The sequence below is a fragment of the Pseudoclavibacter caeni genome (assembly GCF_008831125.1).
Classification (GTDB): Bacteria; Actinomycetota; Actinomycetes; order Actinomycetales; family Microbacteriaceae; genus Pseudoclavibacter_A; species Pseudoclavibacter_A caeni.
Genome location: NZ_WBKA01000002.1, coordinates 57,304 through 287,989, shown reverse-complemented (window position 1 = coordinate 287,989; position 230,686 = coordinate 57,304). Strand labels below are relative to the sequence as shown.

Sequence of the window (230,686 nt, the reverse complement as noted above, 5' to 3'; positions counted from 1 at the left end):
GGAACGGCACGCGCGGCGCATCGCCGAGAACATCGGGCGGATGCGGGCCGAACGCCCGCTGCGCACGACCGGCGACCTGGTGCGCGCGGTAGAGACGGCCACGCAGTCCCACGAGCATCGAGGGCATCCGGCCAAGCGGGTCTTCCAGGCGATTCGCATCGAGGTCAACGGCGAGCTGTCGGAGATCGAGTCGGCCGTGCCGCAGGCGCTCGCGGCAACGGCGGTCGGTGGCCGAGTGGCGGTGATGAGCTTCCAGTCGCTTGAGGACCGCATCGTCAAGCGGATACTGCGTGAGGCGTGCACGACGACGGCTCCGCCCGGGCTGCCGGAGATCCCCGAGGACCAGCTGCCCCGGTTCCGGGCGCTCACGCGCGGGGCGGAGCAGGCGGGGGAGGACGAGCGCGCGCGCAACCGGCGGTCGGCGTCGGTGCGGCTGCGAGCGGTGGAGCGGATACGAGGGAGGAAGCGATGACCAGCGGGATCATCAGGCGGCACGACGCCCGTCGGTTCTGGCGCGCGGCGCTGATCGTCGGCATCATCGTGATCGCGCTCGCCCTCAAGCTGGTGGTGAGCATCGGGCTCGCCGACGGCAGCTACCGCATCACGAGTCTGCAGCAGCAGCAGAAGCAGATCGCCCGGCAGTCCCAGACGGTCAGCGAGGAGATCTCGGCGCTGGAGTCGCCGCAGAACCTCGCCGAGCAGGCGGAGTCGCTCGGCATGCGGCCCTCGACGCAGGTGACCTTCCTCAGCCTCTCCGACGGGCGGGTGCTCGGCAGCGCCGATGTGAAGGGTGCGCAGGTCCCCGCGCAGGAGAGTCTGGTTGACAATGCCGTGCTCGACTCGACGCAGACGAGGAGTACGGATGCGACGTCCTCGTCTGTGCCGCAGAGCGTCGCCGGCGAGGGGCAGGCCAGTGACGTCAGCGCCGCGGATGACGCCACGGACGACGCCACCGACGATGCGCAGTCCGTTGACGGGGGAGACGGCCTGCCGGAGATGACGCTGCGATGACGGCGCGGTCCAGGCCCATGCTCGGCAGCTGGCGCCGCCGCCTCACCTTGGTGTTCGGGGTGATGGCCGCCGTCGTGCTCGCATTCGTTGTGCGACTGGTGTTCGTGCAGATCGTCGACGCGCCCGCGCTGGACGCCGAGGCGGAGGGAAAGCGCTCCGTGCCGATCACGCTCAAGGCGGTGCGCGGCAGCATCGTCGACCGCAGTGGCAATGTGCTCGCTCAGACCACCCAGCGCTACCGGCTGGTCGTCGATCAGACGATCGTCGGCGACGCCGCCGTGCACACCGACGACGGTGTCGAGACCTGGACGCTCGACCAGATCGTCGCACGCATCGCCGAGATCACCGGGCGTGACGAGGCGCGGGTGAGCGCGGCGCTGACCGGCACCAGCCGTTACTCCGTCGTCGCCGACGGGCTCGACGCCGACCAGTACACGCGGCTGAGCGACTTGGAGGTCAGCTGGTTCGTGCTCGAGACCGAGGCGCACCGCACGTACCCCTCCGGCGCGGTCGCGGGCAATCTCCTCGGCTTCGTCGGCAGTGACGAGAACGCGCAGGCCGGCATCGAGCTCATGGAAGACTCCTGTCTGTCAGGCACGGACGGTGAGCAGACCTACGAGCGCAGTGCGGACGGCGTGCGCATCCCCGGCACCACGGTCACGGAGCAGCCGGTCGTCGACGGCGGCACCGTGACCACGACGATCGACCGCGACCTGCAGTGGTATGTGCAGCAGAAGATCACCGAGCGTCAGAAGGAGCTCGGCTCGCAGTGGATCGCGGTGACCGTGCTCGACGCGAAGACCGGCGACATCCTGGTCGCGGCTGAGACGCCGAGCGTGGACCCCAACGACGTGAGTGCCTCGAAGGAGCAGGACCGTGGCTCGCGCATCTTCCAGAGCACGTACGAGCCCGGGTCGCCGGTCAAGTCGATCACGATGGCCGCGGCGATCGAGCACGGCGGCGTCGGCCCGGAGACGCAGTACACGATCGGGCCGAGCGCGCAGGTGCCGGGCACCTCGCATGTGATCAAGGACGCCTGGGAGCATGGCACGCTGAGGCTGACGAGCACGGGCATCCTCATGGACTCGTCGAACATCGGCATCATGCAGGTGGGCGACACCATCGACGACGCGACGCGCTACGAGTACTTGGAGCGGTTCGGCATCGGGCAGAAGACCGCCGTCGGGTTCCCCGCGGAGTCGGCGGGCATCCTCGCCGACTCGAGCGACTGGGACGCGATCTCGCACTACACGACGATGTTCGGCCAGGGCATCGCGGCTACGCCCATCCAGATCGCCAGCGCCTACCAGGCGATCGCCAATGACGGGGTGCGCATCTCGCCGCGGCTGGTCAAGAGCTGCACGGCCGCCGACGGCACGGTCACCGAGACCCCGCAGGCCGAGGGCGTGCAGGTGATGAGCTCCGAGACGGCGCGCACGCTGCGCGGGATGCTTGTGCCCCTGTTCACCGAGCACACGGGCACGACCGCGCAGATCGCCGGCTACAGCCTGGCCGGCAAGACCGGCACCTCGCAGATCGCCGGCACGAATGGCGGATACCTGGACGACCAGTACGTCACCTCGCTGTTCGGTATGGCGCCCGCGGGCGACCCGCGGTACGTGGTCGGGATCACGATCTACAATCCTTCGACGGAGAAGACGTCGTCGAACACCATGTCTCTGTTCCACGACGTGATGGCCCAGACGCTGATCACCAATGACGTCACGCCCGCCACGGGCGAGCTGCCGGCCTACAAGACCAGCTGGTGAGAGTGGGAGAATAACCCGATGTCCACGAGAACAGCCCCGCATATCCGTCCGGAGCACGTGCCCGGTGTGCCGCTCGACGAGATCGCCGCGCTGTCCGGCGCTGCGGTCGTCGGCCCGGCGGGCGCCGACCCGGCCGTCACCGGCGTCACCCTGGCCAGCGGCCAGGTGCGCCCGGGCGACCTCTATGTAGGCATGCCCGGCCTGCACACGCACGGGGCCCGGTACGCGGCCGAGGCACGCGAGCGCGGCGCGGTCGCCGTGCTGACGGATGCGGCGGGCCGAGACCTGGTCGCCGCATCCGCCGCCCGGTCGCTGCCGCTGCTCGTCGTGGACCGGCCGCGCGAGGTGCTCGGCGCCGTCGCGGCCCGGGTGTACGGCACCAACGTCGACCCGCTGCCGGTGCTCGGCGTGACGGGCACGAACGGCAAGACCTCCACGATGTACTTCTGCGAGGCGCTGCTGAACCATGCCGGGGTGCGCACAGGCCTGAGCACCACCGTCGAGCGGCATGTCGGCGACCGGGTGCTCGGCAGCGCGCTGACGACCCCGGAGGCGAGCGAGCTGCACGCCCTGATCGCCTCGATGCGCGAGATGGGTGCCCGGGTGCTGCTCGTCGAGGTCTCGGCCCAGGCGGTGGACCGCCATCGCATCGACGGGGTGCGCTTCGATACGGTGGGGTTCACGAACCTGAGCCCCGAGCACCTGGACGAGTACGGCGACATGGAGCACTACTTCGCCGCCAAGCGCGCGCTGTTCACCCCGGCGCACGCCCGGCGGGCGGTCGTCTCGCTGGCGAGTGAGTGGGGGCGGCGACTGGCCGCCGAGTGCCCGCTGCCGGTGACGACGCTCGGCGAGACGGCGGACGCCGACTGGCGGCTCGTCGACCAGCATGACACCGCGGACGGCTCCACGGCGATGCTCGTGGGCCCCGCCGGGCAGCGGTGGCCGATCGCTCTGTCGGTGCCCGGGGTGCACATGGATCTCAACGCGGCGCTGGCCGCGGTGATGCTCGCCGAGTCCGGCGTGCTCGCCGAGGATGCCATCCGCGCCGGGCTCGAGGCGCACGTGCTTGCCGACGTGTACCTGCCCGGCCGGCTCGAGCGGGTCTCCGGTGACACCGGGCCGACGTTCTTCGTCGACTACGCGCACACCGAGGACGCGCTCGAGCGCACCCTCGCAGCGGTGCGGAAGCAGGCGCGCGGGCGCATCATCCTCATCCTCGGCGCCGACGGCGGGCGCGACCCGTACAAGCGCCCTGCCATGGGGCGCATCGCCAGCGAGCTGAGTGATGTGCTCGTCGTCAACGACATCAATCCCCGTTTCGAGGATCCGGACGCGATCCGCGCGGTGCTCGTCGCCGCGGCGCGCGAGGCCGAGCATCCGGCCGAGGTCCACGACGTGGGCGATCCCTCGCAGGCGATCCGCCGGGCGATCCGGCTCGCCCGTGACGAGGACACGATCATCGTCTGCGGCCCCGGCGACGAGGACTACCACGAGGTGCGTGGCAACAAACTGCCGTACTCCTCGCGCGGTGCGGCACGAGAGGCGCTGCTGGAGGCGGGGTTCCCGCCGAACCACTCGCCGCGGGGCGGGCAGGAGCCGGCTCGTGGCGTGGTGCTGCCGCGGCTGGAGGAGACGACCGCGTCCGACCGGGGCGCGACGAGAGGAGCCCGGGCATGATCACCGTCTCACTGGACTGGATCGCGGCCGCCGTCGACGGCGACCTCGCCGACCCCGACACCTGCGGCCGCCAGGTCACCGGCGCCGTGTGCACGGACTCCCGCCGGATCGCCGCCGGCGACCTGTTCGTCGCCCTTGCGGGGGAGCGGGTCGACGGTCACGACTTCCTCGCGGCCGCGGCGCAGGCTGGGGCGTCGGCCGCGCTGGTGATGCGCCGGGTCACCGACGCCCCGCTGCCCCTCGTCGTCGTCGACGACACCACCGCCGCGCTCGGCCGGCTCGCCCGGGCGGTGCTCGACCGCGCTCGCGCCGAGGGCGCCCTGGAACACGTGATCGGCATCACCGGCTCCGCCGGCAAGACCACGACGAAGCGCATTCTGGGGCATCTGCTCGAGCAGGTCGGGGAGACCGTCTACCCGCAGGGGTCGTTCAACAACGAGATCGGCGCGCCGCTGACGATGCTGCGCACGACGCTGGACACCCGGTTCGTGGTCGTCGAGATGGGTGCCAGTCACATCGGCGATCTGCGCTACCTGTCCGGCATCGCCCGGCCGGATCTGGGCGTGGAGCTGCAGGTCGGGCTCGCCCACGTCGGCGAGTTCGGCTCGGTCGACAACATCCGCGTCGCGAAGCAGGAGCTCGTCGAGGCGCTGCCCGCGGACGGCGTCGCGGTGCTCAACGCCGACGACGTCAACGTGCGGCGCATGGCCGAGCACACCGCCGCGTCCGTGACGTGGTTCGGTGAGCATCCGGATGCCGACGTGCGCATCCTGCGCGTGGACGTCGACGGCGAGGGACTGCGGGTGCGGCTCGCCGTCGACGGCGAGGAACTCGCCGCCCGGGTCGCGCTGCTCGGCGAGCACAACGCGTGGAACATCGCCGCGGCGACCGCGGCCGCCCGGCGCACGGGCCTGTCGCTCGAGACGATCCGGCGGGGGCTCGAGAGCCTGCCCGGCGGCGAGCGCTGGCGGATGCAGGTGCTGCACCGCTCTGACGGGGTGACGATCGTCAATGACGGCTACAACGCGAGCCCGGGGTCGATGGCCGCGGCGTTGCGCACGCTGGCGGGCATCAAGCGGGCCGGGCACCGCACCATCGCCGTGCTCGGTGCGATGGGCGAGCTGGGGGAGGCCAGCGGGCCGGAGCACGATAGGATCGGCCAGGACGTGGTCCGGCTCGACATCGACCAGCTCGTGGTCGTGGCCCCGGAGGCCAGGCGCATCTTCTTGGCCGCGGAGCAGGAGGGCTCCTGGGGCGGCGAGGCCGTGTACTGCGAGACCGCCGACGAGGCGCACGCGTGGCTCGCGCCGCGTCTGCGGGAAGGAGATGTCGTCTTGGTGAAGTCGTCCAACGCGGCGGGCCTGCGGTTCCTCGGCGACCGGCTCTACGAGGACGCGGCCCAGTGATCACCGTCCTGCTCGCCGCGGTCGTCTCACTCGTCGTCTCGCTGTTCGGCATGCCCGTGTTCATCCGCGCCGCCCACCGGCACGGGTGGGGGCAGTTCATCCGCGAGGACGGCCCGCGCACGCATCTGACCAAGCGCGGCACCCCCACGATGGGCGGTGTCGTCATCCTCATCGCCGTGGTGGTCGGCTACTTTGTGGCGAAGCTGTTGACCGGCTCGACGCCGACCGCCAGCGGGCTGCTGCTGCTGGGGCTCATGATCGGCATGGGGCTGATCGGGCTGGCTGACGACATCGTGAAGGTGCGCAATCACCGGTCGCTGGGGCTCACCCCGGCGGCGAAGCTCGTCGCCCAGCTCGTGGTCACCGGGTTGTTCGCCTGGGGGGTGCTGCAGTTCCCGGACGCCAGCGGGCTCACCCCGGCGTCGACGCACGTGTCGTTCCTGCGCGACCTGCCGATCGACCTGTTCGTCTGGGGTGTGGTTCCGGGGGCGATCCTCTTCTTCATCTGGGTGTATCTCATCGTCGCGGGGTTCTCGAACGCGGTGAACCTCACTGACGGGCTTGACGGGCTCGCCGGTGGCATCGGCATCCTCACCTTCGGTGCCTACGGGGCGCTGGCGTTCTGGCAGTTCAACCAGGACTGCGAGCGGATCACCGCGCTGAGCATCGGCCAGTGCTACGAGACGCGCGACCCGCTCGACGTGCTCGTGGTGACGATCACGATCGTGGCGGCGTTGATCGGGTTCCTGTGGTGGAACACCTCGCCGGCGCAGGTTTTCATGGGTGACACCGGCTCGCTCGCGCTGGGCGGGGCGTTCGCGGGCATCGCGATCGAGACGCGCACCGAGCTGCTCAGCGTGCTGATCGGAGCGATGTTCGTCGTGGCTCTGCTGTCGTCGTTGATCCAGATCGGCTGGTTCAAGCTCAGCGGCGGGCATCGGGTGTTTCTCATGGCCCCGCTGCACCATCATTTCGAGCTGAAGGGCTGGGCTCAGGTGACGGTGGTGGTGCGGTTCTGGATCCTCGCGGGGCTGTGCGCGGTGTCCGGGCTGGCGATCTTCTACATGCAGTGGGTGAGCAGCACCCGATGAGGGCGCGGACGATGCGGACAGGGACGGTGCGCTGATGGGTGAGCGGGACGACGAGACGACGTGGGTGCCGGGCGAGATGATCGATCTCGCCGGGCGACGTGTGGCCGTGCTCGGACTGAGCGTGACGGGGTTCTCCGCGGCGGACACGCTCGTGGAGCTCGGGGCGACGGTGCTCGCGACCGGTCGGTCGGCGGGCGCCGAGCACATCGATCTGCTCGGCGTGATCGGCGGCACGTGGGAGCCGAGCGCGCGGGACGGCGACGAGGCTGACATCCTCGCCCGGTTCCGGCCGGACGCGGTGGTCGTCTCGCCCGGGTTCCGGCCGGCGCATCCGGCGGTGCGGTGGGCGGTCGAGCACGGCGTGCCGCTGCTGACGGACATCGACCTCGCTTGGCAGGTGCAGCTGCGGCGTGGCCTGGCCACGCGGTGGCTGTGCGTGACCGGCACGAACGGGAAGACCACGACCGTCGAGATGGCCGGCGCGATGCTTGCGGAGTCGGGCCTGCGGGCGGGATGCTGTGGCAACATCGGCGTGCCGGTGCTGGATCTGGTGCGCGAGCCGGATCCCTATGATGTGCTCGTCGTGGAGCTGTCGTCGTTCCAGCTGCACTATCTGCGTGGCATCAGCCCGTGGGCGAGCGTGTGCCTGAACATCGACGCCGACCACCTGGACTGGCATGGCGGGATGGCGGCGTACGCGGCGGCGAAGGCGCGCGTGTACGAGCACACGCAGGAGGCGTGCGTGTATCCGGTCGGCGACGAGCGGGTGCTGCGGATGGTCGAGGAGGCCGATGTCGTCGAGGGCTGCCGGGCGATCGGTGTGACCCGTGGGGCGCCCGCGATCGGCCAGATCGGGGTCGTCGACGGGGTGGTCGCCGATCGGGCGTTCATCGCGGATCGGGCGACGCACGCGCAGGAGATCACGACGCTGCAGGCGCTTGCGGAGCACGGGCTGGCTCTGCCGCATCTGGTCGATGACGCGCTCGCGGCGACCGCGCTCGCCCGCTCGGCGGGGGCGGAGCCGGCGGCGATTGACCGAGCCCTGCGCGCGTTCCGGCCGGACGGGCATCGGCTCGCCCCGGTTGCGGAGGTCGACGGGGTGATGTGGATCGACGACTCGAAGGCGACGAACCCGCATGCGGCGCGGGTGGCCGTGGAGGCGTTCGACTCTGTGGTGTGGATCGTCGGCGGGATGCTCAAGGGTCTCGATCTCGCTCCGCTCGTCGCTGCGGAGCACGGGCGGCTGCGCGGTGCGGTCGTCGTCGGGGCCGACCGGTCGGGGGTGCTCGATCTGTTCGCCCGCCTGGCCCCGGAGGTGCCGGTGCGCGAGGTGACGGCTCAGGCCCGTCCCGGTGACGATGCGGCTGGCGCCGCGGTCATGCGCGAGGCGGTGGACGCCGCGGCTGGGCTCGCCCGTCCGGGTGACGCCGTGCTGCTGGCCCCCGCGGCGGCGTCGTGGGACCAGTTCGTCAGCTACGGCCGGCGCGGCGATCTGTTCGCGGCTGCGGTGCATCGGCTCGAGGAGCGGGGATGACCGCCCGGGCGGTCCGGATGCACCTGCCGCGGGGGCGTGGCCGCATGACCCGTTCATTCGGCACGCTGCTCGGCGTGGTGACGCTGCTGCTCGGTCTGGGGCTGATGATGGTGCTCTCCGCCTCGTCGATCGACTCGTACAACAGCTCGCGCGACTTCTTCGGCCAGTTCAGCAAGCAGGCGTTCATCGCCGTGCTCGCCTGGCCGGGGATGATCGTGCTCTCCCGGATGCCTCAGCGCACCCTGCGGCGGGTCGCGACCCCGGCATATCTCGTCACGCTCGCGATGCAGGCGATCGTCGTGACCACGGGGCTCGGCTCCTCCGGTGGCGGCAACCGCAACTGGCTGTCGATCGGCGGGTTCACGCTGCAGCCCTCGGAGTTCATCAAGCTGACGATGGTCGTCTGGCTGGCTCGGGTCATGGGTGAGGAGCCCGAACGCCTGGTCGATCCCCGGTTCTTCTTCCGGAGGGTGTTCCTCGGGGTGGCGGGCGCCGTCCTGCTCGTCGCGCTCGGGCATGACATGGGCACGGCTGTGGTGATCGTGCTCATCGCGTTCGGGTGCTGGCTGGTCGGGCGGGTGCCGATGCGGTTCCTCGGCTTGATCGGCGTGGTCGGTGGTGTTCTCGCGGCGTTCGGCGTCCTGCTGAGCGCGAACCGGCTCAGCCGCGTCGCCAGCTGGGCGTCGGCGGGTGACTGCACCGACTACATGGGCACCTGCTGGCAGACGACCCACGGCACGTGGGCACTGGCCGCCGGCGGGGTGCTCGGGGTGGGCCTCGGCAACTCCAAGTCGAAGTGGGCGTGGCTGCCGGAAGCGGAGAACGACTTCATCTTCGCGATCATCGGCGAGGAGCTCGGACTGATCGGCGCGATCGTGGTCATCCTGCTGTACGTGGCGCTCGCCGTGCTGCTCGTGCGGCTGATCGGCCGGCGGGCGGCCGACCCGTTCGACCAGATCGTCCTGGCCGGCGCTCTCGTGTGGGTGGTCGGGCAGGCGTTCATCAATATCGCCGTGGTGCTCGGGTTCCTGCCGGTGCTGGGCGTGCCGTTGCCGCTCGTCTCCTATGGCGGGTCGTCGCTGCTGGCGACGATGCTCATGCTCGGGGTGGTGCTCGGCGTCGCCGATCGCGACCGGCCGCCGGTCGCCGTGGTCGGCGCCGGCCTGGCGAGCGGCGGGCGCTCGGGCGCGAGCCAGCGGCGTCCGCGTCCCGCGGCGGGGCGGGCGACCGGCACCAGGGGCGGGGGCACCGCGTCCGCCACCCGGCTCGGGCGCGCGCGTGACGCGAGCGGGGCCACGCGGGTGGGTGCCGGAGCCGTGAGAGCATCCGCGCGGGGCACCGTGACGGTGCGAGGAGGACGACGATGACTACGTATCTGCTGGCCGGTGGGGGCACCGCGGGCCATGTGAACCCGCTGCTGGCGACGGCGGACGCACTGCGCGAGCGGCATCCGGATGCCGAGATCATCGTGCTCGGCACGGCGGAGGGGCTGGAGGCCCGGCTCGTCCCGCAGCGCGGGTACGAGCTGGTGACGATCCCGAAACTGCCGTTCCCCAGACGTCCGACGCCCGGCGCGCTCGCGTTCCCAGCCCGGCTGCGTCGGGTGGTGCGCCGGGTGCGCGGACTCATCGCCTCCCGTGGGGTGTCGGTCGTGGCGGGCTTCGGCGGGTACGCCTCGGCGCCTGCGTATCTGGCCGCGCACCGGCAGCAGGTGCCGTTCGTGATCCACGAGGCGAACGCCCGGCCGGGGCTGGCCAATCGGCTGGGGGCCCGCCGGGCGGCCCGGGTGGCGACGGCGCTGCCGGGCACCCCGCTGCCGCGGGCGGAGGTCGTCGGGATGCCGCTGCGTCCGGAGATCTCGCGGCTCGCCCTGGCTCGCTCACGGGGTGACGACCGGGCCCTGGTCGCCGCCGGGCGCCGTGCGCTCGGTCTCGATGACCGTCCGGTGCTGCTGGTGACCGGCGGGTCGCTGGGCGCCCGGCACATCAACCGGGTGCTCGTCGAGGCGGCCCAGGCGATCGTCGACGCCGGGTGGCAGGTCGTGCACATCGCCGGGACCCGCGGTGATGTGGTCGACCCGGGGGTGTCGGGCTACCATCTGCTCGCGTACTGCGATGACATGCAAGACGCTCTGGCAGTCGCCGGGCTGGCGATCTCACGGTCCGGCGCGTCCACAGTGTCCGAGCTGAGCGCGCTGGCGGTGCCCGCGGTGTACGTGCCGTACCCGCATGGCAACGGCGAGCAGGAGCTCAACGCCCGCCCGGCGGTCGTGGCCGGGGCGGCCCGGCTCGTCGCCGACGCCCGGCTCGATGCGGCGTGGATCGACGCCGAGCTGCAGCCGCTGCTGGCGGACCCGGCGACGCGGGCGCGGATGCGCCGGGCGGCCCGCGGCATCGGGATCGTGGACGCCGCGGACCGGCTGGCGGCGATGGTGGACGACGCGGCGGCGGGACGCGGCCGCGGAGACGAGGAGTGACGCAGGCGATGACGGATATGACGGAGACCACGCGCGACGAGCGGCTGCTGGAGGATCTCGGCAGGGTGCACTTCATCGGCGTCGGTGGCGCGGGGATGAGCGGCATCGCGCATCTCATGGCGGCGCGGGGCATGACGGTGACAGGCTCGGATCAGGCCGACGGTGACCGGCTCGCCGAGCTGCGGTCGCTGGGCGTGACCGTGCACGTAGGCCATGCGGGCGAGCATGTCGACGGGGCCGACACCGTCGTGGTCTCCTCGGCCGTGCACGAGGACAACCCCGAGCTGGCCCGGGCGCGCGCGCTGGGCCTGCGGGTGATCCACCGGTCTCAGGCGCTGGCCTGGCTGACCCGCGGGCACCGAGTGATCGCCGTCGCGGGCGCGCACGGTAAGAGCACGAGCACCGGGATGCTCGTCACGGCGCTGCGGGAGCTGGGGGAGGACCCGAGTTTTGTGTGCGGCGCGGTGATCAGCCAGCTCGGCACGAACGCCGGGTGGGGGGGCTCGGACGTGTTCGTCATCGAGGCGGACGAGTCGGACGGGTCGTTCCTGCGCTACGACACGGCCGGGGTGCTCGTGACGAACATCGACACCGAGCATCTGGATCACTATGGCAGTGCGCAGGCGATCGAGGACGCGTTCGTGCGGTTCCTCACCGCGGCGCGGGAGTTCTCGGTCGTCGATGTCGATGACCCGCTCACACGGACGATCCTGCCGCGTCTGGGCGGGTGCCGGCGGCTGGTGACCTTCGGCGAGGATGCCGGGGCCGGGTTCCGTCTGACGGGCTTCACCCCCGACGGGTGGCATGGTCTCGTCACCGCCGAGCACGACGGCCAGACGGTGCGGGTGCGCTCGGACCTGCTGGGGCACCACAACGCGCTCAACGCGCTGGGGGTCACCGCGGTGCTCGTGCGTCTCGGGCATCCCTTCGCCCGCGCGCTGGAAGCGGCAGGCCACTACCGGGGCACGGCCCGCCGGTTCGAGCGGCGGGCCGTCGTCGACGGCATCACCGTCGTCGATGACTATGCCCACCACCCGACCGAGGTGGCGGCCGTCCTGGCCGCGGCGCGGGATCTCGTCGGTGACGGCCGGGTGCTCGCGGTCTTCGAGCCGCACCTGTACAGTCGCGCGCGGGATCACGCCGACGAGTTCGCCGCCGTGTTCGACCGGCTGGCCGATTTCACCGTGGTCACCGACATCTGCGGGGCGCGCGAGGTGCCGATCCCGGGCGTCGACGGCGCCTGGCTCGCCGGTCGCTTCCCTCGCCCCGAGCGGGTCACGCACGCGGGTGACTGGGACCGCGCGATCGCGGAGATCGTCTCCCGTGCCCGGTCTGGCGACCTCGTGCTCACTCTCGGAGTGAAGCTGTACCCGATCCTGCCGCCGCTGGTCGCAGCTCTGCGCCTGGCGCATCCCGAGGCGGGTCGAGCCGCGGACGCTGACGCGTGAGCGATGACCGCATGCGTCGTCCGCGCCTGCGGCTGGGCGAGGAGGAGCCCGGGCACGGGCGTGACGGGGAGGATGAGCGCGCCGGCGCCGGTCGGCCCCGCGAGCCCGGGGCGTTCGCCACGTGGCTGGCCGGGGCGCGGCGCGGGTTCGCCCGTAGGCGTCTGGCGGCCGCACAGGAGCATGCCTCTCGGGCTCGGGTGCGTGAGGCGGCCCGGCGACGCAGGCACCATGACCGGCAGGAGGAGCGCCGGGTCATGGGCCATGACGAGATGGGGCGACCCGCCTGTGGCAGGGCGGCCGACGGGACGCTGCTGGCCGGGCTGCATCTCGGCCGCTTCGTGTTGATCGGCCTGGCCGTGGTCGTCGCGGTGACGCTCGGGCTGGTGTTCTCACCATGGCTGTCGGTGCGGCATATCACTGTGCAGGGCACTGAGCACCTGTCGCAGGATGAGGTCGTCGCGGCGCTCGACGCCGAGCGGGGGCGTCCACTCATCGGCCTGTCGCGGGAGGACGTCGGCAACCGTCTGCAGCAGTTCAGCTGGATCGAGTCCTATGATCTGCGGGCGAGTCTGCCGGACACGCTGTCGGTCACGATCGTCGAGCGCATCCCGGTCGGGGTGTACCGGCATGGCGGCGAGTCGTTGCTCGTCGACGCGGCCGGGGTCGTGGTCGACACCGCGACCGAGCCGCAGGCGGGGTATCCGATCCTGGACGTGCCGGACACCGACCCTACCTCGCCGGCGTTCTCGTCGGTGGCCCGGGTGCTGCGCGGTCTCGACGAGGGGCTGCGGGCGCAGGTGGCCCGGGCGCATGCGACCACGCAGGACGACGTGACCTTCACCCTGACGGGCGGTGCGACGGTGGTCTGGGGCGATGCCGAGCAGAGTGCGTTGAAGGCCCGGGTGCTCACGGCGTTGCTGGCCGATCGACCGGATGCGAAGACGATCGACGTGTCGTCCCCGTCGCTGCCGGTCGTCTCGTGAGCGTGTCCCCGTCGCGCCATGGATCGCGACACACGCGTGTGTCGCGCACGACGTGACCGGTGAGCGACTACGCTCGGAGCAGCGAAAAGATGTACGCGGTAGAACATTAACGTTCTAGTTGAAGTTTAAGGTTGATGGAAGGCCGGTCCAACATGTCGACGAACCAGAACTACCTCGCCGTGATCAAAGTGGTCGGCATCGGCGGTGGCGGCGTCAATGCGGTCAACCGCATGATCGAGCGCGGGTTGAAGGGTGTGGAGTTCATCGCGATCAACACTGATGCCCAGGCGCTACTGCTCAGCGACGCGGATGTCAAGCTCGACGTGGGGCGGGAGTCGACGCGCGGGCTCGGCGCCGGGGCCGACCCCGAGGTCGGCCGCCGAGCGGCGGAGGAGCACTCGGACGAGATCGAGGAGACCCTGCGCGGCGCCGACATGGTCTTCGTCACCGCCGGCGAGGGCGGCGGCACCGGCACGGGCGGCGCCCCGGTCGTCGCGAAGATCGCCAAGTCGATCGGCGCGCTGACCATCGGCGTGGTCACCAAGCCGTTCTCCTTCGAGGGCAAGCGACGGATGTCCCAGGCCGAGAACGGCGTCAAGGCCCTGCGCGCCGAGGTCGATACGCTCATCACCGTGCCGAACGACCGGCTGCTGAAGATCTCCGACCGCGGCATCACGATGCTCGAGGCGTTCTCGATCGCCGACCAGGTGCTGCTCGCGGGCGTCCAGGGCATCAGCGACCTGATCACCACTCCGGGGCTGATCAACCTCGACTTCGCCGATGTGCGCTCGGTGATGCAGGGCGCGGGCACCGCGCTGATGGGCATCGGGTCCGCCCGCGGTGCCGACCGGGCGCTCAAGGCCGCCGAGCTGGCCATCTCTTCGCCGCTGCTTGAGTCGACGATCGACGGCGCGCACGGCGTGCTCATCTCCGTGCAGGGCGGGTCGGATCTCGGCATCTTCGAGATCAACGAGGCCGTCCAGCTCATCCAGCAGGTCGTGCATCCCGAGGCGAACATCATCTTCGGCACGGTGCTCGACGATGCGCTCGGCGACGAGGTGCGTGTCACCGTCATCGCGGCCGGGTTCGACGAGGAGGACGAGCAGCGCAACATCCGCCGCGGCCGCGAGCGGCTCGGCGAGCACACCTCGGATGATGCGGCGCTGCCGGCCGGTGTGGGCGACGAGTCGCCGCGTCCACAGGCGGAGCCGGAGTCCGCGCCGCAGACCACGGAGCCGGAGGCCGCGCCCGACTCGCCGGTGGCGGATCCATACGCTGCCCGGTCGTACGCGTTCGACCGCGACGATGAGCTCGACGTCCCCGACTTCCTGAAATGACCGGGGCGGGGGAGCGCGGTGGGGCGGAGGTCCCGCCGCTGGATGATCATCGGCCGGGTGCGACCACCCGGCGGCTTGTGGCGTACCGCGCGGCGCTGGCGGAGGAGATAGCGCGCGCAGGGCGCAGCGTCGCCGACGTGCACCTGATCGCGGTCACCAAATATCATTCTGCCGCGCTGGCCGCCGAGCTCGTGGCCGCCGGCCAGCTCGATCTGGGCGAGAACACGCTCCAGGGGCTGCGCGGCAAGCTCGCCGAGCCGGGGCTCGAGGCCGTCCGCTGGCACTTCCTCGGCAGGCTGCAGCGCAACAAGGCGACCGCTGTGGCCCGGGTGGCGACCTGCATCCACTCGATCGATCGCCCGGAGCTGGTCGACCATCTCGACCGCGTGGAGCTCGACCGGCCGGTCGACGCGTTCGTGCAGGTGTCGCTCGACGGCGACCCCACGCGTGGCGGGGTCGCCGTCGCCGGGCTCGAGCCGCTCGCCGAACGGGTGGCTGCCTCCCGTCACCTGCGACTGCGCGGGATCATGGCTGTGGCCCCCGTCGGCGCCGACGCGGACGCCGCGTTCGCCCGGGTGCGCGAGCTGGCCGAGGTGGTGCGCGGCGTCGACCCCGCGGCCACCGCGATCTCCGCGGGCATGAGCAGTGACTGGCGCGCCGCCGTGCGACATGGTGCGACACACCTGAGAATCGGCACGGCAATTACCGGCGTGCCGGAGACTCACCGGTAGGCTTGTTCAAGACGACATTTGGAGGATGGCCATGGGAAACCCACTGCGCAAGACACTCGAGTACCTCGGCCTCGTCGATGACGAGGAGTACGCCGAGGCGTCTCAGTCCACGCCGAGCGCCGAGCGCACCGCGCCCGCGGCCGCTCCGCGCAGCAATGTGACCCCGCTGCGGCGCACCCCGGCGCAGACGCAGTCGGGGGAGCTCAATGAGATCCTGACTGTGCATCCGAAGAAGTACGCTGATGTCCAGGTGATCGCCGAGGGGTTCCGCGGCGGCGTGCCGATCATCATCAACCTCAGCCAGATGACCGAGCCGGACGCCCGGCGGCTGATCGACTTCTCGTCGGGGCTGGCCCAGGGGCTGCTCGGCAAGATCGAACGGGTCACACCGAAGGTCTTCCTGCTCTCCCCTCAGAATGTGCTCGTCTCCGGCGCCGACCGGCGTCCGGAGCCCGTGGATGAGGATCCGACCCGGGTCGGCTTCTTCACCGAGGAGTAGGCGGCGCCCGTGGGCCTCGTGCTCGGCATCCTGGCCTTCTGCTGCCAGACGTACTCCTCGATCCTGTTCCTCCGGTTCCTGGTGGAGATGATCTTGGGGCTGCGCGGGAGCGCGCGACTGCCTCGTCTCGCCGCGGCGCTGGCAGAGATCCTGTTCGCGATCACCGACCCGGCCATCCGGCTCGCCCGACGGGTGCTGCCCCCGGTGCGGGTCGGGGCGGTCAGCCTCGACTTCGGCATCTTTCTCTCCATCTTCGTCTTCAGCACATTGGGCGTTGTGCTCAATGGGCTAAGATCGATTTGATGGGGTTTGGCTCACGCTCTGGCCGAGAGCGAACTACACACTATTGAGGAGTATTCAATGGCCTTGACGCCCGATGACGTTCTGAACAAGCGGTTCACCACGACGAAGTTCCGCGATGGCTACGAGCAGGACGAGGTCGATGACTTCCTCGACGAGGTCGTGGTCGAGTTCCGTCGCCTCACCGAGGAGAACGAGGAGCTCAAGGCCAAGGTCGCCGCCGGAGGGGACTCCTCCGAGCTGCAGGGCAAGCTGGACAAGGCCGAGGCGGAGGTCGCCCGTCTGCAGAAGGCGCTGGCCAGCCGCCCCGCACAGACCGCGGCTCGTCCCGCTGCCTCGACTGCACAGCCTGCCGGGCCCCAGAACGAGTCCGACCAGGCCACCTCGCTGCTGCAGCTGGCGCGCAAGCTGCATGACGAGCATGTGCGCGAGGGCGAGCAGACCAAGGAGAAGCTCATCAGTGAGGCGCAGGGCGAGGCCCGGCGCATCCTCTCCGAGGTGCAGGAGCGCAAGACCCGCGAGTTGAACGATCTCTCCGCGCGCAAGACGCGCCTCGAGGGCGACATCAAGGAGCTCGAGACCTTCGAGCGGCAGTACCGCTCGTCGCTGAAGTCTTGGATCAACGGCCAGCTGAAGGATCTCGAGAACTCCGGTTCCCTCGCTGACAGCACGACCAAGTCGGTGCACGGCACCGCACGGAAGTAACCCCGGCATGGCGGAGTCGGCGACTTCGCACGACGACGAGCGGCGGGCCACGGCCCGCCGCTCGCTGTCTGTCGTCGTGAGCACGGCGCTTCTGTGCGTCGTCGTGGACCAGGCGATCAAGGGCTGGGCGCTGACCGCCCTCGCTGACGGGCGTCCCGTCGACGTGCTGGGCGATCTCGTCCAGCTGCACCTGGTTACCAACGCGGGTGCCGCCTTCTCCATGGGCGAGGGCGTCACGTGGCTGTTCACCCTGCTCGGCCTGGCCATCACCGGTGTGGTGCTCTGGGCTGCCAGCGGCCTGCGCTCGCGCGAGATGCGGCTGCTGTTCGGCATGTTCCTCGGCGGCGTGCTCGGCAACCTCGTCGACCGGCTCGTGCGCGAGCCCGGTTTCGGGCGGGGGCATGTCATCGACTGGCTGCAGGTGCGTGGCTTCGCCGTGATGAACCTGGCCGACATCCTGCTCACGGTGAGCGTCGTCGGGCTCGTCGTCGTGATGCTGCTGCGCCCCCGGGAGATTGACGAGGTCACCCACGAGCACGAGGGGGAGGGCCCCGAGGAGGGCGCGCCGCATGCCCAGTAGGATGCTGCCGGTGCCGGCGGAGTTCGTCGGCGTCCGCGCCGACACGGCGCTCGCCCGGATGACCGGGCTCTCCCGCGCCCGGGTGCAGGCGATCATCGCCGCGGGCGACGTCACGCAGGCGGGGCGTCGGCTGCACAAGGCTGACCCGCTCGCCGCGGAGGGGCTCGTCACGCTCTACTGGGAGGAGGTCGACCGCCTGGCCGTGCATCCCGTCGACGTCCCGGAGCTTCGGATCGTCCATCTTGACGACGACATCGTCATCGTCGACAAGCCGGTCGGCGTGGTCGCGCATCCGGCCACCAGCTGGACGGGGCCGACCGTGCTGGGGGTGCTCGCGTCCCGCGGGATCAGTGTCGCCCGCAGCGGCCCGCCCGAGCGGCAGGGCATCGTGCACCGGCTGGATGTGGGCACGAGCGGGCTGATGATCGTCGCTCGCAGCGAGCCCGCCTACAGTGTCCTGAAGCGCATGTTCCGCGAGCACACCGTGCGCAAGACCTATCACGCGGTCGTGCACGGTCTGCCTGATCCCACCACCGGAACGATCGACGCGCCCATCGGTCGACTGCCCCGGGCTGACTGGAAGTTCGGCGTCGTCGCGGGCGGACGGCCGTCGGTGACCCACTACCGCACGCTGGAGGCGTTCCCGCTCGGGACGCTCGTCGAGGTGCGACTGGAGACCGGTCGCACGCACCAGATCCGGGTGCACATGTCGGCCGTGCACCATCCGCTCGTCGGCGATCCGCTCTACGGCGGGGACATGGCGCTGGCCGAGCGGCTGGGGCTCCCCCGGCAGTGGCTGCACGCGGTGCGCCTCGAGTTCGACCACCCCGTCACGGGTGAGCCGATGCGGGTGGAGAGCGAGCCGCCGGAGGACCTCCGTCGGGCCCTCGCACTGCTGCGTGATCCGAGCGGGGCGGTGCCGCCGGCCGCATGACCCGGCCCGGCCGCCAGGTTCGGCTCGGCCGCGTGGCCCGGCCCGGCCGGATCGGGTGACCTGACCGCGGTTCCCGCCCCCCGCCCCGACCCCCGCACCCGGCGTAGACTCGGTTGGTCCCGTCGTCTCCCGTGGAAGGGTGTCATCCGGTGTCCGTCTCCTCCGTGGCCGCATCCGACAGCTTCGTGCACCTGCACGTGCACAGCGAGTATTCGATGCTCGACGGGGCGGCGCGCATCAAGCCGCTCATCGCGGAGGCCGTGCGCCAGGGATCCCCTGCGCTGGCGATCACTGATCACGGCAACATGTTCGGCGCCTACGAGTTCTACTACGCCTGCAAGGATGCCGGCATCAAGCCGATCATCGGTCTTGAGGCCTACCTGACCCCGGGCACGCCCCGCCAGGAGCGCACCCGCGTGCGCTGGGGCAGCGGCGGGGAGGACGACGTCTCCGGCGGCGGCGCTTACACCCATTTCACGATGCTCGCCGAGACGACCGAGGGGATGCACAACCTCTTCCGGCTGGCGTCGCTGTCGTCGATCGAGGGCTTCTACTTCAAGCCGCGCATGGACGTCGAGCTGCTCGAGCGGTACTCGAAGGGCATCATCGCCACCACGGGCTGCGCCTCCGGTGAGATCCAGACCCGGCTGCGTCTGGGGCAGTACAAGGAGGCCCGCGAGGCCGCGGCTCGGTATCGTGACATCTTCGGGCCCGAGAACTACTTTTGCGAGATCATGGATCACGGCATCGACATCGAGCGAAGGGTGATGAGCGATCTGCTCGATCTCGCCCACGATCTCGACCTGCCGCTCGTGGCGAGCAACGACCTGCACTACACGCATGCCGAGGACGCGAAGGCGCACGCCGCGCTGCTGTGCGTGCAGTCCGCCTCCACGCTCGACGACCCCAAGCGGTTCAAGTTCGGCAGCGACGAGTTCTACCTGAAGACCCCGCAGCAGATGCGCGAGCTGTTCCGCGACCATCCGGACGCGTGCGACAACACGCTCGCGATCGCCGAGCGATGCGAGGTGGAGTTCGTCAAGCGCGACCTCACCCCGAAGTTCGACGTGCCCGAGGGGGAGACCGAGCTCAGCTGGTTCAAGAAGGAGGTGCAGCGGGGGCTGCATGACCGGTATGGGACGACTATCCCGCAGAAGGTGCAGGAGCGCGCCGACTACGAGATGAGCATCATCGAGCAGATGGGGTTCCCGGGCTACTTCCTCGTGGTCGCCGACTTCATCCAGTGGGGCAAGCACAACGGTGTGCGCGTGGGGCCGGGACGCGGGTCGGCGGCCGGTTCGATGGTCGCCTACGCGATGCATATCACCGAGGTCGACCCGCTCGAGCACGGGCTGATGTTCGAGCGGTTCCTCAACCCCGAGCGTGTGTCGATGCCGGATATCGACTGTGACTTCGACGACCGGCACCGTGGCGACGTGATCAAGTACGTCACCGAGAAGTACGGCTACGACCGGGTCTGTCAGATCGTCACCTACGGGTCGATCAAGGCCAAGCAGGCGCTCAAGGACTCCTCGCGCATCCTCGGCCTGCCGTTCTCCGCCGGCGAGAAGCTCACGAAGGCTTTCCCCCCGCCCGTCATGGGCAAGGAGATGACCCTCGACGAGATGTACGACCCGAAGGCGAAGCGCTACTCCGAGGGCGCCGAGTTCCGCGAAGTCGTCGAGAACGACGAGGTCTCGCAGAAGATCCTCGCGACGGCACGCGGCATCGAGGGGCTCAAGCGGCAGTGGGGTGTGCACGCCGCCGGCGTGATCATGAGTCAGGAGCCCCTGATCGACAACATCCCGATCATGAAGCGCGAGGAGGACGGGGCGATCATCACCCAGTTCCCGTACCCCGCGTGCGAGAACCTCGGGCTGCTGAAGATGGACTTTCTCGGCCTGCGCAACCTGAGCGTCATGGGCGACGCGGTCGAGTCGGTCAAGCAGAACCGGGGCATCGACCTCGACCTGCACAAGGTGCCCCTCGACGACAAGCCCACCTACGACCTGCTCTCCCGCGGCGACACGCTGGGCGTCTTCCAGCTCGACGGCGGGCCGATGCGGACGCTGCTGCGGCAGATGAAGCCCGACTGCTTCGCCGACATCTCCGCCGTCATCGCCCTGTATCGTCCCGGCCCCATGGGCATGAACTCGCACACGAACTATGCGCTGCGCAAGAACGGCCTGCAGCCGATCCAGCCGATCCACCCGGAGCTCGAGGAGCCGCTGAAGGACATCCTGGGCGAGACATACGGCCTGATCGTCTACCAGGAGCAGGTGATGGGCGTCGCCCAGAGGGTTGCCGGATTCACGCTCGGCCAGGCCGACGTGCTCCGCCGCGCGATGGGCAAGAAGAAGAAGTCGGAGCTGGACAAGCAATACGGCAACTTCCACCAGGGGATGGTCGACAACGGCTACTCCGAGGAGGCCATCAAGGCTCTGTGGGACACGCTGCTGCCATTCGCGGGGTACGCGTTCAACAAGGCCCACTCCGTCGGCTACGGCATCGTGTCGTACTGGACGGCGTTCCTGAAGGCGAACTACCCGGCCGAGTACATGTCCGCGCTGCTGACGAGCGTCGGCGACGCCAAGGACAAGCTCGCCATGTATCTCAACGAGTGCCGGCACATGGGCATCTCGGTGCTGCCTCCTGATGTCAACCAGTCGTTCCTCGGGTTCTCCGCGGTGGGGAAGGACATCCGTTTCGGGCTCGGCGCGGTGCGCAACGTCGGCGCGAACGTCGTCGAGCAGATCGTGGCCGCCCGCGAGGAACAGGGGGCCTTCACCGGGTTCCATGACTTCCTGCGCAAGGTGCCGCTGGCGGTGTGCAACAAGCGCACGATCGAGTCGCTCATCAAGGCCGGCGCATTCGACTCCCTCGGTCACACCCGCCGCTCGCTCATGGAGATCCACGAGCAGGCGGTCGACGAGGCCGCGAAGCTCAAGCGCAACGAGGCGCACGGCCAGGTCGACCTGTTCGCCGGGATGTTCGATCTCGACGAGCAGCCGGGGGCCGAGATCCCCGACCGGCCGGAGTGGGACAAACACATCAAGCTCTCCTTCGAGCGCGAGATGCTCGGCCTGTACGTCTCCGATCATCCCCTGCACGGGCTGGAGCGCGAGCTGTCCCGGCACGCCGACGCGAACATCGCTGACATCACCGGCGGCGAGCGGTACCACGACGGCGACAAGGTCGCCATCGCCGGGTTGATCACCGGGGTGCAGAAGCGCATCGCCCGCAACAGCGGCAACGAGTACGCGATCATCTCGGTCGAGGACTTCACCGGTGAGATGGAGGCCCTGTTCATGGGGCGCACTTACCAGGAGTTCGCCCCGGCGCTCGTGTCGGACACAATCGCGGTCGTCCGCGGCCGGGTGAACATCCGTGACGACGGGGCGAACCTGCACGCGTACGCCGTGTTCAGCCCGGACATCCGCCAACAGGGTGGATCGGGCCTGCCGCTCATGGTCAGCATCCCCGAGCACGCCGCCACCCCGGACATCGTCGAGGACCTCTCGAGCATCCTCGTGCATCACCAGGGCGACACGGAGGTGCTGCTCAAGCTCGTCACCCCGGGAGCCGAGCGCGTGTTCGAGATCCCGTACCGGGTGAACGTCACGGCTGCGCTGTACAGCGAGCTGAAGGCGCTGCTCGGGGCGAACTGCATCGATTGAGCCCGGTCTCGCCTGAGCCCGGGGACCGCCGCCTTCCGCCGACGGCGCGGGCGACATCCGGCCGCGGGTGCGCGCATCGGCCCGCCGACCTGCCCATCCGCAGCCGTGCCGCGACCGCGCGCCCGCCCGGTCGACCGCCGCGCGGTAGACTGGCCACGTGCTTCACACCATCGATCTCCGTGACCAGGACGTCAACGCGCTGCGGCTGCGCGACCAGCTGCCGCGCCCCGAGCAGGACGTGTCGGCCGCCGCGTCCGCCGCCGCCGACATCATCGCCGCGGTGCGCGCGCACGGCCGCGACGCGCTCGTCGACCAGGCCCGGCGCTTCGACCATGTCGAGATCACCGATTTCCGCGTGCCGCAGGAGCAGATCGACCGTGCGGTGGCGGCGTTGGACGCGGATATCCGCGAGGCGCTGCAGATCGCCATCGAGCGGGTCAGTCAGGCCACCCGGGCGCAGCTGCGCGACCCGGTGACGACCGAGTTCCCGGGCGGCGCCCGCATCGTCCAGCGTTGGTCGCCGGTGCGCGCCGCCGGCCTGTACGTGCCTGGAGGCAAGGCCGTCTATCCCTCCAGCGTGATCATGAACGTCGTGCCCGCGATGGTCGCCGGCGTTGACCGGCTGGCGCTGATGTCACCGCCGCAGCGCGACCACGACGGCGGCGTGCACCCACTCACCCTCGCCACCGCCGGGCTGCTCGGCGTCCATGAGATCTACGCCATCGGCGGCGCCGGCGCGATCGCCGCGCTCGCCTACGGCGTGCCCGAGATCGGGCTCGACCCGGTGGACGTCATCACCGGCCCCGGCAACGCCTTCGTCGCCGCCGCGAAGCTTGCCGTCTCCCGCGACGTGGCGATCGACTCGGTCGCCGGGCCGACGGAGATCCTCGTGCTCGCCGACGAGACGGCCGATGCCGATCTCGTCGCCGCCGACCTGCTCAGCCAGGCCGAGCATGACGAGGCCGCCTCCTCCGTGCTCGTCACCGACGACCCGCAGCTGGCCGACCGGGTGCGCGAGCGCGTCGCGGCCCGGCTGGCGCGCACCCCGAATCGCGAGCGGGCGACCGTGGCGCTGGAGGGGGAGCAGTCGGCGATCGTGCTCGTCGACGACTTGGATGCCGCGATTGCCGTCAGTGACGCGTATGCGCCCGAGCACCTGGAGATCATCACCCGTGACGCCGTGAGCGTCGCAGACCGGGTGCGCAACGCCGGGGCGATCTTCGTCGGCCCCTGGTCGCCGGTGCCGCTCGGCGACTACATGGCCGGCTCGAACCACGTGCTGCCCACCAGCGGCCGCGCCCGGTTCAGCCCCGCCCTCGGCGCCTACACGTTCCTGCGCCCGCAGCAGCTGATCGAGTACACCCGTGAGGGTCTCGGCGAGATCGCCCGGCCGATCGAGCGGTTCGCGCGCGCCGAGCGCCTGGAGGCGCACGCCGAGAGCATCGCGGCGCGCTTCGAGGACGACGCGGAGGGCGCCCGCTGACATGCACTGCCCGTTCTGCCGGCACCCTGACTCCCGGGTCGTCGACTCCCGCACCTCCGATGACGGCATGTCGATCCGCCGCCGTCGCCAGTGCCCGGCGTGCGGGCGGCGCTTCAGCACGATCGAGACGGCCTCACTCTCCGTGGTCAAGCGTGGCGGCGTCGTCGAGCCGTTCCGTCGCGACAAGATCATCGCCGGCGTGCGCAAAGCCTGCCAGGGGCGCCCGGTGAGCGAGCAGGATCTCGCCCTCCTCGCCCAGCGGGTCGAGGAGACGATCCGGTCGACCGGATCGAGCGAGGTCGACTCGCATGACGTGGGGTTGGCCATCCTGCCGCCGCTGCGCGACCTCGACGAGGTCGCCTACCTGCGCTTCGCGAGCGTGTACCGCAACTTCGCCTCCATCGACGACTTCGAGCACGCGGTGGAGGCGCTGCGCGCCGCCCGTGTCGGCCACGCGCGTGCCGGGCAGGTCGAGACGGACGCGTCCGCGGTGGACGCGGGAGAGACGGACGCGTGATCTACCGACTGCTGTTCGACAATGTCCTCACCCGCATCGAGCCGGAGCGGGCGCACGTGCTCACTGTGGCGGCCCTGCGTGTCATGCACGCCACCTGCGCGGGCACGCTGGTCAGCCGGCTCACCAGGCCGGATCCCGCGCTCGCGGTGACGGCGTTCGGCCGGCGCTTCCCGTCGCCGCTCGGCGTCGCCGCCGGGCTCGACAAGAACGCGGTGATGGTCGACGCGCTCGGCGACCTCGGCTTCGGGCATGTGGAGGTGGGCACGATCACGGCCGATCCGCAGCCTGGAAATCCCAGGCCCCGGCTGTTCCGGCTGCCTGCCGACCGTGCGCTGATCAACCGGATGGGGTTCAACAACCGCGGGGCGGAGCGCGCCGCCCGGGTGCTCGCCCGCCGTCCTCGTCGCGACGACCTGGTCGTCGGCGTGAACATCGGCAAGAACAAGGTAGTGCCGCTCGCTGAGGCGCCGGAGAGCTACCGTCGGGCGGCGCGTGTGCTCGCCCCGGTGGCCGATTACCTGGCCGTGAACGTGAGCAGCCCGAACACGCCGGGGCTGCGGGAGCTGCAGCATGTCGAGGCGCTGCGCCCGCTGCTGTCTGCGATCCGGTCGGTCGCCGGCGACACCCCGGTGCTCGTGAAGATCGCCCCGGACATGGCCGACGACGAGCTGGTGGCGATCCTCCGGCTGGCTGCGGAGCTCGGGCTCGCGGGGGTGATCGTGACGAACACGACGATCACTCGTGATGGGCTCACCGCCTCCCCGGAGGAGATCGCCCGGATCGGAGCCGGCGGGCTCTCTGGTCGGCCGCTTCATGATCGCTCGCTCGCGGTGCTGCGTCTGCTCGCCGCGCATAACGACGCCCGGCTGCCGATCGTTTCTGTCGGCGGGGTGGCCGATGCGGCCGACGTGTGGAGGCGGCTTGCCGCGGGCGCCACGCTCGTGCAGGGGTTCACCGCGTTCGTGTACGAGGGGCCCCGCTGGGCGGCCCGGATCAACCGTGGGCTGCGGCGGATGCTGCGGCGCAGCCGGTTCGACTCGCTGGCCGAGCTCACCGCGTCGGCGTACCGGTGAGCCGGCTGCCTCCGGAGCGGTGAGCTGCGGAGTCGTGGCGGGCCGAGGGCGGCCTGGGGCGGCGCCGCCCCATCTCGATCGGCAGGCCGCCGACCGGGGCGCGGACGGAGTCCACGTGGTCAGAGCGGCCGGTTCGGATCGAACTGGCCGCGCTTGACCTGCGGCTTCGGCAGCCGCATCGTGCGCATCTGGATCGAGCGCATCGCGGCGTACCAGCCGAGCCCGCGCTCGACGTTCTCCTTGCCGAACCGCTCGGCGGCGATCCGGCGCGCGCGGCGGCCGATGAGCAGGCCGTCGATGACCAGGGCGGCGACGTAGATCCACAGGCCGAACGTGTAGATGAAGATCACGTACGGGTTGTTCAGGAACATGAGCAGGATGATGGCGATCATCACGGGCAGCATGAACTCGCCGACGGTCCAGCGTGCGTCGACGTAGTCGCGGATGAGTCGCTTCTGCGGGCCGGCCTCCTTGGCGGGCAGGTAGCGCTCGTCGCCGTTGGCCATGCCGATGCGGGCGCGGTCGCGTTCCGCACGGGCGCGGGCCTTCGCCTCTTTGCGGTCGTTCGGGATCAGCGGGCGGCGGTTGCGCGCCTCGGCCTCGCGGCGCTTCGGGGTGGGGTGGCCCTTGCCCTGTGACCGGGGCTGCTCGCTCTGCTGCGGCTGCTCGCTCGACTGCTGGCTCTTCGACACGGGGTGACGCTTCCTGATCGCTGGACGGACGTGCCCTGATGGGCGCGTGTCTCACAGAATGGAGACCTCCCCATTGTACGTGGGGCGCGGTAAGGTGAGTGCGACCAGCGGCTGGCCGCCGATCCCGGGACGGGATCGAGGGCGCCGATCGACGTGCAAGAGGAGCGGATGATGAGCACGGACACGATGGATTCCACCCGAGCCGCCGACGAGATCGGCACGCACAACGTGCGGCTGACTGACGCGGCCGCCGAGAAGGTGCGCAGCCTGCTCGAGCGCGAGGGGCGCGACGATCTGCGTCTGCGTGTCGCCGTCCAGCCAGGCGGCTGCTCGGGGCTGATCTACCAGCTGTACTTCGACGAGCGGCTGCTCGATGACGACCTGGTGGCCGAGTTCGGCCCCGCGGTGGAGGTCGTGGTCGACCGGATGAGCGCTCCGTATCTCGACGGCGCGGTGATCGACTTCGAGGACTCGATCGAGAAGCAGGGCTTCACGATCGACAACCCCAACGCGCAGGGCACCTGCGCGTGTGGCGACTCGTTCCACTGATCTCACGCATTGCACGACCGGCCGGGCGCGCCGGTCGGGGAGTGGCGGGGATGCGCTCGGCTCGGTGCCGGCGTCCCCGTCTCGTCGTTCCGGCCGGGTGGAATGGCGGTGCCACGGTGTGGGCGATCACTCACTGAACGGTGAGCGGGCGCCTTTCCGACAGCTGTCCGAGAACTTGAGATGTCGGGCGCGGCACGGTCGGAGGCGCATCAGGCCCGGAAAGAGTTGGGAATTCACAGGTGGGACACGGGTGTCTCGTGGGAGGACGGGGTGCGTGGTCCGTTCCGCGTCCGGCGAACAGGTAACATGGTGAATGCGCCGATGTGTGTCGACGCTGCGTTCAGAAGCTACCGATAGGAACTATGGTGCGTTCGAGAGTGAAGAGAGCCGTTGCGGCGACAGCCGTCGCAGGGCTGGCGGCCCTTGGGCTGAGTGGATGCTCGGATGAGGCGAAGCGCGGCTTCCTGCCGGCCACTGACACGACGGATCATACCCAGGCGATCTCCTCGCTGTGGGTGAACTCCTGGATCGTGCTGCTCGGTGTCGGCATCGTCGTGTGGGGGCTGACGATCTGGAGCATAATCGCGTACCGCCGCCGCAGGGGCGACCGGTCTGTGCCCGCCCAGACGCGGTACAACCTGCCGATCGAGGTGCTCTACACCACGGTTCCGTTCATCCTGATCATCGGCTTCTTCGTCGGCACGGTGAACGTGCAGACGGCGACCGAGGCGAAGGCCACGCCCGCCTACGATGGCGCCGACGTGCAGGTGCAGGTGGTCGGCAAGCAGTGGAGCTGGGACATCAACTACCTCACCGATGACGGCGCGGCGGACGTCCACGAGGATGCGGGCCTCCAGGCGCAGTACTACGGCGGTGACACCTTCGACGAGAGCGATCTGCCGACGCTGTATCTGCCGGTCGGCCAGGAGGTCAAGATCAAGCTCGACTCCCGCGACGTCGCTCACTCGTTCTGGGTGCCGCAGTTCCTCTATAAAAAGGACCTACTCCCGGGCGTGCACAACAACTACTGGACGTTCACTCCTGAGAAGGAGGGCACGTACCCGGTGAAGTGCGCCGAGCTGTGCGGAGAGTACCACTCGATGATGCTGATGAACGTCAAGGTCGTCTCCGCGACGGAGTATGAGGCGCACCTGAGCGAGCTTCGCGACCGGGGCAACACCGGCGCGCTCGACGATCTGCTGGACCGTCGCCAGGATCTCAAGTATGAGTCGAATGACACCGAGTCGCAGCAGAGTGCGGCTGCGGTGACGGAGAACTGAGGGGTGGCAGAATGACGACCACGGCCATGGCGAGTGGATACTCGCCCTCACTGAAGAAGAAGGGCAGTCGCATCGTCGACTACCTGACCACGACGGATCACAAGACACTGGGCTACATGTACATCACCCAGTCCTTCCTGTGGTTCCTGTTCGCGGGCGTGCTCGCGCTGATCATCCGGTCGCAGCTGTTCGCACCGGGACTCAGCGTCGTGCCCACGAAGGAGCAGTACAACCAGCTGTTCACGATGCATGGCGCGATCATGCTGCTGATGTTCGCGACTCCTCTTTTCGCAGGGTTCGCCAACGTGCTGATCCCGCTGCAGATCGGTGCGCCGGATGTCGCGTTCCCGCGGTTGAACGCCCTGGGCTTCTGGACGTACACGGTCGGCTCGCTCATCGCAGCCGCAGGCTTCCTCACTCCTCAGGGAGCAGCCTCGTTCGGCTGGACGGCGTACGTGCCGTTGTCGACCTCGACCTACTCGCCGGGCATGGGTGGTGACCTGTGGGTCATCGGTCTCGCCATGAGCGGGTTCGGCACGATCATGGGCGCGGTGAACTTCATCGCAACGATCGTCTCGCTGCGCGCGCCGGGCATGACGATGTGGCGGCTGCCGATCTTCTCTTGGAACACGTTGGTCACCTCGATCCTGATCATTATGGCGTTCCCCCCGTTCGCAGCGGCTCTGTTCGCGCTGTTTGCCGATCGCAAGTTCGGTTCGCACATCTTCGACCCGGAGACCGGGGGAGCGATGCTCTACCAGCACGTGTTCTGGTTCTTCGGGCATCCTGAGGTGTACGTCATCGCGCTGCCGTTCTTCGGCATCGTCTCCGAGATCTTCCCCGTCTTCAGTCGCAAGCCGATCTTCGGCTACCGCACGCTGGTGATCGCGACGATCTCGATCGCGGCCCTCTCGGCCACGGTGTGGGCGCACCACATGTACGTCACCGGCCAGGTGCTGCTGCCGTTCTTCTCGGTCATGACGATGGCGATCGCGATCCCGACTGGGGTGAAGTTCTTCGACTGGATCGGCACGATGTGGCGAGGGTCACTCACCTTCGAAACACCGATGCTGTGGTCGATCGGCTTCCTGATCACGTTCTGCTTCGGCGGTCTCACCGGCGTCATCCTGGCGTCGCCGGCCCTCGACTTCCAGGTGTCCGACACCTACTTCGTCGTCGCGCACTTCCACTACACGCTCTTCGGCACTGTGGTGTTCGCGATGTTCGCCGGCCTGTTCTTCTGGTGGCCGAAGTTCACCGGGAAGATGCTCAACGAGCGGCTCGGCAAGATCCAGTTCTGGCTGCTGTTCATCGGCTTCCACACCACATTCCTCGTGCAGCACTGGCTGGGTGCGATGGGCATGCCCCGTCGTTACTACACCTACCTGCCGCAGGATGGGTTCACGACGCTGAACCAGGTCTCCACCATCGGTGCGGCGATCCTGGCGCTCTCGTTCCTGCCGTTCTTCTGGAACGTGTACATCACCACCAGGTACGGCAAGAAGGTCACGGTGGATGATCCGTGGGGTTTCGGCGGCTCGCTCGAGTGGGCCACCAGCTGCCCGCCCCCGCGGCACAACTTCACCTCGATCCCGCGAATCCGGTCGGAGCGTCCGGCGTTCGATCTGCACCACCCGGAGCTGGCCGTCGCGTCTGCGCGCAAGGCTGTGGCGGAAGAGCGCCCGCTTGCAGCGGTGGGCAGTGGGTCTGAGCAGAAGGAGAACTGATGAAGACGAACGCACGCGTCCTCTTCGGAATCGGTCTGTTCTTCCTGCTGGCACTGTTCGGGTACATGGGAACCAGCCTCGCCTTCCCGCATGATGGCGTCGGTCTGTTCAACCGTGCGCTCCCGATCGAGCCTGTCGGGACGACGATCTTGGCGCTCTGCGTCGGGATGGCCTGGTTCCCGGCGTTCTGGATGTTCAAGGCTGCTCACAACATGGGCGGCACCCCTCCCGAGGATGATCCGAACGCGAACATCGAGGATGCGGATCCGGACTACGGCTGGTACGCCCCGTGGAGCTGGTGGCCGTTAGCCGTCGCGGTCGCCGCAGGTGTGATCTTCGCTGGCCTGGCGGTCGGCACCTGGCTGACCATCATCGGTGCAGCTCTGCTGGTGATCGCGCTTGTCGGCTTCTCATTCGAGGCCTACCGCGGACGCCTGGCTCACTGACGCAGCGCACATCACACGATGAGGCCCGCACGGAACGTTCCGTGCGGGCCTCATCGTGTCTCTGCTGACCTGTGCCGGGGAGCCAGGCTCAGCCGCGCGATGCGGCGGTCTGTTCGCCGGTATCGGTGAACAGGTCGAGGAAGCTCTCCCAGGTCAACCGCTGCACGGGGATCCGCCAGCCGGGGAACCCGGAGTCAGCGGCGGCGGATGCGCTGTACAGGTACCGGCCGTCATCCTGCAGCACGAGCACCCCGGTCGACCCGGGGCGGTCCTCGCGGTGGACCACCCAGGTTCGCCCCGAGACCCGGGTGAATCGCACCGGCACCCCGGCGCGGGTGAAGTGCTGGTCGTCGCCGACCGCCTCGGGCAGTTGGTCGGCTCGCTCCAGCGGGTAGTAGGTCCGGCCGTCCCGGACGACCGGCTTCACCGGCAGGTTCCTGGTCATGAGGTCTCCTTCTCTCTGCGCTCGTCGGTCCGATCCGATGGAAGACACATGCCCACAGTCGCTGCGCCTCGGCCGGAACGGCATGAGATGCCCTTCGCATCATCGTCTCTGGGAGTGTATCGGCACGGGATGTGCCTCGGGTGCCGGACGTGGTGGGGCGGACATCGCCGTCGACGTGGTCATCGACGTGGAGGTCACCGATCGTGGGGTGGATGACCGATCACGGATGGCAGGTCCGACCCGACGCGCTGATCGCCAGTCTCGACACCTCTGGGCGACAGTCTGAGAACGAGTGAACGAAACCGCATAGCATGCTCCGTCGCTCACTGCCCCTGCATCCGGTGCGGCAGCCGTGCACTCTGTGGCACAACCAGCCTGTTCATCCCCACTCCGGGGCTCTCGTCGCACCCGCCCGGAGACGACGAGAACCCCGGAATCCTTGGGATCACGGGGCTCTTCCGATGTGGGCGATACTGGACTCGAACCAGCGACCTCTTCCGTGTGAAGGAAGCGCGCTAACCACCTGCGCCAATCGCCCGTGCTCAACGAGGTGACCTCGCGCAGCAACTCGATGAGTATAGCGTATCGTTCGCGACCCTCGCATCCTCGGCGTGGCGAGGGGGTGGCTCGCGTCAGTCGCGTGGCCCCGGCTTGTGCTGCTGGACGGGTTCGGGCGGCATCCCGTGCACGGACCTGCCGGAGGAGGTGGAAGGTGCCCGGTGCTGCCACTGCGTGGCAGGCCGGCGCTCATCCGGCAGGCCTGTGTGCGGCGGGCGGTGGACGGCGGGCGTGCCGCACGGCCCACCGGCCGGGTCCACCGCCCTGGGGCTGGAGTAGGATGGGGCGGTACTGCCCAATCACCCCGCGCCGGCCGCCTCGTATCGGTCGACGCCTTGACGCTCGAGGAGCCACGGTGTCTCAGACCATCCGCATCACAGTCGACGGCGAGCCTCGGGAGGTGACGGAGGGCACCACCGGATTCGACCTGTTCGACGGCCGCCGCGAGATCGTGGCCCAGCGGGTCGACGGCGAGCTGCGCGATCTGTCCCGCACTGTGGGCGACGGCGAGGCGATCGAGTCGGTTGAGATCACCAGCCAGGACGGCCTCAACATCCTGCGGCACTCGGCGACCCACGTGCTCGCCCAGGCGGTGCAGGAGGTGCGACCGGACGCGCGGCTCGGCATCGGGCCGTTCATCACCGACGGGTTTTACTATGACTTCGGCGTCGACGAGCCGTTCACCCCGGAGGATCTCAAAGAGATCAAGAAGCGCATGCAGCGCATCGTGAAGCAGGGGCAGCGTTTCGTGCGCCGATCTGTCTCGGAGGACGAGGCCCGCCGCGAGGAGGCCACACAGCCGTTCAAGCTCGAGCTCATCGGGCTCAAGGGCCACGCCGGCGACGACGAGGAGTCGGTCGAGGTCGGCGGCTCGGGCCTGACCATGTATGACAACGTCGACCCGAAGACCGGCGACACGGTGTGGAGTGACCTGTGCCGCGGGCCGCACCTGCCCAGCACGCGCCTGATCGGCAATGGCTTCGACCTGCTGCGCACCGCGGCCGCCTACTGGCGCGGTGACGAGCACAATCCCCAGCTGCAGCGCATCTACGGCACCGCGTGGCCGACGAAGGACGAGCTGAAGGCGTATCAGCATCGGCTCGCCGAGGCCGCGAAGCGCGATCATCGCAGGCTCGGCGTCGAGCTCGACCTGTTCAGCTTCCCCGACGAGATCGGCTCGGGGCTGCCCGTGTTCCACCCGAAGGGCGGCATCATCCGCCGTGAGATGGAGAACTACTCCCGGCGCCGCCACGAGGAGGCCGGGTACGACTTCGTCTACACCCCGCACATCACCAAGGCGCACCTGTACGAGGTCAGCGGCCATCTCGAGTGGTACAAGGACGGCATGTTCCCGCCGCTGCACGTCGACGAGGAGCTCGACGCCGAGGGCAATGTGAAGCGGCAGGGGCAGGACTACTACCTCAAGCCGATGAACTGCCCGATGCACAATCTGATCTACGCGTCCCGTGCCCGCAGTTACCGCGACCTGCCCCTGCGCCTGTTCGAGTTCGGCACCGTCTACCGCTATGAGAAGAGCGGCGTGATCCACGGCCTCACCCGGGCCCGCGGGTTCACCCAGGACGACGCGCACATCTACACCACGCGCGAGCAGATGAAGGACGAGCTGACGAGCGTGCTGAACTTCGTGCTCGACCTGCTCAAGGACTACGGTCTCGACGACTTCTATCTCGAGCTCTCCACGAAGGATCCGAAGAAGTACGTCGGAACGGACGAGGTGTGGGAGGAGGCCACGAACACGCTGCGCGAGGTGGCTGAGGCCAGCGGGCTCGAGCTCGTGCCCGATCCCGAGGGCGCAGCGTTCTACGGGCCGAAGATCTCGGTGCAGGCGCGTGACGCGATCGGCCGCACCTGGCAGATGAGCACGCTGCAGCTCGACTTCAACCTGCCCGAGCGCTTCGGTCTCGAGTACACCGCTGCCGACGGTACCCAGCAGCGGCCGGTGATGATCCACCGGGCGCTGTTCGGGTCGATCGAGCGCTTCTTCGGTGTGCTGCTCGAGCACTACGCGGGTGCGTTCCCGCTGTGGCTGGCTCCCGAGCAGGTGGTGGGCATCCCCGTCGCCGACGAGTACGCGCCGTACCTCGAGGACGTCGCGGCGCGGATGCGCGCGGTCGGCCTGCGCGCGAGCGTCGACGCCTCCGACGACCGCATGCCCAAGAAGATCCGCACCCACTCGAAGCAGAAGGTGCCCGTCATGCTCATCGCCGGCGAGGAGGATCGCTCCGCGGGTGCGGTCAGCTTCCGCTTCCGCGACGGCTCGCAGTGCAACGGCGTGCCGGTGGACGACGCGGTCGCCTGGCTGCGCGCGCTCGCCGACGCCCGAGTGCAGGTGAGCAGCGTCTCGGATGCGGTGGGCGCTCCCGGCGTCGAGGCGCCGGCCCGGGCGGTCGCGGCCGCCCGGGCCGCCGAGGTGTCGCACCCCGCCGAGTAGAATCCCCAAGACGAGACCAGCAGAAGGAGTCACATGTCCGGCCACTCCAAATGGGCCACCACGAAGCACAAGAAGGCCCTGATCGACGCCAAGCGCGCCAAGGCCTTCGCGAAGTACATCAAGGGCATCGAGGTCGCCGCCCGCATCGGCGGCGGGGATCCCGACGGCAACCCGACTCTGTATGACGCGATCCAGAAGGCGAAGAAGAACTCCGTTCCCGCTGACAACATCACCCGCGCCGTCAAGCGCGGCTCAGGCGAGGTCGGCGGCGGCGCCGAGTACCAGACGATCATGTACGAGGCGTACGCCCCGGGCGGTGTGGCCCTGCTCGTCGAGTGTCTCACCGACAACAAAAACCGCGCCGCCGCCGACGTGCGCACGGCGCTCACCCGCAACGGCGGCACGCTCGCCGACCCGGGGTCGGTGTCATACAACTTCAGCCGCAAGGGCGTCGTGACGGTGCCGAAGGCCGACGGGGTCGACGAGGACACGATCCTGGAGGCGGTGCTCGACGCGGGTGCCGAGGAGGTCGAGGACGACGGGGACAAGTTCCGCGTGCTCAGCGAGCCGAACGACCTCGTGGCCGTCCGGCAGGCGCTGCAGGCGGCCGGGCTCGATTACGAGTCCGCGGAGGTCGAGTTCGTCCCCGGCCTGCACATCGACGTCGACCTGGACACGGCCCGCAAGCTGTTCCGCATCATCGACGCGCTGGAGGACAGTGACGACGTGCAGAACGTCTTCGGCAACTTCGACGTCTCTGACGAGATCGTCGAGCAGCTGGCCGCGGAGGAGTGACCGGGTGCCCGTCGTCCTGGGGATCGACCCGGGGCTGACCCGCTGCGGCTTCGGCGTTGTCGAGTCGCTGCCGGGACGACGGGTGCGGCTGGTCGAGGTCGGGGTGATCCGCTCGTCGCCCGAGCGGGACGTCACCGAGCGCGTGCAGCGCATCGCCGGCGACATCCGCCGGCTGGTGACGCGGCATCGCCCCGACGGTATCGCCGTGGAGCGGGTCTTCGCCCAGCACAACGTCGCCAGCGTGATGGGCGTGGCCCACATCATCGGGGCGACGATGCTCATCGCGGGTGATGCGGGCGTCCCCTTGGCGATGCACACGCCGAGCGAGGTGAAAGCGGCGGTGACCGGCTCGGGCACCGCCCGCAAGCCGCAGGTGCAGCACATGGTCGCCCGGCTTCTCGGCGTCGACGAGGTCGGCGGCCCGCCGGACGCCGCCGACGCCCTCGCCGTGGCGATCTGCGAGTGCCTGCGCCCCACGGGCGAACGGTTGCTCGATGGCCGGGCGGCGGCGAGCGAGACCCCGGCCCAGCGGGCCTGGCGTGAGGCTCGGGCGGGTGTGCGCGGCCCAGACTCGCACTGGGGTGATGCCGGCGGCGCCCGGGCGCAGGGCGCGGGGCGAGACGCGGTCGGACGTGACGACGAGAGGCGGTGGAGACGATGATCGGATTCCTGCGCGGTGTGGTCGCCGGCAGCGGGGCGGAGCAGCTGACCCTGGACGTCGGCGGTGTCGGTTACGTGATGAGCGTCACCGCCGAGCATGCTCGGACGGTGCGCGCGGGGGAGGAGACCACCGTGCTCACGACCCTCGTCATCCGCGACGAGGTCGTCACCCTCTACGGGTTCCGCACCCCTGAAGAGAAGGGGCTGTTCGACGTGCTGCGGTCGGTCAGCGGCGTGGGGCCGAAACTCGCGCTCGCCGTGCTGAGCGCCCTGACCCCGGAGCGGATCGCCCAAGCGGTCGCCGACGAGGACGCGAAGGCGTTCCAGACGGTCAGCGGCATCGGCGCGAAGACCGCGAAGCTCATCACCGTGCAGCTGGCCGGGCGGATCGCCCCGCCGCAGCGGCCGGCCGCGGCCGCGGCGACCCCGGCGGCCCAGGCGTCCTCGGTGCATGTCACCGCCGCGCTCGTCGGCCTCGGCTGGGTCGAACGTGACGCGCAGCAGGCGGTGGAGCAGGCGCTCGCGGCCGGGGCGCAGGGTGAGGACGGGCTGCTGCGGGCCGCCCTCGGCGTCCTCGGCGGGGCCCGATGACGGCCGCCGGTGACGCCCGCGACGAGGGCGAACAGATGCTGAGCCCCGCCAGTGTGGACGCGAACGACCGGGCGATCGACACCGCGTTCCGCCCGCAGCATCTCGACGAGTTCGTCGGGCAGCAGCGGGTGCGCGAGCAGCTGTCGCTCGTGCTCGCTGCGGCCCGGGCCCGGGGGCAGGCGGCCGATCACATCCTGCTCGCCGGCCCGCCCGGACTCGGCAAGACGACGCTCGCGATGATCGTCGCGCACGACCTGGGCCGGCCGCTGCGACTGACCAGCGGGCCGACGATCACGCACGCCGGCGACCTCGCCGCGATCCTCAGTGCCCTCACCGAGGGCGAGGTGCTCTTCATCGACGAGATCCACCGCATCGCCAAGCCCGCCGCTGAGATGCTCTATCTCGCGATGGAGGACTACCGGGTGGACGTGATGGTCGGCAAGGGGCCGGGCGCCACGTCGATCCCACTGGAGATCGCCCCGTTCACGCTCGTGGGCGCCACGACCCGCTCGGGGGCACTGCCGGCGCCGCTGCGCGACCGGTTCGGGTTCACCGCGAACATGGAGTTCTACCCGCCGGAGGAGCTCGCCCAGCTGTTGCGCCGCACTGCGGGCCTGCTCGATCTGGAGTTGCCGGACGACGCGATCATGGAGATCGCTCTGCGCAGCCGGGGCACCCCGCGCATCGCGAACCGGCTCATCCGCCGGGTGCGCGACTGGCTCGTGGTGCATCCGGACGCGGCGCCGCTCGTCGCGGTGCGCGACACCCTGGCTCTCTACGAGGTCGATGAGCTGGGCCTGGACCGGCTCGACCGCGAGGTGCTCGGGGTGCTCATCCGTCAGTTTGGCGGCGGGCCGGTGGGGCTCGGCCCGCTCGCGATGAGCGTGGGGGAGGAGCCCGACACCCTCGAGTCGGTCGTGGAGCCGTACCTGGTGCGCAGCGGACTCGTGCTGCGCACGCCGCGCGGCCGGGTCGCATCCCCCGCCGCCTGGCGGCATCTGGGGCTCACCCCTCGGCCGACGGACGCACAGCCCACGCTCATGGACGATTAGGGTAGCCTTGGTGGGCGCGTCGTCCGTTCCGGCGATGCCACAGAGGACTGGAGAGTGACTGCATGGACCCGATGCTTCTGATTCTGCTCGCGGTGTTCGCGGTGCTGATTTTCGTGACGTTCCGCAACAACAAGAAGCGTCAGCAGCAGCAGCAGGAGACCCAGAGTCGGGCGGTGCCCGGCGCCGAGGTCATGACGAGCTTCGGCCTGTTCGGCACGATCCGCGACATCGACGAGGCAAACAACATCGTCACGATCGAGTCGACGCCCGGCACGCTCGTGCGGGTGCACCGGCAGACGATCGCGAAGATCGAGAAGAGTCCGGTCGACGATGCCGCCCCGGCGAAGGACGCGACCCCGGCCGCGCCGCTCGAGGACGAGCACGGCGAGCCCCAGTACGGGGTGCGCGCCGAGGCTGCGGCGGACGGCGCGAAGGCGGATGCGGTGAAGACCGGCGTGGATGTGACGGAGACGAAGGCCGTGGGTGACGCGGATGCGACGAAGGCCGCCGCGGACGCTGCGCCGGCGAAGGGCGAGGCCGCGTCGGGCGACGCGGACGCGACGAAGCGGGACTGAGCGTCCGCCGGCATCGGCCGGCGAGCGGATGCGCACCCGGCCGCCGGATCACGGCGAGCCGGTCGGGCAGCCGCCGGCGGGGCCGGCGCTGGTCAGGCGGGACGCGGGATCGAACGGATCACGCGTGGGGCCGGGAGCGGCCCCGAACACGACGAGGAAGAACGAGACAGTGGCAGCAAGCGGTCCGGTGCGACAGGCACGCCGATCCCTCATCTGGCTGGGGGTGGTGATCGTCGCACTGGCGGCCACTCTCGGCGGCGGCATCCTCTGGGGTGGGGCGTCGGCGACGCCGAAGCTCGCCCTTGACCTCGAGGGGGGCACGGAGATCATCCTCGCGGCGCAGACCGAGGATGGCTCCGACCCCTCGGCCGACCAGATGAAGCAGGCGCAGTCGATCATGCGCCAGCGCGTGGACGCCGGCGGTGTCTCCGAGGCCGAGATCACCACGCAGGGCGGCCGCAACATCGTCATCAGTCTGCCGGGCACCCCGTCGGAGGAGCAGCTCGACCGCATCCGTTCGTCGGCGAAGCTGGAGTTCCGCCGCGTGTGGCGCGCCGAGGACGGCACCCAGGCGTCCACCTCGACGACCGGCGCGACCGAGCAGCTGACCGAGCTCGAGGGTATGGACGAGCAGACCGCGGCGGCCCGCACGAAGGAGACCGCGGCGATCACCGCACAGTACGACCAGTACGTGTGCTACCAGCCGGTGTCCACCGGCGAGGGCGACGACCAGCAGGTGCAGTACACCACCGCCGACCCGATCCCGAACACACAGTCTGTCGACGTCGATGGGGTGGCCGTGAGCGCCTCTGACCTGCCGAAGATCGCCTGCGACGCCAGCGGCGAGAAGCTGCTGCTCGCCCCGGTCGACCGCGAGAACAACCGGGTCGACGGCGCGCTGCTCGATGGCGAGCAGCTCGCCGACGCCACCGCCGGTCAGGAGCAGGGCACCAACGGCACGGTGACGAACAACTGGGTGATCAACATCGCGTTTAACGATGTGGGCACCGAGATGTTCCACACCGTCACCTCGGATCTCACCAGCCAGTCGAGCCCCGCCAACCGGTTCGCGGTCGTACTCGACGGGCAGGTCATCGTCGCCCCGACCTCGAACGCGATCATCACCGACGGCAAGGCGCAGATCTCCGGGTCGTTCACCCAGGAGAGCGCCCAGACCCTGGCCGACCAGCTGAAGTACGGCGCCCTGCCGATCAGTTTCACGGTGCAGAGCCAGAACACGATCACCCCGACCCTCGGCACCCAGCAGCTCGTCTACGGGCTCATCGCCGGCGCGATCGGCCTGCTGCTCGTGGTCGTCTACTCGCTGTTCCAGTACCGGGCGCTCGGATTCGTGACCATCGCGTCCCTCGTCATCGGCGCGGGCGTGACCTATCTGCTCGTCACCCTGCTGTCGTGGCAGGAGGGCTACCGGCTGTCGCTGGCCGGGGTGACCGGCCTGATCGTCTCGATCGGCATCACGGCCGACTCGTTCATCGTGTACTTCGAGCGCATCAGAGACGAGCTGCGTGACGGGCACACGCTCATCCCCGCCGTCGAGACCGGCTGGAAGCGCGCACTGCGCACGATCCTCGCTTCCGACGCGGTGAACTTCCTGGCCGCGATCGTGCTGTACGTGCTCGCCGTCGGCAGCGTCCAGGGCTTCGCGTTCACGCTGGGGCTCACCACGCTCGTCGACTTGCTCGTGGTCATGCTGTTCACCCACCCCGTGATGCAGCTGCTCGCGACGACCCGCTTCTTCGGCGAGGGGCACCGGTTCTCCGGGCTGAACCCTGCCATCCTCGGCGCCGCCTACCGCGGCCGCGGCCAGTTCCGCCGTGTCGAGAACCCCGAGGGCGAGCGGGCCGGCCGCAAGGCGAAGCGGGCCCGCCGCTCGCGCGGCGAGGCCGAGCGGCGGATGACGATCGCCGAGCGCAAGGCCCGCGAGGCCGGTTTCGACGTGGATGCGTACGCTGAGCGGGAGGCCGAGCGCGCGGCCGCCGCGAAGCGGGAGGCCGAGGGGCGCGCGAAGGCCGAGAAGGAGGGCCGGAAGCGGCGGCGGCACCATCGGCATGGTGAGTCGCCTGCGGCGGCGGACGCCGCGGCGGGGCAGGCCGACGACGCGGCCGCCGCGGGTGAGGATGCCGCCACCGAAGCCGCGGATCACGACGGGAAGGAGCAGGACTGATGGCCGCCTTCTCACAGCTTGGCTATGACCTGCACACGGGCAGGCGCTCCATCGACTTCATCGGCCGGTGGCGGATCTGGTACGCCCTCGCCGGGGCGGTGATGCTGCTCGCGATCGTGCTGCCGATCCTGCGCGGCGGCTTCAACCTGGGCATCGAGTTCACCGGTGGCAGCGAGTTCCGCGTCACCCAGGTGAGCGGCCCCGACGAGCAGACCGGTCGTGACGCGGTCGAGTCGGTGCTGCAGGATCCGGAGAGCGAGCCCAGGGTCGCGATCATCGGCGGCGACACCGTGCGCGTGCAGACCTACCAGGTCAGCGAGGACGAGTCCAAGCAGATCTCCGCACAGCTCGCCGACGCATACGGGGTGACCGCCGATCATGTCTCGGCGTCGTACATCGATCCCAGCTGGGGGTCGGACGTCAGCGCCCAGGCCGTCCGCGGCCTCGTGATCTTCCTGCTGCTCGCTGGCGTGCTGATGGCGATCTACTTCCGCACGTGGAAGATGTCGCTCGCGGCGATCCTGAGCCTCGTGCATGACCTGATCGTGACCGCGGGCGTCTATGGGGCCACCGGTCTCGAGGTCACCCCCGCCGCCATGATCGGGTTCCTCACGATCCTCGGCTACTCGCTGTATGACACCGTGGTGGTCTTCGACAAGATCCGCGAGAACACGGCCGGGTACACCGAACAGCGGCGGCGCACGTTCGGTGAGCTGGTGAACCTCGCGGTCAACCAGACCCTCATCCGCTCGATCAACACGACCGTGGTGGCACTGCTGCCGGTCGGGTCGATCCTGTTCATCGGCGCGTACCTGCTCGGTGCGGGCACGCTGCGCGACATCTCGCTGGCACTGTTCATCGGCATCCTCGTCGGCGCCTACTCGACGATCTTCATCGCCGCACCGACGTACGCCCTGCTGCGTCGGGGCGAGTCGCACATCCGTGCGCATGATGGCGAGGTGCTCGCCGCCCGTCCCGTGACGGATGAGGCGGGCGCCGCTGACTCCGACGGCGCCGTTGCGGGCTCCGTCAGCGAGGCTGCCGAGACGGCCAGAGCGGATGCCGGTGTTGGCGGCAACGTCCAGACGGATGCTGGCGACGCGGATGCCGGTGCCGGGGCCCAGGGGTCGGCCGCGGACGGCGGCAACGGGCCCGAGGCGGGGGAGATCGCCCGGGGGCGGTGACCGTCTCGTCCCGGCCGGTGCGGTCAGGGGCCGGATCTCTCTGCTGCACTCCGGGCACAGTGACATCCTGTCCCGGCCGGTGCGGTCGGGGCGGGCTCTCGGACGCGGTATCCTGAGACATCAGGCACCTGATCCGGGAGGCGATCGGCATGGCAGACCCGCAGACTCCGACCACGACGCGACGCATGGGGCTGCCCCGACTGCTGAAGCGCCCCGCCTCGACGATCGACGAGAGCTTCGATCAGCTCCTCACCAGCGTGCGGAAGCATCATCCGCGCGAGGATGTGTCCGTCGTGCGGCGGGCCTACGACGTCGCGCGCCGCGCGCATGAGGGGCAGCTGCGGCAGAGCGGCGAGCCGTACATCATCCATCCGATCGCCGTCGCGCAGATCCTCGCCGACCTCGGGGCGAACAGCGTGGTGATCGCCGCCGCGCTGCTGCACGACACCGTCGAGGACACCGACTACACGCTCGAGCAGCTCACCGGCGACTTCGGACCCGAGATCGCGATGCTCGTCGACGGGGTCACGAAGCTCGACAAGGTCAAGTACGGCGACAGCGCTCAGGCCGAGACCGTGCGCAAGATGGTCGTCGCGATGGCGCGGGATGTGCGCGTGATCGTCATCAAGCTCGCCGACCGGCTGCACAACGCGCGCACGTGGAAGTACGTGCCCCCGGAGAAGGCCGCCCGCAAGGGCCGTGAGACGCTCGAGATCTACGCGCCGCTCGCCCGACGGCTGGGGCTCAGCGCCCTGCAGCACGAGCTGGAGGACCGCTCGTTCAAGGCCGTGCACCCCAAGGTCTACGACGAGATCGTGCGGCTCGTCAAAGAGCGCACCCCTGCCCGGCAGAGCTATGTGAAGCGGATGATCGGCCTGGTCGAAGAGGACCTGCGCCGGCAGCGGATCAAGGCCGAGGTGATGGGCCGCTCGAAGGACTACTACTCCGTCTACCAGAAGATGGTCGTGCGGGGGCGCGAGTTCGACGAGATCTACGATCTGGTCGGCATCCGCATCCTCGTCAACTCGATCCGCGACTGCTATGCCGCGCTCGGTGCGATCCACGCCAGGTGGAGCCCGATCCCGGGGCGGTTCAAGGACTACATCGCGATCCCGAAGTTCAACCTCTACCAGTCGCTGCACACCACGGTGATCGGGCCGGACGGGCGGCCGGTGGAGATCCAGATCCGCACCTACGAGATGCACCAGCGGGCCGAGTACGGTGTGGCCGCCCACTGGCTGTACAAGGCGGCGGGCGGCAAGCCCGTCATCAACGAGGGAGCCCGCAAGGGCATCAACCAGGAGCTCGTCTGGCTGCAGCATCTCTCCGACTGGCAGTCGGACACGAAGGATCCCCAGGAGTTCCTCGACTCTCTGCGATTCGAGATCGGCGCCAAGGAGGTCTATGTCTTCACCCCGCAGGGCAAGGTGATCGGGCTGCCCGCCGGGGCCACCCCGATCGACTTCGCCTACGCCGTCCACACCGAGGTGGGTCACCGGGCGATGGGCGCGAAGGTCAACGGGCGGCTCGTGCCCCTCGACACGCCGCTCTCCAGCGGCGAGGTCGTCGAGATCCTCACCTCTCGGTCGGCGGACGCCGGGCCGAGCAAGGACTGGCTGACGTTCGTGACCAGTCCGCGGGCGAAGGCGAAGATCCGCCAGTGGTTCTCGAAGGAGCGCCGCGACGAGTCGATCGAGGCTGGCAAGGAGGCGCTGCAGCGCGCGCTGCGCAAGCACCACGTCCCCCTGCACGCGATCGGCGACCAGGAGGCGTTCCTGCGCATCACCGCCGGGCTCGGCTACCCGACGATCGACGCGCTGTACGCGGCGCTCGGCGAGGGGCATGTGTCGACGCAGACGGTGCTGGAGCGCATCGAGGCCACGGCGGAGACCGGGGACCGCGGCAGCGAGCTGCCCATCATGGCGCATCCGCACTCGATGGTGCAGCAGCACACGGCCACCAGCGACACGGGCGTGCTCGTGCGCGGGCAGTCGGGCGTGCTCGTCAAACTCGCCAAGTGCTGCACCCCGGTGCCCGGGGACGACATCGTGGGCTTCATCACCCGGGGCGCGGGCGTGTCGGTGCACCGGTCGGACTGCAGCAACGTCAAGGAGCTCGCGCACCAGCCTGACCGGATGGTCGAGGTGTCGTGGGCGCCGACGCACGGCAGTGTGTTCCTCGTGAACATCCAGGTCGAGGCGCTCGATCGCGCCGGGCTGCTCAGTGACGTGACGCGGGTGCTCTCCGAGCATCATGTGAACATCCTCTCCGCGTCGGTGAAGACCTCCGACGACCGGCTCGCGCTGTCGCGGTTCGTGTTCGAGATGGGCGACACCGTGCACCTCGACCGCATCCTCAACGCCGTGCGCCGCATCGACGCCGTCTACGACGTCTACCGCGTGCACGCCTGACGGGCCTGCAGCGGGGCGGGGTCGTCAGGCCGGGGTTGGCGTCCGTCAGGTCGGATGGCGTGCCGTCAACGGCGCCCGTCCCCGTCGCACGGAGGCCGTGGTCCGCTGCGCGGTGAGCAGCGCCTGCTGCAGGCGCGTCGCGGCGGCTGACAGCCCCACGAACCGCAGCACCCGGGCGGTGCGGGTCACCGCGTCCCGATGTCGCCCGGCAAGCGCGTCCAGACGCACCGCGTCCCGGGCGTCGCGGAAGTCGACGGCGAGATCCCGGACGGTGCGACCGGGCGTGGTGACCACGACATTCCCGAGCCGGGCGACGTCTGCGGTGGCCATCCGACGTCGACGCACGAGCATCGCGCGCTCGGACAGCTGCGGGTGCGTCTCCGCGGTGCGAGGAGAGCGTGGCGTTCCCGGCCGGGGTGCGTGATCCTGCGGTCGTGTTCCTGTCCCGGAGTGCGTTCCGGTGCGCGGTGCCGCTGCGGAAGCTGTGTGCGCTCTGGCACGTGGCTCGTCGATGCGGGTGACCTCCGGGGGAGGGAGCGGACCGATGCCGGTCCAGATCCAGGCGGCGGTGCGTCCGGACCAGACCAGCGTCGGCGCCAGCAGGGGGAGCGTCGCCGCCCGCACCTCAGGAGTCACTGCCCAGCCGACCGGCAGATGGCGCTCGCCGACGGGGTGCAGCAGACCGTGCTCCTGCAGCGCCGCCCGCTCGAGCGGAGTGAACGCCGTGGCCAGGGCGGCCATCGTGTCGATGGGGTTCGTGGGGTCGTGGGCGGGGTCGTCTCGGTGCATGTCTCGATGCTGCGGTGGGGCCTCGACACGCGCAGCCCGGGCGGCTCCGCTGTGGAGGAGGCAGACCGGCGCCGACCCGTGTGGAACAGACGGTGCGGGCTCGGGCCTGAACGACTGCTGCGACTCGGGGAGCGCGGGGTTCAGGCGCGGGCCTGCTGACGTCGACGTGGTGTGCAATCGCGTACGTCGAGAGCCGGCCCACCACCCGTGCGCCGGTTCCCTCTCCTGCGCCCGCCTTCCCGCGGCTGCCCCTGAGCCTGCCGCCCCGCGACCGCAGACCGTGAATGGCCTCAGGCCCTCAGCCGACGGTCAGCGCTCTTGGGAGGTGATGGTCACCCCTCGACGCCGGTGGCGCGCAGCCATCCGCGCTGGGTGTCGATCTTCCCCTGCAGGTCGGCTGCCTTCAGGTCGTTGCCGGAGGCCTTCGCCTCGTCGAGCTGGCGCTGCAGATCGGCGATGCTCTCCTGCAACTGCTGGGCGAGTCCGGTCGCACGCTCCGTGCGGCTGGTGTCCGACTTCTTCCAGCTGCGTTCCTCGGCCTCGCGCACGGCGTCCTCCACCGCGCGCAGCCGGCCCTCGACGGTGCGCACGCTCTCGCGCGGCACACGGCCGATCGCATCCCACTCGTCCTGGATGTGACGCAGGCTCGCCCGGGCGCTGCGCCAGTCGGTCACGGGCAGCAGGGCCTCGGCCTTGACGAGCAGCGCCTCCTTCTGAGTGAGGTTCTCGCGGTACTCGGCGTCGGTGAGGGCGTCCTGCTCGTGCTTCTTGGCGAACACGGCGTCGCCGGCGGCCTTGAACTGCTCCCACAGCCGGTCGTCGACCTTCGCGCCGGCGCGGCCGGCGGCCTTCCACCGGTCGAGCAGCGCGCGGTAGTCGTTGACGCGCGGCTCGGCCTGCTCGGCGAGGCGCTGGGCCTCGGCGATGAGCTCCTGCTTGATGCGCTTGGCCTCTTTGTGGTGCTCGTCGAGCTGGGCGAAGAACGCGCGGCGGCCGTCCTCGAGCGTGCGGCGGGCGTGCTTGAAGCGGTTCCACAGTGCATCGGCCTGCGCCTTCGGCAGGCGGGCGGTGGTGCGCTGGTGCTCCTTCCAGCGGCCGAAGATCTCCTCGACCTTCGCGTGCACGTCCTTCCAACGGATCTGCTCGGCGGGCGTGGCGGCGAGTCGCTCGATCTCGGCGACGATCGCCTCGCGCTCCTCGCCGGCGCGGATGACGGCCTCGGCCGACTGCTGACGCTGCGCGGCGTCCAGATCGTCCACTTTCGCGGCGAGGGCGTCGACCCGGGCGGTGAGGGCGGCCACGTCGCCGACGACGGCGGGCTCGGTGAGTGCCTCGCGCAGGGTCTGCACGCTCTTGCGCATGTCCTTGGCCTTCGCGCCGCCGCGGGCGCGCTGCTCGGCGAGGCTGACCTGTCCGGCGAGGTCCTGATACTTGCGCTCGTAGAATCCGAGGGCCTCCTCGGGGGTGCCCGGGTACTGGCCCACCCACCGCTCGCCGTCGGCGGTGGTCAGGTAGACGTTGCCCTCGTCATCGGCGCGCCCGAACTGGTGCTGGTGTGTCTCGCTCACGACTCTCCTCGGAATCCGTGCATGGAAGTGCGGCACGCGACGCGCGGGGCGTGCGACGTGCGGTTCCAGTCTAGCCGCCGGTGGCATGCGGGCATGCCTGGATGTGGGTGCCGGCGGCTACGCTGTCGGCATGACGTCTCTGGGTTCGGCCGGTGCCGCGCGACCGCTCGCCGCGCGGATGCGTCCGCGCACGCTCGACGAGGTGGTGGGGCAGGACGACCTGCGGCGTCCGGGCACGCCGCTGTGGCGGCTGTGCCATCCGGCGGACGGCGGACTCACCCCTGCCTCGGTCATCCTGTACGGCCCGCCGGGCACGGGCAAGACGACCCTCGCCCATGTGATCGCGCAGGAGGGCCGGCGCCGCTTTGTCGAGCTGTCGGCGATCAGCGCGGGGGTCAAGGACGTGCGCCGGGTGATGGACGCCGCGGCGAGCGACCGTGACCTGTATGGCACGCAGACTGTGCTGTTTCTCGACGAGATCCACCGGTTCACCAAGGCGCAGCAGGACAGCCTGCTGCCCGGGGTCGAGGACGGCGTGGTCATCCTCGTCGCGGCGACGACCGAGAACCCCTCGTTCGCCGTGATCTCGCCGCTGCTCAGCCGCTCGCTCGTGCTGCGGCTGCGCTCGCTGTCGCGGGACGACATCGCCCGGCTGCTCGATCGCGCGGTGGTCGACCCGCGCGGGCTCGGCGGTGCGGTCGCCCTGTCAGCCGAGGCGCGTGACGCGATCGTCGATCTCGCCGGCGGCGACGCCCGACGTGGCCTCACCCTGCTGGAGGCCGCGGCCGGTCAGGCGCAGGAGGCTGCGGCGGAGCAGGCCGACTCCACGTCTTCGGGCAGACGACTGGCAGATGGCGCGTCTGCGGGGGAGCAGTCTGCCGGGTCCATCTCATCGGATGAGCGGCCGGTTGACGGTGCGGAGGCCGGGGAGCGCACGGCTGGGAGCGCATCCTCTGGTGGGAGGCAGCCCGGAGGCGCACCCCACGAGGCGTCGACGGGGGAGGCGCACGGGCACCCCGGACAGGCCGAGTCCGCCGGCGTCCCGGTGATCTCCGCGGCCGATGTGGCCGCCGTCGCCGACCGGGCGCTCGTGCGCTACGGCCAGGGTGGCGATCAGCACTATGACGTGGTCAGCGCGTTCATCAAGTCGATCCGGGGGTCTGATGTCGACGCCGCCGTGCACTATCTGGCCCGCATGATCGAGGGCGGGGAGGATCCCCGGTTCATCGCGCGGCGGCTGATGATCTCCGCGGCCGAGGACGTCGGCACGGCTGATCCCCAGGCTCTGCAGATCGCGGTCGCGGCCGCGCAGGCGGTGGCCATGGTCGGCATGCCCGAGGGGCGCATCCCGCTGGCTGAGGCGACGGTCTATCTGGCGTCGGCACCGAAGTCGAACGCGGCGTACCTCGCGATCGACCGTGCCATCGCGGACGTTCGCCGCGGTGGGGTCGGGGAGGTCCCACCCCACCTGCGCGACGCCCATTACAAGGGCGCCCGTGCGCTCGGGCACGGGGTCGGATACCGGTATCCGCATGATGAGCCGACTGCGGTGAGCGCGCAGCAGTACCTGCCGGATCCACTGCGGGGGCGCCGGTACTACGAGCCGACCGGGCACGGGTTCGATGCGACGATCGCACGGCGGCTCGCGATCGTGCGTGAGCTGCTTGCCGGGCGCACACCCGGGGGCGATCTGTGAGGCCGTGACCGGGTGGCGCTCGGGATGTAGCGGCTGCTCTCCTGTGGTGCTCGTGCCGGGGGCTGTCTCTGAGCGGTGCTGGCGGGCTCGGGTGATGCTGGCGTGCTCGGGCCTCCGTGCGGAGGACGCGGGTGATGTGTCGGGTCCGGACGTGTCGGCTGCTCTCGGGCGGCGGGGGCAGAGCGCGGCCGGAACAGGAGCGCGGCCGGAACGCTCGTGCGTGTGCACGTCTTCGGCCTCAAGGATGTCGGGGTGCGCTCGTGCACACATCCTGCCGTGCAGGCGGTGCGTGGTAGTATCGACGGGCCTGTGCTCTGCATGACGAGCGGCTGCGTCCGTGGAGCGAGAGGCGTGCGCCTTGTAGCCGGGCGCCGTCATGGCGTGATCGAAACAGCGTCATCGAGAGGAAACAATGGCGACGAAGTCGCGTACTCACAGCAAGACCCGTCTGTCCCGCGCCCTGGGCGTGGCACTGACGCCCAAGGCGGCCCGACTGATGGAGAAGCGTCCCTTCCCCCCGGGCCAGCACGGCCGCACCAAGCGTCGCACCGACTCCGACTACGCGGTGCGTCTGCGCGAGAAGCAGCGTCTGCGCGCCCAGTACGGCATCCGCGAGGCTCAGCTGCGTCGCGTGTTCGACGAGGCCCGCAAGCAGGACGGCCTGACCGGTGAAAATCTGGTCGAGCTGCTCGAGATGCGCCTCGACGCGCTCGTGCTGCGTGCCGGGTTCGCCCGCAGCATCGCGCAGGCCCGTCAGATGGTCGTGCACCGTCACATCATGGTCGACGGTGAGCGGGTCGACCGCCCGTCGTTCCGGGTGAAGCCCGGGCAGCTGATCCACGTGCACCAGCGCAGCGAGAAGCTGGAGCCGTTCCAGGTCGCCGCCGAGGGCGGGCACGCCGAGGTGCTGCCTGAGGTCCCCGGCTATCTGGAGGTCAGCCTCGACAGGCTCGAGGCCGTGCTCGTGCGTCGTCCGAAGCGCGAGGAGGTGCCCGTCACCTGTGACGTGCAGCTCGTCGTCGAGTACTACGCCGCGCACTGACGCAGTCGCGGCCGGATGCTCCGGTCGCCCGTGCCCTCATCGGTCGGCTCTCCGGTCGGTCAGGATGGGTCGGGCGGCCGGGGCGGCTGGCCGCTTGGTGGCAGTCTGCAGCAGGACGGCCGGTGGGGCCGGCCGTGGAGAGGAGTCCCGGGCATGACCGGAGGAGACATCGCCGCGCTGATCGCGGCGGTCGCGTTCGTCGCACTCGTGGTGGCGCTCATCGTGCCGATCGTGAAGCTCGGGCGCCTGCTCGACGAGACTCGGCAGAGTGTGCGCGAGGTCACGCAGGGGGTGCTCCCGCTGCTCACGGAGAGCACCGAGGCCGTGACCGAGGCGAACCGTCAGCTCGACAAGGTCGACGACATCACCACGAGCGTCTCGAAGGTCACCGACCGGGTCAGCGGGGTCGTGGAGAATGTGACCTCGGTGATCGACTCGCCCATCGCCCGCGTTGCCGGGGTGCTCGGGGCGTTCGGCCGCGGCCGGCGTCGCCGGCGCGGGCTCGGCAGGAAGTAGGCCGGTCACGGCCCGGGTCGACATCGCAGTCGGCACGGGCGGCGTCCGGCGCAGTCGTCCGCGCAGCAGGCGCGGCGAGGAGGAGAGAAGGCACTCATGGGAAGCAGACTGTTCTGGTTCATCGCCGGCGTGGGTGCGGGGTTCGTCGCCGCGCACCAGATCGCCCGCACCGAGGGCGGGCGCGCCTTCTTCGACGAGGTCAACGACTTCGTCTCGAACGTCTCGACCTCGTTCCGTGAGCGGACCGCCGAGGTGCGCGAGGCGATCGACGATCTGCAGGACGAGCTTCGCGATCAGGCCCGGGCCTGATCCCGGGCCGGCCGCAGTGTCCGCGGGTGCGGATGCTGCGGCCGGCCCGCACCATGGCGGGTGTCGTCGCGTGACGCGCTGCGGCGCCCGTCTCTCCGATCGACAGGAAAACGCCTCACCACATGTACACCGCGGAAATCCGTCAGCGCTGGCTCGACTTCTTCGCCAGCAAGAACCACACCATCGTGCCCTCGGCGTCGCTGATCTCCGACGACCCGTCGCTGCTGTTCACCGTCGCCGGCATGGTCCCGTTCATCCCGTATCTCACCGGGGCGGTGCCCGCTCCGTACCCGCGGGCCGCGGACTGCCAGAAGTGCATCCGCACGAACGACATCGAGGAGGTCGGCAAGACCGCCCGGCACGGCACGTTCTTCCAGATGCTCGGCAACTGGTCGTTCGGCGACTACTTCAAAGAGGGTGCGATCCGCTACGCTTGGGAGCTACTGACGACCCCCGAGCATGAGGGTGGGTTCGGGTTCGACGAGAAGGACCTGTGGGTCACCGTCTACGAGGACGATGACGAGGCACACGACCTGTGGCGCAGCATCGCCGGTCTGCCGGAGGAGCGCATCCAGCGGTTCGACAAGGAGGACAACTACTGGTCGACCGGCCAGCCCGGCCCGGCCGGCCCGTGTTCCGAGATCTACTACGACCGGGGCCCGAAGTACGGCCCGGAGGGCGGCCCCGCGGTCGACGACTCCCGGTTCATGGAGATCTGGAATCTCGTGTTCATGCAGTACCAGATCGACAACGTGCGCTCGAAGACCGAGTTCGACATCGTCGGCGAGTTGCCGCACAAGAACATCGACACCGGCATGGGCCTCGAGCGCGTCGCGTTCGTCAAGCAGGGCGTCGAGAACATGTACGAGATCGACCAGGTGCGCCCGGTGCTCGACCTGGCCAGTGAGATGTCCGGCGTGCGCTATGGTGCCCGCGACGGGCATGTCGACGACGTACGGCTGCGCATCGTGGCCGACCATGTGCGCAGCGCGCTGATGCTCATCGGTGACGGGGTGAGCCCCTCGAACGATGGCCGTGGCTACGTGCTGCGCCGGCTGATCCGGCGGGCTGTGCGCGCGATGCGCCTGCTCGGCGTGGAGGAGCCGGTGTTGCCGCACCTGCTGCCCGCGTCGAAGGAGGCGATGAAGGCCTCGTACCCGGAGCTCGAGACCGACTTCGACCGCATCTCGAAGATCGCGTACAACGAGGAGAACGCGTTCCTGCGCACGTTGGGCTCCGGCACCACGATCCTTGACCTGGCGATCGACCAGACGAGGCAGGCCCACCGCGACACGCTCTCCGGTGAGACGGCGTTCCAGCTGCACGACACCTACGGGTTCCCGATCGACCTGACCGTCGAGATCGCCGAGGAGGCCGGCCTCGCCGTCGACCGCGATGCGTTCGGCCGGCTGATGGCCGAGCAGCGGGCCCGGGCGAAGGCGGACGCGAAGGCGAAGAAGACCGGCAGCGTCGATCTGGACGTCTACCGCGAGTTCCGCGCGAAGGGGCAGACGGCCTTCCTCGGCTACGATGCGCTCGCCGCCGAGTCGACGGTGATCGGCATCGTGCGCGACGGCGTGTCGGTGCCGGTCGCACAGGCCGGGGAGACCGTCGAGGTGTTCCTCGCCGAGACTCCGATCTACGCCGAGGGCGGCGGTCAGACCGCCGACCACGGCACCATGTCCAACGGGTCGTTCTCCGGCGAGATCGTCGACGCGCAGGCGCCGGTCAAGGGGCTCACTTCGCACCATGTGACGGTGCGGCAGGGGAGCGTGGCCGTGCAGGATCGCGTTCAGGTGCATGCCGACGCGCTGCACCGGCTGGAGGCCAGTCAGGCGCATTCGGCGACCCATATCGTCCACGCGGCCCTGCGCCAGACGCTCGGGCCGACGGCAGTGCAGTCCGGGTCGCTCAACCGGCCCGGCTACATGCGTCTCGACTTCGCGTGGAACGACCGGCTGAGCCCCGAGACCGTCAGCGAGATCAACGACATCTGCAACCAGGCGGTGCGCAACGACCTGGCGGTCACCGCCCGGGTGATGCCGCTGGAGGACGCGAAGCAGACCGGGGCGATGGCCCTGTTCGGCGAGAAGTACGGCCGCGAGGTGCGCGTCGTGCAGATCGGCGGCCCCTGGTCGCGCGAGCTGTGCGCGGGCACGCATGTGACCCACTCGTCACAGGTGGGGCTCGTCAACATCGTCGGCGAGTCGTCGGTGGGTTCGGGCGCCCGCCGGCTCGAGGCGCTTGTCGGCATGAACGCCGTGCAGCGCGGCCTCGAGCAGCAGCGGCTGATCGCCGGCCTCGCCGGTCGGCTGAAGACGAAGCCCGAGCTGCTCGACCAGCGGGTCGGTCAGCTCGTCGAGGAGCTGCATGAGGCCCAGCGGCAGGTGCGCGAGCTCACCCGCACCCAGCTCGGCGCCCAGGCTCCGGCCCTCGCCGCGAAGGCGCAGGATCTCGCCGGGGTGACCGCGGTCGTGGAGGCCGTGACCGCATCCGACGCCGACGCGCTGCGTGAGCTTGCTCAGGCGGTGCGACAGGCGCTCGGCGACCGGCCGGCCGTGGTGGCCTTGGCCGCCGCGATCGGGGACCGCGCCTCGATCGTGGTCGCCACGACCCCGGCGGCGCGGGATGCGGGTGTGCGCGCCGGCGACCTGGTCAAGGCCGCCGCGCCTCGGCTCGGCGGCGGTGGTGGCGGTCGCCCCGACTTCGCTCAGGGCGGCGGGACGGATCCGGCCGGGGTTCCGGCCGCGCTCGACGCCGTGCGGGATCAGGTGCGCTCGCGGTGACGGGCGGGGTGCTGCTCGGCATCGACGTCGGCCGGGCCCGCATCGGTGTGGCCGGCTGTGACGCCGGCCGGCTGCTCGCGTTCCCGATCGAGACGGTGCACCGAGACGCCGGCGACGGCTGGCGCGGCCGGATCGTGCAGCTCGCCGAGGAGTACCGGGCGGTCGCCGTCGTGTGCGGGCTGCCGATCAATCTGCGCGGCGAGCACACCCCGTCCACCGATGACGCGATCGCTGTCGGGCAGATCATCGCCGCCCGCACGGGGCTGCCCGTGCGGATGCTCGACGAGCGCCTGACCACGAACGTCGCCGCCCGCCAGCTGCGGCCGAGCGGGCGACGGCGGGGACGGCAGCGGCAGGTCATCGACCAGCAGGCGGCTGTCGCCATCCTGCAGCAGGCGCTGGAGATCGCCGGGCGCACCGGCGAGCTGCCCGGCGAGCCCGTCGCCCCGGCAGTCGAGGGTGGCATGGCCACAGCACCCCATTCCCAGGAGGAACAGGCATGAACCGGCACGCGCTCAAGCGTACGAGCCCGCGCAAGAAGGTGATCACCTGGGTGCTCTCCGTCTTCGTGGTGGTCGCGTTCGTCGTCGCGGGCGTCTTCGCCGGGAGGGCGATCCTCAAGTCGCTCGGCATCGGCGTGGTCAACGACTACCCGGGCCCCGGCGGTGATGAGGTCACCTTCGTCATCCGCGACGGGGAGACCGGCACTGACATCGCCGAGCGTCTGGTCGACGAGGATGTGATCAAGACGTACCGGGCGTTCCTCGACGCGTACAACACCCGCACTCCCGAGCCGACGTTCCAGCCGGGCGCCTACAAGGTGCAGAAGCAGTCGCCGGCCGCGGATGTGCTCGACATCCTCGCCGACCCGGACAACCGGGTCGACATCCGGGTGACGATCCCCGAGGGGTACCGGGTCACTCAGATCGTCGCGCGGATCGCTGAGGCCGCCGATCTCGAGCAGGGCAAGGTGCAGGCCGCCGTCGCGGACGTGAAGTCGTATGACGTGCCGCAGAAGGCGAAGGATCTGAACTCGCTGGAGGGCTTCCTGTTCCCGGCCACGTACACGATCGCCCCGGAGGCCGAGCCGAAGGAGATCATCGAGCAGATGGTCGCCAAGACGAACCAGGTGCTCGACGATCTGGGTGTCGAGGGCGACGACCTGCGCTACGAGGTGATGACGAAGGCGTCGATCGTGCAGCGGGAGTCGGCGAACGTCGCCGACATGGGCAAGGTCGCCCGGGTCATCGACAACCGGCTGGCCCAGGGCATGCATCTGCAGATGGACTCGACGGTCACCTACGGCACCGGTCGCACCGACCAGGTCGAGCCGACCACGCAGGAGCTGCAGGACACCTCGAACAGGTACAACACGTACGCGAACGCGGGCCTGCCGATCGGCCCGATCGCCAACCCCGGCGAGGACGCGATCAAGGCCGTGCTGAACCCCACGCCCGGCGACTGGCTGTACTTCGTCACCGTGAACCTCGACACCGGCGAGACCGTGTTCTCCACCACGCAGGCGGAGCACGACCAGGCGGTGCAGCAGTACAACGCGTGGAAGGCGCAGCAGGGAGGCGAGCAGTGACCCCGGAGACCGTGCCGGATGCTGAGGCGGGCGGCCGCACGGCGATGGCGGCCGGGCTCGCCGGGGCCGTCGCGGGGCCATCCGCTGCGACCGCGGCGGGGGCTTCGGCGCCGTCGGTGGCTGTGGAGGCGATGGCCGCCCTGCAGGCCGCGCGGGTCGCCGGCCGCCGCCGGCTCGCGGTGCTCGGCCACCCGGTCGCCCACTCGCTGTCGCCTGTGCTGCACGCCGCCGCGTATGACGCCCTCGGCCTGCCGTGGACGTACACGCGGGTCGATGTCGCCTCCGGTGAGCTGCGCCGGTTCCTCGCCGGGCTCGGCCCCACCTGGCTCGGCCTGAGCCTCACCATGCCGCTCAAGCGGGAGGTGCCGCCGCTGCTCGCCCGATCCACCGCACTGGTCGACGAGCTCGGCGTCGCCAACACCGTGCGACTCGATCGCACCCGGGTGCCGTTCACTGTCTCCGGGGCGAACACCGACGTGTGGGGCATCGTCGCCGCCCTGCGCGAGGCTGGTGTCGGCCGGGCCGGCCGGGCCGACATCCTCGGCTCTGGCGCCACCGCGGTGAGCGCCCTGCGCGCCCTGGCCGACCTCGAGGTCGGCCGGGTGACCGTGCACGCGCGCACGCCCGAGCACGCCGCCCCGCTCGTCGCCCTCGGCGCCGCGCATGACATCGCCGTCGACGTCGTCACACTGCCCGAGACCGAGGCACCGGACGTGGCGGGGCGGAGCGCCGCGGGTCGGCCGGCCACGCCACACGGCGGGGCGGTCGCCGCCGCCAACGATACGGCCGCCGGCCCCCGGCCGGTCGCCGCCCGCCCGATCGAGCTGCGGTCGGATCTCGTGGTGAGCACGCTGCCGCCGCACGCAGCCGACGGGCTCGACCCCGTCATCCCCGGATCGGGTGTGCCCGGCGCGACCGACCCCGATCGCGGCCCGGTGCTGCTCGACGTGGCGTATGCGCCGTGGCCGAGCCGGCTGGCCGAGCGGTGGACCGCCGCGGGCGGCGCGGCTGTCTCCGGGCTCGCCATGCTGCTGTGGCAGGCCGTCGCCCAGGTGCGGTTCTTCGTGACCGGTGACGACCAACTCGTCCTGCCCGACGAGGACGCGATGGTCGTCGCGATGCGCGCCGCGCTTGCCGACGCGACCGCAGCGCCAGCCGGTGACACCGCACCGCACGTTGCACCGCACGGCGGGGCGGGGCGGGGCGAGGATGCCCGGGGCGCATCCGCCCGCCGACATGGCCGCCCCGGTGCGGCCGGGGCCCAGAGCTGAACAGAGCCGGCGGGCGCCCGAGGGCGTCGGCCGCGAGGAGGAAGAGGTACTGACATGCTGCGCTGGCTGACCGCGGGGGAGTCGCACGGCCCCGAGCTGATCGCGATGATCGAGGGGCTGCCCGCGGGCGTGCCCGTGACCCGTGAGGCGATCGGCCGGGAGCTTGCCCGCCGCCGTCTCGGCTACGGTCGCGGCGCCCGGATGAAGTTCGAGCAGGATGCCCTGTCGCTCTCGTGCGGCATCCTGCACGGGCGCACGATCGGCTCACCGGTGGCCATCCGCATCGGTAACACCGAGTGGCCCAAGTGGGAGCGGGTGATGACCCCCGACCCGATCGGCCGGGCCACGCTCGCTGGGGGACGCGCCGCGCCGCTGACCCGGCCGCGTCCCGGCCATGCCGACCTCGTCGGCATGCAGAAGTACGGTTTCGACGAGGCACGGCCGATCCTCGAGCGGGCCAGCGCCCGCGAGACCGCCGCCCGGGTCGCGCTCGGCGCGATCGCCCGGTCGTTCCTGCACGAGCTCGGCATCGACCTGGTCAGCCACACCGTCGCGATCGGCGGGGTGCACGCCCCCGACGACGCCCCGCACCCGACGCCCGCGGACGTCGACCGGCTCGACGCCGACCCGGTGCGCTGCTTCGACCAGGAGACCAGCCGCCGCATCGTCGAGCGCATCGATCAGGCGCACAAGGATGGCGACACGCTCGGCGGCGTCGTCGAGGTCGTCGCCTACGGGGTTCCCGCGGGGCTCGGCTCGCACATCCAGTGGGATCGTCGCCTCGACGGCCGGCTCGCCCAAGCGCTCATGGGCATCCAGGCAATCAAGGGCGTCGAGGTCGGCCGCGGGTTCGCTCTCGCCGAGATCCCGGGCTCCCGGGCTCACGACGAGATCGGGCTGGAGACGATCGACGGCGCTGCGGAGATCACCCGGGCGTCGAACCGTGCCGGCGGCCTCGAGGGCGGCATGACCAACGGCCTGCCCGTGTGGGTGCGGGCCGCGATGAAGCCGATCGCGACCGTCCCCCGTGCCCTGCGCACCGTGGACGTCGCCACCGGCGAGCCCGCCCGCGCGAACCACCAGCGGTCGGATGTGTGTGCGGTGCCCGCCGCGGGCGTCGTCGCCGAGGCGATGGTCGCGCTCGTGCTCGCCCAGGCGGTGCTTGAGAAGTTCGGCGGCGACTCGGTCGCCGAGACCCGCCGCAACCTGCAGGGGTACGTGGACGCGATCCCCGCCAGCCTGCGCAGCGCCGGGGATGTCGACCCCGACGCGGTCGCCGACCTCGCCGAGCAGGTCAGCGAGCAGAGCTCGGAGCGGGCATGAGCATCGTGCTCATCGGCCCGCCCGGGGCCGGCAAGTCGAGCGTCGGTCGGGCACTGGCCGCCCGCCTCGGCAGGGCGTTCGTTGACACCGACGAGGTGATCACCGCCCGCCATGGTGCGATCCCCGAGATCTTCGCCCGCGACGGTGAGGACGCGTTCCGCAGGCTTGAGGCACAGGCGGTCGCAGACGTGCTCGCGGGCGTTGGCGCGGACGAGACTGAAGCGCCAGGGGGCGACGTCGTGTCGCTCGGCGGGGGCGCCCCGCTGCAGTCGGCCGTGCAGGCCGTGCTCGCCGGGCACCGCATCGTGCTGCTCGACGTGGCCGACGACACCGTCGCCCGCCGGCTCGCCGCCGACCGGGCGGCCGACGCCGTCGAGCGGCCCCTGCTCGCCGGGGGTCTCGACACGTGGTGCCGGCTGCACGACGAGCGCATCGACACCTACCGTCGTCTCGCCGATGTGGCCGTCGACACGAGCGCCCTCACCGTCGACGAGGTCGTCGACCGGGTGGTCGACGCTCTCGGGGCGGGCGATGAGGGCACTGCGGCTGGAGAGACCGCCGCCGGCGAACGTGTGGTATCCGGTGTCGTGTCTGCCGGGGCGTCGGGCGCATCTGCGTTCGGTGGTCGGGTGGGCGGCGACCGTGCCGGGGATGGCGGCCGGACTGATGGTTCCGACCCGACAGACAGCGAGGAGCAGGCCATGACGACCGCCGATCAGAACCAGAACGTGACCGGGCAGGGCGGCGCGCCGACGAGCCAGCCGGACCTGCAGAAGGGGAGCCCCGCGGCGGACCCGACCGCTCCGGGCGGCGACCAGCGGGCCGGGGGCGACGTCAGCATCCGCCGCACCGACGAGGGGGACGTGCGCGTCGTCCACGTCGCCGGTGACCGACCCTACGACGTGTTCGTTGGCCCCGGGGCGTTTGACCTGATCGGTGAGGCGATCGACGACCGTGTGCGCCGCATCCTCATCGTCCACCAGCCTTCGTGCACGAAGCTGGCCGAGGAGCTGCGGGAGGGGCTGAGCACCGGCGTCGTCACCGCGATGACCGCTGAGGTGCCGGATGCCGAGGCCGCCAAGCGTATCGAGGTCGCTTCGTTCCTGTGGCAGCTGCTCGGCCAGGCGGACTTCACCCGTACCGACCTGATCATCGGCCTGGGCGGTGGGGCGGTCACCGACCTCGCCGGTTTCGTCGCGGCCACCTGGCTGCGCGGGGTGAAGGTGCTGCAGATCCCGACCACCGTGCTCGGCATGGCCGACGCGGCCGTCGGCGGCAAGACCGGGGTGAACACCGCCGAGGGCAAGAACCTGGTCGGTGCGTTCCACCCGCCGGTCGCCGTGTTCGCCGACCCGCGCGTGCTCGCGACGCTGCCCCGCAACGAACTGCTCACCGGGTACGCCGAGGTGATCAAATGCGGGTTCATCGGCGACAACACGATCCTCGACCTGATCGAGCAGCACCATGACGCGGCCGTCGACCCGCACTCGCCGGTGTTCCTCGACGCGCTCAGCCAGGCCGTCGCGCTGAAGGCCGAGGTCGTCTCGGCCGACCTGCGTGAGTCCGGCCGCCGCGAGATCCTCAACTACGGGCACACGCTCGGGCACGCGATCGAGTACGCAGAGCGGTACCAGTGGCGCCACGGTGCGGCCGTCTCGGTGGGCATGGCGTTCGCCGCCCACCTGGCGAATCTCACCGGGCATCTCGACGACGCGGGCCTCGACCGCCACTACCGGGTGCTGCAGTCGCTCGGGCTGCCCACCACGTACCGGCGCGGAGCGTGGGACCAGCTGCTGGCCGTCATGCACCGTGACAAGAAGACCCGCGGCGACGTGCTGCGGTTCATCATCCTCGATGGCATCGGGCACCCGATCGTGCTCACCGGGCCGGAGCCCGACCTGCTGTTCACCGCCTACCAGGAGATCGCGGAATGAGCGGCATCCACAGCGCGGCCGACAGGCTGGTATCGGGGCGGGCAGGCACCACTGAGCAGGAGGAGACGGAATGAGCCAGACGAAGACCATCGGCGGCGACGTGCTGGTGCTGAACGGGCCGAACCTCGGCCGGCTCGGCGCCCGCACCCCCGAGGTGTACGGCACTGCGACCCTCGACGACCTGCGCGGCGCGCTCGCCGATGAGGCCGTCCGGCTCGGGCTGACCGCCGAGGTGCGGCAGACCGATGACGAGGGCGAGCTGATCGGCTGGCTGTTCGAGGCGATCGAGACCCGCCGCCCCGTCGTGCTCAACCCCGCCGCGTTCACGCACTACTCGTATGCGCTCGCCGATGCGGCCGTGCAGGTGCCTGAGGCGGGTCTGCCTCTGGTTGAGGTGCACATCTCGAACCCGGCGGCCCGGGAGCGGTTCCGCCACCGCAGTGTGATCTCGGCCGTCGCCACGGGCACGATCGCGGGGTTCGGGTTCGATTCGTACGCCCTCGCGCTCGCGGCGATCGCGCGTATCCGGTCGCGGGGGGAGTAGGGGCGCTCAGCGCGGTGTGCCGTTCATCGCGGCTTCGGGCCGCCGGACGTGATCAGCGCGAGCGTGACGAGTTTGGAGTAGGTCAGCGCCTCAGGCGAGGCCTGGCCTCGCTGGAGCTCTGACGTAATCGTCTGGCATCGGTGATGGCCCTTTCTGCTGCGGAGAACCACACCAACTCGCCGGACGCCGCACATCTCGGTCATCCCACAGGAGTACTCTGGTTGCGTGTGCCTGTGCCCCGCGCAACCGGGGCTGGCACCGCGACGGGTGTGAGACGCGTGCGAGGGATCGCCGCCCTGCCGTCGTGCGACCGATGACGACTGAACGAAACGGAAGACTGTGGCAACCACCAACGACCTGAAGAACGGACTCGTCCTCAACATCGACGGACAGCTCTGGACCGTCATCGAGTTCCAGCATGTCAAGCCGGGCAAGGGCGGCGCGTTCGTGCGCACCAAGCTCAAGAACGTGCTTTCGGGCAAGGTGGTCGACCGCACGTTCAACGCGGGCACGAAGGTCGAGACCGCCACTGTTGACAAGCGCAGCATGCAGTACTCGTACAAGGACGGCGAGGACTTCGTGTTCATGGACACCGACAACTACGACATGGTGACCCTGCCGGCCGCCGTCGTGGGCGATGCCGCACACTTCCTGCTCGAGAATCAGGAGGCCACCGTGGCCTTCCACGAAGGCACCCCGCTGTACGTCGAGCTGCCGGCCTCCGTTGTGCTCGAGGTCACCTACACCGAGCCCGGTCTGCAGGGTGACCGCTCCAGCGCCGGCACGAAGCCCGCCACGCTTGAGACCGGCTACGAGATCCAGGTGCCGCTGTTCCTCGAGACGGGCACCAGGGTCAAGGTCGACACCCGCACCAGCGAGTACCTGGGCCGCGTGACCGACTGATGCCGATCGTCGAGCCCACCCCCCGCGCCCCGAAGGATGACTCGCGTCCCTTCTCCGGGCGCACGCTCGCCCGACAGCGGGCGGTGGACGTGCTGTACGCGGCCGACCTGCGCGGCCAGCGCATCCCCGATGCCGTCGATGCGTGGCTGGAGAACGCCCGGCACAACCTCGAGGGCAATCTCCCGCAGAGCGAGCCCGAGCTCGCCCGCCAGGCTCGCGCCCAGGCGGAGCTCGACAGCCTCGACAGCTTCCAGTACGCCCGCACGATCGCCCTGGGCGTCGCCGAGCATCAGGCCTCGATCGATGAGCTGATCGACGCGTACGCCCGCGACTGGACGCTCGCACGCATGCCGAAGGTGGATCTCGCCATCCTGCGTGTGGCCACGTGGGAGTTGCTCTACAACGACGAGGTGCCCACTGCGGTCGCGATCGCGGAGGCCGGCAAGCTTGCCCAGGTGCTCAGCACCGACAGCTCGCCTCGCTTCGTCAGCGGCGTGCTGCACGGCATCGCCGAGAACGCCTGACAGCGGGGATCCTCTGGGGCCTCTGCGTGGGCGGAACACCGTCGCAGTCGCAGGCGTTCCAGACATGGATCGACGTTCACACGCGGCAGCAGCCGCATCGTCGAGAACATTTCAGAGCAGGAGCCGAATGATGACCGAGCAGCGTGCACCGCAGACCGAGACCTCCTGCACCGGCGACGCCTGCGGCACCGCGGGGCGGCTCGCCGCGGCAGAGGTCGCGCGGCAGCGCACGGAGGTTCAGGAGCGGGGCCGGGGCGGGGCCGATGAGCGTGACGGGGCGGGCGCGGGGCGGCATCCTCGTGGCGACCGGCAGGTGCGGCCGCGCGCCGAGGGCTGGACCCAGCAGCGTGACCGCGCCGGACGGCCGCTGTTGCAGTTCGCCGAGCGGCGGCGGGTGCGGCGTCCGCCCCAGCATCTGGCCGACCTCGACCTGGCCGGGCGGAAGGCGTGGCTGAAGGAGCTCGGGCAGCCGGCCTTCCGTGCGACACAGCTGTCGAAGCACTGGTTCGTGCACCACACCTCCGACCCCGCGGCGATGAGCGACCTGCCGAAGGCCGGCCGCGAACAGCTTGTCGCGATGGTGCTGCCGTCGCTGCTGACCGAGGTGCGCCGGCTCGTCACCGACCGGGGCGACACGATCAAGTTCCTCTGGAAGCTGTTTGACGGGGCGCTCGTGGAGTCGGTGCTGATGCGGTACCCGAACCGCATCACCCTGTGCGTGTCGAGTGAGGCCGGGTGCGGCATGAACTGCCCGTTCTGCGCGACCGGGCAGGCGGGACTCACCCGCAACCTGTCGACCGCCGAGATCGTCGCCCAGGTCGTCGCCGCCAACCAGGTGATCGCCGACGGGCAGCTGAAGGGCGGCCGTCGTGACGATGAGCGCGTGACGAATGTGGTGTTCATGGGCATGGGAGAGCCGCTCGCGAACTACAAGCGGGTGATCGCCGCCGTGCACCGCATGGTCGACCCGCAGCCGGAGGGCATGGACATGTCCGCCCGGCAGATCACGGTGTCGTCGGTGGGGCTCGTGCCGGCGATCCGCCGGCTGGCCGACGAGGGCGTTCCCGTCACGTTCGCGCTCTCGCTGCACGCCCCCGACGACGAGCTGCGCGACGAGATGATCCCGGTCAACAGCCGGTGGAAGGTCGACGAGGCACTCGATGCCGCACATGAGTACTACGAGAAGACGGGGCGGCGTGTGTCGATCGAGTACGCACTGATCCGCGACATGAACGACCACCCGTGGCGGGCTGACCTGCTCGCCGCCAAGCTCAACGAGCGCGGTCACGGGTGGGCGCACGTCAACCCGATCCCGCTGAACCCGACGCCCGGCTCGGTGTGGACCGCCTCGACGCCGGCCGCCCAGCGGGAGTTCATCCGCCGGCTTGAGAACGCCGGGGTCGCTGCGACCCTGCGCGACACCCGAGGCCGCGAGATCGACGGCGCGTGCGGGCAGCTCGCGGCGGAGGAGTAGGGGGTCAGGGGTGCCGCGGGGCATCTGAGCGCGGGACGTTGTCCCGTGACGCTCGAGTGGCTCGGACACGCGTGCGCCATGCCCTCGCCCAGCTTGAGCGCATGTTGCGTGCGCCCGGTTCACTGGACTGCGGGGTGAGGTCGTGGGTTCTCCAGCTGCCACCGTCTCCTTCGTCGGCCGCCCGCCACAGGCTGGTCGCCATCTCGTCTGCCGCATGCCGGATGCCGGCAGCCCCGATCTTCTGCAAGTCGCCGTAGAGTACCGCAACCCGCCCTGCGCCACGAGACAGATGTTGGAGAATGCAGTGACACAGGTACACTGAGTTCGACCGCGTTCGCGACGTGCGCGGGCGATGGTTGACAGCGTCTCTGCCTTCGGTGGCATCGCGTTGCGGTGAAGCGTGCAGTTGCGTCAGGATTCGTCGTCCGGGCGTTCACACGCCCGATCTGCACCGCGACGATCGTCCGGCGGGTGCCTGTCGAACACGATGGGGAAGGCTCGGATGCTCGCGGGCGGTTCGTCGTTCACGCGGGTGCTCGTCGGGTGTGAAGCGCAGGAAGACTAAGGAGTTGCCGATGCTCTCACTGGTGCCAGATCTGCTGGTCCGTGGCGCGCTGACCGAGGACGAGGCGAAGAGCATCCCGCTCACCGTCCGCGGGTCGTCGCGCGAGGTGCAGTGGCTCATTGACAACACGAAGGTCAGCTCGGCCGATCTGGCGCAGAGCATCGCGCAGCGCGACGGCTTCGAGTATGTGGCGCTCGACCAGGTGCGCATCGATCCGGCTGCCGTGTCGACGGTGCCGGTGAGTGTGTGCCGCCGCGACGGGGTGATCCCGATCGCATTGACCGGCAAAGGCGGGCTCGTGCTCGCGATGCAGGATCCCGGCAACGTTCTCGCCATTGACGACGCGCAGATGTCGTCAGGACGCGCCATCACCCCGGTCGTCGCCGGCGCCAAGGAGATCCAGGCGGCGATCAACAAGTACCACCGCTCTGACAAGGAGCTCAGCGCGCTGACGAACGCGATCAGTGAGGAGGTGCAGCAGCGGCAGGCGGCGACGCTGCAGACCGCCGCCGATGACGACACCGCGCCGATCGTGCGGGTGGTCAACCTGCTCATCAACCAGGCGATCCACGACGGGGCGAGTGACATTCACATCGACCCGGGGGAGCACGAGTCGGTGGTCCGCTACCGTATCGACGGCATCCTGCACGAGGTGCAGCGGTCTGACAGTGACATCCATGCCGGCATCGTGTCGCGGCTGAAGATCATGGCGGGTATGAACATCGCCGAGAAGCGGGCGCCGCAGGACGGCCGGTTCTCCGTGTCGACCGGCGACCGTCGTGTGGATCTGCGTGTGGCGACGCTGCCGACAGTCTGGGGTGAGACGGTGGTCATGCGACTGCTGGACGCCCGGTCGGCGCCGTCGCATCTGAGTGACCTGGGCTTCGAGCCCGCGCAGCTGGAGGCGTTCCAGCGGTCGATCCACAAGTCGCACGGGCTCGTGCTCGTGACGGGCCCGACCGGGTCGGGCAAGTCGACCACCCTGTACGCGGCGCTGCGCGAGGTGGCCACGCCCGAGGTGAACGTGATCACCGTGGAGGATCCGGTCGAGTTCCGGTTCCCGGGCATCAACCAGGTGCAGGTGAACCCGAAGGCGGGGCTGACGTTCGCGGCGGCGCTGCGGTCGATCCTGCGCGCCGATCCCGACATCGTGTTGATCGGCGAGATCCGTGATGCCGAGACGGCGAAGATCGCGATCGAGGCGTCGTTGACCGGCCACCTTGTGCTCGCGACGCTGCACACGAACGACGCGGCCAGTGCGGTGACCCGGCTTTCCGAGATGGGCGTCGAGCCGTACCTCGTCTCGTCGGCGTTGACGGCGGTGGTCGGTCAGCGCCTGGCCCGCCGGCTGTGCGCGTACTGTCGTCGGCCCACGAGCGTGCCGATCGCGCAGGCACAGCAGATGGGGCTCGCCGGGCTGGAGGAGATCGCAGACGTGCAGGTGTACGAGGCGGTCGGCTGCTCGCACTGCCAGCACAGCGGGTACCGTTCGCGGCTGGGCGTGCACGAGATCATCGAGATGTCGCCGACGCTGGCGCGGATGACACTCGATGGTGCCGGCGCGGGCGACCTCGCCGCACAGGCTCAGGCCGAGGGCACCGTGCCGATGCGCGGTGACGGCTGGACGAAGGTCCGCGAGGGCATCACCACGATCGAGGAGGTTCTGCGTGTCGTCTCTTGATGATCTGTTGCATGGGGGCGCGACCGGTGGGTCGGATCGGGGCGATGACGCCTCGGCCGGCGGTGACCGGGTGTTCTCACTGGATGGCGGCGATGGGCTGTCGTCGCTGGAGGAGCTGACGCGGCGGGCGCGCCGCAAGGCCGCCGAGTGGCGGGCTGCGGATGCGGCGGGCCACCCGGAGGCGGCCGGTCCTGCCGACACCGGCGCGGCGGATGCCACGGCCGGGCCCGTAGGGCCGGGCTCGTCGTCCGCGTCTGGCACGTCGGATGCCGGCGCCGCCGGCTCCTCGTGGTGGCCCGTCGCCAGCACCGGCCCGACTCCGACGGTTGCCGACGCGGTCGAGACCCCGCAGACCCGGGTGCTGCCGACCGTGTCGGGTGCTGGCGAGGTGTCGGTCTCTGCCCGGGCGACGCCCACCGCGCCCGCCGCCCAGGCCACCGTGCCCGCCGATCGGGGCGCCGAGCAGCCCGGCTTCGCTTCGCAGGTGCGTGATCCGGCGGTCGAGCGGCTGGTGCAGGAGCGTGACCAGCAGCGCACGCGGGCCGGTCTGCAGGAGACGATGCATCCGGATCTGCGGGAGTGCTTGCGGCTCGTCATCGAGCGCGGGGCCTCCGATCTGCACATCGGCGTGGATGTGGCGCCGAGCTTCCGCATCGACGGCGACCTGCAGCATCTGCCGCAGTTCTCCACCCCGTGGGGGCACGAGCAGATGCACGCGATCGTCAAGTCGATCCTCACACCTGAGGAGTTCGAGCAGCTCGTCGACGAGTTCGAGCTTGATCTCGGCATCGATTACGACGAGGACTACCGCTTCCGTGTGAACCTCTCGTTCGACCGGTTGGGCGTGGCTGGGGTGTTCCGGCTCATTCCCAATGAGGTGTTGAGCCTCAAGCAGCTGAACATGCCCGAGTCGCTGTACAAGCTGGCCGACATGCCTCGCGGGCTCGTGCTCGTGACCGGGCCGACCGGCTCCGGCAAGTCGACGACCCTGGCGGCGATGATCGACCGGGTCAACGAGACCAGGCCCTGCCACATCCTCACCATCGAGGATCCGATCGAGTATGTGCACAAGCCGAAGCAGGCGGTGGTCAACCAGCGCGAGGTGGGCCGCGACACCAAGTCGTTCAACGAGGCCTTGCGCCGGGCGCTGCGTCAGGATCCCGATGTGATCCTGGTCGGCGAGCTCCGTGATCACGAGACGATCCAGGTGGCGCTGACCGCTGCGGAGACTGGCCACCTCGTGCTCTCCACCCTGCACACGCAGGACAGCGTGCAGACGGTGGATCGCATCATCGATGTGTTCCCGGCCGCCCAGCAGGGGCAGATTCGCACCCAGCTGGCCGGCACGCTGCGCGGGGTGGTGTCGCAGACGCTGCTGAAGCGCGTGGGCGGTGGGCGGGTCGCGGCCAGTGAGATCCTGCTGGGTACGAGCGCCGTTTCGAACATGATCCGCGAGGGCAAGACCCACCTGCTGTACTCGGCGTTGCAGTCGGGGTCGCAGTATGGCATGCGCACGCTCGACCAGAACCTGGCAGAGCTGGTCGGCACCGGGCAGGTCGATCGCAGCGAGGCTGAGGTGTATGTGAAGGATCCACAGGCGTTCCGGTCGTTGCGCAACCGGATCTCCACCTACTGATGCTGACCGAGCCGCGCACCGTCGGACGGTGCGCGGCCGACACGGACTGCAGACTGACAAGCGCCCGGCACCCCGGGCGGGGGGCGAGGAGAGATGCCCCGGATGGGAGGAACAGGGATGTCCACGAGTACGTCGTCCGAGACCGACTACCGTTATGAGGGTCTTGATCGGCACAACAAGCGCGTGCGTGGGTCGGTCGTGGCGACGACCGAGGACGCTGCGGCGAACAAGATCCAGAGCCTTGGCATACTGCCCACCGCGATCACCGCCGTGGATAGGTCAGGGCTGAACCGTGAGATCACGATCCCCGGGTTCGGCAAGGGGGTGAAGCTGCGTGAGCTGGCGATCATCAGCCGGCAGATGTCGACGCTGATCAGCGCTGGCCTGCCTCTGGTGACCGTGCTGAGTGTGACGAGGCAGCAGGTGGACAGCAAAGTCGTCGCCGAGGCGCTCGACGGCGTGCGCACGCAGGTGGAGCAGGGCATCTCGCTCTCGCAGGGGTTCGCGCAGTACTCGGATGTGTTCCCCAAGCTGTTTGTGCAGCTCGTCGAGGCGGGCGAGGTCTCTGGCAACCTTGACCTTGCGCTGCAGGGCATCGCCGACGCGTACGAGCGGCAGGTGAAGCTGCATGACGAGGTCAAGAGTGCGATGACGTACCCGGTCGTGGTGCTCGTCATCGCGGTGCTCGCTGTGATCGGCATCACCTGGTTCATCGTGCCGATCTTCCAGGACATGTTCGAACAGCTGGGTGGCGAGCTGCCGCTGCCGACACAGGTTCTGGTCAGTCTCAGTCATGTGATGCCCTGGCTCGGCCCGCTCGTCATCGTGCTCTCGATCGCTGTGGTGGTGGCCTATCGGGCGAACAAAGACAACCCTCGGGTGCGGCATGTGCTCGACCCGATGCTGCTGAGGATGCCGGTGCTCGGCAAACTCAACCAGAAGGTGGCTGTGGGGCGTTTCATGAGTAACCTCGCCGTGCTCTCGCGCGCCGGCGTGTCGCTGACGCAGGCGCTCGCGACGGTCGCGGGCACCGCCGGGAACGCTGTGGTTGAGGATGCGGTGCTGCGGATCAGCGAGGCGGTGAGCAACGGTGAGTCTCTCGCCTCGGCGATGCGGCGCGAGCCGGTGTTCCCGAACACCGCGGTGCAGATGGTCGCTGCGGGCGAGGCCTCGGGCGAGCTGGACAGCATGCTCACGAAGGTCGCCGCGTACTACGACGAGGAGGTGCAGTCGGCGACCGATCGGTTGACCGCGGTGATGGAGCCGATCATGATCGTGGTGATCGGCGTGATCATCGGTGGGATGGTCATCGCGCTGTACATGCCGATGTTCCAGTTGAACACGATGGTCGGCAACTCCTGATCGGTTGCACAGGGCTTTCAGGTTTCTTTCAGGTTCGTTTCATACCATCACAGCTGTACGGCAAGGGGCCGTGCAGGCGAGGCCAAGTGATTGGCACCGTCGAACTCCTTTCGTCGAATCTAGGAGATTCAGCAATGAAGACGATTTCGAAGGTACTGGCCGATCGGGCCAAGGCACTGCGCGAACGGGACGAGGAGCAGAAGGGCTTCACCCTGGTCGAACTGCTCGTCGTGGTCGCGATCATTGCGATCTTGGCCGCAGTCGCCATCCCGCTTTATATGAACTCGCAGAATCAGGCTCGCATTTCTGCAGTGAAGAGTGCACTGCAGAGTGTGCAGAATACTATTGCTGCCGATTCAGTGGACAATCCAAGCGAGAAGCTCGGCGATGCAATCAAGAAAGCTGGTTACAGCACAGAAGGAACGGGTAATCAGATCACTATCAAACCCGCCGAAGGTACATCGGCCGATACTGCTATTAAGGACCTCACTGGCACTTACTCCCTCACGGGTTCTCAAAATGGAACCGACGTTACCATGACTGTGGATTCGGCGAACGGCGTATCGTTCACCGAGTAGACCGATCAGGGGATTCTGAGCCGTTGAGCCAGAGTACCTAGGTAGGTGGGCCGAGCTGTGCTAGAGATTGCAGCTCGGCCTCTCCTGCCGCAGGTCGGGCTGGAACGCCTGGCCCAGCCAGCATCGCCATCATGCAGCAGACACTCCTCACCCGACGGGCGGCGTCGCATCACCTCCGGACCAGACGGGCACAGCCTGTCCAGGGCAGGCGGGGATGACGGGCCGGCAGGAACGCCCAGCAGGGCGAGGACGACGACAGACTTTGGGGATCGAATCAGGATGACCAGAGGAACCGCAGGAGCGGCGCCCGGAGGGTGTGGGCACGCACACAGGTCACAGGGGGGCATCACCTTCGTCGAGGTCATCGTCTCGCTCGCGATCCTCATGCTGGTCGCGATCATCATCGTCCCCGCCATCCTCTCGACGCTGCGGCTCACCCGCATCAGCGCGGCCACGTCGGCAGCGACCTCCTTCGCCCAGGGGCAGGTCTCCGGGGTCATGGCGGCGGGAGACTCTAATGACGTCACCGCCGACACCAACAGCGACGGATCGGCCACGCCTGCCGGGCTGTACACCTGCGGAACGGTGCTGCAGAACATCGCGATCGTCGCCAACCAGGCGTTCCCCGACAGCGCCTATGTGCAGGCGGACGACCTGCCCGATGCAGAACGGCTCAAGAAACTGTATACGGCCGAGCAGACGGCCTTCAGACTGGGCCCCGACGCCTTCACCGGCTCACGAGACTTCGGCGGACGAGCCGGCACCCTCTGGGTGACGCAGAGCGTCGAGCTGAACTTCCCGAGGGCCGACACCCCGGTCTCGTTCACCGCCGATGCGGAGCGGTCGCAGCCGGTCGACACCATGTGCTCGCCGAGCATCACCTCTTCGACATGCGCGAGTGATGCGACCTGCCAGATCGGGTGGCTCACCTACACTGTGACCGTCAGACTCGACAACGAGGCCGGACAGGAGCTGACCTCACAGCAGGCCGTGCTCCCCATGCGCACCGGGGGCGTCGAATGACCGACCGCACCAGAGCGATTGCCCATCGCCTCCTCGTCCTCCTCCAGCGCCGTCACCCCCGGGTGCGTCTGCTCGGCGAGCGAGGTGTCACACTCGTCGAGGTGCTGCTCGCCGGGGCATTCACCGTGGTCGTGCTGGCCATCGCAGGCGGCATCATGGTCACCACATTGCGCGCCGAGAACTCGGTCACCCGCTCCAGCAACATGAGCGCCCAGGCCGGCAACCTCACCCGCGACCTGAGCGATGACCTCTCAGATGCGGTGCTCGTGCAGACCGACCCCAAGAAAGATGCCGGCGGCTACACATTCGGCCCGGATGACATCCTGTACCTCTCGGCCTTCGTGGTGAGCGCCGCCGATCGCAGCGAACCGAATGCCGAGTACAACGATGAGGTGACCACGACCAAGGTCACCGGCACCTGCAAGGCGTGGGCATATGTGCCCGACCAGCAGGCGGTGTTCGTGCGCGAGGCAGCCGACTCTCAGCAGATCGAGAGCTTCACCGGTGTGACGATCGCACACCCCGTGCCGCGCATCGTCGATGGCGACCTCACCGGCTGGCGCCGGATCGCAGGCGGCACCATCAACGGCACGGACAACCCCGACGTGGCCTCGATCCAGCTGGTCGATGCCGAGACCCCGATCTTCGCCGAACAACAGCAGAGCGGCACCACAACGCAGTCAAATCTGCGCGCGATCCGGCTCGACTTCCTGATCGAGGCGAAAGACACCGACCCCGTGACCATCAACTCGCGATTTTCCACCAGCACGGCGCTCGCCGGCCCCGGGGCGACCGTGCAGTGGGGCGACACAAGCTGTCTGGCGGACTGAGATGGAGATGCACATGAATCACACGGACCAGCCACGTCCAGCACTCCGGGCACGGCACACCCCATGGATGCAGCGCTTCGCTCCCGAGCATCTGAACGCCCAGTCGGGCATCGCACTGCCCACCGTCATCGTACTTCTGGCCATCGCCTCCTTGGTGGTCGGCTCGGTCAGCTCCTCCGCTCTCGCGGCGAACGGCGTGGCCGAGGCATCGAGGACAGCCTCCGAGGCCGAATCCGAGGCCAACGCCGCGTTCGACTATGTGCGCAGTGCCATCGTCGCCGGACAGGTGAGCACACAGACACTTCGGGCACAGACCGCCGCGACGGCGGCGGAGGCCGAGGACCCGGATCACCCCTATCGATCCAGCGCCGACCTCCTCGAGAACGCCCTGAGCAGCGATGGGGTCCCGCTCAGAGACAGCGCTCCTGCCGCCCTCCAGGACGCGGACGTCCACGTGTACGTCGCCAAGAACAGCTGGCAGGACGATCATGCGGACGATGGGGCGGACGCAGCCGCGTCACTGGACACGTTCACGCTCTCGCTCGTGGCCGAGGCGACCGTCACCAGTGACGCGGTCTCCATGCGCACCCGCGAACCGGTGACCAAGCAGATGAGCGCAGACGTCGTGGTACAGCCGAAGAAAGAGGAGGCCTACTCCCCGGACTGCAAGACGAACCCCGAACTGTACGGCTGCTCCACCGGCGAGGACACCTACATCAGTCGCGGTGACACGAACCTGATCAACACGAGCTTCGGCACCCGCGCCCCGAACAGTGACGACGCCGATCCTTCGAACCCCGATGTGAACGTCTACGTCGAGGGCAACCTGAACGGCTGCATGGGCACTGACATCGCCGGCACCCTCACCGTCGACGGTGACGCGACCATGGGCACGAAGGAGACCGTTTACAAGACCGTGCACACGGACGGGTATTACACCTGGTGGGGATGGTGGGTTCCCGGCAGCGATCAGCAGGTTCCAGACACAGACAAGATGAAGTGCAATGTGGCCAAGAGCATCACGGTCAAAGGCGACATGCGGGTGAACTCGCCCTCCGGCCTGGTCACCACCTACGGCTCGACCGTGCACGTTGGCGGCAACCTCTATCTCGACGGCAACTTCAACATCGAGGGTGATGTCAAGGTCGACGGCGACATCATCTCCATCTCCGATGCCGACACCGAGGTCAACTACTCCGCGAGTGTGTACGCCGGCGGCAGCATCAAGATGGCGGGCAAGTTCACCGTGGGTGAGGATCTGGTCGCCAAGAAGGACGTGACCGTCGTCTGGAGCCGTACCGCCTGCACCGGTGACAGCTGCGGCTACAACGTCAAGCGCAATGTCGTCTCTCTCGATGGCTCCGTGTACGCCACACGATTCCTCGTGGCGGATGGCGGATCCATCCGTGCGAGGAAGAACGTGATGCTGCGCCGTGTGACCGTCTACGGCGGCGATGTCGTGGCAGAGACCGGCTGGGTGAGCTTCCAGAATCTCAAGGATGGCCGCGAGGTGACAGATGACGGCGGTGTCAGCGGCTCCTGGACCTACGACCAGGTATATGGAGACGTATGGGCCGGTAACGGCGTCTATTACGCGCACTCGTCCTCGTACGGTGCAAGAATGAACCCCACCGTCTACGGCACGATTCACGTCCTGAGTGGTGAGGTGCAGTACGCCGACCCATACCCGTTCATCTACTGCGACACCCCCGACAACCCGAGCGTGTGCGAGAACGACGCGTCGCATCAGAGCTTCGGCATCCCGGACGGCTCCACGTTCTCCGGGCAGACCGGGCTCAGCTCGCTCAAGGGCCAGTGGGACTCCGTCATTCTCGTTGCCAGGGACGGATTCAAGGTCTATGCCAATGCGCAGGCCCTGCCCTACGACTACACGTCGCGCTACCGATTCGGGCAGATCGCCGACGTCATCGACACAGGGTTCAACGGGGGTGCTTACACGACGCTGTCCAAGAGTCGGTCCTGCGCAGCCACCTCGCCGAACCCGACCAGGATCTCGAACAGGGACACCCTCAGCGCTTGCGGGGTGGCTCCGGCCATGCCACAGCTTGATCTCACAACCCTGCATCTGCCGGATGGGTGGGACACCGCGACCGTCATCGAGCAGCAGAAGAAGCAGCCGGTGATGACGAAGCAGTACATCGTGCAGCAGTCGACCCTCGCGACGTGGAAGAAGTACTATTTCGCCGACGCCGACCGCAAAGACACCACGAACCGGCTGTACCGCGGTGCGGTCTACGGCGGCACCTGCTCGGATCTCGAGAGCTCCGGCGATGGCGGGACAGACCTGCAGCATGCCCTGCTGAAGAACGCTGGCGAGCAGGGATGGGATTCGGCTCAGAAGGTCATGCTCATCGCCGACTGCGATCAACCGCTCACGATCGACACCGCGGTCATCTCCGACAGCACCGATCGCATCCACCAGACCCAGGACCTCGCGATCGTCTCGGATCGCGGTTTCCGGTTCTTGAAGAGCGGGACGGATGCGACCGATGTCGGCCCCAACCTGAACCTGTATCTGCTCGTTCCCACCGACTACAATGCCCCGGGCACGACAGACTATGCCGAGCAGGCCAACTACTGTGTGAAGCCTCGCACCGATGCGTCGGGCAATCCCGTGCTCGACGCGGACGGCAACCAGCTCACCCGCGTGCAGTATGACCCCGCAAAGAACCCGGGGGATCACGCGGTCTTCACGAACGAGCAGATGAACGATCCGGCTGGGCCGAACGGGGTCATCAAGTTCGGCGGGCAGAACAACTTCACCTTCTCGAACCAGGTGAATGTGTACACATTCACCCCCTGCACGGTGGACTTGAACGACACGGTGGAGTTCCGCGGCAGTATCGTCGCCGGGATGACCTACATCTGGGACAAGGTCGACAACCGCGACGTGTGGTTCGTGCCCAGCATGGCGATGCCGGCCAAGATCATCAACGGCAGTGGCACCGGCCTGCCCACGGACGGCGACACGACGTACTCTTCCCGCGTGCAGGTGGTCAACCGCCTCAACGGGGCGGGGGAGGATGACTGATGGCACCCGTTCTCATCACGGTCGTCACCGTCCTCGGCCTCGTGATCGGCTCATTCCTCAACGTGGTGATCTACCGGCTGCCCGAGCACGAGTCGCTGTCGAGCCCGCGCAGCCACTGCATGAACTGCGGGCACCAGCTCGCCTGGTGGGAGAACATACCGGTGTTCAGCTGGCTGGCCCTCCGCGGCCGATGCCGCTCCTGTAAGGCCCGCATCTCCGTCCAGTATCCGGCCATCGAGGCGCTCACCGCGGTGCTGTTCCTGATCGCCGGGCTCGTGTTCGTGCCGCCGATCGGCCTGGCATCCGGCGCCGGACAGGTGGTCGCTGACGTCTGCATCCTGCTGGCCACCCTGTGGTTCATCGCGGTGGCTGTCGCACTGACCGTCATCGATCTGCACACCCATCTGCTGCCAAACCGGGTCGTCTACCCGTCGGTGATCGTGGTGCTCGTGCTGGAGCTCGTCGCCGCGATCGCCGCTGGCGCCTGGCACAGCCTGCTCACCGCAGTGCTCGGGCTCGTGACACTCGGCGGCCTGTACCTGCTGGTGGCGTTCATCTCGCCGAAGGGCATGGGGCTGGGCGATGTCAAGTACGCCGCCCTCATCGGTCTCGTACTCGGCTGGCACGGATGGGCCTACACCGTGCTGGGCCTCGTGCTGCCGTTTCTCATCGGCGCCGTGTTCGCCCTTGTCCTGCTCCTCGCCCGCCGAGCGAACCGGAAGACGGGCATTCCCTTCGGCCCGTCGATGGGCCTCGGAGCGATCGTCACGATGCTGTGGGGCGAGCCACTGATGACCTGGTATCTCTCGCTGTGGGGACTCGCATGACCCCCACGGCGCGCACACTGACAGACCAACCAGCAGACGAGGAGCACACATGCCCAGGCAGATGATCGGCCTCGACATCGGCCAGACCGCCGTCCGCGGCGCCCAGCTGCGCATCACCCGGGGCGGCATCACCGTCACCCGCTACCACGAGGTGTCCCTGCCGCATGGCGTGGTCAGCCAGGGGGACGTGCTCGATGCGCCCACGCTCGTCGCGGCGCTGCAGCAGCTCTACGACGAGGGTGACTTCACCACCCGGCAGGCACGCCTTTCAATCGGCAACCGCCACGTCTATGTGCGCGAGCACTCCGTGAAGCGCGTACCGCTGACGATGCTCAAGTCGAGCCTGCGCTACCAGATCGACGACGTGCTGCCCCTCGACCCGGACAAGGCCGTGCTCGACTACTTTCCCGCCTCGCTCAGCGTCACCGGCGGTCAGCCCACCTACACCGGCCTGCTCGTCGCCGCAGAGACAGAGCCACTGGAGGCGCTGGCTCAGGCCATTCACAAAGCGAAGCTCCGCCTCACCGGCGTCGACCTCTCCGCCTTCGCTCTGCTGCGCGCGCTCGACCCGACACGGCCCACCGCCGGTGCGGACGGGCAGGGGAGCGGCAATGCGCTCGATCGTGTGCTCACCGACCTCATCATCGATTTCGGGGCCGGCACCACGCAGATCGTCGCCGTACACGGCATCCGCCCCCTCGCCGTGCGCATGCTGCCCAGTGGCGGCGACGACATCACCGAGGTGCTGCAGAGCGTCGATGACGCGGCGTTCGGCGAGGCCGAGGCCGCCAAGGCGAGCACCGGCTATCTCGGCGGTCTCGCACAGACCCCCGCCGAGCAGGCCATCGCCGCAGGGGTCGACCGTCTGGTGAGTGCGATCAGCGACACGATCACGTTCTTCCACAACACGACACCCGACCTGGAACACATCGACCGGGTCATCATCACCGGCGGCGGCAGCCGCATGCCCGGTCTGCAACAGCACCTCGTCGACTTGCTCGGTCTGCCCGTCTACCTCGGCCAGCCGTTGCAGGGGCTGCGTTTCGCGAGCGCAGAGGCCGAGTCGTACGCCTACGATCATCTGAGCACCTGCGCGGTCGCGCTCGGAACGATGGAGAACTGATCATGGCCATCACCTTCAAACGTGTCAAGACCGACACCGGGGCGGTCACCCTGCCCTCGTCGCCCAGCGTCAACCTGCTGCCGCCTTCGCAGACGAAAGTGCTGGAGATGCAGCGAGCGGTGCGCGTCATCGCGGCGCTCGGCATCGGCTTCGTGATCGTCAACGGCGCGCTGTTCGCCTACGCGAGCGGCTCGTCCACCACCGCCTCGCGCACGCTCGCCGCCGAGCAGGCAACGACCTCGCAGCTGCAGACCACCCTGCGGCAGAACTCCCAGGTGCTCACCATCGACGACCAGATCACCCAGCTTGAGCAGGATCGCATCGCCGTCACCGCCCGTGAGGGCGACTGGCAGGATCTGCTCAACACCGTCACCAACGCCACGCCGCAGGGCATGGCGATCACCACGTTCAACGTGCAGACGGTGGGGTCGACGTCGAGCGGGTCGTCATCCTCCACCAGCAAGCCGAGCGCCGACAACATCGGCACCGTCAAGGTCACCGCTGAGAGCGATGATCTACCCAACATCAGCCAGTGGATCGACAATGTGCGCGTCATCAACGGGGTTGCCGACGTCACGGCCCAACAGATCGACAACAAGCAGCAGAGCTCGTCCGGAACGAACAAAGACACCTCAAGGAAATACCAGTCGCAGCTGACCATCACCTTGAACGCCAGCAGGTTCACCAATCGCTTCGTCACCGACGACAGCTTGACGATGAGCGGTGACACGACCGCCGTGCAGCAGGGAGGCAACTGATGCCCGAGCAGCAGCAGACACAGGCCGCGGCCGGTGGAGCGAGGCAGAAGAAGGGGCAAGGCCTGTCATCCAGCATCACACCCCGAACGCTGATGATCTTCGCGATCGTGGGCATCGCCCTCGTGCAGGTGCTTGTCGTCGTGCTGGTGCTCGTGCCGGTGTTTCGCACCGGGGCTGAGACGAACCAGAAGGTCAGCGAGGAGCAGGCGAGACAGACCCAGCTTCAGCAGCAGATCACCGACGCGAAGTCCCAGGCCAGCCAGATGAGCACACTGCAGGCTCAGCTCACGCAACTCCAGGGGGAACTGCCCGGTGCGATCGATCAGGAGGGTTTCCTGCGCAGCATCAACGGCATCGTCGGCGCCAACGGTGTGCAGCTGAGCTCGATCAACTGGAAGGATCCGATCACCTTCGCCGACTTTAAGAAGGTCGTCGACGACTATCCGATCCAGCCCTCGTCGGTCACCGCCGATCAGGAGCGGGTCTACGAGCAGGTCAACGCCGCCCTCGCTGCGGCCGCGAACGACTCGCGGCTGCAGGCCGTGCCCGTGAGCATCACGGTCAAGGGCGGCTACGAGAACATGGCCGGGTTCATCTCCGCGGCGCAGCACCTCGACCGCATCTACTGGGTCAACGGGGTCAACATCAACCGCGAGAGTGGTGATGACGCGAACAGCTACACCGCCGTGCTCAGCGGGTACACGTTCATCCGGCCGGAGTCTTGACCGCATCGGGGAGGGAGCACGGGGCGAACGTGTGATGGCAGAGGAAGGCTTGCCTCAGTGGCCGGGTTGTCGGCGGGGCAGGGTAATATTGTGACACAGCGGAGTCATAGACAACAGAATGACATGCCCTCCGCATGGACTTCCAGAGAGGAATGAAGATGAGTCGACAGGATGAACTTGTCCACATCATCGGCGACATTCGTCGGTCGATCCCGACACTCACGGGTGTCATGGTCGCCACGGCCGATGGTCTGCCGATCGCGCACGACTTCAGTGAGGATGCCGCCGATCGGCTGGCGGCGATGGCCGCCACCGCGCTCGGTCTCGGCGAACGTGTCGTCGAGCGCACTCAGCTGGGTGACTTCGCAGAGGGCGTCTTCCGCGGTCGAGACGGTTACCTGGTCGTGTACCCTTGCGGCGACCAGATGGTGCTCGTGCTCAACGGGCCGGCCAACAGCAATCTGGGCCTGATGCGCATCGAGGCCCGTTCAGCCGCGGCGAAGATCACGGAGGCCATGCGATGACGAACCAGCCCCACGACAGCTTCGATGTCGAGCTCGTGGCACGCGTTGCGCGCGAGCAGATGCCCCCGGAGACCGCGTTTACCGAGCGTGACGCGATGATCCTGCAAGAGTACAAGGACTTCCTCATGTCTCTTGGCCCCCTGCTGCTGCACGAGTTCTACGACACGCTCTACGCGTACCCGCCCACCGCGGCGATCTTCAAGCCCGGCGAGCGCGCTGCCCGCGAGCGCACCCTCGCCGGCTGGTGGGAGCGCACCGTCCAGGGGCCGCTGGGCGACAGCTACTTCAACTGGATGGCGATGGTCGGCCTCGTGCATGTGTTGCGTGGCGTGACCAACCCGATGATGCTCTCGATGGGCGACCACGTCGCAGAGGTCGTCGCCGGGCAGGCTGACGAGCAGCTGACGGCCGAGGACGCCGACCGGCTGACCCACTCGTTCAACCGGCTCATGGCGACGGTCTCGGCCGTGATCGCCCATGGGTATGACGTCGCGACGGAGGCCGCATTGTTCGATGTGGCCGGGATGCCGATGGCACTGCTGCACCGCCTGCGTGACCAGGAGATCTCCCAGGCGCTGGTGCGAGTGCGTGCCCAGATCGACCACCAGATCCAGCAGTAGCTACAGGCGCTGGCAGTACGCTTGTGCACGGGTGCAGTGAACTCCTGCACCGGACGCACTGGAGCAGAACGAACCCTCGGACCGCCGGGGAGTTGAGCAGGTGAGCATCATGATGATCGTTGAACTCGTGATCGTGGCAGTGGCCGTCGCGAGCCTCATCGTGTTGGCGGTGCTGCTCCTGCGCAAGTGGAGACGGGAGCGGCAGGCCCGGGCAGAGCTCGAGGCGAAACGCGCCGCGACCGCGGGCGGGTCGCCCCTGTTTCCACAGGGAGGGTCTGGCATGCGTCCCGGTCGTGTCCCGCTTCGGCGTCCGGTGGTGCCCGAGCCGGTGAACGTCGTCGGCGAGCTGCCCCCAGCGACGGAGGACACCACTGCCGCGGCAGCGGCGACGGCCCGAGCAGCAGGGGCGGAGACACCCGCAGCGGCGCATCCTCAGGGGCAGACGCCGCAGCAGCATCCTGCACAGACTCAGACTGCTGGCGTCTCGGCTGCTGGTACGGGCGGCTCGTTCGGCGCGGCACAGGGGGGTGTCGACGACGCGTTCGAGGACGACGGCATCACCAGCTGGACCGATGCGATGTTCACCAGCGGCGTCCACGACACGACCGAGCCGGAACCTGCCGTGTCGGCTGAACCCGCCGCCGGCTCGGTGAAGGTGACGGATCCCTCACTGTGGCCCGATATGAGCGGCGAGGCAGGAACCGCGTCGGCGCAGGCCGCTGCCCCGGCCGGGCAGGTCTGGTCGCCATCCGGTGTCTCCAACGATGGGCATGAGCCGGTCGAGGCGCAGCACCCCTCCGCCTCGATCACACCGGAGGCGGCCGCGGCGCAGCCTGAACAGACCGACCGGCCGGGAGTGAACGAGGAGGGCTACCGTCCCCGCCATGCGTCACCGGTGCCGACCGACACCCGCGGCATCCCCGCAGATCTCGTCGACCAGGCCGCGAAGCTGCAGGAGGCCGCTGCCGCACAGGACACCGCCGCAGAGCAGGCAGCGGCAAAGCCGGAGCCGGAGCAGCGCGCAGGCATCCAGGTCGGCGACACGTTCATTCCCGCCGTCGACCAGCCCGGCGAGGAGCAGATGCCGGAAGAGTACCGCAAGCGCATCGAGGACATCGAGCGTGCGTACGCCGCCCAGTACGGCGAGCTGGAGTCCGGCGCCCTGCGCGCGCTGGAGGATGCGATCAACTCCTCCGAGGAGCACATCGGCCAGCTCACTTCGAAGCTCGCCGAGGAGAGCCGGAAGCGCCGCGAGCTCGAGGGCTCGCTGGAGGACGCGCAGAAGACCGTGGAGAGCTTGCGTGAGAAGCTCGCACAGCAGCAGGCTCGACCGACCGACGGGGCTGGTGAGGCCTCGAACGGGCCGAGGGACAGTGAGGCTGGCCGCTGATGCTCGCCGAGAACGCGTATGCCCTGCTGGGAGTGAGCCCGTTCGCCAGTGACAAGCAGGTGCGTCGGGCCTTTCTGCAGCTCGCTCGCAGCCTGCATCCTGATATGAACTCCGACCCCAGCGCAGTCGAGGACTTCAAAACGGTCACGGCCGCCTACGACGTGATCCAGGAGGAACGCCGCTTCCGCGCGACCTACGGCACACAGCCGGAGGCACCGCAGGCCACCGGGGCCACGGCCGGGGCCGCGCAGGCGCAGCGTGCCCGACGGAATGCCGAGCGGGCTGCAGCGGATGAACCGTCCAGGTCACAGGGCGAGCCGAGCACCGGTTCAGATGCGCAGGCCGCTGCCGCGAACGGGGCTGCCCAGGAGGCGAAGCGAGCTGCCGCTGAGCGTGCGGCTCGCGAGGCAGAGTCCCCGGTCGAGGGGCGGGCGGATCTGGAAGATGCCGACGCCGTTCCTGACACGCGCCGCGCCGCCCGCCATCGCGGGGCTCGGCACGCCGACCCAGACCCCGACGAGGAGCTCGCCCGGCGCACCGCCGAGGCCGCCGCGGCACGACAGCGCGAGGAGGCCGATCTCGCCGAACTGCGCAGACTCGCGGAGGAGGCCCGACAGGCCGCCGAGCAGGAGGCCAGAGCACAGCGGGAGGCCGATGAGCGCCGTGCCGCGCGTGCGCGCGAGGAGGCCCGGCGGGCGACTGCCGCATCCGAGCCACCGCGCGATGCGGCGGCCGGGGCACGCATCCGTGTCGCGACCGACTGGCACGGGTGGGAGAACGAGCCGAAGACCGCCCGAGACATCGATGACAAGACCGATGCCTCGGCCGCAGCAGGGGCGCCGGATGACGCCGACGTCGCGGTCAGTCGGGTGCGGGTCAACACCGCTGCGCTCTACGGACGGACGAACGCCACTGGTCCGGCGCCCGTGGTGGACGGTGCGGCCACTCCTGCCACGCCCACACGCTCATTCGACGACACGCTGTTCACTCCGGACGGCGATGACCTCGTCGGACAGATCGACCTGCCTCTCGTCGACGCCGTGCTCGGCACCGAGGTCGACGTGCCCGCTCCCGGCGGAACCCGTCGGCTGCGCGTGCCCGCCGGCACAGGCACGGACGACGTGCTCACCGTGCCCGGTGCAGGCCTGCCGAAGACTGACGGCGGCGCCGGCGATCTGCGGCTTGTGGCCCGCGTGCTCACCCCGAAGCGACTGACAGACCCCGAGCGGCGGATGCTCGAGTGGATGGGCGAGCACCGGGGCGCCGACGAACAGGCGGAGGTCGTGCCGCCGACGCGGTAGGGCACCAACGATGCCCAGCGGGGGGGGATCACAGCGTCAGCATTCTCGCCGCACCCGGCTGCCGGCAGCGCCCGAGACGGGCAGCTGCTGCAGATCACCCAGCCGTGGTCGTTCGACGTGAGCGATCCGGCGAGCGACGGTCAGCGGGCTGGCGACTGGGCTCTCTTCGCATGGTCCACGAGGACGAGGTCTCTCCACGCCAGGCGATCCGAGGCGGCGGGAGACCCGTCCGCTGTGCAGACTCCCTAGTATGATGTCAAAGGGATGTTGGCGGGATGCGCACAGGCGGGCGGATCCCCAACCGGAGACTTGGAGCTGCGGATGATCCGCGAACACGCACGACCTGCTCGTCTCGACGGGCCGACGGGCAGGTGGCGTCCACGGCATCCACGGAGATGGTGGGCGGTCTCCGCGGTTGTGGTCGCCCTCACAGCGGCAACCGCGTCGACCGCACCGGCCACAGCCGCCCAGAACGCCACCGTCTCGACAGCGACTGCCACCACGACCCGGGCGGCAGACCTCTCGATGCCGGTCACCTCCACATACTCGGTGACGGCCAATGCGAGCGCACAGGAGATCCGCATCCCGATGGCTCAAGGTCTCACCCCAGCCCGGTTCCAGGCCACGGCCACTCCCGACAGCGACCTTACCGGACGCGTCGAGGTGCTCTCCGGCGGGCAGGTGGTGCAGACCGTTGCCATCAACGGCAGTCGACAGGCCGTGCATATCGACGCCCCGCTCAGCGCCGGCGCGGTGGAGGACCAGTCCGCCGTTCTCTCCATCCGCTACCTCGCTGACAATGTGAACGACCCGGACAGTGTCTGCCTGCTCTCCAACCTCGGCAGCATCCGATTGACCGACGTGAACCTCACGACAGCCGGCACCCCCGACCAGCCGACCGCGGTCGGCGATTTTCTCGACTCCTCGGTGACCGCGATCAGCATTCGCGTGGCCGACCCGACCGATGCCGACCAGCGCCAGGCCGCGCTGACCGCCGCCGTCGGGCTGAAGCACAAATACGGCAGCTCCGCCGCGATCAGCGTCACCAGTGACGAGGACACCAGTCGAGCCGTCACCACCCCCGTGATCGGCGGGCGGATCATCCGCATCCTCTCCGGCGAGGGGGACACCACGACCACCGTCGGCTCCCTTGACGGGGTCAGCGCCCTCAGCATCACCGGTACCGGCGACGGACTCGATGCCGCGGCCAGCGCCCTGGGCGACGGACGCCTCCCGCTCGCCGGCGCCACACAGGTCGGCAGCCTCGCCGCATCCGACGACGCGGCCGAGTCGAAGACGGAGCTCACCCTCACCCAGCTCGGCGACAGCCAGCCCGTGCTGCAGGGGATCGGCCAGTCGACGACCTCGATCAGCGTTGCCCAGGCCGATTTCGCCCAGGCCGTCCAGTCAGCCACCGTCCACCTCACCGGCGCACACACCGCGCTGCCTGCCAACATCAGCGCCGCGCTCACCGTCACCTGGAACGACCAGATCGTCGACTCCACCCTCCTGACAGCCGACGACGTGACGATCGACCGAACCATCGACATCCCCGAATCACTCATGAAGGCCCGCAACACGCTGCGCATCGAGCTCGACGCCGAGGTCAACGGCCAGACCGTCGCACAGACGCAGAGCGCCGGCTGCGGGTCGGCCAGCACGATCATGCCGGTCCGGGTGACCCTCGACGGCAACGCATCGACCGTGACCGCCCAGCCCGGCCAGCAGCTTGACGCCGGATTCGAACGCTTCCCACAGGTGCTCGCCGGCGTGGTGCCGGTCGCCATGCCTGACACCGTCGACGCAGACACGCTCACCGACGCCGCACAGCTGCTCATCGCGCTGCAGGGGGCCAGCTCTCAGCGCCTGACCGTGCAGCAGGAGAACGCTGAGACCTTCATCTCATCGGGGGCCTCGGGCCTGCTGGTCGGCGCCACCAGTGCACAGATCAACGAACTGGACGCCCCACTGCGCATGGGACAGTTCCGCTCGATCGACCAGGCGAACGGCCCGTTCAAGGCCGGCGTGGCACAGGCCTTCGCCGCACTGCAGGCCTTCCATGCCGACGGACGGGACGTCATCGCACTCGCCGCCTGGCAACCGGACGGCACCGGTGCCGGGGAGCCGACCGCTGCGGCGCTCCAACACCATCTGACCGATTCACTCGCCGCAGACCCGAGCGGATGGTCTGCCCTCTACGACGACCTGGTCGTCGCGCAGTCGCTCACCGACGACCCCGTGCTCGTCGACAGCAACGCCATCGTTCCACAGGACAGCCGCGTCAACTCCTATGCCGGGTACATCTGGTGGGGCGTGGCCGTGGTCGGCGCCCTGCTGCTCCTGCTGCTCGCCGGCGGCTTGACCCGACACCGGATGCTCGTGCGCGCGCGCCGCGTCGTCGACGCGGAGGAGGCAGAGGAAGCTGAGGAGGCGGAGGAAGCTGAGGATCGCGCGGAGGAGCCAGCCTCGGCCGGCATGACCCGTCGGCTCGCCCGCCGTGCCACCCCCGACGCACGCGCGAAGCCGGCTGACGCGACGGAACAGTCCGGGCCCGTCACTCCCGGGGAGGACGACGAGCCGCCCTCGCCGGGGGAACGGCCGGATGGCCTCGCATGACCGCTGACCGGCTGCGCCGCTGGTGGGCGACCCTCCACCCCACGCCCACCGGGCGGCGCGTTCCGGGCACCGCCGTCGTCGCCATCGTCAGTCTGCTGCTCATGTACGGGCTGTCGCTGTACGTGATCGGCCATGGGGCGAACATGTGGTACTCGGATGCCCTGTCACACCTGACCATCGCCCGCCGCATCGTCGACAGCAAGGCACCCGGGTTCCAGCAGCTGGGCACCGTGTGGCTGCCGATGCCGCACCTTCTGCTGCTCGTGTTCGTGCAGAACCTGTGGCTGTGGTACAAGGGCTGGGGCGCCGCACTGCTCGGGATGCTCTGCTTCGCCGCCACCTCGGCTGCGATCTGGCGCACCGCGGCCCGACTCGGCCTCGGCCTGGGGACGCGGATGATCCCGGTCCTCGTGCTGTGGACGAGCGCCGGCTTCCTGTACGCGCACACCACCGCGCTGACCGAGCCGGTGCTCATCGCCTCCATGGCCGGCATTCTCGCCGGGCTCACGCACTGGGCGGTCTCGGAGCGAGACATGAGCGGCGGGGAGATCGCTGTGTACATCGGCGTGCCCGCAGCCGTCGGGGTGCTCTCCCGCTATGAGGGCTGGGTGATGGCGCTCAGCGCCGCACTGTTCATCGTGATCGTCGACTGGCCCCGGCGACGCGGCACCACACCGCACCCGCTGCGCTTCACCCTGCTGCGCCGGGTGCTGCCCGCGCTCAGCGCGCCCGCCGTGGGCGTCGTCTGGTGGCTGGCCTACAACTACGCCCTCTATGGCAACCCGCTCGAGTTCATGTTCGGCCAGTACTCCGCGTTCGCCCAGCAGCAGGCCATCAGCGAATACGGATCCCTGACGACGAAGGGCCATCCCGGGCTGAGCCTCTACGTGTACACCTGGTCGGCATGGGAGGTCATCGGCGGCGTCACCTTCGTCGTCGGACTGCTCGGCTTCGCCTGGCTCGTCTGGCGGCAGGGGATGAGCACCGCCACCCTGATCGTCGGAGTCTCCCTGTCCACCTTCGTGTTCGAGGTGCTCAGCCTGAGCCTGGGGCAGTCGGTCATGAACAACGACCACTCTCTGCCCACCGGGCTGTTCAACGTCCGCTACGGCGTCGCCGGGCTGCTGTTCTTCGCGCTCGGAGCAGGCTTCGCCGCCGAGGCGCTGCGCCGGGCGCTGACCCGTGTGCGCCACCCGCTCGGCGCACTCGCCGCCCCCGCGGTGGCCGTCGCACTCATCGCCCAGCTCGGCTGGTGGGCCCAGGATCCCGTCGACCGCAACCCGATGATCGGCGAGGGCGCCTACAACCAGTCCAAGCGCCCGGACGCAGCCGCCGTGTACTTGCGCGATCACTACCAGGGAGGAGGCATCCTGATGGACGAGTCCGCATCGAGCAGCGGCATCATCCCGCTGGTGCAGCAGCCCATCCGCGAGTACTGGAACCGCTCGACCGGCGACCTGTTCGAGGAGGCCATGGACAGCCCGCGCACCCACGCCGAATGGATCTTCGTCAACACGCAGGACACCGGCGGCGTCAACCTCGACGGCCGGGATGCGGTCTACCAGCGGATGCTGGACCATCCCCAGGACTACGCTGGCTACGTTCGCGTGTTCGCCACGGACACCCATGCCGTCTACCATCTGGCCTGGTGACCGCCATGCCCACCACAGAGACCCCCGACACACCTGACCGGGGACTCGCCGGCCACGGCACCGGAGCCGATCACGGCCCCGCCTCCCCCCGCCCCACCGGTCACACTGGCGGCCGCCCGGGCGACTCGGCCGCACGCCCTCGGGTGGCCGGCGCACAGCACCTGCGCATCGGCGAGATCCTCATGCAGCGTGGCCTCATCACCGAGCAGCAGCTGCACCGGGCCCTCGTCGCTCAACACCAGGAGGGCGGCCTGCTCGGTCGACACCTCGTGCTCACCGGCGCCATCACCCGACAGCGCATGTACCGGGCGCTGGCCGACCAGTGGGGGCTGCCGCTAGTCGATCTCATCGCCGCCCCGCCACAGCATCCCGAGCTGTTCGCGGGGCAGAACCCCCGCCGATTCATCGACGGCGGCTGGGTGCCCTGGCGCGTCGACGGCGACACGGTCGTCGTCGCCACCGCACGGGAACCGGACGACGAGCTCGCGACGGCGGCCCGGAGCATCGCCGGCGTCGACCGGGTGCGCTTCGTCGTCACCACGGACTGGGACATCATGCATGCCGTGCAGAGCGTGTTCCAGCGTCGCCTGCTGTACCGCATCACCGACGAGCTGGCCGACGAATCACCCGACGCCTCGGCCCGCATCAGTCTGCTGTGGTGGCAGAAGGCCATCCCGATCGGTCTGGCCGTGATCATCCTGGTCGTCCTGGTGCTGTGGCCCAGGACGACGGCGGTCGCCCTTTTCATCCTGATGAACCTGCTGTTCCTGAACATGGTGGCGTTCAAGGTGCTCGCCGCGCTGCGCCTGCCGGTGCGGCGGGTGCGGCAGACGGTTGCGGGGCGTGCGGTCGAGCGGGAGCGTCTGCGACGGGGTCTGCCCCGAGAGTGGACACCGAACGTGTCAGATGACGACCTGCCCGTTTACACGATCCTCGTGCCCGTCTACGACGAGGTCGAGGTGGTGCAGAAGGTCATCGCGAACCTCGACCGCCTCGACTGGCCGAAGTCGCGCCTCGACGTGCTCATCCTGCTGGAGGAGGACGACGAGCGCACCATCGCCGCGGCCAAGGCGATGCACCCGCCGGAGTACGTGCGCATCCTCGTGGTGCCCCGCGGCCAGCCGCAGACGAAGCCGCGCGCCTGTAACTACGGGCTCGAGTTCGCCCGCGGCGACTACGTGGTGATCTTCGACGCGGAGGACCGCCCGCACGCCGACCAGCTGCGCCGCGCCCTCGCCGCGTTCAAGCGCAACGAGATGCTGCGCAGCCGTGTCGACCCCGGTCTGCCCCGCCTCGCGTGCGTGCAGGCGTCGCTGATGTACTTCAACGCCGACTACAACCTGCTCACCCGCATGTTCGCCATCGAGTACGCCCACTGGTTCGACGCGATGCTGCCGGGCATGGGCGACCTGGGCATCCCCATCCCGCTCGGTGGCACGAGCAATCACTTCGACACCCGGCTGTTGCGCGAGCTCGGCGGATGGGACCCCTACAACGTCACCGAGGACGCCGACCTCGGCCTGCGCATCGCCAATCACGGGTACGTCGTCGACACGATCGACTCGGCCACCGAGGAGGAGGCGTGCTCGCGGTTCGTCGCATGGATCCGCCAGCGCACCCGGTGGATCAAGGGGTACATGGTCACCGCGGCCGTGCACACCCGACACCCGGTCGAGTGGTTCCGGGCGAACGGCCTGGGCGGGCTGATCAGCATGGTTGGCCTCGTGATGGGCACACCACTGGCGTTCCTGAGCTACCCGCTCGCGCTGCTGTTCACTGCAATCACCTATGTCGGGGTGCGGGTCGGCGAGCTCGCCATCCCCGAAGGCTGGCTCATGCTGGGCCTCGTGCTGATGGTCCTCGGCAACGGACTCATGATCGTCGAGTCGGGCATCGCCGCCTGGCGCCGGTACAGCTGGCGCATCGGCGTGTACGCGGTGCTGAACCCGATCTACTGGCTCATGCACTCGATGGCCGCGTGGCGGGCGGCCTGGCAGGTGCTCTTCGACCCGCACCGGTGGGAGAAGACCCCGCACGGACTCACCGCCGACTACGAGTCCGGCGACGACGGGTAGGCGGAGGCTGCCGGTAGACTCGCAGCGATGGCCCACCTCACCCCGCACCTCACCGTGACCCCGACGCAGACCGTCGTCGACGAGGTCTCCCGCTACCCGTACCGGGTGCGGCTCGGGGTCGCACTGCCGGTCGCGTTGCTGGTGCTCGCCGGGGTGGTCGGATCCGTCTCCTTCACCATCACCCGTATCCTCGCCGGCGCACCGATGCCCAACTGGGCGTATACCGCACTCGTCGTATTCTCGATGGTGCTGCTGCGCGGCGTGGGCGTCCAAGTCACCCGCGGCTCCCATGCCCTGCGGATGACGTTGCTGGCGCCGCTGGTCGTGTACCTGTACATCGGCGGCGCCTATACCTCGGCCTATCCGATCTGGGCGGTGACCACGTTCGTCGTGTTGCAGTTCGCCGGTTACGACCGCCGGTCGGGGCTGCTGCAGGCGCTCACGACGGCGTTCATCGGGCTGGTGTTCTCCCTGACGACCGGGGTGGCCACGCTCGTCGGGCTGCCGAGCCCGGTCGCCGTGCTCGTCGGCACCGTCGTCTCGGTCTGCTCGTTGCCCCTCGTCTTCCGCCGCATGCTCACGATGGAGGGAGTCGAACCGGTGCGGATGCACTGGCGGCGCCTCGTGCAGATCATGGTCGGCGAGACCCTTGCCTGCTGGGCGGCCATCGGCGCCGACCACCTGGGTGACGCCATCGACGGCGGGGGGCGGTTCCAGGATCTGCTCGACGTGCGCGCGGTGGTGCTGCTCGTCGTGACGATCATCGTCGTCACCTGGTACGAGCGGTATCGGCGGCGGATGCTGCGTCGCCAGCTCGACGCGATGGTGCGGGCGGCGCTCGCCCTCCCCTGGGACGATTCCGACACCCCCGTGCTCGTGCGGCTCGAGGAGTTCGCCCGCCGGGCGATCCCCAACGGCACCGTCACTCTGCGCGACCGACCGCCCAGGGCCGCCGAGATCGGCGAGCAGGTACACGCACCGGACGGCGGCGGCAGCTGGCTCGTCGTCACCAGCCGAGACAACATGACCCCGTTCAGCCGCACCGAGCAGCACATCGTCGAGGGCCTCGCCCACATGGCGTCGGTGACCCTCGCCTCCCGCCGCCGCATCGACGACCTTGCCCAGCGGGCGAACACCGACGACCTCACCGGCGTGCTCAACTACCGGGGGTTCCGACTCACCGCACAGCGGGTGATCGACGAGACGGGCATCGTGCCGCCGGTGCTCTACCTCGATCTCGATGACTTCAAGGCGGTCAACGACGTGCACGGCCACCACGCCGGCAACCTCGTGCTGGAAGAGGTCGCCCGGCGCCTGCGCGGCGCCCTGCGCCCCAACGACGTGATCGGCCGCATCGGCGGCGACGAGTTCGTGGTGATGCTGCCCGGCACCACTGACGAGGACGCTGCACGCGCGGTCGCCCGACGCGTGCAGCAAGGCATAAACCGGCCCATGCACATCGACGGGCAGGTCATCACCCTCACCGTCAGCGTCGGCGTCGCCGGCGCGGTTCCCGGCCGCACGAGCGTCACCGACCTGCTCGAGGAGGCCGACGAACGCATGTACGAGGGCAAGAAGCGGCGGCTCGGCATGGGGATCGAACAGCTGCTCATGCGCGCGGCCCACCCGGTAGCCGGGATGGGCACCGCGCCCGGTGACGAGGCGTCGACCGCACAGGACAGGGCGACGGCCGGCCGAACCACACCGGAGGAACCGGAGGAGACACGCGATGCGGACTCGTGGGTGGCATCCGGCGACCGCAGCACGGCCCAGGGCACCGACGCACGGGGCGCGACGACCGGGGGGAGCACGGCGGGCACGCCTGCACGCCCATCGGACTGGTCGAACGCCACATCCGCACGCGGCGTCATCACGCCCTCGGATCTTGAGTCGCAGGTGCGTCACGGCATCGAGGCCGGGCAGCTGTCCGTCTGGTTCCAGCCGACGGTGCGTCTGGCCGATGCGAAGGTGATCGGAGTCGAGGCGCTCGTGCGCTACCGCGACGACCACATCGGCGACGTGCCGCCGCAGCTGATCGTGGACGTGGCCAACCGCACCGGTCTCCTGTCACGCCTCACCGAGCAGGTCGTGCGCGGGGCGTTCGCGGGCATCGAGCGCATCCGCCGGGCTGACCCGGAGGTGGCGAGCCTCAACGTGAACTTCGAGGCCGGGCAGGTGCTCGACCAGGCGCTCATGGACGTCCTGGCCGAGCACGTGGAGGCACACCCCGACGTCTCGTTCGTCTTCGAGCTCTCGGAGCGCTCACTCGACCAGGCGACCGACGACGTGCTCGAACGGCTCGTCGCCTTCACCCGTGACCATGGCATGATGCTCGCTCTCGACGACTTCGGCAAGGCGTTCTCATCGGTCAACAGCCTCGTGCGCTTCCCCGCGAATCTGCTCAAGCTCGACAAGTCGCTCACCGACTACCTCGCCACCCAGCCGGAGCGCGCCGGGCAGCTCATCACCGGACTCACCCACCTCGCCAGGACGATGTCGTTCACCATCAGCGCCGAGGGCATCGAGACGCCCGGCCAGCGCGGTCGACTGCAGCGGGTCGGTGTGCGTTACGGGCAGGGTTTCCTGTTCAGCAGGCCCAAATCGGCCGACCGACTCATCGACTGGCTGGGGGCTCATTGACAGGAGTGATGGAGTCGCCTGCCGTGATGTCGTCCGGGGTGGAGGACTCCTCGCCAGCGTCTGTGACGTCGCCCGCCGTGGTGGGGCCTGCCGGTCGATCTGATGACGCATTGACGGCCGACGGCTCGCGCGGCGAGATCACCGGCACGCCCTCGGCCGCGCGCACCGGCGTGCCCCACAACCGGGCATCGCTGACGATGTACAGGGGCCGCCGCTTCGTCTCGTTGAACACCCGCCCCAGATACTCGCCGATGATGCCGAGCGCCAGCAGCTGCACGCCGCCCAGGAACAGCAGCACGGCCATCATCGAGGGGTAGCCTGCCTCGTCGGGGCCGTGGATGAGCGTGCGCACCACGATCACGATCAGATACACGAACGCGGCCGTCGAGATGAGCATCCCCAGCACCGTCGCGAGCCTCAACGGGGCTGTGGTGAACGAGGTCAGGCCCTCGGACGCCAGATCGAACAGGGCACGGTACCCCCACTTCGAGTGGCCCGCGAAGCGTCCCGGCCGGTCATAGAGCACCTGCGCCTTGCGGAAGCCGACGAGCGAGAACAGGCCCTTCGTGTACCGGTCCGTCTCGCGGTACGCGCGCAGCGCCTCCACACAGCGGCGGTCGAGCAGCCGGAAATCCCCGGTGTCGACCTGGATCTCCACCCGGGCCACGCGGTGCAGCAGCCGGTAGAACAGGTGCGCTGACGACCGCTTGAACCACGACTCGCCCTGACGCTGCCGTCGTCGCGCGGACACGTCCTCATACCCCTGTTCCCACAGCATCACCATCTCGGGCAGGAGCTCCGGGGGATCCTGCAGGTCCGCGTCCATCAGCACCACCGCATCCGCATCCGTTTGATCGAGGCCGGCGGCCATCGCGTGCTCCTTGCCGAAGTTGCGGCTGAGCACGAGGTAGCCCACATGGGGGTCGGCGGCGGCGAGCTCACGCATCAGCCGCGGCGTGTCGTCCGTGCTGCCGTCGTCGACGAGCAGCAGGTCGACGCGGTAATCGGGGAGCGTCGCGGCCACCGCCTGCACCCGATCATGCAGACGGGCGAGGCTCTCCTGCTCGTTGAAGCAGGGCACGATGACCACGATGCGACGCATGTGGTCAATCGTACGGGGGCGGAATGCGCCTCCCCTCGGCGACGCGTGCATGTGTACACGAATGCGCCTGAACGAGTGTCGGTGTCGCGCGGGGGCGCGTCTGCCTCGTCCAGATCGCTGGAATGCCCCTCTGCAGGCGTCTTCCCCGTGGTTTTCGCGATCTCGGTCGCAGGGAGCGTGTCCCCACGTCGAAGTCGCGGAAGGGCCGACCATGATCGCGTCATCGCCCGACCCTGCAGCCACCAGAGCGCTGGGGCCGTCCGGGCGGTGGCAGGCTGAACGTTGCCCCGCACCCCGGGTGCTAGACTCTGCAGAAATCCTTTAACGACCGTCCCGTGAGACGGAAAGGAAGCACTGTGACGAACATCGTCATGCAGGCGGGCGACATCGATCGCGCCCTGACTCGCATCTCCTTCGAGATTCTCGAGGCGAACAAGGGCCCCGATGATCTCGTTCTCCTCGGCATTCCCACGCGCGGGGTGCCTCTCGCCGAGCGTCTCGCTGCGAAGATCGCGAAGACCGAGACGGGGGTCGATCCCAAAACGATCACCGGTGCGGTTGACATCACGATGTACCGCGATGACCTGCATGGCAAGCCGCTGAAGCACACACACCCGACGCGCATCCCGCTCAGCGGCATCGACGGCAAGGTCGTCGTGCTCGTCGACGACGTGCTGTTCTCCGGGCGTTCCGTGCGCGCCGCGCTCGACGCGATCGGGGAGCTCGGGCGGCCCCGCATGGTCAAGCTCGCCGTGCTCGTCGATCGGGGGCACCGCGAGCTGCCGATTCGGGCGGACTTCGTGGGCAAGAACCTGCCCACGTCGCGCTCCGAGCAGGTCAGCGTGCATCTCACACCGCTTGACGACACCGACGAGGTGGTGCTCTCATGATCTGTCTGCTCTCCACCTGCGACCGGGCCCGTGGCACCGACGAGGTGGTGCACTCATGAAGCATCTGCTCTCCACTCGCGATCTGGACCGTGACACCGCGATCGGCCTGCTCGACGTCGCCGAGGACATGGCCGAGGTCAACGCCCGCGAGATCAAGAAGCTGCCGACGCTGCGTGGCCGCACCGTGGTGAACCTCTTCTACGAGAACTCCACACGCACTCGCACCTCGTTCGAAGTCGCCGCCAAGCGCCTCTCGGCCGACGTGATCAACTTCACCGCCAAAGGGTCGAGCGTCGCCAAAGGCGAGTCGCTCAAAGACACCGCCCAGACACTCACCGCGATCGGCGCCGACGGCGTGGTCGTGCGGCACTCCGCATCCGGTGCCGCTCAACAGCTCGCGCAGACCGACTGGATCGACGCGGCCGTGGTCAACGCAGGCGATGGCACCCACGAACACCCGACCCAGGCACTGCTCGACGCGTTCACCATCCGCCGCCGGCTGCACGGCGACGCCTCCCGCGGCCGCCCGCTCGACGGGGTGCGCGTGCTCATCGTCGGTGACATCGACCACTCCCGGGTCGCGCGCAGCGACCTGTGGCTGCTGACGACCCTCGGCGCGCACGTCGCGTTCGCCGGCCCGCCCACACTCATGCCGTTCGACATCGCCTTGTGGCCGGTCGAGGTGCACGACGACTTCGACGAGGCGATCGACGCCGGCTTCGACGTGGTGATCATGCTGCGCATCCAGCTGGAGCGCATGCACGACGCGTTCTTCCCGACCCGTGAGGAGTACACCCGCCTGTGGGGGCTCGGCGAGCAGCGCCTCGGCCGGCTCGGCCAGCGGACGCTCGTCATGCACCCGGGCCCGATGAACCGGGGCCTGGAGATCAGCTCCGCCGCCGCAGACAGCCCGCAGGCGACCGTGCGTGAACAGGTCGCCAACGGAGTGTCGGTGCGCATGGCCGTGCTGTACAGCCTGCTCGGCCCCGAGGGAGGTCTCGCATGACGACCCGCATCACGAACGTCAGCCTGCTCGGCCTGCAGGACGTCGACATCGCCATCGCCGGCGACCGCTTCACCGCCGTCGACCCGGCCGGCACGGGCGCCTCCGCCGCGCAGCAGGCCCCTGACACCGACCTCATCATCGACGGCACCGGCTTCATCGCCCTGCCCGGCCTCGTGGACCTCGGCGCACACCTGCGCCAGCCGGGCCTGGAACAGGTCGAGACGGTCGCCACCGCGAGCCGGGCGGCCGCCCTCGGCGGGTACACCACCGTGCACGCCCTGCCCGACACTGACCCGGTCGCCGACACGGCCGGCAACGCCGAGCTCATCCACCGCCTCGGCGTCGACGCGGGGCTCGCCGACGTGCGCCCGGTCGGCGCGGTCACCGTCGGGATGCGCGGCGAGCGACTGGCCGAGATCGGGGCGATGGCCGCCTCCGCCGCCCGCGTGCGGCTGTTCAGCGACAGCGAGACCGGGGTGACCGACCCGCTGCTGCTGCGCCGCGCCCTCGAGTACGTCAAGCCGTTCGACGGCGTCGTCGTGCAGCACGCGCAGGACCCCCGCCTCACCGAGGGTGCACAGATGAACGAGGGCGAGCTCTCCAGCCGCCTCGGCCTGCAAGGGTGGCCGGCCGTCGCCGAGGCCGCCGTCATCGCCCGCGACGTGCTACTCGCCGATCACGTCGGCGCCCGCCTGCACGTGCGCCACGTCTCCGCCCGCGGCAGCGTCGACGTGCTGCGGTGGGCGAAACAGCGCGGCATCCGGGTGACCGCCGACGTCACCCCGCACCATCTCGTCCTCACCGAGGACGCCTGCCTCGACTACGACCCGATCTACAAGGTCAACCCGCCGCTGCGCTCGCAAGCCGATGTCGAGGCACTGCGCGAGGGGCTGCTCGACGGCACGATCGACGCGATCGCCACCGACCACGCGCCCCTGCCCGCCGAGGCGAAGGAGTGCGAGTGGGCGCACGCCGAGCCGGGGATGCTGGGGCTGCAGACCGCCGTGCACCTGGCCCAGCTCACCCTGGTCGACACCGGGCTGATGACCTGGACGGATCTCGGCCGGGTGATGTCCACCGCGCCCGCCTCCATCGCCGGCGACGTGGACGCCGTCGGCCCGGTCGTGCCGGGATCGGTCGCGAACCTCACCCTGATCGACCCGCACGCCACCACGACCCTGACCCCGGCCGATCTCGCGAGCCTGTCGGCGAACACCCCCTGGCTCGGGCGGGAGCTGCCCGGCCGGGTCGTCGCCACGATCCTGCGCGGCCGGCCCACCGTGCTCGACGGGCGGGCGCAGGCATGAGCACCACGGTGAAGATGACGATCCTCACGGCGCTGACCGCGGCTATCGTCGTGGTCGTGTTCATCGCGATGTGGCGGGCCTGGCACCGCCGCGCCGCCGAGCAGGAGACGATGCTGCCGGCGCTGGCGACCCCGCCGTCCGCCGCTGAGCTTGGCGACCCGATCGTCACCGGCCGCGGCCTGTACGTCGCGACGACGAAGGCCGCCGACCACCTCGACCGGGTGAGCGCCAGGAGCCTCGGCTTCCGCGCCTGGGGCTCCATCGCCGTCCACCCCGAGGGCGTCGTTATGGAGCGCGATGGCAGCGACCCCGTGCTCATCCCGCGCGAGAACCTCGACGGGGCGGGGCTCGAGGACTACACCATTGACAAGGGCGTGGAGCACGGCGGGCTGACCGCCGTCGACTGGGTCTGGGGCGACCTGGAGCTGACCACGTTCTGGCGGATGCGACGAGCCGAGGACGGCCCCGCCATCGTCGAGGCCGTCCGCGCCATCGCACCGCCCAGGTCGGCGGCGCGCCGGGCCGGGGAGCTGATGTTCTGACCCCACAGCCCGACATGCGCCACGAGCGCCAGCCGCCCGCCGACCGGGTGAGACCCGTAGACCACAAGCGAACCAAGGAGCACCCACCAGTGTTTGAACCAGCCATCCTCGTGCTTGAAGACGGCACCCGCTACCGGGGCCGCGCGTATGGGAAGCGCGGCACGACCTTCGGCGAGGCCGTCTTCGCGACCGGCATGACCGGCTACCAGGAGACCCTCACCGATCCCTCGTACGCCGGGCAGATCGTCGTGCAGACCGCCCCGCAGATCGGCAACACGGGCGTCAACCAGGAGGACAACGAGTCGCGCGCGATCTGGGTCGCCGGCTACGTCGTCCGCGAGCCCAGCCGCATCGTGTCGAACTGGCGCGCCACCGGCAGCCTGGCGGACGAGCTCGTGCGCCAGGGCGTCGTCGGCATCTCCCACATCGACACCCGCGCGCTCACCCGACGCATCCGCGACCGGGGCGCCATGCGCGCCGGCATCTTCTCCGGTGCGGACGCCGCGGGCGACCCCGACGCCCAGCTCGCCGCCGTGCGCGCCCAACCCTCGATGGCAGGGCAGAACCTCTCGGCGCGGGTCACCACACCCGAGGCGTACGTCGTGCCCGCCGTCGGCGAGAGCCACGGGCCGATCGCCGTGATTGACCTCGGCGTCAAGCGCGCGACCCTGCACCGGCTCGCCGAGCAGGGCTTCGACGTGCACGTGCTGCCCGCGACCGCGACCCTCGACGACATCCGCGCCGTCGACCCGGTCGGCGTGTTCTTCTCGAACGGGCCGGGCGACCCGGCCGCCAGCGACCGGGTGATCGAGGTGCTGCGGCAGGTGCTCGCCGAGCGCATCCCGTTCTTCGGCATCTGCTTCGGCAACCAGCTGCTCGGCCGGGCCCTGGGGCTCGACACGTACAAGCTGCCGTTTGGGCACCGCGGCATCAACCAGCCGGTGCTCGACCGGGCCACCGGCCGTGTCGAGATCACCGCGCAGAACCACGGGTTCGCCGTGCAGGCGACCACCGAGGGCGTCGTCGACTCGCCCGTCGGCCTCGGCCGCGTCGAGGTCAGCCACATCGGCCTCAACGACCAGGTCGTCGAGGGGCTGCGCTGCCTCGACCTGCCCGCGTTCTCCGTGCAGTACCACCCGGAGGCGACCGCCGGCCCGCACGACTCCCGCTATCTGTTCCGCCGGTTCCGCGACCTGATCCTGGGCGGCGGCGAGGTCGCCGCCGCCGGGTCGGGCGAGAGCGCGAACGACCCGGCCACCGGCACAGGCGCATCTAGCGCGGCGGCCCCTGAACCCGCCGCGACCACCCTCGCGGGCGCGACCGCAGCATCCGCCGCCGAGACCGCCGCCACGAGCGCCGGTCTGGAAGGAGACCAGAAGTAATGCCTCGCAGAACCGACATCGACAGCGTCCTCGTCATCGGCTCCGGCCCGATCGTCATCGGCCAGGCCTGCGAGTTCGACTACTCCGGCACCCAGGCGTGCCGCGTGCTGCGCGCCGAGGGCATTCGCGTCATCCTCGTCAACTCGAACCCGGCGACGATCATGACCGACCCTGACTTCGCCGACGCCACCTACATCGAGCCGATCACCACCGAGGTGCTCGAGACGATTATCGCCAAGGAGCGCCCCGACGCGATCCTGCCCACCCTCGGCGGGCAGACCGCCCTGAACGCGGCGATGGCCCTCGACCGCGAGGGCATTCTCGCCAGGTACGACGTCGAGCTCATCGGCGCGAAGGTCGAGGCGATTGAGCGCGGCGAGAACCGCGAGATCTTCAAGGAGCTCGTCGTCGACTGCGGCGCGGACGTCGCCCGCTCGGTGATCTGCCACACCCTGGACGAGTGCCTCGCCGCCGCCGAGGAGCTGCACTACCCGGTCGTCGTGCGCCCCTCGTTCACCATGGGCGGTCTCGGCAGCGGGTTCGCGTATGACGAGGCGGACCTGCGCCGCATCGCCGGCGCCGGCCTCGACTACTCGCCGACCGCCGAGGTGCTGCTCGAGGAGTCGATTCTCGGGTGGAAGGAGTACGAGCTCGAGCTCATGCGCGACAACGCCGACAACACGGTCGTCGTCTGCTCGATCGAGAACGTCGACCCCGTCGGCGTGCACACCGGCGACTCGATCACCGTCGCCCCCGCGCTCACCCTCACCGACGTCGAGTACCAGAAGCTGCGCGACATCGGCATCGAGATCATCCGTGCCGTCGGCGTCGACACCGGCGGATGCAACATCCAGTTCGCCGTCAACCCCGAGACCGGCCGCATCATCGTCATCGAGATGAACCCGCGTGTCTCTCGCTCCTCGGCGCTCGCGTCGAAGGCCACCGGGTTCCCGATCGCGAAGATCGCCGCGAAGCTCGCGATCGGCTACCGGCTCGACGAGATCCCCAACGACATCACCCAGGTGACGCCCGCGAGCTTCGAGCCCACCCTCGACTACGTCGTGGTCAAGGTGCCCCGGTTCGCGTTCGAGAAGTTCCCGGCCGCGGACGACACGCTCACCACCACGATGAAGTCCGTCGGCGAGGCGATGGCGATCGGTCGCACCTTCGCCCAGGCGCTGCAGAAGGCGCTGCGGTCGGTGGAGAAGAAGGGGGCGACGTTCCACTGGGGCGAGCTGCCCGGCACTGCCGAGGAGCTGCTGCGCGGGGCGTCCCGGCCGCATGACGGGCGCATCGTCGAGTTGCAGCAGGCCATGCGTGCGGGCGCGTCCATCGAGGCCGCACACGAGGCGACCGGCATCGACCCGTGGTTCCTGGAGCAGATCCAGCACCTCAACGAGGTCGCCGACTGGGTCGGGGAGGCCACCGAGCTGACCGAGGATGTGCTGCGTGTGGCCAAGGAGGAGGGCTTCTCCGACGCGCAGATCGCCCAGCTGCGCGGGCTGACCGAGCAGCAGGTGCGCGACATTCGCCACGGGTTCGGCCTGCGGCCGGTGTACAAGACCGTCGACACCTGCGCCGGCGAGTTCCCGGCCCGCACGCCGTACCACTACTCGACGTACGAGCAGGAGACGGAGGTCGCCTCGAGCGACCGGAGGCGCATCATCATCCTCGGCAGCGGCCCGAACCGCATCGGCCAGGGTGTCGAGTTCGACTTCTCGTGCGTGCACGCCTCGTTCGCACTGCACGACGCGGGCTACGAGACGGTCATGGTCAACTGCAATCCCGAGACCGTCTCGACCGACTACGACACCTCCGACCGCCTGTACTTCGAGCCGCTGACGCTCGAGGACGTGCTCGAGGTCGTGCACGCCGAGGCCGAGGCCGGCGAGCTCGTCGGCGTGATCGTGCAGCTCGGCGGGCAGACCCCGCTGAGCCTCGCCAAGGGGCTCAAGGCGGCGGGCGTGCCGATCCTCGGCACCACCCCGGAGGCGATCGACCTGGCCGAGGAGCGCGGGCTGTTCGCCGAGATCCTCGACCGGGCCGGCATCCTCGCACCCCGCAACGGCACTGCCACGAACGTCGACGAGGCGATCGAGGTGGCCGAGCACATCGGCTACCCGGTGCTCGTGCGCCCGTCGTTCGTCCTGGGCGGCCGTGGCATGGAGATCGTCTACGACCGCGAGTCGATCGTCGACTACTTCCAGCGCATCGGCGGGCAGGCGCTCGTCAGCGCCGAGAACCCGCTGCTCGTCGACCGGTTCCTGGACGACGCCGTCGAGCTCGACGTCGACGCCTTGTACGACGGCGAGCAGCTGTTCATCGGCGGCATCATGGAGCACATCGAGGAGGCCGGCATCCACTCCGGCGACTCGAGCTGCTCGCTGCCGGCGGTGAGCCTCGGCGCCTCGCACCTGCAGGCCGTGCATGACGCGACCCTCGCGATCGCGAAGGGCGTGGGCGTCGACGGGCTGCTCAACGTGCAGTACGCGATCGCCGCGGGCGTGCTCTATGTCATCGAGGCGAACCCGCGCGCCAGCCGCACGGTGCCGTTCGTGTCGAAGGCGCTGGGGCTGCCGCTCGCGAAGGCGGCGAGCCTCATCATGGCCGGCACGTCGATCGCGGAGCTGAAGCGGCAGGGGGTGCTGCCCGAGCAGGACAGCACGTTCGTGCCCGCCAGCTCGCCGATCTCGGTGAAGGAGGCCGTGCTGCCGTTCAACCGGTTCCAGACCCCCGAGGGTCAGGTCGTCGACTCGCTGCTCGGCCCCGAGATGCGCTCGACCGGCGAGGTCATGGGCATCGACTGGGACTTCCCGCACGCGTTCGCGAAGGCCGAGACGGCCGTCAGCGGCGCACTGCCGCGGCGGGGCACCGTGTTCGTGTCGGTCGCCGACGACGACAAGCGCAACGTCGTGCTGCCTGCTCTGCGCCTGCAGACGATGGGCTTCGACCTCCTTGCCACCGCGGGCACCCTGCAGGTGCTGCGCCGCAACGGCATCAGCGCCGAGCTCGTGCACAAGCGCGGGGAGGCGGGCGAGGACGTCGTCGACCTGATCACCGCCGGCCGCATCGCGTTCGTGATCAACACCCCTGAGGGGCGCACATCGCGCAGCGATGGCTATGAGATCCGCGCCGCGGCCACCGCGCACGGGGTGCCGGTGTTCACCACGATCGCCGCCCTCAACGCGCTCGTCACGGCCCTCGAGGTCGTCGACGGACCGTTCCAGGTGCACTCGCTGCAGGAGTTCGACCGCCTGCGCGACGCCGCCCGGGCCCAGGCGACGGCGTGACGGGTGTGAGGGCCGGTGCCGGAGTGCGGAGGAGCGATGCCGTCGTGGCGACCGAGGCTGATGGCGGCGTCGCCACCGCTGGTGCGGCTCGGTCGAGGCGGGCGTCGTTCGGCGTCCGCCTCGCAGGCGCCATCGATCGCTTCGGCGGACTGTGCGTGGGCATCGACCCTCATGCGGCGCTGCTCGATCAGTGGGGGCTCGACGCCGATCCTGCCGGGCTCGAGCGGTTCGGGCGCACCGTCGTCGCAGCCGCGGCTGGTCGCGTCGGGGTCGTGAAGCCGCAGGTCGCGTTCTTCGAGCGGCTCGGCTCGCGGGGTCTCGCGGCGCTCGAGCGCGTGCTCGCAGACGCCCGTGACACGGGGCTGCTCGTCATCGCCGACGCGAAGCGCGGCGACATCGGCTCGACGAACGCTGGCTATGCCGACGCGTGGCTCGACCCCGCCGGCCCCCTCGCCAGCGACGCGCTCACCATCTCGCCCTACCTGGGCGTCGGCGCGCTGCGGCCGTTCGCCGATGCCGCGCTCCGGCATGGCGCGGGGCTGTTCCTGCTCGCCGCGACGAGCAACCCGGAGGCCGACGCGGTCCAGTCGGCGGCGGTCGCGGGAGAGGAGGGCGACCCGGCATCCTCCGCATCCGCCGCCCGGGGCGTGAGCGTCGCCGCCCACGTCGCCGCCGAGGTGGCCCGCTGGAACGCGGCGGCCGGGGTGGCGACACCCTCGGCCGACTCGACCGGGGGCAGCGCGGGCGGGGCGGCGACGAGTGACTTCACGGGCACGGGTGTCGTGTCTGCCGGTGGAGCGAGGCCGGGGCGGACGGAGCCGCACACTGTCGTGGACCAGCGAGTCGCGTCCGCGGATGACACCGTCGGCCAGCGCGCGAACGACGGCGCACTCGGATCGTTCGGTATCGTGTTCGGGGCGACGCATGCGCCGGTCGCTCGCGGGCTCGACATCCGCCGCACGCCCGATGACCTGCCGGTGCTCGCTCCGGGGTTCGGCGCGCAGGGGGCCCGGCTCGAGGACGCGGCGACGCTGTTCCCCGGCGGTCGCGACCGTGTGCTCGCGAACGTGTCGCGGTCGGTGCTGCGCGGTGCGCCGAACGGTCTGGGCGGACGCATCGACCAGGCCGTCGAGGCGCTCGCCTCGGCGTGGTGAGGGTCGCGCCATCCTGCGCAGGCATGGCCCCGTTCGACGCTGTGGGAGAATGGAGTGCATGACCCCCTCTGATGCATCCGAGTCCCGCTCGGCCGGCGTGGCGACCCCCGTGGCAGCGGAGACCCCCGTGGCCGAGATGACCGCGCCCGCGGCCCCGCAGGACGACGCCGCAGCCCCCGTGACCACACCTGTGACCGGCCCGGCGCCGGATGCCACAGCCACCGCCCCCGCCGCTGACGGCACCACGTCCACCACGCCCGACACCGCGGGTCGCACCGCACCCGCTCGCCTGACCGTGCTCGCCGGCCCCACCGCCGTCGGCAAGGGTACCGTCGCCGCGTACATCCGCGAGCACTGGCCTCAGGTGTGCCTGTCGGTCTCGGCGACCACGCGCCGCCCCCGGCCCGGCGAGATCGACGGCGTGCACTACTACTTCGTCGACGACGAGACGTTCGACCGGATGATCGCCGACGGCGAGTTGCTGGAGTTCGCCACCGTCCACAACTCGCACCGCTACGGCACCCCGCGCGGCCCGGTCGAGCGTGCCCTGCGCGAGGGGCGCCCCGTGCTGCTCGAGATCGACCTGCAGGGCGCCCGCCAGGTGCGCCGCAACGCGCCCGACGCGAGACTCGTGTTCCTGTCGCCGCCGAGCTGGGAGGAGCTCGTGCACCGGCTGATCGGCCGGGGCACCGAGACGCCGGAGGAGCAGCACCGACGACTGGAGACCGCGAAGGTCGAGCTCGCCTCCCGCGACGAGTTCGACGAGGAGGTCGTCAACGACCGGGTCGCACGCGCGGCGCGGGAAGTCGTACACTTGATGGGACTACCGACATCTGAGGAGACCCGCTGAACATGGCCGAAAGCACCGAAGGCATCATCAACCCGCCCATCGACGAGCTGCTCAAGCGCGTCGACTCGAAGTTCGGGTTGGTCATCTTCGCCTCGAAGCGGGCTCGCCAGATCAACAACTACTACACCGATCTGCACGAGGGCAGCCTGTTCAACAACGTCGGCCCGCTCGTCGACGCCGCGGTGGAGGAGGAGCCCCTCTCGATCGCGCTGCGCGAGATCGCCGAGGACAAGCTCGTGATGACCCCGATCGATCCCGCGGAGGAGGCCGAGAAGGCCCGTGCCGCGGCCGAGGCCGCCGCCGACGTGCAGTTCGGCGTCGACGCCGCCGAGGTGGACGCGTTCGGTCCGGTGGACGGCGCGGTCACCGAGGCTGATGCCGATGCCGCGGCCCAGGACGCCTCCGACGCGGCGAAGCCCGCCGACGACCAGGGCGACGCCGCCGCCTCCGACGCGGAATAGCATCCGCCGATGCGCGTGCTGTTCGGGGTGGGCGGGGGCATCGCCGCCTACAAGGCGGTACAGGCCGTCCGGCTGCTCGTGAGGGCCGGCCATGACGTGCACGTCGTGCCCACCGAGAACGCACTGCGCTTCGTGGGTGCGCCCACGTGGGAGGCGATCTCCCGCAACCCCGTCGACCGCGACCTGTTCACCGACGTCGCCGGCGTGCGGCACGTGCGGATGGGCGCGGCCGCCGACCTGGTCGTGATCGCCCCCGCCACCGCCGATCTCATCGCCCGCATGGCGCAGGGGCGGGCGGATGACCTGCTCACCGCATCCCTGCTCGTCGCCGAGTGCCCGGTGCTGATCGCCCCGGCGATGCACTCGCAGATGTGGCGGCATCCGGCGACCCAGGCGAACGTCGCGACCCTGCACGACCGCGGGGTGCAGGTGCTCGGCCCCGGCATCGGCGCGCTCACCGGCCCCGACGAGGGCGTCGGGCGCATGGTCGAGCCAGAGGACATCGCCGTCGAGGTCGACCGCGCCCAGCATCCGAAGGATCTCGCCGGCCGGCTCGTCGTCATCAGCGCCGGCGGCACGCGCGAGCGCATCGACCCCGTGCGGTACCTGGGCAACGACTCGTCCGGCAAGCAGGGCATGGCCCTCGCCGAGGAGGCGCTCGCCCGCGGTGCCGAGGTCGTCGTCGTGGCCGGGCACCTCGACGTGCCGGCCCCGCGCGGCGCCGAGGTGATCAGCGCCCGCTACACCGAGTCGATGCGGCAGGCGATCACCTCGCTCGCCGACGAGGCCGACGTGGTGATCATGGCCGCCGCGATCGCCGACTACCGGCCCGCGAACCAGACGACGACGAAGATCAAAAAGATCGACGAGGGCGACGAGACGACGCTGCGGCTCGTGTCGAACCCGGACATCCTCTCGGAGATCTCGCACCGGCCTGATCGCGGCAACGTGGTCGTCGGTTTCGCCGCCGAGACCGCCTCGGGTGCCGCGCTGCTCGAGCTCGGGCGGGCGAAGATCCGCCGCAAGGGCTGCGATCTGCTGGCCGTCAACGAGGTCGGCGAGGAGAAGGGTTTCGGCCGCGATGAGAACACCGTGTCCGTGCTCGACGCGTCCGGCGAGGTGCTCGCGGCCGTCTCGGGCACGAAGCGCGATGTCGCCGAAGCGATCATCGACCAGATCGTGCGGACGCTGTGACCGGCCGGCATGTCGGCGGGGTGTGGCATCGTGGGCTCGCGGACACGCGCCGACACGTGCGCCCGTCGCCAGGGATGAGCTGAGAGACTACTGGACGGTGGTGTGACGTCCGGGCGGCCGTGTCGGCGCGGCAGGCGTCGACGGCAGAACGGGCGCTGGTCGGGCGCCGGGCACGCACAGAGATCGAGGGAAGCAGGGCAATGAGCGACAGCGAGCTGAGACTCGTCAGCAGTGAGTCCGTCACCGAGGGGCATCCGGACAAGATCTGCGATCAGGTGTCGGATGCGATCCTCGACGCGCTGCTGGCCGTCGACCCGCACGCGCTGACCGCCGTGGAGACGGTGGCCACGCGTGGGCTGGTGCACGTGGTCGGTGAGATCAAGACCGAGGGGTATGTCGAGATCCCGCAGATCGTGCGTGACGTGATCACCGGCATCGGATACACCTCCAGCGAGGTCGGCTTCGACGGCCGCAGCTGCGGGGTGTCGCTGTCGATCGGGCAGCAGTCGGCGGAGATCCGCGACGGTGTACTCACCTCGTACGAGGCGCGTGAGCTGGGGTCGACCGACCCGTTCGACCAGCAGGGCGCCGGCGACCAGGGGATCATGTTCGGGTATGCGACGAACGAGACCCCGGAGTACATGCCCGCCCCGATCGCGATGGCCCACCGCTTGACCCGCCGGCTGGCCGGCCTGCGGCACTCGGGGGAGCTGCCGTGGCTGCGTCCCGACGGCAAGGCGCAGGTGACCATCGGGTTCGACGGTGCGACGCCGCGCACGGTCGACACGGTCGTGGTGTCGACCCAGCACGACCCGGAACGCACGAACGAGGAGATCCGTGAGGCGGTGCGCCGGCTCGTGATCGACCCGGTCGTCGCGGCCAGCGGGCTCGACGCGTCCGGCATGAAGACGTTCATCAACCCGTCGGGGCGGTTCACCGAGGGCGGGCCGGGGTCGGACGCCGGGCTCACCGGGCGCAAGATCATCGTCGACACGTATGGCGGGGCCGCACATCATGGCGGCGGTGCGTTCAGCGGCAAGGATCCCTCGAAGGTCGACCGCTCGGCCGCCTACGCGCTGCGATACGCGGCGAAGAACGCGGTGGCCGCGGGGCTCGCCGACCGCCTCGAGATCCAGGTTGCCTACGCGATCGGCAAGGCCCGCCCCGTCGGACTGTACGCGGACTCGTTCGGCACCGGTCGGCTCGGCTCCGACCAGCGGATCGCTGAGGTGCTGCAGCAGGTGTTCGACCTGCGCCCCGAGGCGATCCTCGAGCGGCTCGACCTGCGCCGGCCGATCTACCAGCGCACCGCCGCGTACGGTCACTTCGGCCGTGACGAGCCCGGGTTCACGTGGGAGGCGCTCGACCGTGTCGACGAGGTGCGCGCAGCCGCCGGCCTCTGAGCGACGGTGTCGCACCCCGCCGGTATCCTGACGGCATGAAGGTCGCCCGTGTCTGCATCGACTCGCCGCTGCCGCATCTCGACCGCGAGTTCGAGTACGCGGTGCCGGACGAGCTGCTCGAGCGCGTGCGCGTCGGCTGTCGGGTCAAGGTGCCGTTCGGGCACCGCCGCCAGCTCGACGCGTGGGTGATCGGCGGCGCCGACCAGGCCTCGTTCGACGGCGCGCTCCAGCCGGTGCGCAAGGTCGTCGGCACGCTGCCCGTGCTCGACCCTGACGTGTGGACGCTCGTGCGCGCGGTCGCCGACCGGCAGGCGGGCATCGCCGCCGACGTGCTGCGTCTGGCGATCCCGCCCCGGCATGCCCGCGCCGAGAGGGCCTGGTGCACAGCCCACCCGGATGTCGTGGCCGAGCTGCTGGCGGCTGGGGAGTCGGCAGGCGAGACCCCGACTGACACGACTGACACGGCCTCGACTGATGGCGCCCCGACCGACGCGGTCCCGGTGGCCGGCACCTCGACCGATCAGATGCCGGCGCCGGAGGGCGCGACCCAGACATCCGCATCCGGCCCTCGACCGGGTCGCGGCACCATGACATCCCACTCCGCAGCGCCCCGCCCAGGCTGGCCCATTCCACGCCAGCACCGCCAGCCGCACGTCGGCTGCGACCTGATCTCGAACAACCGGGTCATCGGCGCCTGGGCCACCGACCTGGTCGCCCTCGTCGCCGACGCGCTTGAGCGTGACGAGACCACGATCGTCGCCGTGCCCGACTTCCGCGACGTGGCACAGGCCGCGGCCGTGCTCGCCGAGCGGTTCCCGGGCGAGACGGTCGCCCGCCTCGACGCCGGCCTCGACGACGAGCCCCGCTACCGGTCGTACCTCGACGCCCGCGGCGGCATCGCCCGCATCATCGTCGGCACCCGCACCGCCGTGTACGCGCCGGCCCGCCACCTCGGGCAGATCATCGTCGTTGAGGACGGCGACCCCTCATACCGCGAGCCCCACGCCCCCTACGCGCACACCCGCGACGTGGCGCTCGTCCGCCAGCGGCAGACCGACTGCCGGCTCGTGTTCCTCTCGAACGCCCCCTCCGTCGCCGTCGAACGGCTCATCGAGATCGGCTACGTCCAGCCGGGCCCGCCCGTGCCGCATCCCCGGGTGATCCCGGCCTCCGCGGTCTGGGGCGACGACCCGCTGCTGCAGCTGGCCCGCATCCCGCAGATCGCGTACGCCATCGCCCGCGACGCGCTGCGCACCGGACCCGTGCTCGTCCAGGTCGCCCGCGCCGGCTATCAGCGCGAGGTGGTCACCGAGGAGGGCACCCGCACCCTCGCCGGCGCAGGCCGCACCGCTGATGAGCTGGGCCGGGCGTTCCGCGAGGTGCCCGTGATCGTCGCGACCGCCGACCAGGTGCGCGAGCAGGTCGGCCCCGCCCCGGCCCTCGTCGTCGCCACCGCCGGCGCCGAGCCCCGCTGCCCGAGCGGCTACCGGGCCGTGCTGCTGCTCGACGCGCTCGCGATCGTCTCGCGCGAGGGGCTCACCGCGGCCGAGGACGCCATCCGGCACTGGTTCACCGCCGCCGCGCTCGCCCGACCTGACGGCACCGTCGTGCTCACCGGCGTGCAGGGCCGGCTCGCCGACGCGCTCGTGCAGTGGGACGCCCGACCGTTCGCTCGCGAGGAGCTCGCCCAGCGCGCGGCCCTCGGGTTCCCGCCCGCGGTGCGGTTCTTCTCGATCACCACCGACCGGGGTGGCACCCAGCGGGCGCTCGCCGACGCCCGGCTGCCCGAGACGGTCGAGGTCGTCTCCACCGATCTGCTGCCCGCGGAGCCCGGCGAGGGCGGCCCGCGCATGGAGGAGGTCACCCTGCTGCGCGTGCCCTACGCGGTCGGGGAGGCCACGGCGCGCGCGCTGAAGGCGGCGGTCGTGCGTGCGACGACCGGTCCGGCCCGTGCCCAGCGTCGGCTGCGGGTGCACGCCGACGACGTGCGGATGCTGACCACGGCCTGACGCGGTGCGACGCCCGGCCGTACACTGGTGCGGTGCGCATCCTCTTCGCTGGAACCCCTGCCATCGCCGCCGACGTGCTGCGTCGGCTCATCGACTCGCCCCATGAGGTGGCCTGCGTGCTCACCCGCCCCGACGCCCCGGTTGGTCGCCGCCGCCGGCTCACGCCGAGCCCGGTCGCCGAGGTCGCCGAGCAGGCCGGCATCCCCGTGGTGCGCGCCGCCCGGGTGACCGACGAGGCACTCGCGGCGATCGCCGACACCGTCGCCCGCGTCGACCTCGGCGTCGTCGTCGCGTACGGGGCGATCCTGCCCGACGACCTGCTCGAGATGCCCGACCACGGCTGGGTGAACCTGCACGTCTCGCTGCTGCCCCGCTGGCGGGGCGCCGCGCCCGTGCAACGGGCGATCGCGGCCGGCGACGAGGCACTCGGCTACTCGATCATCCGCGTCACCAGCGAGCTGGACGCCGGCGAGATCCTGCAGCAGCGGGTGCTGCCGGGCCTCGCCGACGCCACTGCGGGCGAGGTGCTCGACCGGATGGGGCACGTCGGCGCCGACGGGCTGGTCGCGGTGATCGACGCGATCGTCACCGGCACCGCCGACCCCCGCCCCCAGCACGGCGAGGTCACCGTGGCACGCAAGCTCGACCGCGACTTCGGCCGCCTCGACTGGGCCCGCCCCGCCCGCGAGGTCTTCGATCGGTGGCGGGCCGCGACCCCCGAGCCCGGCGCGTGGACGACCCTCGACGCCGAGACGGTCAAGGTCGCCCAGCTCGCCCGCCTCACCGACCCCGCGGACGCAGCCCTCGCCGTGGACGCGCCCGTCACCCCCGGCCGGGTCGTGGTCATACGTCGTCGGGTACTCGTCGGCACCGGGGACGGCCTGCTCGAGGTGCGTCAGCTGCAGCCGGCAGGCCGGAAGGCCATGGCCGCCCGTGACTGGGCGAACGGTCTGCACGCCGAGGCGGTGTTCGCATGACGCACGACGACCGCCGCCGGGGCGACCGGCGTGGCGATCGCGGTCGCCGCCCGCACGACCGCGACCGGCGCCGTCCCCGGGACACCGACCCGCGCCGGGTCGCCCTCGGCGTGCTCGAAGAGGTCGAGGCACACGACGCGTACGCGAACCTCCTGCTGCCCGCCCGGCTCGCCGAGGCCGACCTGAGCCCCCGTGACCGCGCGTTCGCCACCGAGCTCGTCTACGGCACCATCCGCTGGCAGCGGCTCTACGACGAGCTGATCGGCCGGGCCGCCCGGCGCGATCCCGACCGGCTCGCCCGCCGCGTCCGCTGGATCCTGCGGCTCGGCGCCCACCAGACCCTGCACATGCGCGTGCCCGGCCACGCCGCCGTCAACGAGACCGTGCGCCTGGCCCGCCAGACCCGCGAGGATCGCGCCGCCGGCCTCGTCAACGCGGTGATGCACCGCCTCGTCGACCGCGACCCGGCCGACTGGGACGCCGAGCTGCGCCGCGACCTGCCCGCCGACCGCTACCTCAGCGTGCGCTGGTCGCACCCCGAGTGGATCGTGCGCGCCCTGCGCCGCGCCCTCGCCGCCGACGGCCGCCTGCCCGGCGATGACGCCCGCGAGCTCGAGGCGCTCCTCGCCGCCGACGACGCCGCACCGGTCGTGAACCTCGTCGCACTGCCCGGCATCGCCGACCGCGACACGATCCCGGGCGCCGAGTCCGGCACCGTCTCGCCGTTCGGAGCGCTGCTCGCCCACGGCGACCCGGCGGACGTGTGCGGGCACGGCGTGCGGGTGCAGGACGCCGGCTCGCAGGTCGCCGCCCTCGCCCTTGCCGCGGCACCGGGGGACGTCCCGGCCACCGCATCCGCCGCCACGGCAGCCGACCGCGACGCCACGGCCCCTGGGTCCGCAGCAGACCAGACCTGCGGCGCGACCGCATCCGAGCGGTGGATCGACGTGTGCGCCGGCCCGGGCGGCAAGACCGCCCTGCTCGCCGCACTCGCCGCCCGCCGCCAGCCGGATGCATCCGTGGCAGCCAACGAGCCGGTGCCGCACCGGGCCCAGCTCGTGCGCGACGCGCTCGCCGAGGCCGGGTTCGCCGACGTGCCGGTCGCCGAGGGCGACGGCGTCACCGCGCTCGCGGCGGGGGAGTGGGATCGCGCCCTGATCGACGCGCCCTGCACCGGCCTCGGCGCGCTGCGTCGCCGGCCCGAGTCGCGGTGGCGGAAGACGCCCGCCGACCTCGCCACGCTCACCGGCCTGCAGCGGCGGCTGCTGGACGCGGCGGTCGCCGGCGCGCATCCCGGCGCCCTGATCGCGTACATCACCTGCTCGCCACACGTCGCCGAGACCCGCCGGCAGATCGAGGGCGTGCTCGAACGGCATCCGGGCGCGCTGGAGGTGCTCGACACCGCCGCCGTGCTCGCCGACGCCGGCGTCGACCTCGCGGCGGCGGCCGCCGGCACCGGGTTCGCCCCGGTCGGCACAGGTGCCCCCGGCCTGCAGCTGTGGCCACACGTGCACGGCACCGATGCCATGTTCATCAGCCTGCTGCGGAGGCGGGCATGAGCGCGGGCGAGGCGACCGCCGCGGCTGCGGCATCGTCCCACGGCGGAGGCGGCATGGCGTCCGCACGGCAGCCGCGTCGAGCCGGGCTCGTCTATGGCGTCGTCACCTACCTGATCTGGGGCGTGCTGCCGCTGTACTTCGTGCTGATGGCGCCGACCGGACCGGTCGAGCTCGTCGCCGCGCGGGTGATCTTCTCCGTGGTGTTCTGCGCGATCATCGTCGCCGTCACACGCCGCTGGCGGCACATCGGCGCGCTGCTCGCCGACCGGCATGTGGTCGGGCCGCTCGCGGTCGCGGCGCTGCTCATCTACGCGAACTGGCAGCTGTACGTGATCGCCGTGGAGACCGCGCACGTGCTCGAGGCGTCGCTCGGCTACTTCATCAACCCGATCGTGACGGTGCTGCTCGCGGTGATCTTCCAACACGAGCGGCTCACCCGGATGCAGTGGGCGGCTGTCGGGGTGAGCGTGGTCGCGATCGCGGTGCTCGTCGTCGCCTACGGGCAGGTGCCCTGGATCGGGCTCGGCCTCGCCCTCTCGTTCGGGTTCTACGGGCTGATCAAGTCGCGCGTCGCCGACCGGGTGGACGCCATCGGCGGGCTCACCGTCGAGACCACACTGCTCGTGCCGGTCGCGATCGCCGCACTCGTCGTCGTCGAGGTCGGCATGGGCGGGCTCACGTTCGCACGCACCGGCGTCGGCCACGCCCTGCTGCTCGCCTCGACCGGGGTGGTCACCGCGGTGCCGCTGATGACGTTCGCGGCGGCGTCCCGTCGGCTGCCGCTGTCGTGGCTCGGGTTCATCCAGTATCTGGGGCCCACGCTGCAGTTCCTGATCGGGCTGCTCGTGCTGCACGAGCCGATGCCAGCCGCCCGGCTCGCGGGGTTCGCGCTCATCTGGGCCGCGATCGCGCTGCTGCTCGTCGACGGCGCGCTGCAGGCCCGGCGGGCGCACGTGCCGCGGGGATAGCGGCCGGGCCCTCATGCACGAGCCTGCCAGCTGTGCACGGACGTGTCCCGCGCTCATCCGACGGAAGTCGGCCACCATGCGAGCCTGCCAGCCGTGCACGGACGTGTCACAGTACGGCAGGTCCGTGCGCTGCCCGGGGCCTGCGGCAGGCCGGCGCACGCCCCGGGCCCGGGGTGCGTGCGGGGCCGATTCGATGCCACGCACCGCTGGGCCGCGCTCGTAGACTGAACCCATGACCATGGAACCCGCTGCCCGGTGCACCCCCGGTCGTCGGCCGCACGCCGGCGTTCTGATCAGCCCCAGCATCCTCAACGCCGACCTGGGCGACCTCAAGGGCACGCTCGCGCGCATCGCCACCGCCGACACCGCGCACATCGACGTGATGGACGGCCACTTCGTGCCGAACCTCACCCTTGGCGCGCCGGTCGTCCAGTGGATCCAGCGGTACACGACGATCCCGCTCGACGTGCACCTGATGATCGAGGATCCCGACCGCTGGGCTCCCGCCTACGCCGAGCTCGGCGCCTGGTCGGTGACGTTCCACATGGAGGCGGCCACCTCGCCGCTGTCGGTCGCACGGACGCTTCGGTCGCTCGGCGCCCGGGCCGGCGTCGCGCTCAAGCCGGCGACACCGGTCGAGACCGTCATCGACCTGCTCGAGTACTTCGATCAGGTGCTCGTGATGACCGTCGAGCCCGGCTTCGGCGGGCAGCAGTACATCGAGGCGGGCACCACCCGCAAGCTCGAGCGGCTGCGCGAACGGGCGAGCGAGCAGGGGCTCGACGATCTCGTGCTGCAGGTCGACGGAGGAGTCACCAGGCACACCGCGGCGATCGCCGTCTCGGCGGGGGCTGACTCGCTGGTGGCCGGATCGAGTGTGTTCCGGTCGGCGGATCCGGCCGCGGCGATCGCAGGGCTGCGCGAGGTCGCCGAGAGCGTGGGGTAGGAGCCGCGCCCACTCCGTTCCACCCTCGCGCAGGCCCTCCGTCAAACACCCCTGTGCAGGCCCCGTGCCCCGACCTGCCGGATGGGCGTGGGTGTGCCACGGGGAGGCGGGGCTATGCTCTTGGGGCCTCCGCGGCAGGTCTGTGCCCGGGCCGAGACCCATTGGCGGGGAAACCGTGCCGCGTGGCAGGGACGTGCGGTGCCCACGCGCGGTAGGCTTGAGACGATGAAGACGTTCGAGGGACTGTTCCAGGAGCTCACGGAGAAGGCGGCCAGCCGCCCCGAGGGCTCGAAGACCGTGGCCGAGCTGGACGCCGGCGTGCATGCGATCGGCAAGAAGATCGTCGAGGAAGCCGCCGAGGTGTGGCTGGCCGCCGAGCACGAGACCGACCAGGCGCTCGCTATGGAGGCCAGCCAGCTCATCTACCATGTGCAGGTGATGCTGATCAAGAAGGGCATCAGCCTCGAGGACGTCTACCGCGAGCTGTAGGCTCCGGCCGCGCGCCACGATGGGGACGCGACGACACTGGCCCCGGACAGGGCGTGGCTTCCAGCCCGGGTGCGGGACGCGACAGCGCTGAGCCGCGCATCCGACCGCGGGCGCGGCGCGGGTTCGCCGCAGACCGCCGCCCGGGTGGGGGCTCGCGTGGCACGACAGCAGGGCGACGACCAACAGGCGACGACAGAGAGACGAGGGAGCCGACGTGCTTCGTGTGGCCATTCCGAACAAGGGCGTGCTGAGCCAGGCCGCCATCGACATGCTCAAGCAGGCGGGGTACGCGACCCGCCGTGACACGCGCGATCTGTACGTGCTCGACGAGCACAACGGCGTGGAGTTCTTCTACCTGCGCCCGCGCGACATCGCCACGTATGTCGGATCCGGCGCGGTGGACGTCGGCGTCACCGGGCGTGACTTCCTGCTCGACAGCGAGACCGAGGCGACTGCGGAGATGGATCTCAAGTTCGGCCGCTCGAAGTTCCGTCTGGCCGGCGAGCCGGGACGTTTCCACGACCTGGCCGACATCGCCGGGCTGCGGGTGGCGACGAGCTACTCGAAGCTGCTCGGCGACTACCTCGCCGAGCGGGACATCAGCGTCCACCTCGTGCACCTGGACGGCGCGGTCGAGAACGCGATCCGCCTGGGCGTCGCCGACGTCGTCGCGGATGTCGTGGAGACCGGCACCACCCTGCGGTACGCGGGCCTGCAGATCTTCGGCCCCGTCGTGCTCGAGTCGTCGGCGGTACTCGTCAGCTCGCCGAGGGCGCGCACCGACGCGGAGCTGAACGCCGAGGCCCGCGTGCTCGGCGAGCGCCTGCAGGGGGTGCGGGTCGCCCGCGAGTACGTGCTGCTCGACTACGACGTGCCCAAGGAGCACCTCGACGAGGCCACCGCGCTCACCCCGGGGCTCGAGTCGCCGACGGTCTCGCCGCTGGCCGACACCGACTGGCTGGCCGTGCGCGCGATGGCGCCCCGGCAGCACATCAACGACACCGTCGACGAGCTGTACCGCATCGGCGCCCGCGCCATCCTGGTCAGCACGCTGAACACGGCGAGGATCTGATGGCCCTCGCGATCCGCGTCATCCCCTGCCTCGACGTCGCCGACGGTCGGGTGGTCAAGGGTGTGAACTTCAAGAACCTCCGCGACGAGGGCGATCCGGTCGAGCTCGCCGCCCGCTACTACGACGAGGGTGCCGACGAGGTGACCTTCCTCGACGTCACCGCGACCGTCGAGAACCGGGCGACGATGCATGACGTCGTGCGCCGCACGGCCGAGCAGGTGTTCATCCCGCTGACCGTGGGCGGCGGCGTGCGCACGGTGGACGACGTGGCCCGGCTGCTCGCGTCCGGCGCCGACAAGATCAGCATCAACTCGGCCGCGATCGCGCGCCCCGAGGTGCTCACCGAGATCGCCGACCGGTTCGGCGCGCAGGTGACCGTGCTGTCGCTCGACATCAAGCGCAGCCCCCGGGGCGAGTCCGGGTTCGTCGTGACGACCCGCGGCGGACGCACCGAGACCGACATCGACGCGATCGAGTGGGCGCAGCGGGCCGTGGACCTCGGCGCCGGCGAGCTGCTCGTCAACTCGATCGACGCCGACGGCACGCAGGACGGCTTCGACCTCGAGCTCATCGAGCGGCTGCGCGGCGTGGTGAACGCCCCGATCATCGCCTCCGGCGGCGCCGGCCGGGTCGAGCACTTCGTCGACGCGGCGCGGGCGGGGGCGGACGCGGTGCTCGCCGCGAGCGTGTTCCACCGCCGGCAGATCGCCATCGCCGACGTCAAGCAGGCCCTGGGCGACGCCGGCTTCGAGGTGCGGCGGGTGCCGCCCCGGGAGATCCTGGAGGTCGCCTGATGAGCGACACCGTCGAGACGGTCGACGTCGCGCACATCCGCTACGACGCGCGCGGCCTGGTGCCTGTGGTCGTCCAGCAGTTCGACAGCGGCGAGGTGCTCATGGTCGCGTGGATGAACGCCGAGACCGTGCGGCTGACCCTCGACGAGGGGCGCACCGTGTTCTGGTCCCGCTCCCGCGGCGAGATCTGGCGCAAAGGCGAGACGAGCGGGCACGTGCAGCGCCTCGTGTCACTCGACATGGACTGCGACGGCGACACCCTGCTCGCCCGGGTCGACCAGACCGGGGCGGCCTGCCACACCGGCACCCGCACCTGCTTCACCGGCCGCCGGCTGTGGGAGCGGGACGAGGTCTGAGCCGCGGCGAGGCCGATCTGGCTGACAGATTCGAGGACGCGCCCGTCCGGCGGGCGCGGAGAGGAACCACACGCATGAACGCACCGTTCGGATCCGCGGCGACCACCCGCGAGCGCTTCGCCGAGCTCGCCGCCGGCCACGCGATCGTCCCGGTCGTGCGCCGGCTGCTCGGCGACTCGGAGACCCCGCTGGGCGTCTACCGCAAGCTCGCCGACGACCGTCCCGGCACGTTCCTGCTGGAGAGCGCCGACTCGGCGGGGGAGTGGGGGCGGTTCTCGTTCATTGGCGCCTCCTCGTACGGGCTGCTCACCGCGGACGCGTCCGGGCACCCGGTCTGGCATCCCGCACCGGCGCCCGCCGCGTCTGCGCGCGCCGCTGGCGACCCCGACGCGGCCCAGCATGCGGACGCCGTCGCGGCACAGGGCGCTGCCGCCGCGCCGGTGGAGGTCGACGCGACCCGGCTGTTCGGCGGTCCCGTGCCCGACCGCTGCTTCGACGCGGTGCAGCAGGTCGTGCGCCGCTGGGCGACCGAGCGGGTGCCGGGCGTGCCGTCACTGACGAGCGGCCTGGTCGGCTACGTCGGGTGGGATGCGATCCGCGAGCTCGAGCGCATCGAGCGGCGTCACCCCGCCGAGACCACGGCCCCGCTGCTGAGTCTGTCGCTCGTGCGCGACCTGGTCGCGATCGACCACCGGTATGGCACGGTGTGGCTCGTGCACAACGCGCTCATCGACCCGGACGGGTCGCCTGCCACTGCCTCTGATGCCGCTGCCTCGGTCGCCGGCGCGGTCGCCCGCCCCGGCCTCGACGCGGTGTGGGCGCGCGCCCAGGCGGCGCTCGACGACCTCGCCCGCCGGCTGGCGCGTCCCGCGGTCGCCACGCTCGACGAGGTGGACGTCGACGTGCCCGCGTCGCCCACTCACCGCACGCCGAAGGCCGACTTCCTCGCCTCGGTCGAGCAGGCGAAGGAGCACGTGCGCGCCGGCGACATCTTCCAGGTTGTCATCAGCCAGCGGTTCGACCTCGACACCGACGCCGACCCGCTCGACGTCTACCGGGTGCTGCGCACGCTCAACCCGAGCCCGTACATGTACCTGCAGACGCACCGGGACGTCACCGGCGCCCCGCTGCATGTCGTGGGTGCCTCGCCCGAGGCACTCGTGAAGGTCACCGACGGGCATGTCGTCTCGCATCCGATCGCCGGCTCCCGCCCGCGCGGGGCCACCCCGGAGCGGGACGCGGCCCTCGCCGAGGAGCTGCTCGCCGACGAGAAGGAGCGCAGCGAGCACCTCATGCTCGTCGACCTGGCCCGCAACGACCTGATGAAGGTCTGCGACCCGGAGAGCGTGCGGGTGAGTGAGTTCATGCTCATCGAGCGGTTCAGCCACATCATGCACATCAGCTCGTCGGTCGAGGGCCACGTCGCCGACGGGCTCGACGCCGTCGACGTGCTCGCCGCGACGTTCCCGGCCGGCACCCTCTCCGGCGCGCCGAAGCCCCGGGCGCTGGAGCTCATCGAGGAGCTCGAGCCCGCCGGCCGGGGCGTGTACGGCGGGGTGGTCGGCTACTTCGACTTCGCCGGCGACGCCGACCTCGCCATCGCGATCCGCACCGCCGTGATCAGCGGCGGGCGCGCGACCGTGCAGGCGGGCGCCGGCCTCGTCGCCGACTCGGTGCCCGAGAGCGAGTACCAGGAGTCGCGCAACAAGGCGATGGCGCCGCTGCGGGCCGTCGCGATCGCCTCGACCGTGCATCCTGCGGCGGGCACCGCGTCCCCGGAGCCGGCCGGCGAGGCCGCGGCGAGCGCTGGGAGCGAGCGTGACTGAGCGCGCCGCGTCATTCCGGTCCGGTTCCACCCGTCCGGGGAACGGATCCGCTGGCCACGGCACCCGCCGGGGTGGAGCCGTCGTCGCCGGCCTCGTCGTCGGGGCGCTGGTCGCACTCTCCGTCTCGCAGTCGTGGATCACCTGGACGGTCGAGCCCGGCGGCGTCGAGGTGACGGTCAAGGGTCAGCAGGCCGCCGCGGTCGTGCAGGCCGAGGGGCTCACCCTGCTCGCCGTCGTCGCTGTGATGGGGCTCGCCGGGCCGGTGCTCGCCCGCGTGCTCGCCGTCATCGAGCTCGCTGTCGCGGGCGGGGCGCTGTGGGCGATCCGCCAGGTGCTCGTCGACCCGCTCGACGTGTCCGCCGCCGCCCTCGGCGAGGCCACCGGGGTCACCGGCCCCCACACGCTCGCCGGCATGGTCGGCGACCCCGCCTTCAGCGGCTGGCTGTGGGTCGCCGCCGTGGCCGCCGTCCTCGCCGCCCTGCACGCCGTGTGGGTGCTCGTCGCCGCCGGACGCTGGCGGCGCACCGTCCGCCGGTTCCAGATGCCCACTGCGGAGGCCGTGCGCGGGCCGAGCCCCGTGGGCGCGATCCCCGCCGCGCAGACGTGGGACGCCCTCTCCGTCGGGCTCGACCCCACGGTCGAGGCAGGCGACGCGGAGGCCGCCGAAGAACCGGCGGGTGGCGGCGACGATCCGCGTGATCGCCGCTGAGTCCACGCTGCACGGGCCGCCGTCCGCTGCCACGGCGGCCACAGCCCGGGCGCCTGCACAGACACTCCCGGACGACCGACTAGACTGAGACACCGTCACCCACCTCGAGGAGAAGCAATGAGCGAGTACAGCGAAGACATCGTCAACCCCGGCCACGGGAGTTCCCCGGCCGCGTGGACCAGCGTGACCATCATCCTGATCGCCTTCGTCATCGGCGCCGTCTTCTTCGTCGGCGGCATCCCCACCGGCGTGCTCGTCGCCGCGATCATCGCCGCCGTCGGCGTCATCGTCGGCATCGTCATGGCGAAGATGGGCTATGGCGTGCATGGCCCGAAGTTCACCCCCAAGCCTCGGCACTGAGCACCGGCATGAGCATCCTCGACAGCCTCTATGAGGCGGCGCTCGCGGACGCTGCCGCCCGCGAGGCCGTCGAGCCGATCGGGCACGTGCGCGAGCAGGCGGAGGGGCAGCCGCCCGCCCGTGACGTGCTCGCCGCGCTGGCCCCGCGTGACACCGTCCACGTCATCGCCGAGGTGAAGCGTGCCAGCCCGTCGCGCGGCGCGCTCGCCGAGATCCCCGACCCGGCGGCGCTCGCCGCCGTCTACGCCGAGCACGGCGCGTCGGTGGTCAGCGTGCTCACCGAGCGCACCCGGTTCCACGGCTCGCTCGACGACCTGCGGGCCGTGCGCGCCCGGGTCGACATCCCGGTGCTGCGCAAGGACTTCATCGCCACCGAGTACCAGATCGTCGAGGCCCGCGCGGCCGGCGCTGATCTCGTGCTGCTCATCGTCGCGGGGCTCGACGACGACCGGCTGCGCACCCTGCGTGAGCTGGCCGAATCGCTCGGCATGCAGGCGCTCGTCGAGACGCACACCGCATCCGAGGTCGAGCGCGCGGTCGCCAGCGGCGCCCGCATCATCGGGGTCAACGCCCGCGACCTGACCACCTTCGACGAGCATCCCGAGCGGTTCGGCGAGCTCGCCCGCGCCATCCCCGAGGGCGCGGTGCGCGTGGCCGAGTCGGCCGTGCGCGCTCCCGGGCATGTCGCCGACTACCGGCGGGCCGGCGCCGACGCCGTCCTGATCGGCCAGGCGCTCGTCACCGGCGACCCCGCCGAGACCCTTGACGCGTTCCTGCGTGCCGGCACCGATGCGGTCGTGGCCCGGTGCGGGCGGACGCCGCCCCGGCCGCCGCCCCCGGCCCCCGCCGGTGAAAGGAGATCATGACCAGGCTGAGCGAGATCACGGGTCCCTATTTCGGCTCGTACGGCGGGCGGTTCGTGCCCGAACCGCTCATCGCCGCGCTCGACGAGCTCGAGCGCACGTGGCGCGAGGCGCAGGCCGATCCGGCGTTCCAGGCCGAGATCACCCGCATGGCCCGTGAGTACACGGGGCGTCCGTCGCTGCTGACGTTCGCGCCGCGGCTGAGCGAGGCCGTCGGCGGCACCCGCATCTGGCTCAAACGCGAGGATCTCAACCACACCGGGTCGCACAAGATCAACAACGTGCTCGGCCAGGCGCTGCTGGCGAAGCGGATGGGCAAGACCCGGTTGATCGCCGAGACCGGCGCCGGCCAGCACGGCGTGGCCACTGCGACCGCCGCGGCCGTGTTCGGCATGGAGTGCCAGATCTATATGGGCGAGGTCGACATGCGTCGCCAGGCGCTCAACGTCGCCCGCATGGAGCTGCTCGGCGCTCAGGTCATCCCCGCCCGCACCGGGTCGCGCACGCTCAAGGACGCGATCAACGAGGGCCTGCGCGACTGGGTCGCCCACCTCGACGACACCCACTACCTGATGGGCACTGTCGCCGGGCCGCACCCGTTCCCGGAGATCGTGCGCGACCTGCAGGCCGTCATCGGCCGCGAGGCGCGCCAGCAGATGCTCGACCAGGCCGGCCGGCTGCCTGACGAGGTGATCGCCTGCGTCGGCGGCGGGTCGAACGCGATGGGCATCTTCAACGCGTTCCTCGACGACGCGGATGTCGCCCTCCTCGGCATCGAGGCCGGCGGCGAGGGGGTCGACACCGACCGCAACGCGGCCACCATCGAGCGCGGCCGCCCCGGTGCCCTCCACGGCGCGTACAGCTACCTGCTGCAGGACGCCGACGGGCAGACGATCGAGAGTCACTCGATCTCCGCCGGGCTCGACTACCCGGGCGTCGGCCCAGAGCACTCGTGGCTGGCCGACACCGGCCGCGCACGCTACGAGGCGGTCAGCGACACAGACGCGATGGACGCGTTCCGCGAGCTGTCGCGCACCGAGGGCATCATCCCCGCCATCGAGTCGGCCCACGCGGTCGCGGGCGCGATCCGCGAGGCCCGCCGGCTCGGCCCCGATGCGGTGCTGCTCGTGAACATCTCCGGTCGCGGTGACAAAGACATGGAGACGGCGGCCCGCTGGTTCGGCTACCTGACCGACCCTGACGACCTGCCGGGCGGGGCGAGCGCGAAGGCTGCCGCCGGCGTGCGGGCTGACGGTGCGGATGGCGCCGTGAAGGCGGATGGCGCTGCATCCGGGGCGTCTGCCGATGAGCGAGAGGAGGCCCGGTGATGGCGGAGACGGTGCAGACCAGGAGCGTCGAGCCGCTGTTGCGCGAGCGCGCGGCCGGGGCCGGCCCCGCACAGGTGGCCGGCGAGCACGGCTCGCTCATCGGGTACCTGCCGGTCGGGTTCCCCGACCTGTCCGGCAGCGTGGACGCCGTGGTCGCCATGGCCGAGCACGGCGTCGACGTGATCGAGCTGGGCGTGCCCTATTCTGATCCCGTGATGGACGGCCCGGTCATCCAGCGGGCCACGACCGCCGCGATCGACGGCGGGTTCCGCGTCGCCGACGTGTTCCGCGCGATCGAGGCGATCCGTTCGCGGGTCGACGTGCCCGTGCTCGTCATGTCGTACTGGAACCTCGTGCTCCAGCACGGGGTGGACGCGTACGCCCGCGACCTCGCCCAGGCGGGCGGGTCCGGGCTCATCACCCCCGACCTCATCCCCGACGAGGGGGAGGCCTGGATCGCCGCCGCCGAGGCCCACGGGCTCGACCGGGTCTTCCTGGCCGCCCCGACGTCCTCGGACGAGCGGCTCGAGCGCATCAGCGCGGTCTCCCGAGGGTTCGTGTACGTCGTGTCGACGATGGGCGTCACCGGCGCCCGCAGCGAGGTCGACGCCCGCGCTGGGCGCCTCACCGCCCGGCTGCGCGCGGTCACCGACCGGCCGCTGGCCGTCGGGCTCGGCATCTCCCGGCCCGACCAGGTGCGTGACGTGCTCGGTTACGCCGACGGGGCGATCGTCGGCTCGGCGTTCGTGCGCGCGCTCGCCGACGGCGGTGCGGATGCGGTGGCCGAACTGGCCGCCCGCCTCGCCACCGGCAAGACACAGGGCTGACCCAGAGCGCGAACGACTAGGATACGACTCGTGACTCTCGCCAGCTTCCCCACCCCCGGCACCGGCTCCTTCAGCATCGGCTCGCTCACGATCCACTACTACGGCATCATCATCGCCATCGGCATCGTGCTCGCCAGCCTCATCGCCGGGGTGCGGCTGAAGCGGCGGGGCGCCGACGGCTGGGTGATCCTCGACATCGCCCTGTGGGCGGTGCCTCTCGGCATCATCGGCGGGCGTCTCTATCACGTGTTCACCCACCCGGGCGACTACTTCACCGGTTCGGGCGACCCGTTCCGCTTCCTGTACGTCTGGGAGGGCGGGCTCGCGATCTTCGGCGCGCTCGTCCTCGGTGCGTTCGGCGCGTGGATCGGCTGCCGACTGGCCGGGCTGCGGTTCACCGCACTGCTCGACGCGGCCGCACCAGGCGTGCTGCTGGCCCAGGCGCTCGGCCGCTGGGGCAACTACTTCAACAACGAGCTGTTCGGTACGCCGACTGACCTGCCCTGGGGCATCGAGATCCCGAGCTCGAACGCGGCGTTCCCGATCGGGCTGCCCTCCGGCACGCTCTTCCATCCGGCTTTCCTGTACGAGTCGCTGTGGGATCTCCTCGGCGTGTTCGTGCTGCTGTGGGCCGGGCGCCGCTTCCTGCTGCAGTGGGGGCGCACCTTCGGCCTGTACCTGATCTGGTACGGCGTGGGCCGCTTCTTCATCGAGGGCATCCGCCTCGATCCCTCCGAGGTGTACCTGGGCGTGCGCGTCAACCAGTGGGCCGCCATCCTCGTCGTCATCATCGGTCTGATCCTCATGGTCGTGCAGGCGCGCCGCCATCCGGGCCTCGAGCCGAGCCCCTACCTGCCGAGACATCTGGCGGCGATCGCCGCGGCGGAGGGCGAGCCTGACGCCGGCGAGCAGCTGTTCGAGGACGCGGCCGACGTCGCCCTCGCCGAGGGAGAAGGCACCGCGACCACCGCATCGGATGCCTCTGCCGCCACCGCGTCGGGAGAGCGCAGCACGTCAGCGCCCACAGACTCGGCCCGCGACTGATTCGGCAGCAGGGTCTTCGCCGATCCGACGGGGCCGCCGTCGACCAGCGGAGCAGGGGAGTCCCGCAGCCGATCAGCGGAGGGGCCGTGCCGCACGCACCACGTCCGACCACGGCTGCGCCACTGCGATCTGACTCGACCGCTTCCGCACCACCCTCTGGCACGCAGGTGGCTGCCCGGTAGGAGCCTGGCGCGTTCGTGGTCGTGCCCTTCCGCGGTCCAGCCGTTTCCGACCCGCACCCGGGCCTGTCCCGCACCTGGCGCCCAACCACACACCTCATGACCCGCTCCCGCTCCCGCACAGCCCCGTGTAACATTCCCGAAACATCCCGGGAAACATCCGGAAACACAGATTGGGTAGCGTCTGTTCTCCCAGACCGTGAATGACGGGCGTCGTCGCCACCAGTCCAGGCCGACGGCGTCGCGAGCGGGTCCACGAGACCTGTCCTCGCCGACAGTCGAGGCTCGCGGCGTGAACCCCGTGCGCCGACTCCTCCGCCCGCCGTTCCGTGCGCACGAAGGAGTCCACATGCAGCGCACTCGCACCCCCGACTCGGATTCCGAGTCGGAGTTCACCCGCTTCGGCGTCCATCCGGCGAACCAGGGCCTGTACAACGCCCAGACCGAGCACGACGCCTGCGGCCTCGCCATGGTCGCCACCCTCCGCGGCACCGCCGGTCACGACATCGTCGAACACGCCCTCGACGCCCTGCGACACCTCGAGCACCGCGGCGCCGTCGGCTCCGACGCGGGCACCGGCGACGGCGCCGGCATCCTGCTGCAGATCCCGGATCGCTTCTTCCACGCCGTGTGCGACTTCCCGCTGCCCGCCGCCGGCCAGTACGCCGCCGGCATGATCTACCTGCCCGTCGATGACGTGGCCCGGGAGCGCGCGAAGCGCACCATCGAGCTCATCGCCCGCGAGGAGGGGCTCACCGTGCTCGGCTGGCGCGTCGTGCCGACCCGCCCCGACGTGATCGGCGAGCAGGCGCGCTCCACCATGCCCGCGTTCGAGCAGCTGTTCGTCACGAAGCTCGGCATCGACGGGCCGTCGCTCTCGGGCGTCGCGCTCGACCGGGTCATCTACCGGCTGCGCCGTCGGGCGAGCAAGACCACCGACGTGTTCATCCCCTCGCTGAGCTGCCGCACCATCGTCTACAAAGGCATGGTCACCACCCTGCAGCTCGAGCCGTTCTTCCCCGACCTCTCCGACGAGCGTCTCGAGACCGAGATCGCCCTCGTGCACTCCCGGTACTCCACTAACACGTTCCCGTCGTGGCCGCTGGCACAGCCGTTCCGCATGATCGCCCACAACGGCGAGATCAACACCGTCCAGGGCAACCGCAACTCGATGCGCGCCCGGCAGTCCGACATCGCCAGTCCGCTGCTCGGCGACCTGAGCGACCTCACCCCGCTCGTCTCCTCCGGGGCCAGCGACTCCGCCTCGTTCGACGAGACCCTCGAGCTGCTCCACCTCGGCGGCCGCTCCCTGCCTCACGCGATGCTCATGATGGTGCCCGAGGCGTGGGAGCACAACGACGAGATGGACCCGGAGCTCAAGGCGTTCTACGCCTACCACGCCACGATCATCGAGCCCTGGGACGGCCCGGCCGCGATCGCGTTCACCGACGGCACCGTCGTCGGCGCGACACTCGACCGCAACGGCCTGCGCCCCGGACGCTACGTCGTCACCCGTGACGGCCTCGTCGTCGTCGGCAGCGAGACCGGCGTCATCGACGTCGCCCCGGAGAACGTGCTGCGCCGCGGCCGCCTGCGCCCCGGGCGGATGTTCCTGGTCGACACCGCGCAGGGCCGCATCGTCCCCGACGAGGAGATCAAGCGCACGCTCGCCGAGCAGAAGCCCTGGCACGACTGGCTTGAGGACGTGCAGATCAACCTCAACGACCTGCCAGAGCGCGAGCACATCCTGCACACCCCGGCCTCCGTGCTGCGTCGCCAGCGCACCTTCGGATACACCGAGGAAGACCTCAAACTGCAGATCGCCCCGATGGCGACGACCGGCCACGAGCCGCTGACCGCGATGGGCACCGACACCCCGATCGCCGCGCTGAGCGACCGGCCCCGCCTGCTGTTCGACTACTTCTCGCAGGCGTTCGCGCAGGTGACCAACCCGCCGCTCGACTCGATCCGCGAGCAGATGGTCACCGCCCTGTCGGTCGGCATCGGCCCCGAGCAGAACCTCCTCTCTCTGGAGCCTGGAGACGGCCGACAGATCGTCATCGATTTCCCGGTGATCACCAACGACCAGCTGGCCAAGATCCAGCACCTCGGCCGGCGCACCGGCTTCACCGGCACCAGGACGCTGCGGTCGACCTACCCGGTGCACGACGGCCCCGCAGGGCTGCGGCGTCGCCTCGACGAGCTGTGCGACGAGGCGCTCGCGGCCGTGCGCGACGGGGTCGAGTTCATCGTCCTCAGCGACCGCGACTCGAACGCCGAGCAGGCGCCGATCCCGTCGCTGCTCGCCGTCGGCGCCGTCAACCACTTCCTCGTCCGCCAGGAGTGCCGCCGCCGCGTCGGGCTCATCGCCGAGGCCGGCGACGTGCGCGAGGTGCATCACGTGGCCACGCTGCTCGGCTACGGCGCCAGCGCCGTCAACCCGTACCTGGCGATGGAGAGCGCCGAGCAGCTTGTCCGGGCCGGGCGGATCCGGGGGGTCTCAGCCGAGACCGCGGTGCGCAACCTCATCACCGCCCTCGGCAAGGGCGTGCTGAAGATCATGTCGAAGATGGGCATCTCCACCGTCGCCTCCTACGTCGGCGCGCAGACCTTCGAGGCCGTCGGCCTGTCCAAAGAGGTCATCGACGAGTTCTTCACCGGCACCGTCTCGAAGCTCGGCGGCATCGACCTGGTCGCGATCGAGCGCGAGAACGCCCGCCGGCACGCCCTGGGCTACCCGCTCGAGCCGGCCGCGACCGGCCACCAGCAGCTGCCCGTCGGCGGCGAGTACAAGTGGCGCCGCGACGGCTCGGCCCACCTGTTCAACCCGGACACGATCTCACGATTGCAGCAGGCGACCCGCCGGCGCCGCTATGACCTGTTCAAGGAGTACACGGATCTCGTCGACGACCAGTCGCGGCAGCTGAAGACGATCCGCGGCATGCTGCGCCTGCGCACCGAGGTGAACCGCAGTATCCCCATCGACGAGGTCGAGTCGGCCGAGTCGCTGTTCCGGCGGTTCTCCACCGGCGCGATGAGCTACGGGTCCATCTCCCGCGAGGCGCACGAGACGCTCGCGATCGCGATGAACCGCATCGGCGGCAAGTCGAACACCGGTGAGGGCGGCGAGGATCTCGACCGCCTGCTCGACCCCGAGCGGTGCAGCGCGATCAAGCAGGTCGCCTCCGGTCGGTTCGGCGTGACGAGCATGTACCTCACCCACGCCACCGACCTGCAGGTCAAGCTCGCCCAGGGGGCCAAGCCCGGCGAGGGCGGCCAGCTGCCCGGCGAGAAGATGTACCCGTGGATCGCACGGACCCGTCACTCCACGCCCGGCGTCGGCCTGATCTCTCCGCCGCCGCACCATGACATCTACTCGATCGAGGATCTCAAACAGCTGATCTACGATCTGAAGCGCGCGAACCCGAATGCCCGCATCCACGTCAAGCTCGTCAGCGAGAACGGCATCGGCGCGGTCGCCGCGGGTGTGGCGAAGGCGAAGGCCGACGTCATCCTGGTCTCCGGGCATGACGGCGGCACGGGTGCGGCGCCGATGAACTCGGTCAAGCATGCCGGCACCCCGTGGGAGATCGGCCTGGCCGAGGCGCAGCAGACCCTGCGGCTCAACGGGCTGCGCGACCGCGTGGTCGTCCAGGCCGACGGGCAGCTGAAGACCGGCCGCGACGTGATCATCGCCGCGCTGCTCGGCGCCGAGGAGTTCGGCTTCGCCACCGCCGCCCTCGTTGTCGAGGGCTGTGTGATGATGCGCGTGTGCAACAAGGACACCTGCCCGGTCGGCGTCGCCACCCAGAACCCCGAGCTGCGCGAGCGGTTCGCCGGGCGCGCGGACGACGTGGTCACCTTCTTCGAGTTCATCGCTCAGCAGGTGCGCGAATACATGGCCGAGCTCGGTGTGCGCACGATGGACGAGCTCATCGGTCGCACAGACCTGCTCGACATCGCGCCGGTGGACCCGGAGATGAAGGCCGCGAGCCTCGATCTCACGCCGATCCTGCACGGCCCTGACCTGCCTGACGACGCACCGCGTCGCCACCTGGTCGACCAGGACCACGAGCTCGAGAAGCACTTCGACAACCAGCTGATCGAGCTGGCCCGCGAGGCGATCGAGCAGGGCGAGCCCACCCACATCGACCTGCCGATCCGCAACACCGAGCGGGCGGTCGGCACGATGCTCGGCTGGCGGGTCACCACCGTCCACGGCGCCGACGGGCTGCCCGACGGCACCATCGACATCACCCTGCACGGCTCGGCCGGCCAGTCGCTCGGCGCGTTCATGCCCCGTGGCATCACTCTCCGCCTCGAGGGTGACAGCAACGACTACGTCGGCAAGGGCCTCTCCGGCGGGCGCATCGTGCTGCGTCCTCCGGTCGGGTCGACGTTCGTCGCCGAGGACAACGTCATCGCCGGCAACGTCATCGGCTATGGCGCCACCGGTGGCGAGCTGCTCGTGCGCGGTCAGGTCGGCGAGCGGTTCCTCGTGCGCAACTCCGGCGCCCGTGCCGTCGTCGAGGGCGTCGGCGACCACGCCCTGGAGTACATGACCGGCGGCACCGCCGTGATCATCGGCCCCACCGGCCGCAACATCGGCGCCGGCATGTCCGGGGGGACCGCCTACGTGCTCGATCTCGACCGCGGCCGGGTCAACACGGAGGCCTTCTCCGGCGGCGAGCTGCGCCTGCTGCCGCTCGACGACGACGACCGCGAGATCGTCCGCGAGCTGCTCGAACGACACCGGGTGGAGACCGACTCGCCGGTCGCCGCAGCCCTGCTCGACGACTTCGCGCACACCGCCGTGCGCTTCACGAAGCTGCTGCCGGCGAACTACGAGCGGGTGCTGCGCGCCCGCGCCGATGCCGAGGCCCAGGGGCTCGACCCCGACGGCGCCGAGGTGTGGAACACGATCCTGGAGGTCACTCATGGCTGATCCGCACGGCTTTCTCACCATCCGCAGTCGGGCCACCGCGAGCCGCCGCCCCGTCGACGTGCGCATCCAGGACTGGCGCGAGGTCTACGAGCGGCAGGATCCGCTGCAGCTGCAGGAGCAGTCCTCGCGCTGCATGGACTGCGGCGTGCCGTTCTGTCACAGCGGCTGCCCGCTGGGCAACCTCATCCCTGAATGGAACGACCTGACCTGGCGGCAGCTGCCCAAGGACGCCATCGAGCGCCTGCACGCGACGAACAACTTCCCGGAGTTCACCGGGCGGCTGTGCCCGGCGCCGTGCGAGTCGGCGTGCGTGCTCGGCATCAACCAGCCGGCCGTGACGATCAAGCAGATCGAGGTGTCGATCATCAACCAGGCGTACGATCGCGGCTGGGTCGAGCCCCATCCGCCGGAGCGACTGAGCGGCAAGTCTGTCGCCGTCGTCGGCTCCGGGCCCGCCGGGCTCGCCGCCGCCCAGCAGCTGACCCGCGCCGGGCACACCGTCGTCGTCTACGAGCGCGACGACCGCATCGGCGGCCTGCTGCGCTACGGCATTCCCGACTTCAAGCTCGAGAAGCGCGTGCTCGACCAGCGGCTCAACCAGATGATGGCCGAGGGCACCCGATTCCGCGCAGGGGTCGACGTCGGCCGCGACGTCACCTGGCCGCAGCTGCGCGACCGGTTCGACGCGATCGTCATCGCGACTGGGTCGACGACCCCGCGCCCGCTGGCCGTGCCCGGCGCCGATCTCGACGGCGTGCACTTCGCGATGGACTATCTCACCCGCGCCAACCGCGCCGTCGCCGGCGACGAGGTCGCCGACCCGATCGACGCGAAGGGGCTGGACGTCGTGGTCATCGGCGGCGGCGACACCGGCTCTGATTGCATCGGCACCGCCATCCGCCAGGGTGCACGGTCGGTGACGAACCTCGCCATCGGCCGTCGTCCCGGCATCACCCGCTCGGAGCACGAGCCCTGGCCGACGATGCCGAGGCTGTTCGAGGTCTCCACCTCGCACGAGGAGGGCGAGGCCCACGGTCTCGACCGGGAGTTCCTCGCGTTCACGGAGGAACTCATCGGCGAGGACGGCCACGTCCGCACGCTGCGGCTGGCCGAGACCGAATACCTGCCCGATGGCACGCGCGGCCCTCGACACGGCACCAGCCACGACATCCCCGCCGATCTCGTGCTCGTCGCGATGGGCTTCGTCGGCCCGGAGCTCGGTGGCGTGGACGAGCAGCTCGGCCTGCGGGTGACCGGCCGCGGCACGATCGCTCGACGGCCCGACTACTCCACCGATGAGGAGGGCATGTTCGTCGCCGGCGACGCCGGCCGCGGCCAGTCGCTCATCGTCTGGGCGATCGCCGAGGGCCGTGCGGCCGCAGCCCAGGTCGACCGCTTCCTCGAGGGCGACACCGTCCTGCCGGCGCCGGTCGCCGCGAACACGCGGGCGCTCTCGCTGCGCTGACGGCGGGGCGGCCCGTCGCCGGCGGCGTCCGGACGTCGGGCGCCCTCCTCGCGGACGCGGTTTCAGCGTCCGCACCTCGATTCAGCACCAACCCCGCCGATGCCGCTGCATCGGCGTCACCTCGCTGGATCCGCGTCCCGTGGCTGTGCCGCCGCTCGGCCGCCCCGCATCCGCTCGGCCGTGCTGGCCTGCTCCCATCACAATGACACGCCGTCATGGAAGTGCTTGCCTCGGGCTGGGCCGTGTGCCTATCCTGATCGTGTATCCGTGACTGGCGCAGAGGGGGAACCCTCGGGGAGCGGATGCCCGAGTGACTCGCGTCGCACGCCTGGGCGCACCGGAGGATCAGCACGGCGTGCCCGACACGGCCCTCGCCGCACCCCTGACCTCCGGGTGGAGCGCTCAGGGAGTGTCGCCATGCGCCGTCTGCTCATCGTCCTCGCCATCCTCGAGCTCGCCTCCGGCGTGCTGCAGGGATGGTTCACCCCGCTGTACACCGACCTCGCTAGACATCTGGGCGTCACCGATGCTGAGGTCAACTGGCTCGGCACCGCCCGCAGCCTCGTGTCGCTGGCGGCCGTGCCCGTGCTCGCCCGGCTCGGCGACGCCGTCGGGCACCGGCGGATGCTGCGGGTCACCACCGTGATCGTCGCTGCGTGCGCGTGGCTGCTGCCGCTCGGCGGGCCGGTCGTGTTCGTCGGTGCGTGGGCGGTGATGGGCGTGTTCGCCAGCTGGCTGCCGCTGGGCGTCGCACTTCTCGCGCTGGGCCACGCCGCCGGTGCAACGACCGCAGCCGTGGTGCAGGGCACCGGTGTCGGGCGTTTCACCGATTCAGCATCCGCATCCCGGCTCAGCGCGAACGGAGGCGATGCCGCTGAGTCCGTGGCTCAATGCCGAATCCGTGTCGCAGGCTCGGCCGCCCGCACTGCCTCGGCCGCCCGGACGGGGCGCGATGCCGGCCTTATCGTCGCGATGCTCCAGCTCGGTCTGATGGCCTCCGGAGCGGTCTCCGGCGCACTCGCCGACCGCTGGGGCGGCGACGTCACCCGGCTGCTCGTCGGGCCTGCCGTGCTGCTGACGATCGGTGCCGTCGCCACCTGGGCGCTACCGGCGCTGCCCGTGCATCGCGCACGCGTGGACGTCCCCGGCGCGCTGCTGCTGACCGCATCCCTGCTCGGCGTCGGCGTCATCCCGGTCGGCTTCCGGATGTGGCGGCAGGCCGGCCAGCCCGCCGGCGCCTGGCTGATGCTCGCCGGCGCTCTCGTGGCAGTCATGACCGGTGGGGCGCTCGTGCGCGTCGAGCGGGCCGGCGTCCGGCCGATCGTCGACCTGCGCGGGGTCGAGCGCGCGCTGCTGCCGGTGCTCGCGGTCTCGGCGCTGTTCGGTCTGGCCGCGCTCGCGACGCGCACCGCGATCTCCACGTACGCCCGCACCGATCCCGCCGTTCACGGGTACGGTCTGGGCCTCGACGCCGGGGCGACGGGGCTCGTGCTCACCGCGATGGGCGCCGCGGACGTCCTTGGCTCGCTCGGTGCCGCGGCGGCCAGCCGGCGTGGGCGGGGAACCCGGGCGATGGCGGTGGGGCTGGTCGCCGTGGGCGTCGGATTCCTCGCACTGCTCGTGCCGTCCGACCCTGTCGCGATCGCCGGCCTCGTCGTCGCCGGGCTGGGGGAGGGGCTCGTCGTGCCCGGCCTGCCGGCGCTCGCCGCGTCCCGCGTGCCCGCCGACCGCACGGGGATGGCCACCGGCGCCAGCGGCATGTGCAAGACGATCGGCTCGCTCGTCGGCAGTGTCGTGTTCGCGCTCGCGCTCTCGGTCGGGCAGGTCGGCACGGACGGGTCGCTGTCCGGCTACCACACCGTGTGGACCGCCGCCGGGGCCGCCGGGCTGGTCGGCGCCGCCGTGCTGCTGCGCCGCGGGGCCCGGGCGGCGTGATCCGGGGCAGTGGCAGGACGCGCGGCGGCGACCGCCTGACCGGCTCGGCGTCCGCGTGGACCGTCGCTCACGGACGGGCGTCTCTCGTCGTGCGCTGACGGCGTCCGGGCCGGGGCCCCTCAGCGCCGCCGGGCACTGAGGCTGTGCGTGACGAACCGTCCGGGCCGGGCGCCCTCGGGTCGTGACAGCGGCACGGGCAGCGGTCGGCTCGCCCCGGGTGGCAGCATCGGCAGGGTTACCCGGTCGGCGTCCTCGACCCTCCAGCCGCAGGCGGCGAAAAACGGCGCCGAGGGGTGCTCGGCGTCCAGCGCGAACGCGTGCATCCCGGCCCGGGTCGGGGCGACCGCCGCGATCGCCTCCGTGGCGTCCACCAGGGCGCGCCCGACGCCCTGACCGCGATGGGATGCGGCGACGGCCAGGTGCGAGACCACCGCCCACTGCTGCAGGAACGCCGCGGCGGTGCGGTCGTCGATGCCGGTGGCGATGGCCCGGCCCACGTCGAGATCCGAGCCGACCACCGCCGCGCCGATCACGAATGGGGAGGGAGCGGAGGCGGTGGCATCCGCACCCGCCGTCCCATGCGCCACGGCGACGAGCACGGTCTGCGGCAGCCCGCCGAGCGCCGCGACCGCCTCGGCGAACCGGGCGTCCGGCGCGTCGGCGAACAGCCCGTCATCTGTGTCGAGGGCGTGCTGCAGCAGGGTGCGGGCCTGACGGCGCAGCTCGGGATCATGGGCACGGCGGACGGAGTACGACATGCCCCGCATCCTACCCGGGCCAGCTCTGCCGCTGCCCGGTCTGCAGGCGTGCTGCCCGGACGTCAGCCGCCGAGCCGAGGAGGGGCTGCCATCCTGACCCGCCCCGACACCCGCGGCGCCCCCGCGTTCACCCACGCGTCATCCCCGCCGCCATAGACTGGGCGCCACACGGGGAGAGCGAGGAGCGACATGCGACGCAGGGCGAAGATCATCGCGACGCTCGGTCCGGCGACGGACGACCCTGCGATCATCGAGGGGATGATCCGCGCGGGCATGGACGTCGCCCGGATCAACATGAGCCACGGCGACCACGCCCAGCATGCCCGCTCCATCGCGACCGTCCGCGAGGTCGCCGCCCGGCTGCACAAGCCCGTCGGCGTGCTCGTCGACCTGCAGGGGCCGAAGATCCGCGTCGCCACGTTCGTCGACGGCCCGCAGCAGCTCGTCACCGGCGCCGAGTTCACGATCACCACCCGCGACGTCCCGGGGGATGCGACCTGCGTGGGCACCACGTTCGACGGACTGCCCCGCAACGTGAGCGCCGGCGACCGGCTGCTCGTCGACGACGGCAACATCGTGCTGCGCGCCCTCGCCGTCGACGACACCGACGTGCGCTGCGAGGTGGTGGTCGGCGGGCGCATCAGCGACCACAAGGGCATCAACCTGCCCGGCGTCGCCGTCGACGTGCCCGCGCTCAGCCAGGCCGACGAGGAGAACCTGCACTGGGCGATCGAGCAGGGCGCCGACCTGATCGCCCTGTCGTTCGTGCGCAGCCCCGACGACGTCACCCGGGTGCGCGAGATCATGGCCGGGCACGGCGTCCGTCTGCCGGTCATCGCGAAGATCGAGAAGCCGCAGGCCGTCGAGGTGCTCGACGCGATCATCAAGGCGTTCGACATGATCATGGTCGCCCGCGGCGATCTCGGCGTCGAGATGCCGCTGGAGCAGGTGCCCGTCGTGCAGAAGAGCGCGATCGAGCGGTGCCGCCGCTCCGCCCGGCCGGTCATCGTCGCCACGCAGATGCTCGAGTCGATGATCACCGCGTCGCGGCCCACTCGCGCCGAGGCCTCCGACTGCGCCAACGCGGTGCTCGACGGGGGCGACGCACTCATGCTCAGCGGCGAGACGTCCGTCGGAGCCCACCCGGTCGCCGCAGTGCAGGTGATGAGCGACATCATCACCTCGACCGAGGATCACGGCCTCGACCGCATCCCACCGCTCGGCACCCAGCCGCACACGATGGCCGGGGCGATCACCCGCGCCGCCGTCGAGGTCGCCCACCACGTCGGCGCCCGCTACCTATGCATGTTCACGGCGAGTGGCAACACCGCCCGGCGGATGAGCCGGCTGCGCGACGGGTTGCCGATGCTCGCGTTCACCTATGACGACTCAACCCGCCGCGCGATGACCCCGATCTGGGGCATCGAGTCGGTGCGGGTGCCGTTCCTGCAGACGACCGACGAGATCGTGCTGAGCGTCGACACGTATCTCATCGACTCCGGACGCGCCCAGCCGGGCGACCGGGTCGTCGTCGTGGCCGGCTCCCCGCCCGGCATCCCGGGGTCGACGAACGACCTGCGGGTGCTCACCGTGGGCGAGGCGGTCGGCCAGGCGGCCCCCGGCTACCGGCGGACGACCGCGCAGCTCATGCGCGGCGCCGTCGACGAGTCACGCGCCACGATCATCCGCTGACCCCGAGTCGGCGGCCCCGGCCCGCGGGGTCGTCCGTGCCCGGGCGGCCGGCGGCACTGCGTCACCGGCGTCGTCCGCGTCGGCGTCGCGGACGCGATCGGCCAGCTCGTCGACCGTGAGCAGGTCCCGGCGCAGGTCGTCGCCGCGGTAGTGGGCGCGTCCGACCATGTGCGCGGCGATCGGGGCCATGAGCATCTGCAGCGTGATCACCACGATCGCCGTGCCGATGACCGCCGGACGCGGCACGAGCACCGCGATCGCCGCGGTGACGCACAGCACGCCGAGCACCTGCGGCTTCGTCGCCGCGTGCATCCGCGACAGCAGATCCGGGAACCGCATGAGCCCCACCGCCGCCGACAGCGACATGAGTGCCCCGATCCCCAGCAGCACGCCGGCGATCACGAGCCGGATCGGGTCCGCGTCCGTCATGGCCGCCTCCTCTCGCCGTCCGGCCCCGCGGGGACGGCCGGGTCCGGCCCGGCGGGTCCGTCCCCGTCGCGCAGCGGGTCGCGGGCGGTGGCCAGGAACCGGGCGACCGCGAACGCCCCGACCACCCCGAACATCGCCAGCACCAGCAGGATCGGCATCGCCCAGACGTGCCCGGTGACCGCCATCTCGGTGCCGAGCGCGCACATGAGCGTCGCCACGAGCACGTCGGAGGCGACCACCCGGTCCAGCACGCTCGGCCCACGGATGATCCGCAGCAGACTCAGCCCGCCTGCCGTCGTGTACACGACCACGAGCACTGCCACCAGCCACATCGGCATCACACCCACCTCCGCGCCTGCGCCCGCTCGGCGGGGGAGCCGAGCGCCATGATGATCCGCGCCTCCTGAGCGAGCGCGTGCCGGCGGGCCCGGGCGACGTCCGCGCTCGTGCGGGCCCCGAGCACGTGCAGATACAGCACCCCGTCGTTGCGGTCGATCTCCACGACCAGCGACCCCGGCACCAGCGAGATCGCCTCGGTCGTGAGCGTGATGATCAGCTCGTCGGCCGAGTGCAGGTCGAGCCGCACCACCGCGCCCACCGGATGCCACCACGGCCACAGTGCCTGGGCCGCCACCGTCAGCGACGCGACCACGATGTCCCCGGTCAGCCGCAGGAACGCCCACGCCGCCCACAGCGGGTGCAGCCGCCCGGTCAGCGCCAGCGGCGGCAGGTAGAACGCCCACACCAGCAGCCCCGACACCGCGAGACCACCGACCACCGTGTACGCGTCGGCCTTCCCCCACAGCAGACACCACAGCACTGTCAGCACCCCGACGGTCGCCAGGGTCTGCGCCGTGTCCCGCAGTCGTCGCACCATCATGCGCCTCCCATCGGCCCGAGCAACGCCACCAGCGCGTCTGGGTCCGCGAGCACCGCCGCTGCCCGGTCCGCATACCCGAACAGGGGGCCCGCGAGCACCGTCAGCGCTACCGTCAGCACGACCATGCCCGTCGTGCTCGCCCACATCAACCCCGACACCCGGCGGCGTTCGCGGGCGACGGGCGGGGCGATCGGGTTCTCCTGCAGCGCGCGGGCGAGCCTGCTGGGGGAGGCGGGGTCGGCCGAGGGGCGCCAGAACACGAGGTTCCACACACGGGCCAGCGGGTACAGGGTCAGCAGCGAGGTGAGGATCATCACCGCCACGAGCGTCCACACCAGCGGCGACGGCTGGGCGACGGCCGCCATGATCAGCGCGAGCTTGCCGAGGAACCCGCTGAACGGCGGGATGCCCCCGAGGTTCAGCGCCGGGATCAGATACAGCGTCGCCACGGCCGGGCTCGCCCGCAGCAGCCCGGACAGCCGGGTGATCGACGCCGACCCGCCGACCCGCTCGATGAGGCCGGCGACCAGGAACAGCGTCGTCTGCACGGTGATGTGGTGGACGATGTAGTACACGGTCGCGGCGAGTGCGGCCGGGGTGCCCAGCGCGATGCCGAAGAGCATGTAGCCGATGTGGCTGACCAGGGTGAACGACAGCAGCCGGCGGATGTCCGCCTGTGCGATCGCGCCGAGGATGCCGACCAGCAGGGTGAGCCCCGCGAGCACCATCAGCGGGGTGTTGACCGAGTGGCGGGCGAACAGCAGTGTCTCGGTGCGGATGATCGCGTACACGCCGACCTTCGTCAGCAGCCCGGCGAACACCGCGGTCACCGGCGCCGGCGCGGTCGGGTAGGAGTCCGGCAGCCAGAACGACAGGGGGAACACGGCGGCCTTCACCCCGAAGCCGACCAGCAGCGCCAGGTGCACGAGCGTCTGCACCTGCTGCGGCAGGTCGGGGATGCGCTCGGCCAGCTGCACCATGCTCACCGTGCCCGTCGCCCCGTACAGCAGGGCCACGGCGCTCAGGAAGAACACCGACGACACCAGCGACACGACGATGTAGATGACCCCGGACCGGATGCGGGGGCCCGTGCCGCCCAGGGTGATGAGCACGTAGCTGGCCGCGAGCATGATCTCGAACCCGACGAACATGTTGAACAGGTCCGCGGCGAGGAACGCGTCGAACAAGCCCGCCGCGAGCACCAGATAGGTCGGCTGGAAGATCGTGATCGGCGTCTCCGCGTCCCCGTCGGTGAGCCCCTGCCCGGCTGCGTACACGAACACCCCGACGAGCATGACCGCGGCGACCACCACGAGCAGCGCCGACAGCCGGTCGGCGGCGAGCTGCACGCCCCACGGCGCCTCCCAGCCGCCGAGCACCACCGACACCGCGCCCTGCGCGTCCGCGGCGGCCATCGTCCACACGCCGAGGCCGATCACCCCGAGCAGCACGCCGAGAGTCACCGCCATCTGTGCGCGCGGACGGCGGCCGATCAGCAGCGACGCGGCCGTGCCCGCGAGGGGCAGCACCACGATCAGGGGCAGCAGCCGGGCGATCATCGGCGGCCTCCGTCCTCGTTGTCCTCGTCCTCGTCGCTGGCGTCCAGCGCCTTGTGCAGGGCCCGGTCGTCGTCGGCGGTCTCGGCGGCGACCCGGGCGCCCTCGTCGTCCGCATGGGCGTCGGAGCCGGGCACCATCGTCCGCTCGTCGGTGCGCTCCTGGCGGGCGATGCGCCAGGAGCGGTGCACGAGCGCCAGCAGCAGCGCGGTCATCCCGAACGTGATCACGATCGCGGTGAGCGTGAGCCCTTGCGTGAGTGGGTCGGTCATCCCGGCCGTGTCGACCCCGTCGGTGACGATCGGGGCGTCGCCGGGGTCGCCGGCGACGACGAGCAGCAGCAGGTTCGTCGCGTTGCCGACGAGCAGCACCCCGATGAGGATGCGGCTGAGACTGCGCGCGAGCAGCAGGTACGCACCCGCGGCGTACAGCACCGCCATCAGGACGATCAGCGCGAGTGAGACGGTCATCGGGCCCCCTCCGTCCAGGCATCGACGAGCTCCGGGTCGTCGACGGCCTGCTCGTCGAGACCTGCCCCGAGCGAGCGCAGCACGTCGAGCACGAGCCCGACCACCACGAGGCACACGCCGATGTCGAACAGGGTCGGCGTGCCCAGGGCGATCTCGCCGAGCAGTTGCACGTGCCCCTCCCACCACAGCGACGTCAGGAACGGCTCGCCGACCAGCAGCGACACGGCCCCCGTGCCGAGCGCGAGGGCGAGCCCCCCGCCGAGCAGCAGGCCGGGCGGCACCGGCAGCGCCTCGCCGAGCTCGTAGCGTCCCGCGGCCAGATACCGCAGCACGAGTGCGAGCCCCGCCACGAGCCCGGCGATGAACCCGCCGCCGGGCTGGTTGTGCCCGGCGATCAGCAGCATCACCGCGATGAGCATGAACGGCAGGAACGTCAGCCGTACGACCACCTCGACCAGCAGCGACCGGTGCGTGGACGCGAGGGTGCGGCCCGCCAGCAGCCAGCTGCGCCGGGTGCGGTCGTCGTCGACCGCGTCGGCGTCGTCGATCGTGCGCAGCATCCGCGTCTGGGTCAGCGGCCGACCCGTCTCCGGGTCGACCGTCGGGATCGCCCCGGTCACCGGCTCGATCGCCGCCGCCCGCCGGTGGTCGGCCCCGCGCCGCCGGCCCCCGATGGTGGGGACGCGGCCCGCGCGCCCGGTGACGAACACCAGGCTCGCCACCCCGGTCGCCACCGCCACGAGCACGGAGATCTCGCCGAGCGTGTCCCACGCCCGGATGTCCACGAGCAGCACGTTGACGACGTTGCGGCCGTGCGCCTCCAGATACGCCAGATCCGGCAGGTCGACCGAGACCGGGGTCGCCTGCCGGGCGCCCGTCACGGCGAGGGCGAGCCCCGCCATCACCATGCCCACGGCCACACCGATCACCGCCCGGGGCCACCGCCGTGACCGCGGCTCGTCGGCCTCGAAGTGGCGGGGCAGCCGACGCAGCACGAGCACGAACACGACCAGGCTCACCGTCTCGACGAGCAGCTGGGTGAGCGCGAGATCGGGGGCGCCCGCCAGGGCGAACAGGGCGACCATCCCGTACCCGGTCACCCCGGCCAGCAGCACCGCCAGCAGCCGTCGCCGCGCCGCGGCCGCCGCGACCGCCGCGACCGCCGCGAGCACCACTACACCCGCCTCCGCGAGCGACCGGGCCCCCACCAGCGCCGGAGGCGTCCACCCACCGGCCGCGAGCACCCCGCCGAGCCCCGCCGCGAACACGACGAGGATCGTCCCCACGTACCCGGGCAGCCCGCCCCGCTGGGCGAGCAGCGTCACCCGCACCGCCACCCGGTCCGTCCAGGACAGCGCCGCCGTGTACCCGTCGGCCAGATCCACCCACTCGGGCAGCCGCGCCTGCAGCCGGGCGACCGGCCGGCGCAGGGCGAACAGCGCGAGCCCCGCTGCGAGAACGAGCGCGGTCACGCCCAGCGCCGGCGTGAACCCGTGCCACAGCGCCAGATGCAGGTCATGCCCGGAATCGGGCAGCCCGGCCGCCGCGGCGCTCGCGGCGACGTCCAGCGGCGCCGGCCACAGGGCCAGCCCCAGCGACACCGCGACGAGCACGACGGGTGCGGTCAGCCCGGCGAGCCCCCGGTCGTGCGGGCGCTCGCAGTCGACGAGCCGGTGCTGGGGCGTGTGCGTGATCGACCGGGTCGCGAACGCGCCCCAGACGAACCGGGCGGCGTACGCGACGGTCAGCGCTGACCCCGCCGCCACGGCGACGAGCACGACGGCCCCGGTCACGCCGCCGGGCGCCGCCGCGTCGATGATCGCCGTCAGCGCCGTCTCCTTGGCCACGAAGCCCAGCAGCGGCGGCAGCCCCGCCATCGACGCCGCCGCGAGCACGCCGACGGTCGCCAGCAGCGGGGAACGCCTGCCGACCCCGCTCAGCGCCCGCCAGTCGCGGGTGCCGCAGGAGTGGTCGATCACGCCGACGACCATGAACAGCGTCGACTTGAACAGGGCGTGGGCGACGAGCAGGGTCAGGGCCGCGAGCGTCGACTCCCGGGTGCCCACCGACGCGACGACCATGAGCAGTCCCAGCTGGCTGACCGTGCCGTACGCGAGCAGCAGCTTCAGGTCGAACTGGCGCAGCGCCCGCCACGCCCCGACGAGCAGGGTCGCGCACCCCAGCGTGAGCAGCGTCTGGTGCCACCCGGGGGTCGTCGCGAACCCGGGCGCCAGCCGCAGCACCAGGTACACGCCCGCCTTCACCATCGCCGCCGAGTGCAGGTACGCACTCACCGGCGTGGGCGCCGCCATCGCCGAGGGCAGCCAGAAGTGGAACGGCACGATCGCCGACTTGCTGATCGCGCCGACGAGCACGAGCAGCACGGCGACTGTGGTGCCGGTGCCCGGGGCCGCGGCGGCCACGATCCCGGCCAGGCTCGTCGTGCCCGCGTCGACGACGAGCATCACCACGCCGACGAGCATCACGAGCCCGCCCAGCGTCGTCACCAGCAGCGCCTGCAGTGCGGCGCCGCGCGACTCCCGACGGTCGGCGGTGTGCCCGATCAGCAGGTACGACAGGACGCTGGTGGCCTCCCACATGACGAACATCACCACGATGTCGTCGGCGGTCACGAGCAGCAGCATCACCAGCGCGAACGCCGTCAGCAGGGTCGCGAACCGCGGTAGGGCCGGCTCGTCGTCGCCGAAGTACGTCACGCAGTAGCCGAGCACTGCTGCGCCCACGCCGGTGACCACGAGCGCCACCAGCCACGACAGCGGGTCGAGTCGGAAGGCCAGCGAGACGCCCAGCTGCGGGATCCACGGCAGGTCGATGACGGGGACGTCGCCCGCGAGCACCCGCGGGGCGGCGGCGGCCAGCCCGGTGAACGCGATCGTCGATCCGGCCGCCGGCACGAGGAACCCGCGCGACCCCAGCCTCCGCACCGCTGGCCACGCGGCGAGCGTGGCGACGAGCAGGGCGACCAGGGACAGGGACACAGGCGCTCCTCACGGAGTGTCGGCGAACGGGGATTCGTCTGGCCCAACGGATGCCGTCCGCCGGATATTCCATGCATCGCACAGGATCACTCCTCGTCGTGTGCGATGACGCTCCGGCATGGCCGCGCGGCCCGGCACGCCCGGTCCGCCGCGTCCCGGTGTCCCGCCGCGTCCCGGTCGTCCCGCCGCATCCCGGTCGTCGCGCCGCGGCCGGGCACACGCGCTCCGCCGCCCGGCACGGTCCGACCTCGGGGGTAGCATTGCGACATGAGCATCAACGTCAATGGCGACACCGCACTCCCCACGCGCACGGCCCTCCAGCAGGAGGCCGTCGAGCGACTCGTCGAGGCGGTGGGCGCCGAGCGGGTCATCACCGATCCGGACGTGCTCCTCGAGCACGGCCATGACATGAGCGTCGACCACGCCGACGCCCTCGCCGCCGCGCTCGTGCGCCCCGGCAGCACCGAGGAGGTCTCCGAGGTCCTGCGCATCGCCGACGACCTCGTCATCCCCGTCGTCCCGCAGGGCGCCCGCACCGGCGTCGTCGGCGCCGCCGCCGCGATGCCCGGCTGCATCCTGCTCGACATGAGCGGCATGAACCGCATCCTCCACATCGACGAGGCCGACCAGCTGGCCACCGTCCAGCCCGGCGTGATCAACGCCGACCTCGGCCGCGCCGCCCGCGAGCACGGCCTCTACTACCCGGTCGACCCCGGCTCGGTGCACATCAGCACGATCGGCGGCAACATCGCCACCAACGCCGGCGGCATGCGCTGCGTCAAGTACGGCGTCACCGGTGACCATGTGCGCACCCTCACCGTCGTGCTCGCCGACGGCAGCGTCGTGCGCACCGGCCACGACTCCATCAAGGGCGTCGCCGGCCTCGACCTCACCCGGCTCATCGTCGGCTCTGAGGGCACCCTCGGCGTCGTCACCCAAGCGACCATAGCCCTCGAGCCCCTGCCCGGCGAGGCCGCCGGTGCCGCCGCCTACTTCCCGACGCTCGAGGCCGCGCTCGCGGCCGCCGCGGAGGCCGGCGCCTCCCAGCACCGGCCGAGCGCCCTCGAGATGCTCGACCAGCCGTCGATCCGGGCGATCAACGCGTACGACGCCTCGGCGGATCTGCCCGAGGACGCCGCCGCGATGCTCATCGTCGAGTCCGACACCCTGGGCGCCGCGGTGGACGACGTGGCCGAGTACGAGCGGATCTTCCGCGCCCATGACGCCCTGCGCGTGGACGTGGCCCGCACCTCGGCCGAGGTCGACCGGCTGCTCGAGATCCGCCGGAACCTCCACCCGGGGCTCCTCGCCGCCTACGAGGAGGTGCTCACCGAGGACATCGCCGTGCCGCGGGGCCGCCTGCTCAAGCTGCTGAAGGTCATCGAGCACGCGTCCACCGCCTTCGGCGCCCCGGTGGCCACCGGGGGGCACGTCGGCGACGGCAACCTGCACCCGATCATCGGCTACACCAGCGCCGACCCGGCCAGCCTCGAGCGGGCCCGTCAGGCGTTCGCGTTCATCCTCGAGCGCACGATCGAGCTGGGTGGCACGGTCACCGGCGAGCATGGCGTGGGCACGATGAAGCACGCCTCGATCGCCCAGGAGTTCTCGCCCCGCCTGCGCGCCCTGCAGGTCGCGGTGAAGGCCGCGTTCGACCCCCGGGGCATCCTGAACCCCGGCCGCAAGCTCTGAGGCCGCCGCGGTGACCCGTCCCTCGTCTCCCCCGCCCCGCATCCCCGTGACCGTCCGCCGGGCGCCGCGAGACGGATCCCGCCCCGCACCGGGCCGCGCCGGCGTGGCCCTCGCCCTCGTTCGCCACGGCGCGACCGAGCTCAATCTCGCCGGTCGCGTCCAGGGCGAGAGCGAGGCCGGGCTGTGCGCGCTCGGGCGCCGGCAGGCGGACGCGGCGGGGGAGTCCCTCGCCGGCCTCGCCGCCGACTGGGCGGTCGTCGCCAGCTCGCCGCAGCGTCGCGCGGTGCAGACCGCCGAGCGGATCGCCGCGCACGTCGGCCGCGGGGTCGGCCTGCGCGTGCCGCAGCTGCGGGAGCGTCGCTACGGCGCCGCGGAGGGACTCAGCTTCCCCGAGCTGTATGACCGCTGGCAGGTGCCCGAGGAGCGCCGCGGGCGGGGCATGGTGCTCGACTGGCTCATCGCCCGCGGCGCGATCCCGGGCGCCGAGCCGATCGACGCCGTGCGCGCCCGAGGGCTCGCCGGCCTGGCGACGCTGGCCGACTGGCTCGTCGCCGGCCCGGTCGCGCCTGCGGGCCCGGTCTGGGGCGGTAACCCTGACGACGCCCTCGCCCCGGCGGCTGACGCGCGCGGCCCGGTCGATGCCGGCTTCGCGTCCTCGGCGGGCATCGCCGTCGCGCACGGCACGCTCATCCGCTGCACGCTGGAGGCGATCGGCTTCGCCGAGCCGCTGCACCTGGTCAACGGCGGGTTCGTGCTGCTGCGTGGCGATGCCGATGCGGCCGAGGTCGGCGAGTCGGACACATCCGCCGTGGGCGAGTCCGACCGGGCCGACGCGGCGGCCCCCGCCGGGCACGGACCAGACGAGACGGGCGTCGCGGTGACCGGGCCCGACCCGGTCGTCCCGGCCCACGCCTGGCGGTGGACGGTCGAGGCCGTCCACGGCGAGGCGAGCGAGCACTGAGCGGCCGGAGGCGTGCGACAATCCTCGCCATGCACGCCCTGCGCATCGTCATCCTGTTCGTCCTGGCCGCGCTCGCCGAGATCGGCGGGTCCTGGCTGGTGTGACAGTCCGTGCGCGAGCAGCGTCCCTGGTGGTGGGTGGGACTCGGCGTGATCGTCCTCGCCGCCTACGGCGGGGTGTTCATCGCCGGCTCGCTGGCCTGGGGATGCTCGTCGACGGCTTCCGGCCGACCGCGTGGGACTGGACCGGGGCCGCGGTGGCCCTCGCCGGCGCGGCGATCATCATGATCGGCGGGTCGACCGGGAAGCGAGGCGAGCCGAGGGGCAGCCCGGGTCGCCCGGGAGCTGGCCTGGCCGCGTCCGCCGTGTCACGTCCCGCCACAGGTCGGGCCGGGCCGCGTCCGCCGCAGCGGGCCCAGCGGCAGCCGACCGCGTCACCCAGCTGTCACCGGTCTCCGGTAGGCTCGCCCCATGATCGACAGAACGCCGCCCCGCCAGACCACCCCAGCCCTCCCATCGACCTCTGTCCTCCCCGCGACCCGCGCCATCGCATCGGCTCCTGTCGCTCGATCCCGCGCCGTCCGCCCGCCGCGCCGCCGGGCCGCCGTGCTGCTCACCGCCCTGCTCGCCGCGCTCCTGTGCCTCGCCGCCCCCGCGACCGCCCGCGCCGCCGAGGGCGACCTCACCGTGGGCGATACCCCGGCCACCGTCTTCCGTGCTGGTGACACGATCACCGTCACCGGCACCGTCGACGGCGACGTCTTCGCTGCCGGGCGTCTCGTGCGCGTCACCGGCACCGTGAACGGCGACGTCATCGCCGCCGCGCAGATCGTGGAGATCGGCGGCACCGTCCGCGGCAGCGTGCGCGCGGCTGCCGAGACCGTCGCGGTCACCGGCCAGGTCGACCGTGCCGTCACCCTTGCCGGCCAGAGCGTCACCATCGCCGCCGGCGGACGGGTCGGCACGGATGCGACCATGGCCGCCGAACGGGTCACCGTCGCCGGGCAGGTCGACCGCGACGTCACCGTCGGCGGGGGTGCGCTCGCCGTCGACGGCCGCATCGGCCGCGATCTCGTCGCCGAGGTCTCCGAGCAGCCGGCCATCGGCTCCGCCGCCGAGATCGGCGGCGAGACGCGCATTCAGGTGGACGCGGACGAGCCCGCCCCGCAGCCCACCGCGGGGGAGCGGATCGCCGGCTGGGCGCTCGGCGCCCTGTACTGGATCGCCGCCGGACTCGCCCTCACCATGCTCGCGGTGCTCCTGCTCCCTCGGGCGATCCGCACGATCGGCGACACCCTGCGCGGCCGTCTCTGGGCGAGCCTCGGCATCGGCGCGTTCGTGATGGCCGGCCTGCCGATCGCCCTGGTGCTGAGCGCGGTCACCGTGATCGGCCTGCCGGTCGCCGGCGCGCTGCTGGTCGCCGGCATCGCCCTGCACCTGCTCGCCTGGCCGGTCGCGGCGCGCGTCATAGGCGCGCTGATCCTGCGCCGCCGCGGCCCCGCACTGCAGACCCTGGTCGGCACACCGATCCTCGTCGTGGTGGTGCTGGTGCCCTGGGTCGGCATGCTCGTCGCCCTGGTCGCCCAGGCCACCGGCATCGGCGCGACCGTGCTCGCGTGGTGGGATCGTCGCCGCGGCGAGACCGCATCCGGGGGTGTGGCGACTGGCGCCCCGCTGGCGGAGCCCACGGCCTCCGCGCCGGCACCGGGAGTGTCGGCGACGCCGTCGCAGTGACACTGAGGGTGGTGCCCGAGATGGGAGTCGAACCCACACGCCCTCACGGGCAGAGCATTTTGAGTGCCCCGCGTCTGCCATTCCGCCACTCGGGCCGGCCGGATCGCCGGCGGTGATCGACATCCGCCGACCCCGGGAGATCATACCGTAAGCTGTTCGCGTGAGTGATCAGACAGTATCCCCCAGCACCCCGCGGCGCGTGGTCGTCGCCGAAGACGAATCGCTCATCCGGATGGACATCGTCGACACCCTGCGCGACGCCGGCTTCGACGTCGTCGGCGAGGCCGGCGACGGGGCGAAGGCCCTCGAGCTCGTGCGCGAGCTGAAGCCCGATCTGGCCGTGTTCGACGTGAAGATGCCCGAGATGGACGGCATCACCGCCGCACAGCACGTCACCGACGAGGGCATCGCCCCGGTCGTGCTGCTCACCGCGTTCAGCCAGAAGGAGCTGGTCGAGCGGGCCACCGAGGCCGGCGCCATGGCCTATGTGGTCAAACCGTTCACCCCGGCCGAGCTCATCCCCGCCATCGAGATCGCCCTCTCCCGCCACGCGCAGATCAAGGCGCTCGAGACCGAGGTCGGCGACATCGTCGAGCGGTTCGAGACCCGCAAGCTCCTCGACCGGGCGAAGGGCCTGCTCAACCAGCGCATGGGCATGACCGAGCCCGAGGCGTTCCGCTGGATCCAGAAGGCGAGCATGGACCGCCGCGCGACGATGCGTGACGTCGCCCAGGCCGTCATCGCCCAGCTCGCCCCGCCGAAGAAGGACCGGAAGGAGCACGGCCACCGCGGCGATCACCACGAGGACGCGGCCGGCCCCACCGCCTGATCGTCCCCGTCGGCCCGTCCGAGGCGCCGGGTACAGTGGTGGGCGTGACAGACACCCGAGACACACTGATGGTCATCGATGGGCACTCGCTCGCGTTCCGCGCCTTCTACGCCCTGCCGCCCGAGAGCTTCCAGCTCGAGTCCGGGCTGCACACGAACGCCATCCACGGGTTCCTCGGGATGCTGCTCAGCCTGCTCGGCAGCGAGCGACCCACCCGCATCGCCGTCGCCTTCGATCTCTCCCGGCACTCGTTCCGCACTGACGAGTACCCCGAGTACAAGGGCACGCGCGGCGAGACGCCAGAGGAGTTCAAGGGCCAGGTCGAGCACCTCCAGCAGGTGCTCGAGGCGATGAACATCACCGTCGTCACCAAGGAAAACTTCGAGGCCGACGACATCCTCGCCACGCTGAGTCTCGCCGCCGAGCAGGCGGGGGAGCGCGTGCTCGTCGTCAGCGGCGACCGCGACGCGTTCCAGCTCGTCGACGACGACGTCACCCTGCTGTACCCGGTGCGGGGCGTGTCGAAGCTCTCCCGGTTCACACCGGAGGCCGTGCGCGAGAAGTACGGCGTCGCGCCGGAGCACTATCCCGACATCGCCGCCCTCGTCGGCGAGACGAGCGACAACCTCCCCGGCGTGCCCGGCGTCGGCCCCAAGACCGCCGCGAAGTGGGTGACGAAGTACGGCGACGTCGCCGGGATCATCGCCCACGCCGACGAGATCGGCGGCAAGGTCGGCCAGAGCCTGCGCGACCACATCGCCGACGTCGAGCGCAACCGCCGGCTCAACCGTCTGCGCCGCGACCTCGACCTGCCGGTCGGGCTCGACGACCTGCGCGTGCGCGAGGTCGACCACGAGCGCGTCGAGCAGGTGTTCAGCGAGCTGCAGCTGCGCACGATGAAGGCCCGCGTGCAGGCGCTCGACGCCCAGCTGCACAGGCAGAGCGGCCGGGCCGTGCCCGCGGCCGCGCTCGAGACCGACGGCACCGCCGCGGCCGAGCCGGCGTCCGCCGTCAGCGGCGGCATGCCAGTGCCTGTCATCACCGCCGAGCCGCCCGAACCGCGTCTGACGGCGACGCTCGCGGCCCTGCTCGACCGGGTCGAGGCCCTGCCCGAGCGCGAGACCGTCGGCGTCGCGTTTGAGATCGCCGACGACGCGCCGGTCGCCATCGGGGTGGCCACCGAGACGGCGGCGTGGACGGCCCCGCTGCCCGTCGCCGGCGACCCGGCGCTCGACCGCCTGCGCGTGTGGCTCGGCGGGGACCGGGCCAAGGCCGTCCACGGGCTGAAGGAGATGCTCCACCTGCTCGACCGCGCCGGGCTCGGCCTCGTCGCGCATGTCGTCATCGACAGCGAGCTCGCCTGGTACCTGTTCGACTCCGCCCGCTCCGACCACTCGCTGCGGGCCAGCGAGCAGCAGTTCTTCACCTGGACGTTCCGCCACGAGGACGACGGCGACGCGCTGTTCCCGGCCCCCGCCGAGGCGGAGCCGGCCGACACGTCCGCCGGCCCGGTCGCAGCAGCCGGCCCGGGCACGACAGACGACGCGGGCGAGACGCCGGCCACCGGCGTCGACGCGGAGACGGCCTTGGCCGCCTGGCAGACTCTCGTGCTCGGCCGCGCGCTCGTGCGCTCGCTCGACACCACCCGCGGCGGTCGGGTGCTGCGCGAGATCGAGCTGCCGCTCTCCCCGGTGCTGTGGCGGATGGAGACGACCGGTATCGCCGTCGACGCCGACCGGCTCGAGCAGCTCGGCGACACGTTCGCCGACCGCGCCCGGGACATCGCCTCCGAGGCGTACAAGATGATCGGCCACGAGTTCAACCTCGGCAGCCCCAAGCAGCTGCAGGAGGTGCTCTTCGACGAGCTCGGCATGCCGAAGACGCGTCGCACGAAGACCGGCTACTCGACGAACCAGCAGGCGCTCGCCACCCTGTACGAGCGCACCGGGCACCCCTTCCTCGAGCTGCTCGGCGCCCACCGCGACACCACGAAGCTCGCCCAGATGGTCGTCAGCCTCAGCCGGGTCGTCGCCGCCGACGGGCGCATCCACACCACCTACCAGCAGACCGGCACCGCCACCGGTCGGCTGAGCTCCACCGACCCGAACCTGCAGAACATCCCCGTGCGCAGCGAGGAGGGCCGGCGCATCCGCGACGTGTTCGTCGCCGGCGAGGGGTACGAGACGCTGCTGAGCGCCGACTACTCGCAGATCGAGATGCGCATCATGGCCCACGTCTCGCGTGACGAGGGGCTCATCGAGGCGTTCAACTCGGGGGAGGACCTGCACCGGTACGTCGGTTCGAAGGTGTTCGGCGTCACACCCGCCGAGGTGACCCCCGAGATGCGCAACAAGGTCAAGGCGATGAGCTACGGGCTCGTGTACGGGTTGAGCGCGTTCGGCCTGGCCAACCAGCTGCGGATCAGCCGGGAGGAGGCCCGCGACCTCATGTCCGGCTACTTCCGCCGCTTCGGCGGGGTGCGCGACTACCTGCGCGACGTCGTCGAGCAGGCCCGTTCTGACGGCTACACCGAGACGATCTTCGGCCGGCGGCGGCCGTTCGGCGACCTGCATTCCCGGGATCGCCGCGTGCGCGACAACGCCGAGCGGGCCGCGCTCAACGCCCCGATCCAGGGCAGCGCCGCCGACATCATCAAGATCGCCATGATCGCCGTCGACCGTCGGCTGCGCGACGCCGGGCTTGCCTCGCGGATGCTGCTGCAGGTGCACGACGAGCTCATCCTCGAGGTCGCCCCCGGCGAGCTCGACCGGGTGCGCGACCTCGTCACCGACGCGATGGGGCACGCCGCCACGCTCGACGTGCCGCTCGACGTGCACATCGGCATCGGCCCCACCTGGGCGAGGGCGGCCCACTGATGAAGGTCTCGCTCGGCACCCGACTCGACGAGCTCGCCGAGGAGCAGCTCGTCGCGATCCTGCGGCAGGCGTATCCCACCGGCGCGCACCCGACCGAGGTCGCGGACGACGACGCGGCCGTCGCGACGATCGCCCGCGGCTCCCGGCTGGTCACCTCCACCGACCTGCTCGTCGAGCACGAGGATTTCGTGCTGCCCGAGTTCACCCCGTACGACGTCGGGTGGAAGACGGCCGCGGTGAACCTCTCCGACATCGCCGCCATGGGTGCGCGGCCGACGGGACTGCTGATGACTCTCGGCATCCCCCGCGACCGCACGGTCGCCGACCTGGTCGGCTGGGGACGCGGGGTGCGCGACGCGGTGGCGACGCTGGCACCCGGCGTGTCCGTCTGGGGTGGGGATCTCTCCGCCTCGCGGCTCGTCATCTCCGCGGCGACGAGCACCGGCGAGGTCGAGATCCCGGTCACCCGCGCAGGCGCCGAGCCCGGGGATGTGGTCGCCTATGCCGGGCGGCTCGGGTTCGCGGCGGCCGGGCTGCGCATCCTGCTGGGGGAGCGCGCGGGCGACCCCGACCTGCGGGGGCTCGAGCGCACCGGGACGATCCGGGAGGCCATCGACGCCCAGCTGCGCCCCCGGCCACCGATCGCGCTCGGCGCTGCGGCCGCCGTCGCGGGCGTCCACGCGCTCATCGACGTCTCCGATGGGCTGGCCCGGGACGGGGCGCGTCTCGCCCGTTCCTCTGGGGTCACGCTGGACCTGGTCTCCGGAGCGCTGGCCGGCCGCTGCGCCGACCTCGGCTGGGCCCGCCACACGCTGAACATCGACCCGTGGGAGCTCGTCATGGCCGGCGGCGAGGACTACGGCCTGCTCGCCGTGTTCGCGCCGGACGCCCGCCCGCCGGAGGGCTTCGAGGTGCTCGGGGCTGTCGTCGAACGGGGGGAGCACGGGGTGCTGCTCTCCGGCCGACCCACCGAGTACCTGGGGTTCGATCACTTCGCCGGGCGCTGACCGGGCGGGTGCGATCGCCCTCGGACGCGTCGTGGGCCCGTCGCGCCGGTCCGGACGCCCGGGCGGTTCGCCTGGCCGGCGTGGCGGGATCCCGGTCGCCGCGGATCCTGTCATCCGCGGCGTGTCGCGGCCCGGTCGTTTGCCCGGGCGCGTCGCGGCCGGTAGTGTACCAGTGGAGCATCCTTGTCGGAGGCTTCGCATGCACGATATCCATCGTCGGGAGAGTCGACCGTGACCCGCGGCCGGCTTGCAGCAGAGCGGGGTGACCCGCTCGCCCGACCCGAGCAGCACACACACTGGAGTACCCGCTTAATGTCAACTGAAATCGACCAGAAGGCCCCTGTGACCCCGGGCACCGAGCAGATCGCCGTGAACGACATCGGCTCGCCCGAGGACTTCATGGCGGCGGTCGAGAAAACGCTGAAGTTCTTCAACGACGGTGACCTCATCACCGGCACCGTCGTCAAGGTCGATCGCGACGAGGTGCTCCTCGACGTCGGTTACAAGACGGAGGGGGTCATCCCCTCCCGCGAGCTCTCGATCAAGCACGACGTCGACCCGGACGAGGTCGTCAAGGTCGGCGATACCGTCGAGGCCCTGGTGCTCCAGAAGGAGGACAAGGAAGGCCGCCTGATCCTGTCGAAGAAGCGCGCGCAGTACGAGCGCGCCTGGGGCGACGTGGAGAAGATCAAGGAGGCTGACGGGGTCGTCAAGGGCACCGTCATCGAGGTCGTCAAGGGCGGCCTCATCGTCGACATCGGCCTGCGCGGCTTCCTCCCCGCCTCGCTCATCGAGCTGCGCCGCGTGCGCGACCTGGCCCCCTACCTGGGTCGCGAGCTCGAGGCGAAGATTCTGGAGCTCGACAAGAACCGCAACAACGTGGTGCTCTCGCGTCGCGCGCTGCTGGAGGAGACCCAGTCGGCCACCCGCAGCCAGTTCCTCGCCCAGCTGCGTCCGGGCCAGATCCGCAAGGGCATCGTCTCGTCGATCGTCAACTTCGGCGCGTTCGTCGACCTGGGTGGTGTGGACGGCCTCGTGCACGTCTCCGAGCTCAGCTGGAAGCACATCGAGCACGCGTCCGACGTGGTCAAGGTCGGCCAGGAGGTCACCGTCGAGGTGCTCTCGGTCGAGCGTGACCGCGAGCGCGTCTCCCTGTCTCTGAAGGCGACGCAGGAGGATCCGTGGCAGGTGTTCGCCCGCACGCACGCGATCGGGCAGATCACCCCGGGCAAGGTCACCAAGCTCGTCCCGTTCGGCGCGTTCGTCCGCGTCGCCGACGGCATCGAGGGCCTCGTGCACATCTCGGAGCTGTCGCACCATCACGTCGACCTCGCCGAGCAGGTCGTGCAGGTGGGCCAGGAGGTGTTCGTGCGGATCATCGACATCGACCTCGACCGTCGCCGCATCTCCCTCTCGCTCAAGCAGGCCAACGACGGCGTCGACCCCGACTCGACGGACTTCGACCCGGCGCTGTACGGCATGGTCACCGAGTACGACGAGCAGGGCAACTACAAGTACCCCGAGGGCTTCGATCCCGAGACCAACGAGTGGAAGCCCGGCTACGAAGAGGCTCGCGACAAGTGGGAGCAGGAGTACGCCAAGGCCCAGGCCCTGTGGGAGCGGCACAAGCAGCAGGTGCGCGAGCAGCAGGCCAAGGATGCCGAGGGCGGCTTCGGCATCAGCGAGGCCACCTCGTACAGCTCCTCGGATCACGAGGGCACGCTGGCCGACGACGCGACGCTCGCCGCGCTCAAGGAGCAGCTGGAGCACCGCTGATCCCGTCGCGCTGAGCGGCTCGGGTCGCTCGAACGCATCGGTCCCGAGAACGCCCGGATCCCGTCACCCCGACGGGATCCGGGCGTTCTCCGTCTCCGGGTCCCCGGCGCAGCGGGGTCCCCTGGTCTCCAGACGCCCGACGCGGGGCCGGGGCGCCGGCCGGGCGTCCCTCGACCGGCGGTAGACTGGGTGCATGCCAACCGTCATCGCCCTCACCGGAGGGATCGCCGCCGGCAAGTCCACCGTCGCCAGAGTCTTCGCCCGTCAGGGCGCCCGCATCGTCGATGCGGACAAGGTCGCGCGCGAGGTCGTCGAGCCGGGGCGTCCCGCGCTCGCCGAGATCCGCGAGGCGTTCGGCGACGAGGTGATCCGCCCCGACGGCTCCCTCGACCGCAAGGCGCTCGCCGAGCGCGTGTTCGGCGACCCCGAGGCACTGGCCCGGCTCAACGCGATCACGCATCCGCGCATCCGCGACCGGGTCGCCGAGCGCATCGCCGCCGCGCCCGACGAGTCGATCGTCGTCTATGACGTGCCGCTGCTCGTCGAGGCGGATCTGCCGCAGCCGTTCGACGCCGTGGTCACGGTGAGCGCCCCGGCCGAGGAGCGGGTCAGTCGGCTCGTCTCCGAGCGCGGCTACACCGCGGTGGAGGCGGCGCAGCGCGTGGCGGCTCAGGCGAGCGACGCCGATCGCGAGGCGATCGCCGACTACGTCGTGGACGCGTCCGGAGACCTGGCCGGCACCGAGCGGCACGCGCTGCAGGTGTGGCACCAGATCGCGGCGGCCTTCCTGTGAGCGCCGGACCGCACTGGGCTACCATGGACGGCATGAGTGGCACCGTCTTCAGGCAGGACACCGAGTCAGAGCGTTTCGTGCTCCGCGACGAGGAGGGGGCGCTGCTGAGCGCCGTCGACTACCGCGTCAACGGCCCGGTCATCGCCCTGACCCATGTGTTCACCCCGCCGGCGCTGCGCGGGCGCGGCTGGGCGGCGGAGGCCATGCGGCACACCGTCGACCACATCGCCCAGCAGGGCGATCTGCGCGTGCGCCCGTCCTGCTGGTACGCGGCACGCTGGTTCGAGCGGCATCCCGAGCGCGCGTCGCTGCTCGTGGACGCGTCCGCCGCGCACTGACGACACGCGTTCGAACATCTGTTCGGGTGGCGCCGTCCGCTGCGGCTACAATCATCACGTGCAGCCCCAGCGTGAAGTGCGTCCGTTCCAGGTCGAGAGCCCGTTCGAGCCGTCCGGCGACCAGCCCCGGGCGATCGACCAGCTCGAGCGGCGGCTGCGCGACGGCGAGCGGGACGTCGTGCTGCGCGGTGCGACCGGCACCGGCAAGTCGGCCACGGCCGCGTGGCTCATCGAGCGGATGCAGCGGCCGACCCTCGTGCTCGCGCACAACAAGACCCTGGCCGCGCAGCTGGCCACCGAGCTGCGCGAGCTGTTGCCGCACAACGCCGTAGAGTACTTCGTGTCGTATTACGACTACTACCAGCCCGAGGCGTATGTGCCGCAGACGGACACCTTCATCGAGAAGGACTCCTCGATCAACGCCGAGGTGGAGCGTCTGAGGCATTCCGCGACCCGCTCGCTGCTCAGCCGCCGCGACGTGGTCGTCGTCTCCACCGTCTCGTGCATCTACGGCCTGGCCACACCGGACGAGTACCTGCGCGCGATGCTCCCGATACACGTCGGCGACCGCATCGAGCGCGACGAGCTCGTGCACCGCTTCCTCGCCATGCAGTACAAGCGCAACGACGTGGAGTTCACCCGGGGCATGTTCCGGGTGCGCGGCGACACCGTCGAGATCATCCCGATGTATGACGAGTACGCGATCCGCATCGAGCTGTTCGGCGACGAGATCGAGTCGCTGGCGACCCTGCACCCGGTCACCGGCGACGTGCTGAAGACCGAGGACGCGGTGGCGATCTTCCCGGCGTCGCACTATGTCGCCAGCGAGGAGACGATGCGTCGCGCCGTCGCGGAGATCCGCGACGACCTCGACGTCCGTCTCGCCGAGTTCCAGCGGCAGGGGAAGCTCCTGGAGGCGCAGCGGCTGAAGATGCGCACCACCTACGACCTCGAGATGCTCGAGCAGATCGGCTTCTGCAGCGGCATCGAGAACTACTCGCGCTACATCGACGGGCGCGCGCCGGGGGAGCCGCCGCACTGCCTGCTCGACTACTTCCCGGACGACTTCCTGACCATCATCGACGAGTCGCACGTGACCGTCCCGCAGATCGGCGGCATGTACGAGGGCGACGCCTCCCGCAAGCGCACGCTCGTCGAGCACGGGTTCCGGCTGCCCAGCGCCCTGGACAACCGGCCGCTGCGCTGGGCCGAGTTCGAGGAGCGGGTGGGGCAGACGATCTACATGTCCGCGACCCCCGGCCCCTACGAGCTCGAGCATGCCGACGGCGTCGTCGAGCAGATCATCCGCCCCACCGGGCTCGTCGACCCGCTCGTGGCCGTCAAGCCCTCGAAGGGGCAGATCGACGACCTGCTCGAGCAGATCCGCCTGCGCGTCGAGCGCGACGAGCGGGTGCTCGTCACCACGCTGACGAAGAAGATGGCCGAGGACCTCACCGAGTTCCTCGCCGAGAACGGCGTGCGCGTCGAGTACCTGCACTCGGACGTCGACACGCTGCGTCGCGTCGAGCTGCTCACCGGGCTGCGTCGCGGCACCTTCGACGTGCTCGTCGGCATCAACCTGCTGCGCGAGGGCCTCGACCTGCCCGAGGTGAGCCTCGTAGCGATCCTCGACGCCGACAAGGAGGGCTTCCTGCGGTCGACGACGTCGCTCGTGCAGACGATCGGCCGCGCCGCCCGCAACGTCAGCGGCGAGGTGCACATGTACGCCGACACGGTCACCGACTCGATGCGCCGGGCGATCGACGAGACGAACCGCCGTCGCGATATCCAGATCCGCTACAACGAGGAGCACGGCATCGACCCGCAGCCGCTGCGCAAGCGGATCGCCGACATCACCGACCAGATCGTCCGCGAGGCCGAGGACACCCGCGAGCTGATCGGCGGCCGGCGCGGCCACGCCGGGGGACGCGACCTGGTCGGCGCGGACGCGGACGTCCCGCTGGCCGGGCCCGCGCCCCGCCACGGGGAGGCCCACGGGGTGGAGGAGCTGCAGCGGCTCGCGGAGGAGCTCGACGCGCAGATGCTCGCCGCCGCGAAGGAGCTGCAGTTCGAGCTGGCCGCGCGCCTGCGCGACGAGCTGCAGGACGTCAAGAGCGAGCTGCGCAGCGCGCGGAAGGCAGGGATGCGATGAGCGAGAACGTGCTCGAGGAGATCGGCTCGCGGCAGGTGGACCCGGCGTTCAACCGGGTGCCGGACACGGACGACCGGATCACCGTTCGCGGTGCTCGCGTGCACAACCTGCGCGACATCGACGTGAGCTTCCCCCGCGACGCCCTCGTGGCGTTCACGGGGCTGTCCGGATCGGGCAAGTCGTCGCTCGCGTTCGACACGGTCTTCGCCGAGGGGCAGCGCCGCTACGTCGAGAGCCTCTCGGCGTACGCCCGGCAGTTCCTGGGCCAGGTGGACCGCCCCGACGTCGACTTCATCGAGGGGCTGAGCCCAGCCGTCTCGATCGACCAGAAGTCCACCAACCGCAACCCGCGCTCCACCGTCGGCACGATCACCGAGATCTACGACTACCTGCGGCTGCTGTTCAGCCGCGCCGGCACCCCGCACTGCCCGGAGTGCGACGCGCCCATCGAGCGGCAGACCGTCCAGCAGATCGTCGACACGCTGCTGCAGCTGCCCGAGCGCACCCGCTTCCAGGTGCTGGCTCCGGTCGTGCGGCAGCGCAAGGGCGAGTTCGTCGACCTGTTCGCGAACCTGCAGGCGCAGGGGTTCGCCCGCGCCCAGGTGGACGGCGAGACGATCTCCCTCTCCGAGCCGCCCGCGCTCAAGAAGTCGTACAAGCACGACATCTCGGTCGTCGTCGACCGACTCGTCGCCCGGCCGGGCATCGACACCCGGCTGACCGACTCGGTCGAGACGGCCCTGCGGGTCGCCGACGGTGTGGTCGTCATCGACTTCGTCGACCGCGACCCCGACGACCCCGAGCGCATCCGGTCATTCTCCGAGCGGCTGAGCTGCCCGAACGGGCACGCGATCGAGATCGCCGACCTCGAGCCGCGCACGTTCTCGTTCAACGCCCCGTTCGGGGCCTGCCCGGCCTGCACCGGGCTCGGCACGGCGATGGCCGCCGACGAGGATCTCGTCATCGGCGACCCCGACGCGTCGATCGCCGAGGGCGCCATCCTGCCGTGGAGCACGCAGGGCAGCGGGCTGTCGCACTTCTTCATCCACGTGCTCGAGGGCCTCGCCCGCGACAACGACTTCTCGCTCGACACCCCCTGGTGCGAGCTGCCGAAGCGGGTGCAGCGGCTCGTGCTGCACGGCCGCGATTACAAGGTGAAGGTGCGCTACCGCAACCGGTTCGGCCGTGAGATCAAGTACTCCTCCGGGTTCGAGGGCGTGCTGCCGTACGTGCACCGGCACTGGGTCGAGGCCGAGACCGACACCCAGCGGGACCGCTGGGCGCAGTACCTGCGCGAGGTGCCCTGCGCGGTCTGCCACGGCGCCCGCCTCAAGCCCGAGGTGCTCGCCGTGAAGGTCGGCGGGCGCAGCATCTGGGACGTCGTGCGGATGCCGCTGGACGAGGCGGCCGCCTTCTTCCGCGACCTCGCGCTGCCCGAGCGTCAGGCCGCGATCGCCGCCCCCGTGCTGCGCGAGGTGCGTGCCCGGCTCGACTTCCTGCTCGAGGTGGGGCTCGACTACCTGTCGCTGGAGCGCTCGGCCGGCACGCTCTCCGGTGGCGAGGCCCAGCGCATCCGCCTGGCCACGCAGATCGGCTCGGGGCTCACCGGCGTGCTGTACGTGCTCGACGAGCCGAGCATCGGCCTGCACCAGCGCGACAACCGGCGGCTGATCGAGACGATGCGCCGGCTGCGCGACCTCGGCAACACGCTGCTCGTCGTCGAGCACGACCAGGAGACGATCGAGGCGGCCGACTGGATCGTCGACATCGGCCCCGGTGCCGGCGTCGAGGGCGGCCTCGTCGTCCACTCAGGCACCGTCGCCGAGCTCGAGCGCAACCCCGCGTCGATCACCGGCGACTACCTCGCCGGTCGCCGGTCCATCCCCGTGCCGGCGAAGCGCCGGAAGGCCGTCAAGAGCCGCCGGATCACCGTCGTCGGCGCCCGTGAGAACAACCTGCGGAACATCGACGTGTCCTTCCCGCTCAGTGTGTTCACCGCCGTCACCGGGGTGAGCGGATCGGGCAAGTCCACGCTCGTCAACGACATCCTCTACCGGGCCCTCGCCCAGCGGCTCAACCACGCCCGCACGCTGCCGGGCCGGCACACCCGGGTGACCGGCATCGACGGGCTCGACAAGGTCGTCCACGTCGACCAGAGCCCCATCGGGCGCACGCCGCGATCGAACCCGGCGACGTACACCGGCGTGTTCGACCGCATCCGCCAGCTGTTCGCGCAGACCCCCGAGGCCCAGGCCCGCGGGTACCAGCCCGGCCGCTTCTCGTTCAACGTGAAGGGCGGCCGCTGCGAGGCCTGCGGCGGCGACGGCACGCTCAAGATCGAGATGAACTTCCTGCCCGACGTGTATGTCGACTGCGAGGTCTGCCACGGTGCCCGGTACAACCGCGACACCCTCGCGGTCACCTACAAGGGTCGGAACATCGCCCAGGTGCTCGACATGCCGATCGCCGAGGCGGCCGAGTTCTTCGCGCCGATCGCGGGCATCCACCGGTACCTGCAGACCCTGGTCGACGTCGGGCTCGGCTACGTGCGGCTCGGGCAGAGCGCCACGACCCTCTCCGGCGGCGAGGCTCAGCGGGTCAAGCTCGCCACCGAGCTGCAACGGCGCTCCACCGGGCGCAGCGTGTACGTGCTCGACGAGCCGACCACCGGCCTGCACTTCGAGGACGTGCGCCGGCTGCTCGTCGTGCTGCAGCGGCTCGTCGACCGGGGCAACACCGTCATCGTCATCGAGCACAACCTCGACGTGATCAAGAGCGCCGATTGGATCATCGACATGGGCCCGGAGGGCGGCGCCGGTGGCGGCACCGTCATCGCCCAGGGGACCCCCGAGCAGGTGGCCGCCACCCCGGGCAGCCACACCGGTCGCTTCCTCGCCGAGATCCTCGGCGTCGACGTCCCCGAGGCGGACCGTGTCGGATGACCTCGCCTGGCGGCCGCGCACCGGCGACATCCCCGACCGCCCCGGGGTGTACCGCTGGCTCGACGCCCACGGCCGCGTGCTCTACGTCGGCAAGGCGAAGAACCTCCGCCAGCGGCTGAGCAGCTACTTCGCGCCACTGGAGACCCTGCACGAACGCACCCGCCGCATGGTCACCACCGCCCGCGACCTGAGGTGGACGATCGTCGGCAGCGAGATCGAGGCGCTGCAGCTCGAGTACACGTGGATCAAGGAGTACGACCCGCCCTTCAACGTCCAGTTCAAGGACGACAAGTCGTACCCGTACCTGGCGGTGACGCTCTCCGAGGAGATCCCGCGCGTGATGGTCACCCGCGGCCGGCACCGCCGCGGCGATCGCTACTTCGGCCCGTACGTGAAGGTGTACGCGCTGCGCAGCACGATCGACCAGCTGCTCAAGGTCTTCCCCATGCGCAGCTGCAAGGCGTCCACCCTTCACCGTGCCGAGCGCACCGGGCGCCCCTGCCTGCTCGGCGACATCGGCCGGTGCGCGGCGCCGTGCGTCGGCCGGGTGCCGCTCGAACGGCACCGCGAGATCGCCGAGCGGCTCGTGCGCTTCATGTCCGGGCAGGATCACTCCGTCGAGCGCGACCTGCGCACCCGCATGCAGGAGGCGAGTGACCGGCTCGACTTCGAGGAGGCGGCCCTGCTGCGCGACCGGCTGCAGGCGCTGCAGGCGGTGCTCGCCGAGTCGGCCGTGGTGCTGCCCGAGCACGAGAACGCCGACGTGCTCGGCGTCGCCGAGGACGAGCTGACCGCCGCGGTGCACGTGTTCCGGGTGCGCGGCGGCCGCATCCGCGGCGTGCGCACCTGGCTGATCGACAAGGAGATGGAGGACGTCTCCCGGCCCGAGCTGCTCGCCCAGGCCCTGCAGCATGTCTACCTCGCCGACGACGACCGGCCGTTCGAGGTGCCCGTGCAGATCCTGCTGCCGGAGCATCCGGCCGACGAGGCCGCGGTGACCGAGCTGCTGCGCCGCCGCCGGGGCGGGCCGGTGCACCTGCGCGTCCCGCAGCGCGGCGAGAAGGCGCAGCTGCAGCAGACGGTCGCCGCCAACGCGGCCGAAGCGCTGCGGCAGTACCGGATGAAGCGGGCCAGCGACTACGACGCGCGCACTCGGGCGCTCACCGAGCTCGCCGACGCCCTCGGGATGGCCGAGGCGCCCCTGCGGATGGAATGCTACGACATCTCGCACCTGGCGGGCACCGACGTGGTCGCCTCCATGGTCGTCTTCGAGGATGGGCTGCCGAAGAAGCGCGACTACCGGAAGTTCAGCATCGTTGGCACGAACGACGACACCCGCAGCATCCACCAGGTGATCAGCCGCCGGCTCGCGCATCTGCGGGCCGAGCAGGACCGGCCGGCGGGGGAGCGCGACCCGCGCCGGGAGTCGTTCTCGTACTTCCCGAACCTGATCCTCGTCGACGGCGGCGCGCCCCAGGTCGCCGCCGCGCACCGGGCGCTCGAGGAGGCGGGGCTCGCCGACCGCATCGCGTTGGCCGGCATCGCCAAGCGCCTCGAGGAGCTGTGGCTGCCGGGCGAGGACTTCCCAATCATCCTGCCGCGTGGCGGCGAGGCGATGTTCATGGTGCAGCGGATCCGCGACGAGGCCCACCGGTTCGCGATCACCTATCAGCGCGGGTCGCGGGCGAAGGCATACGAGACCGATCTGGCCGCCGTGCCCGGGGTCGGCGCCCGCCGCGCGCGTGATCTGCTGCGCCGCTTCGGCTCGCCGGCGCAGGTGGCCCGGGCCACCCCGGAGGAGCTCGAAGGAGTGCCTGGCATCGGCGCGGTCACCGCGGCCAGACTGGGGGAGTGGCAGCGGCGGAATCGGGCTATTCTTGATGACCATGACAGCGAGCGGGAACGATCGGGTGACCGAGCAGTCTGACGAGCACCAGCGCAGCGAGATCCTCATCCTCACCGGGCTCTCCGGCGCCGGCCGGTCCACCGTCGCCAACGCGCTGGAGGACATGGGCTGGTACGTCATCGACAACCTGCCGCCGAAGATGCTCGTGCCCCTCGCGCACTTCGTCCAGGACGGCGAGCACGAGATCGACCGGCTCGCGGTCGTGCTCGATGTGCGCGGCGGCACCCTGTTCAGCGATCTGGACGCCCAGCTCGACGCCCTGCACGGCCTCGCCGTGCCCGTGCGCGTCGTGTACCTGGAGGCCAGCGACGCCGAGCTCGTGCGCCGCTTCGAGAAGGTGCGCCGGCCGCACCCGCTGCAGAACGGGGCGCCGCTGGTGGACGCGATCCGGCGCGAGCGGCAGCTGCTCGCGACCCTGCGCGGTCGGGCCGACACGATCATCGACACGACTGGGATGAACGTCCACCAGCTCACCAACCGCAGCTACGAGCTGTTCGGCGGCAGCCAGGCCGACCGGGTCACCGTCACCGTCACGAGCTTCGGGTTCAAGCACGGCATCCCGCTCGACGCCGACATGGTGGCCGACATGCGGTTCCTGCCGAACCCGTTCTGGGTCGAGGAGCTGCGGTCGCACACCGGGCAGGACGCGGATGTGAGAGACTATGTCCTCGGCCAGCCGGGAGCGCAGCGCTTCCTGGCCGACTACGAGCACGTGCTCACCACGGTGCTCGAGGGATACCTCCGCGAGAACAAGCGCCATGCGATGTTCGCGTTCGGCTGCACCGGCGGCAAGCACCGCTCGGTCGCCATGGCGAACGAGATGGCCCGACGCCTGCGGCGCAATCCCGACCTCAACGTCGAAGTGACCCATCGAGACCTCGGAAAGGAATGACGCGCGGTGCCATTGACAGCCCAAGTGAAACAGGAGCTCATGAGGCACCGATACCAGACCGGACGGCAGCGGGCCGCGGAGCTCGCCACCATCCTGCGCTTCGCCGGCGGGCTGCACCACATCTCGGGGCGCATCGTCGTCGAGGTCGCGGTGGACTCGCCCGATCTCGCCGAGCGGGTGCGGCGCGGTCTCGTGGAGCTGTACGGTGCCCCGGCCCAACCGGTCGACAGCATCGGCCGCCCCGGCGAGCATGTGCTGCGGGTGCCCCGCGGCGGCGAGGTCCTCGCCCGGCAGACAGGCATGATCGACAGCCGCAACCGGCCCGTCCGCGGGCTGCCGAGTGCCCTGGTCAACGGGTCGCCGGAGATCTCCGCGGCCGTGTGGCGCGGCGCGTTCCTCGCCGCCGGCTCGCTGTCGGATCCTGGCCGCAGCTGTGCGCTCGAGGTCGCCTGCCCGGTCGGGGAGGCCGCGATGGCGCTCGTCGGCACGGCTCGCCGGCTCGGCGTCGCCGCGAAGGCCCGCGAGGTGCGCGGCGCCCACCGGGTCGTCGTGCGCGAGCCCGAGGCAGTCGCGGGGATGCTCGAGCGGCTTGGCGCGCGGCACACGCTCGCCGAGTGGCAGGAGGCGCGCCACCGCCGCGAGCTGCGCGCGAACGTGAACCGGCTGGTGAACTTCGACGACGCGAACCTGCGCCGCTCGGCGCAGGCGGCCGTCGCGGCGAGCGCCCGGGTCGAGCGGGCGCTGGAGATCTTGGGTGACGACGTGCCGGACCATCTGCGCGCGGCCGGGCGGCTCCGGCTGACCTACCGGCAGGCGAGCCTGGACGAGCTCGGCCATCTCGCCGACCCGCAGCTGACCAAGGACGCGGTGGCTGGCCGCATCCGCCGCCTGCTCGCGATGGCGGATCGCCGCGCCCGGGAGCTGGGCGTGCCCGACACGCGGGCGAACGTGCCGGAAAACGCCCGCTGAACCCGGGTTTCGCGCTGGGAGAACATGTTGCGACAAGCGTCGGCGAGCCGCTGGGGATGAGGCGAGGCACTACTACACTCTGGTGACGACGGCGGTCGACGCGGCCGTCGCATCCACTGTGAGGAGAAGTCATGCCTGTGTACACCCTGCCGGACCTGCCCTACGACTACTCGGCGCTCGAGCCCGCGATCAGCGGCAAGATCATGGAGCTGCACCATGACAAGCACCATGCGAACTACGTGAAGGGCGCCAACGCCGCGCTCGACAAGCTCGCCGCCGCTCGTGACGCGAACGACTTCGGCGCGATCAACCAGCTCGAGAAGGACCTGGCCTTCAACCTGGCCGGCCACGTTAACCACACCATCTTCTGGACGAACCTGGGCCCCGACGAGCAGCGCCCCGAGGGCGAGCTCGCCGCCGCCATCACCGAGTTCTTCGGCTCGTTCGAGAAGTTCCAGGCACAGTTCGCCGCCGCCGCCCTCGGCATCCAGGGCTCCGGCTGGGCCGCGCTGTCGTGGGACTCGCTCGGCCAGCGGCTCGTCATCGAGCAGCTGCACGATCACCAGTCGAACCACGCGGCCGCCACCGTGCCGGTGTTCCTCGTCGACATGTGGGAGCACGCCTACTACCTCGACTACCTCAACGTGAAGGCCGACTACGTGAAGGCCATCTGGACGATCGCCAACTGGCAGAACGTCGCCGAGCGCTTCGCCGCGGCCAAGGCCGGCACCCAGGGGCTCATCGCCCGCTGAGCCCGCTGACCCGGATCAGCCCCCCGCACGACCCCCGAGCTCCCCGCGGAGCCGGGGGTCGTCTCGTCCCCGCTGGTCTTCGCACCTCCGGGCCTGCGCGCACGCGGGGCATCTCGCCTTCTGTCCGTCCCGTCTCCAGACCGTCCCGCCTCCGGTCGTCCCGACTCCGCGGGGCGACGGTCCGGCCCGCCGTTCCAGCCCGGTTCACGCGCGGTCCGGCCGCCTCCAGTAGAATGACCACGCGTCCGCCATTCGGACGCACCGAGCTCCGCACGCGACGAGGAGTCCCCCGTGTGCGGCGCACCGCGAACGACGCGCGACGCAGCGCGTGGATGACGAAGGAGAGCACTCGTGACAGTTCGAGTCGGGATCAACGGATTCGGGCGCATCGGCAGAATGGTCCTGCGCGCCGCCATCGATCGGGGGGAGACTGACTTCGAGATCGTCGCCGCGAACGACCTGCGAGACCTGGAGACTCAGGCACACCTGCTCAAGTACGACTCCGTGCAAGGCATCTGGGATCACGAGGTCAGCGCCGAGGAAGGCCACCTGGTCATCGACGGCCGCCGCATCACCGCGCTCAGCGCGCGTGACCCGAGGGAGCTCGGCTGGGGCGACCTGGGCGTCGACATCGTCATCGAGAGCACGGGCAAGTTCAACGACGCGGACAAGGCCCGCGCACACATCGAGGCGGGCGCCCGCAAGGTGATCATCACCGCCCCCGCCAAGCACGAGGACGGCACCTTCGTCATGGGCGTCAACGACGGCCAGTACGATCCCGAGCGCCACGACGTCATCTCGAACGCCTCGTGCACCACGAACTGCCTCGCCCCGCTCGTCAAGCCCTTCCTCGACGAGTTCGGCATCGAGCGCGGCCTGATGACCACCGTGCACGCCTACACCGGCGACCAGCGCCTCGTCGACAACAAACACAAGGATCTGCGCCGCGCCCGCGCCGCCGCGGTCAACATCGTGCCCACCACCACCGGCGCCGCCAAGGCGATCGGGCTGGTGATCCCCGAGCTCAAGGGTCGCCTCGACGGGTTCGCGGTGCGCGTGCCCGTGCCCGACGGGTCGCTGACCGACGTGACCATCGAGTCCTCGCAGCGGGTCTCGGTCGACGACATCCTCGCCCTCTACCGGCAGGCCGCCGAGACGACCCTCAAGGGCTACCTGCAGTACAGCGAGGCCCCGATCGTCTCCAGTGACATCGTCGGCAGCACCTACTCCACGATCTTCGACGTGCCGCTCGTGCGCGTCATCGGCACCACGGTGAAGCTCGTCGGCTGGTACGACAACGAGTACGGCTACTCCAACCGGGTCGTCGATCTCGCGAACCTCGTCGCCTCGAAGCTGAGCTGAGCCATGACGCTGCGCACCATCGACACACTGGGCGACCTCGCCGGCCGCCGCGTCATCGTCCGCTCCGACCTCAACGTGCCGCTCATGGACGGCGTGATCACCGACGACGGCCGCATCCGCGCCTCGCTGCCCACCTGGCGGCAGCTGCTGGACGCCGGGGCGAGCCTCGTCGTGATCGCCCACCTCGGCCGGCCCAAGGGGAAGGCCGTCCCCGAGCTCTCGCTCGAGCCTGTGGCCGCGCGGATGGCCGAGCTGCTCGGCGAGCCCGTGCGGTTCGCGACCGACACCGTCGGCGACTCCGCCCGCCAACAGGTCGGCGAGCTGCCGGTCGGCGGCGTGCTGCTGCTCGAGAACCTCCGCTTCAACCCCGCAGAGACCTCGAAGGACGAGGCCGAGCGGCTCGCGTTCGCCCGCGAGCTCGCCGCCTTCGGCGACGCGTTCGTCTCCGACGGCTTCGGCGTCGTCCACCGCCGTCAGGCGAGCGTCACCGAGCTGCCCACCCTGCTGCCGAGCGCCGCGGGGCTGCTCATCGGCCGCGAGCTCGACGCGCTCTCCCACCTCCTCCACGAGCCCGAGACCCCGTACACCGTCGTGCTCGGCGGCGCGAAGGTCTCCGACAAGCTCGCCGTCATCGACAACCTCCTGCCCCGCGTCGAGCACCTGCTCATCGGTGGTGGCATGGTCTACACGTTCCTCGCCGCCCGCGGCGACGCCGTGGGGAAGAGCCTCGTCGAGCCTGACCAGATCGAGGCCGTGCGCGGCTACCTCGACCAGGCCGAGCGGCTCGGCGTGCACCTGGAGCTGCCCGTCGACATCGTCGTCGCCGACCGGTTCGCCGCCGACGCCGAGTCACGTCTCGCCCCGGTGGACGGCATCGACGCCACCGACCTCGGCGCCGACGTGATGGGCCTCGACATCGGCCCGGAGACGGCCCGCCAGTACGCGCAGGTCATCCGCGACTCCCGCACCGTGTTCTGGAACGGCCCCATGGGCGTGTTCGAGTTCCCCGCCTTCGCCCAGGGCACCGCGACGGTCGCCCAGGCGCTCGCCGACTGTCCCGGCTACACGGTCATCGGGGGCGGCGACTCGGCCGCCGCGGCCCGCTCGCTCGGCCATGCGGACGACGCCTTCGGTCATGTCTCCACCGGCGGCGGAGCGAGTCTCGAGCTGCTTGAGGGCAAGGCCTTGCCCGGTCTCGTCGTGCTCGGCTGGGAGGCCGCCTGATGGCGCACGCCACCCGGGTCGCCGGTCGCCGGCCGCTCATCGCCGGCAACTGGAAGATGAACATCGACCACCTGCACGCGATCGCGCTCGTGCAGAAGGTCGCGTGGACGCTCAAGGACGCCGGCCACGACTTCGACGACGTCGAGGTCGCCGTGTTCCCGCCGTTCACCGATCTGCGCAGCGTCCAGTCACTCGTGGCGGCCGATCACCTGCACATCCGCTATGGGGCGCAGGACCTGTCGACGCATGACGAGGGCGCGTACACCGGGGAGATCTCCGGGGCGTTCCTCGCCCGCCTCGACTGTGACTACGTCATCGTCGGCCACTCCGAGCGGCGCGCGTACCACCACGAGGACGACGCGGTCGTCGCCGCGAAGGCGCAGGCCGCGCTGCGTCACGGCCTCGTCCCCGTGATCTGCGTCGGTGAGACGGCCGAGGACCTCGAACAGCAGGGGCCGGCAGCCGTGCCTGTGGCCCAGCTGGCGGCTGTGCTCGACGGCATCGCCGACCGGCTCGGCGACGAGGCGGCCGAGATCGTTGTCGCCTACGAGCCGGTCTGGGCGATCGGCAGCGGCCACGCCGCGACTCCCGGTCAGGCGCAGCAGGTGATCGGCCGGCTGCGTGAGACGATCGCCGAGCGACTCGCCGGCCCGCTCGGCGCCGACCGGGCCGACCGGCTCGCGGACGCGACGCGCATCCTGTACGGCGGGTCCGTCGCGGTCGGGAACGTCGCCGGCTTCCTCGCCGAGCCGGACATCGACGGCGCGCTCGTCGGCGGGGCCAGCCTCGACGCCCGCAGCTTCGCCGACATCGCCCGGTTCCGCAGCCATGTCGTGACCGCGCGGGACTAGCCCGGTATACTCGCACTGTCGCCGCCTCGAGGTCCGTCCTCCCGCGGCATCGAACGGAAGGCCACTGTGACTGCTCTCATCATCACGCTCAACGTGCTCCTCGCGCTGACCAGCATCCTGCTGACGATGCTGATCCTGCTGCACAAGGGGCGCGGTGGCGGGCTGAGCGACATGTTCGGCGGCGGCACCACCAGCAGCTTCAACGCGTCGGGCGTCGCCCAGCGCAACCTGAACCGCATCACGATCGTCGTCTCGACCATCTGGTTCCTGAGCATCGTGGGCATCGGCCTTCTCGTGCGCTTCAACCAGATCTGATCCCGCAGTGGCCTCACTGCATCCGTCGGCGCCGAAGTACGGCCCGGCGCTCATCGGCACGCTCGGGCTGCTGAGCATGGTCGGTCCGCTCGCGACCGACATGTACCTGCCCGGCTTCCCCCAGGTGGCCGAGCACCTGCACGCCTCCAGCGGGGCCGTGCAGCTGACCCTGTCGCTGTTCATGGTCGGCATGGGGCTCGGCCAGCTCGTCTGGGGGCCGCTGTCCGACATCGTCGGCCGGCGCGGCCCGCTCGTCGCCGCCGGCGCCGTGTTCGCCGTCGCGAGCCTGCTGGCGGCGCTGGCGCCCGACATCACCTGGCTGACCGTGTGGCGGTTCGTGCAGGGGTTCACCGGCAGCGCCGGCGTCGTGATCGGCCGGGCCATCGCCCGAGATGTGAGCGGTGGCGTCGAGCTGGCCCGGCTGTTCGGGTTCATCGGCATCGTCAACGGGCTCGCCCCGGTCCTCGCTCCGGTCCTCGGGGGGCTGCTCATCGGCCTGATCGGCTGGCGTGGCGTGCTGCTCGTGCTGACCGGCATCGCCGCGCTGATGCTCGTGGCGAGCGTCCTCGTGCTGGGCGAGTCGCTGCCGGGCGAGCGCCGACTCGTCGGCGGGATGCGGGCCCTCGCCCGGTCGACGGCCACGGTGCTGCGCGACCGGTCGTTCCTGGGCTTCACCCTCTCACAGGTCTTCGGTTTCGGCGTGCTGTTCACCTGGATCTCCAGCTCGTCGGTGGTGCTGCAGCTGCTCTACGGGCTCGACAGCACCCGGTTCGCCCTGTGCATGGCGGTGTTCGCGGTGTGCACACTCGTCGCCGGATCTCTGAACACCCGGCTCGTGCGCCGGGTCGCGATGTGGCGGCTGCTCATCGGCGGGCTGCTGATCGACGTCGTCATGGCCGGGGCGCTGCTCGTGGTCGTGCTCGCCTGGGGCGGGACGCTGCCCCCGCTGTGGCTGCTGCTCGTGCTGGCCTGCCTGGTCGGCGCGCCGTTCCCGCTCATCATGGCCAACAGCATGACCTTGGGGCTCGCCCGGCACGGCCGCGGCGCCGGCATGGCGAGCGCCGTCATGGGCGCCCTGCAGTACGGGATGGCCGCCCTGGTCTCACCGATCGTGACGATCACCGGCTCGGTCTCTCTGACGACCGTCGCGGTGACGATGGCGGTGTGCGCGCTGCTCGCCGCGCTCTCGGCACTCGTGTGCGCCCCGGAATCGCGGTCGATCGCCGGCCTGCGCTGAGCGTCGGCCGCTCGCTCGTCCGCGACGACCTGCGAGGCCTTGTCCGGCGACGTTGTGGCAGACGCTCACCCCGTGACACTTCGCAGAGGCCCGGCATGGCGACGACTGACCGCCGCCCTTGCCACGACGTCTGGGATGCCCCACCTCGCGACATCCTGCTGATGCTCGGTCTTGCCCATGCCCAGCGGATGCTCAGGCAGTGGAGACCAGCAGCGTCGACTCCACCCCCGTCGCGTGCATGGCGGGCAGCGCGGGGTCACCGGCGAGCACGCCCCGCACCGCGGCCGCCTTCGCGGCGCCGACGGCGACGAGTACGACCCGGCGTGAGCGGCGGATCATCGCCATCGACACGGTCAGCCGCACCAGCGGAGGCTTCGGGCTGTCGCGCACCGCGAAGGCGTCGGCGGCCGGGTCGACGGCCCAGGCACGGTCGGGGAACAGCGACGCCACATGGCCGTCCGGGCCGACGCCCAGCACGAGCACGTCGAACCGGTCGGGCAGATCCGCGGCGAGGGCTCGGGCCGCGACGTCGGGGTCGTTCGAACCCGCGGCCGGCTGTGGGGCCGGGTGCAGGCGGGCGCGGCCGATGCCGTCCGGATGCCGTCGGAGGACGTCCCGCGCCACGGCGTCGTTGCGCTCGGGGTCGTCCACACGCACCCAGCGCTCGTCGCCGTACCACAGGTCGACGCGGTCCCAGGGCGCGTCCGCGACATCGCCGAGCGCCCGGGTGATCGCCGACCCCGCGCCGCCCCCGGTCAACCCCACCGTGACCCGGTCGGCTCCGGCGGCGAGCCGGTCGCGCACGCCGAGCAGCACCGCCCGGGTCGCCGCGGCGACGGCCGCCTCCGGCGTGGGCGCGACCAGATGCCGCCAGATCCCGGGGGACGCGTCCCGGCTCGGTCCGTCGCCCGCCTGGTCTGCCCTGTCTCCTGTTCCGTCACCCGCCTGCTGTGCGTCATACATGGCGGCCGTCCTCATCGGCGTCGCGCAGTGGCCCGCCGTCGAGCAGGGGCAGCCCGCGGCGCAGCACGTCGCCGTAGACGCGATCCTGGTCGAGGCGGCGCAGCTCCTCGGAGAGACACTCCGCGGCCGTGCGCTGCGTGAGCGGCAGATGCTGCTCGGGCAGGTCCGGCAGCCGCAGACGGGTGACCCCGGCAGCAGGGTCGCCGATCAGTGTGATGTCCCCGTCGGCGCGGGTGAGCGCCACCTCGGCGATCGATATGGGCGAGTCGGCGGCCTCGAGCGTCACGGGCACGCCCAGACTGAGCACGAGCCAGGCGGCGAGCAGCCGGAACTCGGGGCTGCGGACCCGCCCACGCATCCGCGCGGCGGTGACCGTCAGATACGGCGGCTGGTCGAGCGTGGCCGCCAGCTGCGCCCGCAGGATGCTGATCTGTGACCAGGCCAGGTCGGCGTCCCCGGGCTGGTAGCGTTCGGCGGCGATCCGCAGCGCCGCGACGGGGTCCGCCGCATGCGTCACGTCCGACACCCGCCGGGCGGCGATCCGGCCGAGCGACCCGAGCGAGGCGAGCGCCTCGGACTCCGGCGACGTCGCGAGATCCCCGGTGAACCACAGCACCACCGGCACATCGGGCAGCAGCAGCCCCATCACGAGCGTGTCGATCGACCCGCCCACGCGGCCCAGGGCGGCCATCACGACCACCTCGCTCGCACCGTCGTCGGCGCCGAGCCGCAGCTGCGCGTCGAGCCGGTCGACCGGCTCGTCCGGGCGGATGATGACCGTGATCACCCGCATCGGATGCTCCCGGGAGGCAGCCGCTGCGGTCTCCACCGCGTGCTCGGCGTCCTCCGGACGCGTGATCACCACGAGGGTGAGCACACGGCCCAGCGCGCTGAACCCGGTGGCCTCGCGCTCCGCGACGAGGCGGCGGCCCACCGACGCGGTGTCCGTGTCCGGCATGTCGATGATCATGGCCTGCGCCACCTCCTGCCGTCGCGGGCAAGCATCGTGTCCGCGCTCGCCGGCCCCCAAGTGCCGGGCCGGTACCCCTCGGGGCGGCCGTGCTCGGCCCAGAGCCGCTCGATCGGGTCGAGCACCCGCCAGCCGAGCTCGACCTCCTCGTGCCGGGGGAACAGCGGCGGATCCCCGAGCAGCATGTCGAGGATCAGCCGCTCGTACGCCTCGGGGCTCGCCTCGGCGAACGAGTGGCCGTACACGAAGTCCATGTTCACGTCGCGCACGGTCATGTTCGTGTCCGGCACCTTCGACCCGAAGCGCAGCGTGATCCCCTCCTCGGGCTGCACGCGGATGACCAGCGCGTTGGGGCCCATCGCCGCGGTCTGCCCCGGCGTGAACAGCTGCTGGGGGATCTCCCGGAACACCAGGGCGATCTCGGTGACCCGGCGGCCGAGCCGCTTGCCGGCCCGCAGGTAGAACGGCACCCCGGCCCAGCGGCGGGTGTGCACGTCGACCCGGAACGCGGCGTACGTCTCGGTCGTCGAGTCCGGGGCCGTGCCCTCCTCGTCGAGGTAGCCGTGCACGAGCCGGCCGCCCTGCCAGCCGCCCAGGTACTGACCGCGGGCGGTGTGCGCCTCGAGGTCGGCGGGCAGGCCGAGCGCGCCGAGCACCTTGATCTTCTCGCTGCGCAGCGCCCGCGGCGAGAACGAGGTCGGCTCCTCCATCGCGGTGAGCGCCAGCAGCTGCAGCAGGTGGTTCTGGATGACGTCTCGGGCCGCCCCGATGCCGTCGTAATAGCCGGCCCGTCCGCCGATGCCGATGTCCTCGGCCATCGTGATCTGCACGTGGTCGATGTGGTTCGCGTTCCACAGCGGCTCGAAGATCGCGTTGGCGAACCGGAACGCGAGGATGTTCTGGACGGTCTCCTTGCCCAGATAGTGGTCGATGCGGAAGATGTCGTCCGGGGCGAACACCCGCTCGACGACCGCGTTGAGCGCCTGGGCGCTGCGCAGGTCGTGACCGAAGGGCTTCTCGATCACGACCCGCCGCCAGGAGCGATCATCGTGGCCGGCGAGCCCCTGCCGGGCCAGGTGGTCGCACACGTCCGAGAAGTGCCGGGGCGGGATCGACAGGTAGAACGCGGCGTTGCCGCGCGTGCCGCGGACGCGGGTGAGCTCCCGCAGGGTCGCGTCCAGCTGCTGGTACGCGGCCGGGTCGTCGAACGCCCCGCTGACGAACCGGAAGCCCGCCGCGAGCTGGTCCCAGACCTGCTGGCGGAACGGGGTGCGCGCCCCGCGGCGGACGGCCTGCTCGACGAACGCGGCGAACCGGTCGGCGCTCCACTCGCGGCGGCCGAACCCGACGAGGCTGAACGCGGGGGAGAGCAGGCCGCGGTTGGCCAGGTCGTACACGGCCGGCAGCAGCTTGCGCTGGGCCAGGTCGCCGGTGACGCCGAAGATCACCAGGGCGGCCGGGCCGGCGATCCGCAGCAGCCGCCGGTCGTCGGCGCGCCGCAGGGGGGTGAACGCGTCACCGGTGACGTCGAGGGCGGGGGAGGCCATCGTCGTTCAGTCCCGGGGCCCGGAGCGGCGGGAGCGCGCGGCGGTCACCGCGGTGTCCAGAGCCCGGGCGAGGCCCGCGTCATCGGTCGACTCGATGCGCAGCACAGGCAGGTCGTGGCCGGCGAGCACCTGGGCGTCGCCGGTCGCCTGCGCGCGGATCAGCCGGGCGAACCCGAAGGGTCGCTCCGGGATCGCCAGCGGGTCGTCGCTCACCCGGGTCAGCTGCAGGAACACGCCCTCGGCGGGGCCACCCTTGTGGTACTGCCCGGTCGAGTGCAGGAAGCGGGGGCCCCAGCCGAAGGTGACCGGTCGGCCCAGCGCCCGCGCCAGCGCGTCCCGGCGGGAGACGAGGTCGCCCAGCCCGATGCGGTCCGCGTACACCTGCACGGCGACGTAGCCGAGCGTGTCGTCGAGCTGGTCGAACAGCGCTGCCAGTGCGTCGGCCAGCGTCGCCGCCTCTGCCACGGGGCCGAACTCGCCGGGGGCGGAGACGGTGAGCGTCCCGTCCGTCAGCAGCGCCGGGGTCTCCTCGACGGGGTGCTCGAGCAGGGTGCGAGCCGCGGCCTTCGCGCTCTCCACGTCCGGCTGGTCGAACGGGTCGATGCCGAGCAGCAGCCCCATCGCCGCGGTGGCGACCTCCCAGCCGACGAACTGGGCGCCGAGCGGGCCGGTCACCCACACCGCGTCCGGCAGCGCCGCCTGTGCGGCGGCGTCCGTGCGGTCGGCGACGGCGACCGGCTGCACGTCCGCGGTCCGACCCTGTGCGGCGACCTCGAGATCCCCGGCGGCGACGGCGATCGGCAGCACACCGACGCCCTGCTTGCCGGTGGACTCGGCGACGAGCTGCTCGATCCAGGCCGGCAGGTCGGCCAGCCGGCCGCCGTCGGCGCACGCGACCGCGAACTTGTCGACCCGGTCCGCCGTGGCGAGGGCCCGGCCGCCGAGCGCGGCCGCGAGCCGCAGCGCCGGGTTGGCCGGGTCGTCAGCGAGCAGCCCGGGCAGCGCCCGGCCCGCCTCGGCGAGCAGCCCGTGGATGTCGGCGCCGGCGAGCCCGGAGGGCACCAGCCCGAAGGCGGTCAGTGCCGAGTAGCGTCCGCCCACATGCGGGTCCGCGGTGAAGACGCGGCAGCCGTGGTCGTGGCCCCAGGCCTCCAGCGGGCTGCCCGGGTCGGTGACGATGACGATCCGCCCGGCCGGGTCGATGCCCGCGGCGCGGAACGCGGCCTCGTACGCCCGCCGCTGCGAGTCGGTCTCGAGCGTCGAGCCGGACTTCGACGAGACGACGAGCACGGTGCGCTCGATGTCCGCGTCGAGCACCCGCCGTAGCTGCTGCGGGTCGGTCGTGTCGAGCACGTGCAGGGGCACCCCGGCCGCGATCGTGATCACCTCGGGGGCGAGCGACGAGCCGCCCATGCCGGCGAGCACGACCCGGTCGACGCCCTGGCCGCGCAGCTCGTCGCGCAAGGCGAGGATCTCGTCGACGAGCGGGGCCGAGACCCGGTCGGCGTGCACCCAGCCGAGTCGGATCGACGCCTCGGCCTCGGCCTCCGGGCCCCAGACAGTGGGGTCGCCGGCGTCGAGGCGGCTGGCGACGCGGTCGGCGACGAGCCGGTCGAGCGCGGCGGCCGTGGCCCGGGCCACGGGTTCGGGGACGTGGACCTCGAACGGGGTCGATGCGGTGGTGTCGGTCATGCGCGTGCCTCCAGAGCCTGGGTGACGGTGTCGAGCAGATGCCGCCACGCGTCGGTGAACTTGGTGACGCCCTCACGCTCGAGCACGAGCGCGACGTCGGTGAAGTCGATGCCCGCGGTCGCGAGCCGGTCCAGGGTGGCGCGGGCGGTGTCCATCTGGTCGGGGATCCGCTCGGCGCCGACCTCCCCGTGCTCCCACACGGCCTCGAGCGTGCGCTCGGGCATCGTGTTGACGGTGTCGGGGGCGACCAGGCCGGTCACGTAGGTCGTGTCCGGCAGCAGCGGGTCCTTCACCCCGGTCGACGCCCACAGCGGACGCTGCGGCTGCGCGCCGGCCGCGGCGAGCGCCCGCCACCGGTCGGTGGCGAGGCTGTCGGTGAACGCCTGGTAGGCGACCCGTGCGTTCGCGAGCGCCGCGGTGTTGCGCAGCCCCGCGTCGTCGGGCACGGCCAGCCGCTCGAGGCGACGGTTCACCTCGACGTCGACGCGCGAGACGAAGAAGGATGCGACCGACTGGATCGCCGTGAGCGGCCGGCCGGCGGCCTGCGCCCGCTGCAGCCCGGTCAGCCAGGCGTCGACGACCTGACGGTACCGGGGGACGTCGAAGATGAGCGTGACGTTGACGCTGATGCCCAGCGCGGTCGCGTCGGCGATCGCGGCGAGCCCCTCCTCGGTGGCCGGGATCTTGATCATGAGGTTCGGCCGGTCGATCTCGGCCCACAGCTCGCGGGCCTGCGCGAGGGTGGCGGTCGCGTCATGGGCGAGGAACGGGTCGACCTCGATGGAGACCCGGCCGTCACGGCCGTCGGTGGCCTCGAACACGTCGCGCAGCTGGTCGCATGCTTCCCCCACATCGGTGGTGGTCAGCGCGCGCACGGCCGCGGTCGCGTCGGCACCGGACCGGGCGAGCTCGTCGAGCTGCGCGGCATACGCATCACCGGTCGAGATCGCCTGGTCGAAGATCGTGGGGTTCGTGGTGACGCCAACGACGTCACGGGTGTCGACGAGCCGGCGCAGCCCGCCGGTGCGCAGCCGGGTGCGGCTGAGGTCGTCGAGCCAGACGCTCACCCCCGCCTGGGCGAGGTCACCAAGCGCGGTCATGCGTTCCTCCGATCCGCGTCCGCCGCGACCGCGGCGAGCGACTCGTGGGCGGCGGCGACCACCGCATCCGCGGTGATGCCGAACTGGGTGAACAGCGTCTGCGCGTCGGCGCTGGCGCCGTAGTGCTCGAGACTCACGCTGCGGCCGGCGTCGCCGACGATGCCGCGCCAGCTGAGCGCGCTGCCGGCCTCGACGGAGACCCGGGCGCGGACGGCCGCGGGCAGCACCTGCTCGCGGTAGTCGGCCGGCTGGTCGTCGAACCACTCGAGGCTCGGGGCCGACACGACGCGGGTGGGCACGCCCTCGGCCTGCAGGCGGTCGCGGGCGGCGAGCGCCAGCTGCACCTCGGAGCCGGTGCCGATCAGGATGACCCGCGGGGTTCCGCCCTCGGCCTCGGCGAGCACGTAGGCGCCCTTGAGCGTGCCGGACGCGGCGGCGAGCCTGCCGTCATGGGCGGCGCCCTCGCCGCGGGCGAACGTGGGCACCTTCTGCCGGGTGAGCACGAGACCCGCGGGGCCGGTGCGGTGGCCGAGCAGCCCGAGCCACGCCCAGGCCGTCTCGTTCGCGTCGGCTGGGCGCACCACGGTGAAGCCGGGGATCGCCCGGAGGGTGGCCAGCTGCTCGACCGGCTGGTGGGTCGGGCCGTCCTCGCCGAGGCCGATGGAGTCGTGCGTCCACACGAACAGCGATGGCACGCCCATCAGCGCGGCCAAGCGCAGTGCGGGGCGCTGGTAGTCGCTGAAGATGAGGAACGTGCCGCCGTACGGGCGGGTGGGGCCGTGCAGGACGATGCCGTTGAGGATCGACGCCATCGCATGCTCGCGGATGCCGAAGTGGAGCACTCGGCCACCCGGGGTGGTCGGCCACTTCGCGGTGGCCCGGTCGGCTGGCCCGAACGAGTCGGCACCCTCGATCGTGGTGTTGTTCGAGCCGGCGAGGTCGGCCGAGCCGCCCCACAGCTCCGGCAGCAGCGGGGCGATCGCGTTGATCACGCGTCCACTCGCTGCCCGGGTGGCCAGCGCCTCGCCGGCGGGGAAGACGGGCAGCGCCTGCTGCAGCTCGGCGGGGAGGCGTCCCTGCTGCAGCCGCTGGAGCAGGGCCGCCCGGTCGGGCTCGCGCCGCTGCCAGTCGGCGAAGCGTTCGTTCCACGCCTCGTGCAGGGCGACGCCCCGGTCGCGCACCTTCCGGGCGTGGGCGAGCACGTCGGCGTCGACGACGAAGGAGCGATCCGGATCGAAGCCGAGCTCGGTCTTCAGCGCCCGCAGCTCCTCCTCGCCGAGCTTCGCGCCGTGGATTGCGCCGGTGTCGCGCTTGGTTGGGCTCGGCCAGCCGATGATCGTGCGCAGGGCGATGATCGAGGGCCGCCGGGTCTCCGCTCGCGCCCGGTCGATCGCGTCGGCCAGCGCGTCGAGATCCTCGTGGTAGGCGCCCTGGGCAGTCCAGTCGACCCGCTGGGTGTGCCACCCGTACGCGGCGTAGCGGGCGAGCACGTCCTCGCTGAAGGCGATGTTCGTGTCATCCTCGATCGAGATGTGGTTGTCGTCATAGATGACCACGAGGTTGCCGAGCTCCTGGCTGCCGGCCAGCGAGCTCGCCTCGCTCGTCACGCCCTCCTGCAGGTCGCCATCCGAGGCGATCACCCAGATCGTGTGATCGAAGGGGCTCTCGCCCTCGGGTGTGTCGGGATCGAGCAGCTGCCGCTCGTAGCGCTGGGCGAAGGCGAACCCGACCGCGCTGGCGAGCCCCTGGCCGAGCGGGCCGGTCGTGATCTCCACGCCCGGGGTGTGCCCGTGCTCGGGGTGCCCGGGCGTGAGCGAGCCGGGCGCCCGCAGCTGCTCGAGATCGGCGAGCTCGAGCCCGTAGCCCGAGTAGAACAGCTGCGTGTACAGGGTCAGCGAGGTGTGGCCGGGGGAGAGGATGAACCGGTCGCGGCCGATCCAGTTCGGGTCGGTCGGGTCGTGACGCAGGTAACGCTGGTACAGCAGGTAGGCGACGGGCGCGAGACTCATCGCGGTACCCGGGTGCCCGGACCCGATCCTCTCGACCGCGTCCGCCGCGAGCACCCTCGCGGTGTCCACGGCACGCTGATCCAACTCGTTCCACTCCAGTGACGCCACTCGGGATCTCCTCGGTTCGTGCGGGGTGCGCCGTCGGCGGCCCGGGCGCCCGCGTGCGGACTCCCACGCGCCACGGCGCGGCTGTCTCCGAGTATAGATGCGCTCTCCGCGGGCGGCCCTGGGCGCTCGCTGCAGGCGGGGCCGGCCTGGCGGCCGACCGGGGTCGTGCCGCGGGAGGCCGGAGCAGCCACGGCGCGGGTGTGGAACCCACCCGCATGGTGGCCTAGACTGTCAACGGACTGTGTGCACGCTCCGTGCGGAGCGCTGCCGTGAGGGTGTGAGGCTGCTGTGACGACGAACGCGAGCGTGACGAACACGACCCCGACCGCGGGTGACCGGGCATCGCTCGGCGACCGGTTCGCGGCGAAGACGAGGGCCTACGTCGCGCTGAGTAAACCCCGCATCATCGAGCTGCTGCTGGTGACCACGGTGCCGACCATGATCCTCGCCGCACATGGCATCCCGAGCTTCTGGCTCGTGATCAACACGCTCGTCGGCGGCACGCTCAGCGCCGCCAGCGCCAACGCGTTCAACTGCTACATCGACCGCGACATCGACCGGCTGATGCGCCGCACCCGCAACCGCCCGCTCGTCACCGGCGAGCTCACCGACCGCGAGGCCCTGGGGTACTCGTGGATCGTCGGCCTCGTCTCGATCGCCTGGCTGTGGGTGACGACGAACTGGTTCGCGGCGTTCCTCTCCGCCTTCGCTATCTTCTTCTACGTGGTCGTCTACACGATGGTGCTCAAGCGGCGCACCGCCCAGAACATCGTCTGGGGCGGCATCGCCGGGTGTATGCCGGTGTTCATCGGCTGGGCCGCTGTCACCGGTACCCTCAGCTGGGAGGCACTCATCCTCTTCGGCCTCATCTTCCTGTGGACCCCGCCGCACTACTGGCCGCTGGCCGTCAAGTACAGCGCCGACTACCAGACGGCCGACGTGCCGATGCTGCCGGTCGTGCGCGGTCGCAGCGTCGTCGGCCTGCAGATCGTCCTCTACACCTGGGCACTGCTCGCCTGCTCGCTGCTGCTCGTGCCCGTCGGGCACATGGGCTGGATCTACACGGCCACCGCCGTGCTCGTCGGTGGCTGGTTCCTCTACCAGACGCACGCCCTGTACGCGGAGAGCATTCGCGGCGACGGCAGCCGGTCGATGAAGGTCTTCCACGGATCGATCGTCTACCTGAGCCTCCTGTTCATCGCGGTCGCCGTCGACCCGCTCATCCACCTGCCGCTCTGAGCTTGGCCGGCCCGCCCCTGACCTGCCGGTGTGCCCCGCCTCTGGTCCCCGGAACCGGCCACCCGGCTCTGACCCACTGAGCAGTCCACTCTCCCCTGCGCCGGCCACCATGCCTCCGGCCACTGCGAACCGGCACTCCCTCTGGGCTGCAACGCCGGGACCGCTTCCTCTCACATGGGACCCCGTAACGCCGGGACCGCTCCGGCCCGGAGGCACCCGCGTCGTGAGACTCGGTGTGCAATCGCGTACGCCGCCCCGCGCAAGACCGCCGTCCGCTAGGTGTGCCTGTGGCCGAGACCGTGATCGGAGCGGGAGCGCGCGAGTCGAGACCGCCGAGCAGACTGACGGAGCGCATCCCTGCGCGTGCGGACCGGTGTCGCACATGCCCAGGAGACCGCCAGGTCTGCCGGCGAAGCGTCTCGCCGAGACCGCGAGTGCCCTGCCGCAGTGCGGTCAGCCCCTGTGCGCCGGCACGATGGCCCGAGCTGGTGGGTCTCGCAGCCGGGCGATTGCCCGGGCGCTCGCTCGGTCAGGCAAGGTCCTTGTGGAAGCGCGGGCCATATCCCGGGGAAAGTGCCCCGCGGGGTCAGTCGTCGGCGTGCACCGGGGCCTTCAGTGCCATGACCACGGCCACTGACGCCGCCGTCAGCAGTGCGGCGAGCGTCATGTGCACGAGCACGAGCCCGATCGGCAGGGCCAGATTCGCCTGTGCGATGCCCACCGCCATCTGCACGAGCTGCACGGCCAGCAGAACCCCGACCCAGCGTCGCCACCGTGCCGCGCCGTCGCCCCGTGTCCGCAGCGCCAGGACGAGCATGATGGCCGTGAGCGTGAACAGCGTGTACGCCGCCCACGCGTGCACGTGGTAGACGAGCTCGGCGTCGATGCCCGTGCGCAGCACGCGGCTCTCGTCGCCGGAGTGCGGGCCGGAGCCCGTCGCCATCACGCCGAGCACCACCACCACCACGAGCACGAGCGTCATCACATGGGTGAGGATCATCACGGGCCTCGCCACCACGAGCTCGCGCGGTCCGGCCGGCAGATGCGCCCGGGCGACGAGGATCGCCATCGCGGCCACCAGCGCGATCGACAGCAGGTAGTGGAAGCCCACGAGGTTCCAGGTCAGGTGGAACAGCACGACCATCCCGCCGACGACCGCCTGCACGATGATCCCGGCGATCTGCACCCAGGCGAGCGCGACCAGGTCGCGGCGCTCGCGGGCGCGCCGGTACACGGCGACGAGCATCCACACCGCGATGATCAGCAGCACTCCGGTGAGCGTGCGGTTGCCGAACTCGACCAGACCGTGGAACCCCTGCGCGGGCGTCGTCGTGAACGAGCCCGGCGTGCACTTCGGCCAGGTGTCACAGCCGAGGCCCGAGCCCGTCAGGCGCACCAGGCCGCCGGTGGCCACGATCCCGATGTTCGCCATGAGGGACGCGATGGCCGCGACACGCACGGGGCGCGGCGGCTGACCGGCGGGCGCGGTCGCGGCGGGGGCCGCGTCACGCGGCGCGCGCGGGGCGGGGGAGGAGACGGAGGCATGCATGTCCACCATTATCCCCGATCGGGGATGCTCCGGGCGTCATGGCGGCCGCTCGACTCCACTGCATCGCTCCGGGCGTCCATCCAGCCCGGTCGGCGGCGCGGCGGTGCCGCCCCGCGCCGCGCCGGGTGTTCTCCGCCGGCGAACCGACCCCGGCGAGTGTCGCCGAAACAGGTGTGCTCGAACACAGGGCAGGCTAGAGTTGTGATGCTCGCGAAGAGGTGCGAGCGTGCCCGGCGGCCGGCGCCGCGTCCGGGCGGAGAGGACAGAATGAGCGATATTCTCGAGCAGAATCCCGAGCTCGAGGGCCTCGGCACCTACGAGTTCGGCTGGTCAGACCCCGACCCCGCGGGTCAGCGGGCGCAGCGCGGGCTGAGCGAGGAGGTCGTCCGGCACATCTCGGCGCTCAAGAACGAGCCCGAGTGGATGCTGCAGCGGCGACTCAAGGGCTTCCAGATGTTCCAGCGTAAGCCGATGCCCAACTGGGGCGCCGACCTGAGCGGCATCGACTTCGACAACATCAAGTACTTCGTGCGCTCCACAGAGAAGCAGGCCCAGTCGTGGGAGGACCTCCCCGACGACATCCGCACCACCTACGAGAAGCTCGGCATCCCCGAGGCGGAGCGCCAGCGCCTCGTAGCCGGCGTCGCCGCCCAGTACGAGTCCGAGGTCGTCTACCACCAGATCCGCGAGGACCTTGAGCGGCAGGGCGTCCTCTTCCTCGACACCGACACCGCGCTGCGGGAACACCCGGAGTTCTTCGAGGAGTATTTCGGGTCGGTCATCCCGGCCGGCGACAACAAGTTCGCCGCCCTCAACACCGCGGTGTGGTCCGGCGGCTCGTTCGTGTACGTGCCCAAGGGCGTCCACGTCGACATCCCCCTGCAGGCCTACTTCCGCATCAACACCGAGAACATGGGGCAGTTCGAGCGCACGCTGATCATCGCCGACGAGGGCAGCTACGTGCACTACATCGAGGGCTGCACCGCTCCGATCTACAAGACCGACTCACTGCACTCCGCGGTCGTCGAGATCATCGTCAAGAAGAACGCCCGCGTGCGGTACACGACCATCCAGAACTGGTCGAACAACGTCTACAACCTCGTCACCAAGCGTGCCATCGCCGAGGAGGGTGCGACGATGGAGTGGATCGACGGCAACATCGGCTCGAAGGTCACCATGAAGTACCCGAGCGTGTACCTCGTCGGCCCTCACGCCCGTGGCGAGACGCTCTCCGTCGCGTTCGCCGGCGAGGGGCAGCACCAAGACCCGGGCGCGAAGATGATCCACCTCGCCCCGCACACCTCCTCGTCGATCGTCTCGAAGTCGATCGCCCGCGGCGGCGGCCGCGCCGGCTACCGTGGCGAGGTCCGCTTCGGCGAGAACGCCCACCACGCGGCGAACACCACCCGCTGCGACGCGCTGCTCGTCGACGAGATCTCCCGCTCCGACACGTACCCCGCCGTCGACATCCGCGTCGATGACGTCACCATGGGCCACGAGGCGACCGTCTCCAAGGTCAGCGAGGAGCAGCTGTTCTACCTGATGAGCCGCGGCATGCCCGAGGACGAGGCGATGGCTATGATCATCCGCGGGTTCATCGAGCCGATCGCCCGCGAGCTGCCCATGGAATACGCCCTCGAGCTCAACAAGCTCATCGAAGTGCAGATGGAAGGATCGGTGGGCTAGGAGTGGCCGACACCATGACACAGCAGGCAGTCCGTGAGCACGACGGGTACCGGGTGCCCGTGCAGACGCGCTCGCAGCGGTTCGCGTCGACCGACGTGGCGGACTTCGAACGCCCGTCGAGCCGCGAGCTCGTCTGGAAGAACACCCCGCTCAAGCGGCTCGAGCCCGTGCTCGGCGAGCTGGACGGCTCGCCGGCGCCGTACACCGCCGACGCCCCGGCCGGCGTGTCGATTGCGTGGGTGGACCGCGACGACCCCCGGGTCGGCAGCTCGCACACGAAGCCGGAGGACTACGTCTCCGCGCTCGCCTGGAGCCGCTTCGAGCGCGCGCTGGCCGTCGACATCCCGCAGGATGCCGAGCTCGCCTCCCCTGTCGTGATCACCCGCGCCGAGCTCGGCTCCACGCCCCGCGCCGCCCACACGGTGATCACCGCCGGCGCGCACAGCCGGGCCATCGTCGTGTTGGAGAACCGCGGTGAGGCGAACCTCGCCGAGAACGTCGAGATCGTCGCTGGCCCCGAGGCGAACCTCACCGTCGTGACGCTGCAGGAGTGGGGCGACGACGCCGTCCACGACGCCGAGCACTTCATCCAGGTCGGCCGTGGCGCGAACGTCCGCCACATCGAGGTGAACCTGGGCGGGGCGCTCGTGCGCGTCAACCCGTCGGCCCGTTTCGCCGGCCCGGGCGCCAATGTGGAGCTCGACGGCGTGTACTTCGCCGACGCCCACCAGTTCCTCGAGCAGCAGGTCTACGTCGACCACAACGAGCCCAACTGCGTCTCGCGCGTCACCTACAAGGGTGCGCTGCAGGGGGAGGGCGCCCGTAGCGCCTGGGTGGGCGACGTGCTCATCCGCGCCGAGGCCGAGGGCACCGACACGTACGAGCAGAACCGCAACCTGCTGCTCACCCTGGGCGCCCGCGCCGATTCGGTGCCGAACCTCGAGATCGAGACCGGCGAGATCATCGGCGCCGGGCACGCGTCCGCGACCGGCCGCTTCGACGAGGAGCAGCTGTTCTACTTCCAGGCGCGAGGCATCAGCGAGGAGGAGGCCAAGCGCATGGTCGTGCGCGGGTTCCTCGTCGAGGTGATCCAGCGCATCGGCCACCAGCCGCTCGAGGAACGGCTGGAGAAGGCCATCGAGGCGGAGCTGTACCGGGTTCCGCTGACCGACGTCGAGGCGGTGCGTGGCGTGCACCGCGCGGAGGAGGAGTGAGCGACATGGCCGAGACCGGAACCGGCGAGTTCGTGAAGGTGTGCGGCGTCGACGACCTCGACCCCGAGAGTCCCCTGCGGGTCAACATCGGCGACGAGCACATCGCGCTCGTGAAGACCGCCGACGGCGACGTCCACGCGATCGGCGACGTGTGCACGCACGGCGACATCTCCCTCTCCGAAGGGTTCGTCGAAGGGTGCACGCTCGAGTGCTGGGCGCACGGGTCGAAGTTCGACCTGAACACGGGGCGTCCGCTCACCCTGCCGGCCTACGAGCCGGTGCCCGTCTACGCCGTCGAGATCCGCGACGGCGACATCTGGATCGACCCGCACGGACGCCTCGTCGAGAGCTGACCGCGGGGCCGCGCCCGCACCACACCGAGACTCACACGAAGGAAGCACCAAGGACATGTCAACACTGGAGATCCGAGACCTGCACGTCAGCGTCGAGACCGATCAGGGCGAGGAGAAGCCCATCCTCCGGGGCATCGACCTCACCATCAACACCGACGAGATCCACGCGATCATGGGCCCGAACGGCTCGGGCAAGTCCACGCTCGCGTACTCGATCGCCGGCCACCCCGGCTACATCATTAAACAGGGCTCGGTGAAGCTCGACGGCGAGGAGCTGCTCGACAAGCCGGCCGACGTGCGCGCCCGGGCCGGACTGTTCCTGGCCATGCAGTACCCGGTCGAGATCCCGGGCGTGACGGTGAGCAACTTCCTGCGCACCGCCAAGACCGCCATCGACGGCAAGGCCCCGCGTCTGCGCGACTGGCTGCGCGAGGTCAAGGGCTCCATGAAGGAGCTGCGCATGAGCGACGACTTTCTCGAGCGCAACGTCAACGAGAACTTCTCCGGCGGCGAGAAGAAGCGCCACGAGATCCTGCAGATGGAGCTGCTCAAGCCGAAGTTCGCGATCCTCGACGAGACCGACTCTGGCCTCGACGTCGACGCGCTGCGTATCGTCTCCGAGGGCGTCAACCGCGTGCGCGAGGCCAACCACACCGGTCTGCTGCTGATTACCCACTACACACGCATCCTGCGCTACATCAAGCCGCAGTTCGTCCACGTGATCGTCAAGGGCCGCGTGGCCGAGGAGGGCGGCCCCGAGCTCGCCGTCCGCCTCGAGGACGAGGGCTACGATCGCTTCCTCGATCCGAACGAGGCCCTGGTCTGATGTCCGACGAGGTCACACCCTCGCCCGATCCGGCTGCGGCGGGCGCCCCGGCCGACCACCCGGTGCCGCCCGTCGGCGAGCCGTCGCCCGAGCTGTACGACCGGATCGAGGACGCCCTGCGCGAGGTCGTCGACCCCGAGCTCGATATCAACATCGTCGACCTCGGCCTCGTCTATGATCTGTCGTTCGACGAGACCGGCGAGCTCGTCATCTCGATGACGCTCACCTCGGCGGGCTGCCCGCTGACCGACGTGCTCGAGGAGCAGATCGGGGCGTCGCTTGCGGACGTCGTCCGCTCCTTCCGCATCAACTGGGTGTGGATGCCGCCGTGGGGCCCCGAGCGGATCACACCCGAGGGCCGCGACATGATGCGCGCCCTCGGGTTCACGATCTGACTGGGCACGACGGCAGGCGACGGCTCCAGCCGGATCGCGGACCCGTCGGCGGCCGCCTGAGCGGCGGCGTCCGCCGGGCCGGGGCCACTCGTCGCCTGCCGTCGTGCCCGGGACGAGGCGGACCGGACTCCGGTGCGACGGGGTCGTCCGCTCGGCGGCTCGGCGCCGCACGGCGCGGCACTATACTGAGCTGGTCTCGGCCCGCGTCCTGCGGGCGTACCCCATTCCCCGAAGGAGAACTCCCACACCGTGCTCGCCGTGAAAGACCTGGAGATCCGTGTGGGTGCCCGCACCCTGATGAGCGGGGTCACGTTCCGGGTCGACCGAGGCGACAAGGTCGGCCTCGTCGGACGCAACGGCGCCGGCAAGACCACCCTGACGAAGGTGCTCGCCGGCGATCTGCTGCCCGCGGCGGGCGAGGTCACACGCAAGGGCGTGTTCGGCTACCTGCCGCAGGATCCCCGCGCCGGGGACCCCGAGCAGCGGGCGCTCGACCACATCGTCGACGCGCGCGACCTGGGGCGCATCTCCCGGCAGCTGAAGACCGCCCAGGAGCAGATGGCCGACCCCGACCCGAAGGTCGCCGAGAAGGCGATGAAGCGGTTCGCCCGGCTCACCGACCGGTTCGAGGCGATGGACGGCTACGCGGCCGAGGCCGAGGCGTCGAGCATCGCCCACAACCTCGCCCTCGAGGACCGCCTGCTGAACATGCCGCTCGGCACGCTCTCCGGCGGCCAGCGCCGCCGGGTCGAGCTGGCCCGGATCCTCTTCACCCAGGCCGACACGATGGTGCTCGACGAGCCGACCAACCACCTCGACCATGACTCGGTGATGTGGCTGCGGGACTTCCTCAAGAAGTACCAGGGCGCGCTCATCGTGATCAGTCACGACACCCGGCTCATCGACGAGACGGTCAACCGTGTGTTCTACCTGGACGCGAACCGGCTGACCATCGACATCTACAACATGGGCTGGCGCCACTACCTGCGTCAGCGGCAGGCGGACGAGGAGCGCCGCCGTCGCGAGCGCGCCAACGCCGAGAAGAAGGCCACCCAGCTGCAGCAGCAGGCGGCCCGGTTCGGCGCGAAGGCCACGAAGGCCGCGGCGGCCCACCAGATGCAGCGGCGGGCCGAGCGGCTGCTCGACGGGCTCGAGGGCCCCCGGCAGACCGACCGGGTGGCGAACATCCGCTTCCCGAAGCCCGCGCCCTGCGGGAAGACCCCGCTGATGGCCCGGGGCATCTCGAAGAGCTACGGATCGCTGGAGATCTTCACCTCGATCGATCTGGCGATCGACCGCGGGTCGCGGGTCGTCATCCTCGGGCTCAACGGCGCCGGCAAGACGACCTTGCTGCGCATCCTCGCGGGCGTCGACCAGCCGGATGCGGGGGAGGTCGTCCTCGGCCACGGGGCGAAGCTCGGCTACTACGCCCAGGAGCACGAGACTCTCGACCCGGACGCGACTCTGCTGGCGAACATGCTCGCGGGCGCCGACCTGACCGAGCGGGAGGCGCGCAGCGTCCTCGGCTCGTTCCTGTTCACCGGCGACGATGTGCTCAAGCTCGCCGGGGTGCTCTCCGGCGGTGAGAAGACCCGGCTGGCGCTCGCACGGCTCGTCGTCTCGAGCGCGAACGTGCTGCTGCTCGACGAGCCGACGAACAACCTCGACCCGGCGAGCCGCGAGCAGATCCTCGACGCGCTGCGCCACTACGAGGGTGCGGTGATCATGGTCAGCCACGACGAGGGCGCGGTGCTCGCGCTGAACCCGGAGCGGGTGCTCATCATGCCGGAGGCCACCGAGGACATCTGGACGCAGGACTACGCCGAGCTCATCTCGCTCGCCTGAGCGCCCCCGTTCGCCGCGTCGGGCAGGCCGGGTCGCGCACCGCGGGGGGAGTGCCCGCGTCATGGCCATGAGACGCCGCTCCGGCTCACCGGCTCAGCGCCGGCCGGGCTCAGCGCCGGCCGTCCAGGATCTCGTCCTCGGCGATCTCGTCGGCGTCCCGCCGGCGCCGGCTCTCACGGCGCTGCCGCTGGGCGCGCACCTCGCTGCCGCCGGTCGCGTCCAGCCGCCGGAGGGTCTGCCGGATCGCGTACCCGAAGCCCACGAACGCGAGCACGGCGAACACCAGCCACTGCAGAGCGTAGCTGAGGTGGCTGCCCTCGCTGAGGCTCGGCTGCGGGATCTGTGTCGGCCGCTCCGCGGTCGCCGGGTCCTCGCCGACCATGTCGCCATACATGGCGGTGTACGCGTCGCCGAGCCCGTACCGGTCGACGACCTGGGGCAGTGAGAAGCTCGCGATCTGGCCGTCCGGCGCGGAGCGGTCGACCTCCTGCTGTGCGGGCCGCAGCCGGACGACGACGGTCACCTCACCCTCGGGTGGGGCCGGGATGTCCGTGGGCGCCTGCCCGTCGTCGCCGGTGGCCACCCAGCCCCGGTCGACGAAGAAGACATCGCCGCCGTCGAGGCGCAGGGGCACGAGCACCTCGAAGCCGGGCTGGCCGTCCAGGGGCCGGTTGCGCACGAGCACCTGATCGGCCGAGAGATAGGTGCCGTGCAGCTCGACCCGCCGGTACTCGAGCGCGTCGTCGAACGCACCCTCATCCGGCACGAGCCGGTCGAGGGAGCTCACCTCCGCCGACCAGTTCGCCTGCACCTTCTGGATCTCGGCGACCGCCTGGTCCCGGCGGTCGAACTGCCAGCGGGAGAGCAGCACGCACACGATCGCGAAGACGATCACCCCGGCCAGATACCCCGTCCACTCCCAGAGGCTCAGTCGTCGCAGCGATCGAAGCAGTCCACGCATGAGGTCGACTCTAGCCGCGGGTGAGCGGGGGCAGCGCGCCGCGGGCGCGACGGTCGTCCTCCTCACGCAGGTCGGCGGGGATGTCCGGGGTCGGCGTGGCGCGGTCGGCTCGATGTGCGGCGGGACCGGCCGGGTATCCGCGCCAGGCGTCGCGGGGGTCGGGCTCGGCGGCCCGTGGGGACTCGTCGTCGGCGGGTCCCTCGAGGTCGATGACCACGAACCCGGGGTCGGCGGTCGGGGTGGATGCGTCGGCGGCGATCGCCCGGTCGACGACCGACTCGAAGCGCGAGTTGACCCGCTTGGGCAGGTTCGCGATCACCACGGCGTACAACGGCAGGATGGCGGCGCCGACGAGCGGCAGCATCTTCCACCAGCCAGGCACGACGAACAGCAGCAGGATGCAGACGATGCGCAGCGCCATCGAGATGGCGTAGCGGATCATCCGCGAGACCCGGTCGTCATGGGGGGAGTTCGGGGCGTTGGTGACGAGCGCCACCTGATGCTCGGCATGATGCGCCACCGGTCCCACCTCCTCTCGCCGTGACCCGGGCGAGTCGTCCAGAAGGCCCCGCAACGGACGCGCCGGGCCGGGACGCGAGCCGGCCGTGCCCGACCTGTGCATCCCCTATATAGTGTAGGGCGTTCGAGCCGGGCGAGCCCGGAGACCGAGCGGAACTCCGACAGGTGTCCGTGACCGTGTCCGCGCGCCGGCTCGCCGAACAGGGAAGAAGGAGTCCACAGCGTGACCGACACCACTGATCGCATCGTCCTCGTCACCGGCGGCAACCGCGGCATCGGCCGCCGCGTCGCCGAGGAGTTCCTGCGGCGCGGGCACCGGGTGGCGGTGACCTCGCGCAGCGGGCAGGGTGGCCCGGACGGCGCGCTCACCGTGCGCGCCGACGTCACCGACGCCGCGTCCCTCGACGCCGCCGTGGGCGAGGTCGAGCGCGAGCTCGGTGACGTCGGCGTGCTCGTCGCGAACGCGGGGATCACCCGCGACCGGCTCGTGCTGCGGATGACCGAGGACGACTTCACCGCCGTCGTCGACACGAACCTCACCGGCGTGTTCCGCACGGTCAAGCGGGTACTCAAGGGGCAGATCCGCGCCCGCTGGGGGCGGATCATCCTGTTGTCGAGCGTCGTCGGGCTGTATGGGTCGGCCGGCCAGGTGAACTACGCCTCGGCGAAGGCCGGGCTCGTCGGCATGGCCCGCTCGCTCACCCGCGAGGTCGGGTCGCGCGGCATCACCGCGAACGTGGTGGCTCCGGGGTTCATCGAGACCGACATGACCGCTGAGCTCACCGACGAGCAGCGAGCCAGATACCTCGCGGCGATCCCGGCGGGACGCTTCGGCAGTGTCGAGGACGTCGCCCGGGTCATCGCCTGGCTCGCCTCCGACGACGCCGGCTACATCAGCGGGGCGGTCATCCCCGTCGACGGCGGGCTCGGCATGGGGCACTGACCTCTGGACCGCCCCGGTCGGTCAGCGGCCGGGCGCGGCCGGGCGCGAGTCGGTCAGCGGGGTCGGCTGTGATGGGTCAGCGGGGCAGGAACGGGATCACCGCGTCCAGCCCCTGCGGGGCGGGGATGACGACGTCGGCCCGCTCGGCGACGACAGGCTTCGGCCGGTACCCGACGGACACGCCGGCGATCGCCATCATCTGCAGGTCGTTCGCACCGTCGCCGACGGCGACCGTGCGCTCCATCGGCACGCCGAGCTCCGCGGCCCAGCCGGCCAGGGTCTCCGCCTTGCGGCGGGCGTCGACGATCGGCTCGGTGACCCGGCCGGTCAGCCGTCCGTCGACGACCTCAAGCTTGTTGGCGCGCCAGAGATCGAGCCCCAGCCGCTCGGCCAGCGGCTCGAGGATCTGACTGAAGCCGCCGGAGATCGCGCCGATCCGCCCGTCGCGCTCGTGCACGGCCGCGATGAGCTCCTCGGCGCCGGGGGAGACCCGCACACGCTCGAGCGTCCGTGCCAGCACCGCCTCGGGCAGGTCGCCCAGCGCGGAGACGCGCTGGTGGAGGCTCTCGAGGAAGTCGATGTCGCCGTGCATCGCGCGAGTGGTGATCTCGGTGATCTCGGCGCGGGCGCCCGCCTCATCGGCAAGCAGCTCGATCACCTCGTCCCGGATCAGGGTGGAGTCGACATCGGTCACGACGAGCAGTGCAGTCACCCCCGCATCCTATCGAGGTCGTCGTGACGGGCCCGGCAAGCACGCCGGGGAGCCGTCGGTGTTCTAGGGTTGAGGCCATGACAACAGTGCTCGATCTTCAGCATGTCACCGTGCAGCGCGCCGGGCGCGATCTGCTCGACGACGTCTCCTGGCAGGTGGACGACGACCAGCGCTGGGTCGTGCTCGGCCCGAACGGCGCGGGCAAAACCACGCTGCTCAACGTGGCCAGCGCCCAGCTGCACCCCACCCGCGGCACCGTCGACATCCTCGGCGAGCGGCTCGGGCGCGTGGACGTCTTCGAGCTGCGCCCGCGCATCGGCTTCGCCTCGTCGGCGAACAACGCCCGCATCCCCCCGACGGAGACGGTGCTCGATGTGGTGCTCACCGCCGCCTACGGGGTGACCGGCCGGTGGCGCGAGGCCTATGAGGACGAGGACGTCGCCCGCGCGCACACCATGCTGCACGACTGGCGGCTCGAGTCGCTCGCAGACCGCGCCTTCGGCAGCCTGAGCGACGGGGAGCGCAAGCGCGTGCAGATCGCCCGGGCGGTCATGAGCGATCCGGAGATCCTGCTGCTCGACGAGCCGACGGCGAACCTGGACCTCGGCGCCCGCGAGGAGCTGCTGCAGCTCCTCGGAGAGTACGCGGTGGCCCCGGGCGCACCCGCACTGGTGTCGGTCACGCACCATGTCGAGGAGATCCCGCGCAACTTCACTCACGCGCTGCTGATGAAGGACGGCCGGGTCATCCGGCAGGGGCCGATCAACCAGGTGATCATCAGCGAGCGGCTCAGCCGGCTGTACGACCTGCCGCTGGTCGTCGCCGAGACCGACGGACGCTACACCGCCCGGGCCGATCTGGTATAGTCCCTTTCTGGCTTGCGCACACTCGGTGATCCCTCGTGTGCGGAATCACGGAGTTCGATCAAAGGATCAATGATGAAAAAAGGCATCCACCCCGATTACGCGCCGGTGGTCTTCCGCGATCTCGCCAGCGGCGAGATGTTCCTCACCCGCTCCACGGTGAAGCCGGAGAAGACGGTCGAGTGGACCGACGGCAACACCTATCCGGTCTATGACGTCGAGATCTCCTCGGTGTCGCACCCGTTCTACACGGGCAAGCAGCGCATCCTCGACTCGGCCGGTCGCGTCGAGAAGTTCAAGTCGCGCTACAAGGGCTTCGGCAAGCTCGGCTGATCGCCGATCCTGCACGTCCGACGAGGGCATCCCGGTTCACCGGGGTGCCCTCGTTCGCGTCTTCCCGCGACATCGCCCGGGTGGAGGGGAGGGCCTGCGCGGGCCGACGGCCGTCCCGGCGGTGACGGTCCGGCGGCTCGCCGGGCAGATCGGGCGTCCGGGGCGCGCAACGGCTCAGGGCCACACGACATGGTCGCGCCCTGCCGGGCCGTGCGTGCCCGGGGCGGGCCTCAGCCCACCGGCCGGCGGGCCTCAGCCCACCGGCCAGGCGGTGCGCGCCCGGAAGCCGGGCTGGCCGCGCCTGGTGCGCATGTACTCGGCGAAGCGCTCGCCCTGCTCGCGCGCCCACGCGACCTGCTGGTCGTGCAGCCGATCGGCCGGCAGATCCAGCTCGGGATGCGTGTGGGCGATCGCCTGGGCCACACGGCCGGCGGCGATCGCGTCCGCGCTCGCCCGATGCGCGTCCTCCAGCGTCACCCCGTACTGTGCGCAAGCCGCGGTGAGCGTGCGCTTGCCTCGACGGTACCGGTCGACGGCCCGGTCGATGACGAGGGGGTCGATCACCGGACGGGGCGCCTCAAGCGGCTCGATTCCGTGGCGCCGGGCCTCGTGGTGCAGCAAGGTCAGGTCGTAGGGGGCGTTGTACGCGGCGATCGGGCGGCCGGCGGCGAGCTGCGCGCGCAGCAGGGCGACGATCTCGGCGATGCCGGCGGCCGCGTCCTGCCCCTCGGCGCGGGCCAGCTCGGTGCTGATGCCGTGCACCCGCCGGGCCGCCTCGGGGATCTCCACCCCGGGATCGAGCAGCCAGTCGCGCTCGGCGACCACCGCGCCGGCGGCGTCGAGCCGGACGACGGAGGCGGTCACGATGCGATCGGAGCGGGTGTCGACCCCCGTCGTCTCGGTGTCGAAGGCGATGAGGTCACGGGCCCAGACGGGCAGGGGAGCAGACGAGGTCATGGTGTCGAGTGTAGCCACGGCCTCCGACACCGCCGTCGCGGCCCGGGGACGCCGCCGGCGCAGGGACGGGGACGCCGCCATGGCGGGGACGGGGACGCCGCCGGGGCGGGGACGGGCGTGGTGCGCCGTCGCGCCGCGCGCCGTGGCCGGGACCCCGCGGCGATACAATGTGAGGCGTGAACAGTGCAGCACCACGGCCCGAGGAGGGCACGGAACCGGAACGCCGTCAGAGCGAGGTGCTCGGCACCGTCACCACCTGGTGGCGCTACCCGGCGCGTGACGCCGACGCCGTGCGCGAGCCGCTGCTGATGGTGCACGGCTTCCGCGGCACGCACCAGGGGCTCGACGACCTGGCCCGGGCGCTCAGCGCGGGGCCCGGCGGACGCGACGTTATCGTCCCCGACCTGCCGGGCTTCGGGCAGTCGCCCTCGCTGCGCGCCGGGGGCACGATCGAGGCGTACGCCCTGTGGCTCATCGCCCTGCGCGACCAGCTCGATCTCGAGGACACCCCGGTGCTCGGTCACTCGTTCGGCACGACGATCATCGGCGCCGCGCTCTCGCTCGGCATGCTCACCGATCGCATCGTGCTGATCAACCCGATCAGCGCGCCGGCCCTGCAAGGGCCGCGCCGGGTCGGCACCCTCGCCGCCCTCGCGTACTACCAGCTCGCGGCCGCGCTGCCGGACGCGGCCGCACGCCGGGTGCTCTCCTCACGGGCGGTCGTGCGTGTGATGAGCGAGGTCATGGCCAAGACCCGTGACCGCGCGCTGCGGCGCTGGATCCACCGCCAGCACCGGGCATGGTTCTCGGTGTTCGACTCGCCCAAGACGCTGCTCGAGGCGTTCGAGGCCTCGATCACGCATGACGTGGGGGAGTACACGTTCGACTTCACGGAGCCGACGCTCGTGATCGCCGGCGACCGCGACGACATCGTCCCGCTCTCCGCACAGCAGGCGTTCGTCGACGAGCTCGACGACGCGACCCTCGTGGTCGCCCACGGGGTCGGACACCTCGTGCACTACGAGGCCTGGCGGGCGGCAGACCGGTGGATCCGCCGCTACCTCGATGAGGGTGAGCACCGCGGACCGGCGCGCGACGCCCGCGAGCCGGCGGGCGGTCAAGGCACGGGGCGGTAGCCGGGGCGCCCCGGCCGGGCGTCGTAGCGGGTCAGCGCCCAGCGTCCTGCATCGTCCACGCGGAAGACGTTCACGCTGCCGTTGTGGATCACCTCATGCGGGCGAGGCCGGGAGAAGTCGGTCACGAACCGCATCAGCGACCCGATCACACCGCCATGGGTGACGACGAGCAGCCGCCGGCCGGGGTGCCGTGCCGCGACGGCGGCCAGCGCCGGCCGCGCCCGGTCGACCACGTCGGTCCGGCTCTCCAGCCCGGGCACGGGGCCGTCCTCGCCGAAGCGGGCCATGCGCTCCTCGAGGGTGAGCCCCTCGATCTCACCGAAGGCGCGCTCCCGCAGCGCGGGCAGCACCGTGGGCCGGCCGAGTCCGAGCACGTCCGCGATGATCCGCGCGGTCTCCGCGGCGCGCACGAGCGGGCTGGTGAGGATGCCGTCCCAGGTCTCGTCCGCGAGTCGCGCGGCCGTCACCCGCGCCTGCGCGCGACCGACGTCGTTGAGCGGGATGTCGGTGCCGCCCTGGATGCGGTGTTCCGCGTTCCAGTCGGTCTCGCCGTGTCTGACGAGTCCGAGGGTGGTGGCGGTCATCCGCTCCTCCTGAAGGTCTGGTCGGGCCCGAGGCAGGGCGCCATCCGGCGCCGTCCGCGCGCTGCGGGCGGTGGACCCGTCCGAGTGTACCCGCGGTGCCCGAGCCCGCGGTCGGGGCTGGGTCTCCGACGTCTGTATACGATCACCGGCGAGGGGCCGGCCCACGGCCTCTCGTGGGCTACGATGGCACCGTGGCTACCAACAACGACGTTAAGAACACAGATCGCATCCGCAGTGAGGTCTTCCGCAGCAAGATCGTCACGGCGGACGAGGCGGCGGAGCTGATCCACGACGGCGCGGCCATCGGGTTCAGCGGCTTCGTCGGCGCCGGCTACCCGAAGGCGGTGCCCGCGGCCCTGGCGAAGAAGGCGGAGTCCCTGCACGCCAAGGGAGAGCCGTTCCAGGTGCGGGTCTACACCGGCGCCTCCACAGACCACGCCCTCGACGGCATCCTCGCCGAGAGCGACGCGGTGTCGTTCCGCACCCCGTTCTCCACGGACGGGTCGCTGCGCAGGCAGATCAACAGCGGACATGTCGGCTACATCGACACCCACCTGTCGCACCTGGCCCAGCAGGTGGAGGAGGGCTTCCTCGACCACCTCGACTTCGCGGTCATCGAGATCTCCGGCATCGACGAGGAGGGGCACCTCATCCCGTCCACCTCGCTCGGCAACAACAAGACCTGGCTCGAGCAGGCCGACAAGGTCATCCTCGAGGTCAACGAATGGCAGCCTGAGGCGCTCAACGGCGTCCACGACGTCTACTACAGCGTCGACGTGCCCCCGCACCGCAAGCCGATCCCGCTGGTGACCGCCCATGACCGGATCGGCCGGCCCTGGCTCGAGGTCGACCCGGAGAAGGTCGTCGGCGTCATCGAGACCGAGGGCGGCGATCGCAACACCAAGTTCACCCCGCTGGACGACGTGTCAAAGGCGATCGGCGACAACGTGGTGCGGTTCTTCCAGCAGGAGGAGGCCGCCGGCAGGCTGCCGAAGGGTACACTGCTGCCGCTGCAGTCGGGCATCGGCAACGTCGCCAACGCGGTGCTCGCCGGGCTCGAGCGCGCCGGCTACAAGGGACTCGAATGCTTCTCCGAGGTCATCCAGGACGGTATGCTCGCCCTGATCAAGTCCGGCACGGTCAGCCTCGCCAGTGCCACCGCACTGTCGCTGAGCCCGGACGCGGTCGACGAGTTCCGCGACAACATCGACTTCTACAACAAGCACATCATCCTGCGCCCGCAGGAGATCTCCAACAACCCGGAGCTCATCCGCCGCATCGGCGTCGTGGCGATGAACGGGATGGTCGAGGCCGACATCTACGGCAATGTGAACTCCACACACGTGGCCGGGACGAAGATGATCAACGGCATCGGCGGGTCGGGTGACTTCGCCCGCAACGGGTACATCTCGATCTTCCTCAGCCCGTCGGAGGCGAAGGGCGGGAAGATCTCCGCGATCGTGCCGTTCGTGTCGCACGTCGACCACACCGAGCACGACACCATGGTCGTCGTCACCGAGTACGGCTTCGCCGATCTGCGCGGCAAGACCCCGCGGCAGCGCGCCGAGGCGATGATCGCGATCGCCCATCCCGACTACCGTGATCAGCTGCGCGACTACTTCGAGCGGGCCTGCGCCCGCCCGAACGCCGGGCAGACCCCGCACATCCTGCCCGAGGCGCTCAGCTGGCACCAGCGGTTCCTCGAGACCGGCTCGATGCGCGCCGACGACTGACCTCGACGAACTCCGACCGGCACGGGCCCGGACGCCGCCACCACGCGGCTCCGGGCCCGTGCCGGCTAGGCTGGAGACGTGCATGTGACCCGCGTGAACCTGTGGCGATTCATCCTGATCGGGCTGGCCGCCGGCGTCCTCTCCGGCCTGTTCGGCGTCGGCGGCGGCATCGTGATGGTGCCGCTGCTGTCCCTCGTCGGCGTGCTCCCGAGACTCGCGAGCGGCACCTCTCTTGCGGCGACGGTGCCGATCTCACTCGTGGGAGTGATCACCTACGCCGCCCACGGGGCGCTCGACCTGATCCCCGGCCTCGCGATCGGCGGCGGCACGTTCCTCGGCGCGTACGTGGGCACATGGCTGCTGCAGCGCATCCGCCCGAAGGCGCTGCAGATCACCTTCGCCCTGGTCATGCTCGCCACGGCCGTGCGCCTGTTCATCGCGCTGCCCGGTGACGGCGATCCGTTCACCCCCACGCTCGGTCGCGTCCTCCTGCTCGTGGTCTTCGGCGTGGTCGTCGGGGCGCTCTCCGGGCTGCTCGGCATCGGCGGGGGCCTCGTCATCGTCCCCGTGCTCGTGCTCGGCATGGGCATCGACGCCACGATCGCGAAGGGCGCCTCCCTCGTCGCGATCCTGCCCGGCGGGGTCAGCGGCACGCTCGGCAACCTGCGCAACCACAACGTCGACCTGGGGATGGCCACGGCGATAGGCCTCTCCGGCGCGGCGGGGACGGTCCTCGGTGGCTGGCTGGTCCAGGTCATCGACCAGCGGGTCGCCATGGCGCTGTTCACCGGACTGCTCGTGATCAGCGCCCTGCAGATGGCGCGGAAGGCGCTGAACTCCCCGCGGTGACCGGGGCGGGCGGCGCGTCCGGACCGGGTGCCCTGGGGCGAGAGCCCGCCGCGGGACACCCCGCACGCCGGGGCCGTGCCAGGTGCCGGTCGCGCTTGGAACAGAGCCGTCGGCCCGAAGGCAGGCCGGGGGTGCCCCCCGGAGATGCAGAACGGCGGCATCCTCGTCGGATGCCGCCGTGCTCGTGCCCGAGACGGGACTTGAACCCGTACCCACGTTAAATTGTGGACTAGCACCTCAAGCTAGCGCGTCTACCAATTCCGCCACCCGGGCAGGTGGACGACCTGCAGCTCCCGAGTCACCCGGTCGCCCGCAGGCACCATGTGAGCGTAGCACGTCGATCGCAGTCCGGGGAAATCGAGCCGGCCCGGTCGTCGTCGTCCGGGCGTGTCTCGGCCTCGACGGCGACCGTCGGCCTTGGGAGTCGCCGTCGACCGGTACCATGGCGGGATGACGACGCCCGACATCGCCTCGACAGACTCCATGGCCTTCTCAGCGCTGCGTGACCCGGGCGCCCCCACCTCGGAGGAGGTGTTGCCCGAGGTTGTCCGCGTCACCCGCGACCTGATCCGGTTCGACACGAGCAATCACGGCGACGGCCGCGCCCGCGGCGAGGGGCCCGTCGCGGAGTACATCGCCGCATACCTGCGCGACCGCGGCCTGGAGCCGGTGATCGTCGCCCCGGACCCAGGGGAGGGACCCGTCCGGCCGAGCGTGTTCGCCCGCTGGGGTGGGGACCGGCCCGATCTGCCGCCGATCCTCGTCCACGGGCACATGGACGTCGTCCCCGCCCGCCCGGAGGAGTGGAGCGTCGACCCGTTCGCCGGCGAGATCCGCGACGGCATGCTGTGGGGGCGCGGTGCGCTGGACATGAAGGACATGCTCGGCATGATGCTCGCCAGCGTGGACGCGATGGTCACCTCCGGACGCCGCCCCCGTCGTGACGTCATCCTGGGATTCCTCGCCGACGAGGAGGCCGGCGGCGCGCGCGGGGCGGAGTGGATCGCCCGCGAGCATCCCGAGCTCGTCGCCGACGCGACCGTGGCGCTCAGCGAGGTCGGCGGCTACACCGTGACGATCGGCGGCCGCCGCGCCTGGCTGCTGCAGACGGGGGAGAAGGGGCACGCCTGGGTGCGACTGACCGCCCGCGGCAGCTCAGGGCATGCCTCCGCCGTCCGCCCGGACAACGCGGTCACCGCGATTGCCCGCGCCGTCGCCGGCATCGGCGCGATCGACTGGCCGGTCGAACTGACGGAAACGACCCGCGCCCTCCTCGACGGCATCCGCAGCCTCGCCGGACTGCCCGAGGACGCTGCCCCCGAACGGGTGCTCGCCGAGGCCGGTCCCGCCGAGCCGTTCCTCGCCGCGACGCTGCGCAGTACCACGACGCCGACGGTGATCGACGCCGGCTTCATGCAGAACGTTGTGCCCGCCACCGCGGAGGCGCGCATCGACGTGCGGCCGCTTCCGGGCGCCGACGAGAAGGTGCTCGACCGGCTGCGCGAGGCGGCCGGCGACGACGTGACCGTCGAGGTCCTCGCCGAGGGCCACGGCTACGAGTCGCCGTTCTCCGGGACGTTCGTCGACGCGGTGCGGGCCACCATCGCCGAGCTCGACCCCGAGGCGGTCGTGCTGCCCTACCTGCTCAACGCCGGCACCGACAACGTCGCGCTGCGCCCGCTCGGCCTCGCCGGCTACGGTTTCGTGCCCATGCGGGTGCCGGACGGCTTCGACCTGCCCGGCGGCTACCACGCCGTCGACGAGCGGGTGCCGCTCGACACGCTCGCGTTCGGGCGGCGGACGCTCACCGCGCTGCTCGAGCGCTACTGACCGCAGCGGTGACGCCGCCGGCTGATCCGGTTCCCCGCCGTGCGAGAGTGGTCTAGGGTGGTAGGCGGTCTGCCCGGCCGCACTGCGGCCCGCGACCACCGGAAGCGCGGGCGCACCCGGTCGCGCCCATTCATCCCACTCGGAAAGGCGAGTCTTGTCCATCCTCGACGCCCTGATCCTCGGTCTGGTCCAGGGACTCACCGAATTCCTGCCGATCTCCTCCAGCGCCCACCTGCGCATCGTCGGCGAGCTGCTGCCCGGCGCGGCGGACCCCGGATCCGCGTTCACCGCCATCATCCAGCTCGGCACCGAGGCCGCCGTGCTCGTGTACTTCTGGAGGGACATCGTGCGCATCGTGCGCGCCTGGGCGGGGTCCCTCGCCGGACGCGTCGCTCGTGACGATCCGGACGTGCGGCTCGGCTGGGTCGTCATCATCGGCACCATCCCCATCGGCGTGCTCGGCCTCGTGTTCAAGGACACCATCGAGACGACCCTGCGCAGCCTGTGGATCGTCGCGATCATGCTCATCGCATTCGGCCTGCTGCTCGGCGCCGTCGACCGCTGGGCGCCCAGCCGCAAGGACCTCACTGACCTCACCCTCCGCGACGGCCTGCTGATGGGGCTGGCCCAGGCGCTCGCGCTCATCCCCGGCGTCTCCCGCTCGGGTGGCACCACCACAGCCGGCCGCGCCCTCGCCTACGATCGGCCCACCGCCGCGAAGTATTCGTTCTACCTGGCCGTGCCGGCTGTCGTCCTCAGCGGCCTGTTCGAGCTCGTCCAGGCGCTGCGCGGCGACACCGCCACCATCCCCGCCTTCTGGCCCACCGCCCTGGCGACGGTGGTGTCGTTCCTTGTCGGCTGGTTCGTCATCGACCGGCTGATGAAGTACCTCCAGCACGGCTCGTTCACCCCGTTCGTCATCTACCGCGTCGTCCTCGGCGCCGTGCTCCTCGTGCTGCTCGGCGCCGGCGTGCTGCAGGCCTGAGACGCGGAGGGAAGCGAACGCATGAGAGCCTGGACCGCAACCGCACTGCCCGCACTGCCCGGCGCAGGCACCGTCCCACGCATCCACGACCAGGCGACCGACACGCTGCAGCCGGCCGCCACGGGCGACACCGCCCGCCTGTACGTGTGCGGCATCACCCCGCACGGCCACACCCACATTGGCAACACCGCGACCTTCCTCGCCTACGACCTGCTCGTGCGCGCCCTGCACGACGCCGGGGTCACCGTCACCTTTGCGCAGAACGTCACCGATGTCGACGACCGGGTGCTCGCCGTCGCGGACGCCGCCGGCGCCGATTGGGAGGACCTCGCCGCCGAGCAGACCCGCGAACACCTGACCGACATGGCCTGGCTGGGGGTGCAGCCTCCGGACCGCCTGGTGACGGTCACCGAGGCGATCGACCAGATCGGCCAGTCCGTCCTCGCGCTCATCGAACGAGGCCACGCGTACCGCGTCGACAGCCCGGACGGCGCCGAGGAGGACATCTACTTCGACGTCTCCGCCGCCGACTCCGCCCTCGCCTGCTGGACGCTGGGGGAGGAGTCCCACTGCACCCGCGACCAGATGCTGCGCCTGTTCGCCGAGAACGGCGGCGACCCGAAGCGGCGCGGCAAGCGCGACCGGCTCGACCCCCTGCTGTGGCGAGCCGCCCGGCAGGGAGAGCCGGCCTGGCAGGTCATCGGCCTGCCCGAGGGGCGGCCCGGCTGGCACATCGAGTGCGCGGTCATCAGTGAGGCCCTCCTCGGCGCCGACTTCGACGTGCTCGGCGGCGGACGCGACCTCGTATTCCCTCACCACGAGCTCGCCGCCGGGGAGGCCACCGCACTCAACGAGCTGCCCATGGCCCGCGTCTACAGCCACACCGGCATGGTCTCCTACCGAGGACGGCGGATGAGCCGCACCGCCGGCGACCAGGTGCCCCTCGCCCGACTGCGCGATGCCGGCGTCGACCCTGACGCGCTCCGGGTCGCGATTCTCGCCCACCACTACCGCAGCGACTGGGAGTGGCAAGACGAGGAGCTCGCCCGAGCCCAGGAGCGCCTCGCCGGCTGGCGTGCCGCGCACCGGGCCGGGCTCGCCGGCGGCGACCACGCCGAGACAGCCGACAACCCGGTGCTCGCCAGCCTCCGCGAGGCGCTCGCCCGCGACCTCGACGCACCGCGTGCCCTGCGGGTGCTCGACGCCTGGGCGGATAGCCCCGAGACCCCCGAGCTCGTCGCCCGCGCGGCCCGGGCACTGCTCGGCATCGACCTGACGAAGGAGCCGCAACCATGAGCACGCCCACCCCGCCCGAGGCGGTCTGCTGGGATCTCGACGGAACCCTCGTCGACTCCGAGCGCTACTGGATCGAGTCCGAGACCGCGCTGATCACCGCGGCCGGCGGCAGCTGGAGTGAGCGGGAGCAGCGCGCCTGCGTCGGCGCCGCCCTCGACGTGATGGCCCGCCACGTCATCGCCGCCGGCGTCGACGCGAGTGTCCCCGAGGTCATCCGGGCCGTCTCCGCCGGAGTCAGCCGCCGCTACCGTGAGCAGGGCGTGCCTTGGCGCCCCGGCGTCCTCGCCCTGCTCACCACCCTGCGCGACGCCGGCGTCCCCCAGGCGATCGTGACCATGTCGCACCGCGACACCGCCGGCCACATCGCCGAGCAGGCTCCCGACGACGTGTTCACCACCGTCGTCTCCGGCGACCAGGTGCCCTTCGGTAAACCCCACCCCGCCCCCTACGAGACCGCCGTCGCCCGACTCGGCGTCACCGCCTCCCGCACGATCGCGTTCGAGGACTCGCCGACCGGCATCGCCAGCGCCACCGCCGCCGGCCTCCTTACCATCGGCGTGCCCTGCGTGCTCGACCTGCCCGCCGCCGACGACCACCTGGTGTGGCCGACGCTCGAGGGCGTGACCGTCGCCGACCTGCAGGGCCTGTTCCGCCCCCGTCCCCCGCAGGCCGCGCCGCAGGGGAGCGGGTCCGCCCGGTCGAGCGCGGGTGCGCGCCTCCACGACCAGGCGACCCCGGCCGAGGATGGCACCGCATCCCCGACCATGCCCCACACGAGGGAGACCGACGCATGACCAATCAGCCCACCCACGCCAGGCCCCTGCGCGCCGGCGACAAGGTGCAGCTCACCGGGCCGAAAGGGCGCATGCACACGATCATCCTGCAGCCCGGGGCCGAGTTCCACACCAACCGCGGCGCCATCCGCCACGACGACCTCATCGGCGGCCCCGACGGCACCGTCGTCCAGACGGCCCAGGGCACCCGCTGGCTCGCCCTGCGCCCCCGACTGGTCGACGAGGTGCTCTCCATGCCCCGCGGCGCCGCGATCATCTACCCCAAAGACGCCGTGCGCATCCTCGCCGCCGCCGACGTCAAGCCCGGCGACCATGTCGTCGAGGCGGGCGTGGGCTCCGGGGCCCTGAGCCTGTGGCTGCTGCGCGCCCTCGCCGGCCACGGCGCCCTGCACTCCTTCGAACGCCGCGCCGAGTTCGCCGAGATCGCCGAAGCGAACGTCTCCGGCCACCTCGGTGGCCACCCCGACAACTGGACGATCACCCTCGGCGACCTGCAGGAACGACTGCCCGACCAGGTGCCCGACAGCACCGCCGACGCCGTCGTGCTCGACATGCTCGCCCCGTGGGAGACCCTCGACGCCGTCACCCGGGCCCTGCGCCCCGGCGGCGTGCTCGTCGTCTACGTCGCCACCGTCCCGCAGCTCTCCCGCGTGTGCGAGGCCGTGCGTGACACCGAGCGGTTCACCGACCCCGCCGCCAGTGAGTCCATCGTGCGCGACTGGCACGTCGAGGGCCTCGCCGTCCGCCCCGAGCACCGCATGATCGGCCACACCGGCTTCCTCGCCGTCGCTCGCCGCCTCGCCGAAGGCGTCGACCTGCCCGACCTGCGCCGCAGGCCAGCCAAAGACGCCTATGACCCCGAGGACATGGAGATCTGGACGCCCGGCGCCGTCGGCCAGCGCGGCGTGTCTGAGAAACGCCTGCGTAAGACCGTCCGCGAGGCCCGTCGTCAGCGCGAGCGCCGCGTCGCCGAGTAGGCTGAACGCCGGAAATGGAGACATCGATGCGATCACCGGTCACACACCCCACCACGCCTGTCACCGGCCGGCCCGAGCCGGGACGCGCCCACCACGGTGGGCGACTGCTCACCGGGCTCGGCGCGATCGCGCTCGTGGGCGGGCTGCTCGCCGGCTGCTCGTCCGGGGAGCGCCCCCAGACCGTGGCCACCGGGGACGTCTCCGACGCCGTCGCCGCGGCCGACTTCAGTCTCGACCGCACGACGATCACCGCCGACCCGGACGCGAGCCCGGACGCCGCACAGCTGACGATCGGCACCCGCGGCGACGGTCGCTGGGTCGACGTCGACGGCGATGCCGCGGTGCTCGGCGTGTCGATGTTCAGCCTCGCCACCGGACAGTCGCTCGGGCAGGCCACCGAGCTTCCCGCCGTCACCGCGTCCTTCCTGCGCGATCTGAACAGCCCCGTCTACACCGCCGTCGCCGACGCGATGGGCGGTCTGAGGGTCGGCGACGTGTTCACCCTCGTCGTCCCGGACGTGCCCGGCGGCACGGGCGCCTCGTCGAGTGACTCCACCGACTCGTCGTCGACGACGGGCACGGTCGTGGTCATCGGCCGCGTCGACGACGCCTTCCCAGCCCGCTCTCACGGCACCGAGCAGGCCCCCGTCGCGGGCTTCCCGCAGGTCGTGCGCGACACCACCGGGCGGCCGGGCCTCGTGCTGCCGACCGATTACGACTCGGACGACGCCCCGGAGTCGGCCGTGCTCGTCCGCGGCGACGGCGACGTGACGCCCGCGGTCGGCGACACCGTCTACCTGCAGATGACGTTCTTCGACACGAAAGCGACCAAACGCTCAGCCAAAGTCGTCCAGTCCACCTGGGAGACCGGGCAGCTGACCTCCATCGACCTCACGGACGACGCCGGCGACGACATCCTCAGCGTGATCGGCCGTGCGATCACGGCCGCCCCGATCGGCTCGCAGATCATCGTGCACGTCCCAGAGGACTACCAGACGCAGATGGGCGACCTCATCGTCCTCGATACCCTGGGTGTCGCCCCGGCCGATGACACCGACCAGGGCGACGACACACAGAGTGACGACCAGAACGACGGCACCGCTGACCCTGACGGCTCCGTGCAGCAGGACGGCGACACCGGCGCCGGGGAGTGACCATGGTCGCCGACACCGTCTCGGCCGAGGAGCGTCTGCTCAACCTCGTGCTCGCCCTGCAGGACACCCGCTTCGGCATGACCAAGCGCGAGATCCTCGAGACCGTCGCCGGCTACGCCGAGGACGTGCGGCGCGGCACGGCGACACCCGCCGCCCTCGAGCGTCGATTCGAACGTGACAAGGCCACTCTGCGCGACCGGGGCATCGAGCTCATCGCCAGCGACGACCCCGCCGCCCCGGGCGACAACCAGCGCACCCGCTACCACATCGACACCCGTGGCTACGCGCTGCCCGAGGATCTCGTCCTCGACGACGAGGATCTCGGCCTTATCGCCGCGGCCGCCGTCTTGCTCTCCTCATTCGACGTCGCCGGCGGCCGACATATCGACACCCGGGCCCGAGCCCTCACCGGGCGTGAGACCGACCGGCCCGCCGAGCCCACGGTCGACGGGCTGCTCGACCTGGTCGTCCACGAGCCCGACCTGCAGCCTCTGCAGCGCGCCGCCCTCGACCACACGATCATGCGCTTCGACTACCACACTGCCGACCACGACACCGCCACCACCCGCACCGTGCTGCCGGTTGCCGTCGTGCTGCGCGACGGCCGCTGGCACGCCCACGCCATCGACCTCGACCGACTCGCCGCGGACGCCCGCCCGGCCACCCGCACCTTCCTGCTGCAGCGGATCACTCGCCGCGCCGCACCCGCCGCAGACGTCGACCCCGCCCTTGCGGCCCACGCACGGGCCGCAGCGGCCGCGCACGACCCGGATGACTGGGCCGCACGCGCGCTCGCCGAGCTCGATCGCGTCCGCGCCGCCCAGTGGGTCGTCGTCGCCGTCTGCCCCGGCAGCGAAGCGGCCGTCCGGCTCGGCGACCGACTCGAACCGGCACCCGCCGACCCCTCGGCGGGAGCTGACCCGGCCGTCCCCTGGTACACTCTGCATACCACCGATCTCGACCTGCTCGCCGACGAGCTCGCCGGTTACGGCGACGAGGTGCAGGCCCTCGCCCCACCGGCCTTCCGTGAACGGGTGCACCACAAGCTGCAGCGCCTCATCGACGACCACGCCGATCGGCCCGGGGCGCATCCCGAGGAGGTCGACCATGTCTGAGCGCGCCACCGCGGCCGACCGCTTCGATCTCGCGCTCCTGCTCGTCCCCTGGGTGCTGGCCAACCCCGGGGCGACGGTCACCGAGATAGCCGACCGCTTCGAGGCCACCCCGGCGGTCGTCCGCCGACTGGTGCGCCTGCTGCCCCTTGTCGGCGTGCCCGGCGAGATGCGCACCTACGGCCCCGAGAGCCTGTTCGACATCGACCGGGAGGCCTTCGAGAACGAGGACCGTGTCGTCATCACCCACGCGGTCGGCCTCAACCGCGTCCAGCGCTTCACCGCCGGCGAGCTCGCCGGGCTCCAGGCGGCGATGAACTATCTCGCCGCGGTGCTCCCCCAGGAGCGCCGAACCCGAGCCCTCGATCTGCTGCGCCGACTCGGCGCCGGCCCCGTCACCGTCGAGCCCGAGGGACGCGTCGCCGAGAGTCTCGCGATGCTGCGCGCCCGCGGTGCGGCCGGCGACCCCGTCGCCTTCGACTATGTGAACGCCTCGGGCGAGCGCTCCCACCGGGTGGTCTCCATCGACCGCCTGCGATTCAGCCAGGGGACCTGGTACCTCCTCGCCACAGACGGGAGCGAGGAGGACGCCCGCCCGATCGTCAAGTCCTTCCGCATCGACCGGATGACCCGCCTGTGTGCCGCCGAGGTCACGCCCGCCGCGGTACACGGCCCGGACCCCGAGGAGGCCGCCCCGATCAAGGTCACCCTCGAGGTGCAGCGGGAGGGCGCAGCCGTCCTCATGGCCTTCGGGGAGAGCATCCCGGCCGACGCGCGCTGGCCGATCACCCGCACCGTGTCCGTCGGATCGATCCCCGCCCTCGTGCGGCACATCTCCTCGCTGCCCGGTCGCGTCCGCGTCATCGCCCCAGACACCGTCCGCAGACAGATCGCCGACCGCGCCCGCAGGGCGCTCGCTGGGCATCGCCCACCCGGCGTCCGGGGATGACCCGTCACGATAGAATTCCCCCCATGGCCGTTCTGCTCTCCGCCCTTCTCGTCCTGGCCGCGCTGGTGGTCCTGGCCTCGGTCGTGACATTCCGACGACGCACGGCCAGGGCGGCGCTCGCCGGCATCCGAGCGGATGTCAGCCGTCTGTCGTCGGCGTGCGCGCCGTTGCAGGAACAGATCAACCGTGCCGCACGGCGCCGCGGCGAGGCGGACGCTGGGCCGGTCGCGGAGATCCTGCTCCCCGAACCGGGCACGTCGCAGAGCCATTGACACGGCCCGAACCCGTGGGTCCGGTGAGACAGGCGCTCCTGATGTGCGCGGCCCGTGCACACGGCCGGTCATCACTGAGATATGCTGAATCGCACGTATCTCGAACGCTTGGAGTGCATCCATGAAATGGCAGTATCTGGTCATCATCCTCGTCATCCTGCTGCTCTTCGGTGCGCCGAAGCTGCCCGGGCTGGCGAAGAGTCTCGGGCAGTCGATGCGGATCTTCCGCAAGGAGGTCAAGGGACTCGACGAGGATCGGGCAGCAGACGAGGCGGTCAGCCAGCCGCAGCAGCAGGCCATCGCGCCGCAGTCTGCGCCGACCACCGCCGAGCCCGTCCAGCAGCCGGCGGCAGTCCAGCAGCCGGCGGGGTCCACCGTGGAGAACTCGACCTCCTCACAGTCGAACGCCTGACGGCGTCCGCATTCCTACGGTGTCCAGAAGGAATCCCGATGGCACGATGCCGCTCTCGCAGCATCTGCTGGAGCTGCAGAAGCGTCTGATCATCTGTGCGCTCGCGATCGTGGCGACCGCGATCGTGGCATGGTTCATCAGCCCGTGGGTGATGGACGAGCTGCGTCAGCCACTGCTGAAGGTCATGGCCGAGACCGGACGTCAGACGCAGATCAACTACTCCGACGTCTCCAGCCCGCTGAACGTGCGCATGCACATCTCGGTGGTGCTCGGCGTGATCATGGCGGCGCCCGTGTGGCTGTACGAGGTGTGGGCGTTCCTCGCCCCGGGGCTGCGGAAGGTCGAGAAGCTCTACGCGATCGGATTCGTCGGCACCGGGGTGCCTCTGTTCGCCGCGGGCGCCTTGTTCGGCTGGTGGGCGTTCCCGAATCTCGTCCGGTTCATGTCGAGCTTCGCCTCGGCCGACGACGTGCAGCTGATCAGCGCCGACACCTACCTGCGTTTCGTGATGAACCTGATGCTCTTCATGGGCGTCGGGTTCGTGCTGCCCCTGCTGCTCGTGCTGCTGAACATGCTCGAGGTCATGAGCGCGAAGACGATCGTGAAGGGCTGGCGGGTCGCGATCGTCGTCGCCCTCGTGTTCGCCTCCTTCATCACCCCGCCGACCGACATCCTCTCGATGTTCCTGCTGTCGTTGCCGATGCTCGTCCTGTACGCCGTCGCCTGTCTGATCGCCTGGCTGCACGATCGGCGCATGCACCGCCGACACGCCCGTCTCCTGTCCGAAGCTGACGCACCTGGGTCGACCGACTCGCAGCCGGGGGAGACGATCGCGTCGGATGCCGGTGCCGGATCGGACGCGACGGCGGTGCCAGCCCACTCCGCGGGCTCCGCGGAGACGACGGCCCGGGCCGAGACACCGGCGATGGGAAGCGCCGGTGTCGAGCGCGGCACGGATCACTCCACAGGAGAACCGCACAGTGACAGATAGAGCGCCGGACGGCTCTGCTGAGCCCGATTGTGCCTCCCGCGGCAAGGATGCGTCGGACGCTGGAGGCGCGTCCTCGGGCGTCATACGACACCATCAGCCTCTGCAGGACGAGATCGTCGCTTTCCAGCGCACCATCGGCTTCGCGCTCGACGACTTCCAGATCCAGGCCGCCCGGTCCATCCTCGCCGGCCGCGGGGTCCTCGTCGCGGCGCCGACCGGGGCGGGCAAGACGCTCGTGGCCGACTTCGCCGTCTACTTGACCATGCAGTCGCCCGCCGACGAGGCGATCTTCTACACCACACCGATCAAGGCGCTCAGCAACCAGAAGTACCATGAGCTGCAGCAGCGCTACGGCGCCGAGAACGTCGGTCTGCTCACCGGCGACAACAACGTCAACGCCCACGCCCCGATCGTCGTGATGACCACCGAGGTGCTGCGCAACATGATCTACGAGCGCAGCCGGGATCTCGACCGGCTCGCCTGGGTGGTCATGGACGAGGTGCACTACCTCGCCGACCGCATCCGCGGGCCCGTGTGGGAGGAGGTGATCATCCAGCTGCCGCGGCACGTGCGCATCGTCTCACTGAGCGCGACCGTCTCGAACGCGGAGGAGTTCGGCGCCTGGCTGCAGGAGGTCCGCGGCCACACCGACGTGATCGTCAGCGAGTTCCGACCGGTGCCATTGGAGCAGCACGTGCTCGTCCGCGGTGAGCTGGAGGATCTCTTCCAGCACGATCGGCCCGGTCGGCTCAACCAGCGACTGCACCGGCTCTCCGGGCTGAGTGGCCCACGCTCGAAGCGCGACCGCCACAGCGGCCACCATCGCCGCCGGGTCGACCGGGCCGCGCTCGTGCGCACGCTCGAACGCGCCGACCTGCTGCCCGTGATCGACTTCATCTTCAGCCGGGTCGGCTGCGACCAGGCCGTGCGCCAGTGCATGGTCGAGGGCCTGTCGCTCACCACGAAGGTCGAGCGGGACGAGATCCGCCGGGTCATCGCCCGGCACTGCGGCGACATCCCAGCCGCCGACCGCGCCGCCCTCGGATTCAAGAGCTGGCAGGGCGCACTGCTGCGCGGCGTCGGCGCCCACCACGCGGGGATGCTGCCCGCGTTCAAGGAGACCGTGGAGGAGCTCTTCCAGCGTCGCCTCGTGCGCGTCGTCTTCGCCACTGAGACCCTCGCGCTCGGCATCAACATGCCCGCGCGCACCGTCGTCATCGAGAGCCTGGAGAAGTTCAACGGCGTTGCGCGGGTGCCGATCACGGCGGGGGAGTACACCCAGCTGACCGGACGGGCCGGGCGCCGCGGCATCGACGACCAGGGGCACTCCGTGGTCATCTGGGAGCCCGGGCTCGACCTCGAGCGGGTCGCGAGCCTCGCCAGCCGGCGCACCTACCCGCTCCGCTCGGCGTTCCGCCCCACCTACAACATGGCCGTCAACCTCATCGGGGAGTTCGGCCTCGAGCGCACCAAGGCGATCCTCGAGTCGTCGTTCGCCCAGTTCCAGGCGGACCGCTCCGTCGTCGGGCAGGCCCGCCGACTCAAGGAGGAGCGCGCCTCCCTCGACGGCTATGCGCGCGCCGCCGGCATGGACGACCCCCTGCTGCGCGACTTCTTCGCCCTCCGCCGCGAGCTCGTCGACACCGACCGCGAGATCCAGAGACTCGGCCGCCACGACCGGCGCTCCGGCCGGCGTGAGGAGCTGATCGCCCGGGCCCGTGACCTCAAGGAGCAGCTGCGGGAGCATCCCACCGCCCGCCTGCCCGGCATCGAGGACCACGCCCGCTGGGCCGAGCGCTGGCACCGGCTCAAGCGCCGCTGCGACCGGCTACAGGCCGACATCGAGCGGCAGGTCGGCAGCATCGCCGCGACGTTCGAGCGGGTCGTGCGCGTGCTCGTCCACTTCGGCTACCTCACCGCCGACGCGGACCTCACCGACGTGCGCGTCACCGACCAGGCGGGCCTGCTCGACCAGATCTACGGGGAGCGTGACCTGCTCGTCGCCGAGTGCCTGCGCCGCGACGTGTGGCGCAACCTCGACGCCGACGAGCTCGCCGCCGTCGTCACCGCCCTCGTCTACGAGCCGCGCCGCGACCGCGGCGGCGAGGAGGCGTGGCTGCCGCAGGGCGACCTGCAGCGGGCGTACGCGGCCACGGTGGACGTCTGGCGCGAGATCGACGACCAGGAGGCCCGGCACGACCTCACCCGGTTCCCCGAGCCGAACGCCCTGGTCAGCATCGCGGTGCTGCGCTGGAGCCGCGGGGCGACTCTCGAGCACGTGCTCGAGGAGGCCGAGCTGACCGCCGGCGACTTCGTCCGCCTGATGAAGATGGTCATCGACCTGCTCGACCAGATCGGTGGCGCCGCGCCCGAGGGCGTCGGCGCCACCGCGCGCCGCGCCCGCGACCTGCTCGCCCGGGGCATCGTCGACCGCTCGAGCGTCGGATGAGCGACGGGCCGGTCGCCGTCCGCACCACCGGGCTCGATCTGGTGCGCCACCATCCGCGTACGCGCCGCGCCCGCTGGGTCGACACGCTGCTTCGCCTCCTCGTCGCCGGGGCCGCGGGCGGCGTGTACCTGCTCGCCTTCGCCCCGCACGACTGGTGGGCGGCCGCCCTGCTCGCCATGGCGCTCGTCGCCTGGGCCGGGCTCGGTGCGGGACTGTGGTGGGGAGCCGCCGTCGGCGCCGTCTTCGGCCTGGCCTTCTGGGTCGGGCACATCGGCTGGCTGACCGCCTACCTCGGCCCCGTGCCGTGGCTCGCCCTCGCCCTCGCGATGACCGCCTTCAGCGCCCTCGGCGTCGCTCTCGCCGGGTTCGTGACCCGGCGGCAGCTGGCCCGGCAGACGCATCCCGCGCTCGTGGCGGCCGCCTGGGCGGTGATCTGGACGGGCCGCGAGGTGACGTTCTCACGTCTGCCGTACGGCGGGTTCGCCTGGGGGAGCGTGGCGGCGAGCCAGGCGGACGCGCCCACGGTCGGGCTGTCGTCCTGGCTCGGGTTGTCCGGGCTCACCCTCGCGGTCGTGCTGGCCTGCACGCTGCCGGTGACGTGGCTGCTCGCGCGTCGCCCGCTGCGCCGGCCAGCAGTGATGGGCGTCATCCTGCTCGTCGCGGCGCTGATCATGCCGGCCTGGGGTGCGGTGGCGCCCGCGACGGGGACGCTGCGCGTCGCCGCGGTGCAGGGGAACGCCGACGCTGGACTGTTCTCGAACGCGGAGCCGGGGGAGATCCTGCGCAATCATCTGGACGCCGCCCGGTCGATCATGCACGACGACTTCGACGTGATGGTCTGGCCTGAGAACGCCGTCGACGTCGACGTGCTCCGAAGCACGCAGGTCGACCAGGCGATCACCGACTTCGTCGACGACATGGGGCGGCCGCTCGTGTTCGGCTCGGTGACCCAGCGCGGCGACGATGTGTACAACACCGTGCTGCTGTGGCTGCCGAGCGGCTGGCGGACAGGCGACGTGGCCGACCCGGAGGTCGCCGGTTCGAGCGGAGACGCCGGTCAGCCGGCCCAGGTCTATGACAAGCGACACCCGGTGCCGTTCGCCGAGTACATGCCCGATCGCTGGCTGTTCCACCCGCTGGCGCCCGACCTGGTCGACCTCGTGCCGCGGGGCTTCACGTTCGGCGCCCGATCGGGCGTGTTCGACATCCCGCTCGACGCGGCCTCGGCGTCAGGGGAGGGGGACGCCACGGTGCCGGCTGGCGTGCTCATCTGCTTCGAGACGAGCGACACCGATCTCGTCCACGACGTCGTCGGCGGGGGCGCTCAGATCCTCCTCGCCCCGACGAACAACGCGGACTTCGGACGCACGCCCGAGTCGGCCCAGCAGCTGCAGATCGCCCGGGTGTACGCGGTGGCCGCCGGACGCAGCCTGGTGAACATCTCGACCGTGTCTTCCAGCGCTCTGGTCGCCGAGGACGGCACGGTCATGGACACCCTGCCGGACTTCACCGCAGGCACCATGATCGCCGATCTGCCGCTGCAGAGCGGCCGTGCGCCGAGCTGGTGGACCGGCCCGATCGTGCAGTGGGGCAGTGTCGTCGCGACCGTGCTGCTGGTGATCACGACCGCGCTGGCACGCCGCAACGAGCGGCGGCGTGCGCGGGCGTCGGATCGCTGACCGGTCACCGAGCAGGGGATGGCGGGCCACCGGGGACGGGGCGGCATCCCGGACGCGCCGGTGCCGGGCCGTCCCCGACACACGGGCGCGAGGGCCGCGGGGCGAGTCGCGCGGCGATCAGAGCTCGTTCGGGTCGCTCTTGATGTGAGACAGCTCGATGGCGCGCTTGCGGCGGTCGCGCAGGAAGGACAGCCGTTCATCGAGCAGCTCCTTCAGCTCGTCCTCGGAACGACGCTCGAGCAGCATGTCCCACGGGGTGCGCTGAGAAGCGGGCTGTCCCTTCTTCTTGCCCTTGGACTTGCTCTTCGACTTGCTGCTCGTGCTCTTGGTCGCCATGCTCGCTTCTTGTCCTCCGTCTCCCGGGGTGCGCGTCCCGGGTCCGTCTCCCAGACACATGCCACGGGTCTCCGCGGCGGACGCGGTGGGATGCCGCTCGACCCGTGCGGGCCGGTCGCTGCCGGCGAGCACGAGACGAACAACTATTGTAGTCGGAGAGCAGAACAGATGCCGACCCGGTTTTGTTCCCCATCACGAGACGGGGCGGGCGGCCAGAAGACGTGAGGATTCCAGTGAGCGAAGAAAACCAGCAGACCGCCGGCGAGACGACCACCGCACAGGGCACCGGCCTGACCGGGCAGCCGCTGCGGGGGCGCGTCGCCCTGGTCACGGGCTCCTCCCGCGGCATCGGCGCCGCCACTGCCGAGCTCCTGGGTGCGCTCGGCGCGACCGTCGTCATCAACTACCGCGAGAAGGCCCGCCGCGCGGAGCAGGTGGCCGAGAAGGTGCGTGCGGCCGGCGGCCATGCGCTCGTCGTCCAGGGCGATCTGACCGACGAGGAGTCGATGAAGGGGCTCTTCGAGCGTGTGCGCGAGGAGTGCGGACACCTCGACATCCTCGTGCTCAACGCCTCCGGCGGCATGGAGCGCAACATGCCCGCCGACTACGCGATGCAGCTCAACCGCGACGCCCAGGTGCGCACGCTCGAGCTCGCCGAGCCGCTCATGGGCCCGGGTTCGCGCGTCGTCTATGTGACGAGTCACCAGGCGCACTTCATCCGCACCACGCCGACGCTGCCGGAGTACCGGCCCGTCGCCGAGACGAAGCGGGCCGGTGAGGACGCTCTGCGCGAGCGCATCCCGGAGCTCGACCGACGGGGTGTCGAGTTCGTCGTGATCTCCGGCGACATGATCGTCGGCACGATCACGGCGACGCTGCTCAACCGTAGCAACCCCGGTGCGATCGAGGCACGCAAGGAGCAGGTCGGTCGGCTCTACAGCGTCGAGGAGTTCGCCCACGAGATCCGTGACGCGGTGCTCGATCCTGTGCCGGAGAACAACACGAAGTACGTCGGAGAAATCTCGTACTTCACGCAGGGCGGCGCCGACCAGGCGTGACCTCGTCCGGCCGTCGCACGTTCGTCGTGACGGCCGGACTATCGTCTTCAGTGTCTGCGACGGCGTCGGTGGCTTCAGACGGCGCGTGTCCATCCGGCATCCCGGCGATGGTGGTCCAGGCATGGTGGAGGCCCGGCTTGATCCGGCCCGCGGAGACCGGTGGATCGCGGGAACGCCGCGCTCCCTGAAACGCCGATAATGTATATTATGTCATATACGTGAGCCGGAGCACTCCCTCATCCGCACCGCGCTGCCTTCACGACGCCCCGCACGAGCTGCCTGACGCGTCCCCATCGCTCGTGCCGGACTGGCTGTCGCCACCTCAGCCCGGGAGTGGGTGTGCGGTGACGTCGCTGGACCCCGTCTCCTCGTCGGACCGCCGCATCGTCACCGAGCATGTTCCGGCCTGGCGCTGCGCCGGACGCCGGGCTGCACAGGTCGTGGACGGCCGCCGCGGAGTACACATGGTCGTCACGGGACGGGCCCCAGGTCGGTACACACGGAATGCTCGAGCCATGATCGAACATGAGGTGACCCCCGAGGCTGGAATCCCTCCCTCCGATGGCACTGCGGGGCCGGTCCGACCTGCGGCGCCCGGCCGGTCCCAGCACCGTGTCGACGTGGTGGAACGGCACCCTGAGTGGATCGTCCGTCCGGGGCGCGGGCTGCCGCTCCCCGCATCGCTCGCCGACTCGGAGCCGGCGCGGTGCGCTCGGGCGGCACACCGGACGGCGCTGGGCACGTCCTTCCTCCGCGACGAGGCGACTGCATCGGGGCCGGGGCCCGGTCGGCCATGTTCGGTCGCTGGGACGGGGCCGGAGGACGGCGAACCGCGCTCGGATACGATCCCGCTGGACATCGTGAGGGCCGGATGTCATGTGCCGGCGGCGTCGCCCACCCGGGTGCCGTCAGGCGCCCCGCCGCTGCCCACGACGACGGCCGACGCACGAGTCCGGTCGCCGGTGCCGGTCGGTTCCCCAGCTGATGATCCATCGGTCGCGCTGGGGCGGATGACCGCGCTGTCTGTCCGCCGCGTCCGGGCGGATGCGACCGTCCGCTTCCCCATCGACTTCTCCACGATGCCGCCGCCCCCGGCGGCGAGTCACCCGGCGCGGTCGGGCGTGCTCCCCGACCCCGCGGATCCGGCACGCGACGGGCAGGTCGCTCTCGCGGGGGCAGCTGACGGCGGGCGGGAGGTCACCGGCCCGAGCATGCCGGCTGGTCATCCGGCCGAGCAGACGGAACCGGCGACCGCGCTGCTCGAGGGAGCACACGGTCGCCGGTTCGATCTCGATGACTACTTCGCCCCGGACCAGTACTTCGACTGAGCAAATGGGGGGGCAGTCGGGGGGGGCGGGTCTTTCCGAGTGCCGGGCTCGCTTCCTGCCCGGACCGCCCGGAGCGTGGGTCAGGCCGCGGAGCCCGGGCGCCCCAGCGCGGCGACCCAGCGGTCGAGCACCTTCGAGGCCGCGTCGCTGTCCACCGACTCCGCCGCCACGGCGAGCTTCTGCTCGAACCGCTCGTTCAACGAGCGGCGGGCGGAAGCCGGCTCGTGGAGGAGATCGGCGGCGACCAGGCCTGCGGCAGCGTTGAGCAGCACGATGTCACGCACCGAACCGGTCTCGCCCGCCAGGAACGCCCGGCCGATGGCGGCGTTCTCCTGCGCGTCGCCGCCTACCAGATCCTCGAGATCCGCCGGCGCGATGCCCAGGGATGCAGGATCGAGCGCGAACTCGGTGATCCCGCCCTGCTCGTCCACCTGGCACACCCGGCTCGGACCGGTCGTGGTGAGCTCGTCGAGGCCGTCCTCGCCGCGGAAGACCAGGCCGACGTCACCGCGAGCGGAGAGCAGCGAGGCGACGAGATCGACGCGTCCCTGGTCGGCGACGCCCAGACAGTTGATCCTGGGTCGGGCCGGGTTGCACAGGGGCCCGAGGAAGTTGAACACGGTCGGCACCCCGAGCGCCTTGCGCACGGGCGCCGCGAAGCGGAACCCACCGTGGTACGTCTGCGCGAAGGCGAAGCCGATGCCCGTCTCGCGGAAGGCGCGGGCGACGTTCTCGGGCTTCGCGGCGATGTCGACGCCGAGGGCCTCGAAGAAGTCGGACGAGCCGGAGCGCGAGCTGACGGCGCGGTTGCCGTGCTTGATGACGGGGACGCCGGCGCCGGCGATGACGAGCGCGGCCATGGACGAGATGTTCACGGTGCCCGAGCGGTCGCCGCCGGTGCCCACGATGTCCACCGCGTCTCGGTCGACGTCGAGCGGGGTCGCGTGATCGAGGATGGAATTGACGAACGCGGACACCTCGTCGAGCGACTCGCCCTTCTTCTTGAGGGCGATGAGGAAGCCACCCATCGCGGCGGGGTCGGCCTCGCCGTTCATGATGTGGTCCATGGCCCAGCGGGCCTGTGTGGAGGTGAGGTTGGTGTCTTCGAGCAGTGTGCTGATGAGCTGCGGCCAGGTGATTTCGCTTGCCATGGGACGATTCTACGCGCCTCGGTTCGAACGACTGACGTACTCGGCTCGCTGTGGAGGTCATGGTCATCCGGGTCCGGGCGACACACGCGAGCGCGATTCGGATGCACAGTGGAGACGCGGATTCTCCGGGCGCTGGAGAACGGGACATTGTGAGTGGTCCTGGGATGACTGTCAACAGGTTCGCCGACAGATGTCGTCGAACCTGTTGGGGGTGGTCAAGACATGGATGATTCATAGGTCATAATGGAGGTGTGTCCAGTACAGCATTAATGAACAAGTCTGCGCGGGGCGGGATCAACCGACCCAGCGCCACCGCCGTCGGGACGATCGTCTGGCTCGCCAGCGAGGTCATGTTCTTCTCGGCGATCTTCGCCGTCTACTTCACTCTGTGGGCGACGTCGACCGGTCAGTGGCAGGACGGGATCAAGATCCTCAACATCCCGTTCGCGGCCGTCAACACCGTGGTCCTGGTCCTCTCCTCCGTGACCTGCCAGTTCGGCGTGTTCGCGGCCGAGCGGCTGCAGCCTCGGCGTGTGGGGCGGGGCATGAAGAACTGGGGCGTCATCGAGTGGTTCTTCCTCAGCTTCGTCCTCGGTGCATGGTTCGTCTCCGGGCAGGTGTTCGAATACGCGACGCTGTATCACGAGGGCGTGACCATGGCGACGGACACGTTCTGGTCGGCGTTCTTCGTCGGCACGGGGTTCCACGCGCTGCACGTGCTCGGCGGTCTGATGGCCTTCCTGGTCATCCTCGGCCGCACGTTCGCGACGCGGAAGTACGGCCATCGCGAGGCGCAGAGCGCGATCGTGGTCTCCTATTACTGGCACTTCGTGGACGTCATCTGGCTGATCCTGTTCACGGCCGTCTACATCCTGCCGCTGATCGGCTGAGACTGAAGAGAGAGTCGCACATGAAGATCGGAAAGAAGAGCGCGTTCCAGAAGAGCAGCTCGCGTCGTCCCAAGCGGCGTGGCCCTCTGGCGACGATCGGACTGCTGGCCGTCGGGCTTGCGGTGACTGGTGGCGGATACGCCGCGGTCGCGCAGGTCGCGAACGGCTCGGACACCAGCAGCGAGGCCGTTGCCACGCAGTCGCAGGTCGACGAGGGTGAGCAGCTGTTCCAGGCCAACTGCTCGACCTGCCACGGACTGAACGCACAGGGCACCGTGAGCGGGCCCTCGCTCGTCGGCGTCGGTGCCGCGGCTGTCGACTTCCAGGTCGGCACCGGCCGCATGCCCATGCAGATGCAGGGGCCGCAGGCGCAGATCAAGACCCCGCAGTTCACCGACGACCAGACTAAGGCGCTGGCCGCATACGTCGCGAGCCTCGGCAGCGGTCCCGCCATCCCCGATGAGGTGACCGCCGCGGTCGACACCGCGGACAGCGAGAAGGTGTCCACAGGCGCCGAGCTGTTCCGGATCAACTGCGCGATGTGCCACAACGTCGCAGGCGCCGGCGGTGCGCTCACCGAGGGCAAGTACGCACCGACGCTGATGGGGGTCACCGAGACCCACATCGCCGAGGCGATGATGACCGGTCCGCAGAACATGCCGGTCTTCAATGACACCAACCTCACCCCGGATCAGAAGGCCGAGATCATCTCGTACCTGAAGTACGTGGAGACGAACAAGTCTCCGGGTGGTGAGGATCTGGCCTCACTCGGCCCGGTGTCGGAGGGCCTGTTCATCTGGATCTTCGGCATCGGCACGATCATCGCCTTCACCATCTGGCTTGGCTCGCGAGCGGACTGAGCGGAGAGAGCAGCATGTCCAAGAACAAGAACATCCCAGAGGAGACCGTCCACCAGACCACGGCGGTCGTCCTCGAGCACGGTTTCACGAATCCCGGCGTCGAGCCGCATGAGCCCGAGCGCATGACCAACAAGGACGCGAAGGCCGCGAAGCGTGCCGAGCGTCAGGTCACGGCCTGGTTCCTGCTGTCGATCGTCTTCACGATCGCGGCCATCGTCGCCTACATCGCGCTGCCCATCCGTGACAACGACATGTCGAGCGTGCACCCGAACAACCTGTTCCTCGGTCTCGCCGTCGGCTTCGCGTTCCTCTCGATCGGCATCGGCGCCGTGCACTACGCGAAGCAGCTCATGCCGTCGCACGAGATGCAGGAGCCGCGCCATGAGGTGCGCTCGTCGGACGAGGTTCGCGAGGAGGCCGCGGAGATCCTGCACACAGCCAACGAGGAGAGCGGGATCGGGCGTCGCACCGTCCTGCGCCGCTCGCTCATCGGCGCCGCGGTGGTCGCACCGCTTCCCGGCGTGGTCATGCTGCGCGACCTCGCACCGGTCAGCCAGGGGCTCGTCAACCCGGCGGAGAAGCTGCGGCACACGATCTGGGGTGACAAGGCCTCGCTCCGGCTCGTGCAGGATCCGGACGGTCGCCCGATCAAGGCGTCCGACGTCCAGCTCGGCTCGGCGTTCCACATCATTCCCGAGAACCTGAACGACATCGAGAACCACTCGCAGAAGATCATCGAGAAGGCCAAGGCGGCCGTCCTGCTGGTTCGCCTGCCCGAGGATGAGATCGTCAGCGGCGCGGAGGACGGCTATCACGGCATCCTCGCCTACTCGAAGATCTGCACGCACGTCGGGTGCCCGGTGGCCCTGGTCGAGCAGCACACGCATCATCTGCTCTGCCCCTGCCACCAGTCGACGTTCGACATCGCCGACAGCGCGAAGGTCGTCTTCGGCCCCGCGTCCCGTCCGCTTCCGCAGCTGCCCATCACCGTCGACTCCGAGGGCTACCTGGTGTCGAAGGGTGACTTCAAGGCTCCTGTCGGACCGAGCTTCTGGGAGATCGAAAAGTGACCGCCACTGTGACCGCAAAACCCACGACGAAGGCGGGTCGCGCAGCGATCTACCTCGATGACCGTCTCGGCGTCGCCGGACTCGTCAAGGAGTTCGGGCGCAAGATCTTCCCGGATCACTGGTCGTTCATGCTCGGCGAGGTGGCGCTGTACAGCTTCGTCTCGCTGCTCATCTCGGGCACCTTCCTGACGCTGTTCTTCCAGCCCTCGATGGTGGAGACGACCTATGACGGGTCGTACATCCCGCTGAAGGGCATCGACATGTCCGCGGCGTACGCCTCGACGCTGAACCTCTCGTTCGACGTTCGCGGCGGCCTGCTGATGCGGCAGATGCACCACTGGTCGGCGCTGATGTTCGTCGCCGCGATCACGCTGCACATGTGCCGCGTGTTCTTCACCGGCGCGTTCCGCAAGCCCCGCGAGCTCAACTGGGTGGTCGGCGTGGTGCTGTGGGCGACCGCGATGATCGCCGGGTTCACCGGCTACTCGCTGCCTGACGACCTGCTCTCCGGCAACGGCCTGCGCATCGTCGACGGCATGCTCATGAGCATCCCGCTGATCGGCACCTGGGTCTCGTTCCTCTTCTTCGGCAACGAGTTCCCCGGCACCGACTTCATCAACCGGCTGTACATGCTGCACATCATGCTGATCCCGGCGCTGATCATCGCCCTGCTCGCGGTGCACCTGCTCATGGTGGTCATGCACAAGCACACGCACTACCCGAACCCAGGCGCCCGCGAGGACAACGTGGTCGGCTACCCGGTGCTGCCCGTGTACGCGGCCAAGGCCGGTGGCTTCTTCTTCATCGTCTACGGCGTGCTCTCCGTCATCGCGGCGGCGTTCACGATCAACCCGATCTGGAACTACGGTCCGTATGACCCCTCCCCCGTGTCCGCGGGCACCCAGCCGGACTGGTACATCGGCTTCGGCGACGGCGCGCTGCGTCTGATCCCGCCGCACTGGGAAGTCGTCATCGGCGGCTACACGTTCACGTTCAACGTGTTCCTGGTCCTCGTCGTGCTCGGCCTGTTCGTCGGTGCGATCGCCATGTACCCCTTCTTCGAGAAGTGGGTCACTGGGGATGACCGCAACCACAACGTGCTCGATCGCCCGCGCAACCGTCCGGTGCGCACCGCGATCGGCGCGGCGGGCATCGCGTTTTACGCCACGCTGTGGGCAGCGGCCTCGTCTGACGTGATGAGCTACTTCTTCAAGTGGAATGTCTTCCTCGTCACGCACGTGCTGCAGATCGGGCTCATCCTGTTCCCGATCCTCGCGTTCACGATCACGAAGCGCACCGCGCTGGCCCTTCAGCGCAAGGATCGCGAGCTCGCGCTGCACGGTGTCGAGACCGGCCATGTCATCCGGTTCCCGCATGGCGAGTTCCAGGAGCTGCACCGTCCGCTCGACGACTACGAGCTCTGGAAACTGGTGAACTTCGAGGAGGAGAAGCCAGTCGTCCTGCGCCCGCGCTCCGACGGGAAGATCTACCGCAAGGATCGGCGTCGGGCCCGCTGGAGCCGCTTCTTCTTCGAGGACCGGGTCAAGCCGGTCACCCCGGAGGAGCTGGAGGCCGCGCGCAGCCAGCACCACTGATCCGTCGTCTGATCCGCGTCATCGAGGAGCCGCACCCGTCTGGGTGCGGCTCCTCGTCTTCTCCGGGGCTCTTCCAGGTTGGACAAGCCCACCGTGGCATCGGCGCGCGACCTGACACCATACCTGTTCGAACTTGTGCAATACTGGCTGTATGGTCACCTCAGACACGGCCGTCCCCGACGACCAGGCCCAGCACGGCTCATCCCTCACCGACCGGCTCGACCGGCTCCCCTTCACCCGGGCACATCTCCACGTGCTCGTCTCCTCCGGTGTGGGTTGGGCGCTCGATGCGCTCGACGTCGCCCTGATCTCCTATGTCATCGTGGTGCTCAAGCAGCAGTGGCAGCTCTCCCCCTCCGATCAGAGCTGGATCGTCTCGCTTGGCTTCATCGGCATGGCCGTCGGGGCGGTTCTGGGCGGCCGGCTCGCCGACCGGTTCGGCCGTCGCACGGTGTTCGCCGTCACCCTGCTCGTGTTCGGCCTGGCGACCCTGCTGAGCGCGTTCGCTCCGGCACTCGCCTTCTTCCTCGTGCTCCGTGCGATCGTCGGGTTCGGTCTGGGTGCCGAGCTGCCGGTCGCGAGCACCTACGTCTCCGAGTTCGCGCCCCCGCTTGTGCGCGGTCGGATCATCGTCATCCTCGAGGCGTTCTGGGCCCTCGGATGGCTCGTCGCCGCGGTGCTCGGCGCCCTGCTCGTGCCCCATGGCGACTGGGGGTGGCGTCTCGCCCTGCTGGTCGGGGCGATCCCCGCGCTCTATGCGGCCATCGTCCGTTTCGGGCTGCCGGAGTCGGTGCGTTTCCTCGAGCAGCGCGGTCATCACGAGGAGGCTGCGCAGGTCGTCCGCGGATTCGAGCGCTCCCCCGTCCTGCTCCCCCGGGTCGCAGCCGAGCCTGCCACGTCTGCAGCTGAGCGCCCCGCGGCCGAGCCTGCCCAGCCCTCCGCCGCAGAAGAGAGCCACGAGCCCTCCCGCGCCGGCTTCCTCGCACTGTGGCGCCCGGGTCAGCGGCGCGGCACTGTGGGGCTCAGCCTCGTGTGGTTCTTCGTCAACTTCTCCTACTACGGCGCCTTCATCTGGATCCCCACGATCCTCGCGGGCCAGGGGTTCAGCATCGTGAAGTCCTTCGAGTACACGCTCATCATCACCCTCGCCCAGCTGCCCGGGTACGCGGTCGCCGCGTGGCTCATCGAGCGCTGGGGGCGCCGGTGGACGCTGGCGGCGTTCCTGCTCGGATCGGCGGTGGCCGCGACGCTGTTCGGCACTGCCGCCACCGTCCCCGAGATCCTGATCACCGGATCGCTGCTGAGCTTCTTCAACCTGGGGGCCTGGGGCGCGCTCTACGCGATCTCCCCCGAGGTGTTCCCGACCGCCCTGCGCGGCACGGGGACCGGATGGGCTGCCGGGTTCGGCCGGGTCGCCTCGATCGTGGCTCCGCTGCTCGTCCCGGCCATCCTCGCCTCGTCGAACGACGGCCAGATCGTGCTGTTCGCCGTCTTCGGGGTGTCATTCCTCATCGCCGCCGGGGCGGCGCTGCTGCTCACGGAATGGCGGGGGCGCCGACTGGCGGACTGACCCCCCGCGGCCTCGCATCGCTTGGCGGGCTGGCCCCGCCCGGCGTGTCCCCCCCCACACTGGCCGACTGATCCCGCACTGCGCCCCGCACTGGCGGACTGATCCAGCGCTGGCGCACAGGCCGCACAGGCCGACCTGGTCTGTCCGTGCGGTCACGCGGGCGCCTGCCCTGACGGGGATCCCTCCCCATTCCGACTCCCGTGATGCTCTGCCTACGATCATGCCATGACCGGTTCGGTGAGGGTCTCGGGGCAGCAGAGAGACCTGCCGGACCGGTCGGAGGCCCCGCACCGGGTCGGGTCCCTGCCGGGGAGGGGGCGGCAGGGGCTCGGTCCGGTGCCGAATCAGTCGTGGGGCAGGTCGAGCAGCGGCAGGTCGTCGCGGGTCACCAGGCGCGTCGCGATCGCGTGCTCGACCAGCCGCGCCCGTCGGTTCATCGCATACGAGCGCGGCCCGCCGCGCAGCCCGCGCACGCCGATGCGGTCGAGCTTGTCACAGACGTTGTCCGGCTTGCGGTTGAACCGGGTGATGGTCCAGCCCAGCCGGTCCGCGGCCTGTCGGTTCGTGGGGATCTCGCTCACCCCGGTGCCGTCGCGGCGCAGCATCGGCTCAGCCATGGCGATGACCAGCAGACGCTGGGAGTCCGTCATGGCGATCGCCCCGATCGTGGTGGTGCCGTCATCGGCGACGGCGGCTGGCGTCGACTCCTCGAACGGGGGCGACGGCAGGCGGATGGAGAGCTCGTAGGTCGTCGACCCCGCGCTGAACACCACGGTCGTGGCACCGAACACCAGCGGGATGCGGCCCCCGGGTGCCAGCCAGGACTGCAGTCGGCCGCCGGCGTCGGACACGGTCACGGAGAGCCGCGACCCGATGTTGTACAGCAGCCACACTCCCGCGGTCTGGCGGATCTCCAGCATCCTGCGGTGCAGGAACGGGTTGTCGTCGACGACGAGATCGGCCTCCCGCCCGATGGTGAAGGGCCGGGCCGGATCCACCTCGTGCCACTCGCCGCAGAACTCGATGAGCGGTGCGGGCGTGATGGACCGGTTCGTCGGTCGGGTCTCGGCGGACGGGGTGTCTGGCGCGGGCCGTGCCGGGGGCGTCCGCCCTCCGTCAGGGGTTTGCGGGGTGGTCATCTGTCCTCTTCCGTGTGCTGTGGGGGCCATCCGCCTCTCCGTCGCGACGCCGCGGGTCATCGGTTGCACGCCTGGACGGGATCTCCGGCGCGGTTGTCGGCGCGGATGAGCTTGATGGTCACGCAGGTGCGGCCGGTGGCAGACGCCGGGACTGACACCCGGGGCGTCGCGGTGGCGATGAACTGGCCGCTCGAGCCGCTGTCGTCGATCCGGTAGAGGTAGGTGTCCCCGTCCCTGGGATCGGGATTCGACCAAGTGAAGACGACGTTCGATCCCGAGGCGTTGCTGCGCAGATCGGTCACCTGCGGCACCGTCCTCGTGCTGCTCTGCGCGGAGGCAGCGGGGCGGGCGGCGATGGCGGTCGTCGTGTTCTGCTGCCACAGGCGGATGCCGATCACCGCGGCCACCCCGACGAGCGAGCCCACGACGATGGAGATGATGAAGCGCGAGGTCGAGCGGCGGCGATGGGTACGGGCAGGCGGGGTCGCCGGCACGTCCGCCGGCGGGATGGCGGTCGTGCCGGTGGTGCCCATGGGCGGGGCCCAGACAGGGCCGGCCGTGGGCATGCCGGATGTTGCGGACATGCCCGTCGGCGGCCGCATCGAGCCGGGGCTGGGAACGCCGCTTCCCGTTGCCGTCGGGGTGACGGGCTGTGGGACGGGCTGGGCCGGGGCGGGGCCGCCCCCGGCGGTCAGCGGGTCGAGCGCGATGCTCCGCGAGCGGTCGTCGCCCAGGCCTGTGATGACCCCGGTCCCCGACGGGACGTCGGAGCCGGTCCGACGCAGGCGCGTGCGCTCCGCATCCGACCAGTCCTCCGGCTCGGGGACCGTCACCCCGCCGTCGAGCAGCTCCACCGGCGTGGGGTTCATCCTGAGCCGGATCTGGACCCGCTGGAGCTCGCGCATGAATGCCCGGGCGCTCTGCGGACGATCCGCGGGGTTCTTGGCGAGGGCGCGCTCCAGCGTGGTGACCAGCTCGGGAGAGACGTCGTCACGGCCGAGCGGCGGGACGGGCATGTGCCGGATGCGTTCGGCATGGGCGCTGCGGTTCGTCGGCTGGCCGGGCAGCGCGAACGGGGCATGGCCGGCCAGCATCGCGTAGAGCGTCGCGGCCAGCGAGTAGACGTCCGCGGTCTCCTCGGTACGGGCTCCCGGGTCCAGCGCCTCCGGCGGGGCCCAGGGGACGCTGAACCCCGCGGTCGTGCTCCCCGAGCTGGCGGCGATGCCGAAGTCGGTCAGCTTCGGGCGCCCGTTCTCTGCGAAGAGGATGTTGGCCGGCTTGATGTCGCGGTGCATCACCCCGACATGGTGCGCGTTCGCGATCGCGCCGGCCAGCCGCACGCCGATCTCGAGCGTCTCGACCTCGCGGTAGCGGTGCCCCGCGCGCAGCCGCTCGTCGAGACTGCCGTTCGGGCAGTACTCCATGAGCAGGCAGGAGCGGCCGTCCGAGCTGCGTCGCACCTCGTAGATGCTGACGATCGAGCGCTCCGCCTCGAGCGCGGCCATCGCGTTGACCTCCTGCTCGAGCGCGTGCGGATCGTCGTCACGGGGGTCCAGGACCTTGACCGCGACACGTCGATGGGGCAGCTGCTGTTCGTACAGGAAGACGTCGGCGAAGCCGCCGCCCCCGATCCGGCGGAGCAGGGTCAGGCCGTCGAGCTCGGGCGGCTGGGCCGGTGGACGCCGGGTCATCGCAGGCCCTCGAATCCGAGCACGATCTCGTCGCCGAGGTCGAGGCGGTCACCGGTGACGATGAGCGTCGGCTCGCCGGGATGCAGTCGGATCGGGGAGAATCCCCGGCGCAGAAGGGTGGTGCCGTTGGTGCTGTGCAGGTCGATCGCGACCAGGTTGCGCCCGTCAACGCGCAGGCACAGGTGGTCACGGGAGACGGCCTCGTCCGTGCTCGGCACGGTCACCGTGCGGGTGTCGGAGCCGGCCGGCCGGGGGGTCGGCTGGCGGCCGAGCACCAGCGTCCGGTCCACGAGGGTGCGCGCCCCGTCCGGCAGGACGACCATCGGTGCGCACCGGCGGAGCGCGGCGTCCATCGCGCTGCGGATCGGGGCTGCGGCCGCCTCTCCCGCTCGGGCCGGACCGCGGACGGCCGGGGTCGAGCGGTCGTCGGATGCGGCGGCGGTCGGGCGCGGCGGGAGGTCGTCGTCCTCGGCCAGGGCCCAGGGCGGCAGCGTGGCCTCGGCGGCGCCGGGACGGGAGTCGTCGGCTGCCGCGGGCGCCACGACGCGGGTGGTCCGCGACCCCGGAGAGCGTGCGCCTGTCGGGCGATCGGCGCGGTCCCAGCGGACCCCGTCGGCCAGGGCCACGCCGTCGACGAGGGGCAGCGCGGAGCGGGCCGCGTCCGCCCCGCTCCAGCTCCCCAGGGTCAGGACGTCGTCGGCCGCCAGACGTCGCACCGCCCAGATCCGGCCGGCGGCGCGCACGGTCGTCGACCCGTCAGGGGCCGGGGCGGAGCTGGATGGCGCGTTCGCCGAGGCGTCCGCCTCGGGTGGTGCGCCCACCGGTCCTTGGACGTGCAGGTCCTCCTCGTCGCCGCAGAGGAGCAGCTCCGCCGCGTCAGCCGCTCCTGCGGGCGGTGCCAGCAGCGTCAGCAGCGCAGGCAGGCGGTCGTTGACCGTGCCATTTCGGGGGGTCGACAGCATCGTGTGGAGTCGGCAGGCGGTCTCCGCGGCGCTCTCCGGCGCGAGCAGGGCGACACCGGCGGAGCCCGCGACGAGCAGTCGCGACCCAGGTAGATATCGCATCACGCTGCCGGCTCTCCTCCCGAGGCGTCGTGTGGCGAACCGGATTCGCGACACACATTGATTCGATTATCCCTCATCCCGGACGACCATGGGTCAGGGACACGGAGCGGCGAGGCATTTCGCGCTCGACGCCGGGACGGGGGATGATGGTGAGCGGACCGCCCGGCGCGGTCCGCGGTGCGCGGGAGCTGATGCCGCGCAGGAGGCGAGGAGGTCCATGGTCGACGGGGCGAGGCGGGACGAACCGGTCGCGGGCGGACGCGAGAGGCGGGCGCTACCCTGGTCGGCCCCGACGTTCTGGGCTGGATCCGCCGAGGAGGTCGCGAAGGGGCTGCAGGTCGGCGGGGACGGCTCCGCCGGGCTCACCGCGGCGGAGGCGGACAACCGTCGCGAATGGCTGGCCCAGATCGATGGGCGGCAGCGCCACGAGCATCCCGCCCTGGTGATCCTCGCCCGGCAGTTCACCTCCCCGATCACCGTCCTGCTGCTCATCGCGGCCGTGATCTCCTTCCTCGTCGACGACGCCGTCGACGGGGCGATCGTCATCGCGATCGTCGCGGTCAGCGGCCTGCTCGGCTTCTGGCAGGAGTACCGGGCCGGCAGCGCCGTCCGCGCCCTCATGGACCGCGTCAAGGTGACCGCGACCGTCCTGCGCGACGGCTCCCCGCACGAGATCGCCCTGGGCGAGATCGTCCCCGGCGACGTCGTCGACCTCTCCGCCGGATCGGTGATCCCGGCCGACGGGCGCCTGCTCGCCAGCGACCGGCTGCTCGTCGACGAGTCGGCCCTGACCGGCGAGTCCTTCCCCGTCGAGAAGGACGCCGCCGACCGTGTGGTCTCGGACGCGGCGCTCGACGCCCGCTCCGACTGCGTCTTCCAGGGCAGCCACGTCGTCAGCGGCACCGGGCGTCTCCTCGTCGTCGCCACCGGACGCCGCACCCAGTTCGGCACCGTCTCGAAGGAGCTCACGGGGCGCTCCCAGGCGACCGACTTCGAGCAGGGGCTCAACGGGTTCGGCCGGATGCTGCTGCGGATCATGGTCGTGCTCACGATCTTCATCCTCCTGGTCAACGCGGTGCTCGGCCGCGAGTTCATCGAGTCGCTCATGTTCGCCCTCGCGCTCGCGATCGGCCTGACCCCGCAGATGCTGCCCGCCATCACCTCCGTCAGCCTCGCCGCGGGCGCGCGGCGGATGGCCGACCGCAAGGTGATCGTCAAGCGGCTGGAGGCGATCGAGGACCTCGGCTCGGTGTCGGTGCTCTGCACGGACAAGACGGGCACCATCACCGTCGGGGTCGCTCAGCTCGACCGCGCCGAGCCGATCCGCTCCGCGCGCAGCGCGCAGGCGCTCGGTGGCAGCCCGGCAGGCCAGGAGCTCCTGATCGCCTCCCCCTCCCCCGATGCGGCGGAGCGGGCCCGGGACGCGGCCCGGCGGGCGGCGCTCGACCCCACCGTCCTGCAGCTCGCGCTGGTCAACGCGGGGATGCAACACGGATTCGCCAACCCCCTCGACCAGGCGATCCTCGGCGCCGGGCCCGTGCCGGACGGGCTGCGCGCGATCGGCGAGCTGCCCTACGACTTCACCCGCAAGCGGCTGAGCGTCGCGGTGACCGGGGAGCACGCCCCCGCTGGCGCGCCCGGCGTACTCGTGTGCAAGGGCGCCTTCGACTCCGTGGTCGACTGCTGCACGACCGCCCGCGTGGGCGACCGCAATGTCCCCGTCGTCGAGGTGCGCGACGAACTGCAGCAGCGGTTCGAGGAGCTCAGCGCCGACGGCTACCGGGTGCTCGGCATCGCCACGGGCACGGTTACGGCTGCCGCGGACGGCACGGACGAGCGGCGGCTGACCGCCGACGACGAGCAGGGGCTCACCCTGCGCGGCCTGCTGTGCTTCCACGACCCGATCAAGCCGGATGTGCTCGAGGATATCGCCGGGCTGCGCGAGCTCGGCGTGACAGTGAAGGTGATCACCGGTGACAACCGGTTCGCCGCGGGCAAGGTCGCCCGTGATCTGGGCCTTGACGCCGAGGACGTCGTGACCGGACCACAGCTCGACGCGGTCGACGACGGCGCGCTGCGCCAGCTCGTGCGCCGCGCCTCGGTGTTCGCCGAGGTCGAGCCCGCCCACAAGGCGCGCATCGTCCGCGCCCTGCGCGACCAGAGCGCCGATGGCATCGCACGGTCCGCGTCGGCCCCGCGCGCGCTGCCCGCCGGGCCCTCCGCGACGGCCGTCCCTGCTGCGTCCGCACCGGCACCCGCCGGCACCGAGTCCGGGTCGGCCACCGAGGACGCCGCGGCCGCCGCGCCGCAGGGGATGTCGACGAGGTCGGGCACCGCGGTCGCCCGCGTGCATCCCCGTGGGCACCGGCCCGCGGCCGAGCGCACCGCGGTCGCGTTCCTTGGCGACGGCATCAACGACGCCCCGGCGCTGCACGCGGCCGACGTCGGCATCTCGGTCGACACGGCCCACGAGGTGGCCAAGGACGCCGCCTCCGTCGTGCTGCTGGACAAGAGCCTCGGCGTCATCCTCGACGGCGTGCGGCTTGGCCGTGAGACGTTCGCGAACACGCTCAAATACGTGCGGGTCACCACGAGCGCGAGCTTCGGGAACATGATCTCGATGGCGTTCGCGAGCCTGTTCCTGCCGTTCCTGCCCCTGCTGCCCCGCCAGGTGCTCGTGCTGAACTTCCTGACCGACCTGCCATCGATGGCGATCGCCTCCGACCGGGTCGACTCGGAGCTCGTGCAGCGACCCGGCCGGTGGCGCATCGGGTCGATCCGCACGTTCATGATCGTCTTCGGTGTGCTCTCCGCGGTGTTCGACATCCTCACCTTCGGCGTGCTCATGCTCGGGTTCGGCACCGACGACACGATGTTCCGCAGTGCGTGGTTCATCGAGTCGACCCTCACCGAGCTGGCGGTCATGTTCTCGATGCGCACGGCGCGACCCATCCAGCGCAGCCGCCCGGGCCGGGGCCTGCTCGTGCTGAGCCTCATCGTCGCCGTGATCACGATCGCCCTGCCCTACTCCCCCGTCGGACCGCTGCTCGGCATCGACGACGTGCCCGCCGGCATCTTCGCGGCGCTCATCGGCATCACCGTGGTGTACGTCGCCGCCAACGAGCTGCTCAAACGACGGTTCATCCTCGCGACCCGGTGACGGCGTCCACGCGTCCGGGGACGCGTGTATAGTCGGGCGCATGAACACCGTCCCCACCACGCGCATCGCGGTCCCGCTGCGCGCGTGGTGGTGGCCGTCCTCGCGACGGTCATAGGACGCTTCATCGACCAGGCCGCCGCTCGAGCGGTCTGGTGCGCGAGTCCACCCTCCCCTCGAGTCGGCGGCGAACCGCCGGCCCGAGCCAGCCGCTCGGTCCGGCCGATCGCCCGGACCCCGGGCAGGAGGAACGAGAACCGTGACATCACCCAACATCAGCCAGCCGCGCGCGGCAGGCTCCCCCAACGCGAACGCCCGCAGACCCGAGCCGGCCCCTGACCGCCGGCTGTTCACCCGCCTCGCCGTCGCATCCGGCGCGGGCACCGCCCTCGAGTACTACGACTTCGCCCTCTACGCCACGGCGACGTCGATCGTGTTCAACCAGGTGTTCTTCGTCGTCGACGATCCCTGGTTCGGCGCGTTCCTCGGGTTCGTGACCTTCGCCGTCGGCTTCCTCATGGCCCCGGTCGGCGCCGTCGTGTTCGGGCACCTCGGCGACCGCATCGGGCGCCGGCGCACACTCGTGGCCACCTTCACCCTCATGGGCGTCGCTACCGTCCTCATGGGGCTGCTGCCCGACTACCACACCATCGGCGTCACCGCTCCCGTGCTCCTGCTGATCCTCCGCCTCGCCCACGGCATCGCCCGCGGCGGCGAGGTCGGCGGCGCCGGCCTCCTCTCCATCGAACAGGCCCCCACCGGACGCCGCGGCATCTACGGCAGCTTCGTCACCCTCGGCTCCCCCATCGGCGCAGGTCTGGCGAATCTCATGGTGCTCGCCATCCTCGCCTTCCCCGCGGACGTCGTGGTCGCCGGCCTGTGGCGCGTCCCGTTCCTGCTCGGCGGCCTCGTGCTCATCATCGGCCTGATCACTCGGCTACATGTCGACGAGACCCCCGTCTTCCAGCGCCTGCAGGACACCGAGACCGTCTCGCCCCATCCCCTCGCCGACGCCGTGCGCGCGAACGGCGGCCGCATCCTCACCGCCGCCGGCGTCGTCTTCGGCTTCAACGCCTTCCAGTTCGTGCTGTTCAGCTTCCTGCTCTCCTACGGCTCCGAGGCCGTCGACGACCACGGCCTCGGCCTCTCCCGCAGCATGCTGATCGTCGGCACCCTGCTCGGCTGCCTCGCCCACGCCGCGGCCATCCTCGTCGGCAGCATGATCTCCGACCGCGTCGGCCGCCGCCCCGTCATCGCGACCGGCGCCATCGCGCTCGCGGCGTACGCGATCCCCATGTTCCCGCTGTTCCGGGCGGGCGGCACCGGAACGTCCGCTGACCCCGCCGGAGCGCTCGCGGCGATGGTGATCGGCTTCACGCTCTCGGGGATCATGTTCGGTCCGGTGGTCACCTGGTTCGCGCAGCTGTTCCCGGCGGCACGCCGGTACACGGCGGTGGGTCTCGCCTTCCAGCTCGGCGCGGCGTTCGGCGGCGGGTTCTCGCCGCTCATCGCCAACCGCCTGCTCGCCGCGACGGGCAGCACCCTGTCGATCTCGCTCTACCTGATCGTGGTCATGGTGCTGAGCCTCGTGTGCGTGGCGCTCCTGCCCGAGCGGGCGGCGGAGGTCGACGACCTGCGGTGACCCGCGGCGGACGTGACGCTCGCTGTGGTCGGAACGGCAGGTCACGCCGGGGCGACTCAGCGACGCCATGCCCGTCTCATCGGCCGGACACAGCAGCGCGGCCCATCATGGCCTCATGATCGAGGCACGAGCACGACATGCACTGGTGACGTTCGATGGCGAGGAGGTGGTCATCGACCGACATGGGGAGATCACCCGCATCCCGGTGGCACGGATCACCGCCGTCGAGGTCGAGTCGCCGACGTTCGCGAGCCTCGGCGTGGTGCGCTTCACCCAGCCGGGACGACGGACGCGCGAAGGGGTCGCCATGTTCGACCCGGAGGACGACGCCTGCGTGCTGGTGCGCGGCCGCCGTCAGCTGCGCGGTCTGGGCCCGCTGCTCGCCGCAGTGCGGGACGAGATCGCGGCTGCGGAGGACTGACCGACGGTCTCGCCGATTGCGGTGCCCTGCGCGATGAGAGGCACCCAGCGGTGGGGCAGGTCATCGGTGGCCTTCGCCCTGTCTCTCCCCCCCGGCGCCATTGGCTGACCCCGGCCCAGACGCGTGCTGAAGGACTCTGACGGCATCCTCTCCCACCGGTGCGTTCAGGTTCAGTCGACAAGTCCCCGCCGGCGGACAGGCCGACGCTCCGCCGATCGCCGGCGGGATGTCGCCACCTGCCTGACCCGGTTCCGGTACCGGTGAAACCGGACTGCGCGACCCGCACGGTCGGCAGGCGGACGGGGCCACCGGGGATCAGGTCGCACGGCAGGAGACATGAGCACGTCTCATCGTGGAACGAGAACGGTGGTTCCCTCGACCGGTTGCCGAAGAGGCTCGGCCATTCGAGCATCCTCGTCACGTCCAAGGTGTACACCCACCAGATCGGTGAAGCAGAGCGCGTCGCCGCTGAGGCTGTCTCGGCTCTGATTCCGAGAGTGCCCCAACCCTCATGTGCACCATCTGTGCACCATTCGGGTTTTGAAGCTGATTCAGAGGCAAACGAAGAAGCCCCGGAACCCGCGTCTCCCGCGTGATCCCGGGGCTCTCCCCGTGGTGGGCGATAGCAGACTTGAACTGCTGACCTCTTCCGTGTCAGGGAAGCGCGCTACCAGACTGCGCCAATCGCCCGTGCCGCTCTCGCGGCGTTCGACCGAAGTCGATCCGTCATCCTGCGCGGGTGATCCGCACGTTCAGACCGGAATGGAGGTGGAGACGGGAATCGAACCCGTGTATACGGCTTTGCAGGCCGCTGCCTAGCCACTCGGCCACTCCACCATGCCTGTCAACGCGACCGATGTCGCGAAGCGGCCCCGAATGGAGGCCAGCAGCAGGCTCCTCACAGCTTCCGCATCCCCGTGCCGGCTGGATGCCGGTCGGTTCTGAAGAACCCTCCGAGCGGACGACGAGATTCGAACTCGCGACCCCCACCATGGCAAGGTGGTGCTCTACCAACTGAGCCACGTCCGCATGTCCTTCGGCCTTCCTCCCGCCCTGACGGGCTGGTTCCGGCTGATTGACCGCCGCCGTGTTCCGGCGACTTGAAAAATATAGCGCACTCCACTGCGGATGCCAAATCGGCTGCCGAGGTTCGGTGCGGCCCGCGCGTGTCGTCTGTGCTCGAGCGCCTGACCATGCGCCCGGCACGGCGCACTGGCGCGCCTCGGACAGGTCGAGGGGCTCGGACAGGTCTCGTCCGGGCCCCTCGCGGGTCGGCCGGCGCAGCAGCCGCGCCGTCAGCGGCTCACTTGGAGGCGGCCGTCGTGTCGGTCACGGTGAACACGAACACGAGGGTCTCGTGCTGCAGCGTCGAGCCGTCGCTGTCCCCATAACCCTCCGACGGGGGCACGACCGCGAGCACCGTGGACCCCACATGCTGGCCGACGATCGCCTTCGCGAACCCGGCGATCAGTCCGTCGGCGCTGGCCGTGCTGGAGGCCGCGTCCTCGCCGTAGTCGCTCTCGATCTCCTTGCCGTCGCGCAGTCGGGTCAGCTGGTAATTGAAGGAGACCGTGTCGCCCTCGGCGACCACGGTGCCATTCCCCTCCTTGATCACCTTCACCTGGGTGGTCGACGGGGTGACCCCGGTGGTGATCATCGTGGTCGGCGTTCCGGCGTCGTCGAGCGTCACCGTCGGGAAGTCCGCGTCGGTGAACGTGTCCGTGGTCTCCGGGTCCTCGGCCTGCACGGCGTCGATCACGTCGGCGACCACCACAAGCGGGTCGGAGTCCTCGAGGCTGAAGTACGAGCTCGCGTTGCCCTCGCCGACGAGGTCCGAGGCCTGGCCGACGAGGCTGACACGCGTGCCGATCTGCTGCCCGTGCACGGCGTCCGCGAGCGGGCTGAAGTACTGTGTCCACTCGTCGAGGGAGTATGAGGTGCTGTAGGCGACCAGATCCTGCTGGTTCGTCGGGTCGTAGACCGCGAGCCCCACCTCGGCGTTGCCGTCGTCGGCGATCGTGTCGCCGTCGCCCTGGATGAGCGTCTTCGTCGTCACGCCGGAGGGCGAGAGCGTTCCGTCCACGCTGATGGCCGCGGCGGTGCCGAAGTCGCCGGTGACCGTCACCGCGTCGTTCGGGGTGGACGAGCAGCCGACCAGCCCCCAGGCCAGGGCGGCACCCGCGGAAAGCGCGGTCACCGTCCGCAGCAGGTGTCGCGTCCATCGAGTGGGTCGTGCCGACAGCGGCGCTCCGAACTCCATCCGTGCAGTCACAGTGCTCCTTCCCCGCCATACGGCGAGCTCGTTGCTGAATCGCGTTCCCCGACGCGTCTCGGATGCTCCGGGTCGGTGTCCGCCACGGGCTTTCCGGGGATGGCGTGGCTCCGGCCACTGTACGCCGTCGAGGTTCGGGCGGTGGTCGCCTTGGAGGTCCGGGCCGCACCGGCCATGGGGACGACTCTGCCCGCCCCGGCTGGCCGGAGGCGAGCTGCGACCTGCGAATCTGCTATGGAACTGGTCGTCACGGAGTGGGTTCGGAGATGCTGGCCCGGGCCGCCCGGGCAGGACATCGGTGAGGACGCAGCGACGGCCAGTGGCGGCGGGATGGGCGCATCAGGGAGACAAGAATGGGTGCGGGGCCGCCCAGAACGGCACCCGCACCCGAGGGAGCGCTGATCAGTCCACTGATCAATCGGTCAGCGCATACCCCTCCTCGCCGTGCACACGCAGGTCGATGCCGGCAAGCTCGATGTCCTTCGGGACGCGGAACCCGATCGTCTTCTCGATCACGATGGCGATGATGTAGGCCATGACGAAGGAGTAGACGGCCACGGAGACCGCGGCGAGGAACTGGACGGTCAGCTGGTCGAGGTTGCCCCCGGTGAACAGGCCCGTGTCGGTGGCGAAGAAGCCGAGCCACAGCGTGCCGATGAAGCCGGAGACCAGGTGGACGCCGACGACGTCCAGCGAGTCGTCATAACCCCAGCGGTACTTGAGCCCGACGGCCAGCGAGGAGACGGCACCGGCGACGAGGCCGAGCACGATCGCCCAGAAGGGAGTGAGGTTGGCGCAGGAGGGCGTGATCGCGACCAGGCCGGCGACGACGCCGGAGGAGGCGCCGGTCGCGGTGACGCGGCCCTTGGAGAGCCTGTCGACGATCGACCAGCCGAGCAGGGCCGCCGCCGTGGCGACGAGCGTGTTGAGCGTGATCAGCCCCAGGCCGGAGAGCGCCTCGTCACCGGCGGCGGCGCCGCCGTTGAAACCGAACCAGCCGAAGAACAGGATGGACGCGCCGATGACGACCAGCGGGACGCTCGAGGGCTTGCCCAGCTTCTCGACGTTCGGGAAGCCGATGCGCTTGCCGAGCACGAGGGCCAGGGCGAGCGCCGCGGCACCGGCGTTGATGTGGACGGCGGTGCCGCCGGCGTAGTCGATCACGTCGGTGGAGAGTCCGAGGTTCGTGCCGAGGGCCGCGATCCAGCCGGCGGGGTTGCCGTCGGCGTCCAGGCCCCAGACCCAGCCCTGCACCGGGAAGTACACGAGCGTGGCCCAGATGCCGGCGAACAGCATCCACGAGCCGAATTTCGCACGGTCGGCGACGGCGCCCGAGATCAGGGCCACCGTGATGATCGCGAACGTCGCGCCGAAGGCGACGGCGGCGAGACCGTCATTCGCGTCCTCGGACGCCGCGAGGGTGCCGAGCCCGAAGTCGGAGAAGGGGTTGCCGAGCACCCCGGGGATGAGGTTGCCCTCACCGGCGGCGACGGTGCCCATGTTGTAGCCGTAGAGCACCCAGAGGACACCGATCAGCCCGACCGCGCCGAGGCTGAGCAGCATCATGTTGACCATGCTCTTCACCCGGGCGAGGCCGCCGTAGAAGAAGGCGACGCCAGGCGTCATGAACAGTACGAGGGCTGTGGCGGTGATGTACCACGCCAGCTGACCTGCAGCCATGTTGGATCCTTTCGAGTGAGCGGCCGGAGCCGCTGCGCGCCGCTTCGGGGTGACGCGCACCTGCGTGCAACTGCTCGAAAGGATGGCAGGGTGGTATTTCCGGGAACGCGCAGCGATGTTTCGTCGGTGTTACCGAACACGTGTGCAGATTTCCGGGAGGTTACGTGCCCGGCTGGGGCGGCACCGACCGGCTGCGGCCGCCCGGTTCAGCCGCAGGCGTCCGCGTCGTGCTCGTCGTGCGCGAGGGAGGTCAGCGCGTCGAGGCGGGAGACGCATCGCAGGTACTTCTTGCGGTAGCCGCCGTCGAGCATCTCCTGGCTGAAGATGCCGGTGAGCGGCACGCCGGACGCGGCGATCGGCTTCTGCGCGTCGTACAGCCGGTCGACGAGGGCGACCAGTCGCAGCGCGTCGTCCTGTCGAGCGAGCCGGCCGACATCCGGCCAGACGAACAGGTCGGCCGAGCGGGCGAGCGCGAAGTACTGCACCGGGTGCAGCGTCGAGATGTGGTCGATGACCTCCGCGAACGTGTCGCGCGAGACCTGCAGACCGTCGGACTCATGGGCGGCGACGAGCGCGTCGAGCGCCTCGGGGGTCCACGGCACCGCCTCGCTGTCGATCTCGCGGCGGCGGTAGTCCTCGCCGTCGATGCGCAGCGCCGTGAAGATCGAGGCGAGCGACTGGATCTCGCGCAGGAAGTCATCGGCGCCGAACCGTCCCTCGCCCAGCGCGTTCGGCGGGGTGTTCGAGGTGGCGACGATCGACGTGCCCGTGCTCGCGAGCTCGCCGAGCAGACGGGTCATGATCATCGTGTCGCCCGGGTCGTCGAGCTCGAACTCATCGATGCACAGCAGGGTGTACCCGCGCAGCTTCTCGACGGCATGCTCGAAGCCGAGCGCGCCCACGAGCGAGGTGTACTCGAGGAAGGTCCCGTACGCCTTCGGCTGGGGCGCGACGTTCCACAGCGCCGCGAGCAGATGCGACTTGCCCACCCCGAACCCGCCGTCGAGGTAGATGCCAGTCGCCTGCCCGCTCCCCCGCCGGCGCCGGTGGAACAGCCCCCGGCGCGGCGGCTCCGTCCACCGGCGGGTGAACTCCTGCAGGGCGTCCACGGCCTCCTGCTGCGAGGGGTACTCGGGGCTCGGCTTGTAGCTGTCGAACGAGGCAGTGCGGAACAGCGGCGGCGGCACCAGATTGGCGACCAGCTCGTCAGGATCCAGGTCGGGATGCACGTTGACGAGATGCGTGATCATGCGTTCCTCTCAGCACGGTCCGACGCCGCGCGCCGACGGCGCGCCCCGGGCGGCGGGCACGTTGATCCACTGTAGTGGAGACCATGCTCGTCCCGGTCGCCGTGGCCGGTCGACCGTATACGACCGCGGTCGCCGGGCTTCGTCCCGCCGGGCCTCTCCCCGCCGGGCCGGTCAGCCCAGCCGGTCGCGCACCCAATCGATCACGCTCGACTCCCACCGTCGTCGGTCATGGTTCCACAGCTTCGTGTGTCGGGCGGTGCGGAAGGGCACGAACGTCACCAGATCGGGACGCGCCGCGGCAAGCTCCCGGGACGGCCCGGACGGCACGAACCCGTCGTCGTCGCTGTGCAGCACGAGCAGCGGTCGACGCAGCTCGCCGGCCCGGGCCACCCAGTTCAGCTCGGCCAGATCGATCGGCTCCTCGAGCCCGGTGGCCCCGGCACCCCAGCGACGGCCCAGCAGCGTCTTCGCGAAGTCCCGCACCGGCGCCGGCAGGCTGCGCGCGTCCGCCTGGTAGGCCAGCACGTCGCCCCAGTCGACGACCGGCGAGTCGAGCAGCACGCCGGCGATCGCCCGGGGATGCCGGGTGCGCGACTGCGCCTGCAGCACGATCGCGCCGCCCATCGACCAGCCGAACAGCAGCACGCGACGGGCGCCATGGGCGAGGGCGAACTCGATCGCCGCCTCGACGTCCTCCCACTCGGTGGCGCCGAGCGCATACCGGCTGTCGTCGCTGCTCGGGGCCTCGCCGTCGTTGCGGTACGAGATGATGAGCGAGGTCACCCCGAGCGTGCGCATCGCGAACAGCCCGCGGAGCACCTCGGGGCGCGCGGACGCCCGGCCGTGCGCGTGGATGCACCACACTCCGGACGTGGCCTCGGGGCCCGTCGCCTCGCGAGCGGCGGTCGCCGGCGGCTCCGGCGCCGCGTCGGGGCCGGCGGCGTCCTCGGCGTCGAGCGGCGCCGGAGACGTGGACCCGGCTGGGGCAGCCTCGGCAGGTGCGGCGGCGAACGTGAGCGGCTCCCCAGCGCCGGGACCCTGGTCGGGGCGGACGAGCCAAGCGGGGCAGGGGCCCAGCGGCGCGTCCACCGTGACCTCCTCGAAGGCGAACCCGGCGGATGCCGGATCGAGCCAGACCCAGCCGCCGACGCGGGCGCGGCGGACGGAGCCGTCCAGCGTCCCCTGGTCGACGCGCAGCACGCGGCGGGTGACGCTGTTCCACGTGTGGTCGACGACCTCGCCGATCACAGCGTGGCCGCGACCGTGGTCGAACCAGAGACTGTAGACACCCGGGGTGCCGGCCAGCCGGGAGTCCGGGGTCGCCCGCAGCGTCACCAGCAGGCCGTCGGCGTCCGCCCACACGGCCAGGACGTTCACATCCTCCTCGGCGTGACGCGGCGGGGTGACGACCCGGCGGGCCATCAGCGCGCCGGCCGCAGCGCCGGCGGCGGCGACCGCGGCCGCGGCCCCGGTCACCCCGGCGACGACACCGAGCAGGGACAGCCCTGATGACGGGCGTCGCGGTGCCTCGGAGTGGCTGTCTCTGCGTTCGGGCATGCCGTTCCTCTCTCATGGACGCGCCCGGGCCCCGGCTCGGCCGCGCCGGACGGACCGTGGCGGCCATCCCCGGCGAGTCTGCCCGGTGACCTGCGCTGGTCATTCTAGTCTGCAACAGTGACCGCACAGCGAGACGACGGACGACGGGGAACCCCTCCGGGCCAGGGCTTCGCACGTATCGTGCGCGAGCTCGAGACGACTCCGCATCGACCCGACATCGTCCTCGAGCGCATCGCCCCGCCGACCCGCCTGACCCGCGAGGCCG

At 70.8% G+C, this 230,686-nt stretch carries 188 protein-coding genes, 6 tRNA genes, 3 pseudogenes and 1 riboswitch (2 of these 198 running past the window's edge); of the genes and pseudogenes, 158 read left to right on the top strand and 39 right to left on the bottom strand.

Features of this window, described 5'->3' with window-relative positions; all coding sequences use genetic code 11:
- The 22 genes from rsmH to F8O02_RS03705 form a co-directional block, all read left to right on the top strand.
- Positions 1-472: the 3' end of a 16S rRNA (cytosine(1402)-N(4))-methyltransferase RsmH gene (gene rsmH / locus F8O02_RS03810; protein WP_158035910.1), read on the top strand. It extends 497 nt beyond the left edge of the window; 472 of the gene's 969 nt are visible here — the last part of the coding sequence; its start codon lies off the left edge, out of view; its stop codon occupies positions 470-472.
- Positions 469-1,011, top strand: coding sequence for a hypothetical protein (locus tag F8O02_RS03805; RefSeq protein ID WP_158035909.1), 543 nt, complete (start codon positions 469-471; stop codon positions 1,009-1,011). Before rsmH ends, F8O02_RS03805 begins: the two co-directional genes overlap by 4 nt.
- Complete coding sequence (locus F8O02_RS03800; protein WP_158035908.1) at positions 1,008-2,780, top strand: peptidoglycan D,D-transpeptidase FtsI family protein; 1,773 nt, start codon at positions 1,008-1,010, stop codon at positions 2,778-2,780. Before F8O02_RS03805 ends, F8O02_RS03800 begins: the two co-directional genes overlap by 4 nt.
- Positions 2,781-2,798: 18 nt before the next feature.
- Entirely contained in the window at positions 2,799-4,460 is a 1,662-nt protein-coding gene (locus F8O02_RS03795; protein ID WP_158035907.1) for a Mur ligase family protein, read from the top strand.
- Complete coding sequence (locus F8O02_RS03790; protein WP_158035906.1) at positions 4,457-5,866, top strand: UDP-N-acetylmuramoyl-tripeptide--D-alanyl-D-alanine ligase; 1,410 nt, start codon at positions 4,457-4,459, stop codon at positions 5,864-5,866. The genes F8O02_RS03795 and F8O02_RS03790 overlap by 4 nt, the downstream gene beginning before the upstream one ends.
- A complete protein-coding gene (gene mraY, locus F8O02_RS03785) occupies positions 5,863-6,957 on the top strand; it encodes a phospho-N-acetylmuramoyl-pentapeptide-transferase (RefSeq protein ID WP_158035905.1) in 1,095 nt (364 codons plus the stop codon). The genes F8O02_RS03790 and mraY overlap by 4 nt, the downstream gene beginning before the upstream one ends.
- Before the next feature lie 34 nt (positions 6,958-6,991).
- Complete coding sequence (murD, locus tag F8O02_RS03780; protein WP_225734095.1) at positions 6,992-8,491, top strand: UDP-N-acetylmuramoyl-L-alanine--D-glutamate ligase; 1,500 nt, start codon at positions 6,992-6,994, stop codon at positions 8,489-8,491.
- Positions 8,492-8,535: 44 nt separating this feature from the next.
- Positions 8,536-9,858 carry an FtsW/RodA/SpoVE family cell cycle protein gene (locus F8O02_RS03775; protein WP_179416297.1) on the top strand — a complete coding sequence of 441 codons (1,323 nt, stop codon included), beginning with the start codon at positions 8,536-8,538 and terminating at the stop codon, positions 9,856-9,858.
- Positions 9,855-10,967: a UDP-N-acetylglucosamine--N-acetylmuramyl-(pentapeptide) pyrophosphoryl-undecaprenol N-acetylglucosamine transferase gene (locus F8O02_RS03770; RefSeq protein ID WP_158035903.1), complete on the top strand. Its 1,113-nt coding sequence runs from the start codon at positions 9,855-9,857 to the stop codon at positions 10,965-10,967. Before F8O02_RS03775 ends, F8O02_RS03770 begins: the two co-directional genes overlap by 4 nt.
- Positions 10,968-10,984: 17 nt before the next feature.
- Positions 10,985-12,415: a UDP-N-acetylmuramate--L-alanine ligase gene (gene murC, locus F8O02_RS03765; RefSeq protein ID WP_158035995.1), complete on the top strand. Its 1,431-nt coding sequence runs from the start codon at positions 10,985-10,987 to the stop codon at positions 12,413-12,415.
- Positions 12,412-13,398, top strand: coding sequence for a cell division protein FtsQ/DivIB (locus F8O02_RS03760; RefSeq protein ID WP_158035902.1), 987 nt, complete (start codon positions 12,412-12,414; stop codon positions 13,396-13,398). Before murC ends, F8O02_RS03760 begins: the two co-directional genes overlap by 4 nt.
- 152 nt (positions 13,399-13,550) lie before the next feature.
- Entirely contained in the window at positions 13,551-14,735 is a 1,185-nt protein-coding gene (gene ftsZ, locus F8O02_RS03755; protein ID WP_158035901.1) for a cell division protein FtsZ, read from the top strand.
- A gap of 77 nt (positions 14,736-14,812) precedes the next feature.
- On the top strand, positions 14,813-15,466 hold the full coding sequence (locus F8O02_RS03750; RefSeq protein WP_179416298.1) for a YggS family pyridoxal phosphate-dependent enzyme: 654 nt from the start codon (positions 14,813-14,815) through the stop codon (positions 15,464-15,466).
- 31 nt (positions 15,467-15,497) lie between these two features.
- On the top strand, positions 15,498-15,965 hold the full coding sequence (locus F8O02_RS03745; RefSeq protein WP_158035899.1) for a cell division protein SepF: 468 nt from the start codon (positions 15,498-15,500) through the stop codon (positions 15,963-15,965).
- A 9-nt stretch (positions 15,966-15,974) separates the two neighbouring features.
- Complete coding sequence (locus F8O02_RS03740) at positions 15,975-16,268, top strand: YggT family protein (protein WP_158035898.1); 294 nt, start codon at positions 15,975-15,977, stop codon at positions 16,266-16,268.
- 57 nt (positions 16,269-16,325) lie between these two features.
- Complete coding sequence (locus F8O02_RS03735) at positions 16,326-16,970, top strand: DivIVA domain-containing protein (RefSeq protein WP_158035897.1); 645 nt, start codon at positions 16,326-16,328, stop codon at positions 16,968-16,970.
- A 7-nt stretch (positions 16,971-16,977) separates the two neighbouring features.
- Positions 16,978-17,550 carry a signal peptidase II gene (gene lspA, locus F8O02_RS03730; RefSeq protein WP_158035896.1) on the top strand — a complete coding sequence of 191 codons (573 nt, stop codon included), beginning with the start codon at positions 16,978-16,980 and terminating at the stop codon, positions 17,548-17,550.
- A complete protein-coding gene (locus F8O02_RS03725; RefSeq protein ID WP_158035895.1) occupies positions 17,540-18,484 on the top strand; it encodes an RluA family pseudouridine synthase in 945 nt (314 codons plus the stop codon). Before lspA ends, F8O02_RS03725 begins: the two co-directional genes overlap by 11 nt.
- Before the next feature lie 164 nt (positions 18,485-18,648).
- A complete protein-coding gene (gene dnaE, locus F8O02_RS03720; RefSeq protein ID WP_158035994.1) occupies positions 18,649-22,161 on the top strand; it encodes a DNA polymerase III subunit alpha in 3,513 nt (1,170 codons plus the stop codon).
- Positions 22,162-22,318: 157 nt separating this feature from the next.
- Entirely contained in the window at positions 22,319-23,644 is a 1,326-nt protein-coding gene (hisD, locus tag F8O02_RS03715) for a histidinol dehydrogenase (protein ID WP_158035894.1), read from the top strand.
- 1 nt (position 23,645) lies between these two features.
- Entirely contained in the window at positions 23,646-24,161 is a 516-nt protein-coding gene (gene nrdR, locus F8O02_RS03710) for a transcriptional regulator NrdR (RefSeq protein ID WP_158035893.1), read from the top strand.
- Entirely contained in the window at positions 24,161-25,234 is a 1,074-nt protein-coding gene (locus F8O02_RS03705; RefSeq protein ID WP_158035993.1) for a quinone-dependent dihydroorotate dehydrogenase, read from the top strand. Before nrdR ends, F8O02_RS03705 begins: the two co-directional genes overlap by 1 nt.
- Positions 25,235-25,353: 119 nt before the next feature.
- Here F8O02_RS03705 and F8O02_RS03700 read toward each other — a convergent pair whose 3' ends face one another.
- Positions 25,354-25,926, bottom strand: a complete 573-nt coding sequence (locus tag F8O02_RS03700) for a DUF3043 domain-containing protein (protein WP_158035892.1) — start codon at positions 25,924-25,926, stop codon at positions 25,354-25,356.
- Positions 25,927-26,097: 171 nt separating this feature from the next.
- Here F8O02_RS03700 and erpA point away from each other — a divergent pair, with 171 nt between their 5' ends.
- The 4 genes from erpA to ctaF all read left to right on the top strand — a co-directional run bounded on the left by erpA (position 26,098) and on the right by ctaF (position 29,928).
- The gene (gene erpA, locus F8O02_RS03695) at positions 26,098-26,475 is read left to right on the top strand and encodes an iron-sulfur cluster insertion protein ErpA (RefSeq protein ID WP_158035891.1); all 378 of its coding nucleotides are present in this window, start codon (positions 26,098-26,100) and stop codon (positions 26,473-26,475) included.
- 377 nt (positions 26,476-26,852) lie between these two features.
- Complete coding sequence (gene ctaC / locus F8O02_RS03690; RefSeq protein WP_225734094.1) at positions 26,853-27,755, top strand: aa3-type cytochrome oxidase subunit II; 903 nt, start codon at positions 26,853-26,855, stop codon at positions 27,753-27,755.
- Between the two features lie 26 nt (positions 27,756-27,781).
- On the top strand, positions 27,782-29,482 hold the full coding sequence (ctaD, locus tag F8O02_RS03685) for an aa3-type cytochrome oxidase subunit I (RefSeq protein ID WP_404821172.1): 1,701 nt from the start codon (positions 27,782-27,784) through the stop codon (positions 29,480-29,482).
- Positions 29,482-29,928: an aa3-type cytochrome oxidase subunit IV gene (gene ctaF / locus F8O02_RS03680; RefSeq protein ID WP_158035888.1), complete on the top strand. Its 447-nt coding sequence runs from the start codon at positions 29,482-29,484 to the stop codon at positions 29,926-29,928. Before ctaD ends, ctaF begins: the two co-directional genes overlap by 1 nt.
- A gap of 88 nt (positions 29,929-30,016) precedes the next feature.
- Here ctaF and F8O02_RS03675 read toward each other — a convergent pair whose 3' ends face one another.
- Together F8O02_RS03675 and F8O02_RS03670 are read right to left on the bottom strand one after the other, a co-directional pair.
- Complete coding sequence (locus F8O02_RS03675) at positions 30,017-30,373, bottom strand: hypothetical protein (RefSeq protein ID WP_158035887.1); 357 nt, start codon at positions 30,371-30,373, stop codon at positions 30,017-30,019.
- Positions 30,374-30,837: 464 nt separating this feature from the next.
- Positions 30,838-30,911: transfer RNA gene (locus tag F8O02_RS03670), tRNA-Val, on the bottom strand.
- Positions 30,912-31,286: 375 nt separating this feature from the next.
- On the opposite strand from F8O02_RS03670, the gene thrS reads away from it, so the two are divergent.
- From thrS to F8O02_RS03625, 9 genes are all read left to right on the top strand, one after another.
- Positions 31,287-33,383: a threonine--tRNA ligase gene (gene thrS, locus F8O02_RS03665; protein ID WP_225734093.1), complete on the top strand. Its 2,097-nt coding sequence runs from the start codon at positions 31,287-31,289 to the stop codon at positions 33,381-33,383.
- Positions 33,384-33,416: 33 nt separating this feature from the next.
- Positions 33,417-34,178 (top strand): YebC/PmpR family DNA-binding transcriptional regulator, encoded by a 762-nt coding sequence (locus F8O02_RS03660; RefSeq protein WP_158035885.1) that lies wholly within the window; start codon positions 33,417-33,419, stop codon positions 34,176-34,178.
- 4 nt (positions 34,179-34,182) lie between these two features.
- On the top strand, positions 34,183-34,839 hold the full coding sequence (gene ruvC, locus F8O02_RS03655; RefSeq protein WP_158035884.1) for a crossover junction endodeoxyribonuclease RuvC: 657 nt from the start codon (positions 34,183-34,185) through the stop codon (positions 34,837-34,839).
- A complete protein-coding gene (gene ruvA / locus F8O02_RS03650) occupies positions 34,836-35,429 on the top strand; it encodes a Holliday junction branch migration protein RuvA (RefSeq protein WP_158035992.1) in 594 nt (197 codons plus the stop codon). Before ruvC ends, ruvA begins: the two co-directional genes overlap by 4 nt.
- Positions 35,426-36,481: a Holliday junction branch migration DNA helicase RuvB gene (gene ruvB, locus F8O02_RS03645; RefSeq protein WP_158035883.1), complete on the top strand. Its 1,056-nt coding sequence runs from the start codon at positions 35,426-35,428 to the stop codon at positions 36,479-36,481. Before ruvA ends, ruvB begins: the two co-directional genes overlap by 4 nt.
- Positions 36,482-36,543: 62 nt before the next feature.
- Positions 36,544-37,056, top strand: coding sequence for a preprotein translocase subunit YajC (yajC, locus tag F8O02_RS03640; RefSeq protein WP_158035882.1), 513 nt, complete (start codon positions 36,544-36,546; stop codon positions 37,054-37,056).
- 169 nt (positions 37,057-37,225) lie between these two features.
- Positions 37,226-39,241 (top strand): protein translocase subunit SecD, encoded by a 2,016-nt coding sequence (secD, locus tag F8O02_RS03635; protein WP_158035881.1) that lies wholly within the window; start codon positions 37,226-37,228, stop codon positions 39,239-39,241.
- On the top strand, positions 39,241-40,425 hold the full coding sequence (gene secF, locus F8O02_RS03630) for a protein translocase subunit SecF (protein WP_158035880.1): 1,185 nt from the start codon (positions 39,241-39,243) through the stop codon (positions 40,423-40,425). Before secD ends, secF begins: the two co-directional genes overlap by 1 nt.
- A 149-nt stretch (positions 40,426-40,574) precedes the next feature.
- Positions 40,575-42,836, top strand: a complete 2,262-nt coding sequence (locus F8O02_RS03625; protein ID WP_158035879.1) for a RelA/SpoT family protein — start codon at positions 40,575-40,577, stop codon at positions 42,834-42,836.
- A 45-nt stretch (positions 42,837-42,881) separates the two neighbouring features.
- On the opposite strand, the gene F8O02_RS03620 is transcribed toward F8O02_RS03625, so the two are convergent.
- The gene (locus F8O02_RS03620; RefSeq protein ID WP_158035878.1) at positions 42,882-43,625 is read right to left on the bottom strand and encodes a hypothetical protein; all 744 of its coding nucleotides are present in this window, start codon (positions 43,623-43,625) and stop codon (positions 42,882-42,884) included.
- Between the two features lie 332 nt (positions 43,626-43,957).
- Positions 43,958-45,193: a DUF349 domain-containing protein gene (locus tag F8O02_RS03615; protein ID WP_179416299.1), complete on the bottom strand. Its 1,236-nt coding sequence runs from the start codon at positions 45,191-45,193 to the stop codon at positions 43,958-43,960.
- Positions 45,194-45,323: 130 nt separating this feature from the next.
- Between F8O02_RS03615 and F8O02_RS03610 the strand changes: the two genes are divergently transcribed.
- From F8O02_RS03610 to F8O02_RS03450, 34 genes and pseudogenes are all read left to right on the top strand, one after another.
- Positions 45,324-46,889: a replication-associated recombination protein A gene (locus tag F8O02_RS03610; protein WP_158035876.1), complete on the top strand. Its 1,566-nt coding sequence runs from the start codon at positions 45,324-45,326 to the stop codon at positions 46,887-46,889.
- A 412-nt stretch (positions 46,890-47,301) separates the two neighbouring features.
- Positions 47,302-47,931, top strand: coding sequence for a 30S ribosomal protein S4 (gene rpsD, locus F8O02_RS03605; protein ID WP_158035875.1), 630 nt, complete (start codon positions 47,302-47,304; stop codon positions 47,929-47,931).
- A 153-nt stretch (positions 47,932-48,084) separates the two neighbouring features.
- Positions 48,085-48,447, top strand: a complete 363-nt coding sequence (locus F8O02_RS03600) for a DUF948 domain-containing protein (RefSeq protein WP_158035874.1) — start codon at positions 48,085-48,087, stop codon at positions 48,445-48,447.
- A 96-nt stretch (positions 48,448-48,543) separates the two neighbouring features.
- Positions 48,544-48,756 carry a YtxH domain-containing protein gene (locus F8O02_RS03595; RefSeq protein WP_158035873.1) on the top strand — a complete coding sequence of 71 codons (213 nt, stop codon included), beginning with the start codon at positions 48,544-48,546 and terminating at the stop codon, positions 48,754-48,756.
- Between the two features lie 122 nt (positions 48,757-48,878).
- Positions 48,879-51,542 (top strand): alanine--tRNA ligase, encoded by a 2,664-nt coding sequence (alaS, locus tag F8O02_RS03590; RefSeq protein WP_158035872.1) that lies wholly within the window; start codon positions 48,879-48,881, stop codon positions 51,540-51,542.
- Positions 51,539-52,045 (top strand): Holliday junction resolvase RuvX, encoded by a 507-nt coding sequence (gene ruvX / locus F8O02_RS03585; protein WP_158035871.1) that lies wholly within the window; start codon positions 51,539-51,541, stop codon positions 52,043-52,045. The genes alaS and ruvX overlap by 4 nt, the downstream gene beginning before the upstream one ends.
- Positions 52,042-53,130, top strand: a complete 1,089-nt coding sequence (gene mltG, locus F8O02_RS03580; protein ID WP_158035870.1) for an endolytic transglycosylase MltG — start codon at positions 52,042-52,044, stop codon at positions 53,128-53,130. Before ruvX ends, mltG begins: the two co-directional genes overlap by 4 nt.
- Complete coding sequence (locus F8O02_RS03575; protein WP_225734092.1) at positions 53,127-54,401, top strand: shikimate dehydrogenase family protein; 1,275 nt, start codon at positions 53,127-53,129, stop codon at positions 54,399-54,401. The genes mltG and F8O02_RS03575 overlap by 4 nt, the downstream gene beginning before the upstream one ends.
- Before the next feature lie 54 nt (positions 54,402-54,455).
- On the top strand, positions 54,456-55,724 hold the full coding sequence (aroC, locus tag F8O02_RS03570) for a chorismate synthase (protein WP_158035869.1): 1,269 nt from the start codon (positions 54,456-54,458) through the stop codon (positions 55,722-55,724).
- Positions 55,721-56,233: pseudogene (locus F8O02_RS09165) on the top strand (shikimate kinase); the annotation flags it as partial. The gene aroC and the pseudogene F8O02_RS09165, both read left to right, overlap by 4 nt.
- A 192-nt stretch (positions 56,234-56,425) precedes the next feature.
- Positions 56,426-57,658 carry a 3-dehydroquinate synthase gene (gene aroB, locus F8O02_RS09160; RefSeq protein WP_225734105.1) on the top strand — a complete coding sequence of 411 codons (1,233 nt, stop codon included), beginning with the start codon at positions 56,426-56,428 and terminating at the stop codon, positions 57,656-57,658.
- Between the two features lie 70 nt (positions 57,659-57,728).
- Positions 57,729-58,202, top strand: coding sequence for a type II 3-dehydroquinate dehydratase (locus F8O02_RS03560; protein ID WP_158035867.1), 474 nt, complete (start codon positions 57,729-57,731; stop codon positions 58,200-58,202).
- Positions 58,203-58,541: 339 nt separating this feature from the next.
- A complete protein-coding gene (gene efp / locus F8O02_RS03555) occupies positions 58,542-59,105 on the top strand; it encodes an elongation factor P (protein ID WP_158035866.1) in 564 nt (187 codons plus the stop codon).
- Positions 59,105-59,629 (top strand): transcription antitermination factor NusB, encoded by a 525-nt coding sequence (gene nusB / locus F8O02_RS03550; RefSeq protein WP_158035865.1) that lies wholly within the window; start codon positions 59,105-59,107, stop codon positions 59,627-59,629. The genes efp and nusB overlap by 1 nt, the downstream gene beginning before the upstream one ends.
- A gap of 127 nt (positions 59,630-59,756) precedes the next feature.
- Positions 59,757-61,103 (top strand): 23S rRNA (adenine(2503)-C(2))-methyltransferase RlmN, encoded by a 1,347-nt coding sequence (gene rlmN / locus F8O02_RS03545; RefSeq protein WP_404821169.1) that lies wholly within the window; start codon positions 59,757-59,759, stop codon positions 61,101-61,103.
- A gap of 575 nt (positions 61,104-61,678) precedes the next feature.
- Positions 61,679-63,349 carry a GspE/PulE family protein gene (locus tag F8O02_RS03540; RefSeq protein ID WP_158035863.1) on the top strand — a complete coding sequence of 557 codons (1,671 nt, stop codon included), beginning with the start codon at positions 61,679-61,681 and terminating at the stop codon, positions 63,347-63,349.
- Positions 63,336-64,985: a type IV pilus twitching motility protein PilT gene (locus tag F8O02_RS03535; protein WP_225734091.1), complete on the top strand. Its 1,650-nt coding sequence runs from the start codon at positions 63,336-63,338 to the stop codon at positions 64,983-64,985. The genes F8O02_RS03540 and F8O02_RS03535 overlap by 14 nt, the downstream gene beginning before the upstream one ends.
- 117 nt (positions 64,986-65,102) lie before the next feature.
- Positions 65,103-66,347 carry a type II secretion system F family protein gene (locus F8O02_RS03530; RefSeq protein ID WP_179416300.1) on the top strand — a complete coding sequence of 415 codons (1,245 nt, stop codon included), beginning with the start codon at positions 65,103-65,105 and terminating at the stop codon, positions 66,345-66,347.
- A 134-nt stretch (positions 66,348-66,481) separates the two neighbouring features.
- The gene (locus F8O02_RS09345) at positions 66,482-66,925 is read left to right on the top strand and encodes a prepilin-type N-terminal cleavage/methylation domain-containing protein (protein ID WP_158035861.1); all 444 of its coding nucleotides are present in this window, start codon (positions 66,482-66,484) and stop codon (positions 66,923-66,925) included.
- A 279-nt stretch (positions 66,926-67,204) separates the two neighbouring features.
- Entirely contained in the window at positions 67,205-67,948 is a 744-nt protein-coding gene (locus tag F8O02_RS03520) for a type II secretion system protein (RefSeq protein WP_158035860.1), read from the top strand.
- Positions 67,945-68,778, top strand: a complete 834-nt coding sequence (locus F8O02_RS03515) for a PulJ/GspJ family protein (protein ID WP_158035859.1) — start codon at positions 67,945-67,947, stop codon at positions 68,776-68,778. The genes F8O02_RS03520 and F8O02_RS03515 overlap by 4 nt, the downstream gene beginning before the upstream one ends.
- A 67-nt stretch (positions 68,779-68,845) precedes the next feature.
- Positions 68,846-71,830: a hypothetical protein gene (locus F8O02_RS03510; protein ID WP_158035858.1), complete on the top strand. Its 2,985-nt coding sequence runs from the start codon at positions 68,846-68,848 to the stop codon at positions 71,828-71,830.
- The gene (locus F8O02_RS03505; RefSeq protein ID WP_158035857.1) at positions 71,830-72,657 is read left to right on the top strand and encodes a prepilin peptidase; all 828 of its coding nucleotides are present in this window, start codon (positions 71,830-71,832) and stop codon (positions 72,655-72,657) included. Before F8O02_RS03510 ends, F8O02_RS03505 begins: the two co-directional genes overlap by 1 nt.
- A 49-nt stretch (positions 72,658-72,706) precedes the next feature.
- Positions 72,707-73,780 carry a pilus assembly protein PilM gene (pilM, locus tag F8O02_RS03500; protein ID WP_158035856.1) on the top strand — a complete coding sequence of 358 codons (1,074 nt, stop codon included), beginning with the start codon at positions 72,707-72,709 and terminating at the stop codon, positions 73,778-73,780.
- Between the two features lie 2 nt (positions 73,781-73,782).
- A complete protein-coding gene (locus F8O02_RS03495) occupies positions 73,783-74,538 on the top strand; it encodes a hypothetical protein (RefSeq protein WP_158035855.1) in 756 nt (251 codons plus the stop codon).
- Entirely contained in the window at positions 74,538-75,263 is a 726-nt protein-coding gene (gene pilO / locus F8O02_RS03490) for a type 4a pilus biogenesis protein PilO (protein WP_158035854.1), read from the top strand. Before F8O02_RS03495 ends, pilO begins: the two co-directional genes overlap by 1 nt.
- Positions 75,264-75,421: 158 nt before the next feature.
- Complete coding sequence (locus F8O02_RS03485; protein WP_158035853.1) at positions 75,422-75,787, top strand: roadblock/LC7 domain-containing protein; 366 nt, start codon at positions 75,422-75,424, stop codon at positions 75,785-75,787.
- Entirely contained in the window at positions 75,784-76,407 is a 624-nt protein-coding gene (locus F8O02_RS03480; RefSeq protein WP_158035852.1) for a protoglobin domain-containing protein, read from the top strand. The genes F8O02_RS03485 and F8O02_RS03480 overlap by 4 nt, the downstream gene beginning before the upstream one ends.
- 109 nt (positions 76,408-76,516) lie before the next feature.
- Positions 76,517-77,797, top strand: a complete 1,281-nt coding sequence (locus F8O02_RS03475; RefSeq protein WP_158035851.1) for a hypothetical protein — start codon at positions 76,517-76,519, stop codon at positions 77,795-77,797.
- Entirely contained in the window at positions 77,797-79,098 is a 1,302-nt protein-coding gene (locus tag F8O02_RS03470) for a J domain-containing protein (RefSeq protein WP_158035850.1), read from the top strand. The genes F8O02_RS03475 and F8O02_RS03470 overlap by 1 nt, the downstream gene beginning before the upstream one ends.
- A 525-nt stretch (positions 79,099-79,623) precedes the next feature.
- Positions 79,624-81,714 carry a cellulose biosynthesis cyclic di-GMP-binding regulatory protein BcsB gene (locus tag F8O02_RS03465; protein ID WP_158035849.1) on the top strand — a complete coding sequence of 697 codons (2,091 nt, stop codon included), beginning with the start codon at positions 79,624-79,626 and terminating at the stop codon, positions 81,712-81,714.
- Positions 81,711-83,366, top strand: a complete 1,656-nt coding sequence (locus tag F8O02_RS03460) for a glycosyltransferase family protein (RefSeq protein WP_158035848.1) — start codon at positions 81,711-81,713, stop codon at positions 83,364-83,366. The genes F8O02_RS03465 and F8O02_RS03460 overlap by 4 nt, the downstream gene beginning before the upstream one ends.
- A gap of 5 nt (positions 83,367-83,371) precedes the next feature.
- On the top strand, positions 83,372-85,441 hold the full coding sequence (locus F8O02_RS03455) for a glycosyltransferase (RefSeq protein ID WP_225734104.1): 2,070 nt from the start codon (positions 83,372-83,374) through the stop codon (positions 85,439-85,441).
- A 27-nt stretch (positions 85,442-85,468) separates the two neighbouring features.
- On the top strand, positions 85,469-88,081 hold the full coding sequence (locus F8O02_RS03450; RefSeq protein WP_158035847.1) for a putative bifunctional diguanylate cyclase/phosphodiesterase: 2,613 nt from the start codon (positions 85,469-85,471) through the stop codon (positions 88,079-88,081).
- On the opposite strand, the gene F8O02_RS03445 is transcribed toward F8O02_RS03450, so the two are convergent.
- The gene (locus tag F8O02_RS03445; protein WP_158035846.1) at positions 88,056-89,183 is read right to left on the bottom strand and encodes a glycosyltransferase family 2 protein; all 1,128 of its coding nucleotides are present in this window, start codon (positions 89,181-89,183) and stop codon (positions 88,056-88,058) included. The two genes, F8O02_RS03450 and F8O02_RS03445, sit on opposite strands and share 26 nt — an antisense overlap.
- 371 nt (positions 89,184-89,554) lie before the next feature.
- Between F8O02_RS03445 and pyrR the strand changes: the two genes are divergently transcribed.
- From pyrR to F8O02_RS03295, 30 genes and pseudogenes are all read left to right on the top strand, one after another.
- Positions 89,555-90,073 (top strand): bifunctional pyr operon transcriptional regulator/uracil phosphoribosyltransferase PyrR, encoded by a 519-nt coding sequence (gene pyrR / locus F8O02_RS03440; RefSeq protein WP_158035988.1) that lies wholly within the window; start codon positions 89,555-89,557, stop codon positions 90,071-90,073.
- Between the two features lie 55 nt (positions 90,074-90,128).
- Positions 90,129-91,079 carry an aspartate carbamoyltransferase catalytic subunit gene (locus tag F8O02_RS03435; protein WP_158035845.1) on the top strand — a complete coding sequence of 317 codons (951 nt, stop codon included), beginning with the start codon at positions 90,129-90,131 and terminating at the stop codon, positions 91,077-91,079.
- Positions 91,076-92,386, top strand: coding sequence for a dihydroorotase (locus F8O02_RS03430; RefSeq protein ID WP_158035844.1), 1,311 nt, complete (start codon positions 91,076-91,078; stop codon positions 92,384-92,386). The genes F8O02_RS03435 and F8O02_RS03430 overlap by 4 nt, the downstream gene beginning before the upstream one ends.
- Positions 92,383-92,928, top strand: coding sequence for a PH-like domain-containing protein (locus tag F8O02_RS03425; protein ID WP_158035843.1), 546 nt, complete (start codon positions 92,383-92,385; stop codon positions 92,926-92,928). Before F8O02_RS03430 ends, F8O02_RS03425 begins: the two co-directional genes overlap by 4 nt.
- A gap of 89 nt (positions 92,929-93,017) precedes the next feature.
- Positions 93,018-94,310, top strand: a complete 1,293-nt coding sequence (gene carA, locus F8O02_RS03420) for a glutamine-hydrolyzing carbamoyl-phosphate synthase small subunit (protein WP_225734090.1) — start codon at positions 93,018-93,020, stop codon at positions 94,308-94,310.
- Complete coding sequence (gene carB, locus F8O02_RS03415; protein WP_158035841.1) at positions 94,310-97,600, top strand: carbamoyl-phosphate synthase large subunit; 3,291 nt, start codon at positions 94,310-94,312, stop codon at positions 97,598-97,600. Before carA ends, carB begins: the two co-directional genes overlap by 1 nt.
- Positions 97,601-97,644: 44 nt before the next feature.
- Entirely contained in the window at positions 97,645-98,754 is a 1,110-nt protein-coding gene (pyrF, locus tag F8O02_RS03410; RefSeq protein ID WP_158035840.1) for an orotidine-5'-phosphate decarboxylase, read from the top strand.
- A 58-nt stretch (positions 98,755-98,812) separates the two neighbouring features.
- A complete protein-coding gene (gene gmk, locus F8O02_RS03405; protein WP_225734089.1) occupies positions 98,813-99,604 on the top strand; it encodes a guanylate kinase in 792 nt (263 codons plus the stop codon).
- A gap of 2 nt (positions 99,605-99,606) precedes the next feature.
- Positions 99,607-99,864: pseudogene (rpoZ, locus tag F8O02_RS09150) on the top strand (DNA-directed RNA polymerase subunit omega); the annotation flags it as partial.
- Between the two features lie 210 nt (positions 99,865-100,074).
- On the top strand, positions 100,075-101,259 hold the full coding sequence (gene coaBC / locus F8O02_RS03395; RefSeq protein WP_158035837.1) for a bifunctional phosphopantothenoylcysteine decarboxylase/phosphopantothenate--cysteine ligase CoaBC: 1,185 nt from the start codon (positions 100,075-100,077) through the stop codon (positions 101,257-101,259).
- Positions 101,260-101,459: 200 nt separating this feature from the next.
- Positions 101,460-102,662 (top strand): methionine adenosyltransferase, encoded by a 1,203-nt coding sequence (gene metK / locus F8O02_RS03390; RefSeq protein WP_158035836.1) that lies wholly within the window; start codon positions 101,460-101,462, stop codon positions 102,660-102,662.
- 35 nt (positions 102,663-102,697) lie between these two features.
- A complete protein-coding gene (locus tag F8O02_RS03385; RefSeq protein WP_158035835.1) occupies positions 102,698-104,671 on the top strand; it encodes a primosomal protein N' family DNA-binding protein in 1,974 nt (657 codons plus the stop codon).
- A 32-nt stretch (positions 104,672-104,703) separates the two neighbouring features.
- Entirely contained in the window at positions 104,704-105,648 is a 945-nt protein-coding gene (gene fmt, locus F8O02_RS03380) for a methionyl-tRNA formyltransferase (protein WP_158035834.1), read from the top strand.
- Positions 105,645-107,207, top strand: a complete 1,563-nt coding sequence (locus F8O02_RS03375; RefSeq protein ID WP_158035833.1) for an RsmB/NOP family class I SAM-dependent RNA methyltransferase — start codon at positions 105,645-105,647, stop codon at positions 107,205-107,207. Before fmt ends, F8O02_RS03375 begins: the two co-directional genes overlap by 4 nt.
- The gene (gene rarD / locus F8O02_RS03370; protein WP_225734088.1) at positions 107,204-108,175 is read left to right on the top strand and encodes an EamA family transporter RarD; all 972 of its coding nucleotides are present in this window, start codon (positions 107,204-107,206) and stop codon (positions 108,173-108,175) included. Before F8O02_RS03375 ends, rarD begins: the two co-directional genes overlap by 4 nt.
- Positions 108,176-108,407: 232 nt before the next feature.
- Complete coding sequence (gene rpe / locus F8O02_RS03365; RefSeq protein WP_225734087.1) at positions 108,408-109,121, top strand: ribulose-phosphate 3-epimerase; 714 nt, start codon at positions 108,408-108,410, stop codon at positions 109,119-109,121.
- Positions 109,122-109,346: 225 nt separating this feature from the next.
- Positions 109,347-109,610 (top strand): phosphoribosyl-ATP diphosphatase, encoded by a 264-nt coding sequence (locus F8O02_RS03360; protein ID WP_158035832.1) that lies wholly within the window; start codon positions 109,347-109,349, stop codon positions 109,608-109,610.
- 214 nt (positions 109,611-109,824) lie between these two features.
- The gene (gene hisG, locus F8O02_RS03355) at positions 109,825-110,682 is read left to right on the top strand and encodes an ATP phosphoribosyltransferase (RefSeq protein WP_158035831.1); all 858 of its coding nucleotides are present in this window, start codon (positions 109,825-109,827) and stop codon (positions 110,680-110,682) included.
- Positions 110,682-111,476 carry an imidazole glycerol phosphate synthase subunit HisF gene (hisF, locus tag F8O02_RS03350; RefSeq protein ID WP_158035830.1) on the top strand — a complete coding sequence of 265 codons (795 nt, stop codon included), beginning with the start codon at positions 110,682-110,684 and terminating at the stop codon, positions 111,474-111,476. Before hisG ends, hisF begins: the two co-directional genes overlap by 1 nt.
- Positions 111,476-111,832, top strand: coding sequence for a phosphoribosyl-AMP cyclohydrolase (gene hisI / locus F8O02_RS03345; RefSeq protein WP_158035829.1), 357 nt, complete (start codon positions 111,476-111,478; stop codon positions 111,830-111,832). The genes hisF and hisI overlap by 1 nt, the downstream gene beginning before the upstream one ends.
- 74 nt (positions 111,833-111,906) lie before the next feature.
- The gene (locus tag F8O02_RS03340) at positions 111,907-113,658 is read left to right on the top strand and encodes a chorismate-binding protein (RefSeq protein WP_158035828.1); all 1,752 of its coding nucleotides are present in this window, start codon (positions 111,907-111,909) and stop codon (positions 113,656-113,658) included.
- Positions 113,651-114,367 (top strand): Trp biosynthesis-associated membrane protein, encoded by a 717-nt coding sequence (locus tag F8O02_RS03335; protein ID WP_179416301.1) that lies wholly within the window; start codon positions 113,651-113,653, stop codon positions 114,365-114,367. Before F8O02_RS03340 ends, F8O02_RS03335 begins: the two co-directional genes overlap by 8 nt.
- Positions 114,368-114,484: 117 nt before the next feature.
- Positions 114,485-114,727: a DUF6704 family protein gene (locus F8O02_RS03330; protein ID WP_158035826.1), complete on the top strand. Its 243-nt coding sequence runs from the start codon at positions 114,485-114,487 to the stop codon at positions 114,725-114,727.
- Positions 114,728-114,741: 14 nt separating this feature from the next.
- Positions 114,742-115,593: an indole-3-glycerol phosphate synthase TrpC gene (gene trpC / locus F8O02_RS03325; RefSeq protein WP_404821171.1), complete on the top strand. Its 852-nt coding sequence runs from the start codon at positions 114,742-114,744 to the stop codon at positions 115,591-115,593.
- The gene (gene trpB / locus F8O02_RS03320) at positions 115,590-116,918 is read left to right on the top strand and encodes a tryptophan synthase subunit beta (RefSeq protein ID WP_158035824.1); all 1,329 of its coding nucleotides are present in this window, start codon (positions 115,590-115,592) and stop codon (positions 116,916-116,918) included. The genes trpC and trpB overlap by 4 nt, the downstream gene beginning before the upstream one ends.
- The gene (gene trpA, locus F8O02_RS03315; protein WP_158035823.1) at positions 116,918-117,745 is read left to right on the top strand and encodes a tryptophan synthase subunit alpha; all 828 of its coding nucleotides are present in this window, start codon (positions 116,918-116,920) and stop codon (positions 117,743-117,745) included. Before trpB ends, trpA begins: the two co-directional genes overlap by 1 nt.
- Positions 117,746-117,775: 30 nt before the next feature.
- Positions 117,776-118,789, top strand: a complete 1,014-nt coding sequence (gene lgt, locus F8O02_RS03310) for a prolipoprotein diacylglyceryl transferase (RefSeq protein WP_158035822.1) — start codon at positions 117,776-117,778, stop codon at positions 118,787-118,789.
- Positions 118,790-119,317: 528 nt separating this feature from the next.
- On the top strand, positions 119,318-123,913 hold the full coding sequence (gene gltB, locus F8O02_RS03305) for a glutamate synthase large subunit (protein WP_158035821.1): 4,596 nt from the start codon (positions 119,318-119,320) through the stop codon (positions 123,911-123,913).
- A complete protein-coding gene (locus tag F8O02_RS03300; RefSeq protein ID WP_158035820.1) occupies positions 123,906-125,378 on the top strand; it encodes a glutamate synthase subunit beta in 1,473 nt (490 codons plus the stop codon). The genes gltB and F8O02_RS03300 overlap by 8 nt, the downstream gene beginning before the upstream one ends.
- A gap of 257 nt (positions 125,379-125,635) precedes the next feature.
- Positions 125,636-125,719, top strand: a riboswitch (ZMP/ZTP riboswitch).
- 76 nt (positions 125,720-125,795) lie between these two features.
- Entirely contained in the window at positions 125,796-127,313 is a 1,518-nt protein-coding gene (locus F8O02_RS03295) for an MFS transporter (RefSeq protein ID WP_179416303.1), read from the top strand.
- A 119-nt stretch (positions 127,314-127,432) separates the two neighbouring features.
- Here the strand turns inward: F8O02_RS03295 and F8O02_RS03290 are convergent, their stop codons facing one another.
- On the bottom strand, positions 127,433-128,071 hold the full coding sequence (locus tag F8O02_RS03290) for a GNAT family N-acetyltransferase (protein WP_179416304.1): 639 nt from the start codon (positions 128,069-128,071) through the stop codon (positions 127,433-127,435).
- Between the two features lie 189 nt (positions 128,072-128,260).
- Between F8O02_RS03290 and pyk the strand changes: the two genes are divergently transcribed.
- The gene (gene pyk, locus F8O02_RS03285; protein ID WP_158035817.1) at positions 128,261-129,763 is read left to right on the top strand and encodes a pyruvate kinase; all 1,503 of its coding nucleotides are present in this window, start codon (positions 128,261-128,263) and stop codon (positions 129,761-129,763) included.
- Here pyk and mnhG read toward each other — a convergent pair.
- Genes mnhG through F8O02_RS03255 form a run of 6 tightly spaced genes read right to left on the bottom strand, consistent with a single transcriptional unit; the run spans position 129,740 to position 136,097 of the window.
- Complete coding sequence (mnhG, locus tag F8O02_RS03280; protein ID WP_158035816.1) at positions 129,740-130,192, bottom strand: monovalent cation/H(+) antiporter subunit G; 453 nt, start codon at positions 130,190-130,192, stop codon at positions 129,740-129,742. The genes pyk and mnhG overlap by 24 nt on opposite strands.
- Positions 130,189-130,530, bottom strand: a complete 342-nt coding sequence (locus F8O02_RS03275) for a monovalent cation/H+ antiporter complex subunit F (protein WP_218859575.1) — start codon at positions 130,528-130,530, stop codon at positions 130,189-130,191. Before F8O02_RS03275 ends, mnhG begins: the two co-directional genes overlap by 4 nt.
- A complete protein-coding gene (locus F8O02_RS03270; protein WP_158035815.1) occupies positions 130,530-131,072 on the bottom strand; it encodes a Na+/H+ antiporter subunit E in 543 nt (180 codons plus the stop codon). Before F8O02_RS03270 ends, F8O02_RS03275 begins: the two co-directional genes overlap by 1 nt.
- The gene (locus F8O02_RS03265; RefSeq protein ID WP_158035814.1) at positions 131,069-132,631 is read right to left on the bottom strand and encodes a Na+/H+ antiporter subunit D; all 1,563 of its coding nucleotides are present in this window, start codon (positions 132,629-132,631) and stop codon (positions 131,069-131,071) included. Before F8O02_RS03265 ends, F8O02_RS03270 begins: the two co-directional genes overlap by 4 nt.
- Positions 132,628-133,098, bottom strand: a complete 471-nt coding sequence (locus tag F8O02_RS03260; RefSeq protein WP_158035813.1) for a sodium:proton antiporter — start codon at positions 133,096-133,098, stop codon at positions 132,628-132,630. The genes F8O02_RS03265 and F8O02_RS03260 overlap by 4 nt, the downstream gene beginning before the upstream one ends.
- Entirely contained in the window at positions 133,095-136,097 is a 3,003-nt protein-coding gene (locus F8O02_RS03255; protein ID WP_225734086.1) for a Na+/H+ antiporter subunit A, read from the bottom strand. Before F8O02_RS03255 ends, F8O02_RS03260 begins: the two co-directional genes overlap by 4 nt.
- A gap of 267 nt (positions 136,098-136,364) precedes the next feature.
- Between F8O02_RS03255 and F8O02_RS03250 the strand changes: the two genes are divergently transcribed.
- From F8O02_RS03250 to F8O02_RS03235, 4 genes and pseudogenes are all read left to right on the top strand, one after another.
- A complete protein-coding gene (locus F8O02_RS03250; RefSeq protein ID WP_158035812.1) occupies positions 136,365-137,789 on the top strand; it encodes an FAD-binding oxidoreductase in 1,425 nt (474 codons plus the stop codon).
- 10 nt (positions 137,790-137,799) lie between these two features.
- A complete protein-coding gene (locus tag F8O02_RS03245; RefSeq protein WP_158035811.1) occupies positions 137,800-138,750 on the top strand; it encodes a histidine phosphatase family protein in 951 nt (316 codons plus the stop codon).
- A 29-nt stretch (positions 138,751-138,779) separates the two neighbouring features.
- Positions 138,780-139,042: pseudogene (locus F8O02_RS08985) on the top strand (YnfA family protein); the annotation flags it as partial.
- A 178-nt stretch (positions 139,043-139,220) separates the two neighbouring features.
- On the top strand, positions 139,221-140,483 hold the full coding sequence (locus tag F8O02_RS03235; protein WP_179416205.1) for a bactofilin family protein: 1,263 nt from the start codon (positions 139,221-139,223) through the stop codon (positions 140,481-140,483).
- A 9-nt stretch (positions 140,484-140,492) separates the two neighbouring features.
- Here F8O02_RS03235 and F8O02_RS03230 read toward each other — a convergent pair.
- A tRNA-Leu gene (locus F8O02_RS03230) sits at positions 140,493-140,578 on the bottom strand.
- A 65-nt stretch (positions 140,579-140,643) separates the two neighbouring features.
- Here F8O02_RS03230 and F8O02_RS03225 point away from each other — a divergent pair.
- The 17 genes from F8O02_RS03225 (at position 140,644) to F8O02_RS03145 (ending at position 162,704) form a co-directional block, all read left to right on the top strand.
- Positions 140,644-141,312 carry an ANTAR domain-containing response regulator gene (locus F8O02_RS03225; RefSeq protein WP_158035809.1) on the top strand — a complete coding sequence of 223 codons (669 nt, stop codon included), beginning with the start codon at positions 140,644-140,646 and terminating at the stop codon, positions 141,310-141,312.
- 68 nt (positions 141,313-141,380) lie between these two features.
- Entirely contained in the window at positions 141,381-144,188 is a 2,808-nt protein-coding gene (gene polA / locus F8O02_RS03220) for a DNA polymerase I (RefSeq protein WP_158035983.1), read from the top strand.
- Complete coding sequence (thiL, locus tag F8O02_RS03215) at positions 144,188-145,195, top strand: thiamine-phosphate kinase (protein WP_158035808.1); 1,008 nt, start codon at positions 144,188-144,190, stop codon at positions 145,193-145,195. Before polA ends, thiL begins: the two co-directional genes overlap by 1 nt.
- Positions 145,196-145,507: 312 nt before the next feature.
- Positions 145,508-146,971: a 30S ribosomal protein S1 gene (gene rpsA, locus F8O02_RS03210; RefSeq protein ID WP_158035807.1), complete on the top strand. Its 1,464-nt coding sequence runs from the start codon at positions 145,508-145,510 to the stop codon at positions 146,969-146,971.
- Between the two features lie 193 nt (positions 146,972-147,164).
- Positions 147,165-147,764 carry a dephospho-CoA kinase gene (gene coaE, locus F8O02_RS03205; protein WP_158035806.1) on the top strand — a complete coding sequence of 200 codons (600 nt, stop codon included), beginning with the start codon at positions 147,165-147,167 and terminating at the stop codon, positions 147,762-147,764.
- A 32-nt stretch (positions 147,765-147,796) separates the two neighbouring features.
- Positions 147,797-148,102, top strand: a complete 306-nt coding sequence (locus F8O02_RS03200) for a GNAT family N-acetyltransferase (RefSeq protein ID WP_179416305.1) — start codon at positions 147,797-147,799, stop codon at positions 148,100-148,102.
- Between the two features lie 58 nt (positions 148,103-148,160).
- Positions 148,161-150,254, top strand: a complete 2,094-nt coding sequence (gene uvrB / locus F8O02_RS03195; RefSeq protein ID WP_158035804.1) for an excinuclease ABC subunit UvrB — start codon at positions 148,161-148,163, stop codon at positions 150,252-150,254.
- Entirely contained in the window at positions 150,251-153,196 is a 2,946-nt protein-coding gene (gene uvrA, locus F8O02_RS03190; protein ID WP_158035803.1) for an excinuclease ABC subunit UvrA, read from the top strand. Before uvrB ends, uvrA begins: the two co-directional genes overlap by 4 nt.
- Entirely contained in the window at positions 153,186-155,123 is a 1,938-nt protein-coding gene (gene uvrC, locus F8O02_RS03185) for an excinuclease ABC subunit UvrC (RefSeq protein WP_158035802.1), read from the top strand. The genes uvrA and uvrC overlap by 11 nt, the downstream gene beginning before the upstream one ends.
- On the top strand, positions 155,083-155,994 hold the full coding sequence (gene rapZ / locus F8O02_RS03180; protein WP_158035801.1) for an RNase adapter RapZ: 912 nt from the start codon (positions 155,083-155,085) through the stop codon (positions 155,992-155,994). Before uvrC ends, rapZ begins: the two co-directional genes overlap by 41 nt.
- 6 nt (positions 155,995-156,000) lie before the next feature.
- Positions 156,001-156,963 (top strand): DNA-binding protein WhiA, encoded by a 963-nt coding sequence (whiA, locus tag F8O02_RS03175; RefSeq protein ID WP_158035800.1) that lies wholly within the window; start codon positions 156,001-156,003, stop codon positions 156,961-156,963.
- A 131-nt stretch (positions 156,964-157,094) separates the two neighbouring features.
- A complete protein-coding gene (locus F8O02_RS03170) occupies positions 157,095-157,715 on the top strand; it encodes a superoxide dismutase (RefSeq protein WP_158035799.1) in 621 nt (206 codons plus the stop codon).
- Positions 157,716-158,066: 351 nt separating this feature from the next.
- Complete coding sequence (gene gap / locus F8O02_RS03165) at positions 158,067-159,077, top strand: type I glyceraldehyde-3-phosphate dehydrogenase (protein WP_158035798.1); 1,011 nt, start codon at positions 158,067-158,069, stop codon at positions 159,075-159,077.
- 3 nt (positions 159,078-159,080) lie between these two features.
- Positions 159,081-160,301, top strand: coding sequence for a phosphoglycerate kinase (locus tag F8O02_RS03160; RefSeq protein WP_158035797.1), 1,221 nt, complete (start codon positions 159,081-159,083; stop codon positions 160,299-160,301).
- A complete protein-coding gene (gene tpiA / locus F8O02_RS03155; protein WP_158035796.1) occupies positions 160,301-161,152 on the top strand; it encodes a triose-phosphate isomerase in 852 nt (283 codons plus the stop codon). The genes F8O02_RS03160 and tpiA overlap by 1 nt, the downstream gene beginning before the upstream one ends.
- A 66-nt stretch (positions 161,153-161,218) precedes the next feature.
- The gene (gene secG, locus F8O02_RS03150; protein ID WP_158035795.1) at positions 161,219-161,467 is read left to right on the top strand and encodes a preprotein translocase subunit SecG; all 249 of its coding nucleotides are present in this window, start codon (positions 161,219-161,221) and stop codon (positions 161,465-161,467) included.
- A 7-nt stretch (positions 161,468-161,474) separates the two neighbouring features.
- Positions 161,475-162,704, top strand: a complete 1,230-nt coding sequence (locus F8O02_RS03145; protein ID WP_158035794.1) for a multidrug effflux MFS transporter — start codon at positions 161,475-161,477, stop codon at positions 162,702-162,704.
- 192 nt (positions 162,705-162,896) lie between these two features.
- On the opposite strand, the gene pgl is transcribed toward F8O02_RS03145, so the two are convergent.
- From pgl to tkt, 6 genes are read right to left on the bottom strand one after another with little or no spacing between them, the layout of a single operon-like run.
- The gene (gene pgl, locus F8O02_RS03140) at positions 162,897-163,667 is read right to left on the bottom strand and encodes a 6-phosphogluconolactonase (RefSeq protein ID WP_179416306.1); all 771 of its coding nucleotides are present in this window, start codon (positions 163,665-163,667) and stop codon (positions 162,897-162,899) included.
- Positions 163,660-164,625, bottom strand: a complete 966-nt coding sequence (locus F8O02_RS03135) for a glucose-6-phosphate dehydrogenase assembly protein OpcA (protein WP_179416307.1) — start codon at positions 164,623-164,625, stop codon at positions 163,660-163,662. Before F8O02_RS03135 ends, pgl begins: the two co-directional genes overlap by 8 nt.
- Before the next feature lie 8 nt (positions 164,626-164,633).
- Positions 164,634-166,184, bottom strand: coding sequence for a glucose-6-phosphate dehydrogenase (gene zwf / locus F8O02_RS03130; RefSeq protein WP_158035791.1), 1,551 nt, complete (start codon positions 166,182-166,184; stop codon positions 164,634-164,636).
- A gap of 6 nt (positions 166,185-166,190) precedes the next feature.
- Entirely contained in the window at positions 166,191-167,876 is a 1,686-nt protein-coding gene (locus F8O02_RS03125) for a glucose-6-phosphate isomerase (protein ID WP_158035790.1), read from the bottom strand.
- Positions 167,873-168,976: a transaldolase gene (gene tal, locus F8O02_RS03120; RefSeq protein WP_158035789.1), complete on the bottom strand. Its 1,104-nt coding sequence runs from the start codon at positions 168,974-168,976 to the stop codon at positions 167,873-167,875. Before tal ends, F8O02_RS03125 begins: the two co-directional genes overlap by 4 nt.
- Positions 168,973-171,093, bottom strand: coding sequence for a transketolase (tkt, locus tag F8O02_RS03115; RefSeq protein ID WP_158035788.1), 2,121 nt, complete (start codon positions 171,091-171,093; stop codon positions 168,973-168,975). The genes tal and tkt overlap by 4 nt, the downstream gene beginning before the upstream one ends.
- Before the next feature lie 306 nt (positions 171,094-171,399).
- Between tkt and F8O02_RS03110 the strand changes: the two genes are divergently transcribed.
- Positions 171,400-172,332, top strand: a complete 933-nt coding sequence (locus F8O02_RS03110; protein WP_158035982.1) for a heme o synthase — start codon at positions 171,400-171,402, stop codon at positions 172,330-172,332.
- Positions 172,333-172,918: 586 nt separating this feature from the next.
- Here F8O02_RS03110 and F8O02_RS03105 read toward each other — a convergent pair.
- Positions 172,919-173,881: a COX15/CtaA family protein gene (locus F8O02_RS03105; RefSeq protein WP_179416308.1), complete on the bottom strand. Its 963-nt coding sequence runs from the start codon at positions 173,879-173,881 to the stop codon at positions 172,919-172,921.
- Between the two features lie 267 nt (positions 173,882-174,148).
- Here F8O02_RS03105 and sufB point away from each other — a divergent pair, with 267 nt between their 5' ends.
- From sufB to F8O02_RS03075, 6 genes are all read left to right on the top strand, one after another.
- Positions 174,149-175,567, top strand: a complete 1,419-nt coding sequence (sufB, locus tag F8O02_RS03100) for a Fe-S cluster assembly protein SufB (protein ID WP_158035786.1) — start codon at positions 174,149-174,151, stop codon at positions 175,565-175,567.
- Positions 175,568-175,581: 14 nt separating this feature from the next.
- A complete protein-coding gene (gene sufD, locus F8O02_RS03095; protein ID WP_158035785.1) occupies positions 175,582-176,781 on the top strand; it encodes a Fe-S cluster assembly protein SufD in 1,200 nt (399 codons plus the stop codon).
- A 5-nt stretch (positions 176,782-176,786) separates the two neighbouring features.
- Entirely contained in the window at positions 176,787-177,134 is a 348-nt protein-coding gene (locus F8O02_RS03090) for a non-heme iron oxygenase ferredoxin subunit (RefSeq protein ID WP_158035784.1), read from the top strand.
- Positions 177,135-177,189: 55 nt separating this feature from the next.
- The gene (sufC, locus tag F8O02_RS03085) at positions 177,190-177,960 is read left to right on the top strand and encodes a Fe-S cluster assembly ATPase SufC (protein ID WP_158035783.1); all 771 of its coding nucleotides are present in this window, start codon (positions 177,190-177,192) and stop codon (positions 177,958-177,960) included.
- Positions 177,960-178,355 carry a metal-sulfur cluster assembly factor gene (locus F8O02_RS03080; RefSeq protein ID WP_158035782.1) on the top strand — a complete coding sequence of 132 codons (396 nt, stop codon included), beginning with the start codon at positions 177,960-177,962 and terminating at the stop codon, positions 178,353-178,355. Before sufC ends, F8O02_RS03080 begins: the two co-directional genes overlap by 1 nt.
- A gap of 249 nt (positions 178,356-178,604) precedes the next feature.
- Positions 178,605-180,200 carry an ABC-F family ATP-binding cassette domain-containing protein gene (locus F8O02_RS03075; protein WP_158035781.1) on the top strand — a complete coding sequence of 532 codons (1,596 nt, stop codon included), beginning with the start codon at positions 178,605-178,607 and terminating at the stop codon, positions 180,198-180,200.
- A gap of 109 nt (positions 180,201-180,309) precedes the next feature.
- Here F8O02_RS03075 and F8O02_RS03070 read toward each other — a convergent pair whose 3' ends face one another.
- Together F8O02_RS03070 and F8O02_RS03065 are read right to left on the bottom strand one after the other, a co-directional pair.
- Entirely contained in the window at positions 180,310-181,161 is an 852-nt protein-coding gene (locus F8O02_RS03070; RefSeq protein ID WP_158035780.1) for an SURF1 family cytochrome oxidase biogenesis protein, read from the bottom strand.
- Between the two features lie 10 nt (positions 181,162-181,171).
- A complete protein-coding gene (locus F8O02_RS03065; RefSeq protein ID WP_225734084.1) occupies positions 181,172-181,681 on the bottom strand; it encodes a DUF3099 domain-containing protein in 510 nt (169 codons plus the stop codon).
- Positions 181,682-181,903: 222 nt separating this feature from the next.
- Between F8O02_RS03065 and fabG the strand changes: the two genes are divergently transcribed.
- Positions 181,904-182,623 (top strand): 3-oxoacyl-ACP reductase FabG, encoded by a 720-nt coding sequence (gene fabG / locus F8O02_RS03060; protein ID WP_158035778.1) that lies wholly within the window; start codon positions 181,904-181,906, stop codon positions 182,621-182,623.
- A gap of 76 nt (positions 182,624-182,699) precedes the next feature.
- Here fabG and serB read toward each other — a convergent pair whose 3' ends face one another.
- Positions 182,700-183,335, bottom strand: a complete 636-nt coding sequence (gene serB, locus F8O02_RS03055) for a phosphoserine phosphatase SerB (RefSeq protein ID WP_158035777.1) — start codon at positions 183,333-183,335, stop codon at positions 182,700-182,702.
- Between the two features lie 77 nt (positions 183,336-183,412).
- Here serB and F8O02_RS03050 point away from each other — a divergent pair, with 77 nt between their 5' ends.
- Both F8O02_RS03050 and F8O02_RS03045 read left to right on the top strand, forming a co-directional pair.
- Positions 183,413-184,201 (top strand): ABC transporter ATP-binding protein, encoded by a 789-nt coding sequence (locus F8O02_RS03050; RefSeq protein WP_158035776.1) that lies wholly within the window; start codon positions 183,413-183,415, stop codon positions 184,199-184,201.
- Between the two features lie 72 nt (positions 184,202-184,273).
- Positions 184,274-184,531 carry a type B 50S ribosomal protein L31 gene (locus tag F8O02_RS03045; RefSeq protein ID WP_158035775.1) on the top strand — a complete coding sequence of 86 codons (258 nt, stop codon included), beginning with the start codon at positions 184,274-184,276 and terminating at the stop codon, positions 184,529-184,531.
- A gap of 252 nt (positions 184,532-184,783) precedes the next feature.
- On the opposite strand, the gene F8O02_RS03040 is transcribed toward F8O02_RS03045, so the two are convergent.
- A complete protein-coding gene (locus F8O02_RS03040) occupies positions 184,784-185,488 on the bottom strand; it encodes a 3'-5' exonuclease (RefSeq protein ID WP_179416309.1) in 705 nt (234 codons plus the stop codon).
- A gap of 176 nt (positions 185,489-185,664) precedes the next feature.
- Between F8O02_RS03040 and F8O02_RS03035 the strand changes: the two genes are divergently transcribed.
- The gene (locus tag F8O02_RS03035) at positions 185,665-186,624 is read left to right on the top strand and encodes an alpha/beta fold hydrolase (RefSeq protein WP_158035773.1); all 960 of its coding nucleotides are present in this window, start codon (positions 185,665-185,667) and stop codon (positions 186,622-186,624) included.
- Here the strand turns inward: F8O02_RS03035 and F8O02_RS03030 are convergent.
- The gene (locus F8O02_RS03030) at positions 186,606-187,208 is read right to left on the bottom strand and encodes a histidine phosphatase family protein (RefSeq protein WP_158035772.1); all 603 of its coding nucleotides are present in this window, start codon (positions 187,206-187,208) and stop codon (positions 186,606-186,608) included. The two genes, F8O02_RS03035 and F8O02_RS03030, sit on opposite strands and share 19 nt — an antisense overlap.
- Before the next feature lie 191 nt (positions 187,209-187,399).
- On the opposite strand from F8O02_RS03030, the gene F8O02_RS03025 reads away from it, so the two are divergent.
- Positions 187,400-188,941, top strand: a complete 1,542-nt coding sequence (locus F8O02_RS03025; protein WP_158035771.1) for an acetyl-CoA hydrolase/transferase family protein — start codon at positions 187,400-187,402, stop codon at positions 188,939-188,941.
- Positions 188,942-189,019: 78 nt separating this feature from the next.
- Positions 189,020-189,790 carry a sulfite exporter TauE/SafE family protein gene (locus F8O02_RS03020; protein WP_158035770.1) on the top strand — a complete coding sequence of 257 codons (771 nt, stop codon included), beginning with the start codon at positions 189,020-189,022 and terminating at the stop codon, positions 189,788-189,790.
- A gap of 185 nt (positions 189,791-189,975) precedes the next feature.
- Here F8O02_RS03020 and F8O02_RS03015 read toward each other — a convergent pair.
- A tRNA-Leu gene (locus tag F8O02_RS03015) sits at positions 189,976-190,063 on the bottom strand.
- 210 nt (positions 190,064-190,273) lie between these two features.
- On the opposite strand from F8O02_RS03015, the gene F8O02_RS03010 reads away from it, so the two are divergent.
- The 13 genes from F8O02_RS03010 (at position 190,274) to lnt (ending at position 204,690) form a co-directional block, all read left to right on the top strand.
- A complete protein-coding gene (locus F8O02_RS03010) occupies positions 190,274-191,620 on the top strand; it encodes a M20/M25/M40 family metallo-hydrolase (RefSeq protein WP_404821170.1) in 1,347 nt (448 codons plus the stop codon).
- A gap of 154 nt (positions 191,621-191,774) precedes the next feature.
- A complete protein-coding gene (locus tag F8O02_RS03005; RefSeq protein ID WP_158035768.1) occupies positions 191,775-192,605 on the top strand; it encodes an undecaprenyl-diphosphate phosphatase in 831 nt (276 codons plus the stop codon).
- 21 nt (positions 192,606-192,626) lie between these two features.
- Positions 192,627-193,901, top strand: coding sequence for a cysteine--1-D-myo-inosityl 2-amino-2-deoxy-alpha-D-glucopyranoside ligase (locus F8O02_RS03000; RefSeq protein WP_158035767.1), 1,275 nt, complete (start codon positions 192,627-192,629; stop codon positions 193,899-193,901).
- Positions 193,898-194,695 carry an HAD family hydrolase gene (locus tag F8O02_RS02995; RefSeq protein WP_158035766.1) on the top strand — a complete coding sequence of 266 codons (798 nt, stop codon included), beginning with the start codon at positions 193,898-193,900 and terminating at the stop codon, positions 194,693-194,695. The genes F8O02_RS03000 and F8O02_RS02995 overlap by 4 nt, the downstream gene beginning before the upstream one ends.
- A complete protein-coding gene (locus F8O02_RS02990) occupies positions 194,692-195,672 on the top strand; it encodes a tRNA (adenine-N1)-methyltransferase (protein WP_158035765.1) in 981 nt (326 codons plus the stop codon). Before F8O02_RS02995 ends, F8O02_RS02990 begins: the two co-directional genes overlap by 4 nt.
- Before the next feature lie 26 nt (positions 195,673-195,698).
- A complete protein-coding gene (locus tag F8O02_RS02985) occupies positions 195,699-196,826 on the top strand; it encodes a hypothetical protein (RefSeq protein ID WP_158035764.1) in 1,128 nt (375 codons plus the stop codon).
- A 2-nt stretch (positions 196,827-196,828) separates the two neighbouring features.
- Positions 196,829-197,941: a helix-turn-helix transcriptional regulator gene (locus F8O02_RS02980; RefSeq protein WP_158035763.1), complete on the top strand. Its 1,113-nt coding sequence runs from the start codon at positions 196,829-196,831 to the stop codon at positions 197,939-197,941.
- The gene (locus tag F8O02_RS02975) at positions 197,934-198,887 is read left to right on the top strand and encodes a helix-turn-helix transcriptional regulator (protein ID WP_158035762.1); all 954 of its coding nucleotides are present in this window, start codon (positions 197,934-197,936) and stop codon (positions 198,885-198,887) included. The genes F8O02_RS02980 and F8O02_RS02975 overlap by 8 nt, the downstream gene beginning before the upstream one ends.
- A 23-nt stretch (positions 198,888-198,910) precedes the next feature.
- Positions 198,911-199,159, top strand: coding sequence for a hypothetical protein (locus F8O02_RS02970; RefSeq protein WP_158035761.1), 249 nt, complete (start codon positions 198,911-198,913; stop codon positions 199,157-199,159).
- A 121-nt stretch (positions 199,160-199,280) separates the two neighbouring features.
- On the top strand, positions 199,281-199,571 hold the full coding sequence (gene tatA, locus F8O02_RS02965) for a Sec-independent protein translocase subunit TatA (protein ID WP_158035760.1): 291 nt from the start codon (positions 199,281-199,283) through the stop codon (positions 199,569-199,571).
- A 46-nt stretch (positions 199,572-199,617) separates the two neighbouring features.
- Positions 199,618-200,562, top strand: a complete 945-nt coding sequence (gene tatC / locus F8O02_RS09145; protein WP_158035759.1) for a twin-arginine translocase subunit TatC — start codon at positions 199,618-199,620, stop codon at positions 200,560-200,562.
- A complete protein-coding gene (locus F8O02_RS02955; RefSeq protein WP_225734083.1) occupies positions 200,552-203,011 on the top strand; it encodes a DEAD/DEAH box helicase in 2,460 nt (819 codons plus the stop codon). The genes tatC and F8O02_RS02955 overlap by 11 nt, the downstream gene beginning before the upstream one ends.
- The gene (gene lnt, locus F8O02_RS02950) at positions 203,008-204,690 is read left to right on the top strand and encodes an apolipoprotein N-acyltransferase (RefSeq protein ID WP_158035757.1); all 1,683 of its coding nucleotides are present in this window, start codon (positions 203,008-203,010) and stop codon (positions 204,688-204,690) included. Before F8O02_RS02955 ends, lnt begins: the two co-directional genes overlap by 4 nt.
- Before the next feature lie 117 nt (positions 204,691-204,807).
- Here lnt and F8O02_RS09140 read toward each other — a convergent pair whose 3' ends face one another.
- Positions 204,808-205,026, bottom strand: a complete 219-nt coding sequence (locus F8O02_RS09140; protein ID WP_404821168.1) for an RNA polymerase-binding protein RbpA — start codon at positions 205,024-205,026, stop codon at positions 204,808-204,810.
- A gap of 290 nt (positions 205,027-205,316) precedes the next feature.
- Between F8O02_RS09140 and F8O02_RS02940 the strand changes: the two genes are divergently transcribed.
- The gene (locus tag F8O02_RS02940) at positions 205,317-206,084 is read left to right on the top strand and encodes an SDR family oxidoreductase (RefSeq protein ID WP_158035980.1); all 768 of its coding nucleotides are present in this window, start codon (positions 205,317-205,319) and stop codon (positions 206,082-206,084) included.
- A gap of 1,010 nt (positions 206,085-207,094) precedes the next feature.
- Positions 207,095-207,412, top strand: coding sequence for a hypothetical protein (locus tag F8O02_RS02935; protein WP_158035756.1), 318 nt, complete (start codon positions 207,095-207,097; stop codon positions 207,410-207,412).
- Positions 207,413-207,492: 80 nt separating this feature from the next.
- Here the strand turns inward: F8O02_RS02935 and trpD are convergent, their stop codons facing one another.
- On the bottom strand, positions 207,493-208,563 hold the full coding sequence (gene trpD / locus F8O02_RS02930) for an anthranilate phosphoribosyltransferase (protein ID WP_158035755.1): 1,071 nt from the start codon (positions 208,561-208,563) through the stop codon (positions 207,493-207,495).
- Between the two features lie 269 nt (positions 208,564-208,832).
- Between trpD and ctaE the strand changes: the two genes are divergently transcribed.
- The 5 genes from ctaE (at position 208,833) to F8O02_RS02905 (ending at position 214,548) form a co-directional block, all read left to right on the top strand.
- Positions 208,833-209,453 carry an aa3-type cytochrome oxidase subunit III gene (gene ctaE / locus F8O02_RS02925; RefSeq protein WP_158035979.1) on the top strand — a complete coding sequence of 207 codons (621 nt, stop codon included), beginning with the start codon at positions 208,833-208,835 and terminating at the stop codon, positions 209,451-209,453.
- 20 nt (positions 209,454-209,473) lie between these two features.
- The gene (gene qcrC / locus F8O02_RS02920; RefSeq protein ID WP_158035754.1) at positions 209,474-210,313 is read left to right on the top strand and encodes a cytochrome bc1 complex diheme cytochrome c subunit; all 840 of its coding nucleotides are present in this window, start codon (positions 209,474-209,476) and stop codon (positions 210,311-210,313) included.
- 14 nt (positions 210,314-210,327) lie between these two features.
- Entirely contained in the window at positions 210,328-211,383 is a 1,056-nt protein-coding gene (gene qcrA, locus F8O02_RS02915) for a cytochrome bc1 complex Rieske iron-sulfur subunit (protein WP_158035753.1), read from the top strand.
- Positions 211,380-212,978: a cytochrome bc1 complex cytochrome b subunit gene (gene qcrB, locus F8O02_RS02910; RefSeq protein WP_158035752.1), complete on the top strand. Its 1,599-nt coding sequence runs from the start codon at positions 211,380-211,382 to the stop codon at positions 212,976-212,978. The genes qcrA and qcrB overlap by 4 nt, the downstream gene beginning before the upstream one ends.
- A gap of 151 nt (positions 212,979-213,129) precedes the next feature.
- Complete coding sequence (locus F8O02_RS02905; protein WP_158035751.1) at positions 213,130-214,548, top strand: MFS transporter; 1,419 nt, start codon at positions 213,130-213,132, stop codon at positions 214,546-214,548.
- Between the two features lie 344 nt (positions 214,549-214,892).
- Here F8O02_RS02905 and F8O02_RS02900 read toward each other — a convergent pair whose 3' ends face one another.
- Genes F8O02_RS02900 through F8O02_RS02890 form a run of 3 tightly spaced genes read right to left on the bottom strand, consistent with a single transcriptional unit; the run spans position 214,893 to position 218,442 of the window.
- Positions 214,893-215,687 (bottom strand): FHA domain-containing protein, encoded by a 795-nt coding sequence (locus F8O02_RS02900; RefSeq protein ID WP_225734082.1) that lies wholly within the window; start codon positions 215,685-215,687, stop codon positions 214,893-214,895.
- A gap of 56 nt (positions 215,688-215,743) precedes the next feature.
- The gene (locus F8O02_RS02895) at positions 215,744-217,378 is read right to left on the bottom strand and encodes a serine/threonine-protein kinase (RefSeq protein ID WP_158035750.1); all 1,635 of its coding nucleotides are present in this window, start codon (positions 217,376-217,378) and stop codon (positions 215,744-215,746) included.
- The gene (locus tag F8O02_RS02890) at positions 217,375-218,442 is read right to left on the bottom strand and encodes an FHA domain-containing protein (RefSeq protein WP_158035749.1); all 1,068 of its coding nucleotides are present in this window, start codon (positions 218,440-218,442) and stop codon (positions 217,375-217,377) included. Before F8O02_RS02890 ends, F8O02_RS02895 begins: the two co-directional genes overlap by 4 nt.
- A gap of 217 nt (positions 218,443-218,659) precedes the next feature.
- Between F8O02_RS02890 and F8O02_RS02885 the strand changes: the two genes are divergently transcribed.
- From F8O02_RS02885 to F8O02_RS02875, 3 genes are all read left to right on the top strand, one after another.
- On the top strand, positions 218,660-221,602 hold the full coding sequence (locus tag F8O02_RS02885; protein WP_179416310.1) for a cation-translocating P-type ATPase: 2,943 nt from the start codon (positions 218,660-218,662) through the stop codon (positions 221,600-221,602).
- Between the two features lie 256 nt (positions 221,603-221,858).
- Positions 221,859-223,241 carry an MFS transporter gene (locus F8O02_RS02880; RefSeq protein ID WP_218859581.1) on the top strand — a complete coding sequence of 461 codons (1,383 nt, stop codon included), beginning with the start codon at positions 221,859-221,861 and terminating at the stop codon, positions 223,239-223,241.
- A gap of 115 nt (positions 223,242-223,356) precedes the next feature.
- The gene (locus tag F8O02_RS02875; RefSeq protein WP_158035747.1) at positions 223,357-223,662 is read left to right on the top strand and encodes a hypothetical protein; all 306 of its coding nucleotides are present in this window, start codon (positions 223,357-223,359) and stop codon (positions 223,660-223,662) included.
- 613 nt (positions 223,663-224,275) lie between these two features.
- Here the strand turns inward: F8O02_RS02875 and F8O02_RS02865 are convergent.
- From F8O02_RS02865 to F8O02_RS02835, 7 genes are all read right to left on the bottom strand, one after another.
- Positions 224,276-224,352, bottom strand: a tRNA-Val gene (locus tag F8O02_RS02865).
- 73 nt (positions 224,353-224,425) lie between these two features.
- Positions 224,426-224,499 (bottom strand) — tRNA-Cys (locus F8O02_RS02860).
- 119 nt (positions 224,500-224,618) lie between these two features.
- Positions 224,619-224,691, bottom strand: a tRNA-Gly gene (locus tag F8O02_RS02855).
- 274 nt (positions 224,692-224,965) lie between these two features.
- Positions 224,966-225,934, bottom strand: coding sequence for an FKBP-type peptidyl-prolyl cis-trans isomerase (locus F8O02_RS02850; RefSeq protein WP_158035745.1), 969 nt, complete (start codon positions 225,932-225,934; stop codon positions 224,966-224,968).
- Between the two features lie 414 nt (positions 225,935-226,348).
- Complete coding sequence (locus F8O02_RS02845; protein ID WP_158035744.1) at positions 226,349-227,614, bottom strand: ammonium transporter; 1,266 nt, start codon at positions 227,612-227,614, stop codon at positions 226,349-226,351.
- 206 nt (positions 227,615-227,820) lie between these two features.
- Positions 227,821-228,864, bottom strand: coding sequence for a cell division protein ZapE (zapE, locus tag F8O02_RS02840; RefSeq protein WP_158035743.1), 1,044 nt, complete (start codon positions 228,862-228,864; stop codon positions 227,821-227,823).
- A gap of 171 nt (positions 228,865-229,035) precedes the next feature.
- On the bottom strand, positions 229,036-230,421 hold the full coding sequence (locus tag F8O02_RS02835; RefSeq protein WP_158035742.1) for an alpha/beta hydrolase family protein: 1,386 nt from the start codon (positions 230,419-230,421) through the stop codon (positions 229,036-229,038).
- Between the two features lie 117 nt (positions 230,422-230,538).
- Between F8O02_RS02835 and F8O02_RS02830 the strand changes: the two genes are divergently transcribed.
- Positions 230,539-230,686: the start of a DUF3000 family protein gene (locus F8O02_RS02830; protein WP_158035741.1), read on the top strand. The gene runs 545 nt beyond the window's last position; only the first 148 of its 693 coding nucleotides appear in the window; its start codon is at positions 230,539-230,541; its stop codon lies beyond the right edge, outside the window.

Excerpts from the sequence above, each read along its gene's own strand:
- F8O02_RS03660 (WP_158035885.1), top strand. The coding sequence starts at position 33,417 with ATGTCCGGCCACTCCAAATGGGCCACCACGAAGCACAAGAAGGCCCTG.
- F8O02_RS03385 (WP_158035835.1), top strand. The coding sequence starts at position 102,698 with ATGAAGGTCGCCCGTGTCTGCATCGACTCGCCGCTGCCGCATCTCGAC.
- F8O02_RS03040 (WP_179416309.1), bottom strand. The coding sequence starts at position 185,488 with ATGACCTCGTCTGCTCCCCTGCCCGTCTGGGCCCGTGACCTCATCGCC.
- F8O02_RS02900 (WP_225734082.1), bottom strand. The coding sequence starts at position 215,687 with ATGACCACCCCGCAAACCCCTGACGGAGGGCGGACGCCCCCGGCACGG.
- sufB (WP_158035786.1), top strand. The coding sequence starts at position 174,149 with ATGAGCGATATTCTCGAGCAGAATCCCGAGCTCGAGGGCCTCGGCACC.
- ftsZ (WP_158035901.1), top strand. The coding sequence starts at position 13,551 with ATGTCGACGAACCAGAACTACCTCGCCGTGATCAAAGTGGTCGGCATC.
- F8O02_RS03620 (WP_158035878.1), bottom strand. The coding sequence starts at position 43,625 with ATGCACCGAGACGACCCCGCCCACGACCCCACGAACCCCATCGACACG.
- ctaF (WP_158035888.1), top strand. The coding sequence starts at position 29,482 with ATGAAGACGAACGCACGCGTCCTCTTCGGAATCGGTCTGTTCTTCCTG.
- F8O02_RS03505 (WP_158035857.1), top strand. The coding sequence starts at position 71,830 with ATGGCACCCGTTCTCATCACGGTCGTCACCGTCCTCGGCCTCGTGATC.
- carB (WP_158035841.1), top strand. The coding sequence starts at position 94,310 with ATGCCTCGCAGAACCGACATCGACAGCGTCCTCGTCATCGGCTCCGGC.
- lnt (WP_158035757.1), top strand. The coding sequence starts at position 203,008 with ATGAGCGACGGGCCGGTCGCCGTCCGCACCACCGGGCTCGATCTGGTG.
- F8O02_RS02975 (WP_158035762.1), top strand. The coding sequence starts at position 197,934 with ATGTCTGAGCGCGCCACCGCGGCCGACCGCTTCGATCTCGCGCTCCTG.
- ctaD (WP_404821172.1), top strand. The coding sequence starts at position 27,782 with ATGGCGAGTGGATACTCGCCCTCACTGAAGAAGAAGGGCAGTCGCATC.
- F8O02_RS03430 (WP_158035844.1), top strand. The coding sequence starts at position 91,076 with ATGACGACCCGCATCACGAACGTCAGCCTGCTCGGCCTGCAGGACGTC.
- secF (WP_158035880.1), top strand. The coding sequence starts at position 39,241 with ATGGCCGCCTTCTCACAGCTTGGCTATGACCTGCACACGGGCAGGCGC.
- F8O02_RS03275 (WP_218859575.1), bottom strand. The coding sequence starts at position 130,530 with ATGCCGATGTGGCTGGTGGCAGTGCTCGTGGTCGTGTACACGACGGCA.
- F8O02_RS03200 (WP_179416305.1), top strand. The coding sequence starts at position 147,797 with ATGAGTGGCACCGTCTTCAGGCAGGACACCGAGTCAGAGCGTTTCGTG.
- F8O02_RS03290 (WP_179416304.1), bottom strand. The coding sequence starts at position 128,071 with ATGTCGTACTCCGTCCGCCGTGCCCATGATCCCGAGCTGCGCCGTCAG.
- F8O02_RS03170 (WP_158035799.1), top strand. The coding sequence starts at position 157,095 with ATGCCTGTGTACACCCTGCCGGACCTGCCCTACGACTACTCGGCGCTC.
- zapE (WP_158035743.1), bottom strand. The coding sequence starts at position 228,864 with ATGATCACGCATCTCGTCAACGTGCATCCCGACCTGGATCCTGACGAG.
- tpiA (WP_158035796.1), top strand. The coding sequence starts at position 160,301 with ATGGCGCACGCCACCCGGGTCGCCGGTCGCCGGCCGCTCATCGCCGGC.
- F8O02_RS03725 (WP_158035895.1), top strand. The coding sequence starts at position 17,540 with ATGCCCAGTAGGATGCTGCCGGTGCCGGCGGAGTTCGTCGGCGTCCGC.
- F8O02_RS03445 (WP_158035846.1), bottom strand. The coding sequence starts at position 89,183 with ATGCGTCGCATCGTGGTCATCGTGCCCTGCTTCAACGAGCAGGAGAGC.
- F8O02_RS03250 (WP_158035812.1), top strand. The coding sequence starts at position 136,365 with ATGAGCATCAACGTCAATGGCGACACCGCACTCCCCACGCGCACGGCC.
- F8O02_RS09140 (WP_404821168.1), bottom strand. The coding sequence starts at position 205,026 with ATGGCGACCAAGAGCACGAGCAGCAAGTCGAAGAGCAAGTCCAAGGGC.
- ctaE (WP_158035979.1), top strand. The coding sequence starts at position 208,833 with ATGAACAAGTCTGCGCGGGGCGGGATCAACCGACCCAGCGCCACCGCC.
- F8O02_RS03775 (WP_179416297.1), top strand. The coding sequence starts at position 8,536 with ATGACCCGTTCATTCGGCACGCTGCTCGGCGTGGTGACGCTGCTGCTC.
- F8O02_RS03000 (WP_158035767.1), top strand. The coding sequence starts at position 192,627 with ATGAGAGCCTGGACCGCAACCGCACTGCCCGCACTGCCCGGCGCAGGC.
- qcrC (WP_158035754.1), top strand. The coding sequence starts at position 209,474 with ATGAAGATCGGAAAGAAGAGCGCGTTCCAGAAGAGCAGCTCGCGTCGT.
- F8O02_RS03160 (WP_158035797.1), top strand. The coding sequence starts at position 159,081 with ATGACGCTGCGCACCATCGACACACTGGGCGACCTCGCCGGCCGCCGC.
- zwf (WP_158035791.1), bottom strand. The coding sequence starts at position 166,184 with ATGGCCTCCCCCGCCCTCGACGTCACCGGTGACGCGTTCACCCCCCTG.
- coaE (WP_158035806.1), top strand. The coding sequence starts at position 147,165 with ATGCCAACCGTCATCGCCCTCACCGGAGGGATCGCCGCCGGCAAGTCC.
- metK (WP_158035836.1), top strand. The coding sequence starts at position 101,460 with ATGAGCGACAGCGAGCTGAGACTCGTCAGCAGTGAGTCCGTCACCGAG.
- F8O02_RS02970 (WP_158035761.1), top strand. The coding sequence starts at position 198,911 with ATGGCCGTTCTGCTCTCCGCCCTTCTCGTCCTGGCCGCGCTGGTGGTC.
- F8O02_RS03465 (WP_158035849.1), top strand. The coding sequence starts at position 79,624 with ATGCCGGTCACCTCCACATACTCGGTGACGGCCAATGCGAGCGCACAG.
- coaBC (WP_158035837.1), top strand. The coding sequence starts at position 100,075 with ATGCGCGTGCTGTTCGGGGTGGGCGGGGGCATCGCCGCCTACAAGGCG.
- F8O02_RS02845 (WP_158035744.1), bottom strand. The coding sequence starts at position 227,614 with ATGGCTGCAGGTCAGCTGGCGTGGTACATCACCGCCACAGCCCTCGTA.
- tatA (WP_158035760.1), top strand. The coding sequence starts at position 199,281 with ATGAAATGGCAGTATCTGGTCATCATCCTCGTCATCCTGCTGCTCTTC.
- F8O02_RS03135 (WP_179416307.1), bottom strand. The coding sequence starts at position 164,625 with ATGCCGGACACGGACACCGCGTCGGTGGGCCGCCGCCTCGTCGCGGAG.
- uvrA (WP_158035803.1), top strand. The coding sequence starts at position 150,251 with ATGAGCGAGAACGTGCTCGAGGAGATCGGCTCGCGGCAGGTGGACCCG.
- F8O02_RS03595 (WP_158035873.1), top strand. The coding sequence starts at position 48,544 with ATGGGAAGCAGACTGTTCTGGTTCATCGCCGGCGTGGGTGCGGGGTTC.
- F8O02_RS02995 (WP_158035766.1), top strand. The coding sequence starts at position 193,898 with ATGAGCACGCCCACCCCGCCCGAGGCGGTCTGCTGGGATCTCGACGGA.
- F8O02_RS02980 (WP_158035763.1), top strand. The coding sequence starts at position 196,829 with ATGGTCGCCGACACCGTCTCGGCCGAGGAGCGTCTGCTCAACCTCGTG.
- rpsD (WP_158035875.1), top strand. The coding sequence starts at position 47,302 with ATGGCGACGAAGTCGCGTACTCACAGCAAGACCCGTCTGTCCCGCGCC.
- rpsA (WP_158035807.1), top strand. The coding sequence starts at position 145,508 with ATGTCAACTGAAATCGACCAGAAGGCCCCTGTGACCCCGGGCACCGAG.
- F8O02_RS03560 (WP_158035867.1), top strand. The coding sequence starts at position 57,729 with ATGAGCCAGACGAAGACCATCGGCGGCGACGTGCTGGTGCTGAACGGG.
- lspA (WP_158035896.1), top strand. The coding sequence starts at position 16,978 with ATGGCGGAGTCGGCGACTTCGCACGACGACGAGCGGCGGGCCACGGCC.
- F8O02_RS03375 (WP_158035833.1), top strand. The coding sequence starts at position 105,645 with ATGACGCACGACGACCGCCGCCGGGGCGACCGGCGTGGCGATCGCGGT.
- murD (WP_225734095.1), top strand. The coding sequence starts at position 6,992 with ATGGGTGAGCGGGACGACGAGACGACGTGGGTGCCGGGCGAGATGATC.
- F8O02_RS03675 (WP_158035887.1), bottom strand. The coding sequence starts at position 30,373 with ATGACCAGGAACCTGCCGGTGAAGCCGGTCGTCCGGGACGGCCGGACC.
- F8O02_RS03510 (WP_158035858.1), top strand. The coding sequence starts at position 68,846 with ATGCAGCGCTTCGCTCCCGAGCATCTGAACGCCCAGTCGGGCATCGCA.
- F8O02_RS02890 (WP_158035749.1), bottom strand. The coding sequence starts at position 218,442 with ATGCGATATCTACCTGGGTCGCGACTGCTCGTCGCGGGCTCCGCCGGT.
- F8O02_RS03330 (WP_158035826.1), top strand. The coding sequence starts at position 114,485 with ATGAGCGAGTACAGCGAAGACATCGTCAACCCCGGCCACGGGAGTTCC.
- trpB (WP_158035824.1), top strand. The coding sequence starts at position 115,590 with ATGACCAGGCTGAGCGAGATCACGGGTCCCTATTTCGGCTCGTACGGC.
- F8O02_RS03235 (WP_179416205.1), top strand. The coding sequence starts at position 139,221 with ATGATCGACAGAACGCCGCCCCGCCAGACCACCCCAGCCCTCCCATCG.
- F8O02_RS03475 (WP_158035851.1), top strand. The coding sequence starts at position 76,517 with ATGATGATCGTTGAACTCGTGATCGTGGCAGTGGCCGTCGCGAGCCTC.
- erpA (WP_158035891.1), top strand. The coding sequence starts at position 26,098 with ATGAGCACGGACACGATGGATTCCACCCGAGCCGCCGACGAGATCGGC.
- F8O02_RS03600 (WP_158035874.1), top strand. The coding sequence starts at position 48,085 with ATGACCGGAGGAGACATCGCCGCGCTGATCGCGGCGGTCGCGTTCGTC.
- F8O02_RS03070 (WP_158035780.1), bottom strand. The coding sequence starts at position 181,161 with ATGCGTGGACTGCTTCGATCGCTGCGACGACTGAGCCTCTGGGAGTGG.
- rapZ (WP_158035801.1), top strand. The coding sequence starts at position 155,083 with ATGACAGCGAGCGGGAACGATCGGGTGACCGAGCAGTCTGACGAGCAC.
- pyk (WP_158035817.1), top strand. The coding sequence starts at position 128,261 with ATGCGACGCAGGGCGAAGATCATCGCGACGCTCGGTCCGGCGACGGAC.
- F8O02_RS03300 (WP_158035820.1), top strand. The coding sequence starts at position 123,906 with ATGGCTGATCCGCACGGCTTTCTCACCATCCGCAGTCGGGCCACCGCG.
- F8O02_RS03485 (WP_158035853.1), top strand. The coding sequence starts at position 75,422 with ATGAGTCGACAGGATGAACTTGTCCACATCATCGGCGACATTCGTCGG.
- tal (WP_158035789.1), bottom strand. The coding sequence starts at position 168,976 with ATGACCGCGCTTGGTGACCTCGCCCAGGCGGGGGTGAGCGTCTGGCTC.
- rlmN (WP_404821169.1), top strand. The coding sequence starts at position 59,757 with ATGATGACCGAGCAGCGTGCACCGCAGACCGAGACCTCCTGCACCGGC.
- F8O02_RS03495 (WP_158035855.1), top strand. The coding sequence starts at position 73,783 with ATGGCCATCACCTTCAAACGTGTCAAGACCGACACCGGGGCGGTCACC.
- nrdR (WP_158035893.1), top strand. The coding sequence starts at position 23,646 with ATGCACTGCCCGTTCTGCCGGCACCCTGACTCCCGGGTCGTCGACTCC.
- ruvA (WP_158035992.1), top strand. The coding sequence starts at position 34,836 with ATGATCGGATTCCTGCGCGGTGTGGTCGCCGGCAGCGGGGCGGAGCAG.
- hisI (WP_158035829.1), top strand. The coding sequence starts at position 111,476 with ATGAGCGACACCGTCGAGACGGTCGACGTCGCGCACATCCGCTACGAC.
- sufD (WP_158035785.1), top strand. The coding sequence starts at position 175,582 with ATGACACAGCAGGCAGTCCGTGAGCACGACGGGTACCGGGTGCCCGTG.
- F8O02_RS02875 (WP_158035747.1), top strand. The coding sequence starts at position 223,357 with ATGATCGAGGCACGAGCACGACATGCACTGGTGACGTTCGATGGCGAG.
- ruvB (WP_158035883.1), top strand. The coding sequence starts at position 35,426 with ATGACGGCCGCCGGTGACGCCCGCGACGAGGGCGAACAGATGCTGAGC.
- F8O02_RS03125 (WP_158035790.1), bottom strand. The coding sequence starts at position 167,876 with ATGACCGACACCACCGCATCGACCCCGTTCGAGGTCCACGTCCCCGAA.
- F8O02_RS03265 (WP_158035814.1), bottom strand. The coding sequence starts at position 132,631 with ATGATCGCCCGGCTGCTGCCCCTGATCGTGGTGCTGCCCCTCGCGGGC.
- F8O02_RS03030 (WP_158035772.1), bottom strand. The coding sequence starts at position 187,208 with ATGACCGCCACCACCCTCGGACTCGTCAGACACGGCGAGACCGACTGG.
- qcrA (WP_158035753.1), top strand. The coding sequence starts at position 210,328 with ATGTCCAAGAACAAGAACATCCCAGAGGAGACCGTCCACCAGACCACG.
- F8O02_RS02895 (WP_158035750.1), bottom strand. The coding sequence starts at position 217,378 with ATGACCCGGCGTCCACCGGCCCAGCCGCCCGAGCTCGACGGCCTGACC.
- polA (WP_158035983.1), top strand. The coding sequence starts at position 141,381 with ATGGTCATCGATGGGCACTCGCTCGCGTTCCGCGCCTTCTACGCCCTG.
- F8O02_RS03010 (WP_404821170.1), top strand. The coding sequence starts at position 190,274 with ATGGCCTTCTCAGCGCTGCGTGACCCGGGCGCCCCCACCTCGGAGGAG.
- murC (WP_158035995.1), top strand. The coding sequence starts at position 10,985 with ATGACGGAGACCACGCGCGACGAGCGGCTGCTGGAGGATCTCGGCAGG.
- F8O02_RS03470 (WP_158035850.1), top strand. The coding sequence starts at position 77,797 with ATGCTCGCCGAGAACGCGTATGCCCTGCTGGGAGTGAGCCCGTTCGCC.
- F8O02_RS03770 (WP_158035903.1), top strand. The coding sequence starts at position 9,855 with ATGACTACGTATCTGCTGGCCGGTGGGGGCACCGCGGGCCATGTGAAC.
- trpD (WP_158035755.1), bottom strand. The coding sequence starts at position 208,563 with ATGGCAAGCGAAATCACCTGGCCGCAGCTCATCAGCACACTGCTCGAA.
- F8O02_RS03340 (WP_158035828.1), top strand. The coding sequence starts at position 111,907 with ATGAACGCACCGTTCGGATCCGCGGCGACCACCCGCGAGCGCTTCGCC.
- aroC (WP_158035869.1), top strand. The coding sequence starts at position 54,456 with ATGCTGCGCTGGCTGACCGCGGGGGAGTCGCACGGCCCCGAGCTGATC.
- F8O02_RS03610 (WP_158035876.1), top strand. The coding sequence starts at position 45,324 with ATGACGTCTCTGGGTTCGGCCGGTGCCGCGCGACCGCTCGCCGCGCGG.
- F8O02_RS03745 (WP_158035899.1), top strand. The coding sequence starts at position 15,498 with ATGGGAAACCCACTGCGCAAGACACTCGAGTACCTCGGCCTCGTCGAT.
- nusB (WP_158035865.1), top strand. The coding sequence starts at position 59,105 with ATGCCGATCGTCGAGCCCACCCCCCGCGCCCCGAAGGATGACTCGCGT.
- F8O02_RS03435 (WP_158035845.1), top strand. The coding sequence starts at position 90,129 with ATGAAGCATCTGCTCTCCACTCGCGATCTGGACCGTGACACCGCGATC.
- F8O02_RS03045 (WP_158035775.1), top strand. The coding sequence starts at position 184,274 with ATGAAAAAAGGCATCCACCCCGATTACGCGCCGGTGGTCTTCCGCGAT.
- F8O02_RS03515 (WP_158035859.1), top strand. The coding sequence starts at position 67,945 with ATGACCGACCGCACCAGAGCGATTGCCCATCGCCTCCTCGTCCTCCTC.
- F8O02_RS03425 (WP_158035843.1), top strand. The coding sequence starts at position 92,383 with ATGAGCACCACGGTGAAGATGACGATCCTCACGGCGCTGACCGCGGCT.
- F8O02_RS03460 (WP_158035848.1), top strand. The coding sequence starts at position 81,711 with ATGACCGCTGACCGGCTGCGCCGCTGGTGGGCGACCCTCCACCCCACG.
- F8O02_RS03050 (WP_158035776.1), top strand. The coding sequence starts at position 183,413 with ATGACAACAGTGCTCGATCTTCAGCATGTCACCGTGCAGCGCGCCGGG.
- F8O02_RS03260 (WP_158035813.1), bottom strand. The coding sequence starts at position 133,098 with ATGACCGTCTCACTCGCGCTGATCGTCCTGATGGCGGTGCTGTACGCC.
- F8O02_RS03790 (WP_158035906.1), top strand. The coding sequence starts at position 4,457 with ATGATCACCGTCTCACTGGACTGGATCGCGGCCGCCGTCGACGGCGAC.
- gmk (WP_225734089.1), top strand. The coding sequence starts at position 98,813 with ATGACCCCCTCTGATGCATCCGAGTCCCGCTCGGCCGGCGTGGCGACC.
- F8O02_RS03450 (WP_158035847.1), top strand. The coding sequence starts at position 85,469 with ATGGCCCACCTCACCCCGCACCTCACCGTGACCCCGACGCAGACCGTC.
- F8O02_RS02885 (WP_179416310.1), top strand. The coding sequence starts at position 218,660 with ATGGTCGACGGGGCGAGGCGGGACGAACCGGTCGCGGGCGGACGCGAG.
- trpA (WP_158035823.1), top strand. The coding sequence starts at position 116,918 with ATGGCGGAGACGGTGCAGACCAGGAGCGTCGAGCCGCTGTTGCGCGAG.
- F8O02_RS03105 (WP_179416308.1), bottom strand. The coding sequence starts at position 173,881 with ATGCATGCCTCCGTCTCCTCCCCCGCCCCGCGCGCGCCGCGTGACGCG.
- F8O02_RS03795 (WP_158035907.1), top strand. The coding sequence starts at position 2,799 with ATGTCCACGAGAACAGCCCCGCATATCCGTCCGGAGCACGTGCCCGGT.
- F8O02_RS02985 (WP_158035764.1), top strand. The coding sequence starts at position 195,699 with ATGCGATCACCGGTCACACACCCCACCACGCCTGTCACCGGCCGGCCC.
- gltB (WP_158035821.1), top strand. The coding sequence starts at position 119,318 with ATGCAGCGCACTCGCACCCCCGACTCGGATTCCGAGTCGGAGTTCACC.
- F8O02_RS03455 (WP_225734104.1), top strand. The coding sequence starts at position 83,372 with ATGCCCACCACAGAGACCCCCGACACACCTGACCGGGGACTCGCCGGC.
- F8O02_RS02935 (WP_158035756.1), top strand. The coding sequence starts at position 207,095 with ATGACCGCGCTGTCTGTCCGCCGCGTCCGGGCGGATGCGACCGTCCGC.
- F8O02_RS03480 (WP_158035852.1), top strand. The coding sequence starts at position 75,784 with ATGACGAACCAGCCCCACGACAGCTTCGATGTCGAGCTCGTGGCACGC.
- aroB (WP_225734105.1), top strand. The coding sequence starts at position 56,426 with ATGACGACCGCCGATCAGAACCAGAACGTGACCGGGCAGGGCGGCGCG.
- rpe (WP_225734087.1), top strand. The coding sequence starts at position 108,408 with ATGACCATGGAACCCGCTGCCCGGTGCACCCCCGGTCGTCGGCCGCAC.
- F8O02_RS03270 (WP_158035815.1), bottom strand. The coding sequence starts at position 131,072 with ATGATGGTGCGACGACTGCGGGACACGGCGCAGACCCTGGCGACCGTC.
- pilM (WP_158035856.1), top strand. The coding sequence starts at position 72,707 with ATGCCCAGGCAGATGATCGGCCTCGACATCGGCCAGACCGCCGTCCGC.
- yajC (WP_158035882.1), top strand. The coding sequence starts at position 36,544 with ATGGACCCGATGCTTCTGATTCTGCTCGCGGTGTTCGCGGTGCTGATT.
- F8O02_RS03540 (WP_158035863.1), top strand. The coding sequence starts at position 61,679 with ATGCTCTCACTGGTGCCAGATCTGCTGGTCCGTGGCGCGCTGACCGAG.
- F8O02_RS03530 (WP_179416300.1), top strand. The coding sequence starts at position 65,103 with ATGTCCACGAGTACGTCGTCCGAGACCGACTACCGTTATGAGGGTCTT.
- hisF (WP_158035830.1), top strand. The coding sequence starts at position 110,682 with ATGGCCCTCGCGATCCGCGTCATCCCCTGCCTCGACGTCGCCGACGGT.
- thiL (WP_158035808.1), top strand. The coding sequence starts at position 144,188 with ATGAAGGTCTCGCTCGGCACCCGACTCGACGAGCTCGCCGAGGAGCAG.
- F8O02_RS03295 (WP_179416303.1), top strand. The coding sequence starts at position 125,796 with ATGCGCCGTCTGCTCATCGTCCTCGCCATCCTCGAGCTCGCCTCCGGC.
- F8O02_RS03080 (WP_158035782.1), top strand. The coding sequence starts at position 177,960 with ATGTCCGACGAGGTCACACCCTCGCCCGATCCGGCTGCGGCGGGCGCC.
- F8O02_RS03520 (WP_158035860.1), top strand. The coding sequence starts at position 67,205 with ATGACCAGAGGAACCGCAGGAGCGGCGCCCGGAGGGTGTGGGCACGCA.
- mltG (WP_158035870.1), top strand. The coding sequence starts at position 52,042 with ATGAACCGGCACGCGCTCAAGCGTACGAGCCCGCGCAAGAAGGTGATC.
- F8O02_RS03805 (WP_158035909.1), top strand. The coding sequence starts at position 469 with ATGACCAGCGGGATCATCAGGCGGCACGACGCCCGTCGGTTCTGGCGC.
- mnhG (WP_158035816.1), bottom strand. The coding sequence starts at position 130,192 with ATGACGGACGCGGACCCGATCCGGCTCGTGATCGCCGGCGTGCTGCTG.
- pyrR (WP_158035988.1), top strand. The coding sequence starts at position 89,555 with ATGCAGGCGGGCGACATCGATCGCGCCCTGACTCGCATCTCCTTCGAG.
- F8O02_RS03735 (WP_158035897.1), top strand. The coding sequence starts at position 16,326 with ATGGCCTTGACGCCCGATGACGTTCTGAACAAGCGGTTCACCACGACG.
- F8O02_RS02905 (WP_158035751.1), top strand. The coding sequence starts at position 213,130 with ATGGTCACCTCAGACACGGCCGTCCCCGACGACCAGGCCCAGCACGGC.
- F8O02_RS09345 (WP_158035861.1), top strand. The coding sequence starts at position 66,482 with ATGAAGACGATTTCGAAGGTACTGGCCGATCGGGCCAAGGCACTGCGC.
- alaS (WP_158035872.1), top strand. The coding sequence starts at position 48,879 with ATGTACACCGCGGAAATCCGTCAGCGCTGGCTCGACTTCTTCGCCAGC.
- sufC (WP_158035783.1), top strand. The coding sequence starts at position 177,190 with ATGTCAACACTGGAGATCCGAGACCTGCACGTCAGCGTCGAGACCGAT.
- tatC (WP_158035759.1), top strand. The coding sequence starts at position 199,618 with ATGCCGCTCTCGCAGCATCTGCTGGAGCTGCAGAAGCGTCTGATCATC.
- pgl (WP_179416306.1), bottom strand. The coding sequence starts at position 163,667 with ATGTATGACGCACAGCAGGCGGGTGACGGAACAGGAGACAGGGCAGAC.
- F8O02_RS03360 (WP_158035832.1), top strand. The coding sequence starts at position 109,347 with ATGAAGACGTTCGAGGGACTGTTCCAGGAGCTCACGGAGAAGGCGGCC.
- F8O02_RS03800 (WP_158035908.1), top strand. The coding sequence starts at position 1,008 with ATGACGGCGCGGTCCAGGCCCATGCTCGGCAGCTGGCGCCGCCGCCTC.
- F8O02_RS03090 (WP_158035784.1), top strand. The coding sequence starts at position 176,787 with ATGGCCGAGACCGGAACCGGCGAGTTCGTGAAGGTGTGCGGCGTCGAC.
- F8O02_RS02990 (WP_158035765.1), top strand. The coding sequence starts at position 194,692 with ATGACCAATCAGCCCACCCACGCCAGGCCCCTGCGCGCCGGCGACAAG.
- F8O02_RS03625 (WP_158035879.1), top strand. The coding sequence starts at position 40,575 with ATGGCAGACCCGCAGACTCCGACCACGACGCGACGCATGGGGCTGCCC.
- rarD (WP_225734088.1), top strand. The coding sequence starts at position 107,204 with ATGAGCGCGGGCGAGGCGACCGCCGCGGCTGCGGCATCGTCCCACGGC.
- F8O02_RS02835 (WP_158035742.1), bottom strand. The coding sequence starts at position 230,421 with ATGCCCGAACGCAGAGACAGCCACTCCGAGGCACCGCGACGCCCGTCA.
- pilO (WP_158035854.1), top strand. The coding sequence starts at position 74,538 with ATGCCCGAGCAGCAGCAGACACAGGCCGCGGCCGGTGGAGCGAGGCAG.